We start from the raw sequence: 230,686 nt of genomic DNA, 5'->3' as shown, positions 1-230,686 counted from the left end.
GATCATCGTGCTCGGTGAAGACATCCACCGCCTGAAGGGCGGCACCAACGGAGCCACGAAGGGCCTGTCGACGGCATTTCCCGACCGCACGCTCGGCACCCCGATCAGCGAGAACGCGTTCGCCGGACTCGGGGGCGGCCTCGCGCTCGACGGACGCTACCGCCCCGTCATCGAGTTCATGTACCCCGACTTCATGTGGGTCGCCGCCGACCAGGTGTTCAACCAGATCGGCAAGGCGCGCCACATGTTCGGCGGCGATAACCCCGTGCCCCTCGTTCTGCGCACCAAGGTCGCCATGGGCTCGGGCTACGGCTCGCAGCACCTCATGGACCCGGCCGGCATCTTTGCGACGAGCCCCGGCTGGCGCATCGTCGCCCCGTCGTGCGCCGAAGACTACGTCGGCCTGATGAACGCCGCGCTCGCCCTGCAGGACCCTGTGCTCGTCATCGAACACGTCGACCTGTACGGAGAAAAAGACACCGTCATCGACGGAGACATGGACTACATCATCCCGCCGGGGAAGGCGGCCGTGCGCCGCGAGGGCAGCGAGGTCACCGTCATCAGCTACCTGTCGATGGTGAAGCACAGCCTCGAGGCGATCGAGCAAACCGGTGTCGACGGCGAGTTGATCGATCTGCGCTGGCTTGATCGCGCATCCATCGACTGGGAGACCATCGAGACCAGCGTCAAGAAGACCAACGCGGTGCTCATCGTCGAGCAGGGTGCGGTCGGCACGTCGTACGGCGGCTGGCTCGCCGACGAGATCCAGCGGCGCCTGTTCGACTGGCTCGACCAGCCCGTGCAGCGCGTCACCGGCGCGGAGTCGTCGCCGTCCATCTCGAAGGTGCTCGAGCGGGCCGCCATCGCGCGCACGGAAGAGGTCGTCACCGGCCTCGAGACCGTGCGCCGCCACGCGGGGGGAGCGCGCTGATGTCGACCACCATTCGCATGCCGGAGGTGCTCGCGAACGTCACCGAGGCCGCCGTGCAGAAGTGGCTCGTCGCCCCCGGCGACACCATCGAGGTGGGCCAGCCGTTCGCCGAGATCGAGACCGAGAAGGCCGTCGTCGAGTACACGGCCGAGACAGCGGGCACCGTGCTGGAACTCGTTGTCGCTGAGGGCGACTCGGTCGACGTCGGTGCACCGATCGCGGTCGTCGGCGAGGCGGGCGAAACCCCGACTGTCGAGGAGGCCCCCGCGGCGTCTGCCGCGAGCGCGCCCGCGACCTCGGATGCTCCGAGCGCCCCCGTGGAGGCGCCGAGTGCCCCGGCCCCAGCCTCCAGCGGGGGACGCCAGTTCGTCAGCCCCCTCGTGCGGCGGCTCGCCCGAGAGAAGGGCATCAGCCTCGACGGCGTTCAGGGTTCCGGCCCCGACGGCCGCATCGTGCGTAAAGACCTCGAGGCGCTCATCGCCAGCGGAGGCGGCCAGAGTGCCGTCGCGACGGGTGCGGGCGACGCGCCCCGCGCATCCGCGCCCGCCTCGTCTGCTTCGACCGCGAGTGGCGCGGCCGCCGCGCTGCCCGAGGGCGCCGAGCTGGTTCCGCACAGCCGCATGCGGGCGACGATCGCGCGGCGGCTCACGGAGAGCAAGAACCAGGTGCCGCACTTCTACCTCGAGGCCGAGTGCCGGGTCGACGCGCTGCTCGACCTGCGTAAGCGTCTGAACGAGGGCGCCGCCTCGAAGATCAGCGTCAACGACCTCGTCGTGAAGGCGGTCGCCGGTGCGTTCCTCGACGTTCCCGAGGCGAACCGCACCTGGAGCGACGAGGGAATGGTGCGGCACGCCACGGTCGACGTCGGCATCGCGGTGTCGCTCGATGACGGGCTCGTCGTGCCGGTCGTGCGCGGGGCCGAGGCACTCAGCGTCAGCGCGCTCGGCCGGTCGATCGCCGACCTCGCCACGCGCGCGCGTGGGGGTGGCCTGAAGCCCGACGAGATGCAGGGCGGCAGCTTCTCGGTGTCGAACCTCGGCATGTTCGGCACGCAGTCGTTCAGCGCGATCATCAACCCGCCGCAGGCGGGAATTCTCGCGGTGGGGGCGGCCCGGCAGGCGCCGGTCGTCGTCGACGGTGCGCTCGAGTTGGGCACCGTGATGGCGGTCACCCTGTCGGCCGACCACCGCGCCTGGGATGGGGCGCTCGCCGCACGCTGGCTCGCCGCCTTCGTCGCGCGTATTGAGAACCCGCTGACGATCCTCGCGTAGGAGCGTCACGCCAGATCCGATCGGGGTCCGCCGCTGGGTGGTAGCGGCGGTCCCCGATCGCCTCCGTATGCCGCGGTAGATTCGCACTGACCCGGTGCCGTGTTCGTCGACTCAAAGGTGAGTGGTGACCCATGCAGATTGCCATCCGGCGCGAGCCGATCGAGGGGGAGCGGCGCGTCGCCGCGACCCCCGCGACCGTCGCGACCTACGTGCGGGAGGGGTACCAGGTCGTCGTCGAGCGAGACGCGGGTGCCGCGTCCGGCTACCCCGACCAGGCGTACGCCGCCGCCGGCGCGACCCTCGCTGACGCGGTCGACCTCGGCGCGGCCGACGTGCTCGCCCACGTGCGGCCCCTCGACCCCGCCACCATTGCCGCGCTGACGCCCGGCGCGGTGGCGGTCGGTTTCGCGGCGCCCGCCGGCGAGCTGGAGGCTGTCGCGGCGCTCGCCGACCGCGGCGTGACGGCGTTCGCGCTCGAGCTCGTGCCGCGCATCTCTCGCGCCCAGTCGATGGATGCGCTCACCTCGCAGGCGCTCATCGCCGGCTACCGCTGCGTGCTCGAGGCCGCCACGCGCTTCCCGCGCTTCCTGCCGCTCTACATGACAGCGGCCGGCACGATCCCCCCGGCAAAGGTGCTCGTACTGGGTGCCGGAGTCGCGGGTTTGCAGGCCATCGCGACGGCGAAGCGCCTCGGGGCGAAGGTGTCGGCATACGACGTGCGCAGCGCATCCGCCGATGAGGTGCGCTCGATGGGCGGCACGTTCATCCACCTCGACCTCGACGAGAACGCGGATGCGGCCGGCGGCTATGCGAAGGAACTCGCCGCCGACCGCGCGGCCCGCCAGCGCGAACTGCTGAGCCCGCACGTGCAGGCGGCCGACATCATCATCACGACGGCGGCGACCCCCGGCCGGCCCGCACCGCGCCTCATCACCGCCGACATGCTCACCGGCATGACGCCCGGCAGCGTCATCGTCGACCTCGCCGCCGAGTCGGGCGGCAACGTCGAGGGTTCGATCGCCGGCGTCGACACGGCGATCGCCGTCGACGGCGGCGCGATCACCCTCGTCGGCATGAAGGACGCGGCGTCGACCATGGCGTTCGACGCCTCCCGCCTGCTCGCCCAAAACATCGCCCAGCTGATCGGCCTGATGACGGTCGACGGTGCCCTCACGCCTGACTTCGACGACGAGGTCGTCGCCGGAGCGTGCCTCACCCACGACGGCGTGGTTCGTCACGAGCCGACCGCGCAGGCGGTCGCCGAGCGGAACGGAGCCCGCTGATGGAGGCCATCACCCTGCTCACCTTCTTCGTCCTCGCCGTATTCATCGGCTTCGAGGTCGTGTCGAAGGTGTCGAGCACCCTGCACACGCCGCTGATGTCGGGCGCGAACGCGATCCACGGCATCATCCTCGTCGGCGCGGTCATCGTCGCGGGCGCCGCCGATGACCCGCTCACTCTCGTCATCGCGCTGATCGCCGTGCTCATGGCGACGATCAACCTGGTCGGTGGCTTCGTCGTCACCGACCGGATGCTCGAAATGTTCCGCGGCCCCGGCTCCGCCCCGGCCGCTCGCGAGGGGAGCGACGCCTGATGGCCGTGCTCACCCCCGAATGGACGGCCTTTCTCTACCTGGTCGCCGCGGTCTGCTTCATCCTGGCGCTCAAGGGTCTTGGTAGGCCCCGCACGGCCCGCCGCGGCAACCTCATCGGCGCGCTCGGCGCCGTCATCGCCATGGTCGTCGTGTTTCTCTCGACCGAGCTCGACAACCTCGCGCTGATCCTCGGCGTGATCGCGGTCGGCACGATCATCGCCGTGCCCGCCTCGCGCATGGTCAAGATGACGCAGATGCCGCAGCTCGTCGCCCTGTTCAACGGCGTCGGCGGTGGCGCTGCCGCTCTCGTCGCGCTGCTCGAGCTCGAGCACTCTGTCTCGTTCGGCGCGTACCTCGCCGTCGCCTTCACGGTGCTCGTCGGCTCGATCGCGTTCTCGGGCTCGGTCATCACCTTCCTGAAGCTGCAAGAGCTGATGCCGACCCGCCCGATCGTGTTTGCCGGTCACGCCGCCGTCATCGTCGCGCTCGCGGTCGTCGGCCTCGCCGCTGCGGCGATCATCGTGCTGCCCGAGGCCTGGCTTGCCAGCGTCGGGCTCGGCGGGCTGACGTGGACCGCCGCCGTCGCCGGCCTCGCCGTCGGCTCGGTGCTCGGCATCCTGCTCGTCCTCCCGGTCGGTGGCGCCGACGTGCCGATCGTCATCTCGCTGCTGAACGCCGGCACCGGGCTCGCGGTCGCGGCGTCCGGTCTTGTGCTGAACAACACACTGCTGCTCGTCGCAGGCACCCTGGTCGGTGCCTCCGGGTCGATCCTGACCCGCGAGATGGCGAAGGCGATGGGCAGAAGCGTCACGGGCATCCTGTTCGGGGCGTTCCGCGGCGCCTCCAGCGCCGGGTCGACCGCGACCAGCGACCGGCCGGTGCGTTCTTCCAGCGCCGACGACGTCGCGATCCTGCTCGGCTACGCCAACCGGGTGGTCGTGGTGCCCGGGTACGGGCTCGCGGTCGCGCAGGCTCAGCACACGATGGCCGAACTCGCGTCGACGCTCGAAGCGAAGGGCATCGACGTCGTGTTCGGCATCCACCCCGTCGCCGGCCGCATGCCGGGGCACATGAACGTGCTCTTGGCCGAAGCGAACGTGCCGTACGAGGCGCTCGCCGAGATGGACGAGGTGAACCCGCAGTTCAAGACCGCCGACGTCGCCCTCGTCGTCGGGGCCAACGATGTCGTGAACCCGGCCGCGAAGACGACGCCCGGCTCGCCGATCTACGGCATGCCGATCCTCGACGTGCAGGACGCGCGACAGGTGGTCTTCCTGAAGCGTTCCATGCGTCCGGGGTTCGCCGGCATCGAGAACGACCTGCTGTTCGACCCGAAGACGACGCTGCTGTTCGGCGACGCCAAAGAGTCGCTCACCAAGGTGCTCGGCGCCGTCAAGAACCTGTAACGCGCCGCGGCGGCGGTCGCCCCCAACACGTGCGTTCTCACCCGTGAACGGACGCGGGTGGTCGGTTGTGCTGCGCGACGTAGCCACGCGCGACCGTTCGCTCCGTGTCGTGCACGGGCGCGCCCCGCCCGCGCGCCTCGTCGGATCCCGCCCCGCGCCGCCGAGAGTGTCCGCCAGGTCAGCCGCATCTCCCGGCGCGCCGTGTTCTCGCCCGGCGTTGCGGCGTGTCGACCCTCCGAGCTGACCTCGCGGACACCGCGTGACAGCCGACTTCCCGCAGCCTGGCGCGACGTCGCCACGGGCGACTCGTCACGCACTGTTGCGCACGCGAACCGGTCTCTCGAACGCCGCACACCGCAACGCAGCGCCCGCCACGACACGGGATGCCCGGGGCTGGCTAGACCTTGTCGCGCCAGCTTCCGGGCGCCCCGGCGTCCGCATCCTCGATGACGGGCATCGCGGCCGTGTCGAGCGTGGGCACGCCGATCGACTCGGTGGTCGGCGCGATGACCGTCGCCTCGTCGCGCCGGTGGCGGAGCACGGTGTCGATGTACGAGCTGAGTGCTTCGGCGAGCGAGATGGCGCGCGACTCGTTCTGCGACAGGAACCAGCGGTGCTCGAGCAGCTGGTGGAAGACCTCGGGCTCTTCGAGCTTGCCGCGCAGGTCGCGGGGGATCGCACGGATCACCGGCTCGAAGACGCGGCTCAGCCACTCGTGGGCGACCTGCTCCTCGTCGACATCGGCGCCGGGGTAGGTTGCGGCCGAGTACGAGTCGAGGTCGTTCAACAGGCGACGCGCCTGGTTTTCGCCGGCGTCGATGCCGGTGAGGCGAAGCAGCCGGCGGGAATGGTGGCCCGCATCCACGACCTTGGGCTTGATGCGCACCTGCGTGGAGTCACCCGCCGTCGTGATGGCGAGTTCTTCGATGTCGAAGCCGAGGTCGTTGAGGCGCTCGACGCGCTGGGTAATGCGCCAGCGCTCGGTCTTGTCAAAGGCCTCCCAGCCGGTCAGTTCGCTCCACAGCGAGCGGTAGGCATCGACGATGCCGTTCGACACGTCGATCGCGTCGATGTTCTCGTCGAGGCGGCCGCCTGCCTCCAGGTCGAGCAGCTCGCCCGCGATGTTGACTCGGCCGATCTCAAGGTCGTTCTCGCGCTGCCCGTTCGACAGACCCCCCTCGTAGAGTTGCCCGGTCTCGGCGTCGACGAGGTAGGCGGCGAAAGCTCCGGCGTCACGGCGGAACAGCGTGTTCGACAGCGACACGTCGCCCCAGAAGAAGCCGGCGAGGTGCAGCCGCACGAGCAGAACGGCGAGAGCATCGACGAGGCGGGTCGCGGTGGAGGGGCGCAGTGTCTGCGAGTAGAGCGCGCGGTACGGCAACGAGAAGCGCAGGTGCCTCGTGACGAGCACGGGCATGAGCGGGTCGCCGTCGTCGGACTCGCGGCCGGTGATGACGGCGACCGGTTCGACACAGGGCACGTCGAGACGCTGCAGCGTGCGCAGCATGTCGTACTCGCGCCGTGCCATCTCTTCCGTCGTCTCCTTGATGGCCACGACGTAGCCGCTCAAATGCACGAAACGCACGAGGTGGCGGGAGATGCCCTTCGGCAGGGATGCGATCGCGTCGTCGGGCCACGTGTCAAGCGGCAGGTTCCACGGCAGGTCGAGCAGCGCCGGATCGACGACGGCGGAGGTGATGTTCAACGAAGCGCTCACGGTGTCCATCCTGGTCTAAAGAAAAGCGGGGGCGTCCGTGTCGCACGTGACACGAACGCCCCCGCCGTGGAGCAGTGAGCCGCTAGGCCACGACCGCCGCGTTCAGGCGTTCGCCCGATTCGGCGTTGAACACGTGGATGTGCTTCGGCTCCGGCGTGATGTACACGGTCTCGCCGCTGTGCGGGTGAACGCGTCCGTCGACGCGGGCGACGATGTCGACCCGCTGGCCGACGACGTCGGCGTGGCCGTAGAGGTAGCCGTCAGCGCCGAGCTCTTCGACGATGTCGACCTCGACGGGCAGGCCGTTGCCGCTCGTCGACACGATGAGGTCTTCGGGGCGCACCCCCACGGTCACGACCTTGCCGCCGGCGGCGTCGATGACCGAGCGCTCGACCGGGGTGACGGCGCTTCCGAACTTCACACCGCCGTCGGCGAGCTCGGCCGGGAACAGGTTCATCGCGGGCGAGCCGATGAAGCCGGCGACGAACACGTTGTTGGGCGTCTCGTACAGGTCACGCGGGGTGCCGACCTGCTGCAGGATGCCGTCCTTCAGAACGCAGATACGGTCACCCATGGTGAGGGCCTCGGTCTGGTCGTGCGTGACGTAGACCGTGGTGACGCCGAGGCGACGCTGCAGCGAGGCGATCTGGGTGCGGGTCTGCACGCGCAGCTTCGCGTCGAGGTTCGACAGCGGCTCGTCCATGAGGAAGACCTGGGGCTGACGCACGATCGCGCGGCCCATGGCGACGCGCTGACGCTGACCGCCCGAGAGTGCCTTCGGCTTGCGGTCGAGGTAGGGCTCGAGGTCGAGCAGCTTCGCGGCCTCGAGCACGCGGCTCGCGCGCTCGTCCTTATTGACGCCGGCGATCTTCAGGGCGAAGCCCATGTTCTCGGCGACCGACATGTGCGGGTACAGCGCGTAGTTCTGGAAGACCATCGCGATGTCGCGGTCCTTCGGCGGAACGTCGGTGACGTTGCGGTCACCGATGTAGATGTCGCCGGCGTTGACCTCTTCGAGGCCGGCGAGCATGCGCAGCGACGTCGACTTGCCGCAGCCCGACGGCCCGACGAGGACGAGGAACTCGCCGTCTGCGATGTCGAGGTCGAGGGCGTCAACCGCGGGAACCGTGCTACCGGGGTAGAGGCGGGTGGCCTTGTCGTACTTAACAGTTGCCATGACTGCTTTTCTCCTTCACCGGCAGGTACGTGCCGGACGATCCGTAGTGAATGGATGGGGCCCGCGCGAACGAGCCCACGGGCGCCGTCGCCCGTTCGGGACAGTATGCCACCTCTCGTCAGTTGGCGCGGGCGAGGCCTCCGGTCGTACCATCGGTGGGGCGCTACGGGCGCCGACGACCCGCCGCGGTGCGCCGCGGAATATAAGGAGCACGAGCATCCATGCCGAAGGCTGACGGCGCCGACGAGCGTCAGACCAAGAACGCGCGCCGCGCGGAAGCCCGCGAGAAGGCGCGCCAGCTGCGCGAAGAGCAGCGCAAAAAGGAGAAGCGCAACACGCTGCTGCTGCAGGGCGGTATCGCGCTGGGCGTGATTGCTGTGATCGGTGTCGTGGTTGCGCTCATCCTGAACTCCACGCAACCGGCCGCTGCGGGCCCGCGCAACATGGCGAGTGACGGAATCACGATCGGGGCCGACTACATCGCCGTCAGCACCCCGGGCCTCGAGCCCGAGGAGACCCCCGAACCGCTGCCCGCTAACGAGCCCGGAACCGTGGCCGTCAACATTTGGGTGGACTACCTCTGCCCGGCGTGCGGAGCCTTCGAGCAGGCGAATGCGGAGACGCTGCGCGCGCTCATCGACACCGGCACGGCGACCGTCACGATCCACCCCATCGCGATTCTCAGCAACCAGGGTGCGAGCCAACGCGCCGCGAATGCCGCCGCGTGCGTCGCCGACCGATCCCCGAACAGTTTCTTCGACTACAACGAACTGCTGCTCACGAGTCAGCCGGGCGACGGCACCGGCTGGAGTGACGAGCAGCTCGTCGACTTCGCGGCGAGCGTCGGGGCCGGATCGTCCGCCGTCGCCGAGTGCATCACCTCGGGCGAGTTCTCGTCGTGGGTGACCGCCGCGACCAACCGCGCGCTCGCCGGCCCGCTGCCTCTCGAGGGCACCGATCTGGAATCGGTGCAGGGCACGCCGACCGTGCTCGTGAACGGTGACCAGTACCTGCCGGCGAACATCGGTGATTCGACCGAGTTCCAGCAGTTCGTGCTGCAGGCCGCCGGCGAAGACTTCACCCTCAACCCGACGCCCGCGCCCGCGGAGGGTGCCGACGGCGGCGGGGGTGAAGAGGGCGACGAGTAGTCATCGCCTCATCGCCGCCCCATGGGATGCTCGGGCGGCGGTACCCTGAAAACGGCACCTTCGGGTGCCTGGCCGGCTTGGCGCAATTGGTAGCGCACCCGACTTGTAATCGGGCGGTTGCGGGTTCGAGTCCCGCAGTCGGCTCTCAGCACACCTGCATCTCGCGTGCACCAAACCCCCTGCTGACGCGCGTCGAATAGGCAATACCCCCAAGAGGGGGTGAAGAACTTCGCGACACGCCCCCAATAAAGGGGGGTTCTGTTCGAATTTCGACTACGCGCACTTGGCAGAACCCAGAAGGCTCTCTAGCGTGATGAATGTCCGGTCGGGGGGATCGGACACACACAGGTTCTGGGGGGAGCCTTTTATGTTGCGATCCTTTTTCGCGGGGACGGCGCTTGCGACCGTCATATTGGTAGTGATGCAGTTCGTCGGCGCTCCGCCGAGCGATTCACCGGCACTGGCTGGCGCTTCGGGGGAAGCGCCGGTACCCGTCATCTCGACCGCTACGGTCGATCCCGACGACGTGTCGCGCATGTCAATCAGTGACCTCGCAGAGCGTCGACTCGGAAGCGATGCTGACCGCTCCGACGTCGCCGAGGACGAAGCCGCTGCCGATGTCGACGACACTAAATCGGACGAGTCTGCTGCTGACGGGGCCGAGGCTGAATCGCCCGCCTCCGGCTCGCCCGCGCCGAACGACGCAGGCAGTGCGAACAGCTCCGGCGGCTCCAGCGCCTCCGGTGCCTCGAACGCCGGTTCCGGCGGTGGTGCGGCCGCTCCCGCTCCGGCAGCGCCGGCCCCAGCGCCCGCTCCGCCCGCACCTGCTCCGCCGCCCGCTCCGACCCCGCCGCCGTGCCCCGGCCCGATCGGTGGGTCGACTCCGGGTGCGCCCGGGCGCACGTCCGCGCAGGGCGTGGGTGGCACGACGAGCGCCGACCTGAACGACTTCGCGCAGCGCTTCAACGCGATCCGCGTTGCGAACTGCTTGCCGCCGGTGCCGCCGTCGAACATCCGCTACGACTCCTGCATGGAGGACCGCCTGTTCTGGATGGCCGAAGACCCGAGCCCCGACCCCATGAGCGCGTGGGGGCACAAGGGTCAGGCGACGCGCAGCGACGGCGTGCCCGACACGGGCTGCGACGGCAACCTCGCCGGCGGCTCCGGTGTCACGGGCGCCGCTGCCGCCCAGCGTTGGTGGGATTCGGGCGGTCACCGCGCCTCCCTGTACAAGCCGGGTACGAGCGTGCAGGGGGTGTGCATCCTGTTCGCGATGAGCCACGGTGGTGTGCCGAACGAGCCGTACAGCTTCACGCGCGCCGCCGCCCGCTGGGTGAACTGCTAGTCGACTGACACCGAACGACCCGCGCGCCCTAGGCTGGGCGCGCGGGTCGTTTGTCGTTTGCCCCGCGAAATGGAGGCAGCAATGGCGCACACCCACCTCGGCTGGGGCATTCTCGCGACGGGCGGCATCGCCCACGCGTTCGCATCCGACCTCACCCGCGAGGGTTTCCGCATCGCGGCGGTCGGATCACGGCGAGAGGATGCTGCGCGCGCGTTCGCGACGGAATTCGGCATCCCGAACGCTCACGCCAGCTACGAGGCGCTCGTCGCCGACGACAGCGTCGACGTGGTCTACGTGGCCACCCCGCACCCGATGCACGTCGAAAACGCGCTGCTCGCGATCGACGCCGGCAAGCACGTGCTCATCGAGAAGCCGGTCACGCTGAATGCGCGCGATGCGCAGCGCATCGCGGATCGTGCATCCGAGCGCGGTGTCGTCGTCATGGAGGCGATGTGGACGCGGTTCCTGCCGCACATGGTGCGCGTTCGCGAACTGCTCGCGAGCGGCGTGCTCGGCGAGGTGCGCACGGTCCTCGCCGACCACACCCAGGCGTTGCCGACGAATCCCGAGCATCGACTGCAGAACCCCGACCTCGGGGGTGGCGCGCTGCTCGACCTCGGCATCTACCCCGTCTCGTTTGCCGTCGACGTACTCGGCCTGCCGCAGGGTATTCGCGCACACGCCTCGATGACCGCGACCGGCGTCGACCGCCAGACCGCGATGATCTTCGACTACGCCGACGGTCGCCAGGCGGTGCTGCACACCGCGCTCGACACGGCCGGCCCCAACCGGGCGGCGATCATCGGGACGGAGGGCACAATCGAGATCGACCGCGTGTTCTACACGCCCACGTCTTTCACGCATTACGACCGCTCGTGGTCGGTCGTCGAGCGCTTCGAGCAGCCTGTGGCGACGCGCGGGATGCACTTCCAGGCCGCTGAGTTGGAATCGCGGGTCGCGGGCGCCGCACCGACCGAGCTGCCGTTCGACGAGTCGGTCGCCATCATGGGTCTACTCGACGAGGTGAGATCGCAGATCGGGCTCGTCTACCCGGCCGAGGCCGCGCAGACTGGCTCGGTATCATGACCGGGTGACTGACCGGGAGCAGCCTCGAACGCGACGGGCGGCCCGCCCCGAGCGTGACGGTTTCGCCGTCTGGGTGCGTCGCCACACCGTGGCCGTGACGGCCACCGGGCTGTCGCTCGTCTTCGCGCTGCTCGCGACCGGTGCCATCGTCGTCGGCGTCGCGGTCGGTGAAGAGCGGGCGTCCGCCGCTGTCGCCCTTGAGCAGGAGGTCGAGCCGGAGGCGGAGCCCGAACCCGAGCCGGAGGCCGAACCCGACCCGCGCCCCGTTCCCGACGAACTCGTCCCGCCGAGCCCGCTGCGCACCTGCACGATCGCGAGCCAAGCGGCCGACCCCCGGCTCGGCCAGTTCCAGGCGCACGTCATCGACATCGCCACCGGCGACACGCTGTTCGACCGGAACGGCGACGTGGCGCAGCCCGCGGCAAGCAACATGAAGGTGCTGACCGCGGCCGCCGCGCTCGCGGCGCTCGGGCCCGACTACCGCCTGACGACGCGGGTCGTCGCTGGCGACGAACCAGGAACGGTCGTCCTCATCGGCGGCGGCGACGTCACGCTGAGCGCGCTGCCGCCCGGGGAGGAAAGCTTCTACCCCGGTGCGCCGAAGCTCGCCGACCTCGCCGCGCAGACCGTTGCGGCGTACGCCGCCGCCAACCCCGACGAACCGGCCATCACGCGGGTGCTGCTCGACACGTCGTACTTCCTCGACGAGGACCGCTGGGATTCCAGTTGGAACCGCAGCCTGCAGACCATCGGCTACGCCTCCGAGGTGACGGCCCTTCAGGTCGATGCCGACCGCGCGAACCCGCGCGCGCAAGAGAGCCCGCGTAGCACTGACCCGGTGGGCAGAGCGGGACAGGCGTTCGCGCAGGCGCTCGCTGGGGCCGGCAACCCAGGGGGTGCTCCCGCCTTTGAGCGTGGTGCGGCAGGCGGCGGGGGCCAGCTCGCAGCCGTGCGGTCTCAGCCGATGGCGCAGCTGATGGAGCGGATGGTGCTTGACAGCGACAACTCGCTCGCCGACTCGATCGGCCGGGTCATCTCTCGCCACTACGGGCTCGGCGGCACCGCGGCGAGCCTCACACCGGCATTCGTGCAGGCACTCCGCGTCTACGGCATTCCCACCGACGGTATCGTCGTGCGCGACGCGTCAGGCCTGTCGAACCTGAACCAGATCCCGCCGGTCTACCTCGCGCACCTTTTCACGGTGATCGAGCGAAGCCCCGAGCTCCAGGTCATCACCCGATCGCTGCCGGTCGCCGGGCAGTCGGGCACCCTGCGTACCCGGTTTGGCGGGGCCAATTCTTCTGCCGCCGGCCACGTCACCGCCAAGACGGGTTGGATCGACAACGTCTTCACCCTGTCCGGTCTCATGACCGCGTCTGACGGCTCTCGTATAGCCTTCAGCCTCTACGCCCTCGGCCCTGTGAACTTCAGCGCCCGAGAGGCTCTCGATACCGTCACCACCGCCATCCACGGCTGCGGCGACAACCTCGCCAACATCTGATCCCCACCGTCCCGGAGGCGTCATGTCCCGCGCACTGCTCATCATCGACGTTCAGAACGACTTCACGGAGGGCGGTGCGCTCGGCGTCGACGGCGGTGCCGCCGTTGCCGCCGCGATCACCCGCCACCTGCGATCGCATCCCGACCTGTACGACGTCGTCATCGCATCCCGCGACTGGCATGACGAGGACAACGACAACGGGGGCCACTTCGCGAAGCCGGATGCTGAACCCGATTTCGTCGCCACCTGGCCGCCGCACTGCGTGGCCGGCACCGACGGCGCCGAGTACCACCCGGCCATCGACACGGGCCTCATTGACATTCACGTGCGCAAGGGTCAGGGGGTTCCCGCCTACTCGATCTTCGAGGGGACGACGGATGACGGCAGACCCCTCCCGGCGGCGCTCGATGCCCTCGGCGTGACCGAGGTCGACGTGGTCGGTATCGCGACCGACTACTGCGTTCGGGCCTCAGCGCTCGACGCGCTCGGCTCCGGGCGGGAGGTTCGGGTGCTGCGCGACTTGGTCGCCGGCGTCGCCGCCGAGTCGAGCGAGGCCGCGCTGCACGAGATCGCGCAGGCGGGCGGCCGTGTCGAGGTCGCCGGGCGCTCGTAGCGAGCCCTCAGTCGTCGGTCGCCTCGTCTTTCGGCACGAGCAGCTGATGCTGCGCCAGGTCGCGGTACAACGGCACGTCACGCACGAGTTCGGTGTGGGTTCCGGTGCCGATGACCTGGCCGTGTTCGAGCACGACGATCTGATCGCTGTCGATCACGGTGGACAGCCGGTGGGCGATCACGATGAGGGTTCGGTTGTGCGCGACGGCGTCGATCGCATCGCGCATGAGTTGCTCGTTGACCCCGTCGAGCGATGACGTCGACTCGTCCAGCAGCAGGATCGGGGGAGCCGCCAGAAGCGCCCGGGCGATCGCGAGGCGCTGACGCTCGCCGCCCGACAGCATGACGCCGTCTTCGCCGACCTGCGCATCGAGCCCGGCCTCGGTGCGGTCGAGCACCGCGCTCAAATTGACTCGCCGCAGCACCTCGATGCACTGCTCGTCGCTCGCGCCGGGCGTGCCAAGCAGCAGGTTGTCCCGCAGGGTGCCGGCGAGCACGGGGGCGTCTTGCTCGACGTAGCCGATGCGGCTGCGCAGCTCGGTGCGGTCGAGCGCCCGAATGTCGACGCCGGCCATCCGAATGACACCCTCGGTGGGGTCGTAGAACCGCTCGATGAGCGCCAGCACGGTGGACTTGCCGGCGCCACTCGGGCCGACGAGCGCGGTGCGCGACCCCTGCGGCACCGCGAACGACACCCCACGCAGGACCGTCGTGTCGCGCGTTTCGTGCCCCCCGACCACCTCGGCGATCGCCTTCTCGGCCTCGGTCTTGTGGGCGGCCTCGGGGTAGCGGAAGTGCACGCCCTCGAACGTGATCGCGGCGCGGTCGTCTGACGCTGCGGCGGGCGTGAGCCCCGCATCGGCTTCCTCCTCGCTCGGCAGCGCGATGATCTCCTGAATGCGGCCGAGAGCGCCGAGCGCACTGTTCACACTCGTCACGGCACCGAAGGCCTGGCCGAGCGGCCCGATCATCAGGAACAGGAACAGGATGAACGCGACCAGGTCCGCGATCCCGATCGCCCCCGATGCCACGCGGAATCCGCCCACCCCCAGAACGACGAGGAACGAGATCTGCAGCGCGATGGATGAGATCGGCACGACGAGAGCCGAGATCTTCGCGACGGTGATTCCTTGACGCCAGGCGCCCCGAGCATCCTCGTCGACGGCCGCGATCTCACGGTCGGTCGCGTTGGCAGCGCGAACGGTGCGCACCGATGAGATGGCCCGTTCGACGGCGGCGGTCAGGTCTCCGACCTTCTCTTGCGCCTTGCGGCTCGCCACACGGATGCGCAGGGACAACATGACGACGGTGACCACTGAGATGGTGATGACGAGCAGGGTCAGCCCGAGCAGCAGCGGGTCGATGACGAGCATCGCGATGAGGGCGCCCACGAAGACGAGGCTGCCGCCGATCGCCTCGACAAGACCCTGCGTCAGCACGGCGCGCAACAGGGTCGTGTCGCTGCCGACCCGGCTGACGAGGTCACCCGTGCGGCGCTGATCGAACTCGCTGATGGGCAGGTGCAGCATGCGGCGCACGAGCGCCCTCCGGCTCGACAGCACGACGCCCTCACCCGTGCGTTGCAACAGGTAGTGACCGAAGCCGCTCAGCAGCCCGCTCGCCACGACCAGCGCGACGAGCACAATAACGAGGCTGCCGAGAGGCTCCGCCGCCTCGACTCGGGTGATCACCTGGCTGACGAGCAGCGGCTGCGCGAGCGATGCGGCGGCGCCGAGCACGGAGATGACGATGACCCACGCGAGCACCTTCCGGTGCTCGAGGAGGTAGGGCAGCAGCTGTCGGAAGCTGGCGCGGGGCCCGTCGTCTGCCGGACGGCCGAATCCGCGGCGCGCGCGGGCGGGGGAGGCGGTGCTCATGCCCCCCATCCTGCCCGAGGGCGGCTTGGGGCCGGCCGGAGGTCGTTCACGGCCGAACAGGTCTATGCTCAACTCTCGTGCCAGCGCCCGTCATCACCGCCTCGTCACTCGTCAAGAAGTACGACGACTTCACCGCCGTCGCCGGCATCGACTTCGACGTTGCGCCCGGTGAGTCGTTCGGGCTCCTGGGCCCGAACGGTGCCGGCAAGTCGACGACGATGCGCATGATCGGTGCGGTGTCGACGCGCACCTCCGGTGAGCTGTCGATCCTGGGCCTCGACCCGAACCTCCACGGCCCCGACATCCGATCGCAGCTCGGCGTCGTGCCCCAGCAGGACAACCTTGACCTTGACCTGCGCGTGCGTGACAACCTCCTCGTCTACGGCCGCTACTTCGGCCTGCCCCGCACGCAGATCGCCGAGCGCGCCGACGAGCTGCTCGAGTTCGCACAGCTCTCCGATCGCAAGGCGGCGAAGGTGGACGAGCTGTCCGGCGGTATGAAGCGGCGCCTCACGATCGCCCGTGCCCTCATCAACGACCCGCGCATCCTGCTGCTCGACGAGCCCACGACCGGCCTCGATCCGCAGGCGAGGCACATCCTCTGGGACCGGCTGTTCCGGCTGAAAGAGCGCGGCACGACTCTCGTGCTCACCACCCACTACATGGACGAGGCCGAGCAGCTCTGCGACCGCCTCGTCGTCGTCGACAAGGGTCAGATCATGGCCGAAGGCTCGCCGGCATCGCTGATCCGCGAGTACTCGAGCCGCGAAGTGCTCGAGGTGCGGTTCGGCAGCGACAAGAACTCCGAGGCCGCCGAGCGGGTCGCCGGCATCGGCGAGCGCATCGAGGTGCTGCCCGATCGACTGCTGATCTACAGCGACAACGGCGAGGCCGAGCTCGAGAAGATCACCAAGCTCGGGCTGCACCCCATCACGTCGCTCGTGCGCCGGTCCTCGCTGGAGGATGTCTTCCTGCGCCTCACCGGGCGGAGCCTCATCGAATGACGGCGACCGTTCCCGAATCGGCCCGTGCATCCGGGCCGGACAATGAGGATGCACGGCGCGCGCTCGCCGCGGGCGTTGCGCCCCGAAAATACGGCGCCCTGTACATCGTCGAGCACCGCATCCGGGCGTTGCGCGGGTACGCGAGCTCGGCGATCCTGACGAGCCTCGGCAACCCGATCGTCTACCTGTTCGCGCTCGGGGTGGGGCTCGCGAGCCTGGTGCCGGAGGGCATCGGTGGCGTCAGCTACCTCGAGTTCGTCGCCCCCGCGCTGCTCTGCGCCGCCGCCATGACGGTGGCCGCGAACGAGACGACGTACCCGATCGTCGCCGGCTTCAAGTGGAACCCCATCTTCCACGGGATGAACGCCTCTCCGATTCAGGGAAACCAGATCGTGCAGGGCATCATGCTCTTCATCGCGCTGCGCATGACGTTCGCCGTCGCGGTGTACTACGCGGTCATCCTCGCCTTCGGGGCGGTTCCGAGCGTGTGGGGCATTCTCACCGTCCCCATCGCCGTGCTCACTGGCATGGCGATCGGCCTGCTGATCTCGTCGTACTCGGCGACGCTGAAGGATGAACGCGGACAACTCGCGATGGTCATGCGCTTCGGGTTCACCCCGATGTTCCTCTTCTCTGGCACCTTCTTTCCGCTCGAGCAGCTGCCGATCTACCTGCAGCCGATCGGTTGGGTGTCGCCGCTCTGGCACGGAGTCGAGCTGGGTCGTCTCGCCGCCTACGGCCACGACATCGCGCCGTGGCTGATCGCCGTGCACATCGGCTACCTCGTCTCGATCGTCGTGATCGGGCTCTGGTCGACCAGCCGCACGGTGACGAGGAGGCTCGCCGGATGACCGCACTCGCAGGCCGCACCCGCGGGCTCTACGCGGGCAACACCCGTGCCGTCGTCGCGCGCGGGCTCTTGGCGACCAAGAGCAACAACTGGCTCATCATCGTCTCGGGTTTCTTCGAGCCCGTGTTCTACCTGCTGTCTCTCGGCATCGGCTTCGGAGCGATCGTCGGCACGGTTCAGACCTCGACGGGTGCCGAGGTTCCGTACGCCGCGTTCATCGCGCCGGCCCTGCTGGCCGTCTCGGCCATGAACGGCGCCGTGTACGACTCCACGTGGAACGTCTTCTTCAAGTTGCACTACGCGAAGCTCTACCAGGGCATGCTCACCACGACGCTCGGGCCGCTCGATGTCGCGCTCGGCGAGATCATGCTCGCGCTTCTGCGCGGAGCCCTCTACGCCTCCGGCTTCATGATCATCATGCAGGTGCTCGGGCTGAACCTCTCGTGGACGGCGATCCTCGCCTTGCCCGCCGTGTTGATCATCGCGTTTGGCTTCGCGAGCCTCGGCATGGCGATCACGAGCTACCTGAAGACCTTCCAGCAGATGGACTGGGTCAACTTTGTGATGCTACCGATGTTCCTGTTCTCGGCGACGTTCTACCCGATCAGCGTCTACCCCCAGGCGATCCAGTGGATCATCCAGGCGCTGCCGCTCTGGCACGGCGTTGAGCTGATCCGCGGATTCACCACGGGGTCGCTCGACGCCATGGTGTGGGTGCACCTCGGCTACTTCGGCCTCATGATCGGCATCGGGATCCTCGTGACGACCCGCCGCCTTCGCGCCCTGTTCCTGAAGTAGCCGGGGCGCGCATCCCGCCCGTGGGCGGGTTATGCGCGGATGCCGTGCAGCAGCCGGGCCGTCGCGAGGGCGGCTTCGGCCGCCTCTGCGCCCTTGTCTTCCTTCGAGCCGGGAAGTCCGGCGCGGTCGATGCCCTGCTCTTCGTTGTCGAGGGTCAGCACGCCGAATCCGACCGGCTTGCCGGTGTCGAGCGCGACCCGCGTGAGCCCATCGGTCGCGGCGGCCGACACGTACTCGAAGTGGGGAGTACCACCGCGAACGATCACGCCGAGGGCGACCACAGCATCCGCGCCCGCGTCAAGTGCCGCCTTCGCGGCGACCGGCAGCTCGAACGAGCCGGGAACCCGGTACTCGACAATCGTCGCGCCCGACGCCTCCAGGGCGCGGCGCGCGCCGGCGATCAGACCGTCGCTGATCTCGGTGTGCCAGAGGCCGGCGACGATCGCGACCGTAAGGCCGGTGCCGTCGATGGAGAGGGTAGGGCTTCCGTGGCCGCTCATGCGGTGCGTCCTTCCAGGGTGGTGAAAACGGGGGCGGAGGTGATCGAGTCGGGCAGCTGGTGGCCCATGCGGTCGCGCTTGGCGTTGAGGTAGCCCTCGTTGTCGGTGCCGACGCCGACGACGAGCGGCACAAGGCCGGTGACCTCGATGCCGTACTGGGTGAGCTGGCGCATCTTCTCGGGGTTGTTCGACAGCAGCCGCACCTTCGTCACGCCGAGGTCGCGCAGCATGTCGCTGGCCGCCTGGTAGTCGCGGGCGTCGGCGGGCAGGCCGAGGGCGAGGTTGGCGTCGAGGGTGTCGTAGCCGTCTTCCTGCAGGCGGTACGCCTTCAGCTTGTTGATGAGGCCGATGCCGCGCCCCTCGTGGCCGCGCATGTACAACACGGCGCCGCCTTGGCGGTGGATGACATCCAGCGCGGCGTCGAGCTGGGGGCCGCACTCGCACTTCAGCGAGCCGAAGGCTTCGCCGGTGAGGCACTCCGAGTGCACGCGCACGACCATGTCGTCGCGGGGCATGCCGGAGACGATGGCGACGTGGTCGGCGCCGGTTTTCCGGTCGCGGTAGGCGCGCATCGAGAACGGACCGTGGTTGGTGGGCACGGTCGTCGCGACCTCGAACCGCACGGAGCTGCCCTCGTCGATCGGCGTGACGTCCTCGACGTCGTCGCCGGTGGCGCCCGAATTGAGGTAGTCGATGAGGTCGGCGATGGTGATGACGACGACGCCCTCGGCCCGGCCGAACGCGATCATCTCGGGAAGGCGCATCATGTCGCCGTCGTCGCTGACGAGCTCGCCGATCGCGGCGACCTCGCTGAGGCCGGCCAGGCGCATCAGTTCAACGGCCGCTTCGGTGTGTCCGGGGCGCTGACGAACGCCGCCGTCGACGGCGCGCAGCGGCAGGATGTGCCCGGGGCGAATCACGCTGGCCGGCGTCGCCTCCGCGTTCGCGAGAACGCGCAGCGTGTGGGCGCGGTCGCGCGCGCTAATGCCGGTCGTGATGCCGCTCGCCGCATCCACCGTGACGGTGTACGCGGTGCGCAGCGAGTCTTCGTTGCGCTCGACCATGAGCGGCAGCTCGAGTCGGTCGGCGATCGCGTTGGTCATCGGGGCGCACAGGAAGCCGCTGGTGTTCCGAATCGTCCACGCGATCCACTCGGGCGTCGCGAGCTCGGCCGAGATGATGACGTCGCCCTCGTTTTCGCGACTCTCGTCGTCGGCGACGAGGACGGGGCGCCCCGCGCGCAGCTCGGCAAGGGCCTGGGGGATGCTCGCGATGCTCATGCGCCGCTCCTTCCGTTCACGCTGGCGCGGTCGCCGACGCTCTCGCCTAACCCGAACCGCGCGAGACGCGCGACGTGCCGGGCGAGGATGTCCGTTTCGATGTTCACGAGGTCGCCGACCTGGCGAGCCCCGAGAGTGGTGCGCGTCAGGGTCTCGGGAATCAGCGAGACCTCGAACCAGTCGTCGCCGGCGGCGCTCACGGTGAGCGAGATGCCGTCGATCGCAATCGACCCCTTGTCGACGACGAGGGGGGCGTGGGCGGCGTCAAGGCTGAAGTGCAGCACCCGCCAGCTGCCCTCGTCGCGCACGTCGATGACGCGACTCGTGCCGTCGATGTGACCCTGCACGATGTGTCCGCCGAGGCGGTCGCCGACGGCGGCGGCGCGCTCGAGGTTGACGGTGCGGCCGACGGCCCACTGGTCGGGGTTCGACATCGCGAGCGTCTGGCCCATGACGTCGGCGCTGAAGTGTTCGGGGTCGAGCTCGACGGCGGTGAGGCACACGCCCGACACGCTGATCGAGTCGCCGCTCTTCGCGTCGCTGACGGCCAGCGGGCCGCGCACGGTGATGCGGGCCGAGCCGTCGTCGCCGTGGGTGAGCGCGACGATCTCGCCCAGTTCTTCGATGATTCCCGTGAACATGGGTTACTGCTCCTTCGCGGGGCGGGCCACAACGAGGATGTCGTCGCCCAGGGTCTCGATTCGGTGGATGCTCAGGTGGCGCGCGTCGCGGATCGTCCCGATTCCGAGGTCGCCGATCGCCGTCTTCGGCCCGCCGAGCAGCATCGGTGCGAGGTACACGAGGTACTCGTCGGCGAGCCCTGCCTGGATGAAGGCGCTCGCGAGCGTCGGGCCGCCCTCGACGTACAGGCGGCGGATGCCGCGCGCCTGCAGTTCGTCGAGAGCCCGAGGAAGGTCGCGGTGGCCTAGCTCGATGAGCCCGGCCGGATGCGTCCGCAGGCGTGCGCCTTCGGGTACGGGGCGCTCGCCGAACACAACCGGGATCGGCTGTGCGGGCAGGAGCTCTCCGCCGTCGCCGCGGGCAGTGAGGCTCGGGTCGTCGGCGAGCACCGTGCCGGTGCCGACCGCGATCGCGTCGTGGGCGGCGCGCTGCTCGTGCACGCGCTGGCGGGAGGCGGCGCCGGTGATCCACTGGCTGGTGCCGTCGGCGGCGGCGGCGCGACCGTCGAGGGTCGAGCCCCACTTCACGGTAACGAACGGGCGACCCAGCCGAACGCTCGTGAGCCAGGGGCGCAAGAACTCTTCGGCCTCGTCGGCCAGTACGCCGCCCGTCACGTCGACGCCGGCCGCGCGGAGGCGCTCGGCGCCGCCGCCCGCCACCTCACCGGGGTCGGCGATCGCGTACACGACCCGGGCGACGCCGGCATCGATGAGCGCCTGGGCGCACGGTCCGGTGCGGCCCGTGTGATTGCACGGCTCCAGCGTCACGACGGCGGTGAGGCCCGTCGCGTCGGTGACGCGCGAGAGGGCGTCGACCTCGGCGTGCGGGGTGCCCGCGCCGCGATGCCAACCTTCCGCGACCTGCTCGCCGCGTGCATCCAGCAGAACGCAGCCGACCTGAGGGTTGACGCCGACGGCGGGGCCGTGGGCCGCAATCGCGAGCGCGCGTCGCATTGCCGCCTCGATGGCGGTGTCGCTGGCGCGGTGCGCGGTGTCGGTCATCCCGGGGCCTTCGTGTGTCGGGCGCGTCCGGGGTCGCGAGCGCAGGCAGGCTCGCCTGCTGCACGCGCGCTCCTCCCATCCGGACTGTCACCGTCGGTGCCGGAATTTCACCGGCTCAACCGCCACCTCACGCCCAAATGGATGCGCGGTGCCGGGTCGCGGACTCTCACCGCCGGCTAGGAATTACACCTACCCCGGAGCACGTTCTTACGTATCAGCCTAGTCAACAGCGTTAGCCCTGGGTTATTCCCGGACGGTGGCTGGGAACTCGTCGGGCCTCTCGAGCAGTTCTTTCGCGCTCCCGTCGTCGACAATGAGGTCGGTGATCAGCCCCGCCCGCAGCGCGCCGTGCAGGGCCGGCAGCTTGGAGGCGTCAGCGATCACGCAGATGCGCCGGGGCACGCGTCGCAGAGTGTCGAAGTCGGGCCCGGTCGCACGGCGATTGAGGTCGATGTTGTCCGACGAGCCGTCTGGCCGAAAGAACACCGTCGCGACGTCGCCGATGACACCCTGCTTCTCGAGCAGTCGGTAGTCCGCCTCATCGAGGTATCCGCCGATGTAGACGTGGCTGGGGATGTTGGCGAATGGCGAGCCGATACCGAATAGGGCAATGTCGAGGTGAGACTGCATCTCGAGCACCCGTTTGGTCGAGCGCTCGCGCCACAACGCCTCCCGCGTTGCCGCCGAATCGAAGAAGGCCGGAACGGGAAACTGCTGAAGCCTGGCCGAGTACGCCTCCGAGAATCGACGCAGGATTTCGCTCGCGTAGTCGATGCCCGTCGTGTGCGGATTCCCGGCCCCGTTCAGCTGCACGATGTCGCTGTTGTGGGTCTCTTTCGGCACGATGTGACGGCTGATGGCACCCATCGTGGACCCCCACGCGACCCCCAGGGCCATGTTGGAGTCGAAAACCGTGCTGAGAAAACGTGCAGCGTAGGCGGCAACCGTCTCTTGACGGTCAGCGCCAGTGACACTAGACGGCATCGACACGACGCGTGCAGTGACACCGAACCGTCTACCGAGTTGATCCTCGTCGCGAGCGGTTACTTCGGCGAGCGAGCGGACGCGAATGTCGACGAGTCCCACCTCCCGCGCATACGAAAGTAGGCGGGAAACCGACGATCGTGAGGTGCCCAGATCGATTGCGATGGCATCCATCGTCCAGTCCTGCAGGTAGTACAGGTGAGCGGCCCGCACGGCGGCACGTGCCCGTGCGCTCGGCCCCATGGTGGTGTTCACTCAGTTACCTCTCAGTTGCACGTTTGTGCAGATGGGTTGGTATCGAGTCTGTGCTCTCGTGACGATTGATGCAAGGCGCGTGCCCCACCGCCGCCACAAACGCAGATTCGAGGTCGATCCGCATGCCGACGCCGTCGTCGTCCCCCCGAGCAGCAGTTGCCGCCCTGCGCGAGCAGCCCAGCGCCGATGTCCTCATCATTGGGGGAGGGATCAACGGAATCGCGACCTTCCGCGACCTGGCGTTGCAGGGGATCAATGTGGTGCTCGTCGAGCGGGATGACTACGTATCGGGCGCCTCTGCTGCTTCCTCGCACATGATCCACGGCGGTATCCGCTATCTCGAGAACGGCGAGTTCCGCCTCGTTCAAGAGTCGGTGCATGAGCGCAACGCGCTGTTGCGGCTCGCACCGCACTACGTGCGTCCACTTCCCACGACGATTCCGATCTTCTCGACCTTCTCGGGCGTGCTGTCTGCGCCGTTCCGGTTCCTCGGCTGGAAGGGCGGGGCCAAGAAGGAGCGCGGCGCCGTTCTCATCAAGGCGGGCCTCACGATATACGACACGTTCTCCCGCGACGGCGGGCGCGTGCCGCGCCACCAGTTCCGCGGAGCGAAGGCGTCGAAAGAGTTGCTGCCGAAGTTGCGCGACGACGTCAAGTACACGGCCACCTACTACGACGCGTCCATGCACGACCCCGAGCGGCTCGCCCTCGACGTGCTCAACGACGGCCTCGCAGCAGGCGACAACGCTCGCGCCGCCAACTACGTCGAGGCTGTGGCCATGACGGGCGACGGCGTTCGCCTGCGCGACGTCGCGACCGGCGACGAGTTCGACCTGAAGGCGACCCTCGTCGTCAACGCCTCGGGGCCGTGGACGGACCTCACGAACAAGGCGCTCGGCAACGACAGCGCGTACATGGGCGGAACAAAGGGCTCGCACATCGTGCTCGACCACCCCGAGCTGCTGGAGGCCTGCAACGGCCGCGAGATTTTCTTCGAATTCACCGATGGTCGCATCGTCTTGATCTATCCGCTCAAGGGCCGTGTACTGCTTGGTACCACCGACCTCGCGCACGACATGAATGAGCCGATTCGCTGCACGGAAGAGGAAGTCGACTACTTCTTCGACCTCGTGAACCACGTGTTCCCCACCATCGACGTCGACCGCTCACAGATCGTCTTCCGTTTTTCGGGCGTGCGCCCCCTTCCCCGCCAGGACGCCGACTCGACCGGACAGATCTCGCGCGACTACCGCGTCGAAAAAGGCGAGCTCCACGGAACCCCGGTGCTGAGTCTCGTCGGCGGCAAGTGGACCACGTTCCGCGCGCTCGGCGAGCAGCTCTCGAACCAGGTGCTCGACGTGCTCGGCGTTGACAGGGTCGTGTCGACCGACGGTCGGCTCATCGGGGGTGCCGTCGGCTACCCAACCACCGACGACGAACGTGAGGCGTGGCTTGCCCAGCACGGCGCGGTCATCGGTCGTGAGCGTGCGGCAACGCTGCTCGACCGCTACGGCACGAGCGCCGAGGCGATGATCGCGAGCTTCGCGACCGCCGACGACACCCCGCTCGCCTCGGCCCCCGAGTACACCCGCGCCGAGATCGCCCACCTCGTCGAGACCGAGCAGGTCGTGCGGCTCACCGACATCGTCCTGCGCCGCACGTCGATGGCGTTCGTCGGAGCGGTCACCGGTGAGGTACTCGAAGAGCTCGCCGACATCGCGGGCGAGGTGCTCGGCTGGAGTGCCGACGAGCGGCGCGATCAGATCGCGTCCGCCGCTGACTACCTCGCCGACGTGCACGGAGTGCACACGTCGGTCGAGACGGCGAGCACGACATGAGCGCATTCCGCAACCGGATGCTCGCGAAGCGTCGCGAGCATCCCCCGATCTCCCGAGGCTGCGCCGGCGCAGCAGCGGGGCGGTGCGTCAGGAGGAACTGACACCCGCACCCTCGCCAGACGGACAGGGTCTGGAGAGGTTCACCCCCAACACACGATGAGGACAGGTCAACGTGGACAATCTCTTAACAATTTTCGTGTCAGAGATCATCGGTACGGCAATGCTGCTGCTACTCGGTGGTGGTGTCGTCGCGAACGTCGTACTCGCCAAGAACAAAGGCTTCGGCGGCGGCTTCCTGATGATCAACTTCGGCTGGGGCCTCGCGGTCTTCGCCGGTGTGACAGTCTCACTTGTCTCGGGTGCGCACATCAACCCGGCGGTGACCCTGGGAATCGTGACCAGCGGTGCCACCGAGTTCGCGCTCGGAGTTCCGGTGACGATCGGGTCCGTTCTGCTCTACTGGGCAGGCCAATTGATCGGTGCTTTTGTCGGCGCCGTGCTCGTCTTCCTTGCCTACAAGAAGCACTTCGACGAGGAGCCCGACGCGGGAACCAAGCTCGCCGTGTTCTCGACCGGCCCGGCGATCCGCAGCTACGGCTGGAACACCTTCACCGAGATCGTCGGCACCTTTGTCCTGGTGTTTGTGGTGCTCGGCTTCGGCCGTGCCGGTGACCCGGCAGGCCTCGCCGCGCTCGGCGCCCTACCCGTCGCCCTGCTCGTTGTCGGTATCGGTGCGTCCCTCGGTGGTCCCACGGGATACGCCATCAACCCAGCACGTGACCTCGGCCCCCGCATCGCCCACGCGCTCTTGCCCATCAAGGGCAAGGGGTCGAGCGACTGGAGCTACTCGTGGGTGCCGGTCGTCGGCCCGCTCATCGGTGGCGCCATCGCCGGTGTCGCCGCGACGGCGCTGCTGCCCGTCCTGTAACAGCCAGGGCGCGCATCCGACCGCCAGGGGGATGCGCGCCCGTCCCCCATCGGACCGACGCGTCGTCGGTCACCCGCCATGAAGAACGTCAACAAAGGAGTGAACAGTTATGGCTGAGTACGTACTCGCAATCGACCAGGGAACCACGTCGACTCGCGCCATCATCTTCGACAAGAAGGGCTCGATCGTCTCGGTCGGCCAGATGGAGCACGAGCAGATCTTCCCGAAGGCCGGTTGGGTCGAGCACGACCCGAAAGAAATCTGGAACAACACCCGTGAGGTCATCGGGTCGGCGCTGTCGAAGGCGAACCTGACCCGTCACGAGATCGCCGCGGTCGGCATCACCAACCAGCGCGAGACCGCTGTCGTGTGGGACCGCAACACCGGTGAGCCCGTCTACAACGCGATCGTGTGGCAGGACACCCGCACGCAGCCGATCGTCGACCGCCTGGCAGCCGACGGCGGCGTCGAGCGCTTCAAGAAGTCCGTGGGCCTGCCGCTCGCGACCTACTTCTCGGGTACGAAGATCGTCTGGATCCTCGAGAACGTCGATGGCGCCCGCGCGAAGGCCGACGCCGGCGACCTGATGTTCGGCACGACCGACACCTGGGTGCTCTGGAACCTGACCGGTGGCACCGACGGTGGCGTGCACGCGACGGATGTCACCAACGCGTCGCGCACCATGTTCATGGACCTCGAGACGCTCTCGTGGGACCACTCGATCCTCGAGGCATTCGACGTTCCGGCGTCGATGCTGCCCGAGATCCGGTCCTCGTCCGAGGTGTACGGCCACGTGCACTCGTCGTCGCTCCTGCGCGAGGTTCCCGTCGCGGGCATCCTCGGCGACCAGCAGGCGGCCACCTTCGGTCAGGCGGCGTTCGATCCGGGCGAGTCGAAGAACACCTACGGCACGGGTAACTTCCTGATCTTCAACACGGGCGAGGAGATCGTCCACTCGAAGAACGGGCTGCTCACCACCCTCGGCTACAAGCTCGGCGACGAGAAGCCGCACTACGCGCTGGAAGGAGCCATCGCGGTGACCGGTTCGCTCGTGCAGTGGGTGCGCGACAACCTGGGGATCATCAAGGACGCTCCCGAGATCGAGGAGCTCGCCAAGACGGTCGACGACAACGGCGGCGCGTACTTCGTGCCGGCGTTCTCGGGTCTGTTCGCCCCCTACTGGCGGTCGGATGCGCGCGGTGCCCTCGTCGGCCTCACGCGCTACGTCAACAAGGGTCACATCGCTCGCGCGGTGCTCGAGGCCACGGCCTTCCAAACCCGCGAGGTGCTCGACGCGGTCAACGCCGACTCCGGCGTCGACCTCACCGAGCTGAAGGTCGACGGAGGCATGATCGCGAACAACACGCTCATGCAGTTCCAGGCCGACATCCTCGGCGTTCCCGTCGTGCGTCCCGTCGTCGCCGAGACGACCGCGCTCGGTGCGGCATACGCTGCCGGACTCGCCACCGGCGTCTGGGGTTCGCTCGACGAGCTGCGCCAGAACTGGCAGGAGGACTCGCGCTGGACGCCCAACATGGACGACGCCGAGCGCGACCGCCAGTTGCGCAACTGGAAGAAGGCCGTGACCAAGACCTTCGACTGGGTCGACGACGACGTCAACTAGTCGTCACACGTGACGCTGGCACGTCACATCCCCTCGCAGTGGTGGTAGCTGCGAGGCCCGGCGGGCGGGGTGCTTCGGCACCTCGCCCGCTGCCGTTTCTGCCCGAACTCGTGCGGGTTCTGCGCGAACTCGTGCGGGTTCTCCCTCAACTCGTGCGGTTTCTGTTTGAACTCGTGCGGGTTCGCGCAGTTCGTGCGTGCGCAAACCCGCACGATCTGCGCAACCCGGCTCGACGGGGGTCGCGCCGCGGCCCCCCTTGGTCAGGCGAGCAGGGCGGGTAGCTCGGCGAGCGAAGCGATGCGGGTCACTCCCGCGGGAACGGTGGCGTCATTCGGCACCGCAGTACCTGGCGGCGTCGCGCGCGCAGCGTGCGGGTCGGCCCCGACGCTGAGCGCACCGGCGACGAGGGAGTCAGCGGCGGCCGACGTCAGGTTGCGGTCGGGGCGTGCGAGCCACACCCCGCGCATCCCGGCGTTCTGCGCGCCGATCGCGTCGGTCGCGAGTCGATCGCCGACGTACAGGCAGGATGCTGCGCTCACCCCGAACGCGGCGGCTGCCGCCACAAAGATGGCTGGGTCGGGCTTCGCGACGCCGAGCTCTCCCGAGGTGACGAGGCGCCCCGAGCGTTCGGGCTCATCGATGGAGCCGTCGGCGCGCAGCGGTGTGAGGTCGAGTCGGTCCCACAGGGCGATGCGGTGCAGTTTGCCGGTCTGGATGGTGAGGTCGCCGTTCGTGATGATGCCGAACCGCACGCCGGGAACGGCGCGCTCAATGGCGTCGAGTGCGGGCAACGCGTCGTCGTAGAGGGCCCAGCCGTCCTCGTAGCCGCGCACATACTCGGCAAACCAGCGCAGCGCCGCCTCATCGTCGAGGGTGACGCCGTACGGGCTGAGCAGCTCGCGCGCCCGCCAGATGCGCTGGCCAAGGAAGTCGAGCTCCCCGCTCAGGTACCGCGCGTAGTGGTGATCTTCGAGTTCGCGCCACCGGGCTCGAACGGCGCTCGGGTCGTCGGCCGCGAACGCGACGAAGCCACCGGCGTCGGCGCCCGCCGCACCCGATGCCGCCAGCGCCCCGGCACCGCGCTGTGCCTGATCGATGGCGTGGTCGACTGCCGCGCTGTGCGCCATCAGCGTGTCGTCGAGGTCGAACAGCACGACCGAGATCGGCCTGCCGGCATCACCCCCACTGCCGCCCACGCTTCCGTCCGCGGCAGTAACTGCGTGAGCCGCGCCGACCTCCTCGTCCGCGCTCACGCGCCGCTCAACACGGGCCACGCCTCGCGCGGCTGCACCGTCCGGTAATCTGCCCGCCGCAGCACTGCGTGCCACCCCGTGGGGTCTTCGCCGGGCCGAACGGCCGAGATCGGTGCCACGCCCTCCCACCGAAAACCAGCCCGCTGCGCGACAACAGCCGACCCCACGTTTCCGGCCGACGCCTCCCACCGCAGTTCGTCGACGTCGTGCGTGAATACCCAGTCGACGAGCGCCTGCAGGGCCTCCGTCATGACGCCGCGCCCGCGGTGGGCGGCATCCAGCCAGTAACCGACGAAGCCGGCGGCGCGCTGCCAGCTGACCACGCCGATGAGCGGCGCATCCGCCGTCTCGCGAATGCCGAAGACGTACTCGACGTCGTCGCGCCACCACGCAGGAACCATGCCGAGCACGAAACCTTCGGCGTGCTCGCGCTCATACGGCACGGGTACGGGCACGAAACGCTGCAGCTCGGAGTCGCTGCACGCCGCGAACACAGCATCTACGTCGGATGCTCGCGGTGCCGAGAGCACCAACCGCTCGGTCGTCAGCGTGACCGCTTCCACGATCGCGCCCTTACCCGCGCGGCAGGAAGCCGACCGCGTCGTACACGCGTCGCAGCGTCGCGTCGGCGATCTCTTCCGCCCGGGCGGCGTTAATCGCGAGCAGCCGGTCCAGCTCGGCCGGGTCGTCGAGCAGCTCGAGCGTGCGCTCGCGGATAGGTCGGAACGCCTCGACGACCGCCTCGGCGACGGCGCCCTTGAGCGCGCCGTACTGCAGCCCGTCGAAGTCGCCCTCGACGTCGGCCACGGTGCGACCCGTGACGATCGCGAGGATGGACAGGAGGTTCGACACCCCCGGCTTCGACGCGGCGTCGTAGCGCACGACGCCCTCCGAGTCGGTGACGGCCGACTTGATCTTCTTCGTGAGCGCCTTGTCGTCGTCCATCAGCCACAGGATGCCCGCGGGGCTCTCGCCCGACTTCGACATCTTCGACCCCGGGTTCTGCAGGTCGTAGATCTTCGCCGTCTCTTTCAGGATGCGCACCTCGGGCACGACGAGCGTGTCGCCGAACCGCGTGTTGAACCGCCCCGCGAGGTCGCGCGTCAATTCGATGTGCTGACGCTGGTCTTCGCCGACGGGCACGACCGCGGCGTCGTACAGCAGGATGTCGGCCGCCTGCAGGATCGGGTACGTGAACAGGCCGACCGACGCGGCATCCACGCCACCGCGAGCCGACTTGTCCTTGAACTGCGTCATGCGCGACGCCTCGCCGAAGCCCGTGATGGTGTTCAGCACCCAGGCGAGCTCGGCGTGCGCCCGCACATGCGACTGCACGAAAAGCGTCGAGTGTTCCGGGTCGATGCCCGCGGCGATGTACTGTGCCGCGGTGCGGCGGGTGCGCTCGCGCAGCTCGGCCGGGTCTTGCGGCACCGTGATGGCGTGCAGGTCGACGACGCAGAAGACGGCGTCGTGGGTGGCCTGCATCTCGCGCCACTGCAGCAGCGCCCCGGCGTAGTTGCCCAAGTGCAGGCTGGACGCGGACGGCTGCATGCCGGAAAACAGGCGCGGAAGACTCATGGTCTCGATTCTGTCATTGGGATGCTCGGTGTCGGCCTACGCGCTTACAGCTCGTAGTCGACGACGACGGGAGCGTGGTCGCTCCACCGCGTGTCGTACGAGGGCGCCCGGTCGACGCGGTACGCGCTGACGGTCGCCGCGAGAGCGGGGGTCGCGAGGTGGTAGTCAATGCGCCAGCCGGTGTCGTTGTCGAACGCTTGGCCACGGTTCGACCACCAGGTGTACGGCCCGTCGACCTCGCCGGCCCACTGCCGCCCAACGTCGACCCAGCCGAGGCCGGTGCCGCTGGTGCCGTCGACGCACTCGATCGTTTCGCCCGCGGGTGCCAGGAAGCGGTCGAAGTAGCTGCGCTCGCGCGGCAGGAAGCCCGCTTTCTTGCGGTTGCCCCGCCAGTTCTTGATGTCGAGCTCGCGGTGCCCGACGTTGAGGTCACCGACGACGACGGCGTACTCGGAGTGCGCGGCGAGCTGCGGCAGGCGCTCCTCCATGGCGTCGAGGAAGCGCCACTTCTCTTCCTGCTTGGGGGTGTCGGCTTCGCCCGAGTGCACGTAGCAGCTGACGACCGTCACCGACGTTCCGCCCACTTCGACGTCCGCTTCGAGCCAGCGCCCCGCCGAGTCGAAGTCGGGTGGGCCCAGCTCGATGCGGTGCACGTCGACCGGCTCGCGGGTCGCGATCGCGACGCCCGCGCGCCCCTTGGCGGTGGCCGCGTCGTGCAGCACGTGCCACCCGTCACCGAGCAGCGGTACGAGGTCGGTGGTCTCGGCACGCACCTCCTGCAGGGCGAGCACGTCGACATCGGCTGCCGCAAGCCAGTCGCCCATGCCTTTGCGGTAGGCGGCGCGAACACCGTTGACGTTGACGCTGGCGATGCGAATGCGGGGCATACCCGCCATCCTAGGAGCGACCACTGACAGGGCGCCGCGCGGGGTGAGGCGCAGGCGCGGGGGTCTAGCGGCGCGAGAGGCGGCGCCTTAGTCGCGCGAATATGCCGCCGCGAGCATCCTCGTCTTCGTCGTCTCCCATGCCGTGCTCGCGGACGAGCGCGCGGGCCGCCTCGAGGCGCGCGGCGAACACCGCCTCGTCGAGAATGATGTCGTCGTCCTTGACGCTGGTGGCGATCCACGCTCCTGTGATGAGGATCACCTGACACACGAAGTTGAACCAAATCAGCAGGCCGAGAATCACGGCGAAGGACGCGATCAGCGGGTTCGACGACGCTCCGCCCAGCAATAGTCCACCGGCGATCTTGAGCGCGCCGAGGCCCGCAGCGCCGATGATCACCCCTTGGCGCAGGTGCCGCCACGGGATGCGCACCTCACTCAGGATGCGGAAGAGGGCCGCCAGCGCGACCGCGTCGACAGCGAACATGATGCTCAGGGTCACGATGCGCCCGAGTACACGGGCGAGAGTCGAGTCGTCGATGCCGACGAGGTCGAGGAGAAAATCGGTCGCCTGCGTGCCCACAACACTCAAGACAGCCGAGACGATGATCAACACGCCGAACCCCGCGGCCAGCCCCAGGTCGCGCAGTCGCGCCTTGAGGAAGTTCTCGGGCGCCGGCGGCAGGTCGAACAGCTGGCGAGTGGCCCCGCGCGCAGCATTCAGGAACCCGAGCGCCGTCACCAGCAAACCGATCAAGGCGATCGCCCCGGTCAGCCCGAAGACCTGGGCGTTGAGCAGTACCTCCGGGTCGATCGCTCCGTTGCCGCTGCCGTCATCGATGAGACCCGGCACCGAGTCGGAGATCACCGCGATGACGCTGTTGCGCAGTCCGAAGTTGCGCGAGATGACGGTGCCGAGGATGGCGAATCCGACCCAGAGCCCCGCGAACACGGCGAACAGCGCCTGATACGCGAGCCCTGACGCGAGGACCGGGCCGGAGGTCGACAGGTAGCGCTGAAACGCTCGCAGCGCCCGCGAGCCCTTCACCTTCTCAACGACCGGCATGACCTTTTCCTTGAGGCCACCGGCCGTTTCGGAGTCGGGTTCGCTGTCGTGAGCGGCGTCGTGTCGTTCGTCGCGCATCCCTCGACCCTAACGAGTGACGGGCGGGCCGCGGGCGGGTTCTCAGCGCGAACGCAGAGCGATGCGTGTGGCGAGTTCGCCCGCGAGCCGGTTCGCCGCGCAAACATTGACGTGTCGGTTGTTGCCTCGGCGATTGCGCGAGAGGGTGGATCCGTGTCTGTTTTGCTGCCCAGTCGAAAACGCGAGTCGAACGCGAGGGGGACGGTCATGAGGGCTGAGGCGGTACCGCTCCCGCTGACGATTGATGTCTTGGGAACCCTGCCGCGATGAATGACGCTTCGGTGGAAGCCACATGGCCTGCGGCCCTTAGTGGGCTCGAGTGGTTACGCCTTGGGGACCCCGAAACGGTGTTTCGCGCTGGTGAGGGAGGGCTGCTGATCGAGATTCCGCACACCTGGTGCGCGGAATTCGCGCGCGTGGCCGACCGCTGGGTGTTTCGTGAACAGCGAGAGCGGCATCCAGCAGGGGTGCCCTGGCCTGACACCTTCTCGACGACGGATATCGACGCTCTGTTTCGGTTTGCCGTCTTCCGGCTCAGTTGGACCGTGGGTACGAGCCGCAGTGCGCTATCCCATGCGTCGGTCGGGGAGGCGAGTTCTGGCGGTCGCACGATCGTCACCGAACTCGAATCGACCCCCCTTCCTGAACCGTGGACGTCGCGCGCCGCTGACGGTGTCGGCTATTTGTCGCGTGCGGGTAATGAGGTCGCGACAACGGTGGGCGGAACGGGGGGCGGGTTTTCGTACGTCGCCCACACGGAAGGTGTGCACCCTGACGAACTTCTCGCGTTCGCCCTCTATGGAGGAGAGCGAGTGCCCGCGAATCAGGTCGCGGACGCCGTGAGGGCGTTCACCGAGCGCAATCCGAGCTACGCACCCGGGTGGTGGAGGGCGCTGCTCGGTCCGGCGTAACGACGACGTCTCATTCGTGCCGCTCGAAGTCATCGCGTCGACGCGTGGACAGCGCGCGGCGAAGCCGACGCAACTTCGACACACTAATCTCGTGTTGCTTCATGAGTCGGGACTCGAACTCCATGTGTGGCGGGGTGGCACATCCTCCCGTGTCGATCCCGTGGTCTGGCGCGATGCCGCCCGCCCCGCGGAACCCGGATCGGTTTTGGCGGCGCGCAGTGCTTACGGTGTTGTGCGGGCTGTCCTGGGGCACGGGGCCTGCAGACCGAATTGCGCTGATGCACAACGGCCGAGAAATTGCCGGGTGGGGTGACGTCCCTCTGAGTGGTGGAGTTTCTCAACACCGTGCGGGATCAGCTTTTGGTGATTATGCCGCGTTCAGTTCCGGGATCGCCACCTCCTGTTCTGTTGCGTTGAGGAGTTTCATGGAGTGTTCGCTGAAGTAGCGGCGGTCGGCGCCGTCCCATTCGTCGTGTTGCTCGATCAACACGTGCCCGGCCAGGCGCAGTAGCGCGGCAGGGTTCGGGAAGGTGCCCACGACATCGGTGCGGCGTTTGATCTCTTTGTTGACCCGCTCCAGTGGGTTGGTGGACCAGATCTGTCGCCAGTGCGCGGTCGGGAACCCGGTGAAGGCGAGCAGGTCCTCGCGCGCGGTCTCGAGCATGTCGGCGATCTTGGGGTGGGAGCGGGTGAGCATGCGCGTGACTTCGTCGAACTGGGTGTTCACGTGCTCGGCGTCGGGTTGGGCGAAGATCGTGCGGATAATCGAGGCAACCATGGGGCCTGCAGTCTTGGGCACGTTCGCCAACACGTTGCGCATGAAGTGGACCCGGCATCGCTGCCAGGACGAGCCGTGGAACACGGTCTCGATCGCGGCAATCAAACCCGTGTGGGCGTCGGAGATGACCAGCTTCACCCCGGCAAGCCCACGAGCCTTCAACGAACGCAGGAACGTGGTCCAGAACGGTTGCGATTCGGTGTCTCCCACCTCGAAACCGAGCACTTCCCTGCGCCCGTCGGCGGCGATGCCGACCGCGACGACGACGGCTTGGGAGACCACCCGCCGGCCGACGCGGGCTTTGCAATAGGTCGCGTCGAGAAACACGTATGGGTAGGCCTGGTCGGCCAGTGGCCGGTCTCGGAACGCGGCGACGTCCTCGTCCAGGTTCGAACAGATCCGCGACACCTCGCTCTTGGAGATGCCGGTGTCAGCGCCGAGCGCTTTCACTAGATCGTCGACCTTGCGGGTCGAGACGCCGTGAACGTAGGCCTCCATCACGACCGCGAACAAGGCCTGATCGACTCGGCGGCGCCGCTCCAGCAGCGACGGGAAGAACGACCCCTGCCGCAGCTTCGGAACCCGCAACTCCAACTCGCCCGCAGTGGTCGCAAGGGTGCGCGGGCGGGTGCCGTTGCGTTGCGTGACACGATCCGGAGTGCGTTCGAACGGGGCGGCACCGATGAACGCAGCCGCTTCGGCATCGATCAGCTCCTGATAGAGCGTCTCGGTCGCAACCCGGATTCGGTCGGTGACATCGGTGAGTTTAAGTTCCCCGAGCAACTCGAGGAGGGCAGACTGGTCAAGAGCCATCGTGCGTATGTGTCCTTTCGTGAGATTCCTAGACAGTTCTCCCTGACCATCGCACGATGGCTCACCACGTCAACGACGCGACACTCGAGCCCGAGAATTACACCACCCCAGGGGACGTCACCCCGGGTGGCGTTTGATTACGGACGTCGGTATCGTGCGTTCGCCTCAGCGCCCGCTGCACGTCGAGTTCGTGGACGCGGGCTGGGTGCTCAACTCGGTGGTGTCGTGTGACGAGGGTGACTCCGCGGAACGTGCTGCGTTGGTCGAGAATGCGTGGGCAGTTGTTGATGAGCTGGCCACCGACATCTGGCGAGCAACTCGCGCGGCCATGCGTGTTCGTGATGACAGGTCTCTCACGAACCGGTTGCGGCAACGCCGGCTGGCGGTCTGGCCCTCCCATGGGCAGCGACTCCTGGGCGTCGGAGACATGGAGCTGCAGTGGGATGTAGTCGAGCAGGGCGGACAACTCGCTGTGCGGTTCGTCGAGCGCGGGAGCATCGTTGACGAGCGCACCGTCGAGACCGACCAGGAGGCCGCGCAGACCCTGGTTGCCATGGCGCACCTCGGCGGGCAGGAGTCTCCGTCGTGACCTCAGAGCGACGACGCCCGGCACTTCCCGGATTCGAGCGCATTGGATGGCTCGCGCTCGTGTCGCCCGACATGAACCCCCGCGTGCACGACCAGACCCTGTGCCTGGACGGCTCGTGGACGACGGAGACCTCCGTGCGATTCGAGAGTGATGCGCTCGTCTATCGCTCGGGTGGTGAGCGCCCCGCGCCCGACAAGCCATGGCCTGTCCGTGCGCGGTCGATTGATCATGACGTGGTCGCTCGCGTGCTGGCCTATCAGTTTGTCGGCGACATCCGTCGGGGCCTGCGCACCCTCGACTCGACGGCCGCGAAGGCTATCGCCGAACAGCGAGTCGGCCGGGTCGAGGCCGGGTGGCCGAGTCGGCTTCCGAGAGGCTGGTCGGTCTCCAGCGCGGGAGTGTTGTTGCACGGCGACGAGGCGGTCGCTGACGCCGAGCAGGCTTGCTCTGAGCTTGCCCTAGCGGCCTGGACGTGCGGAATCGAACCCGATGCGCTCCTGGCCTTCCTGCTCACCGGCGACACGACGGTGTCCGCGGAGAAACTCCGCGAATCGGTGGATGCATTCGTGAGGCGAATCCCGGGTTTCGATCGGGCTGGTGGAGAAGGTTTGTGATCGGGTGAGTGACAAGAACACCACCTCCCAGCCCTACACCCCGCCGCCTGCCCGTGTGCCCACCGGCCAGAAGTCATGGGCCCTCGGCTTCATCGCGTGGGCACCCCTGCCGGTTCTCCCGCTCATCGGGGCGGCGATCGTGATGATGGCGGTGCGGCCCTCGGCGGAGCGCAGCGGGCACGCAGTCGCCGCGGAGAACGCGCGTCACGCGGCGAACTGGGCGCTTACGGTGCTCACCGTGCTCGTGGCTCTGGCGCTGTATGTCGCCGTTCTCGCCGTCGCCGGCAACGGGCGCGTGCTGAACCCCCGCATCGCGATCCCGTTCATCCGGTCCCGCTAGCGCCGCCCGACAACGTCGAGGGGCCCCGACGATCGCTCGTCGGGGCCCCTCGCGTGCGCTGATCGGGTGGTGCCGTTACGGCTTGCCCGACAGGATCGCCTGCTTGACCTCGGCGATCGCCTTCGTCACCTCGATGCCGCGGGGGCAGGCCTCCGAGCAGTTGAAGGTTGTGCGGCAGCGCCACACGCCTTCCTTGTCGTTGAGGATGTCGAGACGCACCTGGGCGGCTTCGTCGCGGCTGTCGAAGATGAAGCGGTGCGCGTTCACGATCGCGGCGGGGCCGAAGTACTGCCCGTCGGTCCAGAACACGGGGCACGACGACGTGCACGCGGCGCACAGGATGCACTTGGTCGTGTCATCGAATCGCGCCCGGTCCTCGATCGACTGGATGCGCTCCTTCTCGGGCTTGTCGCTCGCGATGAGGAACGGCTGCACCGCACGATACGACTCGAAGAAGGGCTCCATGTCGACGATGAGGTCCTTCTCGAGCGGCAGACCCTTGATGGCCTCGACGTAGATCGGCTTCGTCACGTCGAGGTCCTTGATGAGGGTCTTGCACGCCAGCCGGTTGCGGCCGTTGATGCGCATCGCATCGGAGCCGCAGATGCCGTGAGCGCACGAGCGGCGGAACGACAGCGTGCCGTCCTGGTCCCACTTGATCTTGTGCAGCGCGTCGAGCACACGGTCGGTCGAGTACATCTCGACGTCGAAGTCTTCCCAGTACGGCTCGGCGTCCTTCTCGGGGTCGAACCGGCGAACGATGAGCGTGACGGTGAAGGCCTGAACGGCGCCGACGTCCTGCGAGGGGGCCTCTGCGGTTGCAGTCGCCATCAGTACTTCCTCTCCATGGGCTGGTAGTGCGTGATCGTGACGGGCTTCCAATCCATGCGGATGTGGTCCTCCGGGTTCGCCGAGTGCAGGTCACCGACGAGGTAGGCCATCGTGTGCTGCATGTAGTCGGCGTCGTTGCGGTCGGGGTAGTCGTCGCGCATGTGGCCGCCACGGCTTTCCTTGCGGTTGCGCGCCGAGAATACGACGACCTCGGCGATGTCCAGCAGGAAGCCCAGCTCGATCGCCTCCAGCAGGTCGGTGTTGAACCGCTTGCCGCGGTCCTGGATGCCGACGTTGAGGTACCGGTCACGCAGCTCCTGAATGGTCTGGGTGACGCTGCCGAGGCTTTCTTCCGTACGGAACACCTGGGCGTTCTTGTCCATCTCCTCCTGCAGCGTCTTGCGCAGCTCGGCGAGACGCTCGGGGCCGTTGGCGACGCGCAGGCGCTCGACCATCTCGCGCACCTCCTTGGCCGGGTCTTCGGGGAGGGGAGCGAACTCGGCCGAGTTGGCGTATTCGACGGCGTACGTGCCGGCACGCTTGCCGAAGACGTTGATGTCGAGCAGCGAGTTGGTGCCGAGGCGGTTCGAGCCGTGCACCGACACGCACGCGCATTCGCCGGCGGCGTAGAGGCCCTTCACGACCGTCTCGTTGTCGCTCAGCACCTCGGCCTTGATGTTGGTCGGAATGCCGCCCATGGCGTAGTGCGCGGTCGGCATGACCGGCACCGGCTCGTGCACCGGGTCGACCCCGAGGTAGGTGCGGGCGAACTCGGTGATATCGGGCAGCTTCGTCTCGAGCACCTCGGCGCCCAGGTGCGTGCAGTCGAGCAGCACGTAGTCCTTGTTCGGGCCAGCGCCGCGACCCTCAGCGACCTCCTGCACCATGCAGCGCGAAATGATGTCGCGCGGCGCCAGGTCTTTGATGGTCGGGGCGTAGCGCTCCATGAAGCGCTCACCGCTGGCGTTGCGCAGGATCGCACCCTCACCGCGCGCACCCTCGGTGAGAAGGATGCCGAGGCCGGCCAGCCCGGTCGGGTGGAACTGGAAGAACTCCATGTCCTCCAGCGGGATGCCCTTGCGCCAGATGATGCCGACGCCGTCACCGGTGAGGGTGTGGGCGTTCGAGGTGGTCTTGTAGATCTTGCCGAAGCCACCGGTGGCGAACACGACGCTCTTTGCGTGGAACACGTGCAGGTCGCCGGTCGCGAGCTCGTAGGCCACGACGCCGGAGGCGACGCGCTCGCCGCCCACCTCGCTCATGACGAGGTCGAGCACGTAGAACTCGTTGTAGAACTCGATACCCAGCTTCACGCAGTTCTGGAAGAGGGTCTGCAGGATCATGTGACCCGTGCGGTCGGCCGCGTAGCAGGCGCGGCGCACGGGCGCCTTGCCGTGGTCGCGGGTGTGACCGCCGAAGCGGCGCTGGTCGATCTTGCCGTCGGGCGTGCGGTTGAACGGCAGGCCCATGTTCTCGAGGTCGATGATCGCGTCGATCGCCTCTTTGGCGAGGATCTCGGCCGCGTCCTGGTCGACGAGGTAGTCGCCGCCCTTGACGGTGTCGAAGGTGTGCCACTCCCAACTGTCTTCCTCGACGTTTGCGAGCGCCGCGGCCATACCGCCCTGCGCCGCGCCCGTGTGGGAACGCGTCGGATACAGCTTCGAGATGACCGCCGTCTTGGCGTTCGGTCCGGCCTCAATGGCCGCGCGCATCCCGGCGCCACCGGCGCCCACGATGACGACATCGAACTGGTGATGGTGCGTGATGACCTCCGGCATCGCCGGAGCCGTGTCAGTGATGCTCATGGTTTACAGGCCCTCACAGAAGGATGCGACCAGCGACGGATCAGCGCCGGCCGGGCAGGGGTCGAAGGTGTAGATGACGAGGGTGCCGAGCACGAGCAGCACAACCGTCGAGGCGGCGAGTGCACCGTGCAGGAGGCGGCGGGTGCCGGGGCGCGACACGTAGTCGTTCACGAGGGTGCGCATGCCGTTGGCACCGTGGATGAGGGCGAGCCACAGCATCAGCGTGTCCCAGATCTGCCAGAACGGGTCGGCGAGCTTTCCGGCGACGAAGCCGAAATCGATCTGGCTGATGCCCGTGCCCGTCATGAGGTTGACGAACAGGTGGCCGAAGACGAGGACGACGAGCATGATGCCCGAGGCCCGCATGTAGATCCAGCCCCACTTCTCCCAGTTGACGCCGCGCTTCGTCTGCGCGTACGGGCTGCGGGGTGCGTCGATGGTTGCAGTCATGGTCAGCCTCCGAACACGTTCATCAGGTGGCGGGGGGTGAAGCCGATCATCAGCACGGCCCACACGCCGAGGACGCCCCAGAACATCGTCCGGTGGTGGCGCGTGCCGACCTTCCAGAAGTCGACCAGGATGATGCGCAGACCGTTCAGGGCGTGGAAGCCGACGGCGCCGACGAGGAACAGCTCGCCGATGCCCATGACGGGGTTCTTGTACGTCTCCATCACCGCGTTGTAGGCCTCGGGGCTGACGCGAATGAGCGCCGTGTCGAGAATGTGCACGAGCAGGAAGAAGTAGATCGCCACACCGGTGATGCGGTGCAGGACCCACGACCACATGCCCTCGCGGCCGCGGTACAGGGTGCCGGTCGATAAGACCGATCGGCGGGGTTCGGGTATGGACGTGGTCGCCGAGGCTTCTGTGCCCTCAGCTCCCGTAACCTTCGCTGGCACGAGAAACCCTCCTCAGGGGCGGAATGGTCGACGCGCGCGGCGTCGGCTCCGGTGATTGCTGTTCTCGACTGGTGGCCGCCGATGTGTCTTCAGTGTAGGCGCACTTTTCTGAGTGCTTTGCCCGGACGCGGTGGGTATTCGCCTGTCACACCCCGGCGAGGGCGAATCGCTCGCCCACGCGGGCGCGCGCGGCGTCGATGACGCGCCCGTCGTGACCGACCAGCTGGTTTCCGAAAGCCTCCCACGTGCGCAATCAGACCGATCGGCCCGCCCGCAAGCGCGGGCGACGGAGGTCGTGACGCCGTCGCCGGTCGTTTAGGACGCTGTCGGTGGACGGTGAGAACCCCCGGTAGACACGGTCGGGCGATAGGGTGACGCGCATGACCGCGCCCGACGAGACGCTGCCGCACTTTCACGCGATCATTCCCGCCGGAGGAGTCGGCTCGAGACTGTGGCCCCTGTCGCGGGCCGAGACGCCGAAGTTCTTGCACGACCTCACCGGCAGCGGTCACACGCTGCTGCGCGACACCTGGAACCGCTTGAAGCCCCTCACCGGCGACGACGCGATCATGGTGGTCACCGGCCGCGCGCACCGGGTCGCCGTCATCGAGCAGTTGCCCGAGCTGGCTGAGGCGAACATCGTGCTCGAGAGCGAGCCGAAGGACTCCTCCGCCGCGATCGGCCTCGCCGCCGCGATCCTGCACGGCCGTGATCCCGAGGTGGTGATCGGGTCGTTCGCCGCCGACCATGTGATCGGGGATGCGCAGCGCTTTCGCGCCGTCGTCTCCGAGGCGGTGGCCGTCGCCCGGGAGGGGTACATCACGACGATCGGCATCGAGCCGACTGAACCGGCGACAGGTTTCGGGTACATCCAGACGGGTGCGGCGCTCGCCGTGGATGGCGCTCCGCACGCCCAGCTCGTCGAACGCTTCGTCGAGAAGCCCGACCTGGCAACGGCCACTGCCTACGTCGAGTCGGGAGACCACTGCTGGAACGCGGGCATGTTCATCGCCCGCGCCGACGTTCTGCTCGCCCAGCTCGCCGAGACGAGGCCGGCGCTGCACCACGGGCTGATGCGCATCGCGGAGGCGTGGGATACCGCGGAACGCGACGACGTCGTCGACGCCACCTGGCCGTTGCTCGAGAAGATCGCGATCGACTATTCCGTTGCGGAGCCCGCTGCCGAGCGGGGGCGTCTCGCCGTCGTGCGGGGGGACTTCCCGTGGGACGACGTCGGCGACTTCTCGTCGCTGGCGAAGCTTCTGTCGGGCGGCCGTGTCGGCGACCTCGCGATTCTGGGCGAGGGTGCGCGCGTGCTGGCCGACTCGGCGAGTGGCGTGGTGGTGTCGCAGTCGCCGCGGCTGATTTCGCTCATCGGGGTGACCGACATCGTCGTCGTCGACACCCCTGACGCGCTCCTCGTCACGACCCGCGAGAACGCGCAACGCGTGAAGGCTGTTGTTGACGCGATCAAACAGGCGGGCCGCAGCGACCTCTTGTAGGGGGTGTGAGCATCCCGCTCTCAGGCGATCTCGACTGAGCAACGCGTGCTCTTTTGAGCAGCCGGATGCACGTGGTTGCGTGAGACGCCTGAATTTCCGCGGGATTCCGCGTGCGTTCCGGATTCGTAACGCTTCGGTCTCCGGGACTAAAGACCGGGTGAACAGGGCCCCATCGGGCGCTAACGTGGAGCCAATTCGCTCACGCGCCCCCGCGTGGGAACCCCTTTTCTGGAGGACACCTTGACGATCACTACCCGCAAGTCCGGCCTCGCCGGTCTCGCCCTGCTCGGCGCGAGCGCGCTCGTGCTCACGGGCTGCGCCGCGGCCCCCGACGACGAGCCCACGACGGCTCCCGGCACCGACGCCCCGACCGAGCCCGCGCTCGACTTCCTGCCCTGCATCGTTTCCGACGCCGGTGGCTGGGACGACCGCTCGTTCAACGAGGCCGCGTACGACGGCATCGAGTCGGCCGCGAACGACCTCGGGGTCGATTTCGTCGCCGTTGAGTCTGCTGACGAGAACGCCTACGCCCCCAACGTGCAGGCGCTCGTCGACCAGGGCTGCGACCTCATCGTCACGGTCGGCTTCCTCCTCAACGAGGCGACCGCGACCGCCTCGGCCGCGAACCCCGACGTGAACTTCGCGATCATCGACGACTTCGTCGAGGCTGACAACGTGAAGCCGATCCTGTTCGACACCGTTCAGGCGGCGTTCCTCGCCGGCTACGCTGCCGCGAGCTACACCGAGTCGGGCGTCGTTGGCACCTTCGGTGGCATCCCGATCCCGCCGGTCACCATCTTCATGGACGGCTTCGTGCAGGGCGTTGACTACTACAACGAGCAGAACGGCACCGACGTCACCACCCTCGGCTGGGACTTCGACGCCCAGGACGGCGCGTTCACCGGTGGCTTCGCCCCCGGCACCGAGGCGCTGACCTCGGCGCAGAACCTGATCGACCAGGGTGCTGACGTGCTCATGCCGGTCGGTGGCCCGATCTACTTCAGCGCCGCTGAAGCGATTCGCGACTCGGGTCAAGACATCGCTCTCATCGGTGTTGACAAGGACATCTTCGTCTCCGACCCCGACCTGGGCGACCTCGTCCTCACCTCGGTGCTGAAGAACATCGGCAACGCCGTGTACGACGTCGTCACCGCTGCGGCCGAGGGCAACTTCGACAACAGCCTCTACATCGGCAGCCTCGAGAACGACGGCGTGGGCCTTGCCCCGTTCCACGACTTCGAGGCATCGGTTGACCCCGAGCTGCAGGCGCAGATCGACGAGCTGATCGCCGCGATCATCTCGGGCGAGCTCGTCGTCGAGTCGCCGGCAACGCCCGGTCAGTAACAACCCGGTAGTACCTCACTGAGGGGGAGGTCGACGAAAGTCGGCCTCCCCCTCAGCCCGTTACGGGGCGACGGATGCGCGGGGCGCGACGGGCGACGAACGCGCGCTGCGAGCATCCCGCCCCTCCTGCTCAGATGAGCGCTCCCGTGCTCAAAATCCGGCCGTGTGCCCCCAGTACAGTGAATCTCGGAAGCAGTGCCGCGACCCCGGCGGCGCAGGAAGGCCCAGATCATGAAGCTCGAGCTTCGTGGCATCACCAAGCGCTTTGGCGCGCTCACGGCGAATGACCACATCGACCTGACCGTCGAACCCGGCGAGATCCACTGTCTCCTCGGTGAGAACGGTGCCGGCAAGTCCACCCTCATGAACGTGCTCTACGGCCTGTACCGGGCTGACGAGGGCGAGATCCTCCTGAACGACGTCGTGCAGAAGTTCGAGGGCCCCGGTGACGCGATGAACGCCGGCATCGGCATGGTGCACCAGCACTTCATGCTCATTCCCGTCTTCACGGTCGCCGAGAATGTGATGCTCGGCAACGAGAGCACGAAGGCAGCTGGCGTGCTCGACCTCGAGACCGCACGGGCCAAGGTGCGCGAGATCAGCGCACGCTTTGGCTTCGACATCGACCCCGACGCGAAGATCGAAGACCTGCCGGTCGGCGTGCAGCAGCGGGTCGAGATCATTAAGGCGCTCTCGCGCGACGCGAAGGTTCTCGTCTTCGACGAGCCGACCGCCGTCTTGACCCCGCAAGAGACCGACGAGCTCATGGACATCATGCGCCAGCTCAAGGCGGAGGGCACCGCGATCGTCTTCATCACGCACAAGCTGCGCGAAGTGCGCGAGGTTGCCGACCGCATCACGGTCATTCGTCTCGGCAAGGTCGTCGGCGAAGCTGAACCGACCGCCTCGAACGCCGAGCTCGCATCGCTCATGGTCGGCCGTGCCGTGTCACTCACCGTCGATAAGGCCGCGGCGACCCCGGGTGACGACGCCCTCGTCGTCGACAGCCTCACGGTCACCGACCCGATCGGTCAGGTGCTCGTCGACAACGTCTCGTTCACGCTGAAGCGCGGCGAGATTCTCTGCGTCGCGGGCGTTCAGGGCAACGGGCAGACCGAACTCACCGAGGCGATCATGGGCCTGCAGCACCGCGTGCTCGGCTCGATCGTGCTCGACGGCACCGAACTCGTCGGCAAAAACCCGCGCGGGGTACTCGACTCGGGGGTCGGGTTCGTTCCCGAAGACCGCAAGGAAGACGGCCTGGTCGGCGAGTTCACCATCGCCGAGAACCTCATGCTCGACCGCTACACGGGCGAGCCCTTCGTCAAGGCCGGCACCCTGCAGCTCGACGCGCTCGCGAAATTCGCCACCGAGAAGGTCGCCGAGTTCGACGTGCGCGCCCAGGGCATCGCGACGAAGGTCGGGCGCCTGTCGGGCGGAAACCAGCAGAAGGTCGTGCTCGCTCGCGAGCTCAGCCGCGAACTGCGACTGTTCATTGCCGCGCAGCCGACGCGCGGCCTCGACGTCGGATCGATCGAGTTCGTGCACAAGCGCATCGTCGAAACCCGCGACTCGGGGGTTCCCGTGATCGTCGTCTCGACCGAGCTCGACGAGGTCGCGGCGCTCGCTGACCGCATCGCGGTCATGTATCGCGGGCGCATCATCGGCATCGTGCCGGGCGACACCCCGCGCGACGTACTCGGACTCATGATGGCTGGAGAGACCCCCGCGGAGGTGGCGGCGTGAGCGACACGAACGACAACAAGGCGACGCCCGACAAGCCCGACCAGCTGTCGGCAGCCGGAACCGGCCCCGAGGCGGCAGCACCCGCGACGGTGACGGACGCCCCGGCGGCCGTTCCCGCGGAGACGCAGGAGGCGCCACGCCAGAACCAGATCGTGAAAGAGATCGTCGGCGGCTCGGCGATGATCTCGCTGCTCGCTGTCGTGCTGGCGTTCGTCTTCGGCGGCATCCTCATCGCGCTGACCGACCCCGTGGTGCAGCAGACGGCGACCTACTTCTTCGCGCGACCCGGCGACATGATCGGCGCCATCGCCGACGCCGTGGGTGGCGCATACGCGGCTCTCTTCCGCGGCTCGGTGTTCAACTACCTGCGCGCCGACGACTTTGCGGCGGCGATCCGCCCGCTCACGGCGACGCTCGCGAACGCGACCCCGCTGATCGCGGCCGGCCTCGGTGTGGCGCTCGCGTTCCGCGTGGGCCTGTTCAACATCGGTGGTCGCGGACAGATCCTCATCGCCGCCGCCGCTGCCGGATACGTGGGAGCCTACGTTCCGCTTCCCCCGGTCATCCACCTGATCGTCGCCCTCGTCGTCGGCCTCATCGGCGGCGCGATCTGGGGCGGCATCGTCGGCCTCCTGAAGGCGCGCACCGGTGCCCACGAGGTCATCGTGACGATCATGCTGAACTACATCGCGTTCTACCTGATCTCGTTCCTGCTGCGCACCCCCGGTGCCCTGCAGGCGCCGGGTCAGTCGAACCCGCGCTCGGCCCCGATGCTCGAGACCGCGCAATTCCCGAAGATCGCGGGCGACGCGTATGACCTGAACCTCGGGTTCATCCTCGTTATCGTCGCGACGATCTACGTCTGGTACCTGCTCAACCGCTCGGCGATGGGCTTCCAGTTCCGGGCCGTCGGTGAGAACCCGCACGCCGCGCGGGTTGCCGGCATCAACGTGAAGGCCACGTACGTCAAGGTGATGGTCATCGCCGGCGCCCTCGTGGGCCTCGCCGGCGTGCAGCAGGCGCTCGGCAACTTCACCGGCGGTATCGCGGCCGGCCTCGACGCCGGAATCGGCTTCGACGCCATCACCGTCGCCCTGCTCGGCCGCTCGAAGCCCGTCGGTGTCTTCTTTGCGGGCATCCTGTTCGGAGCCCTGAAGGCGGGCGCCGTGACGATGCAGGCCGCCGAGGGAATCCCCGTCGACATCGTGCTCGTCGTGCAGTCGTTCATCGTGCTCTTCATCGCGGCACCACCGCTCGTGCGCTCGATCTTCCGACTGCCGACACCCGACCCGAACTTCCACTGGCGAAAGTCGAAGCTCGACCGTAAGGCGGAGGTAGCGAAGTGATCGACGTGGAAACCACCCCCGTCCCCGCCGGCGGCTCCGCGCCCGCGACAATCGCGGTGCGCAGCTGGAAGGCCCCCATCGGATTCTCGGCGTTCGTCGTCATCGCCGCGGTGCTGTTCATCGGCCTCGGTCGTGACGGCGTCACGAATTTCCGCCTCAGCACGAACAGCGACCTCATTCAGCTGCCCGAGATCCCGCTACCGGCGCTCGCGACGGGCATCGTGGCGACCGCTGCCATGGCCACCATCACGGTCTACGCCTTCCTGCGGGCGCGCGAGGCGAAGACGATCCCACTGTGGGTGACCACACTGTTCGCGGTCATCTTCCTCACCGCGTTCCTCACCTGGGCGGCGGCCGGCGCGACGCTGCCGATGATCGGTCTGCTCGCCGGAGCGCTCACCGTGTCGACGCCGCTGATCTTCGGATCGCTCGGCGGCGTCATCAGCGAGCGCGTGGGTGTCGTCAACATCGCGATTGAGGGCCAGCTGCTCTCGGGCGCGTTCGTCGCGGCGCTCGTCGCGAGCATCACCGGCAACCCGTTCGCGGGGCTGGCCGGGGCCATGCTCGCCGGCGCGCTGGTGTCGACGATCCTCGCCTCGTTCTCGATCAAGTACTTCGTCGACCAGATCATCGTCGGTGTCGTCTTGAACGTGCTCGTCATCGGCCTCACGAGCTTCCTGTTCTCGACCCTCATGTCGGGCAACTCGGCGGCCTTCAACGCGCCGGCCCGCTTCGAGCGCATCGCCATCCCGCTGCTCAGCGAGATTCCGATTCTCGGGCCGATCCTGTTCCGCCAGTCGATCATCGTGTACCTCATGTACATCGCGGTCGTCGCCGTGTGGTTCGCGCTGTTCAAGACCCGCTGGGGCCTGCGCCTGCGTGCCGTCGGCGAGCACCCGACGGCGGCCGACACGGTCGGCATCAAGGTGCGCGCGACCCGCTTCTGGAACGTGCTGCTCGCTGGCGCGATCGTCGGCGGCGGAGGCGCCTTCTTCTCGCTGGCCGCCGTCGGCTCCTTCCAGAAGGAAATGACGAACGGTGCCGGCTTCATCGCCCTTGCCGCCGTCATCTTCGGCCGCTGGGACCCGATCCGCGCAACGCTCGCGGCGCTGCTCTTCGGCTTCGCCACGAACCTGCAATCGACCCTGTCGATCGTCGGTTCCCCCGTGCCGAGCGAGTTCATGCTGATGCTGCCCTACATCGTCACGATCTTCGCCGTGGCCGGCCTCGTCGGCTACTCCCGGCCGCCCGCCGCGACCGGCAAACCGTACATAACATCGTGACCGTCACGAGCATCCGGAGCATGCGATGACGAGCACCGACATCGACTGGGATGCCCTGCGTTCCGTCGCCATGGACGCCATGCGCAAGGCGTACGTTCCGTATTCGAAGTTTCCCGTGGGGGTGGCCGCGATCGTCGACGACGGTCGCGTCATCTCGGGCTGCAACGTCGAGAACGCGTCGTACGGCTTGACGCTGTGCGCCGAGTGCACGCTCGTGTCGACGCTGCACATGACCGGTGGCGGCAAGCTGATCGCCTTCACGTGTGTCGATGGCAACGGTGGGGCTCTGATGCCGTGCGGCCGCTGCCGCCAGCTGTTGTACGAACACTCGGCCGAGGGAATGCTGCTCGAGACCGTCAGCGGCATCAAGACCATCGACGAGGTGATTCCCGACGCGTTCGGGCCGCGCACCCTGGAGGAGTACCACTCGTGAGCATCGAACCGTTCGACGTCGTCGACCTGATTCGCACCAAGCGCGACCGCGGCACGCTGTCGACCGAGCAGATCCAGTGGATGGTCGACGCGTACACCCGCGGCTACATCGCCGACGAGCAGATGTCGGCCATGGCAATGGCCATCTTCCTGAACGGCATGGAGCGCGACGAGGTGCGCGACATGACGCTCGCCATGGTTGCCTCCGGCACGCGGCTCGACTTCTCAGGCCTCACGAAGAAGACCACCGACAAGCACTCCACTGGCGGAGTGGGCGACAAGATCACTCTCCCGCTCGCGCCACTCGTCGCCTCGTTCGGCGTCGCGGTGCCGCAGCTGTCGGGCCGCGGGCTCGGACACACGGGCGGAACGCTCGACAAGCTCGAGTCGATCCCCGGCTGGCGGGCGAACGTCTCGGTCGACGACATGATGGCGCAGCTCGAGAGCGCGGGCGCCGTGGTCTGCGCCGCCGGGTCGGGGCTCGCCCCCGCAGACGGAAAGCTGTACGCCCTGCGCGACACCACGGGCACCGTGGAGTGCATCCCGCTGATCGCGTCGTCGATCATGTCGAAGAAGATCGCCGAGGGCACGGCAGCGCTCGTGCTCGACGTGAAGTTCGGCTCGGGCGCGTTCTTGAAAGACATCGAGCAGTCGCGCGAACTCGCGAAGGTCATGGTGCGCCTCGGTGAGGACGCCGGTGTCGCCACCCGCGCGGTGCTCACCAACATGAACGTGCCGCTCGGCCTCGCCATCGGCAACGCCAACGAGGTGCGCGAATCGGTCGAGGTGCTCGCCGGCGGCGGCCCCGCCGACATTGTCGAGCTGACCGTGACGCTCGCGCGCCACATGCTCGAGCTCGCCGGCGTCACCGACGCCGACGTGGAAGGAGCGCTCCACAACGGGCAGGCGATGGACGCCTGGCGCGCCATGATCAGTGCGCAGGGCGGCGACCCGGATGCACCGCTGCCGGTCGCCCGCGAGACCCACGTGGTGACCGCCGACCGTGACGGCGTGCTCGTCGAGCAGCAGGCGCTGCCCTTCGGTATTGCCGCCTGGCGCCTCGGAGCCGGACGCGCCCGCAAGCAGGACCCGGTCGACCACGCCGCGGGCATCGACCTGCACGCGAAGCCGGGCGACACCGTGACGAAGGGGCAGCCCCTGTTTACCATGCACACGAACGAGGCGGCACGCTTCGACCGTGCGCTCGAGGCGCTCGAGGGCGGGTACCGCATCGGGTCGGCGGGTGACGAGGTCGTCACGGGCGGCCCGCTCGTCGCGGGCGTCGTCGAGGCGTAGCCTGCGCCGCCGACCTCAGAAGTCGGTGTGGCCGATGCGCTCGAGCGCGTCGACCACGAGCGCCCAGAAGCGGTCGACGTCGAGATCCATGGCGACGTGGGTCGTGCATCCATTTGGTGCGGGTGCGCGGAGATCAGCCACGGTCATCCCGAGCGTCGACGTTCCCGTGAGCTCGACGGTGAGCGGCGCCGCGATCGTGCGCACGATCGTCGGGTCGATGACCGCGGCGACGGCGACCGGGTCGTGCACGGGCGGGTGGTCGAAGCCCTGCGCGTCTTTGTACGTGTGGCCGAAGAAGTCGAGCAGCTCGCCGACGAAGCGGGCCGCGGGCGTTCCGACGGCGGCGATCGCGGCGGCAACCTCGGGCGTCGCGAGCGCCTGGTGGGTGACGTCGAGGCCGACCATGACGAGCGGCCACGACTCGTTCATGACGATGTGCGCGGCCTCGGGGTCGATGACGATGTTGAATTCGGCGACCGCGTTCCAGTTCCCGACGTGCACGCCGCCGCCCATCAAGACGACCTTCTTCACGCGCTCGACGATGCGCGGCTCGAGCCGGGCCGCGAGCGCAATGTTGGTGAGGGCGCCGGTCGGCACGAGGGTGACCGTGCCCGGCTCTTCGGCCATGACGGTGTCGATGATGAGCTGGGCGGCGCTCCGCTCATCGAGCGCGATGGTGGGCTCCGGCAGCACGGGCCCGTCGAGCCCCGAATCGCCGTGAATGTCGGGCGCGGTCTCGATCGCGCGCACCAGCGGGCGCTCCGCCCCGCGCGCAAACGGGATGCCCGTGATGCCGGCCACGCGCGCCACGGACAGCGCGTTCCTGGTCACCTTCTCGATCGTCTGGTTGCCCATCACCGTGGTGACGGCGAGCAGCTCGATCTCGGGGCTGCCGTGCGCGAGCAGCATCGCGATGGCGTCGTCGTGGCCGGGGTCGCAGTCGAGGATGATCTTCTCGGGCATCCCCTCAGCGTAGGGCTCTGGCGACCACTAGATTTGACGGTATGACGACGGCGACGCCCCACCATCTGCCCGGCACCGACATCGCGCTCGAGCAGCTGCCGAAGGTGTCGTTGCACGACCACCTCGACGGCGGCCTGCGCCCGGCCACGATCGTCGAGCTCGCGGCCGACGCGGGCGTCGAGCTGCCCACGACCGACGCCGACGAGCTGGGCGCCTGGTTCGCCGAGAAGTCGAACTCGGGCTCGCTCGTCGAGTACCTCAAGACGTTCGACATCACGACCGCGGTCATGCAGACCCGTGAGGGGCTCACTCGCGTCGCCCGCGAGTTCGTCGACGACCTCGTGGCCGATGGCGTCATCTGGGGCGAGGTGCGCTGGGCGCCCGAGCAGCACCTGACCCGCGGGCTCAGCCTCGACGAGACGGTCGAGGCCGTGCAAGAAGGGCTGGATCAGGGAGTTGAGGCGGCCCGGGAGGCCGGCCACCGCATCCGTGTCGGTCAGCTCGTGAGCGCCATGCGTCACGCCGACCGCGGCCTCGAGATCGCGCAGCTCGCGCTGCGCCACCGCGACGCGGGCGTCGTCGGCTTCGACATCGCGGGCGCCGAGGCGGGCTTCCCGCCGAGCCGCATGCGCGACGCCTTCGACCTGCTCGCCGCGGAATTCTTCCCCGCGACGATCCACGCGGGCGAAGCCGACGGGCTCGACAGCATCCGCAGCGCGCTGACCGACGGCCACGCTCTGCGCCTCGGCCACGGGGTGCGCCTCGCCGAAGACATCGAAATCGCCCGTGAGGGCGACCAGCAGTACGCGACGCTCGGACGCCTGGCGGAGTGGGTGAAAGACCGCGGCATCGCGCTCGAGACGAGCCCCAGCTCGAACCTCCAGACGGGCGCCATCGCGCAGTGGGGCGACACCCTCGCCGACCACCCGCTCGACCTGCTGTACCAGCTCGGCTTCCGCGTCACGGTGAACACCGACAACCGCCTCATGAGCGGCACGACCCTCAGCCGCGAGCTCGCCCTCGTCGCCGACGAGTTCGCCTACGACCTCGACGACCTGCTCGCCTTCCAACTGAACGCCGCCGAGGCAGCGTTCCTGCCGGTAGAAGACCGCGAGGCGCTCGCCGACGCCATCATCGAAGGGTTCGACAACCTCCGATGACCGACTCCTTCGATCCGGCCGTTGCCGCGCTGCCGCCGCTCGCCGACCGCGCCATCGTGCTGCAGGCGCGCGCCGACGACTGGCGCGACGCCGTGCGGCTCGCCGGCGACGCCCTCGTTGACTGCGGCTGCGCGACGACGGAATACACCGAGGCGATGGTGCGCATGGTCGACGACCACGGCCCGTACATCGTCATCGCGCCGGGCCTCGCGCTCGCGCACGCGCGCCCCGGCCCCGAGGTGCGTCGCGACGGCCTCTCGGTCGTGACGCTTGCCACCCCGGTGAGTTTCGGGCACGCGCACAACGACCCCGTTCGGGTCGTGATCGGCCTCGCCGTTCACGCACCGGATGCTCACCTCACGTCGGTCGCGGCCCTCGCGAACGTCTTCAACGATTCGTCCGCCATCCTGGCGATCGCGGACGCCACGTCGCGCGAGCAGGTGCGCGACATCCTGGATGCTCGGAGGCCCGCCTCGTGAAGATCGTCGCCATCTGTGGGGCGGGCATCGGCTCGTCCGGCATTCTGAAGGTCAACGCCGAGCGGGTGCTGCAGCGCCTCGGCTTGAGCGCCACCGTCGTCGCCGCCGACGTGTCGTCCGTGCAGCGAGTCGCCGCCGACGCGCAGGTGATCCTCACGAGTCAGGAGTTCGTCGAGGCCATCGGCGCGACCCGCGCCGAGACGATCGTCATCGAGAACTACTTCGACACGGACGAGTTGGCGCGCAAAATCGAGGCCGCGATCGGCTGACCGCGTCATGCGCGATCGCGCCGCGTGGTGCGCACGCTGAGGCGCGTGCCGCGCCGAGTGCTCGCGTTACTCCTCGTCGACGGCCGCCGCGGGCTTCCGGAAAGCGTTCATGACGGCGAGCGCGAGCGACACGACGATCAGCACGAGCCCGGTGCCGGTCAGCAGCATGAGCATCACCACGATGCCGATCGTGAGGCCGACGACGGCGATGCGCAGCGGTGTGCGCGATTCGGGCGTGGCGGGCATCCAGCTGATGGCGGCGCACGCGGCCGCGGCTCCGGCGAGCGCGAAGAACACGATCGGGATGGCGGGCACGAGGGCGGCCGGTAGCGCGACGACCGCGCCCTCCACGAAGTAGGGCACCAAGACGATTGCCCGTGCGAGCAGCAACGCGTAGGCGAGAGGCAAGAGCCAGGCGGGAACACCTCGACGCCCGACCGCCGCGTGCACGGCACGCAGGAGGGCGTGGAAGGCGAAGACGCCGAGCAGCCCGGTCAGGTTCGAGATGAGTAGCAGCGTCTCTTGCGAGTCGCCGGGCGTCGAGAACAGGGTGAGCCCAAACGACGCCATGACGAAGCCGACGGCGGCCGCCGATGCCCATGCCACTCCCGACATGCGGGTGGTCGGTGGGGAGGCGAGACGGTCGACGATGCTCATGGCTTCCAGCCTAGGCGGGCTGCGCGGGAGCTGCGCCTTCGGCGGGCGGCAGGTTGCCGTCGGTGGTGCGGCGGCGCAGCGCGAGCAGCGTGGTCAGCACGGCGCCGAACGCCAGCGCGATGCCGCCGGAGGTGACGACGACCACCCACCACGCCGTCGCGGAGGCGACCATGATGGCGGCCGCGCCGAGAGCGGTGCCGGGGACGAGCATCCGGGTGACGGCGGCGACGGCGAACCCGACCGCGACGCTCTGCACCGCCCAGGCGACGAGCGCCACCGACTCGGACGGGGTGATGAGCACGGCGGCGGATGCGGCGACGATGACCGCGCCCGTCGTCGCAATGACGCGCCGGGCGCGAGTGGCGACGCGCAGGAGGAGCGCGAGTTGCGCGAGAAGGGGGATCGCTCCGAGGGTGACGACCGCGAGGCCCTGACCCGCCGAGACGAGGCCGGGCGCGGCGTCGGCGATGAGCACCCCGCCCACCCACGCGCCAACCACGGTGAGCAGGGCGGCGACGCCGAGGGCGAGGCTGAGGCGACGCTCGCGCCTGCTCCACGGCACGCGCGGGCGGGTGCGCTCGACGACGGGGGAGCCGGGAAGCCCGCGCACCGGGATGCCGCGCTCGTCGATCGACGACGACAGGGCGCGGCGGCGCTCCAGGTCGCGGTGGATGCGGCGGCCGCGCACCCGGTCGTACGTCGCGAGGCCGACGGTCGCCGCGACGATGAGGGCCGGGTCGACGCCCGCGACCATGAACGGCACCGCGAGGCCCGAGCCGCCGATGCCGGCCCAGATGTGCGCGGGCATGGCTTCGACGTGCGGGCGGATCAGCACGCTCGTGGCGGCCGCGGCCGACGCGGCCGCGGCCATGACGGCGGCCGCGGCGACCGCGGTGACCGGGCCGATCGGACGGTCGGGGCCGAACACGATCAGGGCGACGATGCCGCCCGTCGCGAGGGCCGAGGCGAGCGCGATCGACGTCGTCGCGACGCGCTGCAGGCGGTCGAGGGCATCGTAGCCCCGGCGGGCGTAGAGCAGGCCCTGCCCCGTGACGCCGAGCAACACGGCGGCGAGCGACAGGATGCTCGTGCCCGTCGTCGCGGCGTCGCCACCGATCACGCCGCCGACGACGAGCCCCGCAGCGAAGAACAGCAGGGCGAGAAACCACACCACCGCGACGGGCCGCGGCAGCAGGGGGTCGGGATGCGCGCCGGAGGCTCGGCCGGCCCGAGGTGCGGGGTCGGCGGGTGCGGCGGTCACCCCATCAGCCTAGGCGGGGTCAGCTCGTGCGGGTTCGCGCACATCGTGCGGCGGTGCGGCGGCACGACCTGCGCGAACCCGCACGAGTTCGGCCCGCGCGGCGCGCTGCGTGCGGCGGCCGGCGGCCGGCGCGTGCTACTCGGCGAGCAGCTCCTGCGCGCCGGCGGTCAGCGCGGCGACTGTCGCCTCGGCGGCGGCGCGGCGCTGCTCGGCCGTACCGTCGTGCGACACCGCGTCGATGTACACCTTCACCTTCGGCTCGGTGCCGCTCGGGCGCACGATGACGCGTGAGCCGCCGTCCATCCAGAACCGCAGGATGTCGCTCGGCCCGAAGTCGCCGAAGCCGTTCGCGAAGTCGTCGGTCTGCGTGACGGGGATTCCGCCGATCGCGGTGGGGCGAGCATCCCGAATGCTGGCCATGATGCGGCCGATCGCGGCCAGCTCGGTGACGCGCACCGAGACCTGGCTGGAGGCGAAGGCGCCGAAGACCTCGTCGGCCTCGCGCAGCCGGTCGGCGACCGTGCGCCCCTCCGCGGCGAGCTCGCCCGCCATCGCGAGGAACTCGGTCGAGGCCGAGATGCCGTCCTTGTCGCGGATCGACTGCGGGTTGACGAGGTAGCCGAGGGCCTCCTCGTAGCCGAAGGCGAGGTTCTCGACGCGGCTCACCCACTTGAATCCGGTGAGGGTGTCGCGGTACGGCAGACCGAAGTGGTCGGCGATCGCCACGAGCGCGGGGCTCGACACGATCGACGCCGCGAGCGTTCCCGTGCCGCCGCGGGCGACCTCGCGCTCGGCGGCGCGCCAGCCGAGCAGCGTGCCCACCTCGTTGCCCGTAAGCCTGCGCCAGCCCGTCGCCGACGTCGCGTCGGGGATCGCCACCGCGAGCCGGTCGGCGTCGGGGTCGTGCGCGATGATCAGCTGCGAGCCGGCGGCGCTGGCGGTCGCCTCGGCGAGGTCCATGGCGCCCGGCTCCTCCGGGTTCGGGAACGCCACCGTCGGGAAAGCCCCGTCGGGGTCGCGCTGTTCGACCACCACGGTGGGCTCGGCGAAGCCGGCACGGTCGAACACGGCGCGGCTCGTCTCGTAACCAACGCCGTGCATCGCCGTGTACGTGAACGGCACCGGGATGCGCGGGGTCGCGCCCGGCGCGGAACTCTCGCCCGCAATCCCCGCCGTCGCGACGACGTACGCCTCGACGATGTCGTCTTCGGCCGTCTCGTAGTGGGTCGAGCGGGGGATCAGATCGACCGTCGTCGAGTTCGCGACCTCGAGGATCGCGGCGTGAATCTCGCCGTCGACCGGCGCGACGATCTGCGACCCCTGGTCGGCCCCGCCGAGGTACACCTTGTAGCCGTTGTCGCGCGGCGGGTTGTGGCTTGCGGTGACCATGACGCCGGCGCTTACCCCGAGGTGGCGAACGGCGAACGCCAGGACCGGGGTCGGCAGGAGCCGCGGCAGGAGGATCGCGCGCACTCCGGCGCCGGCCATGATCTCAGCCGTGTCGCGCGCGAACACGTCGGAGTTCACGCGCCCGTCGTAGCCGATCACCACGCTCGGGTGCGACTCGCGAGCGAGCAGGAACCGTGCGAAGCCGGCGGCGGCCTGCGACACGAGCACGCGGTTCATCCGGTTCGACCCCGCTCCGAGTTCGCCGCGCAGGCCCGCCGTGCCGAAGGCGAGGCGCGTGTCGAAGCGGTCGGCGAGCTCGGCAGTGGCGGCGACGTCACCGTCTTCTGCGGCGGTGATGAGTGCATCCAATTCGGCGCGCGTGACCGGGTCGGGGTCCTGCTCGCGCCAGGCCTTCGCGGAGTCGAGGTGCGTCATCGGGGCGTCTCCTTCGGTGGTTCGGGATGCGCGTCGTTGTCTCGGGATGCGCGTCGCGGGCGGTACTCGCCTAGATCGCGGCGACGATCTTCGCCAGCAGGGCGCTGATCACCGGCTCGGCGGCGCGGCCGGCGTCGATGACCTCCTGGTGGCTGAGCGGCTCGGGGCTGATGCCCGCGGCGAGGTTCGTGATGAGCGAGAGGCCGAGAATTTCCATGCCGGCCTGGCGGGCCGCGATCGCCTCGAGCGCCGTCGACATGCCGACGATGTGGCCGCCGATGGTCTTCGCCATCTGCACCTCAGCGGGCGTCTCGTAGTGCGGGCCGCGGTTCTGCACGTACACGCCGTCGTCGAGCGTCGGGTCGATCGTGCGTGCGATCTCGCGCAGGCGTGCCGAGTACAGGTCGGTGAGGTCGATGAACGTCGCGCCCTCGAGCGGGCTGTCGGCGGTGAGGTTGATGTGGTCGCTGATCAGCACGGGGGTGCCCGGCTGCCACTCGGGCTTGATGCCCCCGGCGCCGTTCGTCAGCACCATCGTCGTCGCGCCCGCGGCGGCCGCCGTGCGCACCGAGTGCACGACCCGGCGCACGCCATGACCCTCGTAGTAGTGGGTGCGGGCGCCGATCACGAGCGCGCGCTTGCCGTTCGGCAGCAGCACGGACCGGAGCGTGCCGACGTGGCCCTCGAGCGCCGGCTTCGAGAACCCCACGATCTCGGGCGCGGGGATCGTGTGCGTCGTCTCACCAATCAGGTCGGCGGCCTTCGCCCACCCCGAGCCGAGCGTCAACGCGATGTCGTGGCGGTCGACGCCGGTGGCCTCGGCCAGCTGGGCCGCCGCCTCGCGCGCGATGGCGAAGGGGTCGGCGGTCGGGTCGTCGAGCGGGTTCTGCGCGTGGGACATGGACACCATCGTAGAGTCGCGCGGATGCGCGGGCTCACGCTCATCTGCGCGCATGCAGCGGCCGTGCGGTCGCGCGCCGCCCGCCGGCCGGGACGGGAGCTCGGGGGCCAGCCCCGGGCATCCCTGCCGGGTGGAAGAATGGGCGGGTGGCGACCCAATTCGAACGCAAACACCAGATCGTGATCCTCGGCGGAGGGCCCGGTGGCTACGAGGCGGCGCTCGCCGGCGCGCAGCTCGGCGCCGAGGTGACCCTCATCGAGCGCAGCGGGGTCGGGGGATCGGCCGTGCTCACCGACGTCGTGCCATCGAAGACCCTCATCGCCACCGCTGAGGCAGCCGAGGCGATCACCGAGGCCGCCGAAGTGGGCGTGCAGTTCTACTCACGCACCGAAGCCGGCCGGGCCGTCAAGCCCGAAATCGCCGTCAACCTCACCGCCATCAACCATCGGCTGCTGCGGCTCGCCGCCCAACAGTCGCAAGACATGCACGAGCAGCTCGAGAAGGCCGGCGTGCGCATCCTGAACGGGGATGCGCGGCTCGATGGCCCGAACCGCGTCGTCGTCTCGACCGGCCACAGCAAGAAGCGTGTCGACTTCGACGAGTGCGAGGCTGACACCATCATCGTCGCCGTCGGCGCCTCGCCGCGCGAACTGCCGAGCGCCCAGCCCGACGGCGAACGCGTGCTGACGTGGAAGCAGCTGTACGGCCTCGACGACGTGCCCGAGCACCTCATCGTCGTCGGCTCAGGAGTCACCGGCGCCGAATTCGCCTCCGCCTACCGCTCGCTCGGGGCGCGCGTCACCCTCGTCTCGTCGCGCGACCAGGTGCTGCCCGGAGAGGACGTCGACGCCGCGTCGCTCATTGAGAAGGTGTTTCGCTCGAACGGGATCGACGTGCTGTCGGCCTCGCGAGCATCCACGGTCGAGAACGTCGGCGACGGAGTACGCGTCACCCTGTCGGATGGGCGGGTCATCATGGGGTCGCACTGCCTCATGGCCGTCGGCGCCGTGCCCAACACGGCCGGCATCGGCCTCGAAGAGGCGGGCGTGCAGCTCACCGAGTCGGGGCACATTCGCGTCAACCGGGTCGCGCGCACCTCCATCCCGTCGATCTACGCGGTCGGCGACTGCAGCGACTACCTGCCGCTCGCCTCCGTCGCGTCGATGCAGGGGCGCACGGCGGTGTTCCACGCCATGGGCGACGCGGTCGACCCGATCGAGAAGCGCAACATCACCTCGAACATCTTCACCCACCCCGAGATCGCGACCGTCGGCTTCTCGCAGCTCGACGTCGAAACCGGGGTCGCGCGCGGCACCGTCTACAAGCTGCCCCTGTCGTCGAACCCGCGCGCCAAAATGCAGGGCATCAAGGAGGGCTTCATCAAGCTCTTCGCCTCCCGCACCTCGGGCACCGTCATCGGCGGAGTCGTCGTCGCGCCCCGAGCATCCGAGCTGATCCTGCCGATCGCGCTCGCCGTCGAGCACCGTCTCACCGTCGACCAGCTCGCCTCGGCGATGAGCGTCTACCCGTCGCTGTCGGGCGGCATCACCGACGCCGCCCGCGCCATGCACGTGCGCCGCGAGTAGGCGGGCGCCTCCGGCCCCTGCCCGCCGGCGCGCCGCCCCGCCCGCCCGCGCCTAGATCGAGCTGGTTCACGCAACTCGCGCAGTCGCAGACCCGCACGAGTTGCGCAGAGTGGCACGGTGACTTCCCGGTCGGACGTCGCCACCTCCTCCCCACGAGGCTCTGCCGAGCGTCGTCCACTCATCGGTCGAGATCACCTACACGCGCGCGCCCATGGGGTGAACCTCGCTGCATGCATGTCGATCTCTCCACTTTCTCTGACCGCGACGGGCTGGTGCGCGTCGGCGCTCTTGACGATCCCGGCTTCCGGCGCAACCTCGACCGTGCCGTTGATCGAGGTGAATACGTTCGGCTGGCCCGCGGTGCCTGCATCAGCGCGGCCGTCTGGTTAGGCCTCGACCGACACGCCAAATATCGGGCGCGCATCCACGCGGCGGCGGTGGGGCGACTCCACCCGCACGATCTTGTCGCCGGACCGAGTGCAGCCGCGCTCTGGCGGCTGCCGTGGCTTGATGCGTGGCCTGAGACTGTTCACCTGCTGCGCACGGACGTCACGGGCGGGCGTCACTCGTCGAGCAAACGACCGGGTGGGCTGGTGCGGCACACCGCCGGGCAACGTGACGACGGTGCTCGTATCGACTGGCTCCCTGTCACGTCGCTCGCCCGCACCGTCGCTGACGCGGCCGCCACCACCTCGATGGCCGCATCCGTCATGGTGGCCGACGCCGCCCTGCGCGGGATCACCACGGGTTTCGTGCGCGCGCCACTCGACCGCGACGCCCTGATCGACTGCTGCGCGGCCCGCCCCGTCAGACGAGGGCGAACTCGTGCGCTACGGGTGGCCCAATTCGCGGATGCTCGCGCCGGCAGCGCGGGCGAGTCACTGGTGAGGGTCACGCTTCATCGACTGGGAGTCCCTCCGCCCGAACTGCAGGTTGAGTTTCGCGGCGATTCGGGAGCTCAGTACTTTGCGGACTTCTACTGGCCCGATCAGGACTTTGTCTTGGAGTTCGACGGGAAGGTCAAGCTGACCGACCCCGGCATGCGGGACGGTCGGTCGGCCGAGGAGGTGCTGTTTGATGAGAAGCTGCGGGAGGACGAGATCCGCGCGCAGGTGAGAGGTTTCGCTCGGGCTGACTGGAGGATCGGTCGTTCGACCACTCGTCTGGCAGAGCGACTGCGGCGGGCCGGCTTCATCTTCCCGCGGGGCTGGAGGGAGCCTTGCTGACGACGGAGCACGCCGAACTCGCGCGGGTTTGCGCAACTCGTGGGCGCCCGAGGCCGCGCGAGTTGCGCAAACGGGCTCGAACTCAGGAGGTTGGGTGTGAGCGGCCGCGCGGGGGGAGAAACGCGGGATGCGCGGGGCCGGGAACGCGGGAACGCGCGGCTACGCGTCGGCGATCGTGAGCAGGACGTGGCCCGCGGCCACGGTCTCGCCGACGGACGCGCCGATGGACGCCACGACGCCGTCCTTGTGGGCGGTCATCGGCTGCTCCATCTTCATGGCTTCGAGCACGACGACGAGGTCACCCGCGACCACCGTGTCACCCTCGGCGACGGCGAGCTTCACGACGGTGGCCTGCATGGGGCTCGACACGCTGTCGCCCGACCCGCCGGCGGCGGCCGCGCCGCCGCCGCGTCGCCGCGGTGCGGGGGCCTGCCCGGCTACGGCGCCGCCAGCGCTCGAGCCTCCGACACCGGAGCCGCCCCCGCCGACGCCGACGAGCGACTCGGGCAGCGACACCTCCATGCGCTTGCCGTTGACTTCGACGACGACGGTCGAGCGCGCTGCGGGCCCGGTGACTTCGGCGCCGGTGAGGGTGCCGCTCCAGGGTTCGAGCTCGCCCGCGAACTCGGTCTCGATCCAGCGGGTGTAGACGCTGAACGGCTCGCCGTTCGACGGCGCGAACGCGGGGTCGTCGACGACGGCGCGGTGGAAGGGCAGGACGGTGGGGAGGCCGGCCACCTCGAATTCGGCGAGGGCGCGGCGCGAGCGCTCGAGAGCATCCTCACGGGTCTTTCCGGTGACGATGAGCTTCGCGAGAAGCGAGTCGAAGGCGCCCGAGATGACGTCGCCCGTGGTGACGCCCGAGTCGACGCGCACGCCGGGGCCGCCGGGGAACCGCAGCGCGTGCACGGGGCCGGGCATCGGCATGAAGCCCAGCCCGGGGTCTTCGCCGTTGATGCGGAACTCGATCGAGTGCCCGTGCGCTTCGGGGTCTCCGTAGCCGATCGCCTCGCCCTCAGCGATGCGAAACTGCTCGCGCACCAGGTCGATGCCGGTGACCTCCTCCGAGACGGGATGCTCGACCTGCAGTCGCGTATTCACCTCGAGGAATGAGACGGTTCCGTCGGCCCCGATGAGGAACTCGCAGGTGCCTGCGCCAACATACTGAGCCTCGCGCAGGATCGCCTTCGACGCGTCGTACAACAACGCGGTCTGTTCAGAAGTCAGGAACGGCGCCGGCGCCTCCTCGACGAGCTTCTGGTGGCGGCGCTGCAGCGAGCAGTCGCGGGTGGAGATGACGACGACAGTGCCGTGTGCGTCGGCGAGGCACTGGGTTTCGACGTGGCGGGGCTTGTCGAGGTACTTCTCGACGAAGCATTCGCCGCGGCCGAAGGCGGCGATCGCCTCGCGGGTTGCCGACTCGAACAGGTCGGGCACTTCCTCGCGGGTGCGTGCGACTTTGAGGCCGCGGCCGCCGCCGCCGTAGGCGGCCTTGATGGCGACGGGCAGGCCGTGCTGGTCGACGAACTCCAAGACCTCGTCAGCCGAGGCGACGGGGTTGAGGGTTCCGAGGGCGAGCGGGGCGCCGACTTTTTCGGCGATGTGCCGGGCGCGCACCTTGTCGCCGAGTGCGTCGATGGCCTCGGGCGAGGGGCCGATCCAGGTGAGGCCGGCGTCGATGACGGCGCGGGCGAAGTCGGCGTTTTCGGCGAGGAAGCCGTAGCCGGGGTGCACGGCGTCGGCGCCCGAGCGGCGGGCGACCGATAGGAGCTTGTCGATGACGAGGTACGTCTCAGCACTGGTGGTGCCGCCGAGCGCGTACGCCTCGTCGGCGAGCACGACGTGGCGGGCGTCGCGGTCCTGGTCGGCGTACACGGCAACAGTGCCGATGCCGGAGTCACGGGCTGCGCGGATGACGCGGACGGCGATCTCACCGCGGTTGGCGATGAGCACCTTCGTAATTCGGGCCATGGTTCTCTACCCTAGGCCCGCCGCCCCACCCGACGGTTGGCGCGCATCCACAAAAGGGGGCGCGGTGCGTTGCGCGAGCCGACAACGCAACCGGGATGCGCGCATCCGGCCCGACATCGCGCTGCGGGATGCCCGCGCGCCGTTCGCAGACCAGGCTGCGGGATGCCCGCTACCGGTTCCAGAGGTCGGTGAACCGCCCGCCGAGCTCGTGCACGAGCACGCGCAGGAGCGGCACGCTGAGCCCGACGACGGTGTGTGGGTCGCCTTCGATGCGGTCGATGAAGGGGGCGCCTTTGGAGTCGATGGTGAAGGCTCCGGCGACTTTCAGCGGTTCGCCGGTGGCGATGTACGCCTCGATTTCGGCGTCTTCGATGTCGGTGGCGAAGTGCACGACGGCGCTGGATGGCCGGCCGACGGCTCCCCGCACCTGGCCGCCGCGGTGGTCGATGACCCAGTGTCCGGAGTGCAGGATTCCGCTGCGCCCGCGCTGCACCTGCCAGCGCTCAAAGGCGACCTCGGGCCGGTGCGGCTTGCCGTAGATGGCGCCGTCGAGTTCGAAGGCGCTGTCGCCGCCGAGGATGAACCCGTCGAGCATCTCGCCTCCGGGTTCGGCGCCGATGATCGCTTCGGCTTTGGCCCGCGCGAGCAGCTGCACCATGTCGGCGGCGGCGAGCGGGTACCCGAGCTCTGCTTCGCGCGCGGCGACGGCCGCTTCCTCGTCGACGCCGGGGGCGATGGCGATGGGTTCGATGCCGACGTTGCGCAGGGTGGCGAGCCGGGCGGGCGAGGTGGAGGCGAGGTAGAGGCGCACGCTCCGATCGTAGGCGCGATGCCCCGCCCGTAGGCTGGCTCGCATGACGTCCCCGGGCACTGAGATCGAGCTGCAGGTTGAGCGCATCGCGCACGGCGGGGTGTCGGTGGCCCGGCACGAGGGCCGCGTCGTGTTCGTCTCGGATGCGATTCCGGGCGAGGTGGTGCGGGCGCGGCTGACCGACACGCGCAAGAAGAGTTTTTGGCGCGCCGACACGGTCGAGGTGCTGCAGCCGAGCGAGCATCGGCGCCCGCACGTGTGGCTGGCGGCGAGCGTTGAGCGCGACCCGGCCGAGCGGGCGGGCGGTGCCGAGTTTGGCCACATCGCGCTCGCGCACCAGCGCGAGCTGAAGCGCCGGGTGCTCGTGGAGGCGTTGGCGCGCATGGCGCACATCGATGTCGAGGCCGGCTCCGAGCATCCCGCCGCCGGCGTCACGGTGCAGTCGCTGCCGGGCGACGATGCCGCGAACGGGCTGGGCTGGCGCACTCGCATTCGGATGCACGTGGCGCCCGACGGCGCGCTCGGCCCGATGGCGGCGCGCTCGCACCGCGTCGTGCCCGTCGACGAGGTTCCGCTCGCCTCGCCGGCGGTGCAGTCCGCGACCCCCTTCGGGGAGACATTTTCGGGTGTCCCGACCGTGGACGTGCTCGCGCCGACGGTGGGCGACCCGCGGCTGATTATCGGCGAGCAGGCGCCGTCACTGATTCGTGAGCGGGTGGGCGAGCGCGAGTTTCGGCTCGACGATTCGGGGTTCTGGCAGGTGCACCGTGAGGCGCCGGCGGCGCTGACGCGGGCAGTGCAGCGGGCAATCGTGCCCGACCTGGTCGACCCGAGGGCTCTGAACCTTGACCTCTACGGAGGGGTGGGGCTGCTCGCCGCCGCGTTCGCCGACGCCGCCGGCCCCGACACGGTGATCACGACCGTCGAGGCCGATGCGCGCGCGACCGACCACGCCGCCGAGAACCTCGCCGAGTGGCTGGGGGCGCAGGCCGAGACGGGGCGCGTCGACCGCTGGCTGCGCTCGCTCGAGCAGAGCGCATCGGCGTCGGACCGCGCCCGGCTGCGCGCCGCGACGGTCGTGCTCGACCCGCCGCGCTCGGGCGCCGGCCGCGATGTCATGGATGCTCTCGGTCGCCTCGCCCCCGCCCAGCTGGTGTACGTCGCGTGCGACCCCGTGGCGCTCGCGCGCGATGTGGCGCTCGCCGCCGGGCACGGCTACGCGCTCGCGCGGCTGGAGGCGTTCGACCTGTTTCCGCACACGCATCACCTGGAGGCGGTCGCCACGCTCGTGCGCGCCTGACGCGGGCACACGCACCTCCCCGCTACCATAGCGGCGTCGGACCCGAACGACCGCGCCGGGTACGCACGACTCCAGACGCGCGGTTCAGGATCTTCGACAGTCAGGTAATTCGCGTGGCCGGTTCGCACGATAGGCAGCATCGAGTCGCGGTCGTTGACGACCACGAATCGGTGCGTCTGGGCTTGCAGGCCGCCTTCACGAACGCCGGCTTCGAGTTCGTGCTCGCCGCCGCGACGGTGGCCGAGTTGCAGGAGGGTCTGGCCGGGCGCGAGGTCGACGTCGTGGTGCTCGACCTGAGCCTCGGCGACGGGTCGAGCGTCACCGAGAACGTCAAAGACGTGCAGACCCTCGGTGCCGCGGTGCTCGTGCACTCGATTGCCGACCGTGTCGCGCTCGTGCGCGAGGCGCTCGCCGCTGGCGCTGCGGGCGTGATCCCGAAGGCGTCGAGTACCCGCACGGTGATTCAGGCGGCCGAGACGGTCGCCCGCGGCGAGGTGCTGAACAACCTCGAGTGGGCGAGCGCCATCGACGCTGACCGCGACTTCGCGAAGGCGCAGCTCGGTCGCCGTGAGCGCGAGATCCTGCACCTGTACGCGAGCGGCCTGCCGCTGAAGCTCGCCGCGCAGCAGCTCGGTATCGGCTACGCGACCGCACGCGAATATCTCGACCGCATCCGTCAGAAGTATGTCGAGGTGGGGCGCCCCGCGCCGACCAAGGTCGACCTGCTGCGTCGCGCGGTCGAAGACGGAATCCTGCCCGGGCTCGACACGGATGACGACGACACCGACTAACCCGGATCGTCCATCCGGGCTCACGAGGGCCATCGTCCAGGCGCCACGGTCCCTGCCCGACATGAAGGCGCCGCTCGCGCCGCTCAGCCGCCGCCGGGTCGACACGATCCTGTCGCGCGCGGTCGCCGGCTTCGGCATCGTGTTCGGCGCTCAGGCGATCCCCGCCGTGCTCGAGCAGTACGCCTACGCCGAGCCGGCGTGGGCGGCGACCGCGATTCCGCTCGTCTACGCCTCGCTCGTCTTCTCACTGCTGTGCGCCATCGCGAAACGGTTCGTGGTCGGCGCGGCGCGCGTCGTCGCGTTCGTCTACATCGCGGCGCTCGTGACCTGGCCGATGTTCGTCGCCGACGTCGAGCAGGTGCAGGCCGGCGACCACTGGCTGTACCAACTCACGACGGTGGCAACAGCGGCCGCCGCGATCGGGTTCCGCACGCGCGCGGCGACGATCTACCTCGTCGTCGTTCCGCTCATGTACGGCGTGATCCGCGCGCTGCCGCAGGGGGGCACCGGCCCGGTCGAGCTGGGGTTCTTCAACGCGGTGTACGCGATCATCTTGGGCGCCGCCGTGCTCGTCATCGTGACGATGTTGCGGGTGGCCGCCTCGAACGTCGACTCCGCCCAGCAGACCGCGCTCAGCCGCTACTCGCGCGCGGTGCGTCAGCACGCGACCGAGGTCGAGCGCGTGCAGGTGGACGCGATCGTGCACGACAGCGTGTTAACGACCCTGTTGACGGCGGCGCGCGCAGCCGAGGGTCGCGAGAAGAAGCTCGCCGGGCAGATGGCGGCCGATGCGATACGCCACCTCGAGGACGCCGCCCTCGTCACTCCCGACGACGGTTCGACCGTGCGCTTCCGCCAGCTAGCCGACCGCATCGGCGAGGCGGCACGCAGCATGCCCGTCACCTTCTCGGTGCGGCTGCGCAGCGTGGATGCTCGGGTTATTCCCGCGGGAACCGCCGAGTCGCTCTATTCCGCCGCTGTGCAGGCCATGGTCAACAGCACCCAGCACGCCGGCGGCCCCGAGGTAAAGCGCTGGCTGCATATCACCGGTGCGCGAGCCGGCCATATCGAGATCGTCGTCGGCGACGCGGGGGCCGGGTTCGACGCGGCCGCCGTGCCGCAGGAGCGACTCGGCGTGCGTCGCTCGATCGTCGAGCGCACCGCGAGCGGGGGCGGCGAGGCCGAGGTGGTGAGCACCCCCGGGCAGGGCACGACGGTCACCCTGCGCTGGCCCGCGGCGACGCGCCCTGTGCCATTCGATCCCGACGCGGGCGACTCCGGCGCGGCGGCCGGCGACGGGGGCGACGCATGAGAATCGGTGTCCCCCGCTCCCTGATCGTCTCGCTTGCGGCGGTGTTCTCGGGCTACCACGTCATCCTCGGCCTGTACACGATCGACGTGCCGTCGAACCCCCTGCCGGTTCTCGCCGCCATGGTGCTTTATGTGGCGGCGACGGCCGTCAGCCTGTCGCCCGGTCAACCGGAGCGCATGCCGACGTGGCTGGCCGCCATCAACGTGCTGGTGTGCGCAGCGCTTCCGTTGCTGATCGCGCCCGTGCTCGATCTTGAACGGCCGGGTGGGCTCGGGTACGCCACCTGGTACGTCGCCGCGGTGGGCACGCTCATGACGATCACCTCGACGCGTCGCCGTCACCTGTTCGCGTGGGCGGGCATCGCCACTCTCGTGATCCACACGATCGTGTGGGGCGGTTTCGGCGCCGTGATCGGCATCGGCGTGATCGGCAGCGTGGTGTGGGTCGCCATCGCGCACATCCTGTCGCGCGCGCTCGCCTCCGCAAGCCGTGATGCCCTGCAATTTGCCGAGGCGGAGCGCGAGGCCACCAACTGGCAGGCGGCTCAAGACGCGCACCTCACGGAGCGGCAGGTGCGCCTCAGCACCACGACGGACCGGGCGCTGCCGATGCTGCGGCTCATTGCCGAGCGCCAGGGCGACCTCACCGACGAGGAGCGTCGCGAATGCCAGTACCTGGAGGCGGGCATCCGTGATGAGATTCGCGGTCGCCGCCTCTTGAACGACAGCGTTCGCCAAGCGGTGCTGGATGCTCGCCGCCGCGGCGCTGTCGTGACGCTCTTCGACGAGGGCGGCCTGGACGACGTCGACGAGGCGAGCATGGATGGCGCTCTTACCGAGTTGGCTGAGGCGATCGCGCAGACGCAGGCGATGCGCATCATCGCCCGTACGGCTCCCGCCGACTCGGCGACGGCCATCACCGTGGTCGGGTTGACCCCCGCGGGGGATGCGAGCGCGAGCGAGTTGGGTAGCGACGACGAAGAGGGTGACGACGACGAGGTCGACCTCTGGATGGAGATTCCGAAGCCGGTGTGAACGCTCCGGCGTTCGGCCGGTGTCACGTCTGCGGACCGCGGGCGCTGGGCCCCGAAAAAGATTGAGGGGCCGGAGTACCCATCTCCGGCCCCTCATAATCGAGTGAGTGACGCAACCCGAATGCGTCGCTTACTCGCCCCCCAATCATCGATCTCATACCCAATGGATCGAGACGGGCGATGTGCGTAATGCACTATCGAGTGCCTCTAGTGTGCCAACCCCGCAACCCTGTGGAAAGTCGGCATTTGGGGGGACATGTGGGGGACATTTTGCGGCCGATTGGGGGACAAGAACCCCCCGTTAGGGGGCATTTCCGGCCCTTCGCCGCGAATTTCGGGGGACAAAGTTCTCCACAGGGGGCGAAAGTGTGCACGCTCCCACGGAACACAACTGATTCCGAAGCAAAAACCTTCGGAATTCGTCGTTTGGGCCCGAAATATCCCGGTCTCGCGGGGATCTCCGGGCGACGGAAACCGTCGTCAGCTGCGCAGGCCGCGAGACTCGCGCCAGCGGCCGGGACCAGCCATGAGCGGCGCGCGCATCGCGCGGGCGCTGCGCTCCCACAGGTTGACGGGCGGCGCCACCCGCTCGGCGCCCCGCGCCGCACGCTCGGCCGCAACCGCGGCGATGACGACCTGCACGGCCGCCACCTCCTCGTCGGTCGGATGGCCCGAGACGAAGCGGAGGGCGGGCGCGACGGCAGCGTCGTCGTCGGACGCGCCCCGAGCATCCCGAGTGGTGTCGCTGGTGTCGGTCACAGCGGAATGTTTCCGTGCTTCTTCGGCGGCAGGCTCGCGCGCTTGCCCTTCAGGGCCCGCAGCGCCTTGATGATCGCCGCGCGGGTGGCCGCCGGCTCGATGATGCCGTCGATCTCGCCGCGCTCGGCCGCGAGGAACGGGCTCGCGACGTTGTAGGTGTACTCGTTCGCCAGCCGCGTGCGCACGGCGGCGACGTCTTCGCCGTTCGCCTCGGCCGCCTTGATCTCGTTGCGGTAGAGGATGTTCACCGCGCCCTGTCCGCCCATGACCGCGATTTCGGCGGTCGGCCAGGCGAGGTTCATGTCGGCGCCGAGCTGCTTCGAGCCCATGACGATGTAGGCGCCGCCGTAGGCCTTGCGCGTGATGACCGTCACCAGCGGAACGGTCGCCTCGGCGTAGGCGTACAGGAGCTTGGCGCCGCGGCGGATGACGCCCGTCCACTCCTGGTCGGTGCCGGGCAGGTAGCCGGGCACGTCGACGAGGGTCACGATCGGGATCGAGAACGCGTCGCAGAAGCGCACGAAGCGGGCCGCCTTCTCGCCGGCGTCGATGTTGAGGGTGCCGGCCATGGCGTTCGGCTGGTTGGCGATCACGCCGACGCTGCGGCCCTCGACGCGGGCGAAGCCGATGACGATGTTGGGCGCGAACAGCGGCTGCACTTCGAGGAAAGAGCCCTCGTCAACGACGTGGTCGATGATGTCGAGCACGTCGTACGGCTGGTTGGGGCTGTCGGGCACCATGGTGTTGAGGCGCCGGTCGGCGTCGGTGATCTCAAGCTCGGCGTGCGACTCGTATTGGGGCAGCTCGGCGAGGTTGTTGTCGGGCAGGTAGCTGAGCAGGGCGCGCGCGTAGTCGAACGCGTCGTGCTCGTCCTGGGCCAGGTAGTGGCTGACGCCCGAGGTGCGGTTGTGGGTGAGCGCGCCGCCGAGCTCCTCCATGCCGACGTCTTCGCCCGTGACGGTCTTGATCACGTCGGGCCCGGTGACGAACATTTGGCTGGTCTTGTCGACCATGATGACGAAGTCGGTGAGGGCGGGCGAGTACACCGCACCACCGGCAGCCGGGCCGCAGATGATCGAGATCTGGGGGATCACGCCGCTGGCAGCCGTGTTGCGCCGGAAGATCTCGCCGTACTTGCCGAGAGCGACGACGCCCTCCTGGATGCGCGCCCCACCCGAGTCGAGGATGCCGATGATCGGCACACCCGTCTTGATGGCGAGCTCCATGACCTTGATGATCTTTTCGCCGGCAACCTCGCCGAGCGAGCCGCCGAAGATCGTGAAGTCTTGGCTGTAGACGGCGACCTGGCGACCGTGAATCGTGCCGGTGCCGGTAACGACCGAGTCCCCGTAAGGGCGCTTGGCGTCCATGCCGAAGGCGTGCGTGCGGTGCCGCACGAACTCGTCGAGCTCGACGAAACTGCCGTGGTCGAGCAGCTGCTCGATGCGCTCGCGGGCGGTCAGCTTGCCCTTGGCGTGCTGCTTCTCGATCGCGGCCTCACCGGCGGCGGTCACGGCCTCGTGGTAACGACGCTTCAGGTCGGCGATCTTGCCGGCCGTGGTCGACAGGTCGGGGGCGGGGGTCTCGTCGGTCACCGTGTCAGCCTATCCACCGGGGTGGGCGGGGTGCCGTTGGTGGTTCCGCACAAAAACGTGCGCCTGCGCTGTGGGGGCCCGTGACGATGATATTCACATCACCGCAGTTGACGATAATATTCACATCACATACTCTGACTACGAAATAATCGTCTGAAGGAGTGTCCATGCCGATCTATCGGGGGCGCGTGCCCGACGCAACGACGCTGGGCGCGATCTTGCAGCAGGCACGGATGGCGCGTGGACTAACGCAGCGTCAGTTCGCGGACGCACTCGGCATCTCACAGCGCTATGTCTGGGAGATCGAGGCGGGCAAGCCGACTCTCTACGCTGAGCGGCTGTTTCGCGCACTGCGAATGCTCGACGTCACCCTGAGCGCCGAGTTCGCTGAACCCGACCCGCCGTTGGCGGGGGCGGCCGACGACGAGACACACGCATGAGACGGCTGGCAGTCGAGTTGTATGGAACCCGTGTCGGCTGGCTCGAGGGCGTGGACCCACGAACAGCAGACTTCCGCGCCGACCCTGGCGCGATCGAGACCTTTGGGCTCGCGAGCACGATGGTCTCTGAGTCGCTTCCCCTGGTTCCACGGCCTCCGGCCCGCCGGGCCGCCCGCAGGGTCAACGTGTTCGTCGAGTTGCTGCCCGAGGGTGACAACCGCGCGGCACTCGCCGCGATGGCTGGGCTTCGCGTGGACGACTCGATCGGCCTGTTGGCGCGGTTCGGTCGCGACGTCGCCGGTGCTCTTCAGCTGTGGGACGTCGACGACCCAACCGAGCCGCGCCACCCGTCGCTCGAGCCGGTCTCTGAGACAGAAATCGCGCGCATCCTCGACGATGTTCGACGGGCACCGCTCGGCAACCTCCGTGATCTCGGCAAAACATCGCTCGCGGGCGTGCAACAGAAAATCGTGCTGGTTCGGCAGGGCGTCCGGTGGTTTCGACCAATCGGCGGGTACGCATCGACGCACATCGTCAAGGTCGCCGCGCCGGCTACACCGACGATGCTCGCCGACGAGTGGCTCGGTCACGAGTTGGCGCGCAGGGTGGGCCTCGCGACGCACAGTGCAGATCTCGTCGACATCGCCGGGGTTCCGGCACTAGTGGTTGAACGATTCGATCGTCACGCGGCCGCGCCGGATGGTCGCCTTCACCAGGAAGACATGAATCAGGCACTCGGCGCCTCAGGGAACGAAAAGTATCAACGATTCGGCGGCATTGTCACTCTCGACCGCATCGACCAGCTGATTCAGCGCCGCTTGGGGCCCGACGCTCGGGTCGCGCTCATTCGCCGAGTTGCACTGACGGTAGCCATGGGTGACCTCGACGCGCACGCGAAGAACATGGGCGTAATGCATTTTCCCGACGGTGGTGCGTCGTTGGCGCCCAGTTACGACACTGTCCCCTTGGCCCACCAGCGCAACGATGGTGAGGTGGCCCTCGCGGTCGCCGGAGAGTATCGACACGCGGCGATCACCCTCGACATGATCGTCGAGCAGTTTGGGGGCACTGACGTGGTGCGCGCTGAGGTCGTTCAGACCGTCGAGCGTGTTCGTGACGCGGTGCGTGTACTTGGTGACGATGACCGGCGTCACCCTGCAGTGGTGCCCGATATCGTGCAGTTCAGCGAGAACTTGCTGGCGGGGCGCCCGGCCGGGCTGTCGGCGGCGCGAGGTCGTTAGGCGGCGGCGCCGGCCGCGATCGCGGCGACCCCGGCGAGCACGAGCACCACACCCGCGGTCTGCACGGCCCGCAGGCGCTCGCCGAGCAGCCGCCAGCTGAGCAGCGCCACGACCGCCGGGTAGAGCGACGCCAGCACGGCGACGACACTGAGGGCGCCGGCTTGCGCGGCGGTTCCGTAGGCGGCGTTGGCGAGGTAGACGAGCGTCCCGATCGAGGCGATCGCGACGGCATCGCGACCCCGGATGCGCGTGGGCACGAGCGCGGGCATGGCCGGTCGGCCGCGGTGCAGGTTGGCGGCGGCGCCCCGCAGCCGCACGTGGATCCACGCGGAGAGCGCGACGATGTAGACGCCGAGCACGACGACCGCGGTCATGATGAGTGTGGTGGTGAGGTCGGCGGCGGCGCCGCGGGCGAGGCCGACCTGCGAGGTTCCGAAGCCTGCCGCGGCGATGAGGGCCAGCACGATGGACTGGATGGCCCGGCGGCTGCGCACCCCCGCGACGTACCCGTAGTCGCCCGAGGCCGGCGGGCGCGGTCGCCCCACTTCGGGTCCGGTGGCGAGCACGCTGCCGACGACCGCGACGGCGAGGCCGGCTCCGAGCAGCGGCCCGATCGTGTCACCCGTGGCGAGCCCAACCGACACGGGCACGAGCACCGACAGCGCTGAAACGGGGGCGACGACGCCCATCGTGCCGATCGCGAGCCCGCGGAACAGCGCGGCCACGCCGACAGCCTGCGCGAGACCCGCGATCGACCCCCACATCACCGCGTCGGCGAGGTCGCCCCGAAACGGGTCGACCAGCAGCCGGGCGGCGATCGCGATCGAGGCGACGACCTGCGACCCGAGCAAGACGATGATGAGCGGCACGCGGCGTGAGAGGGCCCCGCCGAGGTAGTCGCTGATGCCGAGCAGCACGCTCGACACGAGGGCGAGGAAGGCGAGCCCGGGCATGGGTCCAGTCTGCACGGCGGTGCGCCGCCGGTGCGCCGCCGGTGCGCCGCCGGCGGGCGCCACAGCGCGCGTCGCGCACCGCGACGACCAGCGCCGTAGCCTGAACTCATGACCGCGCCGCCCCTCACCCGCTCTCGCGCCCTCGCCCCGCACCTCGAGTGGGTCGACGAGATTCCGAGCACCAACTCGGCCCTCGTGGCGCGTGCGGCGGAACTCCAGGACGGGCATCTGTTGGCAACCGACACCCAGACGGTGGGGCGTGGCCGCCTCGGCCGCAGCTGGTCGACGCGGCCCGGCCAGGCGCTCGCCGTGAGCGTCTTCGTGGCGACGGGCCCCGGGCATCCCCTGCCGTCGGAAACCCACCTCGGCTGGCTGCCGCTCGTGGCGGGCCTCGCGATGACCCGCGCCGCCCGCGCGCTGGGCGTGCCGGGGGCGGGCCTGAAGTGGCCGAACGACGTGCTGGTGGGCGGGCGCAAGCTGAGCGGCATCCTCGCCGAGCTCACCCCGCACGGCGTCGTCGTCGGCAGCGGCCTCAATCTGACGCAGCAGGCCGACGAGCTGCCGGTCGCGACGGCGACGTCGCTGGCGCTCGAGAACGCTCCGGATGCTCGCAGCGCTGACATCGCCGACCGCGCGCTGGCGGCGTGGCTGGCCGAGTGGCTGCCGCTGGTCGCCCGCTGGCGCGAGGCGCGCGACCCGTCGGTGCTGAAGCCCGACATCGAGGACGTGCTGCACACCCGCGGCCGCGCCGTGAGGGTCGACCGTCCGGGCCTCGCGCCGCTGCTCGGCACGGCCGAGGGGCTCGACGACGCGGGCCTGCTGCTCGTGCGTGATCGAGACTCAGTTCTCACGGCGATTGCCGCCGGCGACGTGACCCACCTGCGGTATGAATGACGACATGACGGGGCCGGTGGACGCGACAGGAACGACGCGCGCCCCCGAGCAGGTGATCGTGCGCCTGCGCCCGCACGCGCGCCGCGTTTTCCTGCCGAACCTCCTGCTGCCGATCGTCGTCGGCGCCGCCAGCTGGGCGGCGTTCACGGTCGAGGAGCTCTGGCAGGTGTTCGCCGTGCTCGCCGCGGCGGTCGGTTTCGTGCTGCTGTTCTGGGCGGTGCCCATGGTGCGCTGGCTCAACACCCGGTACACGCTGACCACCCGCCGGCTCATCATCCAGCGCGGACTCCTGGCGCGGCACCGGCACGAGATGCTGCACAGCCGCGGCTACGACGTGGCAGTGCGGCAGGCCGGACTGCAGTTGCTGTTCCGCAGTGGCGACGTGCTCGTCAACACGGGCCTCGACCGCCCCGTCATGCTGCGCGACGTGCCGAGCGCGCGGCTCGTGCAGCAGGCGCTGAGCGACCTGATGGAGACGTCGACGTCGTCGGTCGCGGCGCAACGGCGACGGGATGCGGCAGAACCGCCGACGGGCAGCTTCCGGCGCGACCGCGAGTAGTGGGGCCGCCCCGGGCTCGACCGGGGCGTCGCACCGCGCGGGCACCGACTACGCTCGTTCCGTGCGAATCTCCGTCATTGGCTGCGGCTATCTCGGTGCCGTGCACGCCGCGTGCATGGCCGAACTCGGTCACGACGTCATCGGCGTCGATGTCGACCAGGCAAAGATCGACGCCCTCAGCGAAGGGCGCGCGCCGTTCTTCGAACCCGGCCTGCCGGAACTCTTAAAGACTGAGCACGGCCGCCTGCGCTTCACGACCGACATCTCTGAAGTCAGCCGCGCGCGCGTTCACTTCGTCGCCGTCGGCACCCCGCAGCTCGAGGGCAGCAACGCTGCCGACATGCGATTCGTCGACGCGTCGATCGACGCCCTCCTGCCGCACATTGGCCCCGGCCACCTCGTTGTCGGCAAGTCGACCGTGCCCGTGGGTACCGCGGCGCGCCTCGCCGAAAAGGTGGAGGCTACAGGTGCCGAGCTCGCCTGGAACCCCGAGTTCCTTCGCGAGGGTTTCGCCGTCAGCGACACCCTCACACCCGACCGCCTCGTGTACGGCGTGCGTCGCGGTGATGACCGTGCCTCCGACGTTCTCGATGAGGTTTACCGTCGTCCGCTGTCGACCGGAACGCCGCGCATCGTCACCGACTATGCGACGGCCGAGCTGGTGAAGGTCAGCGCGAACGCCTTTCTTGCGACGAAGATTTCGTTCATCAACGCGATGGCGGAGATCGCGGAGGTCACTGGAGCCGATGTCACCACTTTGGCGGATGCGATCGGTCACGACGTGCGAATCGGCCGCCGGTTCTTGAATGCGGGTGTGGGCTTTGGCGGTGGGTGTCTGCCCAAAGACCTTCGTGCGTTCCAGGCCCGCGCCGAGGAACTCGGCGTCGGTCACGCTCTCGCGTTCCTCGACGATGTCGACCAGGTCAACCTGCGACGCCGCCGACGGGTCGTGGAGCTGGTGGCCGAAGAGCTCAGCAGCGAGCTGAGCGGCGCCGTTGTCGCCGTTCTCGGCTTGGCTTTCAAACCTGATTCCGACGACGTGCGGGACTCACCCGCACTTGATATCGCATCCCAGTTGGCGCTACGAGGCGTCACGGTTCAAGCGACCGATCCCGAAGCGATCCCCACGGCGCAGGCCCGTGTTCCAGCTCTCGACTATCGCGTCAACACTAAGGCGGCGGTCGATGGCGCTGACATCTTGATCCTGCTTACGGAGTGGCGAGAGTTCCGCGAACTTGATCCCGCCGAGGTGGCAACCTGGACCACCGCGCGCACGATCATCGATGGTCGAAACTGCCTCGATGCTTCTGAGTGGCGGGCTCACGGCTGGACCTATCGGGGATTAGGTCGCTAGTGAAGCCGATCATCTATGGGGAAGGAGCACTGCTGTGCCTATCGTCGGAGTGATCGGTGGCGGGCAGCTGGCCCGCATGATGGTGCCGCCCGCCGTGGCGCTCGGCATCGAGATTCGCGTTCTGGCCGAGCAGGAGGCATCGTCGGCTCGACTCGCCGCCACTCAGGTGGGCGACTATCGCGACGTCGACACGGTGCGGGCCTTCGCCGCCGGCTGCGACGTCATCACGTTCGACCACGAGCACGTGCCGCAGGACGTGTTGCGCGCCCTCGTCGCCGACGGTGCGAGCGTGCATCCGGGGCCCGACGCGTTGGCCGCGGCGCAAGACAAGCTGCACATGCGCGAGCGACTCACCGCTCTCGGCGTTCCCGTGCCGTCGTGGGCGCGCATCACCACCCGCGACGAGCTAGCCCAGTTCTTGGCCGACAACGGCGGCCGCGCGGTCGTGAAAACCCCGCGCGGCGGATACGACGGCAAGGGGGTGCGGGTCGTCGACAGCGCCGACGCGGCCGACGACTGGCTCGCCGACGGCGCCGTCCTCGCCGAGCAGCTCGTCGACTTCCGCCGTGAGCTGGCGCAGCTCGTCGCGCGTCGGCCGTCGGGCGACCTGCGGGCGTGGCCCCTCGTCGAGACGGTGCAGAGGGGGGGAGTGTGCGCCGAGGTGCTCGCTCCCGCACCCCGCGCATCCGATGCCGTCGAGCGCAGTGCCGCCGAGATCGCGGCGACCGTCGCCCACGGGCTGGGCGTGACGGGCGTTCTCGCCGTCGAACTGTTCGAGACGATGGACGGCCATGTGCTGGTCAACGAGCTCGCCATGCGCCCGCACAACAGCGGTCACTTCTCGATCGACGCCGCGGTCACCAGTCAGTTCGAGCAGCACCTGCGCGCAGTACTTGACTGGCCGCTGGGCGACACCGAACTCGTCGCCCCGCACGCGGTCATGATCAACGTCTTTGGCGGGCTCACCGACGACCAGATAGCCCAAGCACTCGGGCACCAGCCGTCGGCGAAGGTGCACGCCTACGGCAAGTCACCGCGGCCGGGCCGCAAAGCCGGTCACGTGACGGCGATGGGTGACGACCTCGACGACGCCGCGTACCGCGCGCGCGCCGCAGCCGCCCACTTCGACGCGTGACGGGTAGCCTGGGCGCCGTGGCTGCCCCTCTCGTCTCCGTCGTCATGGGTTCCGACTCCGACTGGTCGGTGATGGGCGACGCCGTTGCGGCCCTCGACGAGTTCGGCATTGCGTGCGAGGTGGAGGTGCTGAGCGCCCACCGCACCCCCGACCGCATGATTGCGTACGGACGCGAGGCTGCCGGTCGCGGCATCCGCGCGATCATCGCCGGCGCCGGAGGCGCGGCGCACCTGCCCGGCATGATCGCCTCGGTCACGACGCTCCCCGTCATCGGCGTGCCGGTGCCGCTGAAGTATCTCGACGGCATGGATTCGCTGCTCAGCATCGTGCAGATGCCCGCGGGCATCCCCGTCGCGACCGTCTCGATCGGCGGCGCACGCAATGCCGGAATCCTCGCCGCTCGCATGGTCGGCGCGACCGATGCCGACATCGCCGCCAAATTGGATGCGTTCGCTCGCTCTCTCGAAGACATGGTCGCCACCAAGAACGCGTCGTTGAAGGCGACGGCCGCGAAGCGCGAGCGGTGAGCCTCACCTCGCCGATTCGGCACCCGGACACGCGGCAGCCGGAGCTGATGGCTCGTCGCGGCTGGTGGCTGGTCGGGCTGAACGTGTTGCTGCCCGGCTCGGCGCAGCTGCTCGCGGGCAATCGCCGGTGGGGGCGCTTCGCGCTCGGCGCGACGCTCGTCCTCTGGGGGTCGATGGCGGCGGCCGCGGCGCTGTACTTCCTCAACCGTGCCGCCGCGCTGACCCTCATCACGAACGTGTGGGTGCTGTGGCTGCTGCAGCTCGCCCTGCTGTTTTTCGCCGGTCTGTGGCTGGTCACGACGCTGAACGCGCTCGTGTTGGTTCGTCTCGTGAAGACCCCGGGGCGCACGCGTGGCGGGCTGCTCGTGTTCACCGCACTCACGCTTGCGGTGAGCGTTGGGGGCACCAGCTACGCCGCCTACCTCACGGGCGTGGGGCGCGACACGCTCGGCTCGGTTTTCGCCGGCGGCGGCTTCGTGGAGCCCATCGACGGCCGCTACACGGTGCTGCTGCTCGGCGGCGACGCCGGACCCGACCGCCTCGGCTTGCGCCCCGACTCGATCACGCTCGCAAGCGTGGATGCCGACACGGGCGAGGTCACGATGATCGGTATTCCGCGCAATCTCTACAACGCGCCCTTCGCCGACGATTCGCCCCTCTGGGCCGACTGGCCGAACGGGTACAACTGCGGCGACGACTGTCTGATCAGCTACCTCTACCCCTACGCGGAGGAGCGCCCCGACCTGTATCCGCAGGCCCGACTGAACGGCTCGACGCCCGGCATCGAGGCGACGCGCGACGCTGTCGAGGGCGTCACGGGTCTCCAGGCGCAGTTCGTCGTGCTGATCGACCTGAACGGCTTCGAGTCGATCATCGACGCGATGGGCGGAGTCGTCGTCGACGCCGAGCCGATGACCCTCGGCATCAACGGTGGCCCGGTCGTCGGCGAGATCGTGGCGGGCGAGCAGCGCATGAACGGCTACACGGCGCTCTGGTACGCCCGCAACCGCTACAACCTCACCGACTTTGACCGCATGGCCCACCAGCGGCAGATTCAGGAGGCGATGCTGCAGCAGTTCGACCCGTTCACGGTGTTCACCCGGTTCGAGGCGATCGCCGACGCCAGCGAGGAGACGGTGATCACCGACATTCCTCGGTCGATGCTGGGCACGCTTGCCGACCTCGCGGCGAAGTCGCGCGAGTTGCCGATCACCGACATCGAGCTGGTGCCCCCCGCCGTTGACAACGTCAACCCGGACTACGCCCAGATTCACTGGATGGTCACGAACGCCATAGCTCCGCCCACAAATCCGGGCGAGTGACACCCTGGGTGCTCGTTGTGGCTCGTCAGCGGAACGCACCCTTTCTTTTCACCGTTGCCTGAATGATTGGGATTGGGAAGTGTGAGGCGCGAAGAGGGTCAAGCCGATCGTCTGTGATGCCTGCGGTGAAAGACTCCATTCCGAAGACCTTGAAGAGTGCCTCGCGACCAAATTTCGAGCTGTCAGCTACGAAAAACGCCTCTTTCGCGATCGATCGCATGAGGCGCTTGAGCTCAATCTCATAGCTACTGGCGTTGTAGAGTCCGTCATCCCACACGGTGTCGGCGCCGAACACAGCGACATCCGCACGCAGGTTCGACAGCTGCTGAACGGAGGTTGGCCCCCACATCGTGTACGAATTGGGTAACAGTTCTCCCCCGATAAACACAAGATGTATCGACTGCTTCCGCGCAATCTCGCCCGCTATTCGGAGATCATTCGTCACAACGGTAAGCGTTTGATGGTCGAGGTTCCGAGCGACCTCGAGATTGGTCGTTCCTCCGTCGAGAAGGACCGTTTGCCCCTCGAGAATCCGCTCAGCCATGGCTCGCCCGATTGCCGTCTTCTCGGCGCGGTGAAGTTCTTCCTTGAACTGATGGGGCGTTTCGGATTGCCTGACCGGAACAGCGCCGCCGTGTGTGCGCTTGATCAGGTCCATTGTCTCGAGCTGCTCTAGGTCGCGCCGAATCGTCGACGCAGTGACATCGAACCGGCTGGCGAGGTCGTGCACGGACTGAAACCCCTTGTCCTGCAGGGTGTCAACGATCTCAGCTTGGCGTGACACTGATGCCCTCCTCGTCGAGTTTCGGTGCTCTGAGCGTAGACCTCATGGTAGGGCAAACACACGTGCAGCGCGCGAAAGTGCGCAATCCCACGCTCTCCCGACCTTGCTGAAGCCACAATATGACCTAGTCAACGCGTGAATCGCGGCTAATCCCGCCGGCGCGCAAGGCGTGAGCGCCCAGATGCGTATTTCTGCGCGCTTGAGGTGTCGTATGCGCGTATGCACGCATTATTCTGCGCGTTATCACTTGACAATGTGCGCATGTGCTCGTAGCGTCCTCAGCTAGCGACACATCCCGACACAGCATCGTCTGAGATTGCCGCGACCACCTGGCGGCGAAGCCAGCCAGTCACCGTTCACAAAGGAGTAAACGTATGGATCGCATTCGTCTCGGCCAGGGCATCGCGCTCGCGGCCGTTTCCGCGCTTCTCGTCACCGGCTGCACTACGGTCGGTGGCGGAGCAGAGCCTACCCCCGGCGGCAATGACGCCAGTGACGCTTACACCATGGTCACTGTCGTCAAGGCCCAGACCATCCCGTGGTTCCAGCGAATGGCGGTGGGCGTCAGGGAGTTCGCAGACGAGACGGGAATCGACGCTCGCCAGGAGGGCGCTGACGATGTCAGCCCTGAGAAGCAGGTTGCCATCATCCAGGACCTCATTGCACAGCAGCCGACCGCCATCACAGTGGTCCCGAACTCGCCCGAGGCACTCGAGTCTGTCCTTGCGCAGGCGCGTGAGCAGGGGATCATTGTGGTGTCGCACGAGGCGACGGGTATCGAAAACGTTGACATCAACATCGAAGCATTCGACAACCTCTCCTACGGCGCGAGCATCATGGACAATCTCGCCGAGTGCATGGGCGGCGAGGGCGAGTACGTCCAGTTCGTGGGCGGTTTCACGGCCAAGACCCACATGGAGTGGGTGGGTGCTGCCTACGACAACCAGGTCGAGAACTTCCCCGGCATGACGCGCGTTGAGGAACCGATCGAGAGCACTGACAACCAAGAGACCGCGTACGAACGCGCCAAGGAAATCCTGGCGAAGTACCCGAACATCAAGGGATTTCAGGGATCCGCTGGGAACGACGTGCCGGGTATCGGGCGCGCTGTCCAGGAGGCCGGTCTCGAGGATCAGGTCTGCGTGATGGGCACCTCGATTCCCTCGGTCGCAAATCAGTATCTTGCTGACGGTTCGATCGACAAGATCTTCTTCTGGGACCCTGCCCTTGCAGGTAAGGCTCAGCTGGAGATCGCACGAATCCTGGCCGATGGCGGCACTATTGAGGACGGCACCGACCTCGGCATTGAGGGCTACACCTCCCTGAAGAAGCTGGAAGGCTACGACAACGTCTTTGTGGGGGCCGCCTCTGTGGCTGCCGACGCAGAGACTGCGGCTCAGTACAACTTCTAAGCTCCTCACCCAGTCGAGCTCCGGGAGCGCGTCCGTTCGCGCGCTCCCGGAGTTCCCCGCCAGGAAGGCCAATGATGGATTCTGTCCCGACGGACTTGACGTCCCCGGTCCTCTCGGTTCGTGACATCACGAAGCGGTACGGGGGTGTTCAGGCACTCGACGGCGTATCGCTCGACCTCCTACCCGGCGAGGTGCATTGTCTGGCCGGCGAGAACGGTTGCGGCAAGTCCACGCTGATCAAGGTGATCTCCGGTGTTGAGCGACCAGACGGTGGCCACGTCATAATCGATGGCGAGAAGCACTCGAGAATGAACGCGACCGACGCCATCACCAGGGGTGTTCAGGTTATCTACCAAGACTTTTCCCTTTTCCCCAACTTGACCGTGGCCGAGAACATTGTCTTGACGGCAGAGGTGGCAAGTAGGCAGAAGCTGTACCGAGCGCGGATGATCCGGCCAAGAGCCCGAGCGATCGTTGACGAACTGCAACTCGATCTCGACCTCGATAGCGAGGTGGGTGAGCTTTCTGTTGCAGACAAGCAGCTCACCGCCATTTGTCGCGCTCTCGTCAATGACGCTCGGGTCATCATCATGGACGAGCCCACGACAGCACTCACCCACACTGAGGTGACTCAACTCTTCGCTTTGGTGGATCGTTTGCGTGCCAAGGCCGTGTCAGTGGTCTTCGTTTCTCACAAACTTGAAGAGGTACTCGCCATCTCGCAGCGCGTCACCATCATGCGATCCGGTCGTGTCGTGACAACGGGTCTCGTCGAGTCCTTCGACCGACGCTCTATCGCAGAGCACATGACCGGGCGAGTGCTCGATGAATCGCGCGATGTGGCAGTCCTCGACGAGAATCTCGCACCCCGTCTCGAAGTCAGCCACCTTGACTTGCCCGGTGCTTTTCACGATGTCAGTTTCGCTGTCCGTCCAGGAGAGATCGTCGGCGTCACGGGGCTTCTGGGCTCGGGACGCACGGAGATTGCGGAGGCTATTTTTGGGGTGCGGCCCGCCGCTTCCGGCACCATTGCGGTCGATGGGAGAGTCTCTTCGATTCGATCCATCGGCGACGCTGTCGCAGCCGGTATCGGCTATGTGCCTGAGGACAGACTGTCTCAGGGGCTGTTTCTCGAGAAACCGATTGCGGACAACATTATCGCGGCCTCTCTCGATCGTCACCGTAATCGGTGGCGTGCTCTCGATCGACGACGGGTGACGGGCACCATCACGCGGCTTTTCTCGTCGCTGAGCATCAAGGCCCCCAACCCGGAGGCGCCCGTGCGATCTTTGTCGGGAGGCAACGCCCAGCGGGTGGTTATCGCGAAGTGGCTGGCAACCGATCCGAAGGTCTTGATTCTCAATGGGCCGACCGTGGGCGTCGATGTGGGTTCCAAGGCGCAGATTCTCGCACTTTTGCGTGCCGCGGCGGAACAAGGAATGGCGATCATCGTAATCTCCGATGACGCCCCCGAACTCGTCGCGTGCTGTCATCGAATTCTGGTCGTCGGCCAGGGCCGCCTTAAGCACGAGTTGTCCGGCGACGAAATAAGTGCTGGGGCTATCCAGGAAAGGATGGCGGCCTGATTATGGACACGCTTCGCCGACTGCGCGGGCCCAATAACGAGGGCATTCTCGCGCTTGTCCTTCTCTCCTTGTTCGTGACGATGTCGACGCTGAGCCCCGCTTTCTTCACAGTGGGGACAGCTTTTTCGATCCTCCGTAGCGCGACTGTTCCACTCATCTTCGCCCTCGCAGTACTTATCGTGATCGTCTCGGGCGGTATCGACGTCTCGTTTGCGGCCGTGGCAATCTTTTCGGCGTATACCGCCGTCTCGTTTGCGATCACCACGGCCCCAGAGCTGCCAGCTCTCGTCATCATCGCTCTCGCGCTGGCCATTGGTGCCGTGTTGGGTCTTATAAACGGCGTAGTCATAGCCCGTTACCGCCTCCCTACCTTAATTGTCACCCTGGGTACGCAGGGTCTCTTCGTCGGTGTCATGTACACCTACATCGGGGCAACCTATTACGCGCAACTTCCCCCATCCCTCGCGGCGCTGTCCTCTCTCTCCGTCCTTGACTTCAGGACAGAGACGGGGCGCGCGTCACTCCATGTGATGGCGGTCGTGGCCATCGGTCTCAGTGTTCTGGTCTGGTGGATGCTCACCAAGACCATGTTTGGACGCTCCCTGTATGCGATCGGCGGCGACGCTGAAGCCGCACGGCGCGCGGGCTTTCGCGTCATGCGGACGCAAATTCTCATGTATGTGCTCGTTGGCGTCCTAGCGGCGATCGCAGGCATCGCTCACATGGTGATGGGGCGCAGCGCCAACCCACAAGATCTCGTCGGAAATGAGCTGGACATCATTGCTGCTGTGGTGCTGGGCGGGGCTTCAATTTTCGGTGGCCGCGGGTCGGTGCTCGGCACGGTGATGGGCGTCCTTCTCATTCAGGTAATCAACAACAGTCTGCTGCTGGCCGGTGTTCCCAGCGCTTGGTTGCGCGCTGCGGTCGGCTTCCTCCTCATCGTCGGCGTCGGTGTTCAAGCGGTCACCGCCAGAAAGAAGGCGCGGCGGGTGCATACGCTCGACGAACCCAAGGCTGAACACGTCGTGAAGGGTGGCGCATCGTGAGTCAACGAACGGCGCCGGAGCGGCCCGCTGAAAGCGCGTCTCATGGGGTAGCTGCTCGATTCAATGAGCAGGCGAGTGCCTTCGCACGGGGCGTCATTGATCGCGCTGGCAACAGGAAGACGGGGCGGATGGTCATCGCCGTGCTCCTCGTCTTCTCGATCTTCGCCACACTGAACCCGCGCGTGTTTCTCAGCCCCATCAATCTGCAGAATATGGGTGTAGCCGCTCCCGAGATCGGCATCCTCGCCATCGCAATGATGCTTGCCATGCTCACCGGCGGTATCGATCTTTCCCTCGTGGCGATCGCAAACTTGTCGGCGATCACAGTGGTCATGCTGTACTCAGCCGTCGCATCGACAGATCAGGCTCTCGCGGAGAGCCTGACCATTCCGATTTTGTTGGCGGGTATCGCCATGGGTGTCGCTTGCGGGGTTCTCAATGGAGTCCTCGTGAGCGGCGTGGGGATTACGCCAATTCTCGCGACGCTGGGCACGATGCAGATTCTCAACGGAATTGCGATCGTCGTGACAGGCGGTTCAACTCTCTATGGCGCTCCGCAGGCCCTGACTGATTTCGGACGGACTGCGATCGGCCCGGTTCCTCTGCTTTTCGTAGTCTTCATAGTCATCGCTGTCGTCGTCGCGCTCTTTATCTCTAAGACTCCTCTGGGGCGCAAGATACAGCTTCAGGGTGCAAACCCTGTGGCCGCTCGCTTCTCGGGCATAAGTGGCCGAACCGTGTTGATGAGCACCTACACAATGGGAGGCACACTTGCGGGCATCGCCGGAGTGCTCTTCCTGACGCGGAACCCCACCGCATCCGCGGACTATGGATCCTCGTACGTGTTGCTCGTCATTGTGATCGCGGTCTTGGGGGGCACGAATCCCAACGGAGGATTCGCCTCGGTCGCGGGCGTAGTTCTGGCAACTATGGCTCTGCAGATTGTCTCCAGCGGCTTCACCGCGATACGCCTGTCGTCGTACGAGTACGCCATCGCCCAGGGCGTCATTCTGATCGGCGTGATGATTCTCGACTATCTCAGCGCTCAACGACGTTTGCGTAAGTCTCGCGGGGCACCACCTCGCGTGCCTACACCACCACCCACGCCACTGGCAGTAACGAAGGATTCGGAGCAATCGTGAAGAAAATCATCAATGACCCGAAAGATTTCGTCGATGAATTCGTCGACGGCATTCTGTTGGCGCATCCTGAATTAGTAAAAGCGCCGACGCCGGATCGTCGCGTATTGGTGCGCGCCGATGCACCGGTCGCCGGCAAAGTCGGAATCGTCACCGGGGGCGGATCGGGTCACTTGCCGCTGTTCAAGGGTTACGTCGGCCGGGGACTATGCGATGGCGTAGCTATCGGGAATGTGTTCTCCTCGCCATCTTCGGCACAAATTCTCGAGGCCACGAAAGCTGTCGACGGCGGCGCGGGGGTGTTGTACCTGTATGGCAACTACGGAGGCGACGTATTCAACTTCGACCTGTCGACTGACATGGCCGAACTAGAGGGAATTCGCACTGTGACCGTGCTCGGGCACGACGATGTCGCCAGCCAACCGAAGGAGCGGGCGGCCGATCGTCGCGGCGTCGCGGGAATCTTCTTTGCCTTCAAGGCCGCTGGTGCGGCTGCTGAGCGTGGCGATTCCCTCGACCAGGTTGCTGCGGTGGCAGAGGACATCATCAATCACACCGCCACGATGGGGGTTGGACTGTCCCCGACGATCCTTCCCACAACAGCGAAGCCTAGTTTCCAGCTCGCCGACGATGAGATGGAAATCGGAATTGGAATTCATGGCGAACCTGGTATTCATCGGGGATCTATGGAGACTGCTGACGAGATCGCTGAACACCTAACCGGGCGCCTCATTGACGACCTGGGCGTGACATCGGGCGATCGCGTTGCGGTTCTAGTGAATGGAATGGGTGCAACTCCGCTGGAGGAGCTGTACCTGCTCTTCCGCAAAACCCACCAGATGTTGAGTTCCCAGGGGATCACCATCGCCAAGAGCTACGTCGGTGAATACGCGACAAGCCTCGAAATGGCAGGTGCTTCTATTTCCATCCTGGCGTTGACCGACGAGCGACTGGCGCTGCTTGAGTCGCCGGCTGAATCCCCCTTCTTCCGAGAGGCATAAGCAACGATGAACGGACACGAACTCAACCTGGCGATCCGGAATTGCCTTGGGGTGTTTCCTGGGTACGCGGATGAATTAGGAGATCTCGACCAGGCGCTGGGGGACGGGGATCTCGGCATCACGGTCTCGTTGGGTGCACAAGCGGCGCTGGAGGCGCTCGAGCAGCTCCCGTCTGATGCGAAGCCGACTGAAGTGGTTCTCGCTTGCGCAAAAGCCTTCGCCAACGCCAATCCCTCCACGATGGCAGCACTAGTGGCGGGCGCTTTGCTGGCAGGGTCTCGAGTCTGGGGCGACGCTGAAAAGGTTGATTCTGAGATGGTCAACGCGTTTGCTCTAGCGGCGGCCGAATCCATCAGTCAGCGGGGCAAGTCTCAAGTCGGCGACAAGACGATTTTGGACGCAATGTTCCCCGCGGCCGAGGCGCTGCGCAACACGGAAGGCGCAGCAAAGCGGATCGACGCTGCTATCGCTGCTGCTGAGCGGGGCGTCATGACGTCGAAGGAACTTCAGTCTCGGCGGGGCCGGGCCTCGTGGCTGCAGGACCGCAGCATCGGCTTGCAGGATCCCGGGGCCACCGCTTACTTGCGTTTTCTGCAGTCATGGAAGCTCGCAAATTCCCCGAGCCACGCGACGGTGAACTGATATGGCGACGGTTGCGATGTTGGGGTTGGGCGTGATGGGTCACGGTATGGCCCACAACCTTTTGAAGGCCGGGCACACGGTGACCGTATGGAATCGCACGGCGGGCCGTGCATCCGATCTGGTTGCCGAGGGGGCTGTGGAGGCTGAGTCGGTTGAACATGCCGTGGCCGAGGTTGACTTCGTGCTCTACTGCCTTGCCGATGATGCCGCCGTTCGAGCCGTCGTTCTTGGCCAGGAGGGTCTCGCCGAGATCGTCTCAGCCAACTCGATCGTGGTGGACCTCTCGACCATCAGTCCGGAGGTGAGCGCGGAGGAACGAGCGTCGTTCGACCAGCGGAATGTTCGTTTCGTCGATGCCCCCGTATTTGGTTCGAAGGGTGAAGCACGCCAGGGCGGTCTCTGGGTCGTGGCCGGCGGCGAGACGGACGTCGTGGAGGCTGCGCGAGGCGTTCTCAATGCCATTAGTAGCTCTGTTCACCACGTGGGTGGGCCCGGTAGCGGGGTTCGCATGAAACTCGTCGGCAATCTCATCGTGGCGTCGCAGCTGCTTGCTCTCGGTGAGGCACTCACGTTCGCGCATAAGGCGGGGCTCGATTTGGGTGCCGTCCTGGAGGTGCTTTCGGTCACCGACTTCCGTTCACCGATCTTTGACGGCGTCGGTCCCGCGGTCCTGGAGGGCGACTACTCGCCCTCCTTCGCGCTCGCGCTGATGCAAAAGGACACACGGCTGATCAAGGCTTTTGCGGCGGAGTGTGAAAGCCCTATAGCCGGGCTCGAGGTTGCCGCTGGTTACGTCGATGAAGCGATAGCAGCCGGATTCGGCGCCGAGAACGCGTCCGCGCTGATCAAAGCCATTGCTGCCCGCGCCGATGTCTCTCTGAGTCGATAGTGGAGGCGGCGTAGTAGGGGTGTTGGCTCCTCCGGGCCGAGGCATCTATAGGTCGGCGTGCAGTTGCCAGGTCTTTTCGGCAGCATCACGCCAGGTGAAGGCCCGGGCACGGTCCTGCCCGGCGAGTCCGAGCACGGTTCGTGCTTCGGTGTCGGAGGCGAGCTCGCTGAGGCGCGCCGCCAGCCCTTCCGCTAGGTCAGCGACGGAGTCCGATTCGACGAGCAGGCCCGCGTCTCCGACGGTTTCTCGCAGCGCCGGCTGATCGGTATGCACGAGGGGCGTGGCGAGCGTCATCGCCTCGAGCGCCGCGATGACGAAGCTGTCGGCGAGCAGGGGCGCGATGGCGAGGAGGGCGCGGTCCAGCACGACAGCGCGCTCGTGGGCCTCTAGTCCGTCGAGCACGAGAAGGCGGTTGCGCCGGGCGGGGGAGTCGGCGATCGCCGCATCCAGGGCGCTCCCCGACCCTGAATCGGTGAAGACGACGAGCGGCAGGTCGGGGGCATCGGGGAGGCTGAGCGCGTCGATGATCGAGCTGAGCCCACTGCGGCGGTCGACGGTTCCGGTCAGCGCGATGAACGTCGACGGCAGGCTGAGGCGGCGCGCGACCGCATCGGCGTCGTCGGGTACCCGGAAGGCGCGACCCACGGCCCCGGGGATGACGCGAATGCGGTCGCCGAAGCTGAGAATGTCGGCGAGTTCGTCGGCGACCGAGTGGCTCGGCACAACCACCGCGTCGGCGTACTTGTGGGCGCGGCGCGCCATGGCGCGGTGCCAGGCGACTCCGCGGCTGGTGAGCACTTCGGGGTGCGACCAGGCAGCCGTGTCGTGAATGGTGACGATGATCTGCTCGTTGGGGTCGTCGACCCGATCATGCCGGTAGAGCGGTGCCAAGAGGCTGGGGGCATGCATCGGCCCCGACCCGGGCAGCCGGCTGAACCCGTGCTGCCACGCGGCGGCCAGCTGACGCCGGTCGAGCGCGCTCTTGTCGAGGGTGCTGAGGCCGGGCAGCCTCTCGGCGATGATGTCGTATTCGCTGTCAGGCAGCGAGGGCGTGAAGCCGCGCACCTCGCACCCGCGCGGCGCGGTTTCGATGAGGCCACGGGTCAGTTCGAGGGCGTGCAGGCCGACCCCGGTTGCCGGTTCGGCGCTGACGCCGTCGAGGACGACGCGCAGCGCGATCATGCGGCAGTACGGATGCTCGGGGTCACCGGTCAAGGATAGCCAGCGCTGAGCGCGCCCACTCTAGGCTTGTGAACATGCAGATTCGCAAGCTCTCGATTGACGGCGCCGTCGAGGTCACCCCGCGCCAGTTTCCTGATGACCGGGGCGTCTTCTGGGAGTGGTACCGGTTCGACGCTCTCGCAGAGGCCGTGGGTCACCCGATCGACCTCAAGCAGGGCAACGGCTCGGTGTCGAAGCGTGGCGTTGTGCGGGGAATCCACTTCGCCGATGTGCCGCCGAGTCAGGCGAAATACGTGCAGGTGCTCTCGGGCGCGATTCTCGACTACGTCATCGACATACGAGTCGGCTCACCAACCTTCGGGCAGTGGGAGGCCGTGCGCCTCGACACCGACAACCGACGCGCGCTCTACATCGCGGAGGGTCTCGGCCACGCCTTCGTCGCGCTCGAGGACAACACGACGGTCACCTACCTCGTGAGCGAAACCTACTCGCCGACCCGCGAACACGGCATCACCCCGGTCGACGAGACGATCGGGCTCGAATTTCCGACCGACATTGGCGAGATCCTCCTGTCGCCGAAAGACACTGACGCCCCGACGCTCGAGCAGGCCGAGCGCGACGGTCTGCTGCCGAGCTACGCGGCGGCGACGGCGTTCACCGCGTCGCTCGACGAGCGGTGGCGCGCCGCGCAATAGCGGAGCGGATGTCGAGGCCGACGCCGAGCATCCCACGAATCGGGGCGAGCATGCGGCCCGGATACTTTTGCGCGAGGAATCGCTTCGCGCTGTCGTGGTGCGCCTGAATCATGCGGGCTGACTCGTCACCCGAGGTGGAGTGGGCGCCGGTGTGGGTGACCACCGCGCCGGGAACGAACCGGTTGACGTAGCCGGCGCGGCCCAGCCGAAAGCCCAGATCGACGTCTTCGAAGTACATGAAGTATCCCTCGTCGAAGCCGCCGACCTCGTCGAACGCGGCGCGGCGCACGAGTACGCACGAGCCTGACAGCCACCCCACGTCAGCCGTTCCGTCGCTCGCGCGCCGCGTGCCGAGGTAGCGCGCCGACCACGGGTTCGACGGCCACACCCGGCCAAAGAGGGCGTGGCCGACACCCGTGCGGATGGACGGCACCGAGCGGGCCGACGGGTATAGCGCTCCGTCACCACCGAGAACCGTGGGCCCCGCACTGCCGACCCGGTCACTCGCCCGTGCGGCGGCGAGCAACTCGTCGATAGCCCCGGCCCCCAGCACGACGTCGGGATTGCTGACGAGAATCCATTCGACGGATGCCGGCAGCGTCTTGACGGCGGCGTTGACCGCACCGCCGTAGCCCGGGTTCGCCGCGAGCGCGAGATACTGGGCGCCACATTCCTCGGCATGAGAACGCGCGTCGCCAGCGGTGGGTGCGTTGTCGACGACGACGACGGTGACCGGCTCGGACGACGCCGGGGGAATCGAGCGCAGGAACGTCGGGAGCACCTCGTCAGAGCGGTACGCGACCGTCACGACGGCGAGCGTCGCCGCGTCACCGTGCTCGTTCTCGGCCGCACCCATCGTGTCGCCATGCTACTCGGCCGGGGCGGGCCGCCTGCCGCGGAGCGAGCTTCTAGGCTGGGCGCATGAGCCGTCCCGCCGACCGACCCACCGTGTCCGTGGCGCTGTGCACGCACAATGGTGAGCGGTTTGTCGGGCAGCAGGTGACGAGCATCCTGAATCAGACTGTGCCGGTCGACGAGATCGTGGTCGGTGACGACGCGTCTCGCGACGGCACCGTTGCCGTCATCGAGGCGGCGGTGGCGGATGCTCGTGGGCGCGGACTCGAGATCGACCTCACGATCGTGCGCCGCGAGGCCCCGCTCGGCGTCGCGAAGAATTTCGAAGATACCGTCGCGCGGACAACCGGCGACCTTGTTGCTCTCAGCGACCAGGACGACGTCTGGCCCGCCGACCGGTTGGCCCGGTTGATTCCGGTGTTCTCCGACCCGGCCGTGATGCTCGTGCACTCGGACGCCCGACTCGTCGACGCCGACGGCGTGCCCACGGGCGGTTTGCTTCTAGACACCCTGGATGCGACGGTCCGAGAGCGCAACGCCCTGACGAGCGGCCACGCGTTTGACGTGCTTCTACGTCGCAACCTCATCACGGGGGCGACCGCGGTGATGCGGGGCCCGTTTGCGCGCGGGGCGCTTCCGATCGGTGAGGGGTGGATTCACGACGAGTGGTTCGCCATGGTTGCGGCGCTCTCGGGTGGCGTGCGACTCGTGCCCGAGCCGCTGCTTGACTACCGGCAGCACGGCGGCAACCAGATCGGGGCGAGCGCCGTCGACTGGGAGCGTCGCAGGCAGAAGCTGACGGAGGCGCGCGATGAGCGAGCGGCACGGTTGATCGCGCGGGCCGCGAGTATCGCGGAGTTTGCTGACGCGCATCCCGAGGTGGCCAACGCGCGCATTCGCGAGACGCTGCACCGTAAGTTGGCGCATGAGCGGTGGCGGGCCTCGCTACCGGTGAGCCGCGTCGCGCGCGTGCCGCGGGTCGCGGCAGCCGCCGTGGGCGGGCGGTACCACCGCTACAACCGCGGCCTCATCGACGTCGCGCGCGACCTCGCGCAGCCGGCGACGACCCGACCGCTCTAGGGCGTCCTAACGGCGCCCGCAGCGAAGGCCGCGTCGAGAGCTGCGCGCCAGTTGCGCGGAGTCGGGAGGCCCTCGGCGGCCCACGCGTCGTGCCCGAGCACCGAGTACGCGGGGCGGGGTGCCGGGCGCACGAAGCTCGACGAGTCTGTCGGCTGCACCCGCTCGGGGTCGAGGCCGGCATTCTCGAACACGGCCCGCGCGAAGCCGAACCACGTCGTCTCGCCCGCGGCTGTGCCGTGAAAGACGCCCGACGTCACGGGGGAGTCGATGAGCGCCACGATCTGCGCTGCGAGGTCGGCCGTCCAGGTGGGCTGCCCGCGCTGGTCATCGACGACGGTGAGGGTTTCGCGCTCCGCCGCGAGCCTCAGCATGGTGGCGGCGAAGTTGGGCCCGTGCTGGCCGTACAGCCACGCCGTGCGCACGATGATTGTGCCCGCGGGGTGGGCGGCGCGTGCGAGGCGCTCACCGTCGGCCTTCGTGCGGCCGTAGGCCGACACCGGCGCGAGCGGCGCATCTTCTGAGTAAGGAGTCGTCGCGTCGCCGGCGAACACGTAGTCGGTCGACAGCTGAATCAGGCGTGCGCCGTGGCGGGCGGATGCGCGGGCCAGATTCTCGGCGCCCGTCGCGTTGATGAGGTGCGCCGCCTGCTCGTCGCTTTCAGCCGCGTCTACCGCCGTGTACGCGGCACAGTTCACGACAACACCGTGCCCGGCGACCGCGTCGGCGGCGGCCTCGACGTCGGTGATGTCGAGGTCCGCGCGGGTCGCGGCGGTGACCGCGCGGCCACCGAGCGCGGTCTGCAGGTCGCGGCCGAGCATCCCGCCGGCGCCGGTAATCAGGATGCGCGTCACTGGCCCTGCGCCGCGTAGCGCGCCTCGGTCGCATCCTTCTGCGGGGCCCACCAGGCCTCGTTGTCGCGGTACCAGTCGATGGTGGCGGCGAGCCCGGCAGTGAAGTCGGTGTAGCGGGGCTGCCAGCCGAGTTCGTCGCGCAGCTTGCTCGAGTCGATCGCGTAGCGCAGGTCGTGCCCGGGGCGGTCGGTGACGTGGTCGTAGGCGTCGGCGGGCTGGCCGAGCTGGGTGAGGATCAGCTCGACGACCTCCTTGTTGTTCTTCTCACCGTCGGCTCCGATGAGGTACGTCTCACCGATCTCGCCCTTCTCGAGGATGGTGAGCACGGCGGAGGAGTGGTCGTCGGCGTGAATCCAGTCGCGCACGTTCAGCCCCGCCCCGTACAGCTTCGGGCGCTCGCCGCGCAGCACATTGGTGATCTGACGCGGGATGAACTTCTCGACGTGCTGGTACGGCCCGTAGTTGTTCGAGCAGTTCGAGATCGTCGCCTGAACGCCGAACGAGCGCACCCAGGCGCGCACCAACAGATCACTGCCCGCCTTCGTCGACGAGTAGGGAGACGACGGGTTGTACGGGGTCGCTTCGGTGAATCGGTTCGGGTCGTCGAGTTCGAGGTCGCCGTAGACCTCGTCGGTCGAGATGTGGTGAAACCTTTTCCCGTGGCGACGGACCGCTTCGAGCAGTGTGTATGTGCCGATGATGTTCGTGTCGAGGAAGGGGCGCGGGTCGGCGAGCGAGTTGTCGTTGTGGCTCTCGGCGGCGTAGTGCACGACTGCGTCGGCGTCAGTCACGAGTTCGTCGACGAGCGCGGTGTCGCCGATGTCGCCTTTGACGAAGGTGTAACGGTCAGCGGGCAGGCCGCCGAGCGAGGCGAGGTTGCCGGCGTAGGTGAGCTTGTCGAGCACCGTCACGTGGTGGTCTGTGTGCTCGATGACGTGGTGCGCGAAGTTCGAGCCGATGAAGCCGGCTCCGCCGGTTACGAGGAGTCTCACGTCCTCGACACTACCGTCCGTTCTCGGTACCTGACGAGGCGCGAGACCTGTGATGCCTGACGGAGCCTGACCCGATTTCCCGGACGGTCCCTATGTTGTTAATCATGCCGATGTTGCGGCGGTGGTGTGAAGGGCTTGGAACTCGGCAGGGCTGAGGTTGCCGAGGCTAGTGTGCCGACGGCGAGGGTTGTAGGACCCCTCGATCCACTCGAACATGGCTGACGCGAGCTGCGTCCTGGAGTCCCACACGGTGCGGTCCAGCATCTCGCGTTGCATCGTTGACCAGAACGACTCGATGAGCGCGTTGTCAACGCTGGACGCGACTCTGCCTATCGAGCCGAGCAGGCCAGCTTGGCGGAGCCGGTGCCCGACGAGCCGGGGCGTTTATTGCGCTCCGCTGTCCGCGTGAACGACCGTCCCGGGTTCAGGTCGGCGCCGCCACCGGGCCATCTCCAGCGCATCGACGACGATCTCCGCGGCGATCTGATCGCTGATCGACCAGCCAACGATCCGGCGTGAGTATGCGTCGATGACGGCGGCGCAGTAAACCCAGCCGTCTCTCGCGCGGTGTTGCGCATTGCAGCAGAACCAGAGCCGGTTCGGCCCATCGGCGCGGAGCTGCCGTTTCACGAGATCCTCGTGTGTGGCCGTGTCCAGCCTCCAGCCTCGCCGCTTGCGAGGATGGGAGACGCTGACCAACCCGTATTGCCGCAGCAGCCTGGCGACGCGTTTGCGGGCGACGCGAATGCCGAGCCCGAGCCGCAACTCGGCCAGCACCCGCGGCGCACCATAGTTTGCTCGAAAGTTAGCGTGGATCCGTCCGATCGTGGTCGTCAGCTCCGCGTCCGCGATCGCGCACGCCGATGGCGGCCAGCTCGCCTAGTCGTAGTAGCCAGACGTTGGGATCTTCAGGAACCGGCAGGCCCCCGCGACGTGGATCCCGTCGCGGCTCAACTCCTGGACCAGCGGGAACCCAACTTTGGGAGCAGGTTCTCCCGCGCAAAATAGGCCGACACGCGCTTGAGGATCTCGTTCTCCATCTCCAGCACCCGCAACCGGCGCCGCAACTCGACCCGCTCCCGATGCACATCGGAGGTCACGCCAGGTTTGCGGTCGAGGTCAACCGCGTCGCGGTGCATCCAGTTGCGAAGACAGGACTCGCTAATCCGGCTCTTCGCCGTTGAGTGTGGGTCATGCGAATAGCCCGCCGCCGATGAGGAGCATCCGGAGGCGGTAGTTGTCTCGGTTGCGGAAGCCGCGGGCGATGCGTCGGTGGAGCTCGATCAGGCCGTTCATCGCTTCGGTGCCCCCGTTGTTCGCGCCGCCGGTGTCGAAGTAGCCGAGAAACTCGTCTCGCCAGGTTCGCAGCGTCCGGCCCAGGCGTGCGACCTCCGGGATCGGGCAGGTGAAGAACGACCTCAACACCTGTTCGGCGATCACGCGACCTTCGCGGTGACCGGCTTGGTGGTAGCAGGATCGCAGTTGTTGCGCGCAGTGCCAGGCGACCTCGACTTCAACATGCTGTTCGTCGGCGGCCCAAGCGCGGGCGAGTCTTGTGCGTTGCCGTTCGGTGAGGTGTTCCTCGCCTGCCCGCAGGAGGTTCCGGATCCCATAGAGCGGGTCACCCTTGCGCCCTCGGTGGCCGTGGAGCTGCTGTTGCACGCGGCGGCGGACATCGTCGACGACCTTGGTTCCGAGCTTGACGACGTGGAATGCGTCGAGCACGGCGCGCGCGTCGTCGAGTTGATCATCGATGGCGTTCTTGTAACCGCGAAACGGATCCAAGGTTGCGATCTTCACCCGGTCACGAAAATCGGGGCCGCGCCCCTGTAGCCATGCCCGGTAAGCCTCACCCGAGCGGCCCGGGACGAGATCCAGCAGCCTGGCGCGGGTGCGGCCCGCCGCATCACGGGTCAGGTCGACCATGCCGGTGAGCTCCTTTGGCCCCCGCCCGCCGACGTTGATCGGCTTGGTCGACACGTGATGCCAGACGTGCTCATCAACACCCAACACGGTCACGCCATCGAAGCGAGCCGGATCCGCCTCGGCGATCTGCAGCAGTGGCTTGATCGTCTCCCAAACTGTTCGCCAGCTGGTGCCCAACTGCCGGCGGATACCGTTCACCGAGGCGTGTTCGCGGCGCATCTGCTCGATCGCCCACCACGCCGCCCGAGTGGTCAGCTTTGCGCGCGGCAACGCGACGGTGTGGTCCTGCTCGAGGAACGTGACGACCTCGCATGCACCTTCCGCGCAGCGCCACCGACGCTTTCGCCAGAGCAGTTGGACCGGACGGCCCATCGCGGGTGCGTCCACCAGAGGCACCGGCGCGCGCCCGTGACCGGTCGCGAGGACACCGCAGCCTGGGCAGCCGGCCGGACCAGGTGGGGACTCGACCGTCACGGTCAGCGATCCCAGGCCGCGGCGCTCAACCGCAATCACCCGCAACCCCTCCAGGCCCAGGAGAAGATCGCAGCGGTTGCAATAGTTGCCGTCGGCTCGGCAGCACGTCGTAGGCTCGGTCATAGTCGGGGTCCTCGCGATCAGAAGAGGTAAGAGTCCTCTGATCCTCGAGGACCTCGACCCATCGCCCCAGCAGCCCCGGCTACCGGCGCGTCACCCGCCACCCACACTCAACGGCGAAGAGCCGCTAATCCCGAGATCGCGGGCGGTCTGCGCGACCGGGTTTCCCTGCGCGACCAAATCCAGGGTTCGACGCCGGAACTCCGGCGGGTGGGCAGCAGGCCTCACGGACTCCTACCGAGACGATTATCGTCTCGACTCAAGTGTCCGGGAAACCGGGTCAGGCTCCATTCAATGCTGGGCGGGACTGGGTTGGCAGCGATCTCAGAGGACGCCAATTACGTGGCACTTGCGCACGAAGAGGGAATTTCCGGGTACTTCGCCCTGCGCCGCGAGCGGGCGCACTAACCTAAGCTCGACCACCGCGAAGACCCCGCGACATCCATCGAAGTGGAGCAGTTACGCGCCAGGACCGACTTGATGTGATTGCGGTGACGATCGCTTCATGCCGGGCGACCACCTGTTGAAGCTCAGCCTCGTGAGCAGCATTTATAGCTTCAATCTCCTCCGCCTTTGCCGCCTCTATATCTGCGGAGCGATGCGCGAGTCCCTCCTGCTGGCGAGTGGCAAAAGCGTCGCCGCTCAACTTGTTCGCACGGTTGCGCTCTCTTTCAATAGCGCCGGCCGTCACCAAACGCGCGCGTTCCTGGCTTAGTGCTGCTGTGGTGAAGAATTGCTGTAGGAATGTTCCCGTCTCTGCAGAAGCAGCTTCTAACAGAAAGCGATTCACGGTTGAGCTGGCGTCGTCGTCAAGACTGAGCACTCCCAGTCCATGCGAATGTCCGAAAGCGAAAGTCCTTGCTGGATATGCCCGGGTTAGCTCCGACCACAGTCGCCATACCCCGAAAGACTCCTGGTGTTCATTGATGTCATGAAACAAGATGACGCCCCGGTCAGACATTTTTGGCAACCAGGTGGCGTAGTCAGTCGTGACCGCATCGTACGTATGAAAGCCGTCGATGTGGAGGAGGTCAACAGAGCCATCTTCGAAGTGAGGAGCTGCGTCTGAGAAGCTCGTGCGGAGAGTCGACGCTAGGTCGGCAAAGTCCTTGCGCAAGACGCGACCCACTGACTCGAAGACTTCGTCACCCATGGAGCCAGCTTGTGAATCGCCCAGCCAATGATCGATGGCAATGCATTGGCCGTCAACGTCGAACTCCTTCATCGCCTCACAGAATGCGAAAAAGCTCGCGCCGCGATGCGTGCCCAGCTCTACGAGGCGTCGCGGTCGGTGCAACGCCACGATCGAGAACGCGAAGGGAAGGTGGCCACTCCACGCTGACTTGACGCGGTACTTGGTCTGGCGCAGCGCGGCGAGCATTGCCAATTGGCTGGGTGACCAGTGGCCCTCTAGCGTTCCCGCCGACGAATCGACGCGGGTGTTCGCCGGTAGGGCCGGGAAGGCATTGGGGACACGGTCGTGCGTCGGCTTGGTCACAGGATCGAGGATAGTGGCACACCTGCCCCGACGTCGGGGCGGACCACACGCTCGCGATGGGCGAAGGTGAATAATGCTGGGCGGCTAGGTAAACGACTGGACAACGGGCCCGACCTCCGTCGAAACGGGAGGGCGCGAGGGAAAGTAGGCTGAACCTCATGACGTCTGAGCGCGAAGAAGTTCCACGGGCGGTTCTCGAGGGCCTGACGCGGGAAGAACTCATCCTGCTCGTCGAAGAGTATCGGGCGGTCGCGCAGGACCGGGCCCGTCGTTTGTCCGCCAGCGTGGTGAATGCAACTGTCGCGACGAGGCCTCCTGGCGAGGCCGAGGCAATCCTCAACCGGCGAGTGGTGAAGTTCGCGCTAGCGGCAGTTCGACCCTTCGAGCCCGCCTACGTCAAGGTAAAACCTCGTCTCGCCAGGTTGCGTGCGCGGCTCAGAGGTTCACAGCGGGGGGCTGAGTAGGTGCTCGGCGAAGTTCGCAAGATCCAGCATCTAGACGCCAATCACGCCCTCGGTCTCCTTGCGTCAGCGCGGGACGTAACGGTCGTCATCCCCGTCTACAACGGCGGCGATGTTGTCAAGCGTTGTTTGGACTCGGTTCTGGCGACGGATTTGCCGCATGGTCTAGAAGTGATCGTCATTGACGACGCTTCTCCTGACGTCCATACCCAGCGAATCCTTAGCTCGTACCAGTCCATACCGCGGCTGCGAGTTCTCAAGAATGAGGAGAATCTGGGCTACACCAAGACCGTCAACCGTGGGCTCGCTGAAGCCGGCGAGACGGACGTCATCTTGCTCAACAGCGACACAGAGGTGGGGCCACTCTGGATTCAGAGATTGAGGTTGGCGGCGTATTCAGGCGCGAAGGTCGCCGCCGTATCTGCGGTTTCGGATAACGCTGGTGCTTTGGCTGTGCCGGTTGCTGGCCAGTACAACGATTGGTCGAGCGAGTACGGCTGGCGCAACACGAGTCGCGCCGTATTACAGCGAACACCGCAGATCACGATCGAAGCTGCCACAATTCACGGTTTCTGCGTCTACCTCAGGCGCGATGCTTTGGGTGATGTGGGCACCTTCGATGAAGACCGATTCCCTCGAGGCTATGGAGAAGAGAACGACTGGTCGATGCGTGCTCGTGAGCGCGGGTGGACCCTAGCAATCGCGCCACAAGTGATGGTGCATCACGAGAAGGGTGCCAGCTTCGGCCCTGAGCGCGAGCAGTTGATGGAACAGGCTGGCAAGACAGTCGACTCTGCGTGGCCGCACTATCGACGTGACGTTCGCGAATGGATGAGTTCACCGGCGATGCGGGAGATGCGTGAGCACTTCGTCGCCATTCAGTCCGCGACTCGAGCCTCGGTCTCGAAGCCGCGACGCGCATATGTGGTGCACATGTCAGGCGGTGGAACGCCCGCCACCAACATCGACTTGATGACCGCTCTCGAGCACGATCAGGAGTCTTTCCTCCTCACCGTGAGCCCATCAAGAGTCGAGTTCTCGACGGTCAACGGTGGCCTACCGAGGGTGGTCGAATCCCTCAACCTCAAGCCCCAACTTCGGATCGCCGACACCTGGAGAACTGATCTCGCCGTCTTTCTTGCGCGAATCTTCGCAATGTACTCGATCGAACTGGTGCACATCAGGCATCTCATCAATCAGCCGCTCGAGACGCTCCCCACGGTGCTCGAGAGATTGGGAATCCCCTTCATCGTCTCGACTCATGACTTCTACTACGTGTGCCCTTCAGTGAATCTCATCGACGGTGAAGGCAAATACTGCGGCGGGGTGTGCACCCCGGGAAACTCGCGCTGTAGCTTGCCATCCACCTTCGTCGCGGACGCCGTTTCCCTCAAGCATGACGGTGTTTACCGTTGGAGGGAACGGGCGCAGAAGGTCTTTGCAGGCGCCCAATCGGTTGTTGCGACAACGGTGTCAGCGCGCGACGTTTACACTCAGCACTTCCCTGAGCTGTCGAGCAAAGTTGTCGTCATCGAGCACGGTCGGGATGACCTATCGCGCGCGGCTTTCCGCGGCGACAAGACGGATCGTCCCGCTGGCCCCCTGCGGATATTTTGCCCTGCAAACTGGGGGCTGCAGAAGGGCGCGGGCCTGGTTGCCGAGCTTATTGAGGCGACGAGCCCGCTCGTAGAGTGGCACCTTGCGGGGAAGATGTCGGCAAAGGTCCACCCACTAGCAGTAGACCACGGACCGTACGCCCGCGATGACTTCGGAGCTTTGGTTGAGTCGATTTCTCCGGACCTCGGGGGCATCTTTTCCATCGCACCAGAGACGTTCTCTCACACTCTGTCTGAGCTGTGGTCCATGGGCCTGACGGTGCTGTCAACTGATCTTGGTGCCGTGGGTGACCGAGTTAGGGAGAAGGGTGGGGGAGTGCTTTTCGATGTCGACAAGCCGGAGGACTTCGTTGACTTTCTTCGTGCATCCGCGCAAACGTTGCTGCGGGGGGAGAGCCTCGAGCTTCCAGCTCCTCCAGTAGTCGTATCGCGGAGCCGGACGACTATGGCCGGCGAGTATTTGGACCTGTATGCGCGTGCGTCGAGGATGGTTCAGCCTCAGACAGTCGGGGTGGCAACGGCGTCCGGACGGGGGGCGCCTTTCGTCCGAATCGAGAGCAAGCTACAGAGGTACTTCGATAGTCCTACCGTGGCGTTTCGAGCGTTCGATCCGATCGACTATGCACTTGGCCTGGATCCGACTCCGTTCGACAGCATGCTGGTCCAAAGGGACGCGCTCAAGGCAGCCAACTCCGAATCCCTCCGAAAGATCGCCGATGCTCGAGGTATCCGAATTACGGCAGATTTTGACGACGACTTGTACTCAGAGGCGGCAACGGAGCGATCGGTTCCAGACACGGTGGCCTCTGCACGGCGGCTCTTGAGTATCTCCGACTCTGTTGTCGTCAGCACGGAAGAGCTCGGGCGAAGCGCTCGGAAGCTTGGCGCTCATCGCGTCATCGTTCACCCGAATCTCGTTGACGAATCGGCCTGGTCGCCTGGCGAACCTTCGCAGAAGAGATCCCCTTGGCGTATCCGCCGTAAGCGACTTGTGCGGTGGGTCTATTGGGGCACGAATACTCATGCGGAGGACCTTGAGCTTCTGAAGCCCGTATTTGAAGCCCTGGGCCAGCACCCTGCGCTAAGGATCGAACTGGACGTAATCGGTGTGACCGAGGCGGACGAGACATGGTTCAACCGAATCCATGTACCCCGTGGCTCCCTCGCTTATCGCGATTTCGCCCATTGGCTGGCACTGACCCGCAACCGACGTCATTGGCACGGAGGCGTAGCTCCCCTTGCAGATGACCCTTTCAATCTTGCGAAGAGCGACCTCAAGGTGCTTGAGTACACCTTCCTTAACCTGGGCTCGATTGCGAGCAACATCGGTCCGTACGCGTTGCTGGCCGATCGCGGGCTCACGGTGTGTGACAACACAGTGGACAGCTGGTCGTCGGCGATCGCAGAGGCCTCTTCGGAGGCGCGGTTCATGCCGTCAGCTGAGCTCGCAAGGTACGCGCGGGAAGAACGCTCGCTGAAGCAGCAGGGTGTCCTTGATTCGTGGCTGGAAGAGATTCTTCCCAGCCGCTGAGGAGGCCAGACGTGGGGCCAGCTAGAGCCGAACGGCGTCGGCGCCCGACGTGACACCGCGCGTGTCGAACAGAACCTTGGCACTGGATGTGATCCGGGCCAGATCGTAACCCCGGTGTGCCTGCAGGAGAATCACCAAGTCGTTGTCCGCGGCGGCGGTCACGGGATCAGCGACCGTCGTGAGCGAGAGTGACTCAGTGGACCACTCGTCTACGTAGGGGTCGTGATACGAGACCACACATCCGCGTGCGGCGAGGCGGTCGGCAATGTCGGTCGCCGGTGATTCCCTTTGATCCGAGATGTTCGCCTTGTAGGTCACCCCGAGAAGTAAGACTCTGCTGCCGTTGAGTGGCAGTTTGTGCTCATTGAGGAGATCTTGCGCACGACTGACGATGTATTGGGGCATCGAGTTGTTGATCTCTTGCGCGAGCTGCACAAATCGGAACGGATGCCCGAGCTTTCGCTGGACCTCGTAGCTCAAGTAGTTGGGATCGATCGGAATGCAGTGGCCCCCCACGCCAGGTCCGGGGTAGAACGCTTGGAAACCGAATGGCTTCGTCGCGGCAGCATTGATAACGTCCCAGATGTCGATGTCGAGCTCTTTGCAGAACTTCGCCATCTCGTTGACCAAGGCGATGTTGATGTGCCGGTAGGTGTTCTCGAGAAGCTTCGCGGTCTCGGCCTCCCGGGAGCCTCGTGTCTGTACTACTCGCTCGACGAAGCGGGAGTAGAACGTGACACTCTTCTCGGTGGACGCAGGAGTGACACCTCCCACAACTTTGGGCGTATTGGTCAGCCCGTACGTCGCGTTACCCGGGTCGATGCGTTCCGGCGAAAACGCGAGGTAGAAGTCCTCGTCGATTCGGTGGCCCTCTGCCTGGAAGATGGGCAGGAGCAGCTCGTCCGTCGTCCCGGGATACGTCGTGGATTCAAGAATGATGAGGCAACCGGGAGACAGGTGCTTCGCCACCGACCGTGCGGCGCCTTCGACAGCCCTCAAGTCCGGTTCTCCGGCTTCCCCGAGAGGAGTCGGCACACAGATCACGACGACGTCCGCCGACGACACCACGGACACGTCGTCACTAGCCTGATAGCCGAGATCGAGCATCTCGCGCACGTCGCTATCGCTGAGGTCGTCGATGTGCGATGAGCCCGCGTTCAGGAGGGAAACCGTGTCTTGATTCAAGTCGAGCCCGGTGACGCTGAGTCCTGCGCGAGCCATGCCCTGCGCGAGCGGGAGCCCGACGTATCCCTGTCCGACGACGACAACCCTGATTTGTGAGTCCACGATGTTTTTCTCCACGAGGTCCGCGCCGACGTGGCGCACTTTTCCAGGCTAGTGCAGGTCCAATTGGCGACCGACCTCCGCGCCGACAGCGCGATAAGGTCTCATGGTGAATGTTGACGCGCTAGCGATTGCAGACTCTTTCCTTATCGAATCACCGATGTTCGAGGACGAGCGCGGCTCCTTCTCAGAAACCTTCCTCACCGACGTCCTCCAAGACAGCGCGGGGCACCGCTTCACCCCGCGTCAAGCGAACACTTCGGTCTCTCACCGCGGCGTACTGAGGGGCGTGCACTTCGCGGACGTCCCCACAGGGCAGGCGAAGTACGTGAGTGTTGCCCGCGGGGCGATCATCGATTTCATTGTCGACATTCGAGTCGGTTCGCCCACCTACGGGCAGTGGGACTCCGTTGTGCTTCAGGCAGACAAGCGGCGCTCCGTGTATCTCGCCGAAGGCCGTGGTCACGCGTTCCTTGAGTTGGAGGACAACTCCACGGTCACGTACTTGGTGTCAGGCGTGTATCGCCCCGCCCACGAACACGGCATTAGCCCTCTGGACGCAGAACTCGCACTGGTGATCCCCGACGCTGTCGGCGCACCTCTCCTTTCTCCGAAAGATGCCGCAGCCCCGACGTTGCGGAAGGCTCAGGAGCAGGGCCTGTTGCCGAGGTGGGACGAATGCGTGGCGTGGTACCGACGGGAAGGTGGCGATCGATGAAGGGCATCATCTTGGCGGGCGGCTCAGGCACGCGCCTGTGGCCGATTACCAAAGGCATCTCCAAGCAGTTGATGCCGATCTACGACAAGCCCATGATCTACTACCCGCTCTCTACGCTCATGATGGCGGACATCCGTAATGTTCTTGTCATCACGACTCCCGAACAGAACGCACAATTCCAGGCGCTGCTCGGCGACGGATCTCAGTTGGGGATGTCGATCACCTACGCTGTGCAGCCCAGCCCCGATGGCCTAGCACAAGCCTTCATCATCGGGGAAGAGTTCATCGGCTCAGACAACGTTGCGCTTGTACTCGGTGACAACATCTTCCATGGTTCGGGGTTGGGATCGTCTCTGAGGTCACTCAACCAGATCGACGGAGGAGTGATATTCGCCTACCAAGTGGCCGACCCAACTGCCTATGGAGTCGTGGAGTTCGACGACTCCATGACCGCAGTATCGATTGAAGAGAAGCCCGCAGAACCGAAGAGCCAATTCGCGGTTCCCGGGCTCTACTTCTATGACAACACCGTCGTTGAAGTTGCCAAGAACATCACACCGAGCGCTCGTGGCGAGCTCGAGATCTCATCCGTAAACGACCACTACCTCCAATTGGGCAAGTTGCAGGTGAGCGTGCTCGACAGGGGGACCGCGTGGCTGGATACCGGAACCGTGGACTCGATGATGGAGGCTGCCGAGTACGTCCGCGTGATCGAGCACAGGCAGGGCCTCAAGATCGGCTGTGTGGAGGAGATTGCGTGGCGCGCTGGATGGATCAGTGACGATCAACTGCGTGAGCTCGCGCGCCCGCTCGTCAAGAGCGGCTACGGCACCTACCTCGAGCGGCTCGTGAACCGCTGAGCTAACGTCAGAAGGAAGGGCGCGCGACGCTCCGCCACCCCGCGTAGTCGTGTACGAAGTCGCACCGCCGGAGCGGGTGGTATTCCCGATTCAGCAAGGAGATGCGTCCCGCGGTCCCACGCCGCGCGAATCGCGGAGTCGTCGATGGCTGACGCGGCCAGGCCGGCGGTCGAAACATCCAGGGAAGAAAGCAGACGGGGCGCTGCTCGGCACGCGCGTCGCGCAGCTTCGCTATCAACCTCTGCGTCGACCACCGCCGCGTCCCAAACGCGACCCTCTTCTTCACCGAAGATAAGCGACTCAGGAGCGCCGAACTTCTGGGCAGAGGACAGCGTTCGCGCAACAACGGTGAGCTGTAGGTCACGGGCCTCCTTGACGGCCTTCTTCAGCTGAGGGCTAGGTCCAAAGGCCTCGGTAAACAGCGCGACTCGTGGCGGCAAGCTGTGTTGTGTGAGCACATCCGCCCAAACGTCTACAGGGTCCACGCCTGTCCACAGGTGCTCACGCACGAGTTGGACATAGTTCGGGTAGCGCTGGTTCAGGATCTTTTCATGGGCCGCCCGAAGTCGGGCACGTCGAGTGGAGCGAAAGCTCCTCGCCCCCTCATGCTCGACGAGAACCCGATTCGCCATGACAGAGCGCCATCCGGCACGCCCGATGCGCAGGCAGAAATCATTCTCCTCTCCGTAACCGGGCGAAAACGCTGGATCAAAGAGGCCATGGGCGTCCACTACATCTCGCCTTACAGCGAGACAAAAGCCCATCGCGACAGGTGCATACGTGAAGCGTGGAAGCCTCGTCTTGAGCAGAAGGTGCACCCACTCCGAGTGCGCGAAGCTTCGCGATGGGCGGGCCCGAGCAGTGCGGAACGGGAAACTCGCGATGGTGGCGTTATTGCTACGAGCGCACACCGCGCCATGGTTACTTCGGGCGTGCAGGACCTCGCCTAACTCGTCGAGACCTCCCTGAGGGAGAATTGCGTCACTATTGAGAATTAGGACATCGTTGCCACTCGAATCAAGTTCGAAGACCGCGCGATTGCAGGTATGCACGAAGCCCAAGTTGCGGATGTTCCGCTCGTATCGAAAGGCCGGGTTCACGTCGCACGTTGCCTTCAGCAGGCTCTCGAGCTGATCGAAGTCCGGACCGCGATCGTTGACGAACAGAACGGCGTCTTTGGACTGATCAATAGAGTCAACGAGCGACTCCACACAGCGTAAGAGACTCGGCGCATCACCGTACACAGGCACGACCACGGTGATGGGGCGTCGACTAGCCACCGGGGTGCTCCGCCCGACGTAGCTTTCGCCTTACCGACCCCACGGGATCAGTCAGGAAGTTTCGCGTGCGAGTGACCAGGCGACGATAGCGATACCGAACGATGACGCCCAGTCTCGAGCGGCCGGGTCGATAACCGACTTTTGCGAACCACTCGTCGGCAACGTCACCTGACGAGCGTGGGACTGCGGAAGCGACCGCTGAGAGTCGTTCAATCGCGGCTAAGTTGCTCCACTCTGGAGAGGCGAGCGACTCGGCGTGCTGCCGAGCAGCCAGCGCATGAAGCCTCAGAAGGTCCGGAGCTTCGATGTAGCGCTGTAGGCGGTCGGCGAGCTGGCCGGGCGCATCTGCATCGAAGAGGAAGCCGTTGTGGGTGTCCTTAACCAGTTCGGCACTTCCCCCGCTGTTCGTTGCGATCACGGGCTTCCCGAGCCAAAGGTATTCCAAGGTTGTCCTACCGAACGCTTCTTGGGTTGACGGAGTGACGCACACGTCCGCGGCCGCGCAGAAAGGCCAAGGGTTGGACTGTTCGCCGACGATCGAGAGATAGTCGGCGACACCCAGTTGGTGGGAGCGGGAGCGCAGTTTGCGGGGATGGTCTGGTTCCATGGAGGCCCCGACCAGGCACACGCTCGCGGCGAAACCACGACGGTGGAGCTCGCCGAGAGCTTCAACCACGCGCCATTGCCCCTTCGACGGAGCAAGCCGACCGACCACCGTGATCTTGAGGCCGGCATCACGCTCGGGGAAGGCCCGCGCGGCCAAGGGCTCTGCGGCTTGAACCTGCACCTGAGCGCTATCGACCGTGGGGTACACGACGACGAGCTTTTTCGCGTCGACGAAAGGCTGGAGGTGCTTCTTCACCGCATGTGAGTTCACCACGACAAGTTCCGACAACCGGCCGATGTCAGTCAGCGTCTGTTCGCGACCCGACACGAAACGCAGCCCATGATCAAGGTCGCCAAACTCTCGCACGATCCACGCGTGTGGGATGCCCAGCGATTGCGCAACGAACGCCCCCCAGGGTGCGACAAGCGTGTTTGTCACGACGAGATCTGGGCGTCGGGACTCCATAAGTCGGCGGATAGTCTTGACTGCCAGGTAGTCCTTCGAGGCGCGGTAGGCGACGGACTCGCAATCGGCTTCATGTGGCGGTACCGCCCACCCCGAGTAGGGAACTAGCGAATACGCCCAGGAGCGGGCGCGCAGTTCTTCGACGAGCAACCCCGCTGGTGCTCGCGTAATGAAATACGGCTCAAGGGTTGGCTCTGCTGCGATCCAGTCATCGATCAATTTCAGAAGGGACCGCTCGGAGCCGCCGAGGTGGTCTATCGCCGAACTGTGGTTGACGAAGTAGACCAGCACGGTGAGCACTCTACCGGCGGAGGGTCAGGCCATGCGTATTCACCGCGGCCCGACGGGGAGGGCCCCTAGAATGGGGCTCTTCGCGATCGAGGGTGTAGTCGGGTGAGCGCGTCGGTGGCCGGGTAGGGGTCGAGGTCTCCCGGAGGATGGAAGTTCTTCACGCTCGCCATCCCGAAAGACCTCGACGTGCTCAACCCTACGTTCGCGACCCCTGACGTGACCACGTTCTGCCGTCTCGACGAGCTCGGGCTCGTCGCTGTCGGTCAGTTGATCGAGCGGGACCGGGCGACGATCGAGTGCCGGCCGGTGGAGACAGACCCGTGGTGTCGGAAGTGCGGCGCGGAAGGCGTCGCCCGTGACAGCGTCACGCGTCGGCTGGCGCATGAGCCGTTCGGGCACCGGCCGACGACGCTGCTGGTGCGGGTGCGGCGGTATCGGGGCGGTCACTGCCGCCGGACGTGGCGGCAGGACATGACACGGGCGGCGGCGCCGCGGGTGAAGATCTCCCGGGGCGGTCTGGAATGGGCGCTGCGGGGCATCGTCGTCGACCACCTCACGGTGACCCGCGTCGCGGCAGGTCTCGGCGTGTCCTGGAGCGCTGCGAACGACGCTGTCCTCGCCGAAGGCAAGCGGCGGCTGATCGACGACCCGGGCCGGTTCGAAGGGGTGACCACGATCGGTGTCGACGAGCACGTCTGGCGTCACACGAGGTTCGGGGACAAGTACGTCACCGTGATCATCGACCTCACCCCGGCCCGCAACAAGACGGGCCCCGCGCGGCTGCTGGACATGGTCGAGGGCCGCTCGAAGGCCGTGTTCAAGCAGTGGCTCGCCGAGCGCCCCGCGGAGTGGTCGAAACGGATCGAGGTGGTCGCGATGGACGGCTTCTCCGGGTTCAAGACCGCCGCCGCCGAGGAACTGCCCGACGCTGTTCCCGTCATGGATCCGTTCCACGTGGTCCGCCTCGCCGGTGACGCGTTGGATGTCTGCCGGCGTCGCGTCCAGCAGGACCTATTCGGTCGTCGCGGAATGAAAGGCGACCCGCTCTACCAGGCGCGCCGCACCCTGCACACCGGAGCGAGCCTGCTCACCGATAAGCAGCGCGACCGGCTCGACGCACTGTTCGCTGCCGAGGAGCGCGTCGAGGTGGAAGCGACCTGGGGCATCTACCAGCGCATGATCGCCGCGTACCGGGAACCCGACAAGAAGAAGGGCAAGCAGACCATGCAGTCGGTGATCGACGCGGTCAGCACGGGCGTCCCGGCCGCGCTCGTCGAAGTGCGCAAGCTCGGCCGCACCCTCAAGCAACGCGCCACGGACATCCTCGCGTTCTTCGACCGGCCCGGAACGTCCAACGGCCCGACCGAGGCGATCAACGGGCGGCTCGAAAACCTCCGCGGATCTGCGCTCGGCTTCCGGAACCTCACGAACTATGTCGCGCGCAGCCTGCTCGAAGCCGGAGGCTTCAGACCCCACCTACACCCTCGATCGTGAAGAGCCTAGAATGGGCATGCCTCACTCACGCTCGAAAGATCTGGATGTCAAACTTTAGAGAGTTGGTCGCGTCTCGCGAACTGCTCGCGAATCTCACGATGCGTGAGGTCAGCGGCAAGTATCGACGGACCGTCCTGGGCCAGTTGTGGTCCCTCATAAACCCCATTGTGCTGATGCTCGTTTACACGGTGGTGTTCAGCTTCATCTTCCGGGCTCGGCCATCAGAAGGCGATCCCAGCGGCCTGAACATCTACCCTCTCTGGTTGATGTGCGGGCTCCTTCCTTGGCTCTACTTCACGCGAGTGGTCAACGGTGGACTGACCTCGATCGTGTCGAATGCGAACTTGATCAAGAAGGTGTACTTCCCGCGGATGCACCTTCCGCTGTCGGTCGCACTGTCGACCGGGGTGACCTGGGCGATGGAGCTCGGTGTTCTGGCGTTGGCCCTCCTGATTTTTGGGGGAATGCCTTTGCCATTCCTGCCTGTCGTCGTGATCTGGATGGTCCTTCTGGCGTTGTTTGCGGTGGGGCTGGCGATGATGCTCGCGATCCTGAATGTGCATTTCCGCGATACCCAGCACTTCGTCGCCCTGTTGCTGCAAATGTGGATGTACCTTACGCCCATCATTTACCCGATCAGTCTCGTGCGTGAGGGCGCAGAGCAGTACGGGTCGTGGATCATCGAGGTTTATCGCTTGAACCCGATGGAGCGATTCGTCGAGGTCTTCCGCAATCTTCTGTACGACAACCGCCTCCCGTTGTGGGACGACGCTTTGTGGTGCGTAGGTTGGGCCGGGGTTGTTTTCGCATTGGGGTACCTGGTCTTCCAGAAAAACGAAAAGCGATTGGCGGAGCTATTGTGAGTGAGGCCGCCGTCGTCGTCGATCACGTGTCGAAGAAGTTCCGGATGTACAAGGAGCGGAATCAATCGCTCAAGGCCGCGGTCATGCGGGGCAAGAAGGCTGTCGCCGAGGATTTTTGGGCAGTGCGGGACGTGAGTTTCGACGTCCCCAAGGGTGCGACGTTCGGCTTGATCGGTCGCAACGGTTCAGGAAAGTCCACGTTGCTGAAGTGCCTCGCGAGAATCCTCCACCCCGACGAAGGCTCGATTACGATGAAGGGTAAGGCGGCCTCGCTCCTGGAGGTGGGTTCGGGATTCCACCCCGAGCTCTCGGGTCGAGAAAACGTCTTCCTCAATGGGTCGATCTTGGGCCTGTCCAAGAAGGAAATTACGGCTCGATTCGATGAGATCGTGGAGTTTTCCGGCGTGGAGAAATTCATTGATCAGCCCGTGAAGAACTACTCGTCAGGCATGTACGTGCGGCTCGGATTTTCCGTGGCAATTCATGTCCAGCCCGACATCTTGGTCGTCGACGAGGTGCTAGCGGTCGGCGATGGCGCGTTTAAGAAGAAATCGCAAGACAAGTTCATCGAGTTCACCAAGTCTGGCCGCACCGTCATCCTCGTGACGCACTCACTCGCTCAGGTACGCGATATGTGCGATCAAGTTGCCTGGCTTGACCAGGGCAAACTAGCGGCCGTGGGCGACGCGGTGGAGGTCACCAAGCAGTATCAAGCGCACCTGGATGCAGCCGGAGCCTAATCTGCCTTATGAGCCGCGGCGCGCGCCTTTCTCGACGGCGCGCACCTGTACCCGCGACCGCACACTCAGCCCGATGTTCAGTACAGTGCGCACCGGCCACCACTGCCCGCCGGTGTACTTGCGGTTGACAAACTGGCGTGCGCTGTCGTGGTGGGCGCGCACCATGCGGGCCGAGCTACCGGCCGTCGAGTGACCTCCGATGTGGGTGGCTCGTGCCGAAGGCTCGAAGACGTTGCGCCAGCCCGCCTTGCCGAAGCGGTAGCCGAGGTCAACATCCTCAAAGTACATGAAATAGCCCTCGTCAAAGCCCCCGGTGTCGGTGAACGCCGCGCGGCGCACCAGAAGACACGCACCAGAAAGCCACCCGGCGTCGCGACGCGTCAGCGCGTCCGTCGAGTCTTGCTTGTAGGCCTTCGTCCACGGGTTCGATTGCCAGATGTTCGCGAACAGCGCGTGGCCGACACCTGTCCTCAACGAGGGCACACGGCGAGCTGAGGGGTAGACGCTGCCATCGATGTTGAGGATCGCCGGGCCGACTGAGGCGATGCGTGCGTCCGTTTCGGCGGTCGCGAGCAGGGCGTCGATGCTGCCGGGCGCGAGCTCAAGGTCGGGGTTGCAAATGAGCACCCACTCGACGCTCTGGGGCAAAAACGGCTGCCCGGCGTTGATTGCGGCGCCGTAGCCGGGATTCTCGGGCCGGGCGACGTAGGTGGCGCCGAACCGGTGAGCGATGGGAGACGCCGACTCATCGTCGCCGGGAAAGTTGTCGACCACGACAACCGACAGGGGCTCTGTCGACGCGTCCGCGAGTGACGCAAGTAGTTTCTCGAGCACGGCGTTTGATCGATAGGCGACCGTCACCACCCCGACTCGGGGTGCCGGGCGAGCGCCCGACTCGTCGCTCGATTCAGCCATGGTGCTCCCGATCCTAGCCCGGGCCCTCACCTAGGCTGGCGGGGTGACCGCAGCCCCCACCGCACCGCTGACCGTGTCGGTCGTCATGTGCACGCACAACGGGGCCGGCTTCGTGGCGGAACAGGTGACGAGCATCCTCGCCCAGCGCCCAGCGCCCATCGAGATCGTGCTCGGCGACGACGACTCGCGTGACGGCACCGTCGAGATCGTCGAACGGCTGGTCGGGGAGGTGCGCGCCGCCGACCCCGCAGTCACGACCGAGCTGAGCGTGCGCCGCCACACACCCCCGCTCGGAGTCACCGCCAACTTCGCCGACGCCCTCGCGCACGCGCGCGGCGACCTGATCGCGCTCAGCGACCAAGACGACAGCTGGATGCCCGACAAACTGGCCGTCGTCGTCGACCGATTCGCACACGACCCGCAGCTGCAGCTCGTGCACACGGACGCGCGCCTCATCGACGGAGACGGCAACCCACTCGGCGGCACGCTGCTGAGTGCACTCGAGATCACGACGCAGGAGAAGGTCGACCTCGTCGCTGGCGATGCTCAGGCTGCGCTCTTGCGGCGCAATCTCGTGACGGGCGCGACCGTCGTCCTGCGACGCGAACTGCTCGAGCACGCGCTGCCGATTCCGGGGGAGTGGGTGCACGACGAGTGGCTCGCCGCCGTTGCCGCGGGCATGAGCGAGCAGGCGGGCGCCGTACGGCTGATTCCCCGACCGCTCATCGACTACCGGCAGCACGACGCCAACCAGATCGGCGCCCGGCGCCCGACAATGAGCTATCGGTGGGCGAAGCTCACCGAACCCCGCGATGGCCGTCAGCCTCGGCTCGCACAGCGCACCCAACAGCTGGCCGATCGCCTGCGCGAGAAAGGCGCCCCCACCGCGCGGCTCGCACGAGCGGAGGCGAAGCACGCCCATGAAGCCGCGCGCGCCCACTACCCGGCAGCCCGGCTGCTGCGCGTTCCCGCCATCATCGGCGCGGCGGTGCGTGGCCGCTACGGCCGCTACAGTCGCGGCGGAATCGACATCGTGCGCGACCTTTTGCAACCGGCGACGGAAAGGCAGAAGCGGTGACGCGCATCCTGATCGTGACGGGCGACCCCGTCGGCGACCGCATGGCGGGGCCCGCGATTCGGGCGTGGAACATCGCGCTCGAACTGCAACGACACGGGCACGAGGTGCGCCTCGTCAGCACCACCCGTGCCGACCGCGCCGACACCGGCGTACCCCTCAGCCACGTCGCTCCCGGCGATGAGGCCGGTATTCGGGTGCACGAGCGCTGGGCCGACGTCGTGTTCTTCCAGGGGCACGCGCTCGGGCAGTTCCGCACACTGGCGAGCACCGACCGGTACCTCGTGGCAGACGTCTACGACCCGATGCACCTCGAGATGCTCGAGCAGGGCCGCGAGCTACCTGCAGCCACCTGGAACCTTCGGGTCGCCGGCGCCCGCGACGCCCTCAACGATCAGCTGCGACGCGCCGACTACCTCCTATGCGCGAGCGAACGGCAACGCCTGTTCTACCTCGGCCACCTCGCCTCGCTTGGCCGCATCAGCCCCGCCACGTATGACGGCGACGGCGACCTGCGTCGGCTCATCGACCTCGCGCCGTTCGGACTGTCGACGACGCCGCCCGCTCAGGGAGACGGACTGCGCGGCCGCATCGCCGGCATCGACGGTGACGACCGCGTACTCATCTGGGGCGGCGGCGTCTACAGCTGGTTCGACCCGCTGACATTGATTCGCGCCGTCGCTGCCGTGCGCGAGCGCGTGCCGGGCGTGCGCCTCGTCTTCCTCGGCACGAAGCATCCGGGGGTCGACGAGATGGGCATCGTGCGCGAGGCCTACGACCTCGCCGTCGAACTCGGCGTCGACGGCCGCGAGGTCGTCTTCAACGACACCTGGGTGCCCTACGACGAGCGCGGCGCATACCTGCTCGACGCCGACGCGGGGGTCAGCACCCATCACCGCCACGTTGAGACGACCTTCGCCTTCCGCACGCGCATCCTCGACTACCTGTGGGCGGGGCTGCCGATGGTCGTCACCGACGGCGACGGATTCGCTGACCTCGTGCGCGACGAATCTCTGGGCGTCGTCGTGCCTCCGAACGACGAGGTGGCGCTCGCCGACGCGATCGCACGCGTGCTCGCCGTCGATTCCGACGAGGTGGCCGTGTGGCGCGAGAACGTCGCCCGCGTGCGTGAGCAGTTCACGTGGCCGGAGGTGCTCGCACCGCTCGTCGCGTACTGCGCCGAGCCGTGGCACGCTGCCGACTACGCGCCGGGGCGATCCGGCATGGGGGCGGGGGCGAGTCGTGCGCGGCGTTCCGCCGGGCTCGGGCACGACCTGCGCATGGCGGCCCACCACCTGAGGCATTCCGGCGTGCGCGACGTAACCGCGCGCATCCGTCGCCGTCTGCGGAGATCGTCGTGAACCGCCTGCGCGAGCGCCTTCGGGCCGCGTGGCGGCGTCCGGGCGTTCCCGGCGGGGTGCTCGCCCTCCTCGCTGCTCTCACGCTCGGATCGTGGGCCCTCGCCTCGCCGATCGGCGCCGGGCCCGACGACGACTTTCACCTCGTCAGCACCTGGTGCGCGGGGCCCGCCGTCGACGAGGCGTGCGCCGACGGATCGACCCCTCAGACACGCGAGGTGCCGCGGCCCCTGCTCGAGGCGCCCTGCTTCGCCTACGACCCGGAGGAAAGCGCGGCATGCCAGCTCGGCACCCTCGACTGGTCGGGTGACGGGCCGGGTGTGGCCGTCGAGATCATCGAGACAACCCGCGGCAACTTCGGTGGGGAGTATCCGCCGCTGTACTACGCGGTGAACGGGCTCCTCACGGGGGCGAACGCGGAAGCGGCCGCGCTCGCGATGCGGGCGCTGACGATCGCGCTGTTCTTGGGCGTCGCGACCGCCCTGCACCTGCTCCTGCCCGCCCGCTTGGTGCCGGCGCTGCACGGGGGTTTGCTCGTGACGATGGTTCCGCTCGGGGTGTTCCTGCTCGGCACCAACAACCCCAGCGCCTGGGCCGTGATTGGCGTCGCGCCGAGTGCCATCGCCCTACTCGGATACTTCGAGACGTCGGGAAGGCAGAAACTCGGCCTCGCGGCCGTCTTCGTCGTCGGCGTGCTCATGGCGGCGGGCTCGCGCGCCGACGCCGCCGTCTTCGCCGGGCTCGGCATCGCCGTCATCGGGATGCTCGCCGCGGCTCCCACCAAACGTTTCGTCCTCGACGCGATCCTCCCCGCCGTCATGGGCCTCGTAGCGCTCGCGTTCTTCCTTGCTGCGGGTCAGGCGTCCAGCGGCACGGGAGGATTCGGAGGACCGATTCGCGACGCAACCGGCACCGTCGGTGGTGCCGTCTCCGTGGCCATTCACGAGGCCGCCGAGCCGACGCTCGGCGGTGCCGGGCTGCTGTTCTACAACGTGCTCAACGTGCCCTTCATCTGGTCGGGCGCGTGGGGGCAGTGGGGTCTCGGCTGGCTCGACACATCGATGCCCGCGGTCGTGCCGCTCGCCGGCATGGCCGCATTCGTTGCCCTCGGCTTCGTCGCGCTGCGGGGCGCCGGGGCCCGGGTGATCGGCGCGGTCGCCGTCGTCGTCGCCGCGGTGTGGGCGGTTCCCGTCTACGTGTTGCAGGCGGGCGGCACCATGGTGCCCGACCAGGTGCAGCCGCGCTACCTCTTGCCGCTGATCGTGCTGCTGGGTGTGCTGCTGCTCGTGCGACGGGCGGATAGGCCACTTGTACTGTCTCGCGCCCAGCGTTGGGTGCTCGTCGCGGCGGTCGCAGGCGCCCACTTCGTCGCCCTCCACATGAATCTGCGCCGCTACGTCACCGGAACCGACGAACCCGGCCCCAACCTCGATGCAGGCCTCGAATGGTGGTGGACATGGATGCCCGTGGGGCCCTCCGTTGTCTGGCTGGTGGGGTCGCTCGCCTTCGCAGGTGTCGCTGTGGTGACAACCCGGACATTCACGCCAGCTCAGCCAGCGACCGTTCGGTAGTGCTCGAGTAACTCGGCCGTGCTCGACGCGAGGCTGCGCTTGCCGACGACCCACGCACGGGCACGCTCACGCCACTTCCGTCGTTCGGCTGGCGACAGGGCAAGCACGGTTCCGATCGCCTCGCCAAGCCGGGTGGCGTCGCGTTCCGGCACCACGAACCCGGTGGATGTGTCGCGCACCATCTCGGGGGCGCCGCCGCTCGCATAGGTGACCGTGGGCGTACCGCAGGCTTGCGCCTCAAGCAGTACCAGGCCGGCCGCTTCGCGCCACGAGCCGTCGCGCTGCGTCGGCAGCACAAAAACCTCGGCCGAGCGCATCAGGTCGCGCACGCCGTGGCGGTCAAGGGGGCCCGTGAGCACGATGTGGTCGTGCTCGGTTGCGGCCGCATCGACCAGCGTGCGCTGCGACCCATCGCCCACGATCGCGAGGCGATGGGTCACCCCCCGCGCGCGCAGGCCGATCGAGGCAGCCACCAGGTCGAGAACACCCTTGCGGGGTTCAAGCGCCCCGACGAACAACACGATCGGTTCGTCGGAGCGGTCGGTCTCGACACCCGGTGTGAAGAAGTCGGTGTCGACACCCTGATAGTGCCGAACGAGACGCGACGGGTCGAAGCCCGCGCGCTCGGCGCGGTCGCGAAGAAAGTCGCTCACCGCAAGCACGCGGGTCGCCTCGCGCTTCACTCGGTCAACGCTCGAGCGGTGAAAAAGTCCGACCGGCGCCGCTGACGGTGCGCCGGCCGTGAGGACGTCATAACCGTGCACCGTTGTGACGAACGGCGCGTCGAGGCGCCGCGCCGCGTCGAGCGCGCCATGCGCCCACGTGGCGAAGTGCTGGTGCACCAGGTCGGGCTGGTACGACTCGATGGCTCGGCGCTGGGGGCGCGCGGCGGCAACCGCGCGCAGGGCGCGGGTGCGCCATGAGCCGGCCGTCTCGGCAACGGCGGTGACGACGTCGATGCCGAGGCGAGCATCCTGAACGTCGCTGGCGCGGGCGAAGGCGCGCGCCTCATGGTCGCCCGACACGATCAGACGTTCGGCGTGCTGCGTGACGAAGTACGTCGGGGGAATGCGCAGCAGCCCCGTCGTCACTGCGATGCGCATACGTCTGTCGCCTACGCGATTCCGATGACGCGGTAGGTGGCGCCCGGCCACGCATCGGCACTCGAGATGCGGCGCCCGTCGACGACGGTGCGCACGCCGGGGATGTCCGATGCGCCCACCGTGCGGTACTCGGCGTGGTCGGCCTGGATGACGACGGCGTCGACCGCGTCGCCCAGCGCGTACGGGGTGAAGCCGAGGCGGGTGAGCTCATCGTCGGTGTAGAGCGGGTCGTGCACCCGCACGTCGGCTCCGCGGCGCGTGAGCGACTCGACCGTGCCGAACACACCTGAGAACGCCGTCTCTTTGACGCCGCCGCGATACGCGGCGCCGAGCACGACAACGCGCTCGCCGGCGAGCTCGCCGTGCACGCCCTCGAGCAGGCCGACCGTGTAGTCGGGCATGCCCGCATTCGCTTCGCGGGCTGCGCGCACGATCGTCGCGGCCGGGTCGTTCCAGAGATAGAGCCTCGGGTACACGGGGATGCAGTGGCCCCCGACGGCGATGCCGGGGCGGTGGATATGGCTGTAGGGCTGCGAGTTCGACGCCTCGATCACCTGATAGATGTCGATGCCCGCGGTCGCCGCGTACTGAGCGAACTGATTCGCGAGCCCGATGTTGACATCGCGATAGGTCGTCTCGGCGAGTTTCGCCATCTCGGCCGCCTCGGCACTGCCGAGATCCCACACGCCGTTGCCGCGGGCCAGGTCGGGGCGATCGTCAAAGTCGAGCACCTGCTCATAGAACCGCACCGCTGTCTCGGCGCCCTGGGCCGAGAGACCGCCGACGAGTTTCGGATACTTGCGCAGGTCGGCGAAGACGCGGCCTGTCAGTACGCGTTCGGGCGAGAAAACGAGGTGAAAGTCGCGCCCCTCGGTGAGGCGCGAGACTTCCTCCAGCATGGGCTTCCAGCGTCCGCGGGTCGTGCCGACCGGCAGGGTCGTCTCGTAACTGACGAGCGTGCCCGGCGTGAGGTGTTCGGCGAGCGAGCGGGTGGCGGAATCCATCCATCCGAAATCGGGGCGCGCATCCTGATCGACGAAAAGCGGTACGACGAGTACGACGGCGTCGGCGCCGGGAATCGCCTCCGCGTAGTCTGTTGTCGCCCGCAAGCGTCCGGCACCGACCGTCAGCTCGAGGCCCTGTTGCAGGCCTGCCTCGCCGGGGAACGGCTCGCGTGCCGCGTTCACGGCGGCGACCGTGTCGGCGTTGACGTCGACGCCGGTCACCTCGTGCCCCTTCGATGCGAACTGCACGGCGAGCGGCAGACCAATCTTGCCGAGGGCGATGACAGCGATCTTCACGAAAGTCCTTTGCGAGTGGGGTTGGCGAGTACCGAGTCTAGGGAGCGCGCTCGTCGAGCCTCGCCTCGAGCGCGCTGATGCGATCCGTGAGCCGCGCCTCGGTGAGCACGAGCTCACGCGCGAGATGCGTGTTCGCACGCGCGAGCATGACCGAGCGCTTGTACTCGTTGACGACGTACAGCAGACCGGCCACGAGAGCGAGATAGAAAAGAAGGTCGACGCCGCGACCGACCCCCACCAGGCCAGCGAGCTGGGTGAGGAGGCCCGGCCAGATAATGACCGTCACGCCGGCGAGAAGCACGAGGAGCATGATTACCCGCCGGACCGCAAGGTGACGCGGCCCCGGCTTCGACAGCAGCAGGTACGCGCCGATCAGAACCAGCGCGACAACGAGAATGAGTTGAAACCACACGGCGGGCCTCCTCGGCTAGCGGATCACCAGATCGACGACGATGTTGATCGAGTTGAGCATCGACTGCCCCTTGGCCTTCGAATAGTCGGTGTACCGAATGTGCACGGGGAACTCGGCCCACGGAAGCCCACTGCGGCCGAGCTGGGCCACGATTTCACTCGCGTGCGCCATGCGATCCTGCTGCAGGTTGACGACCTGCGCGGCGTCGATGCGCAGAGCCCGCAAGCCGTTGTGGGCGTCGGTGAGGGTCATACCTGTTGCGGCATTCGTCACCGTAGCGGCGAGCTTGAGGACGAACCGCTTCAGAAACCCCGGGTCAGTGCGGTCGTCGAGAAATCGTGAACCGAGCACGATCGCATACCCATCTCGCTCGCTGAGCCCGACCATCGCGAGCGCATCCTCCACGCGATGCTGACCATCGGCGTCGAACGTCACAACGTACTGACAGCCGGGCTGCGCGCGAGCGTAGGCGATGCCCGTCTGCAACGCCGCCCCCTGCCCCATATTGTGCGGGTGGCGCAGCACCCGGGCGCCCGCCTCTTCGGCGATCACGGCCGAGCGGTCACGCGACCCGTCGTCGACGCAGATCACATTCGGGATGCTCGCGCGCAATTCCCGAATCACGTCACCGACGACCGCTGCCTCGTTGAAGAGCGGAATCACCGCCCAGGTCGCCGCGAGGGCCTCCGCGGAGGCAGGCGTCGACGACTGTTCGGGCATACCGGTTATTCTGTCAGAGCGCGTTACTCTGGCGAGGCGCTGATCGCGCTGACCCCGACCCCTTCGACCACCGGAGCGCCGCCCCGTGAGCACACCCGCCGCTGTGCGCATCGTCGACACCGCCGACGTCGCCGACTCGGCCACGATCGGCGCCGGATCGTCGGTGTGGCACCTCGCCCAGGTGCGTGACAATGCGGTGCTCGGCCAGAACTGTGTCATCGGTCGCGGCGCCTACATCGGCACAGGTGTGAGACTCGGCGACAACTGCAAGGTGCAGAACTACGCGCTCGTCTACGAGCCGGCCGAACTCGGAGACGGTGTGTTCATCGGCCCGGCCGTCGTGCTGACGAACGACACCTACCCGCGTGCAGTGAATCCTGACGGAAGTCTCAAGAGCGCAAGCGATTGGGAGCCGGTCGGAGTGAGCATCCGAGAGGGCGCCTCGATCGGCGCGCGCGCCGTATGCGTCGCGCCGGTCACGATCGGACGGTGGGCGACGGTCGCCGCCGGCAGCGTCGTCACCCGCGACGTGCCCGACTTCGCACTCGTCGCCGGAGTTCCTGCCAAGCGACTCGGCTGGGTGGGGCGCTCCGGCGTACGCCTCGTCGAGGAAAGCGGCGCATGGGTATGCCCGCGGACGGGCGACCGCTACATCGAGCGCGATGGCGCTCTCATCGAGGAGGAGCCAGCGTGACCGCACCCCTGATACCCGCGGCGAAGCCCCAGGTGGGCTGGCGCGAGCGCCGGGCCGTCGACCGTGTCTTGCGTTCGGGCATGATCGCGCAGGGTCCCGAGGTCGCCGCGTTCGAGAGAGAGTTCGGTCAGCAGCTCGCCGGAGGCCGTGAGTGTGTCGCCGTGAACAGCGGCACCGCTGGGCAACACGTCGGCCAGCTCGCCGCCGGCGTCGGCCCCGGTGACGAGGTCATCGTGCCCTCGTTCACCTTCGCCGCGACGGGCAACTCGGTGGCGCTGACGGGCGCAACGCCGGTCTTCGTCGACATCGAGCCGGAGACCTTCGGCCTCGACCCGGCCGCCGTCGAGGCGGCGATCACCCCCCGTACGAAGGCGATCATGCCCGTGCACCTGTACGGTCATCCCGCCCGCATGCGCGAGCTGTCGGCGATCGCCGAGAAGCATGGCCTCGACATCTACGAGGATGCGGCCCAGGCCCACGGCGCATCCCTCGACGGCCGGCTTGTCGGCACCTGGGGCCGGTTCGCCATGTTCAGCCTGTACCCGACGAAGAACATGACCTCCGGCGAGGGCGGCATGATCGCCTGCGACACGCCGGAGCTCGTGCGCGCGGCGAAGCTCCTGCGCAACCAGGGCATGGAGAAGCAATACGAGAACGAGGTCGTCGGCTTCAACGCCCGCATGACCGACATTCACGCCGCCATCGGTCGCGTGCAGCTCACGCGCCTCACGGGGTGGACGGCGAAGCGGCAGCAGAACGCTGCGCTCTTCGACCGTGAGCTGCGCGGCGTCGTCACGCCCCCGGTCGCGCAGGGCGCCGTGCACGTCTACCACCAATACACGATTCGGGTGACGGATGATCGTGACGGCTTCGCGACAGCGCTGAGGGACGAGCACGGCGTCGGAAGCGGCATCTACTACCCGATTCCGAACCACCGCCTGCCGTCGCTCGCGCCGTACGCGCCAGGGCTCGACCTGCCCGAGACCGAGCGGGCCGCAGCCGAAGTCGTGTCGTTGCCCGTGCATCCGGCGCTGACGAAAAGGCAGCTCGAGCGCATCGTGACCGCGGTGAACACCGTGGCGAAGGCAGGGGCCTGATGGCGGACATGTTGCGGGCGGGTCTGCTCGGGGTGGGCATGATGGGCCGTCACCACGCGCGGGTGCTGCGCGAACTCGACGGTGTCGACCTCGTCGCGATCGCCGACCCCGGGGGAGACCCGCACGGGGTCGCGGGCGAGCTGCCGATCCTGCCCGACATCGACGCGCTGATCGCCGCGGACATCGACATCGCCGTGGTCGCCGTACCGACGGCGTTTCATGAGGCGGCGGCGCTGCGTCTCGCTGACGCGGGCGTGCACACGCTCGTCGAGAAGCCCATCGCCGACACCGTCGAGGCGGGGCAGCGCATGGTCGACGCCTTCGAGGCGGCGGGGCTCGTCGGCGCAGTCGGGCACATCGAGCGTTTCAACCCCGCTCTGCAGGAACTGCGTCGACGCCTGGCGGCCGGCGAACTCGGCGAGGTGTTCCAGGTCGCGACGAGGCGGCAAGGCCCCTTCCCGTCGCGCATCGCCGATGTCGGGGTCGCGAAAGACCTTGCCTCGCACGATGTCGACCTGACCGCGTGGGTCGTGCAGAGCGGCTACGAAACGGTGTTCGCGCAGACCGCCCACAAGAGCGGGCGCGAGCACGAAGACATGATCGCCGTCACAGGGCGCCTCGATAACGGCGTCGTCGTCAACCACCTCGTCAACTGGCTCAGCCCCATGAAGGAGCGCGTGACGACGGTGACCGGAGAGCTGGGCGCGCTCGTCGCCGACACATCCACCGGTGACCTCACCTTCTACGCCAACGGGACGATCCCGCTCGAGTGGGAATCGGTGACGGTGTTTCGCGGAGTGAGCGAAGGCGACATGATTCGCTACGCCTTCCCCAAGCGTGAACCCTTGCGGGTCGAGCTCGAGAACTTCCGCGACGCCGTGCTCGGTCACGAGACCGACGTCGTCACCATGCGTCAGGGGCTGCGCACCCTCGCCGTCGTCGAAAGCATGCTCGACTCGGCACGACGCGGCGAGGTCGTGACCCTTTAGCGTCATGCGGGTACTCATCGCCTCGCGCATCTACGCGCCCGAGCCGGGCGCCGCCCCCCAGCGGCTCGCCGCCGTCGCAGCGCACCTCGCCGATCACGGGCACGAGGTTGAGGTGGTGACCGCCCGCGTTCCGCGCGCGCTGCGCGGTACGGAACGCGAGTATCCCGGAGTGCGCGTACGCCGAGCGCCGGTGCTGCGCGACCGCGACGGTTTCGTGCGGGGGTACCTTCCGTACCTGAGCTTCGACATACCGCTCGTGTGGCGCCTGTTGACCGCGCGCCGCGCCGACGTCATCGTCGTCGAACCGCCTCCCACCACCGGTGCGGCGGTGCGCACCGTCGCGCGGTTGCGGCGCATCCCCGCCGTGTACTACGCGGCCGACATCCTCGCCGACGCCGCCGCCAGCGCGGGAATCTCAGACATCGTCGTGCGTGCCGTTCGCCGCCTCGAACGCTATGTCTGGAACGGATGCGCGGCGCTACTGGCCGTATCCGAACCGGTAGCGGCGCGAGTGCGCGCGCTCGGGGTTCCGGCCGATCGAGTGCGGCTCGTCGGCAACGGCATCGATTTGGGTGCCTACGGGGTCGTCGGTCCGGCTGTGCAGCGCGAAGAGCCGTACGCGTTGTACGCAGGCACCGCGTCGGAGGTTCACGGTGCGGCCATATTCGTCGAGGCGATGGCCGCGGTCGATACAGGTCACCTGGTCTTCCTCGGTTCGGGAACCGACCGCGCCGCGATGCGTCGCCTGGCCGATCAGATCGCGCCGGGTCGCGTGCACTTTCTCGACTCGGTGTCACCGGCCGAGGCCGCAGCCTGGTTTCGCGGTGCCGCAGTCGCCGTGGCGAGTGTGAAGCCCACCGGCGGCTACGAGTTCGCCTTCCCGACAAAGCTGTACGCGGCGGTCGCCTGCGGCACGCCCGTCCTGTTCACGGGCAGCGGCCCGGGCTCAGACTTCGCGGAGGCCAGCCCCTTCGGGGCGAGCGTTTCCTACGACATCGAATCGGTGGCCGCGCACCTTCGCGCGCACTTCGCGGAGCCCGCCACGCCGGACGAGCGTGCGCAGCTCGCCGCGTGGGCGGCCGGCACCGTATCGATGACCGCCATCGCCGAGCGCATCACCGATGTGCTTGCGGACGTCGTGCGCCCTGGTGCGCGCGGCGCTGTGGGACGATGAGACACCGCGCCGACGACGAGAAAGCTGCCCTGCCGTGAAGCTGATGTACACGACGCTGCGGCGCATCATGCCGCTCCTGCCCGACCGGGCGCGTGCGTTCCTCATCACCTACACGGTCATCACCTCCGGACTCGCCGTCCTCGATATCGGTGCACTCGCACTGCTCGCACTGTCGCTCACCTCGATGGTCGCCGGCGAGCCGGTGACCCTCCCGCTCGTCGGCGAGGTGCCGCCGAGCGGGTATGTGTGGATCCTGCTCGTCGTGTCGGGGCTCATCATTCTGAAGTCGTTCCTGTCGATCGTGCTGCAGTGGCGAGCCACGCGGCGGTTCGCCGCCTTCGAGCTCGAGATCGGCGACCGCCTCTTCGACGCGTACATTCGAGCCCCGTGGACGGAACGGCTGAAGCGCAACACCGCTCAGCTCGTACGGCTCGCCGACGTCGGCATCGCCAACGTCACCGCGGGGTTTCTCATCCCGATCTCGACGCTGCCGAGTCTCATCACCACCTTCGTCGCCGTGCTGATCGTGCTCGTCATCGCCCAGCCCGTCACCGCGGCGATCACGATCGGCTATCTCGGCCTCATCGCCGCGCTGCTCTACTACGTCGTGTCACGTCGTGCCGTGCAGGCTGGCCGGGTCAACCGCGACTACTCGTTCAAGGTCGCAACCCTGATGACCGACATGGTTTCGGCGTTGAAGGAGATCACCCTCGCCGGCAAGGCTCCCGAGGTCGCGAGGGTCGTCCATGACAACCGCATTCACACCACCCGCGCCCGGGCCAATATCAGCTTCCTGGGCATGGTGCCCCGCTTCGTGCTCGATGCCGCACTCGTCGGCGGTTTTCTGCTCGTGGGGGGTGTGGCCTACGCCACCGGCGGCGCGGCGGATGCCTTTGCGGCGGTCGCGCTGTTCGGCGTCGCCGGCTTCCGCATGATCCCCTCGCTGACGGGGTTCCAGTCGATCGTCTCCACAACGCACGCCAATGTGCCCCAGGTCGACGCCGTCGTGCGTGACATCACGGAGGCCCGTGACTACGTCGCGAACGCTGAGACGATCGGCCGCGAGCCTCTCGTCGCCGAGCCCTCCGAATTGCGTCTCACCGACGTCATCTTCACCTACCCCGGGTCTGACGCACCGGCTCTGCGCGACGTCAGCCTCAGCATCCCGATGGGGTCAACGGTGGGAATCGTGGGGGCGTCGGGCGCGGGCAAGTCGACCCTCGTCGACCTGATCCTCGGCCTGCTCGTGCCGTCCAGCGGTGAGGCGCGTGTGGGCGAGCAGAATCTGCGAGACGTCATGGCCGCCTGGCGGTCACGCGTCGGCTATGTGCCGCAGGACGTGGCCCTGTTCGACGGCACCATCGCGCAGAACGTCGCGCTCACCTGGTCGGGCGAGCTCGACGAAGCGCGCATCGAGACTGCGCTACGACGCGCGCAGCTGTGGAGCACCGTTGAGGCCCGGCCGGGCGGCATGCACGCTCGCGTCGGAGACCGCGGAATGGCTCTCTCGGGTGGGCAACGACAGCGGCTCGGTATCGCCCGTGCTCTCTACGACGACCCGCTCGTTCTCGTCATGGACGAGGCCACCAGCGCGCTCGACACGAAGACCGAGTCTGATGTCGCGCAGGCCATTCGTGCGCTTCGTGGTGACGTCACCGTCGTCGCCGTCGCCCACCGACTCAGCACCATTCGAGACAGCGATCAGGTCGTGTTCATGGCGGACGGCCGCGTTGAGGCCCGCGGCACCTTCGCCGAGTTGATCGCCGCCGTTCCCGACTTCGCTGTGCAGGCCCAGCTCGCCGGCTTCGCCACCGAATGACCGACGAACCGCTTCTCGACATCGTCGTTGCCGTGCACACCGCCCAGCGACCCGTGGAGCGGGCGGTAGGTTCAGCGCTCGCCGACACCGGGCTCCCCGTGCGGGTGACCGTGGTCACCCACGGCATCGCGGCGGAATCACTGAGGCCACGTCTCGCCGGCATCTCCGACGAGCGACTGCGAGTCATCGAACACCACGACGGCATCGCGAGCCCCGCGGGCCCCATGAATGCCGGGATGCTCGCCGCAACTGCGCGCTACGTGACCGTCATCGGCTCCGACGACTACTACGAAGCGGGCGCCCTCCAGGCCGCCCTGTCGCGGACGACGGAGGGTGCCGAGATCGTGATCCTGCCCATCCGGCGGGACAGTGGTGCGCGCGTGTCGACCCCGCTGCCGCGGTGGCGACGCACCCGCCGATTGCACCCGGCGCGTGATCGCCTCTTCACGCGCACGGCCCCACTCGCCGTCGTCCGTCGCGAACTCATGCTCGCCGACGGCGCGCCATTCACCGAAGGGTTGTCCAGCGGCGAAGACCTCGCGATCAGCACGCGCCTCTGGGCCGGCGGCGCGCGAATCGACTACGACGGTGCCGCGCCGGCCTACGTGATCGGTGCCGACGCGCCCGACCGAGTGACCGCCGCATTGCGGTCGCTCGGCGACGAGTTGCGGGCAGTGGAACTCGTTCTCACCGATCCCGAGGTGCGTGCCTACCCGCGAGCGGTGCGCCGGTCGCTCGCCGCGAAGGTCGCCCGCGTGCACGTCATCGGGGCGGTCGCCCGACGGCGCGGGGCCGAGCCGACGGTGGGGGAGCGAACCGTTCTCGCTCAACTCGCTCGCGAGCTGTCGCGCTTCGCGCCGGGGTATGCGGCGGCACTGTCGCGGGCGGAGAGCGGCGTGATCGAGGCGCTCGCCCACGACCTTCCGTGGATCGACGTGGTCGACCGCGACCGTGAGCGCGACGAGGGGTCGTGGCGCACCCGCGTGCTGCCGACCCGCCTCATCGACAGCCTGCGCACCGACACGGTGCTGCGCCGTTTCGTGCGCTACCGCCTCGAGCCGGGAGGCGGTCGATGACGCTGGTGGGGCGTGCGAGTGCGATCATCCCCGACACAGTGCTGGCAGCACTCCTGCCAGAGGGGCGTCGATTCGACCCCGGGGCCCTGCCTCCACGGCTCGAATTCGACTCGACGGCGGTCACCCGCGTCGCCATCGGCGCCGAGAACGCCGCGGGGCAGGGCGCCGCGTGGGCTGAGAGCCTGCGTCGCCACGCGCCCGGGGTCAGCGCGCGGTCTTTCGCGGTCGACCGGGGAGCTGCTTTCGGACACGAGGTCGATCTCGCGATCCCCGCTCCGGTCTTTGCGTGGTCCGCTCGGTGGCAGAAACGTCACCGCCGACAGGTGCTCGAAGAGGCTACTCACGTCCTGATCGAGGGTGCGCGACCGATTTTCGCCGGCGGGATACGCGGAGACGTTGTCGACGACGCCCGGCGCGTCCGCCGCGCCGGCCGCGAATTGGCGTTCGTGTGGCACGGCAGCGATATTCGCGACCCCGACGCGCACGCCGCCCGGCACGCCGACTCACCCTTCGCGACAGGGGCCATCACCGCGGACCTGTACCGCGACCTGCGCAGGCGCGTCGCCACCTCGCAGCGCCTCAGGCAGAGTGATCCCGCTCCGTCCTTCGTCTCCACCCCGGATCTGCTGAACGATGTGCCGGAGGCCCACTGGTTGCCCCTCGTCGTTGACGCACAGGCGTGGAGCACGGCTGGCGCCCCGTTCTCGCACGACGGGCGTCCCGTCGTCCTGCACGCGCCCAGCCGTGCGGCGCTCAAAGGGTCGGCGGTGATCGATCGTGTGCTTCGGAACCTCTCAGACGAGGGCCTCGTCGAATACCGACGCGTCTCAGGCGTGAGCCACGCCGAACTGCGCACGATGGTCACCGACTCAGATATCGTCGTCGACCAGCTGGGCCTCGGCTCGTACGGGGTGCTCGCGTGCGAGGCGATGGCGGCCGGCCGAGTGGTTGTCGGCGACCCGAGCGAACACGTCCGCGACATCGTGCGTCAGGAAACGGGGCTCGAACTGCCCATGCTGGTCACGAACGCCGCTCGCCTGGAGGCCAGCATGCGCGAACTGTGCGCGCATCCCGACGAAGCTCGCGCTCGCGCTGCCGCCGGCCCCGCGTTCGTCGCCGACGTGCACGACGGCCGGCGATCCTCAGCCACCATCATGAGCGTCTGCGGCGAAGGGCCGTCATCGACCAGGATGGACGCGTGAGTCGCCCGCAGATCGTCATCATCGCGTTCTCGCCGATCGCGACCGATGCTCGTGTGCTCAAGCAGGTGCGACTCGCGGCGGCACTGGGAGACGTGGTGACCTGCGGATACGGGCCGAAGCCGGCGGGCGTGGCCGCACACCATCGGATTCCGGACGACGCCGCCGTCTATCCGCTGAATGCCCGCCTGCTGGTGCTGGCCCAGCGCCGGCGCGCGCTGCGCAATGCGCCCGCGATGCGCTGGGTTCGCGCCGCCCTCGTCGGCCAGCGCGCCGACGCTGTCATCGTCAACGATCTCGATGCAGTGCCGCTCGCGCTCGACCTGTTCCCTGCAGAGAGGGTGCACGCCGACCTGCATGAATACACGCCTGGCCTGCTCTCGCACGACGCCGGCTGGCGGCGCCATCTGGCGCCGCTGTACCGCAGCATCGCGCGCCGGGAACTCGCCCGCACGGGATCCGTCTCCACAGTGGCCCCGATCATCCGCGACGCCTACGCCCAGTTGAGTCGTCGCAACGACATCGAGGTGGTGGTCAACGCGGCGCCCTACGCCGAGCGCACGCCCACGCCGGTCGCCTCGCCGATTCGCCTCGTGCACAGCGGGGTCGCCCAGCGAGGTCGCCACCTGGAACTCATGATCGACGCCGCTGCCCGCACGACGACCGCCGTAACGCTCGACCTGTACCTCATGCCCAACGACCCTGCCTACCTCGACGAGCTGCGCGACCGGGCGAAGAACGTGCCGGGCGTCACCGTGCACCCGGCGGTTCCCTATGAGCAACTCGGCGACACCCTTGCCGCGGGTGACGTCGGGGTATTCGTCCTGCCACCGACGACGCGAAACTTTGAGTGGGCACTGCCCAATAAGCTGTTCGACTTCGTGCAGGCACGACTGGGGGTGATCATCGGGCCGTCCAGTCAGATGGCGCACTACGTCGAGCGCTACTCGCTCGGCGTCGTCACCGCGGCGCCGACGGTCGACGCACTCGCCGACGCCCTCGACGCGCTCACGCCCGAGACGGTCACGCACTGGAAGGCCGCCGCTGATCGCGCCGCCCACGACCTCTCCGCCGAGGCAGCAGAGGGCCCATGGAGGCGCGCGCTCGTGAATCGCATCGGGGTCGCGGCATGAGCCGACCGCGTCTGCTCATCGCCAGTTTCTCGCCGCTCGCCGGCGACGCCCGCGTGCTCAAACAGATCGAGCGTTTTCGAGACGAGTATGACCTCGTCACCCTCGGGTACGGCGAGGCCCCGCTCGGTGTCGTCGAGCACTTGAGGGTCCCCGACGACGCCCCCGCCTGGCGGTGGCCGCGCGCCGCGCTGATCCTGCGGCAGTACCGCCGCGCGTACTGGGGCAACCCCGCCGTCGCGGCGGCGAGATCCCTGCTGGCCGAGCCCCGCGCATCCATCGATCTGGCCCTCGCGAACGACGTCGACACGGTGCCACTGGTCATGCGTTCCGTCGACCCGAGGCGAGTACACGTCGACCTGCATGAGTACGCGCCTCGGCAGCGCGAAGAGCTCCTCCGCTGGCGATTGTTCGTCGCGCCGTTCCTCCGCTGGATCCTCCGCACCTTCGTCACGAACGCCGCCTCGACCAGTACGGTCTCGGCGGGACTCGCACGCGCCTATCGCTCGGAGTTCGGGGTGTCGCCCACCGTGGTGACGAACGCGACGCCCTACCGGGAGGCCGAGCCCACGCCCGTCGGCGACCCCATTCGGCTTGTGCACAGCGGCGCGGCGCTGCCCAACCGCGCTCTCGAGCTCATGATCGACGCGGTCGAGGCCAGCACGACCAGCGTCACGCTCGACCTCTACCTCACCCCCAACGACCCGACCTATCTCGAGGCCCTGCGACAGCGATGTGCGCGCTCCACACGCTCTCGCCTCCACGATCCGGTGCCGTATGCCGACCTCGTCGACACCCTCGCGCACCATGACGTCGGGGTCTTCGTGCTCCCCCCGACGTCCTTCAATCACCGCTGGGCGCTCCCGAACAAACTCTTCGACTACGTCCAGGCGCGCCTTGGCATCATCGTCGGCCCCTCTCCCGAAATGTCGTCGATCGTCGACGAGCGAGGGCTGGGCGTTGTGTGCGGCGATTTCACCGCGGAGTCGCTGCGGCGAGCGCTCGAGGGGCTCACCCCCGTGCGGGTCGTCGAGATGAAGGCCGCCGCCCACCGTGCGGCAGCACCCCTCTCGGCGGCGCTCGAGGTCGAGAAGTGGGCCGCGGCGCTTGACGTCATTCGAGCGAGGGGTGCGCAGTGACCGGCGAAGACGGGGTTCTTGTCGATGTGATCATCGCCGTGCACAATGCCCGCCGCCCGGTGGGGAGAGCGGTTCGCTCGGCCTTGGTCGCGTCCGCACGAGCGCGGGTGACCGTGGTCTGCCACAACGTGGAATCCGCATCCATTGCCGCGGCAATCGGCGATGTCGCGCACGACCCCCGCGTCAGACTCATCGAACTCCACGATGGCATCGCGAGCCCCTCGGGACCTTTCAACGCAGGACTCGATGCGTCATCAGCTCAGTGGCTGGCGATCATGGGCAGTGACGACGAACTCGAGCGCGGGTCGGTCGACGCGTGGCTTGAGCGCGCTCACGAGACGGGGGCAGACGTCGTCTTGCCCACGATCGTGCGGCGCAGCCGTGTCGACCAGGTGGTTGCCACGCCGCCGGCGCGGCGAGGGCGCGACGACCGACTCGACGGAATCGCCGACCGCCTCGCGTACCGGAGCGCTCCACTCGGACTCATGAGGCGGAACGCCATCGACGGCATCCGATTGGCGCCAGGACAGTCGCCCGGAGGCGATGTCATCTTCACCTCGCGGCTGTATTTCTCCGACCGCGTGATCACCCGTCACCGCGGGCTCGGATACATCGTTCACGACGATGCCGACGATCGCGTGACTCTCGCGCCGCGAGGGGTCGCCCACGCGCTGCGGTTCGTGGATGACCTGCTCAGCGATCGCTGGTTTCGTGCCCAGCCGGAGAGCGTCCGGCGTGCCATCGTCGTCAAGACGCTTCGGGTGAACGTGCTCGGTCAATTCGTGAACCGTCCGATGCCGGAGCACTGGAACGATGACGAACGAGAAGAGCTGACCGGGATCGTTTCGCAGCTCGACATCGCGGGGCCCGGTGCACTCGCGCGTCTCTCGCGGGCCGACCGTCGACTACTCGACTCGCTGCACCCCGGCAGCGGTGTCGGCGCGGACGCCCTCGTCTCCCTGGCGAAAACACGGCGTCGATACGGGCTGCCCAGCACCCTGCTTCCGCGGCAGCTGCGCTACACCTTCGACCCGGAGGCGCCGATGCCGATGATGGTCGCGTCGTGGCACACAACCCGGCGTGACCAACGGGCTCGTCGTCGCCTCGGACGGGGGTGACCGTGGTGGGACGCTTTCGCGAACGTCTTCGAGCCGCGGTCGACCGCCTCCCGGAACCCGTCGCCGTGCGCCTGCGGCCTCGTCGCTATCGGTATGACCTGAGCGAGGTGCCACCCCCGCCGCCGCGTCTCGACGCGCCGACGCGCGTCACGATCGGCGCGACCAACTACGCCGCACAGGGGTACCTGCTCGCACGGGCCCTCGACCGGCTCGACCGGGTCGCCGCCATCAACGTGCACCAGCGGCCCGCAGGCGACACCTTCGGGTTCCCCGCCGACATCTCGGTCAGCGGCGACATCGTGCGCCTGTCGAGCCACTGGCGCCGTCGACAGTTCGCCGCGATCGCGGAACACTACAGCCACGTCATCGTCGAATCGGGCAGACCGATCTTCGGCACGCTGTTCGATCTCGACCCGGCTCGCGAGATTCACGCCCTCCGGCAGCGCGGAGTCGCCGTGGCGCACCTTGCGCACGGCAGTGATCTTCGGAGTCCGCGCATCCATCGCGAATTCAGTCGCCACTCTCCGTTTCACGACGACGATTGGGAGACGCGGGATGCGCTGCAGCAGGGCGCCGATCGCTACGCTCGCCTCCTCGCCGAGACCGGCGGCCCTGTGTTCGTGACCACACCCGACCTCCTCCGCGATCACCCTGACGCGCGCTGGCTGCCCGTCATGGTCGAGCCGGAACGGTGGGTGGCGTCCGAGCCACCACTTGCCCGACGGCGCCCGGTGGTGCTGCACGCGCCCACGAACCCCCGCATCAAGGGCACCGCCCTCATCGAGCCCGTCCTTCACCGGATGCACGCGGACGGCCTCATCGACTATCGTCCCGTTTCCGGTGTGCCTGCCGCCCAGATGCCGGACCTGGTTCGGTCGGCCGACATCGTGATCGATCAGGTGCGACTCGGCATTTACTCCGTTGCGGCGGTTGAGGCGATGGCCGCCGGACGAGTCGTCATCGCTCATCTGCACGACGACGTCGTTGCCCACGTCGAGGGTGTGACGGGAGAGCGTCCGCCGATCGTGTCGTGCTCCCCCGAGCAGCTCGGCAATCGCCTCGACAGCCTGATCTCCGACCGCGACGCGGCTCGAGAGCGCGCGTCCGCTGGTCCTGCTTTCGTGCGGCACGTTCACGACGGCACTCTCTCGGCGGGCGTCATCCACGGCGATTTTCTCGCGAGCGCGCCGTAGGGGCCGTTCGAACAACGAACGCCACACCGCCCACTTGCGCCCCACGCCGTTCACTTTCGGGTTACCCTGACAACGTCGCGCGCCGGGGGGCGCGACGATCTGGGGGGAACCATCATGAAGTCGCTGCGTCGCATCGTGGCCGTCGTCGCCAGCGCACTTCTGGTCGGCGCACTGATCGTCGCTACCGATGCGCCCGAGCCCGCGCAGGCGGTGAACGCGGCCGATTTCGATCCGGGCTACATCATTGCGGACCACCTGTTCTACGACGGCGCCGCGATGAGCGAGAGCGAGATTCAGCAGTTCCTGAATCGCCAGATCGGAACCTGCAACAACGCGAACTGCCTGAACATCTATCGCCAGTCCACCGGAGACCGTCCCGTGACGCCGCGGTGCAACGGCTACGCCGGTGCGAGCAATGAAACCGCGGCACGGATCATCTTCAAAGTTCAGCAGTCGTGCAACATCAGTGCGAAGGTCATCCTCGTCACCCTGCAGAAAGAGCAGAGCCTCGTCACGAGTCGGTCCCCTTCCAACTCGACACTCGAACGGGCAATGGGCTACTACTGCCCCGATGACCCCAGCCGTCCAGGATGGTGTCACCCCGATTTCGCGGGATTCTTCAACCAGGTCTACAACGCGGCGGCGCAATTCCAGCGCTATCGCCTCGAGCCACACAACTTCAGTCACCGTGTTCGCACGCAAGCCGTGCGATATCACCCCAACACGGCGTGCGGAAGCGTCACCGTGACCATCCGCAATGCCGCCACAGCGGGGCTGTACAACTACACCCCGTACACGCCGAACGCGGCAGCGATGAACAACCTCTTCGGGCTCGGTGATTCCTGTTCCGCGTACGGCAACCGCAACTTCTGGCGCATCTATTCGCAGTGGTTCGGCAGCCCGACCGGCTTCAACCCCACCAACGTCGGCGCCTCTCGTCTCGCCGGTGATGACCGCTACTCCACGAGCGTCGAGATTTCCAAAGCGACGTATCCCGACGGCGCCGCCGTCGTCTACGTTGCCGTCGGGTCCTCGTTCCCCGACGGGCTCGCCGCCGCCCCAGCCGCCGCCAACGCCGGCGCGCCTCTGCTTCTCACCCCGTCGACGGGCCTGCCCCCTGTGGTGCGCGCTGAGATTCAACGACTCGCACCCAGTCGCATCGTCGTCGTGGGCGGCACGGGAGTCATCCCGGGCGCGGTGGTCGACCAACTCCGTCCCCTCGCGCCCAGCATCCGTCGCGATTCGGGCGCAGACCGCTATACGACCGCGAACGAGGTCGCGCGCGCAGGTTTCCCCAGCGGCGCCTCCATTGCGTTTGTCGCCAGCGGTGCGAACTTCCCCGATGCGCTCGCCGCGAGCGCTGCGGCCGGAGCGCTCGGAGGGCCGGTCGTTCTCGTCCCCCCTGGGTCGACATCGATGCCGCAAGAGACGCGGCAGCTTCTGGGGTCGCTCGGTGTGCGCACCGTCGTACTCGCTGGGGGCACGGGAGTTCTGCCCGGCGGGTCATTCGTTGACTCCATACGGTCGATCTCCAGCGTGAACTCGGTGGTTCGTCAGGGCGGGCTGGACCGATACGCCACGGCGGCGGCCATCAACACCTACGCCTTCCCCGCAGCGGAGCGCGCATACCTTGCGAGCGGGACCAACTTCCCCGACGCTCTCAGTGCCGCTGCCGCCGCGGGAGCGACGCAGTCCCCGCTGCACCTCACCCCGGGCACCTGTATGCCCGCGGCGTCGGGAACGCACCTGGGCAACGCCGGCGTTCGCCACATCACGCTGGTTGGCGGTACGGCGATCGTCGCCGGCACGTCGCGCTCGTTCCAACCCTGTCTGTAGGGTGACGCCATGACGACGGGCGGTGTCCGCTGGGCTACACGGCACGGTCGTCTGGCGGTTGCCGCAGCATCGGTTGGGGCGCTCATTCTCGTCGAGGCGGTTGTGGCGGCGTCGCCGGCGCAGGCGACCGCCACCACACCGTGGGAGACGGTGGATGCCGTCACTGTCAGCGGCGAGGCCGAGGATGTGCCGGCCGAACTGGAGGCCGCTCTCGAACGGGACCTCGGAATGTCCGCCCGCGAGTACGTCGAACAATCGGAACGGGCCCGCGAGGCCGTCGACCGGATCGACTCCCTCCCTGCCGGCATCGACGTCCTCGGGGCTGAGCTGACGACCAAGGCTGTTGTCGTCTACCTCTCCGACCCGAATCAGGTTCCGATCGTGGAAGCCGAGGGGCTCGTTGCCGAAGTCGGCGAACCGCCGTCGCCGGACTACTCCGACGAACTGTTTCTGCCCGCCAACGACCTCCGCGGAGGATTGCCGTACTTCTTTCCGGGCGACGGGGGAGAGGGCTTTCGCTGCTCAGTCGGCTTCCCCGGCGTTGCAACCGCAACGGGGGCACCGCAGTTTCTGACCGCCGGCCACTGCGACGGTGACCTCTCGGGCACCCGCTCGATCATGACCGCGGTCTCGCCCGGCAACTTCCGCACGCCATTCGTGAACATCGGCGAGCCGATTCCCGACTCGCACGTGACGGGCGGAAACGGTACGTCTGGAGGGTGGGATCACGGTCTCGTCGGGGTCACGCGCTCCGGCTGGACCTCACGACCCGAGGTCGTCACCTGGGGTGGAGGTCAGGGTGGACCGCTGTCGTCGGCCCCGGTCATCGTGCGCGACGCGACCCGTGCCGTCGTCGGTGCTCCGATCTGTAAGTCGGGCGGGACGACGGGCTGGACCTGCGGCACGATCACCGCCGTCAACCAGAACCTGCGGGTCGGCGGGGCTGACGATCCCACCGCGTATCAGGTGAACGGCATCGTCGCGTCCATCTGCGTGCTCGGCGGAGACAGCGGAGGCGCCGCGCTCACCGGCACGACGGCGATCGGTGTGACGTCGGCCAGTAACTCGTCGGGGGGCTGCACGGCAGGAAGCCTCGGCGTGTTCGCTCCGCTGTACGCCTCCAGCGGCGCTAGCGCCGAGACCCTGTACCAGGGAGCATGGGAACCATCGATCGGTATATCGACGCCCCTCGTGACCACTCCGTCGACGACCGGAAGCTTCACCGGATCGACCATGCGAGGAACGCTGCAGCACGGTGGTCCGAGGCACCGCATCGAAGTCACGTTCAACGGCTCGGTCACGCGTACGGCAGCGGTAGCGTCGAATGGGTCATGGCAGGTCTCCGTACCGAACCTCCCCAACGGTGTGACCGCATACAGTGTTCGGGCGCGCTGGGGCGAACGCTCACTGTCGGCGGCACGCACGGGCAGCTGGTGGAACGTCAGTACCGCTCGGCTCGCCGGGCCCGATCGCTTCGCGACGGCCGTCGAAATCTCGCGCGCGGCCTTCCCCTCCGGCGCCCCCGTTGTGGTGATCGCGAATGGGCTCAGCTTTCCTGACGCACTGAGCGCGGGGCCCGCCGCCGTGCAATTGGGCGGACCGGTCCTGCTCGTCGGGCCCACGAGCATCCCGTCGGTCGTTCGAACCGAGCTCAATCGCCTGCGTCCTCAGCGCATTGTCGTCGTCGGCGGTACGGGGGTCGTGTCTGGTGCGGTTGCCACCGAGTTGCGCTCGTTCGCGTCGTCCCGCTCGGTGACCCGGCTCGGCGGCGCCGACCGCTACGCCACGTCGCGGGCGATCGCCGAATTCGCGTTCCCGCGCGCGTCGGAGGTCTACATCGCCACCGGCGCCGGATTCGCTGACGCGCTCTCTGCCGGTGCTGCGGGCGCGAACCGAGCGGCACCCGTCGTGCTGGTACCGGGAACGGCATCGACCGTCGACTCAGCGACGCGCAGCTTGCTCACCCGCATGCGCATTTCCCAGATCTACGTGGCAGGCGGAACGGGAGTGGTTTCCGGCGGCGTGGTGACGTCGTTGCGAACGGTCGCCCCGGTGACGCGCCTGGCCGGTGCCGACCGCTTCGCGACATCACTGGCCATCAACAAGCAGGCGGTTCGCGGCAGCGCGAGCGACGCGCTGGTGACGTACGGGCTGAACTTCCCCGACGCTCTCGCCGGCAGTGTGCTGGCCGGCGTGCGCGGCGCGCCCATGTACATCGCGCCCACCACCTGCGTTCCTCGAGACATGATCGCCCACATGCGCTCGCTCAGTGTGGGCCGCGTCACCCTGCTGGGAGGCTCTGGCGTGCTCTCCAGCGATGTGGGGCGTCTGCGCCCCTGCCCCTAGGCTTCTCGGGTGAGCGTTCTTGTCACGGGAGGGTCCGGGTACATCGGCGCGCACATCGTGCGCCAACTTCGCGATCGTGGGGACACGCCCGTCGTCGTCGACGACTTCGTCACCGGTCGACGGGAGCGCATCAGCGGCATACCGAGCGTCTCGCTCGATCTGGCTGGCCCGGATGCGCGTCGCGTACTGCGCGACGTCATCACCGAGCACGGTGTGACGGCCATCGTCCATCTCGCGGCCAGGAAGCAAGCGGGCGAGTCGGTGCAGCATCCGCTGGAGTACTACCGCGACAACACGCGAGCTCTGGCAGCGGTGCTGGCGGCCGCGCGCGACACCGCCGTGCGCGACGTCGTGTTCTCGTCGTCCGCCGCCGTGTACGGGGATGCGACGGCTGACGTCGATGAAGATGCCCCCGTGGCGCCCGCGAACCCGTATGGGCGCACGAAGCTGCTCGGGGAGTGGCTGGTGGCGGCCGCGGCACGCGCTCACGGGCTACGGGCCGTGAGTCTTCGCTATTTCAACGTTGCGGGGGCCCAGTGGCCCGACCTGGTTGACACGGCGGGCCTGAACCTGATTCCGATGGTGCTGGGGCGGCTGCGCGACGGACAGTCGCCTCGCATCTTCGGCGACGACTACGACACGCCAGACGGCACCTGCATCCGCGATTTCGTCCACGTGGCAGACGTGGCAGACGCACACCTCGCGGTGCTGGATGCGCTTCCCCGGCAACGCGAGCCGCATCGCGTTTTCAACGTCGGCACCGGGGTGGGAACAAGCGTCCGTGAGATCGTTGACGGATTGCGCGCGCGGCTTCCCGGAAGTCCGCCTGCGATCGTTCTTCCACGCAGAGAGGGTGACCCGCCGCGGGTCGTCGGAAACACGGCAGCGATCAGGCGTGCCCTGGATTGGCGCGCCCGACACTCGATCAACGATGTCCTCGACTCAGCCGTCGCGCGGGGCGAGTAACTGTCGCCAGGACCTGTTACGAGAGGCGGCCATAACGCTCAACACGAGCAACATTAGACCCAGCTCGAAGAGAAGATAGCTCTCGGTGATGCTCGTCGTGATGAGAAGCACCAGCACGAGAGCCGGCCACACGTACACGGTGCTCTTGCGCTGCGACGCGACGAGCCAGGCGCGCACGACGGCGAGCGCAAGCACCCCGCCGAGCACGACAGCGCCGATGACGCCCAGCTGCAACACGGTGTCGACGTAGGCGTTGAGCGCCGATGGCGGGCGCTCACCGAACGCGTCACGCACCGCGGCGAATGGAAATAGTTCGGGACGCCATGGACCTACCCAGCCAAAGCCTTCGAGCACGCGAGGCTCGACGAGGTCTTGAATCTGTGCCCACACACTGGTGCGCGACTGTACGTCGATGGCGGCGTCGGCGATTCCCACGAGTCGACCGCGGAAGGCCCACCCGAACGCGATGCCTACCACCGCGGTGATGAGCAGAGCTGCCTGGGTGCGTCTGCGGGCGCGGGCCGGCTGGCGGCGTACCACTACGAGGATGAGGCCGGCGGTCAACACAGCCGCGAGCACGAACCAGCTCACGGGAGAACGAGCGAACAGCAGACTGAGGCAGGCAAGTGCGAGCCCATACGTCGCAACACCGCTCGACACCGAACGAGTGCGGTATTCGATCCAGAACGTGATGATGGCCAGCGCCGCCACGAAGGCGAGCGAGTTCCGCGTTCCCGCGATGCCTTGTATCGGGCCACCGACGGCGAGGTTGCCCGCGATTCCAAGGAAGCTGATCGGAGCATCCAATAGAATCCCGGAGAGGATCTCGAGTGCGATGCCCACGGTCAGCACGCCCCGCAGAACGTTTCCGACGCTGCGGACCAATTGAATCCCATCGCGAACGAGGGCGATGTACACCCCCATGACGCCGAAACACAGTGCGTAAGCGACGCCCTGCACGGTGGCACCCGGATACGCGCTCCACAGCGTGCTGACCGCCATCACGCTGAACAGCCCAATGAGAGAAATCGGCAAGGTGCCGCGCCACTCGATACGTTCCGGCTGGGCGGTCAGAGAGGCGAGCCCGAGCGCCACCAGGCCCACCACGATGGCCAGGTACCCCGACCAGCCCAGCAGCGCTCGCAATACCGCTGCTGTCACCGCCGTGATCAGCATCGCCTCGGTCAGCGCCTGGCTGAATCGTGGCGAGCCCAGCACGCCTCGAATTACGGATGCGCGTGGAACAGCCATCACGAGGCCCGGTTGGGCGCGCGCACCGGAAGGGGAATCGACGGAGAAATCGGGGGAAGGCCCGCCCGCATCGACGCAACGGCGAAGAACGTGAAGAGCACGAGCCCCGCCTCGACGAGCAACCGCGACTCGGCGAAACTTTGCACGACGAGCAGCGTCATCACGAGCGCCGGGAGCAGACGGAGGGTCGGGGTGTGGGCCTGCTCGCCTTCCGCGGCGTCGATGGACCAGGAGGCGCATCGCAGCACCGCCGTCACGACTGCCACGGTGAACAGGGCGAGCCCGATCACGCCGAGCTGCACGGCAACGTCGAGCCAGGCGCTGTGTGCCTGGAGATACGTGACACCGTTGATGATGACCAGGTCATCGAAGGGCTCGACCCACGGTGCCCAGTAGCTCATCCAGCCCCACCCGAGTATCGGCCTCTCGGCCCAGAGCCCGATGACCTGCTCCCAGATGCCCAGCCGGTTGGTCAAGTCTCCGCTGCGACCGAGTAGATCGAGCAGTTGCTCGCGCAGCGCGATGGCGATGACGGTGCCGAGTACGCCGATTCCGACGGTCGCGACGTAGACCGTCTTCCGTCGGTGAGGGTAGCGCCGAGCGAGCACCACGACGCCGAGCGTGAAGGCGCACCCCGCCAGCACGACGGTAATGGTCGCTGATTCGGTGAAGAGAATCGTGACCACCGACGCGCCGAGCCAAAACCACCCGGTGACGATCGGTACCCGTCGGTCGACCAGTTGAATGGCGAAGACGATGAGCGCGAGTGCGGCGACGGTGCCCAGCAGGTTTGCGTTGCCTACGATGCCCTGAATGCGACCGCCGGCGAACACGTCGAAGAGGTCGCCGCGCGACCAGTAGAACGGCCCGGGAATCGGCGGTTCATACTCGACCCATAGCGGCAACACGGGGCGGCGGATGATGGTAGCCACGACGAACTCGAACACGAGCGAGAGCCCGATGATCCAGCGGGCCGCGACCCCGAGGGCTCGCAACAGTTGGTCGAGAGAGACGGTGGCGGCCATGATGACGCCGACGAACACCGTGGCGACGGTTGTCGACACGGCGAGCAGGGTCGTGAGCGGGTACGCCGACCAGATCGTCGACAGTGCGGCAATAAGGATGAACGCGGCGAGCGCGATCGGAATCCGTCGCGGATCAACGCGCGTCTTCACGGCAAGCGCAATCCACCCGATGAGCAGGACCCCGACGACGATGCCCCACCCCCACCAGCTGAGCAGGTACCGCCAGAAGTCGCCGGCAAGCAAGGTGAAGAGAGTCAGGGCGGTGAGCGCGACACGGCGTTCTCGCACCCATTTCATGGGCTCAAGCCTATCGGCGGGGTGAGGCGTGCCCGTCAGACGAAGGCGCTCACCCCCGTGATGGCGCGGCCCACGATGAGGCTGTTCATTTCGCGGGTGCCCTCGTAGCTGTAGAGAGCTTCGGCGTCGGCGAAGAAGCGAGCAACGTCGTAGTCGAGCACGATGCCGTTGCCACCGAGCACCTCGCGGCACAGCGCGACAACCTCGCGCATTGACGTCGTTGCGAACGCCTTCGCCATCGACGCGTGCTCGTCGCGCTGCTCGCCCGCATCGAGCATCTGCGAGACGCGCACACACAGGGCGATCGATGCCGTGATCTTGCCGAGGCAGCGGGCGAGCAGGTCTTGTACCAGCTGGTGGTGCGCGATCGGCTTACCGAACTGGTGGCGCTCCTTCGTGTACGCGACGGCGGCCTCGTAGGCGCCGATCGCGGTGCCGACGGCGGCCCACGCAACCTCGGCGCGCGTGAGGCGCAAGACGCTGGCCGTGTTCTTGAACGACTCGGCTTTCTCGAGCTTCAGGCTGTTCGGCACTCGCACGTCGGTGAGGGTGATGTCGGCGTTCTGCACGATGCGCAGTGCCTGCTTACGCTCGATCTTCGTTGCGACATAGCCGGGGGTGTCGGTCGGCACGATGAAGCCCTTGACCTGACCGTCTTCGGTGCTCTTTGCCCAGACGATCGTGATGTCGCTGAAGGTAGCGTTGCCGATCCAGCGCTTCTGGCCGTTCAACACCCAGCCGTCGCCGTCGGGGGTCGCCGTCGTGCGCAGACCCTGCGCGCTGTCGCTGCCCGACAGGGGCTCGGTCAGGCCGAACGCCCCGATGACCTCGCCGCTGCGCAGCTTCGGAAGCCACTCTGCGCGCTGCTCGTCTGAGCCGCACACACCGATCGACCCCATTGCGAGTCCGTTCTGCACGCCGACATACGTGGCAACGCTGGCGTCGACACGGGCCAGTTCAAGGGCCGTCCAGCCACCGTAGAGTGCCGAGTAGTCGCCGGTGCGGGTCTCGTCCCACAGTTCACCGAACGTCGGGTGCTTGTGCAGCACGTCGATGATCTCGCGGGGAAATTCCGCCTTCTCCCATGCGTCGTTGACGAGCGGCTTGAGGTGGTGCTCGATGTCCGCACGCAGGGCGGCCAAGGCGTCTTTCTCGTGATCGCGCAATTGCGCCTCGAAGCCGTAGAAGTCACTGATGAGGGGCTCGAAAGTCATGGTTCCACTATGGCGGGCAGCGCCTCCGGCGAGGCCGTTTTGTGACGAGAGCGCACCTCGATCGCGGGTACGAACATCCGTCGTTGTCGGCTGTCCACGATGGTTAGGCTCGGGCGTGTGATCCTTCGCATCGCCAACACCCCGCGTGACTACGCTTGGGGGTCGACGACCGCTATCGCCGAGTTGCTCGGGCGCGAGCCGTCGGGCGGGCCGGAGGCCGAGTACTGGCTCGGCGATCACCCGGCGTGCCCAGCCCTGGTTGTCGACCGCCCCGCTGTCGGGCGAACGCTCGTCGACGTCACGGCGTCTCTGCCTGAGGGCCGCCTGCCCTTCCTCATGAAGGTGCTCGCGGCGGCGGAGCCCCTGAGTTTGCAGGTGCATCCCACGCTCGCGCAGGCCGTCGAGGGCTTCGCGCGCGAGAACGCCGCGGGCATCGCCCTCGATGACACGCGACGGTCTTACAAAGATGACCTGCACAAGCCCGAGCTGATCTATGCACTGAGTGACCCGTTTATCGCCCTCAGCGGATTTCGGCCCGTCGCCGAGGCACGGCGCGAACTCGCAACGGTCGACGAGCCGTGTCTCAACGATTTCCTCACCCGCCTAAGCGGCGACGACGTGCTCGCCGATACCGTCGCCTGGCTTCTCAGCGGCGACCCCGACGTGGCTCACCTCTCGTGGGTTCTGGCCGAGGCCGCCGGCGACGACAGTGACCCGCACCCGGACGACCCGAACGGCACCTGGGCGACGGTGCGGCGCCTGGCCGCCCGCTACCCGGGTGACCCCGGCGTTGCGATCTCGACCCTCATGCACACGGTCGTCCTCCGGCCCGGTGAGTCGCTCTACCTCCCGGCCGGCAACCTGCACTCGTACCAAGAGGGCCTCGGTATCGAGGTGATGGCGGCGAGCGACAACGTGATCCGCGGAGGGTTGACCCCGAAGCACATCGACGTCGACGAACTGTTGGCCGTCCTCGACGCGCGTCCGCTACCCGCCCCGCGGCTCGAGCCGCAGGTCACCCAGCCCGGCCTCAGCGTCTTCCGGCCCGACGTGCCCGACTTCGCCCTCACCGTCGTCGAGGGGGAGGCGCTCGCCGACGGAGCGTTGATCGGTTCAGAGGGTCCGAGCATCCTGCTCTGCCTCGACGGTCAGGTGAGCGTCGACGGTCAGCAGACGGTCACCCGCGGGGACGCCCTCTACCTCTCGGCGGGGCCGTACGAGGTGAGCGGCACGGGTCGAGTCGTGATCGCGAGCGCGAACGACTGATCCTGCCCGGCGTCGCCGCGCGCACCGGTAGCGTTGACCCCATGACCTGGCTCGTCACCGGAGGCGCCGGCTACATCGGCGCCCACGTCGTCCGCGCGCTCCTCGACGACGGGCTCGGCGCCGTCGTCCTCGACGACCTGTCGAGCGGGCACGCCGCCTTTGTGCCGCAGGGCGTCCCGTTTATCGAGGCGAGCATCCTCGACCGCGCCGCCGTCGATCGCGCGATCAGCGAGAACGGGGTGACCGGGGTCATCCACGTCGCCGGGTTCAAGTACGCCGGCGTGAGCGTCGAGCGGCCTCTGCACACGTACGAGCAGAACGTGACCGGCATGGTCACGCTGCTCGAGTCGATGCACGCTCACGGCGTCGACGCGTGCGTCTTCTCGTCGTCGGCGGCCGTCTACGGCGACGTCGACGTCGACCTGGTCGTCGAAGAGACCCCGAAGGCGCCCGCGTCGCCGTACGGCGAGTCGAAGCTCATTGGCGAGTGGCTACTCGCCGACCAGGGCGTGGCGGCGGGCCTGCGGCACACGAGCCTGCGGTACTTCAACGTGGTCGGCTCGGGCGATCAGAGCCTGCGGGACACGAGCCCGCACAACCTTTTTCCGCTCGTCTTCGACGCCCTCGTCGAGGGTCGCGCCCCGCGCATCAACGGCGACGACTACCCGACGCCCGACGGCACGTGCGTGCGCGACTACATCCACGTCTCCGACCTCGCGCTCGCCCACGTTGCCGCGGCCCGCAGGCTCGAGCGCGGCGAGAGCGTCGAGCCGGCGTACAACCTCGGCTCGGGCGACGGGGTCTCGGTGCGCCAGATCATGGATGCGATGGCGCGCGTCACCGGCATCGCCTTCGACCCCGAGATCGCCCCGCGCCGCCCCGGCGATCCGGCGCGCATCGTCGCGAGCGGTGAGCGCGCCGCGCGCGACCTCGACTGGCGGATGCGCCACACGCTGGACGAGATGGTCGCCTCCGCGTGGGCGGCCCGTCGGGCCGCGCAATAGCCCGCGGCACCCTCGCGTCGCCGCACATCGACGTAGGCACACATTCCGGCGCGTCGCAACCCTCGATAACGGGTTCACCCTTTTACGATTCGCGACTTGACGCGAGAGAACTACACGAGTGTAATTAGGGGCATCCCGCCGCACCGGGGGTCGTGACGGGGGAGGGGAGCACCACTAATGAGCGAATACCGCAACACCGTACCGGCCGATTGGTACGTAGATCCGGTTCGACTGGGAGTGCCCGGCGTTCGCCGCACGAGTGACATCGACGATGATGCCGAACTCGCGTGGCAGACCGACGCGCTGTGCGCCCAGACCGACCCCGAAGCGTTCTTCCCCGAGAAGGGCGGTTCGACGCGGGACGCCAAGAAGATCTGCACCTCGTGCGAGGTGCGTACCGAGTGCCTCGAGTACGCGCTGAAGAACGACGAGCGGTTCGGCATCTGGGGCGGCCTGAGCGAGCGCGAGCGTCGCAAGCTGCGTCGCCGCGCCTGACAAAGGCTGCCGCCCCGCGTGTGGCGACCGATGACGGTCGCCGCCGCGCTTAGGCTCCTTCTGTGCAGCCCCGCGTAACAGCAGTGCTCGTCGTCCGCCGCGGCGGCGACGCACTCGACCACACGCTCACGGCGCTCACCCACCAGACCCGCCGGGCCGACCAGCTCGTCATCGTGGACGCCGCCGATGACGCGGCCGTCACCGCCCAGCTCGCCGACGCCGCCCCCACCCACTACGTGACCGCCCCGAACGCCTCGGCCGGCTTCGGGCAGCTGGTCATGGCGGGAACAGACCAGGTTTCGCTCGCCGAGCAGACGACGTCGCCGTACGGCGGCGTCGACGAGTGGTTCTGGATGCTGCGCCACGACACCGCGCCCGACCTGCGGGCGCTCGAGAGGCTGCTGGGCGCCGTCGAGGTGGCCCCGTCGGTGGCGGTCGCCGGTCCCAAGGTGATGGACGGCGAGCATCCGACCACCATCCGCGAGTTCGGTGAGACGCTGACGCGAACCGGTTCGTCCGTGGCGCTCGCCGAGCGTGAGCTCGACCAGGCGCAGCACGACCGCACGAGCGACGTGCTGGCGGTCGGCGAGGCCGGCATTCTCGTGCGCCGCACGGTCTGGCGCGACGTCGGCGGCTTCGACCCCGCGCTCGCCCACGTCGACACGGCGCTCGACCTGTGCGTGCGCATCCGCCTCGCGGGGCACCGCGTCGTCGGGGTGCCGCTGGCGCGCGTCTTCGCCCACGAGTCGAGCGCGGAGTTCAGCAAGCCCGGCCGTGCTCCGCGCGTCAGCGCCCGCACCGCCGCCCGCTGGCGCCGCACCGCCCAGCTGCACCGCCGGCTCGTCTACGCCCCGCTCGCCGCCGTGCCGCTGCACTGGCTGAGCCTGGTGCCACTCGCGCTCGCCCGCTCGATCGGGCACCTGCTCGCGAAGCGCCCGACGCTCGTGCTGGGCGAGATTCTGGCCGCGCTCACCGTCGCGTTCTCGGGCCCGGCCGTCCCTCGCGCTCGCCGCCGCCTTGCGCGGGCCCGCCAAGTCGGGTGGGCGGCCATCGAACCGTTGCGCCTCGATCCGCGTGAGGTGCGTCGGCGACGGGCGATCGCTCGGGATGCTCGCCTCGGCCAGGCAGAGATGTCGCGCATCGATCGCCCCGATTTCGCCCCCGCCGGCGTCGCGGCCGTTGCCGGCGCCGCGATCGTCGGGCTGATGGCGACGGCGCCGCTGCTCGGGGCGGCCGCCCTCGGCGGCGGAACGCTCGCGCCGCTCGCCGCCGACCTCGGCGCCCTCGCGGACGGCGTTCGGGTGACGACGGAGGGCGCGGCCGACCCCTTCGCGTTCGTCCTGGCGGCGCTCGCCGCGCTCACGGCGTGGCAACCGTCTCTCGCGCTGGTGGTGCTGTGGGCGGTCGCTCTGCCGCTCGCGGCACTGGGCGCATGGTGGGCTGCCGCACCGCTCGTGAGGCGGCCCGGCCCCGCCGCCGCGGTGGCTGTCCTGTGGGCCGCTGCTCCCGCGCTGGCCGTGGCGCTCACCGAGGCCCGGTTGACGGTGCTCATCGTGCATCTCGCCCTGCCGTGGCTGGTCGCCGCGGCCGTGCGCCTCCCCTCCTCGTGGAGCGCGACCGCCGTCACCGGGCTGCTCACCGCCGTGCTGGTCGCCGCGGCGCCGAGCGTCGCCCCGGCCCTCGCGCTCGTGTGGGTGGCCGCCATGGTGGTGCGCCCGCGAACGATCGGTCGCCTGCTCACGCTCGCCGTGCCCGTCGGCGTTCTCGCCGCGCCGCTGATCGCCGATCGCATGCTGCGGGGCGAGGTGCTCGCGCTACTCACCGACCCGGGGCTCGCCGCCGCCCCCGGCCCGGCGTCGCCGACCGGCATCCTGCTGGGGTGGCCCGACCTCGCGCCCGTGCTCGGCCCACTCGCGACCCTCCTGCCCGCCGAGCCGTCCCCGCTGCTCGTCGCCCTCGTCGTGGGCATCCCGGTCGTGGCGATCCCGGTGCTCGGCCTGCTCGCCCCGGCGCTTCCCAACGGGATGCGCGCCCTCGCGCCCCTCGGCCTCGCTGCGCTCGGCCTCGTCACCGCGATCGTCGCGTCGGGCATCGCCCTCACCACCGCCGACGGCCGGGCCGTGGGCCTCGACGTGGGGCCAGCAGTCAGCCTGTATTGGTTCGGGCTGGTGCTCGCCGCCGGCATCGGCCTCGACCGCCTGGGTCGCGCTGGCGCGATTCCCGGGATCGTCGCCGTGACCGGTGCGACGGCGATCGCGGTTCCCGCATTTGCCGCGATCCTGCTCGGAACGGCGACCGTCGTGCCCCTCGCCGAGCCGCGCACGCTGCCCGCCCTCGTCGCCGCCGACGCCAGCGACGACCCCCGCCTCGGCACCCTCGTGTTGACCCCCCGCGACGAGGGGCTCGCCGCCCGCATCGACCGCGGTGCGGGGCCGACCCTGATCGAACAGCGCACCGTGCGTCGCGCCGACGACACCGAGCTGCGCGATCTCGCCACCCTCGCCGGCAACCTGGCCGCCCCGAGCGGACGGGCGCTCGAGCGAGACCTCGACGACCGCGACGTGCGCTACGTGCTGCTGCGAGCATCCAGCGCGGTGATCGACGGCGACGACGGAGCCGACGAGCGCCCCTACCGCATCGCTGACGTGGCGGCAGCGCTCGACGCGACGCCGGTGCTCGTACCCGTCGGCGACACCGACGCGGGGCGGCTCTGGCGGGTCGCGGCAGACGACGACGACCGCGCGGCAGGGCCTGAGCCACACCCGCTCGCCGGAACCGTCCTCGCCGTGCAGCTCGGAGTGCTGGCGTTGACGTTCCTGCTGGCCGTGCCCACGAGCATCCGTCCGCGCCGCGAGCGCAGTGCCGACGGCACGATCGACGACCCGGCCGCCACCTTCGACGAGGACACCGATGACTGACGCGCGCCGCATCGCACTCGCCTCGGGGCGGGCCGGGCTCAGCCTGCTCGCCGCCGGGGCCGCCGTCGCGCTCGGGGCGGCGGCGCTGCTCGTGCCCGGCCCGACCGTCACGCCCGACGTGACCGCCATCACCGTGACGCCCGACCGCTCCGACCAGACGCTCGCCTGCCCGGGCGGCGTGTTCGGGCTCACGCCGGGCGACAATCCCCAGCTCACCGTGGCCGCCATGCCGCGCCTCGTGACCGCCGGAACCGGCGCGACCGTCGCCGCGCTCGACGGCAGCGACGCGCTGCCCAGCGAGCTGCCCGCCGAGACGCCGCTGGTCGCGGCCGACCCGCCCGCCGTCGTCACCCTGCCGGTGTCCGCCCCGGACGAACTCGTCGCCGCGATCGACAGTGTGAGTGTGCGCACCCCCGACATCTTCGGCTTCGCGGCGGCCGAGTGTGCGCCGGCGAGCCGCACCGGGTGGCTCGTGGGCGGTGACACCACCGTCGGGCGCACAAGCTGGGTCGCCGTGGCGAACCCCGGGCCCGTCGACGCCACGATCGACCTGGCGCTGTACGGCGCGAGCGGTGTGATTACCGCCCCCGGCACCACGGGAATCATCGTGCCGAGCGGATTTCAACGCGTGGTCGCGTTCGACGGACTCGCCGTCGACCAAACGTCGCCGATCGTCAGCGTCACGGCCCGCGCCGGCTCGGTCACGGCAACGCTGCAAACAACGACCGTGCGCGGGCTCGAGCCCGGCGGGCTGTCGGTCGTCACCGCCGCCGAGACCGCCGCCACGCGGCTCGTCATCCCCGGGGTGCCGATCATCGACCCCGACAGCGTGCAGGAGCGCGCGACGGCCGTCGGGCCCGACCTCCTGCCAACCCTGCGGCTGCTTGCCCCGGGCGAGGAGGGGGCCGACGTGACGGTGCGCCTCGTTCGCGCGGGCGCCGTCGATGCCGAGCCCGAGGCATCCGTCATTCCGCCGATTCTCGCGGCACTCGAGGGCGGAACGGTGCTCGACCTGCCGCTGCCCGAACTGCCCGCCGGCGACTGGGCGTTCCTCGTCGACGCCAGCGCGCCCGTCGTCGCGGGAGTGCGGGTGAGCGTCGTCGACGCCGACCCCGACGTGCTACCCGGGCCGGTCGGGGGCGTTACGCCGTCGATCGATCAGCACTGGATCTCCGCCTCCCCGCTTCTCCCCGACGGCATCACCGCGCTCGGCACGGTCGGCGACCTCGCCGGCACGACAGCGCGGCTGCACCTCGCCGCGCCCGCCGACGGCGCCACCGTCGACCTCGACGGGCGCCTCATCGAGGTGCCCGCCGGCGGGGCCGTGAGCCTGCCCGTCGCGGGCAGTACGCCGCTGCGCATCACGATCGCCGGCGGCGACGTGAGCGCATCCGTCAGCTATCGGGGGGATGCGGCGATCGCGACCACGCGCATCCTCGCCCCGCGGGCGGCCACGCCGCCGCTCGTCATCCTGCCGCAGTAGCGCGTCTGTCCGCGCCGCCGGCCCGTGGCGTTTACCAGTGGCGGAAGCGGTCGGGGGCGAGATCCCACGGGTCCTTGCCGATCAGTTCGCCGACCGCGCGGAACACGCAGTTCTCGATCATCATGCGGCGGTGCCAGTCGTCGTCACGGTGCAGGCGGCTCATGCGCTCGATCGGGATGCGGAAGAGAATCACCCGCTGCTGCGCGGGGATCGAGCGCCACCGCGCCACGCCGTTCACCCCCGGCGGCTGCTCGGGCATCGGCATGACGTCGATGCGCAGGCCCGACAGCTCGGTCGGCCACTCGTCGACCAGATACTCGGCCGTCGCCCGCACCGTCTGCTCGAACAGGTCGCGGCGGGTGTGCACGGGCCGCAGCTGGGCGCCCGGCAGCTGCGAGCGACCCGCCTTGCCGTGGCGTGCGCGGCGTCGCCCCTGCGCGGCGCGGCCGGCAGGAGCGCCGCCGTTGGGAGTTCCGCCCGTGGCGGATGGACCCGACAGCGGGTCGCCGGCGCGCGAGGAGGGCATGCCGCCAGCGTACCCGCGCATGTCCGAGCCCCGCCGTATGCTGAACCCGATGACCTCCCGGCAGTGCAGCAAAGTGGCGTGCAACAACGCCGCCATCTCGACGCTGACGTACGACTACGCCGACTCGATGGCCGTGCTCGGGCCGCTCGCGCAGCGCCGCGAACCGCACACCTATGACCTGTGCGAGAAGCACTCGCAGCGGTTGTCGGCACCGCAGGGCTGGCACATCGTGCGGTACTCGGCGCTCGGCGAGGTCGGCTGACTCGCTACCGTAGAGGCGTGCAGACCACCCCTGACCTTTCGGCATTCATCAAGGCCTACGACGTGCGCGGTCTCGTCGGCTCGCAACTCACCGACGAGGTCGTCGAGGCGCTCGGCGCCGCCTTCGTCGACGAGCTGAGCGCCGCCGGGCAGCGCATCGCCGTCGGCCACGACATGCGTGACTCGTCGCCCGGCTTCACGGAGGCGTTCGCGCGCGGCGCCGTCGCCCGAGGAGCCCACGTCGAGAACCTCGGGCTGTGCTCGACCGACGAGACCTACTTCGTCTCGGGCCGCGACGGCATCGCCGCCGCCATGTTCACCGCCAGCCACAACCCCGCCACGTACAACGGCATCAAGTTCTGCCGCGCCGGCGCGCAGGGTGTGAGCCTCGACACGGGGCTTGCGGGCATTCGCGACCGGGCCCAGGCGTACCTCGACGCCGGAGGGGTCGAGGCGTTGCCCGCCGACCGCCTCGGATCGCTCACGACGCGGGACGTGCTGACCGACTACGCGGCGTACCTGCGCGAGCTCGTCGATCTGTCCACCGTACGACCGCTGACGATCGTCGTCGATGCCGGAAACGGCATGGGTGGGATGACCGTGCCCGCGGTGCTCGGCACGGGAGCGGGACTTCCTGCGTTGCCGCTCACGATCATCCCGCTGTATTTCGAGCTCGACGGAACCTTCCCCAACCACGAGGCGAACCCGCTCGTGCCGGCGAACCTCGTCGACCTGCAAAAGGCTGTCGTCAAACACGGCGCCCACCTCGGGCTCGCCTTCGACGGCGATGCCGACCGCTGCTTCGTCGTCGACGAGCTCGGGCAGCCGGTGACGCCGAGCGCGGTCGCCGCCATCGTCGCGCGCCGCGAGGTCGAGCGGGTGCGCGCCGCCGGCGAGACGGGCGACATCGCGGTCGTGCACAACCTCATCACGTCGCGCATCGTGCCCGAGACGATCGAGGCGGTCGGTGCCGAGCCGGTGCGCACCCGCGTCGGGCACTCGCTCATCAAAGACGTCATGCACGCCACCGGGGCAATCTTCGGCGGCGAGCACTCGGCGCACTACTACTTCCGCGACTTCTGGGGTGCCGACAACGGCATGCTCGCCGCGATGCACCTCATCGCCCAGTTCGGAGTCTACGACGGGCCGCTGTCGCGCCTCGCCGCCGAGTACACGCCGTACGCGGCGAGCGGCGAAATCAACTCGGTCGTCGACGACGTGCCCGCGGCATACACCCGCATCGTCGACGCGTTCACCGGACGGGCCGAGATCGACGAGCTCGACGGGCTGACGTTCACCGGCGTTCTCGACGGGGCGGCGGGCGGTTTCGGTGGGCCTGGTGGGCGTGGGTGGTACTGGTTCAACGTACGCCCGTCGAATACTGAACCGCTCCTGCGCCTGAACGCCGAAGGGTCGACCCCGCCTGTCATGGAGGCAATCCGCGACGAGGTGCTCGCGCTGATTCGCGCGTAGGGGCCGGGGACCGGGCCGGGTCGGGCACGCGGCGCGGGCGCGCCTGCCGCGTGCAGTCACGCGACGGGCGCGCTGTCGCCGATCGCTCTAGTCGCGCACGCCGAGCGCATTTGCGCAACTCGAGCAGGTGTGCGCGTGCACGAGTTGCGCGAACCCGCACGACCTCGCGTTCCGCCCGCCGCGCGGCCGCCTGTCCGCCTGGCCCCGCGCGTCCCCACCCGCTGCCGTCGCCGAGACGAGGGTTTGCGTCGAGACAAGGGTTCGCGCGGCCTCGTCTCGGCGCAAACCCTTGTTTCGGGGCAGTCCCGTCCCTGCGACCGGGTCGCTTGCTGTCAGGATGGGCGCTCACGGCGCGCACGTGTGCGCAACTCGAGCCGCTGTGCGCGTGCACGAGTTGCGCGAACCCGCGCGACCTCGCGTTCCGCCCGCCGCGCGGCCGCCGCTCCGTCCGGTCCCGCGGTCCGCTCACACCGCACACGCCGCCCGCACACGCCGCCGGCACACGCCGCCGGCACACGCCGCCCGCACACGCCGCCCGCACACGCCGCCCGCGGGCGTCCGTCACGCGCCATCACTCCGGATGCACGCCCAGCGCATCCGCGGAAATCTCCTGCGAGAATGTGGGCATGGCTTCCGACACCGCCGCGCCCGCGCGCCCCGCCGACCTCGGCCCGCTCGCCACCATCACCACCCGCAACGGCCTCGACTTCGCCGTGCGCGACCTTGCCCTCGCCGAGGCGGGGCGCCACCAGATCCGCCTCGCCGAGCACGAGATGCCCGGACTCATGGCCCTGCGCGACGAGTTCGGCCCCACCCAGCCACTGGCCGGTGCCCGCATCGCCGGCAGCCTGCACATGACCGTGCAGACCGCCGTGCTGATCGAAACCCTCGTCGCCCTCGGCGCCGACGTGCGGTGGGCGAGCTGCAACATCTTCTCGACGCAGGACGAGGCGGCCGCCGCCGTCGTGGTCGGCCCGCACGGCACCGTCGACGCCCCCGAGGGCACGCCCGTCTTCGCCTGGAAGGGCGAGACGCTCACCGAGTACTGGTGGGCGACCCAGCAGATCTTCGACTTCGGTGTCGACGCCGACGGCAACCCCGTCGGGCCGACCCTCATCCTTGACGACGGCGGCGACGCGACCCTGCTCGTGCACAAGGGCCGCGAGTTCGAGCTCGCGGGCGCCGTTCCCGCCGACCAGCCGGGCGACAGCGCCGAGTGGCGCGTGATTCTGGAAGCGCTTCGCGCATCCCTCGCCGTTGACCCCACCCGCTGGACCCGCACGGCCGAATCCATCATCGGCGTCACCGAAGAGACCACCACCGGCGTGCACCGCCTGTACGAGCTGCACCGCGACGGGCAGCTGCTCTTCCCCGCGATCAACGTCAACGACTCGGTCACGAAGTCGAAGTTCGACAACAAGTACGGCATCCGCCACTCGCTGCCCGACGGCCTCAACCGCGCCACCGACGTGCTCATCGGCGGCAAAACCGTCTTCGTCTGCGGCTACGGCGACGTCGGAAAGGGCAGCGCGGATGCTCTCCGCGGCCAGGGCGCGCGCGTCATCGTCTCCGAGATCGACCCGATCACGGCCCTCCAGGCCGCGATGGACGGCTACCAGGTGGCGAGGCTCGACGACGTGATCGGCGAGATCGACATCCTCGTCACCGCGACCGGCAACGAGGGCGTCGTGACGGTCGAGCACCTGCAGAGCCTCAAGCACCTCGCGATCGTCGCCAACGTCGGCCACTTCGACAACGAGATCGACATGGCGGGGCTCGAGTCGCTTCCCGGCGCCGAGCGGGTCGAGATCAAGCCGCAGGTGCACGAGTGGCGGCTGCCGAACGGGCGCTCGATCCTCGTCTTGAGCGAGGGGCGCCTCATGAACCTCGGAAACGCCACCGGGCATCCGTCGTTCGTGATGAGCGCGTCGTTCACGAACCAGGTGCTCGCACAGCTCGAGCTGCACACCAAGATCGCCGAGTACCCGGTGGGCGTGTACGTGCTGCCGAAGCTGCTCGACGAGAAGGTGGCGCGCCTGCACCTCGACGCGCTGGGCGTGAAGCTGACGCGCCTGAGCGACCGCCAGGCGCAGTACATCGGCGTGGACCCTGATGGTCCCTACAAGGTCGACCACTACCGCTACTAGTCAGCCCGTCCTGCGGCGCGATCGCTGATTCGCGCCCGCGCCGCGCTACCCGCGGTCGGGAAACCCGTGCGGCAGCGCGCGGAGCGTCGGGGCGAGGTCATCGAGGCGGGCGCGCTCCAGTTCGAGCGCCCGGGCCTCCCGCTCGCGGCGCAGCACCGCGACTCCTGCCAGCAGTAGCTCGGGCTCGACGCTGGGCAGGGGCGAGACGAACGGCGCCACCTCGGTCGCGAGCGCTGCGGCGAGCCGCTGCCGGGTGGCGGGCGTGTGCCCGTCGGCCTGGCGCAGGAACTGGGCGATGCGGCGTGAGAGCGAGTCGGGGATGCGCGCCACGTCGGCCGTGACCGCCCACTCGCTGAGCTCGACGGGCACGCCGAACTCCACGGGCTCGTGCTTCGGCACCCGCTCGTACTGGCTGTAGGTGCCGGCGACCAGGTCGCCGAGCCGCTTAGCGCGCGCGTTCACCAGCCCCACGACGACCGCGAGCCCGCCGCCGGTGAACACGATCTCGAACAACCCCACGAACGACCGGATGAACGCGTGCCGGAATCCGATCGCCCCACCGTCATCGCGCACGATGCGCGAGCCGAGCGCCCAGCGCCCGAGCGACTTGCCCTGCGTCGCGCTTTCGACGACGGCGGGCACGAGCACGAGGCCGACGAACGCGCAGGCGATTCCGAGCGCGGGGTACAGGGCATCGGGCAGACCGCTCCCTGCGGCCAAAACCAGGGCGGCCCAGACGAGCCCGACGGTGGCGAGCACGTACACGAGGTAGTCGATGATCGCGCCGGCGGCCCGCAGGATCACGTTCGTCGCCCGCAGCTCGAGCGCCACGGCCTCGCCGGTGAGCAGCTCGCGCTCGTCGTCGTGTCGGCTGAGGCTCTGGGTTCCCGCCGCGGTCGACATGCCATCATCTAAACAGATGGATCTCGACGCCTACTCACACGCCCACGACGCCGAATGGCGCCGGCTCGACGAGCTGTCGCGCCAGCGCCGCTTCGACGGGCGCGACGCCGACGAGTTGATCGACGGTTACCAGGCGGGCGCGACCCAACTGTCGCAGATCACGACGGCTGCCGGTCAGGCCCCGCAGGCCGCACGCCTGAGCGTCCTGCTGTCGCGCGCGCGGCTGCGCTTCACGGGCGCCGCGGCCGACCCGGTTACCCAGCTGTCGCACTACGCGACGCGAGCGGTGCCGGCGGCGCTGTACGGCATCCGATACCTGAGCCTCGCCGTCATGGCGATCTTCATCGCCATCGCTGCCGCCTATGCGGTCTGGGTCGCGACGAACCCCGACGTTGTCGCGGCGATCGGCGACTACGAGCAGCTGCGGGTGTACGCCGAGCAAGAGTTCGTCGAGTACTACCGCGAGTCGAGCGAGGGCGTCTTCGCCACCCAGGTCTTCACGAACAACGCGTGGATCGCCGCGCAGTGCGTGGCGTTCGGCATCACGGGACTGTGGCCCGCGTTCGTGCTGTTCCAGAATGCACAGGGCGTCGGCATCTCGGCCGGCATCATGGCCGAGTTCGACCGCCTCGACGTGTTCTTCCTCTCGATCCTGCCGCACGGCCAGCTCGAGCTGTACGCCGTGTTCGTCGCGTGCGCCGCGGGGCTGCGCATCTTCTGGGCGTGGGTGGCGCCGGGGGCCCGCACGCGCATCCAGGCGCTCGCCGAGGACGGCCGCGCGCTGTTCGCGACGGTCGGCGGTCTCGTTGTCGCGCTGCTCGTGAGCGGCGTCATCGAGGGCGTCGTCACACGGCAGGAGTGGCCCGACGTGATCCGCATCGGCATTGGCACGGTGGCGCTCGTGTGGTTCCTGTGGGTGCAGTGGGGCCTCGGCCGCCGCGCCGCGCTCGCGGGCGAGACGGGCGACCTCGACCCGATCAGCAGGGGAGCGCGGGTGGTCGTCGCCGACTGATCGTCCATCGCGACGGGATGCGCGCATCCCCTCACGCGAACCGCTCACTTTTTTGAGTTAATCAAATAAAGAGGGTAGGGTGATCAGCATGACCTCGACCGCCGAAGGCCGCCTCCGCGCGGCCGGACTGCGCGTCACCGCCGGGCGCATTCACGTGCTCGACCGGCTCGCCGAGGCGCCCCACTCCGATGCCGACACCGTGCACCGCCTGGTGACGGCCGCGGGCGGGCACCTCACGTTGCAGGCCGTGCACAACGTGCTGACCGACCTCACCGAGGCGGGGCTCGTTCGGCGCATCGAGCCGGCCCGCAGCCCCGCGCGCTACGAGACGCGCATCGGTGACAACCACCACCACGCCGTGTGCACGCGGTGCGGGGCAGTCACCGACATCGACTGCGTTGTGGGGCATGCGCCGTGCCTGACGCCGTCCGAGACGGGTGGCTACGCGATCCAGACGGCCGAGGTCACGTTCTGGGGCCTGTGCCCCGAATGCCGAACGTCACCGATCACCTGAAGGAGAGCATCCGCATGACCGCGAATCACACGACCACCACGAGTGGCGCTCCGGCCCCGAGCGACCAGCAGTCGCGCAGCGCCGGTCGCGACGGAGCCATCGCCCTGACCGACCACTACCTGGTCGAGAAGCTCGCCCAGTTCAACCGCGAGCGGGTGCCCGAGCGCGTCGTGCACGCGAAGGGCGGAGGCGCGTTCGGCGTCTTCGAGACCACGCACGACGTCTCGCAGTACACGAAGGCGGCGCTGTTCCAGCCCGGCGTGACCACCGAGACGCTCGTGCGCTTCAGCTCGGTCGCCGGCGAGCAGGGCAGCCCTGACACGTGGCGCGACCCCCGCGGGTTCGCGATCAAGTTCTACACCTCGCAAGGAAACTACGACCTCGTCGGCAACAACACCCCCGTCTTCTTCATTCGCGACGGCATCTCGTTCCCCGACTTCATCCGCTCGCAGAAGCGCCTGCCCGGCTCGGGGCTGCGCGACCACAACATGCAGTGGGACTTCTGGACCCTCAAGCCCGAGAGTGCCCACCAGGTGACGTGGCTCATGGGCGACCGGGGCGTTCCGAGTTCGTGGCGCCACATGGACGGCTTCGGCTCGCACACCTTCCAGTGGATCAACGCGGCAGGAGAGCGCTTCTGGGTGAAGTACCACTTCCGCACCGCGCAGGGCCACGAGACGCTCACGCAGGCGCAGGCCGACCAGATCGCCGGCGAGGACGCCGACTTCCACCGCCGCGACCTGTTCGACGCGATCGAGCGCGGTGACCACCCCAGCTGGGATCTCTCGGTGCAGGTGATGCCCTACGACGACGCGAAGAGCTACCGCTTCAACCCGTTCGACCTCACGAAGGTGTGGCCGAAGGGCGACTACCCGCTGATCCCGGTCGGGCGCTTGACCCTCACCCGCAACCCCGAGAACTTCTTCGCCGAGATCGAGCAGGCCGCCTTCGCTCCGTCGAACTTCGTGCCGGGCATCGCGGCGAGCCCCGACAAGATGCTGCAGGCCCGCATCTTCAGCTACGCCGACGCGCACCGCTACCGCGTGGGCACTAACCACAACCAGCTGCCGGTGAACGCGCCGAAGAGCCCGGTGGGCCACTACTCGAAGGAGGGCGCGATGGCCTACTCCTTCCCGCCCGCCTCGCAGCCGGTGTACGCGCCGAACTCGTTCGGCGGCCCGCACGCCGACGTCGAGCGGTACGGCGACGAGGGTGGCTGGGAGAACGACACGGAGCTCGTGCGCGCGTCGGCGACGCTGCACCCGGAGGACGACGACTTCGGTCAGGCCCGCACCCTCGTGAACCAGGTGATGGATGACGCCCAGCGCGAGCGCCTCGTGGCGAACATCGCGGGCCACGTCTCGAAGGTGACGATCCCCGAACTGCGCGAGCGGGTCATCCAGTACTGGACGAACGTCGACGCCTGGCTCGGCGAGGCGGTCGCGGCGAAGCTCGACCCGATCCTCGAGGCGCAGGACACCCTGGTGCCCGAGCCGACCGCGGCGAAGTAACGCGCACGACGACCACGAGGGGGGGCTGAGCCGCAGGGCTTGGCCCCCCTTCGGCGTTACAGGCGGCCGGCGGCCTTGTAGGCGAGGTAGCGGTCGGCGACGGCGGGCGGCAGCTCGAGCGGTGGGGCCGAGACGACATCACCGCCGAGGCGCTTCACGGCGGCGGCGACCCGTTCGGCGTCGAGCAGCGCCCGCTCGGCGGCGGCTGCCCGGTAGACGGCCGGCCGGTCTCCGCGCGAGGCCGCGGCCGCCACGAGCTCGGGGTCGGTGACGGCGGCGACGAGCACGAGGTGGGTGCGGGTCAGCTGGGGCAGCATCGTGAGTAGCGATCGGGTCGCCCCGGGCGATTCGAGTGGGGTCGCCAGCACGACGAGCGAACGCTGCGCCGTCATCGAGCGTACGAGCGCCGGCACGCTGCTCCAGTCGGTCTCGAGCAGTTCGGGGTCGATGGGCGCCATCGTCTCGGTGAGTTTCGACAGCAGGTCGGCGCCGCGCGCCCCCTGCACGCGCCCGCGCACGCGTCGGTCGTACACGGCCACGTCGACGCGATCGCCGGCGCGGTCGGCGAGGGCGGCGAGTAGCAGGGTCGACTCGAAGGCGGTGTCGAGGCGCGTCTCGTTGGCGATGCGGGCCGCGGCGGTGCGCCCCGAGTCGACGACCATGATGACGCGGCGGTCGCGCTCGGGTCGCCAGGTGCGCACCATGAGCGTCTGCGCGGGGCCCATCGCGCCCGCGCCGCCGGGGTCGCCGCCGCGTCGGGCGGTGGCTCGCCAGTCGATCGAGCGCACGTCGTCGCCGCGCACGTACTCGCGCAGGCTGTCGAATTCGGTGCCCTGGCCGCGCACCATGACGCTCGTGCGACCGTCGAGCTCGCGCAGGCGTGCGAGGCGCGAGGGCAGGTGTTTGCGCGAGGCGAATTCGGGCAGCACGGTGATCGCCCCCGGCAGCTGGATGCTCGCCTGCCGCCCCGCCAGCCGCATCGGCCCGATCGCGCGGATCGTCACCATCGCCGCTCGCCGTTCCCCGCGGCGCCAGGGCGTGAGGGTCGTGCGGATCGCCCGCCGCTCCCCGGCGGGCACGTCGAGGCGCTGCCGGGGCGGGCGGGCGCCCGCGGACGGTTCCCAGGCGTCGCGAACGATGCCGCGCATCCGTTTCGTGGTGGGGTTCGTGACGTACAGCACGGCGTCGGCGCTTTCGGTGAGCCGCACGCGTTCGGCGGTCGAGCGCTCAAGCCGAGCCGCGCGCGGCGAGGCGGCGAGCACCAGGTCGACGAGGGCGAGCAGCAGGCACAGCGCGAGCCAGCCGAGCAGCGCCCAGCCGGCTCCGATGCTCTCGTCAAGCAGCACGACGGGCACGACGCCTGCGGCGACGAGCAGCACGAACCAGCCGGTGACAGCCATGCCTAGACCCAGGTTTCCACTAGAGCGGAACCTGCACCTGCTGCACGATCGAACGCAGGATCGTGTCGGCGGTGACGCCCTCGAGTTCGGCCTCCGGGCGCAGGGCCAGCCGGTGCCGCCAGACGGGCAAGAGCATGGCTTGCACGTGGTCGGGGGTGACGCCGTCGGCGCCCGAGAGCCAGGCCCAGGCCTTCGCGGCGGCGAGCAGTGCGGTGGTGCCGCGGGGGCTGACGCCGAGCTTGACCGACGGGCTCTTACGGGTGGCGCGGGCGAGGTCGACGATGTAGGCGACGAGGTCGCTGGAGGTGTCGACCGTGCCGACGGCCGCGCGCGCGGCGGCGATGTCGTCGCCCCCGACGACGGCCGTGACTCCGGCGGCGGCGAGGTCGCGCGGGTCGAAGCCGGCCGCGTGCCGGTTCAGCACCTCGATCTCGCTGTCGCGGGGCGGTAGGTCGAGCACGAGCTTCAGCAGGAATCGGTCGAGCTGCGCCTCGGGCAGGGTGTACGTGCCCTCGTACTCGACGGGGTTCTGGGTTGCAGCGACGAGGAACGGCTTCGGCAACAGGTGCGTCTCGCCGTCGACGGTGACCTGGCGCTCCTCCATGGCCTCGAGCAGCGACGACTGCGTCTTCGGCGGCGTGCGGTTGATCTCGTCGGCGAGCATGATGTTCGTGAACACGGGTCCCGGCCGGAACTCGAAGTCGCCGTTTTTCGCGTCGTAGACGACCGAGCCGGTCACGTCGCCCGGCATGAGGTCGGGGGTGAACTGCACGCGCGCGGTCTTCAGGTCGAGCGCGGCAGACAGGGTGCGCACGAGCAGCGTCTTCGCGACACCCGGCACGCCCTCCAGCAGCACGTGCCCACCCGAGAGTAGGGCGACGATGAGTCCGCTGACGGCCCCGTCCTGGCCGACGACGGCCTTGCCGACCTCGCCCCGGACGGCGAGGAACTTTTCTCGGAGCGCGGTGTCGGTCATGCGTTCATCCTTTCGGTGCTGGCTGTGTCGTCGCCCTGCGCCACGCGGCGCGCGACGGCCCGTTCGAGTTCGGTGAGTCGGTCGCTGAGGCGCACGAGCTCGGCGTCGGTGGAGGGCTCGGTGTCGACGAGCAGGGCTCGCACGGCGCGTTCGTCGGCGCCGATCGTGGCCGCCGCCGAGGTGATGACGTCGTCGACTCCCGCGCCCGCGCCGAGCGCGAGGGTGCGGGCGATGCGGCGCAGGGTTCCGACGCGCAGCGCGTCGAGGGCGCGCAGTCGGGCGCCGCCGCGGGCGTAGAGCCGTGCCCGGCCCTCCATGGTTTCGGTGGTCTTCACGACGACGGGCAGGTTCTCGATGACGACGGGGCCGAGCCGCCGGCCGCGCCAGAAGGCGGCGACCAGCAGCGTGATGGCCGCCAGCCACGCGAGCGGATTCACCCAGCCGGGCGTCAACTCGGCCAGGCTCGCCGCGTCGGAATCGGCGGGCCCCGGCGAGTACCAGACGAGTCGGGGATGCTCGCCCGCGAGCCCCAGCGCCAGCGCCGCGTTTCCGCCGCGTTCGATCGCCCCGTTCTCGAGCGCCTCGCCGGCGCCGAGAACGGTGACGGGCGCGCCGTCGACGGTGGTCGTCAGAACAGCCGCGCCCCCCTCCGTGCGGAAGCAGGCGTCGTCGACGTCGGTGTCGTAGACGACGATCGCGTCGCCGTCAACGGAACCGGCCCGGGTGGCCGCCGCGAGCGCGCATCCATCGCTGTCGATCGGCCCGGAGACGGTACGGGAGGTCGCGAAGGGAAAATCGAGCGCGTCGAGCGTGTCGACGCCGGGCTCGACGAGCACGAGACGGTCGGCGAGGCCGGTCAGGCCCGCGATCCTGTCGCCGTCGAGAATGCCGCGCCCGTCGGCGACGAGCAGCGTGACCTGCTCGCCGGCGTCTCGCGCGTCAGACAGGGCGGAGTCGACCGCGGCGCGTGTGGTGGCCACGGTCACGTCGATGCCCTGCTCGCCGAGCACGGTGACGAGGGCGCGGCTGCCCGTCGGGGCGGCGGCCGAGGTGTCCCAGCGCTCGCTGCCCGTCACTGTGCCGTTCAGCGCCGTCATCAGCACGGCGACCGTGAGGGCGACGCCGACGACCCCGACCCAGAACAGGCTGCGCTTGATGGCGCGGCCGGCGGTCGGCGTGACGATCGTCGCGGTCATCGCGCGCGACCCACGGGGGAGGGTGCGGCGGCGAGGGTTTCGTCGAGCCGCGTGACCGCACGGTACTGCGGTTCGTCGCCGCCGCGACCGAGGTAGCGCACCCCGTCGAAGGCGTCGGCCGCGTCCTCGAGCGCCGCCGCCTGATCGGGGAAGGCGCGCCCCGTCATCGCCGCAAAGCCGTGGGCCGTCGTTCCGGGATGCACGCTCACGATCGTGCGCTCGTCCAGCGATCGCGCGATCCCCCGGAAACGGTCGGCGATCGCGGCGGCCCAGTCGCCGCGCGAGGCCGCGGATTCGGCATCCTTGCGCAGTTCGCGAGCGCTTCGCCGGTCGCTCGCGCCGAACAACTCATCCGAAAGCTGGCTGCGGCGCCGTCGGGCGGGCAGACCGTACACGGCGATCGCGATGGCGATCAGGCCGGCGATGATCAGCAGCACGATGACGAAGCCGAGCCCCGGAGGGCCGGCGACGCCCTGGTCGAACAGCGAGAGAAACCACTCGAGCACCCGCTGCGACAGCAGGTCGAACCAGTTCGGAAGCGCCTCGGCGTACCGCGGGTCAGCGAGCTCGTCGCTCAGCAGCTCGCGGCCCCCGGGCGCGTCCGGTTCCAGCGGCGCGCGCGCGACGACGGCACCCAGCGGCATCGACGTCGGCGGGGCAATCACGCGGCTGAGGCGGGGCGGGTCTCGCCGCCGAGGCCGCGAATGTAGGGGTCGTCGACGGTCCGGCCGGCTGCCGACTGCTCGACCGCCTGCTGCAGGTCGATGTCGAGGCCTTCCGAGCGCATCCGAATATCGGTGTAGATGAGCGCGACCGCCGAGGTCGTCAGGACGGCACCAATCGCGCCCACGATGACGGCGACGGCGATGCTCAACAGGTTCGCGCCGATCAGCACGACGATCGCCGAGAGTTCGTCGCCCGCCGGGTTGAACAGCGCACCGCCGAAGGTCGCGGCGATGCTGAAGGGCGCCGATACGACACTCGCCGCGACCTGCACGATGACGGTGAACAGCAGCAGGATGCCGAGGGTGCGCCAGAAAGATCCGCGAATAAGGCGCCATGCTCGGCCGATCGCCGCCCCCAGCGTGAGGCGCTCGATCATGATCGCGGCGGGCACGAGGGCGAGCTTGATCCACAGCCACACGCCGAGGACGGCGAGGCCGAGCCCGCCGAGCACGCCGATCGTCACGCCGACGGCGATGCCTGCGGGGCCGCCGACGACGATCATCAGGGTCACGAGGCCGACGAGGATGACGATGGCGACCGTGAGAGCCATGGAGAGCAGGACGGTCCACCCGATCAGAGCGCCCCAGCGGCCCTTGCCGCGGGCGAACAGTTGCTTCAACGTGTTCTTCTCGCCGAGGATCTGGCGTGACACCTCGATGGTGATGAGCCCCTGCAAGAGGGCCTGCGCGACGAGCGCGACGGCGGTGGCGACGACGCCGGCCAGCACGATCAGCCCGAAGGTGCCGGCGACGATGGCATCCGCCTCGCTGTCGCTCGCGCGCTCGAGGCGGTCGAGGCTCACGATGGACAAGCCGAAGACGAGCCCGAACGCCAGAATCGTCACGAGCGCGTTCAGCAGCAGCGCCGCGCCGAACGTGGGCCGCGGGTTGCGCTTCAACACCTGGAAGGTCGCACCGAACAGCGTGCCGAAGTCGATCGGCCGAAGCGGAATCAACCCCGGTTTCGGCGGAGGGGCCCACCCCCCGGTTGCTGCGGGCCCGTACGCGGGCGCCGCACTCGGTGAGGCCGGCGCCTCCGGGCCGCTCGGGGCACCTGCGCCGGGGGGCGCGGGAGGAGGCGTCGTCGAGGGGTCACCGCTGGAGCCGCCACCGGGCGGTGTCCAGCCGGGCGAGGTCCAAGAGGAGTCGTTGCTCACAGGCCGTATGGTTTCACACTCGTCTAGGCTGGAGCGAACAATGATCGCATCCTCGGGCGATGGCGCCCGGGTCAGTGAGCGGAGGCTGGCAATGACTGCGCGCATCCTCGTCGTCGACGACGACACGGCGCTCGCCGAGATGATCAGCATCGTGCTCACCGGCGAGGGCTACGAACCGCACCTCGTGCACGACGGCGCCGACGCGGTGAACGCCTTCACGCAGGTCTCGCCCGACCTCGTTCTGCTCGACGTCATGCTGCCCGGCATGGACGGCATCGAGGTGTGCCGGCGCCTGCGCGAGATCACCGGCACGCCCATCATCATGCTGACCGCGAAGGGCGACACCAACGACGTCGTCGAGGGTCTCGAGTCGGGGGCCGACGACTACATCGTGAAGCCGTTCAACCCGGAGGAACTCGTTGCCCGCATCAGGACGCGCCTGCGGCCGACGCCCGACTCGTCGGTCGAGCGGCTGCAGATCGGCGACGTCACGATCGATGTGACCGGCCACGAGGTCCGCCGGGGCGACCAGGCGATCAACCTCACGCCGCTCGAGTTCGACCTGCTGCTGGCGCTCGCCATGAAGCCGAACCAGGTGTTCACGCGCGAGATGCTACTCGAGCAGGTGTGGGGCTACCAATACAAGGCCGACACGCGCCTCGTCAACGTGCACGTGCAGCGTCTGCGGGCCAAGGTCGAGACCGACCCCGACAACCCCAGCATCGTCATGACTGTGCGGGGCGTCGGCTACCGCGCGGGCGCACCGCGTTGAGACGATGACCCCGTTCAGCCTTCGCCGGCTGTTCGTGCGGCTGGTGAGGCTCTGGCGCAGCTCGCTACAACTGCGCACCGTCGCCATCACCGTGCTGGCAACCCTGTTCGCCGTCACGGTCATCAGCGGCTACATGGCCGTCACGATCGCCACGAACCTGTACGAGTCGCGCAAAGACCAGGTGCTCGCCGAGGCGCGGCAGGCGACGGCGAGCGCGCAGCTGCTGTTCGACTCGTCGGTCACGCAGACCGGCGCGATCGACGTGGAGACCGCCGCAGAGGCGGCGAGCCGCACGATCGGACTGTCGACGAGTTCACCCACCCAGTTCGCGCTATTGCGCACGCCCGGCCAGTCGACGCCGCAGATCATGCAGCAGCGGCAGAGCCCCGGCTTCGACCTCGACGTGATCACCGCCGACCTGCAGGCGGCGGTCGGCGAGGGGGGCGACTCGGTCTATTCGCAGCCGATCGGCATCAACGGCGGAACGACGATCGAGCCGGGCATCATCGTCGGCTCGACCATCGAGGTGCCGACCGCTGGCCAGTACGAGCTGTACCTCGTGTTCGGCGTGAGTGACGTGCAGCGCACCCTCGACTTCGTGCAGCAGACGCTGCTCATCGGCTCGTTGCTTCTCGTCCTCACGATCGGGCTCGTCACCTTCGTGGTCGTGCGCTTCGCAATCCGCCCGGTGCGGCTTGCGGCGCAGACGGCCGAGAAGCTCGCCGACGGCCAGCTGGAGGAGCGCATTCCGGAGCGCGGCCAAGACGTGGTCGCCGCCCTCGCCCGCTCGTTTAATCGCATGGCCGACAGCCTGCAGCGTCAGATCACGCAGCTGGCCGACCTGTCGCGTGTGCAGCAGCGCTTCGTGAGCGACGTCAGTCACGAGCTGCGCACTCCGCTCACGACGATCCGCCTCGCGGGCGACGTGATCTACGACCGGCGTGAAACGTTCGATCCGACGACGGCCCGCACGGCGGAACTGCTGCACACGCAGGTGCAGCGCTTCGAGACGATGCTCGCCGACCTGCTTGAGATGAGCCGTTTCGACGCGGGCGCCGTCGACCTCGAGACGGAACCCACGAACCTCGTGCGCCTCGTCGAAGAGTCGATCGACAGCATCCGCCCCCTCGCCGAGCAAAAGGGCACCGAATTGCGTCTCGTAGCCCCCGGCGGCTACTTCGAGGCCGACGTCGATGCGCGCCGCATCCGCCGCATCCTGCAGAACCTGCTCGGCAACGCTGTCGATCACGGGGAGGGCCGCCCGGTCGTCACCTACGTCGACTCCGACGCGCGGGCGGTCGCGATCGCTGTGCGCGACTACGGCATCGGCATGGACGCGGCCCAGCTCGAGCGCGTCTTCGACCGGTTCTGGCGCGCCGATCCCTCTCGCCAGCGCACGACGGGCGGTACCGGCCTCGGCCTCGCGATCGCGACGGAAGACGCGCACCTGCACGGCGGCGTCCTCGACGTGTGGAGCGAACCCATGGAGGGCAGCTGCTTCCGCCTCACGCTGCCGCGGCGCCCCGGCGGCATCGTTCGGCACTCGCCGTTGGACCTCCCGCCCAGCGACCCGGTGGATGCTGTACTCACGGAGGGGGGACACGATGCGTAACCGACGGCGCGGCCTGATCGCGCTGCTGCTCGCCCCCGTGCTCATCGTCGCGGGCTGCGTCAGCGTGCCCATGGCGGGACCGGTCGAGCAGGGCGACGCCGTGACAGACCCGGTCGACACCGACTTCGAGTTCCTGCCAGCGGGGCCGACGCCGGGCGCGACGCAGGAGGAGATCCTGCAGGGCTTCCTCGCCGCGACGACCGCGTCGCAGGAGAACTACCGCATCGCCAGGTCGTACCTGAGCGACGCGATCTCGTCGGCGTGGAATCCGTACCAGTCGACGCTCGTGCGGGCGCAGGAGGGTTTCGTCGAGCGTCTCGACGACACGACGCTCGAGTACTCCGTTCAGGTGATCGCGGAGGTCGACGCGGTCGGCCGCTACCGCATCGCGCCCGAGGCGACCGAGCAGACCCTGCCCGAGTTCCGCTTTACGCGGGAGGGCGGCGAGTGGCGCATCGCTGAGTTGGGTGACGGCATCCTGATTTCGCAGCAGGCGTTCCAGAGCGCGTTCAGCCAGCACGTCCTGTACTTCTACGACCCGACGTTCACGAATCTCGTGCCCGACCTTCGCTGGTTCCCGACCCGGTCCGGCGTGCCGACGCGCATCGTTCGTGCGCTGCTCGACGGTCCGTCCTCCTGGCTCGACCAGGGGGCGACCGTGTCGGCCATTCCGGAGGGGGTGGCGTTGATCGCCGCGCCGGTGGAAATCGTCGACGGCCAGGCGGTCGTCGACCTGAGCTCCGAGATTCTCGAGCTGGGCGACGTCGAACGCCAGCGCCTTCTGGCGCAGTTCCGCGCGAGCTTCGGCTCACTCGGCAACGTCGCCGGCGTGCAGCTCACGGTCGACCAGACGCCCGTCACGATCGCGGCGACGACCGAGGTTCCCGAGGTGAATACTCAGGTCGACGGGCGCCTGTTGCTGATGGGCCCCGATGGCGACCGTTTCGGTTTCTCGAGCGGCGGAGCCACGGTCGAGCCGGTCGGTCGACTCAGCGAGCGCGCCATCGAATTGGGCGCCGTATCCCTCGCCCTCGGACCGACCCGCACGGTTGGCGCCATGCTCACCGAGCAGGGCGCGTGGATCGTGCGCAGCAACGATCTGGAACCGTTGCTGCTCGATAGCCGCGCCGACCTCGTGTCGCCGAGCTTCGACGGGTTCCAGCTCATGTGGACGGCCACGAGCGACGCGAGTGAGGGGCTGAGCGCCATCACCACCGGAGGCGAGGTGATCCCCGTCGACGTCGTGCTGCCGGAGGGCACGCGTCTCGTGTCGATCGATGTCTCGCGTGACGATGCGCGCATCCTCATGCTGCTGCAGGGCGAGAGCGGCCCGCGCCTCGTCGTCGGCGCGATCGCCCGCGACGAGGCGAGCGGGCGCCCGCTGCGCATCGGCGACTTGCTCGACATCCCGATCGAGGGAGCCGCGGGTGCGATGGCCGTCGACGCGGCCTGGGTCGACGAGGTGCGCGTGGCGTCGGTGATCGAGACCTCGCAGGGCACCGCCGTCGACCTGCACGAACTCGGTGGACGCTCCCGCTCGCTCGGCCGACCGCCCGGCGCCGTGCAGATCGTCGGCGGCAACGGCGGCGTCACGGGCCTCAGGGTTCTCACCGACACGGGAGTCGTCGTCGAGCCGCGCGGTAACGGCTGGCAGTCGACGGGCGTCCGCGCCTCCTTCCTCGGCGTGCAGCAGTAGCGACTGTCCACGGATGCGCGTGCGGGCACTCCGCGCAGCTCACCTCTCGGGCACCCTCCCGGGCATGGCCGACGCGCTTACGCCCCTGTCTTCGTCCCGTTCGCACTCGTCTCCGCTGCGGCCGCCGCGGCCCGTCATCGCCGCTGCGTTGCGCTCGGCCTGGGCGCTGGTCGCTCCGGTCGAGTGTGTGGGCTGCGACGAGCCCGACGTGGTGGTGTGCGAGGCGTGCGCGGCCGAGCTCGAACCCCGCGTGCGCACGGCACCGCTCACGGTGGGCCGTGACGACGTTCCCCTCGTCGCGGCGCTCGACTACGAGGGGGTGCCGAGGCGGGCTCTTCTCGCGCTGAAGGAAGAGGGGCGCACCGAGCTCGCGGGCCCGCTCGCCGCCGCGGTCGACGCGGCCGTGGTCGAGGCCTACCGACAGGCGGCCCGCTACACCGTGAACCGGCGAGAGTCGCCCCTGCTCGTGGCGGTGCCGGGCAGTCGCGCGGGGCTCGCGCGGCGCGGCTTCCACCCCACCGATGCGCTCCTGCGCCGGGCAGGGTTTCACGCCACCCGGGCGCTCGTCCCCGCCCGCGCGAACGCTCCCGCACAGAAGTCGCGGCGCCTCGATGAGCGCCTCGCCCGCGACGGCGCCGTCGCCGTGCGGGCAGGCGAGCGCCTGCTCGGCCGTCGGGTCGTGCTGATCGACGATGTCGTGACGTCGGGCGCGACGCTGCGTTCGGCGGCCGCCGTGGTGCGCGCGGCCGGGGCCGAGGTCGTGGCGTGCGCGGCCGTCATGGCGACGCCGCGTCGAGACGGCGAGTCGAGCATCCCCTGGGCATCTCATTAGACCTCTCCTCGCGTGTCCACAATCGGGGCGAAAGTCCTCTTGCGCATCCGGTGCCACGGACTAGCGTTAGGTCATGGACGGCGCGACACTCGCCTGACCCTCAGGCGACGCGCCGACGGTCAAGGAGGTCGACGTGGACATCACAATCACCGGACGCAACATTGGCATCACCGACCGGTTCCGCGACTACGCCACCGAGAAGGGCGAGAAGGTCGAGCACCTCGCGGACCGCCCCCAGGTTCTCGAAATCAAGGTGTCGCGGCACCACGAGAAGAACGGCAAGCCGGGCGACGACCGTGTGGAGATGACCCTGATTGGACCGGGACCTGTGGTGCGCGCCGAATCGGCGGCGAGCGACAAGTACGCGGCCTTCGACCTCGCGATCGACAAACTCATGGAGCGATTGCGTCGCGCCAAAGACAAGAAGAAGGTGCACCGCGGCAAGCATCGGCCCGTCTCCCTGCGCGAGGCCGCGGCCGACGGGTTCAGCGTCGTCGACATCACGCCCGCGCGCCCCGAGGTGATCGAGAGCGTGTCGACCGGGTCGATTCCCGTGCAGCAGGCCGACGAGTCCGACGAGCCCGCCTACACGCCCGTCGTCGTACGGCAGAAGGTTTTCCCGGCGTCGCTCATGACGGTCGACGAGGCCGTCGACCAGCTCGAGCTGGTCGGGCACGACTTCTTCCTGTTCATCGACGCCACAACCGACCGGGCGAGCGTTGTGTACCGCCGCACTGGCTGGAACTACGGCGTTATCAGCCTCGAACACGAGGCCGATGAGGCGCCCGCCAAGCGGGGGCGTGGATGATCGTGGTACGGATGCGTTCGGCTCGCGTCTGACCGCGCTTGCTAGCATGGGGCCCGCCGCACCGCGCGGCGGGCCTCGATGTGTCCCCGCTAAACCGCGCAGTGGTCTTGCGGCCCCAATGACTGGAGTAAATCGACGTGGCGAATGTTCTCGAACGAGTCTTGCGTGTCGGCGAAGGGCGAACCCTCAAGCGCCTGAAGGCCTACGCAGAGGCGATCAATCGGCTCGAAGAAGACTTCAGCGACCTCACGGACGACGAACTGAAGAACGAGACCGCCGAGCTGCGCGAGCGGTACGGCAACGGCGAGTCGCTCGACGACCTGCTGCCCGAAGCGTTCGCCGCGGTTCGTGAGGCGGCGAAGCGCACCCTCGGCATGCGCCACTTCGACGTGCAGCTGATGGGTGGGGCTGCGCTGCACCTCGGCAACATCGCCGAGATGAAGACGGGCGAGGGCAAGACCCTCGTCGCCACCCTGCCCGCGTACCTCAACGCGATCGCCTCGCGTGGCGTGCACATCATCACCGTCAACGACTACCTCGCGAGCTACCAGAGCGAGCTAATGGGCCGCATCTTCCGCGCCCTCGGAATGACGACCGGGTGCATCCTCTCGGGGCAGACGCCCGACGTGCGCCGCGAGCAGTACGCCGCCGACATCACGTACGGCACCAACAACGAGTTCGGCTTCGACTACCTGCGCGACAACATGGCGTGGCAGTCGAGCGACATGGTGCAGCGCGGCCACTTCTTCGCGATCGTCGACGAGGTCGACTCGATCCTCATCGACGAGGCTCGCACGCCGCTCATCATCTCTGGCCCGTCGTCGGGCGAGGCAAACCGCTGGTTCGCAGAGTTCGCCCGCATGGCGACGAAGCTGAAGGCCGGGATCGACTTCGAGGTCGACGAGAAGAAGCGCACGGTGGGTGTGCTCGAGCCCGGCATCGAAAAGGTCGAAGACTACCTCGGCATCGACAACCTCTACGAGTCGGCGAACACTCCGCTGATCTCCTTCCTCAACAACGCCATCAAGGCGCAGGCCCTGTTCAAGCGCGATAAGGACTACGTCGTCATGAACGGCGAGGTGCTCATTGTCGACGAGCACACCGGCCGGATCCTGGTCGGCCGCCGCTACAACGAGGGCATCCACCAGGCCATCGAGGCCAAAGAGGGCGTCCAGGTCAAGGCCGAAAACCAGACGCTCGCGACCGTGACCCTGCAGAACTACTTCCGTCTCTACTCGAAGCTGTCGGGCATGACCGGTACAGCCGAGACCGAGGCCGCTGAGTTCATGAGCACCTACAAGCTGGGTGTTGTTCCGATTCCGACGAACAAGCCCATGCAGCGCATCGATCAGCCCGACCTGGTCTATAAGAACGAGCAGGGCAAGTTCGAGCAGGTCGTCGACGACATCGTGCAGCGTCACGCGACCGGTCAGCCGGTGCTCGTCGGCACGACCAGTGTCGAGAAGAGCGAGACGATCAGCCGGATGCTCGCGAAGAAGGGCGTCAAGCACGAGGTTCTCAACGCGAAGAACCACGCTCGCGAGGCGTCGATCATCGCCCAGGCCGGACGGCTGGGCGCCGTCACCGTGGCCACCAACATGGCCGGCCGCGGAACCGACATCATGCTGGGCGGCAACGCCGAGTTTCTCGCCGTCACCGAGATGAACAACCGCGGACTCTCACCCGTCGACACGCCCGACGAGTACGAGGCCGAGTGGGATGCCGTGTTCGAGCGCGTTCAGGCGGAGGTCAGGCAGGAAGCCGAGAAGGTGATCGCTGCCGGTGGTTTGTACGTGCTCGGCACCGAGCGGCACGAGTCCCGCCGCATCGACAACCAGCTGCGCGGTCGCTCCGGCCGTCAGGGTGACCCGGGTGAGAGCCGCTTCTACCTTTCGCTGCAGGACGACCTGATGCGCCTGTTCAACGCCGGCGCCGCTGAGTCGCTCATGACCCGCACGAATGTGCCCGACGACATGGCGATCGAGTCGAAGGTCGTGAGTCGCGCCATCCGCTCGGCCCAGTCGCAGGTCGAGAGCCGCAACGCCGAGATTCGCAAGAACGTGCTCAAGTACGACGACGTCCTGAACCGTCAGCGCGAGGCGATCTACACCGACCGTCGGCACATCCTCGAGGGCGATGACCTCCAGGACCGCGTGCAGACGTTCATCGAGCAGGCCATCACCGACGTGGTCGATGAGGCGACGGCCATCGGGCACTCCGACGATTGGGATCTCGACCAGCTCTGGACCGAGCTGAAGACGTTGTACCCGATCTCGCTGACGATCGACGAAGTGCTGAGTGAGGCCGGAGCGAAGCTGACCCCGGAGTTCCTGAAGCGCGAGCTCATCTCCGATGCGAAGTTGGCGTACCAGCGTCGCGAAGAAAGCCTCGGCCGAACCGCCACCCGCGAGCTCGAGCGCCGCGTGGTCTTGAGCGTCATCGACCGCCGCTGGCGCGACCACCTCTACGAGATGGACTATCTGAAGGACGGCATCGGCCTGCGCGCCATGGCCCAGCGCGATCCGCTGATCGAGTACCAGCGCGAAGGCTTCGCCCTCTTCCAGACGATGATGGGGCAGATTCGCGAGGACGCCGTCGGCTTCCTGTTCAACCTCGAGGTCGAGGTCACCGGCTCGAAGGGAAGCGCGCAGGTCACCGCGAAGGGTCTCAACGCCCCGCAGACGCCGCAAAACCTGAGCTACACGGCGCCGAGCGCCGACGGCGACGTCGAGGTGCGCAATCAGCGCGGCCAGTTGCAGCAGTCGGCCACCGACCGCGCACGGGAGGCGGCTCCGGCCGTCAGCCCCGCGTTCGGGCGTCCGGCGGCGGCGCAGGGCGCTCGTCCCGCGGCGCGCACCGGCGCGGCGGGCGGCGGCCAACAGGGCGGACAGACGGGCGCCTTCGGTCAGCGCTCCGGAGGGGGCGGCGCCGCTGCTCCCGCGGCGAACCGCGCCCAGCGTCGCGCCCAGGGCAAGAAGAAGAAGTAGTCCGCGCGTCGAGCGCGTGAGCGAACGCCCCCGGGGGAGAGGCCATCCCGGGGGCGTTCGCATTCCCACGGTGCGATGCAGCGCATCCACGGGTTGCGGCGCTCGGCGCACCCCAGCGCCGGTGCCGCTCCGCCCGCATCCGGCGGGGACCGGGTCAGCGGGGGCGGGTGTGTTGAGTTACAGAACGTGGATGGCGCTCGCTCGCCAGCGCCGGTCGAGGCCCTCGAGGCGAATCGCCACGGCGCGCGAGCGGGCACGCGAGTTCACGACGACGACGGCCTCGATGACGCCGTCGCGTGGCTCGCAGAGACGAACGCCGCCGAGCACGAATGCGGGGCGGATGGCAGGGGTGCCACGGGCTGCCCGGGCACGCGCGCTGATCGTCTGACGCTTGAGGAGCGTTCGGTAGACGTCGTCGGTGACCCAGCGGGCGATCTGCTCGAGTTCCCGAGCCCCGGCAAGCACCTCGATCACGCACCGCGTGAGGTTCTCGACCAGGGGCTGCGGGTCGGGGAGGTCGACAGTCGAGGTCGGCTGGTAGTCGAAGAACTCTTCCTGCGCGATGCGAGCGCTGAGCGAACGCCCGCGCGGCATGGGCTGACGACCCTCGTCTTGGTCGAGCAAGGCGTGTGCGGATGCAGTGCTCACTCGTGTCTCCTCTCCCTAGAGGGGTGGCATGGCCGTCGTGCGGCACCCGCCGTGATCCCCACTGACCACAGACCCTAATGTTTACCCCCTTACGGGGGTAGAACACACCTAAGCAGATGCATTCCTCATCTGTCCATTCCGACGCGGTTCTGTGGAAAACCATGTCGCCGCTGTCGGTGGCCGTCACTACGGTGCCCGCATGCGTTGGGACCACCTCTTCGATGACCTTGCCGGCCAGCTCGAGCACGAGCTGACGGCGGAAGAGGCTGACCTGCAGAAGGAGGAAGAACGCCTCCGCCTCGGCCGTCTCGGCGTGCGCGAGCGCATCGTGGCGCTCAAGCGCACCCGAGATCACGCGCTCATGGAGGTCGCCGTCACCTTGCGTACCGGAGCGCGCATCCGCCTCGAGCCGATGACGGTCGGGCGCGACTGGATGGCGGGCGATATCGATGGACGTGACGACGCTCAGGCCGTCGTGCCGTTCGACGCGATCGAGTCGATCACCCTGCGCGACGAACAGATCACTCCATCGCTGACGCCGGAGGAGCCGAAGCCTGACCTGTCGAGCAGACTCGGGTTGCCGTTTCTGCTGCGTGACCTCTGCCGTCGTCGGGTCGCTGTGCGGATCGACACCGTGAGCTCATCGCTGACCGGCACGATCGACCGCGTCGGTCGCGATCACCTCGACCTTGCCGAACATGATCTCGACACGCCGCGTCGGCGCGAAGTCGTGCGGGGAGTGCGCCTCGTGCGACTCGATCAGGTGGTGGTGCTGCGCTTGTGACCGCGGGTATCACCGAAGAGTTCGGCGACGTCGGCGTACTCCGCCTCGTTCCAGAGCGCGATGCGCCGCGTCTCCTCGTACTTGTCGGCGATGAACGACTCGAGGACGGAGTGCTCGACGCGCCACTGTCCGATCGCGCCCAGACGAATCGCCGGCAGCTCGCCGGAACGCACGAGTGCCATCACCTCGGCGGCCGTGAGGCTGAGCACTTCGGCAACGTCGGTGAGGCTCAAGAAGCGCCCCACTGCGCCGGGCGGGTGATCGGACATGCCCCGATTATGGCGGGGCGGGCTGAGGGCGCGCCGGATTGTGGATAACTCTGATCCAGAATCCAAGCATCCGCCCACTATCGACGCGGCACCCCGCCCCCGTCGAATAGGAGCCCGCATGCCCCTCCGCGCCGCCGACCGACCCCGCCGCGTTACCGATCCGCGCCTCATCATCGGCCTCGCTCTGGTCGCCGCGTCCGTCGCCGCGGTGGTCGGCATCGTTGCGGTCAACGACGACGGGGTCGAGGTGTACGCGGCGCCGCGCGCGCTGGTCGCCGGCGAGTTGGTGACCGCCGCCGACCTCGAACTGCGCACCCTCGGCCTCGGCGCCGACGCGCGTCACTACCTCGACCCGGCCACCCTCGACGAGGGCGGCGTCATCGTGGCGCGCACGGTCGGCGCGGGGGAACTCGTGCCCCTCGGCGCCGTCGGGGATGCTCGCGGCGCGCAGTCGACGACGGTGGTCGTCGCGCTCGCCACGCCTCTCGGTGCCACGGTGCGCGCCGGCGACACGCTCGACCTGTGGTCGGCACCGGCGATCGAGGGCGGACGTTTCGGCGCCCCGTCGGTGATCGCGTCGTCCGCGCAACTGGTGCGCACGATCGCGGCCGAGGGCGTTGTCGCGACGGGGGAGGCGGGGCGTGTGGAACTGCTCGTTCCGCGCCGAGATGTCGCGCGCATCCTTCATGCGCAAGCGAACCGTGACGCGCTTTCGGCCGTTCCCGCCTCGCTCGCGGTGGCGCCGTGAGCCTGAGCGTCGGTCTTGCCATCGGGGCTCGCCCGCTCGAACCCCTGGAGCTGGCTCTGCTGCGGGCCGGTCACCGGATCGAGTGGCGGGCACACAGCGCCGATGAGGCGATCAGTCTGCTCGCGGAACGGGCGCCCGATGCGGTGCTCATTCTCGACGACCCCGCCTTCACCCGGGCCGACATCGTCGGAACCGCTGACCTTTTGCGCGTGCGCAGCGTGCTCGTGCACCGCGGCGCGGTGAGCGCGCAGGGTGCGCGGCTCGACGTAGCCGACCGTATTGCGCTCGAGAACGATGCGCCGCCCGACGTGTCGCTACTCGATGCGGCGCCCGCCCCCGCCCTGTCGCCCGAGGCCGTCGCCTTCGGCACCCCTGCCGTGGCCGAGCCGGCGTCGCCGCCCACGCCGGCACCAGGGCCCGAGCCCACGCTCGCGCCAGCGCCCGAGCCTGATCCGGCTGCGCGGCCTGAACCGCGATCGCAGCCGGATCCCGGGCCGGTGGCGCCCACGCGCATTCCGTACCATCCGGTCGAGACGGAAGGCGAGCATCCCGAGCCGATTCCGTCGCGGGTGATCACCGTGTGGGGGCCGACGGGCGCGCCCGGGCGCACGGTGACCGCGACGGCGCTCGCGGCCGAACTGGCACTGCGGGGACGGCGGGTCGCGCTGGTCGACGCCGACACCTACGGGGGCACGATCGCTCCGGCGCTCGGGCTGCTCGACGAGTCGCCCGGGTTCGCCGCGGCCTGTCGCCTCGCCGGGTCGCGAGCCCTGAGCGCCGACGAGCTCACCCGCGTGTCACAGCCGCTCAGCGCCGAGTCGGGGGTTCCCGCCGACCGCTTACGCGTGTTGACCGGCATCGGACGGCCCTCGCGCTGGCCCGAACTGTCAAGTGATCGCGTGACCGCGACCCTGGAAGCGTGTCGCGAGTGGTGCGACGTCGTGGTCGTCGACGCGGGCTTCAACCTGGAGTCCGACGAGGAGCTGTCGAGCGACATCTTCGCCCCGCGCCGCAACGCCGCGACGATCGCCGCGCTCCGTGCCGCCGATCGCGTCGTCGCAGTCGGAGCGGCCGACCCGCTCGGGCTCGCGCGATTCCTGCGCACGTACCCCGACCTCGTCGAGGCGGTCGATGACATCCCCGTGCAGGTCGTCATCACGCGGGTGCGCTCGAGCATTCTCGGGCTCGACCCGGCAGGCCAGGTGCGCCACACGCTCGATCGCTTCGCGGGGATCCGCGACGCCGTGCTCGTGGACGACGACCCGGTCGCGGCGGATGCCGCGCTTCTGCGGGCACTGCCCGTTCCCCTCGCCGCGCCGAAGTCGGCCTTGCGCACGGGGGTCGCCCGCCTGGCGGACGCACTTGGTTACGCCGTTCCCCGGTCGACCGGCCGCCGCTCGCCGTTTGCGTGGCGGCGCACCGGGTAGCCTTGCCGCGTGTCGACGCTTTCCGATCTGGTCCATGAGCACAGTGCGCTGACAGACGGCGACATCGACTGGCTGCACCTCGTCACCGCGGAGGGCCAGCTGATCGCCGACCTCGCCTTCGCCGACATCGTGCTGTGGGTTCCCGACCGGGCCGGCAGCTACGTCGCCGTCGCGCACTCGCGGCCGTCCAGTTCGGCAACGCTGTTCTACCGCGACTTCGTTGGCCAGGCGGTGCGGCCGGAGTGGGCCGACCTCGTGAGCGAGGCGTTCGAGACGGGGTCGATCGTCGACTCGACGGCGCCCGACTGGTATGAGGAGACCCCGACGCGGGTGCTCGCGGTGCCCGTGCAGCGTCGCTCCGGACCGGGAGAGCCGACCGCGCCGGCGCGACCGATCGCGGTGATCACCCGACACACCAACCTGTCGGAGGCACGCATGCCCTCTCGGCAGGAGGTCACCTTCAACGAGTGCGCCGCTGACATCTTCCACATGGTGGCCACGGGAGATTTTCCTGACCCGAGCGCGCCGAGCGGTCCGCGTCGGGGCGCGCCCCGAGCATCCGACGGTCTGATACGGCTTGATGTCGACGGGGTCGTCACCTTCGCGAGCCCCAACGGGCTCTCGGCCTTCAACCGCATGGGCTTCCAGGGCGAGTTGGAGGGCGAGTCGCTCGCCGCCGTCACCACGCGGCTTCTGGCCGGCAAGCTGCAGGTCGACGAGTCGCTGCCGCTCGTGGTCACCGGGCGTGCTCCCTGGCGCACCGACATCGACGCCCGCGGCGTCACCGTGAGCCTGCGGGCGATCCCGCTGCGGCAGGCAGGGCAGCGCATTGGCGCGATCGTCCTGTGCCGCGATGTCACCGAGGTTCGCCTGCAAGAGCGCGAGCTCATCACGAAGGACGCGACGATCCGCGAGATTCACCACCGGGTGAAGAACAACCTGCAGACGGTGGCCTCGCTGTTGCGCATTCAGGCGCGTCGCGCGCACTCCGAGACCACGCGGGAGGCGCTCACGCAGGCGATGCGGCGCGTCTCGGCGATCGCCGTCGTGCACGACACCCTCTCGGAGGGGCTCACCCAGAACGTCGACTTCGACGACGTCTTCGCCCGCGTGCTGAAGCTCATCGCCGAGGTCGCGTCGAGCCACAACACCGTCGTGCGGCCGCGCTCGGTCGGCAGCTTCGGAGTGCTGCCGAGCGCCTACGCCACGCCGCTCGCTCTCGCGTTGACCGAGCTGGTCACGAACGCCGTCGAGCACGGGCTTGCCGGCCGCACCGACGGCGAGGTGGCGATCGAGGCGACGCGGACGGAGGAGTCGCTGAGCGTCAAGGTGCGCGACAACGGCGGCGGCCTCGCCGAAGGGAAGGTCGGCTCGGGGCTCGGAACGCAGATCGTCCGCACCCTCATCCAGGGTGAGCTCGGCGGCACGATCGACTGGCACACCCTCGCGGGTGAAGGCACCGAGGTGACGATCCAGGTGCCGCTGCTCTACCTGCGCCCGCGTGGCGACTAGCGGCTTACCCGCAGCATGCGAAACGGCCCGTGCCGAAACACGGGCCGACGACCTGCGCGGATGCGCGGTGCGAGTCGCTTAGGGCGCGCGGCGGGCGCGCGCGGCGCGGCGCTTCAGGGCGCGGCGCTCGTCTTCGCTGAGGCCACCCCAGACGCCCGAGTCTTGGTTCGTCTCGAGGGCGTACTGCAGGCAGATCTCGGTCACGGGGCAACGACCGCAGACGGCTTTGGCCTTCTCGATCTGGTCGACCGCGGGGCCGGTGTTACCGACGGGAAAAAACAGTTCGGGGTCAGCGGTCAAGCACGCGGCCTTGTCACGCCAGTCCATGGCACAGCTCCTTAGCATTGGGCGGTAGCGCGCCACAAGGGTTGGGGGACGCGCTACACCCCGAAACGAATCGGGGGTAGGTCAGAAAACGAACAGAGTGTTCGTCGCCCACGGCGCTGTAGGCGTCACAACAACGGCCTATAGAGTCTCATGTCGAGAACGTCAAATCAATACTTTTGGAGCAATTTCTTACCGTGTCAGACACCCGCCGTACACCTCTGGTAATCGTACTGATCGCCTTGGTGGTGCTCGAGACGGTGTTCATCGTCGGCTTCACGACGTTTCTCGCCCTGCAGTTCGCCGCCGAATCAGCGGACTTTCCCGCAACCGCTGTGGCGTTTCTGATCTGTGCAGCACTCGTCGGTCTGTGGCTCGTGCTGACCGTGATCGGCCTTCTCCGCGCCCGCGCATGGACCCGCGGGAGCGTCTTGACCTACCACTTCTTGCAGCTGGCGATCGGAGTGGGAAGCGTTCAAGGCTTCGTGCCGCGACCCGACATCGCGTCCTGGATCATCATCCCGTCGGTGCTTGGCATCGTCCTCATCCTGACACCGACGCTGACCGAGTACCTCTCGGAGCGCGACTAGTACCGCAGCGGGGCCTACGCGTCGATGCCGAGCTTCTTGCGCAGGCTCGCGACGTGGCCGGTCGCCTTCACGTTGTAGAGCGCGTGGGTGAGCACGCCCTCCTCGTCGACGACGAAGGTCGAGCGCAGTACGCCGGTGACCGTCTTGCCGTACATCGACTTCTCGCCGTACGCGCCGTACGCGTTGTGCACGGAGAGGTCGGGGTCGCTGAGCAGGGGGAACGTCAAGCCTTCGTCGTCGGCGAACTTCTGCAGCTTGTCGGCCGAGTCCTTCGACACGCCGAGCACGCGGTAGCCGGCGGCCTCGAGCGAGTTCAGGCTGTCGCGGAAGTCGCAGGCCTGCGTCGTGCATCCCGGGGTCGAGGCAGCCGGGTAGAAGTAGATGACGACCTTCTGGCCGGCGTAGTCCGACAGCGACACCTCGGCGCCGTCCTTGTCGGTGAGGGTGAAGGCGGGGGCGGGGTTTCCGGCTTCCAGACGGTCGGCCATGGCGGGCTCCTCGAGTGTCGGGGCGTGCGATGTGGTGGTCGGTGCGGACGCCGTCGTCCGCGCATCCGCTCGACAGTGTATGGATGCTCGCCCACCGGCGGCTGGGTGCCCGCCGAGTGGCCGAGCGGGTCGCGCAGGTGCTATCGTTTCCTCTCGGCCCTCACGCTGGGCTGCGCACCTCTAGCTCAATTGGCAGAGCAGCTGACTCTTAATCAGCGGGTTCCGGGTTCGAGTCCCGGGGGGTGTACGAACGGCCCCGTCACTCTCGCCAGTGCGGGGCCTTTCGCATTGTCGGCACGGGGCCGTCGGCCCCATACTGACGCTGTGGCGATCGAGACCTGGTGGCTGTACCTCGCGGCGTGCGCCGGGCTGTCGCTGACGCCCGGGCCGAACGGGCTGCTCGCGCTCACCCACGGCGCGCTTCACGGCGTGCGGCGCACGGCCTTCACCATCCTTGGTGGCGCCCTGGGATTCACCGCCGTGATCGCGCTGTCACTGTTCGGCATCGGAGCCCTGCTCGCCGCGAGCACTGACCTGCTGTTCTGGCTCAAGCTCGCCGGCGGCGCGTACCTCGTCTACCTCGGCATCGTGGTTTGGCGATCGCCGCCGATTCAGGTGAACCAGCCGTCGGGGGCGCGCCCCGCGCATCCTTTCGGCCTGTTCGCCCAGGGTTTGCTCGCGGCGACGACCAACCCGAAGGGCATCCTGTTCTTCGTCGCGTTCCTGCCCCAGTTTCTCGACCCGACCGCCAGCCTGCTCACCCAGTTCGTCGCCATGGCGGCCACGTTCGTGATCGTCGAGATCGTCTTCGAGTTCGTCGTGGCCCGCGTATCGCAGTCGGTGCAACCCTGGCTCGCGCGCGTCGGGCGCACCTTCAACCGGGTGACAGGCGGTCTGTTTGTCGGCATCGGGGTGCTGCTGCCCCTGCAGAGGTAACCACACCCCTTCCGCGAGCCGTAGCATCAGCGAGTGATCGACCCCGCGTCCGCGCTCGCGTTTCTCGCCCTCTCGCTCGTCATCATCGTCGTGCCAGGACCCGGCGTGCTGTTCGTCGTCGGACGCGCGCTCGTGCTGGGTACGCGGGGCGCGCTCATCAGCGTTCTGGGTAACGCTGCGGGCGTCGCCGTGCAAATCGTGGTCGTCGCGGCCGGCCTCGGCGTGGTCATCGCCCGCTCCGAGGTGCTGTTCACGGCCATGAAGATCGGCGGGGCGCTCGTGCTCGTGTGGCTCGGCATCCAGTCGATCCGGCACCGCAACGCGATCAGCGCCGACGAGGCGTCGGCCGTGTCGGGACGCACGCGCACCCTCGTGCGCGACAGCGTCATCGTGGGGCTCACGAACGCGAAGACCATCGTGTTCTTCGTCGCCGCCCTGCCCCAGGCGGCCAACCCGTCGATCGGTTCGCCCACCGTGCAGATGCTCATGTTGGGTGCTGCGTTCTTGGTGATCGGCATCGCGTGCGACTCGCTGTGGGCGATCGCGGCCGGCTCGGCGCGCGACTGGTTCGCCACGAACGCGGCGCGCATCGCGGTAGTCCGCGCCGGGGGAGGCGCGGCCCTCGTCGCACTCGGCCTCGGGATGGGCCTCTCAGCAGGCCTTTGAGCCTCGAGACCTAGCGCTCGATCGCGTCCTGCTCTTTGTTGTCTTCGATCACGGTGCCGACGGCGATCGCGACGCTGATGCCCCAGCTGACCCACATCAGGGCGAGCCGCCAGTCGCGGGGCCCCTGCTTCGTGGCCTTCAGTACGCCGACGGCGCCGAACACCGAACTCAGCACGGCCCCGTTGGTCAGGTACTTGCGCATCGGATCCCCTTCGCGTGATCGGAGCCTTCACGCTATCGCGACGCTCCGACGGGATGCACGTTCCGCTCAGCGCGCGCCCAGATTCGCGGGCGTGGCTGGGAATCGGCCCCGGGCATCCCCGGATTTTGACCGATCGGTCAGAACCTGACCAATCGGTCACATACGCTGGTGGCTCGTGAGCCTCCACGACCAGTTGCGCGAGATCGCGCTGACCGAATTCGCGTCCGCCGGTTACGCGGCGACGAGCCTGCAGCGCATCGCCGACCTCGCTGGCACCTCGAAGGCGAGCGTGCTCTACCACTACGCCTCCAAAGAGCAACTGCTCGCCGACGCGATGGCCCCCGCCCTTGACGAGCTGACCGCCATCGTGAGCGGCATCGGCGACGTCGCCGCCGACCGCGCGCAGCGCATCGCCTTCCTCGAGCGCTTCGTCGACGCCCTGCTCGCGCACCGCGAAGTCGTGCACCTCATCGTCAACCAGTCGGCAACCCAGCAGGACGTGCCGGCCTTCGCGCGAGCCCAGGCGCTGATGCGCGAGCTCTCCGAGGCGTTCGAGCTGGCCGCCGGCAGCACCCTCGAGAAGCTGCGGTACGGCATTGCGCTCGCCGGCGCCGCCTACACGCTCGCTGCCAGCGACCTGCTCGGGCTCGACAGCCCTCCCGTCGACGAGATTCGCCCCGCCCTCAATACCGTCCTGCGCGAACTGCTCGCCCCCGAATCCGAGGACTAAGCCGTGTCGACCCTGCTCTACCGTCTTGCCCGCGCCGCGTACCGGCGCGCCCGCACTGTCCTCGCCATCTGGCTGCTCGCCGCCATCGGCCTGCTCGGCCTCGGTTTCGGGCTCGGGGGCTCGACCGATGACACCTTCACCATCCCCGGCACCGAGTCGCAGGACGCCCTCGACGAGCTCGGCGAACTCTTCCCGCAGGTGTCGGGCGCCACGATCCAGGCGGTGGTCGTCGCGCCCGAGGGTCAGCGCGTCGACGAAGCGAGTGTGCGGGCCGAGATCGCCGACATCGCCGCCGACCTCGCCGCCATCGACGGCGTCGATCAGGTGCTCGGCCCGTTCGACGAGTTCGCCGACAACCAGGTGAGCGACGACGGCTCGGTCGCGATCATCCAGACCACCCTGGTCGGCCAGCAGGCCGAAATCACCGATGAGACGCTGGAGGCGGTCGTCGCGACGGGCGACGGGCGGGATGCCCGGGTCGAGTTCGCGGGGCAGATCTTCGCCGACCAGGTGCCCGGCATCTCGATCATCGAGGCGATCGGCGTCGGCATCGCCGGCATCGTCCTGCTCGTCACCTTCGGCTCGCTGCGCGCCGCCAGCATGCCCATCGTGAGCGCTCTGCTCGGGGTCGGCGTCTCGATGGGCGGCATCTTCTTCATCGCCTCACTCGTGCCCGTGTCGAGCGCGGCCCCTCTGCTGGCTCTCATGATCGGGCTGGCAGTCGGCATCGACTACGCCCTGTTCATCCTGTCGCGGCACCGAACGCAGCTGGCGACGGGCATGTCGCCGTACGAGTCGGCCGGCGTTGCGGCGGGCACCGCGGGCAGCGCCGTCGTCTTCGCCGGCGGCACGGTCATCATCGCCCTCACGGGGCTGCTCGTCGTCGGTGTCCCGTTCCTCTCGATCATGGGCATCGGCGGCGCCGCTGCCGTGGCCGTGGCGGTCGTCGCCGCGCTGACCCTGCTCCCCGCCCTCATGGGGCTTGCGGGCGACCGCCTGATCCCGCGCGAGGGGTCGCGGGCGTGGCGCCGCGCGCATCCCGTTGCGGGGGGAAAGCCGACCATGGGTCGCCGCTGGGTGCGCGGGGTTATGCGCCGGCCGCTGCTGACGACCTTCGGCGTCGTCGCCGTGTTGGGCGCCGTGTCGCTGCCGGCGTTCAGCCTCGACCTCAACCTGCCCGATGGCGGCAAGGAGCCGACGGGCACGACCCAGCGCGAGGCGTACGACATCATCGCGGACGCGTTCGGCCCGGGCACCGCGGGGCCGCTGCTCGTCACCGTCGACATCACCCAGACCACTGAGATTCTCGACGACCTCGACGCGATCCGTTCCGAATTGGCAGGAGTGCCGGGCGTCGCGAACGTCAGCCAGGGCATCCCGTCGCCGGGAACCGAGCGCGCCATCTTCCGGGTCGCGCCCGAGACCGCGCCCGATGCGGCCGAGACGAAGCAGGTCGTCGCCGACATTCGCGCCCTCGGCGTCGAACTGGATGCTCGCTACGGCACCCCGATCGCCGTCACCGGCGTCACCGCGATCGGTATCGACATCTCCGACCGGCTCACCAACGCGCTCGTGCCATTCGCCCTTATCGTGGTCGGGCTGTCGATCGTGCTGCTGATGGCCGTGTTCCGCTCGGTGCTCGTGCCCGTCAAGGCGGCGCTCGGCTTCCTGCTGTCGGTCGGCACGGCGCTCGGCGTCACGGTCGTCGTCTTCCAGTGGGGATACGGAGCCGAGCTGCTGCACGTCGAGCCCGGCCCGATTCTGAGCTTCATGCCGATCATCCTCATGGCCGTCTTGTTCGGCCTCGCGATGGACTACGAAGTGTTCCTCGTCTCGGGTATGCGCGAGCAGCACGTGCACGGCGCGGGTCCCCGCGAGGCCATCGAGGAGGGCTTCACGAACGGCGCCCGCGTCGTGACGGCCGCCGCCCTCATCATGTTCCTCGTCTTCGCGGCCTTCGTGCCCGAGGGGCTCAACCTCATCAAGCCCGTCGCGCTCGGCCTTGCCGTCGGTATCGCCGTCGACGCCTTCGTCGTGCGCATGACGCTCGGGCCCGCCCTCATGACGCTGTTCGGAAAGGCTGGCTGGTGGTTCCCGCGGCCGCTCGATCGCGCCCTGCCGAACCTCGACATCGAGGGGGAGGCGCTCGGAGCGCACCGCGAAGCCGAAGTTTGGGCGGCCGAACACGCATCGTCGATTCTCGTCGTCGACGGGCTCGCGGCCGAGGGCGTCGATGGTGTACTCGATGCCGACGTGCCCGCCGGGGCGCGCCTGGCGCTCACGATGGACGCGGCATCCCGGCGCCCGCTGCTTGCCGCGCTCGCCGGCTACGTGCCCGTCGCCGGTGGCCGTGCGCGCGTCGCCGACGGGCTCCTGCCGTCACAGCCCTCCCGCGTCGCGCGTCGCGTGACCCTCGTTGACCTCGACCCCGTGCGGCTGCCCGCCGGAGTCACGCTGGCGACCCTCGCCGGCGAGCGACTGGCGGCAGCCCGCTCGCGGCGCACCGTCGACAGCTGGCTGTCGTCGCTCGGGTCTCGACTGCGTGCGGCCGACGAGCCCGAGCTTGCGCGCGTCATCCAGCGCGTCGACCCCGGTGCTCCACTCGCCGCGCTCGACCCCCACACGCGCGCGCTCGTCGCAGCCGCCCTCGGCGCCATCGACGAGGCGCCGATCGTGCTCGTCGATGCCGGTCACCTGCCGCCCTCGACCGTCACGGCCGCCGACCTGCTGCTGGGGGTCGCGGCGCCGACAGCGGCGCGCATCCTCGTCGGCGACCACATCGCTGCGCTTCCCGCGGACGGCCGCGCGGCCGGCCGCCTGCGCCCCACACCGACCACTCGCATTCTCGACTCGGAGGCGACCTCCTCATGACCCGCCGACCCTCCCGCGTCGTCGCGGCCCTCACCGCCGCGGCCCTCGTTCCCGCCGCGATCGTCGGGGTGGCGCTCGCCGCTCTCGGAAGCGGCAGCGACGACCCGCTCGCGCGCATCCCCGCCGCCGTGGTGAACGACGACGAGTTCGTCACAACGGTCGGGCCCGACGGCGAGGAGCAACTGATTCTCGCCGGGCGCCTGCTCGTCACCGAGCTCACGGGCCCCGACGCACCGGGCTTCGACTGGCAACCCACGAGCGCCGAGGAAGCCGAACGTGCGCTCGCCGCCGGCGACGTGTACGCGGTGGTCACGATTCCGTCTGACTTCTCGGCCTCAATCGCGACGCTCGGTGAACCGGATGCCCGCATTGCCACCATTCGCATCCAGACCGATGACGCCCACAGTTACCTCGCCGGCAGTGTCACGCAGGCGCTCGGCGAGGGGCTCGTCGCGCAGTTCGGTGCGGAGATCACCGAGCAGGTGCTCGCTGGGGTCGTCGGCGGGCTTGGCGATCTCGGAACGGCCCTCGCCGAGGCGGGAGACGGTGCGAGTCAGCTCGCCGACGGAACGCGCGAGCTGGCTGACGGCGTCGCGGCGCTGGGGGAGGGTGCGGCCGGAATCGGCTCCGGTGCTCGAGAACTCGGTGTCGGGTTGGGCGCTCTCGCCGACGGCACGCGCGAGGCGGCGGGCGGTGCCGCGCAATCGAGCGACGGCGCTCGTCAGCTGGCCGACGGTCTCGCGAACTACGTCGGCGGCGTCGAAGGAGTCTCCGACGGCGTGACGGCCTATGTCGGCGGGGTTGACCAGCTTGCCGCGGGTCTTGAGACCTTCGCTGCCGAGGTGGAGCCACTGCCCACGCTCGGCGCCGCCGTCGTCGGAATCGACGAGCAGTGGGGCCTGCTGGCCGACAACCTGAGCGTGATCGCGAGCGCGCTGGCGACCCCCGGGCTTCCGGAGGAGCAGCAGCAGGGTCTGATCCTCGCCCTCGGGGAACTCGCCGCCGGAGCTACTCAGCTGTCCACGGCGTCCGGTCAGGTCGCGTCGCAGGCCGAGTCCGCACTCGTCGCCCTGCCGGGCGGGGTTGCCGAGTCGGCCGCTGGTGCGCGAGTGCTCGCCGATAACGGGGCGCCGCTCGCCGACGGCGCATCCCAGCTTGCCGCAGGCGGCGCCCCGCTTGTCGGGGGCTTGGACGGGCTCACCGACGGTCTGGGCGAGCTGGCCGGCGGCCTCGACCAGCTGGCAGGCGGTGTCGGCCAGACCGCGTCGGGCGCCACGGCGCTCGCCGACGGCGCGACGCTCATCGCCGACGGTGCCGCGGAGGCGGCCGACGGGGCGAGCCAGCTCGCCGACGGTGCCGACGAACTAGGGTCGGGGCTCACGGAGGGTGCCGCGGAGGTTCCGAGCGCCGACGACCTTGACCCGGCAGTGCTTCTCAGCCCGGTGGCGCTAGAGAACCAGCGGGTAAACGCGGTCGACGGGATCGGGGGCGTCATCGTCGCGGTGCTCGCTCCGATCGCCCTTTGGCTCGGCGCGCTCGCCGCCGCCGTCGCGGCGCCGCGGGGCGGCGCTGCGCTCGTCGGCTCGGCCCTCGGTGCTCGTGCCCAGCTACGACGACGGGTCACCGCCATGGCCGGGGTCGCGGTGGCGCAGGGGATGCTCGTCGCGCTTCTCGCTCCGCTGCTCGCCGGAGCAGCATGGTCGACGCTGCCCGCGCTGCTCGGCCTCGCGCTCGTCGCGTCGCTTGCCTTCGCCGCCCTGCACCTAGCCGCGTCCCTCGCGCTCGGCAGGACGGCGACCGTGATCGGCTCGCTCGTGCTGCTCGGCGTACAGGCGGTGGTCGTGGGAGTCGTCATTCCCGTCGATGCCCTCGTCGCGCCGTTCCCCGCGCTCGCTGCGGTGCTGCCAATCCCGATCGTCGCCGATGGGATGCTCGCGGCACTCGCCGGGGGAGACGCCGGCCGTGTGATCGCCGCCCTCGTCGTGAGCGTGCTGCTCACCGTCGCAGCGATGCTGTTGAGCATGCTCGCAGCGCGGCGTCGGCGCTCGCAGGCCGTGCGCACCGCCTACGCGGCCGGGTGAGCCGACGCCGTCAGGAGGCGTCCACGCGCAGATGAGTGCGAGCGAACTGCAGGGTCTCCGCGAGCACCGTCGCGCGCATCTGCTCATCGCGGCCGCAGTGCCGCGTGGTGATCTCGGCGACGACGAGGCCGTCGAAATGGTGATCGGCCAGCGCCCGCAGGACGTCGTCGACGGGTTGCACTCCGTGGCCCGGGGGCAGGTGCTCGTCCACCAGCGGACCTTTCGGACTATCCCTGCTCGAGTCGCACAGGTGCACGTGCCGAAGCCGATCGCCCCAGGCCGCGGCGAGCTCGCTCGCGGGCCTGCCGCTCATACCTGCGTGGGAGAAGTCGAGCGTCAGTGCGTCGATATCGAGCTCACCGGGATTCCAACTCGGAGCGAAGACATCGCGCGCTGAACCAGTGCGCACGTGGGTGAGGCTTCGAGCCGATTGCGTCGCCCGGTCACTGGTGACTATGACCTCGACGCCGTCGTAGCCACACTCGGCGGCGAGTTAAAACGCGGGGTTGTACGGCGGGCAACACTGCGCCCCGCACCTGGTCTCTGAGAGAACTCTGAATCTCGGCTGATACGGTCACGTCGGATTCACGAGCAGCCCCCGAACACCGCCACCGATGCGGCAGGAACGAGCCAGCGCATGACCGATCGCCACCATTACGACTTCGTCGTCGTATCGAACCGACTCCCCGTCGACCGGGTCGTCGACCCGGACGGCACGGAGCGCTGGCAGCGGTCTCCCGGTGGCCTCGTGACGGCCCTCGAGCCGGTGATGCGTGCATCCGATGGCGCGTGGGTCGGCTGGGCGGGCAAGCCCGACCTGGAACTCGAGCCGTTCAGCGCCGATGGCACGTATCTCGTACCCGTCGCGCTCAGTGCCGATGAGGTGGCCGACTACTACGAGGGTTTCAGCAACGACACCCTGTGGCCGCTGTACCACGACGTGATCGCGCCCCCGAGTTTCCACCGTGAGTGGTGGGATGCGTACGTGCGCGTCAATCGACGCTTCGCCGAGGCGAGTGCGGCGATCGCCGCCGAGGGCGCGACCGTCTGGGTGCAGGACTACCAATTGCAGCTCGTGCCGAAGATGCTGCGAGCGCTGCGCCCCGACCTGATCATCGGGTTCTTCAACCACATCCCATTCCCGCCCTACGGCATCTACGCGCAGCTGCCCTGGCGCAAGCAGATCGTCGAGGGGTTGCTCGGCGCCGACGTGATCGGCTTTCAGCGCGTCGCCGACGCCGGCAACTTCACGCGTGCCGTTCGCCGACTGTTCGGCGCGACCAGCACGAAGGGCAACGAGGTGCGCGTGCCCGTCGCCGAGGGCGCCGCGCCCCGCACGGCGATCGCGAAGGCCTTCCCCATCTCCATCGACGCGGCCATGTTCGAGGAGATGGCGCGGCGCCCCGACATCCAGGCGCGTGCGGCCGAGATTCGCGACGAACTGGGAAACCCCGACACCATCTACCTCGGCGTCGACCGGCTCGACTACACGAAGGGCATCCGCCACCGCCTGAAGGCGTTCGGCGAGCTCCTGCGCGACGGACGCACCCGCGCCGGAGAGAGCGTGCTCGTGCAGGTCGCGAGCCCCAGCCGCGAGCGCGTCGAGGCGTACATGCAGCTGCGGGATGAGATCGAGCTGACCGTCGGCCGCATCAACGGCGACTACGCGACGATCAGCAACTCGGTGATCGCCTACCTGCACCACGGCTATCCGCGCGAGGAGATGGTCGCGCTGTACCTCGCCGCCGACGTCATGCTCGTGACCGCGTTGCGCGATGGCATGAACCTGGTTGCGAAAGAGTACGTCGCCTGTCGCCACGATAACGATGGGGTGCTGATCCTGAGCGAGTTCGCCGGAGCGGCCGACGAGCTGAAGAACGCGCTCCTCGTCAACCCGCACGACATCGATGGTCTGAAGGAGACGATGCTCGTCGCCGCCTCCATGCCGCAGAAGGAACGCGCGAGCCGCATGCGGGCTTTGCGCAAGCGTGTTCGCGAGAACGATGTGGCTCGCTGGTCGGCGTCGTTCCTCACCGAACTCGACGCCATTCGGGATGCGCGATGAGCGTCGCCCTTGACCCCGCCCTGATTGAGGCGGTCACCCGATTCGCGGCCCTCCCGCGCGTGCTCGTCGCCCTCGACTTTGACGGCACCCTGGCGCCGGAAGTCGACGTGCCCGATGAGGCGCGTGCTCTGCCGGAAGCCCACGAGGCGATCCGCGACCTCGCTGCGGCACCGAACACCGTGGTCGCCCTGGTTTCCGGGCGGTCGCTCGACAGCCTGGCGCGGGCGGGGCGGGTGCCGAGTAGTGTTCCGCTCGTCGGTTCGCACGGGTTGGAGGTGCGACTTGCCGTTGACGATGTGCGGCCAGCGGCGACCCCCGCGGATCGCGCTCGCGTCGACGCGCTTCGGGCGGTGATCGCGCCACTCGTCGAGATGGTAGACGGTGCGTGGATCGAGCGAAAGCCTGCGGGGTTCGCCGTGCATACCCGAACAGTCGATCCTCCGTCTGCTCGGGCGCTCACGGAAACCGTCCGCGAGGCGGCGCGACGAGCCGACCCCGACCTGACGGTGCGCGATGGGAAGAACCTTATCGAGTTCGCGGTGCGCGACGCGACCAAAGGCGACGGGCTCGCCGTGCTCCGTGAAGAATTTCGACCGGACGCGGTTCTGTTCGCCGGCGATGATGTCACCGACGAAGACGCTCTGGCCATGCTGACGCACGATGATCTCGGCATCAAGGTTGGTGCTGCCCCGACGGTTGCGTCACACCGCGTGTCGGATCCGCAGGGAATGTCTGACGTCTTGCGCCTGTTGGCGTCTCTCAGGGCCGAGCCCGCGCAAGGGGGGTCGGCGCACCCGTAGACTGCTGTCTCGAGGTCGGCACCCTCCGCGCTTCTCGGCCACAACCCCCACAACTCGCGAGGAGGACGAATGATCGTCGTGCTCGCGGTGCTCGCGCTGGCGTCTGTTCTCGTTCCATTCCTCGCCCGGTATATGGGTGGCAGGGTGTTCTTCGTCGCCTCCGCTGTCGCCCTAGGTGGATTCATTCACACGCTGGCTCTCAGCCCCGCCGTGCTGACATCGGTCGCCGACGCGCCCGTTGAGCGGCTCTCGTGGATTCCGCAGTTGCAGCTCACCCTCGATCTGCGCATGGACGCGCTGTCGTGGCTGTTGACCCTCATCGTGACGGGCATTGGAGCCCTCGTCCTGCTCTACTGCGGCACGTACTTCCGACCCACCGACCCCACTGTCGGGCGCTTCGCCGCCGTCCTCCTTGCCTTTGTGGGCGCGATGTACGGGCTCGTCGTCGCCGACGATGTGTATCTGCTGTTCGTCATGTGGGAGGCGACGAGCGTGTTCTCGTACCTCCTCATCGGGCACTACACCAACCGTCGAGCGAGTCGAGGGGCAGCGCTGGAGGCCCTCATCACGACGACGGTCGGTGGCCTCGTCATGCTGGTGGGTCTCGTGATTCTCGCCGTTCAGGCGGGCTCATCGAGCATCCCGGTGATTCTCACCGAGACACCATCGGGTGCGCTGACGACCACGGCGATTTTCCTGGTCCTCGTCGGCGCGCTCTCGAAATCCGCAATCGTTCCTCTTCACTTCTGGCTTCCCGGGGCGATGGCGGCGCCGACCCCGGTGAGTGCCTACCTGCACGCGGCGGCCATGGTGAAGGCCGGCGTCTTCCTTGTACTTCGCCTTGCACCGGCATTCGCCGATGTGCCGGGTTGGCGGCTCGCGCTCGTCGCGCTCGGAGTTGCGACGATGGTGCTCGGAGGTTGGGCAGCCCTGCGGCAAACCGACCTCAAGCTGTTGCTCGCCTACGGCACGGTGAGCCAACTCGGGTTCCTCGTCGTGATCAGTGGTTACGGCACGCGAGACACGGCGCTCGCCGCTGCGGCGCTGCTGCTCGCGCACGCCCTGTTCAAGTCGGGCCTCTTCCTCATTGTCGGAATCATTGACGTGGAGGCGGGAACGCGCGACCTGCGAGCCCTCACCGGGCTGGGCAGACGAATGCCCGTCGTCGCGGGCATCGCCGCCCTGCTACTCGCGTCGATGGCCGGCGTGCCGCCCCTGTTCGGCTTCGTCGCCAAGGAAGCCGTGCTGCACGGGCTGCTCGTCGCTGCTGCGCCCGCCGACGGGGCGGGTGACCCCGTCGCCTTGGCCGCGCTGATCGGCGTGGTGCTGGGATCAACCCTGACGGTCGCGTACGCCCTGCGCTTCTTCTGGGGTGCGTTCCGTACCAAACCCGGGGTCATGGCCCTCGCCGATGATGTGCGCGCGCGACCGTCGATGACGGTCGCATCGGCGGTGCTCGCGACAGCTTCACTTGCTCTCGGGCCCCTCGCAGCTCTCGCTCATCGTGGCCTGCGAGAGGTCGCTGCACTTGCGCCCGCTCGACCGCGTGCGTACGAATACGAACTCGCACTCTGGCACGGCGTCGGACTCGAGCTCGGACTGTCGATTCTGACGATTGCCGGCGGTATCGGCATGTTCCTAGCCCGAACGCGCGTCGAGCGCCTTCAGGCGCGCCTCGCAACGGGGGTTGATGCCTCCGACGCCTACTGGCGCACCATGAGTGGGGTTGACCGAATCGCCAACCGCGTCACCACCCTGACCCAGCGCGGTTCGCTGCCTTTCTACCTCGCGGTGATTCTCAGCGTCTTTGTGCTCGGCACGGGCGCCGCGCTTGTGTTCACCGACACCTGGCCGACCGACGTGCGCCTCTGGGATACCCCTGCGCAAGTCGCGGTCGGAGCCGTCATGATCGGTGCGGCGATCGCTGCCACTCGCGCAGAGAAGCGCTTTGCCGCCCTCATCGTCGTCGGTGTCACGGGCTTTGGCATGACGGCGATCTTCGCGATGGGCGGAGCGCCTGACCTGGCCATCACCCAAGCACTCGTCGAGATCGTCACGCTGATCGCGTTCGTTCTGGTGCTGCGCCGACTGCCGGCACGCCTGGGCGACCGCCACGGCAGTACCCACAAACTGCTGCGCGCCATCATCGGCATCTCGGTCGGTGTGGTCATGGCGCTCGTTGCACTGGTCGCGTCGGCGAGCCGCACGGCCGAACCGATCTCGGCGGCGTGGCCAGCGCTGAGCCGCGTGATCGGCCACGGTGCCAACGTCGTGAATGTCGCTCTAGTGGATCTGCGCGCGTGGGACACCATGGGTGAACTGGCCGTCGTGATCGCTGCGGCGACCGGTGTGGCGAGTCTGCTGTTCTTGCGCGGTCGCACTGACTCGCTCCCGCGCGTGCCGCGTGCCGAGCTCGAAAGAACCGTGCGAGACCGACTCGCGCGCGACGCTCGCGGCTCGCAGCGTAGCGCCTGGATTCTTGCCGGGCCGACGCTCGACCCGCGTAACCGATCGATCCTGCTGGAAGTGGTCGTCAGGCTGACGTTCCACGCCGTCATCGTTCTGTCTCTCTACCTCTTGTTCGCGGGGCACAATCTGCCGGGCGGCGGCTTCGCGGGCGGCCTAGTCGCGGGTCTCGCGCTCGTTGCACGGTATCTGGCGGGTGGCCGCTACGAACTCGGAGCCGCTGCCCCCTTCAGCGCCGGAGCGTTGCTCGGATCGGGCATCCTGATCGCCACCGGCTACGCGCTTGCCCCACTCTTCGTCGGTGCGGAGGTGATGACAAGCACGTATTTCGAGGGTCATCTGTGGCTGCTCGGCGACGTCGAGTTCGTGACCTCGACGATTTTCGATATTGGCGTCTATCTCGTCGTGGTTGGTCTCGTGCTCGACGTGTTGCGCAGTCTCGGGGCAGAGGTCGACAGGCAGGGCCGAGGTGGCCAGGCGCTCACTGTAGGCGGAGACGCGTCGGCGCCTTTGGGCGCATCGGAGGGCGCACGATGACCCTTTCGCTCACCCTCGTCATTGTCATGGCTGTGCTGTTTGCCTGCGGTATCTACCTGATGCTCGAGCGCAGCCTCACCCGTGTCGTACTGGGCTTCCTGCTCGTGGGTAACGCCGCGAACCTGTTGATCATCCTTATGGCAGGGGCACAGGGAATCGCGCCGATCATCGAGGATCCCGCAGCCGACGCGGATCAATACACCGATCCGCTGCCACAAGCACTGCTGTTGACCGCCATCGTGATCACCTTCGCCGTCTCGGCATTCATGCTCGCTCTCATCTACCGTAGCTGGCGCCTCGCCAACGCCGACGACCTCGACGACGACGCCGACGACCTCGCCCTGCGCACCGGAGCGCAGGTTGTGCCCGTTGAGGAGACGGCTCCGGACGAGGCCACCACCGAGTTTCTTCCCGACCCGCTCGACCCGACCGAGGCTGTGCCGGGCACCGAGGTCGCTGAGCGCACCGTACGGGGCGAGACGCGATGACGGCCGGGTTGGGTGTTCTCGTTCCCCTCGTCGTCTTGATTCCGCTTGTCGCGGCGGGTGTGACGCTGGTTGTGGGCCGGCGCGCGCGCGCGCAGCGAATCGTTGCGCTGATCGCGCTCGTGGCTGTCGTTCTCGTTGGTGCGACCCTCCTCATGGGGGTCGATGCTGGCGGATCGGTTGTCGTCGAGGTTGGGAGTTGGCAGGCCCCGTTCGGGATCGTGCTTGTGGTCGACCGTCTGAGCGCACTCATGGTGCTCATTTCGGCGATCGTGTTGCTTGCCGTGCTGGTTTTCTCGATCGGACAGGGTCTCGCCGACGGCGACGACGAGACTCCGGTGTCGATCTACTACCCGACCTATCTAATTTTGACGACGGGCGTCATGATCGCCTTCGTCGCGGGTGACTTGTTCAACCTGTATGTCGGGTTCGAGGTGCTGCTCGTGTCGAGCTATGTGCTCATCACCCTGGGCGGCACCGAGTCTCGTATTCGCGCCGGTGTGACCTACGTGGTTGTGAGCCTTGTGTCATCCGTGTTGTTCCTCACCGCGATCGCGATGGTCTATGGCGCCCTCGGAACGGTGAACCTGGCCCAGATCGCCATCCGCATCGCTGACATTCCGATCGACACACAAATCGTTCTTCACGTCATGTTGCTCGTGGCCTTCGGTATCAAGGCGGCCGTGTTCCCCCTATCGTTCTGGCTGCCCGACAGCTACCCCAGTGCGCCAGCACCCGTGACGGCCGCGTTTGCGGGCCTGCTTACCAAGATTGGCGTATACGCGATCATCCGCGTAGAAACGGTGATCTTCCCCGGGGAAGAGCTCAACCCGGCGCTCATGGTCCTCGCGTTGCTGACCATGGTCGTCGGGGCCTTGGGTGCGGTCGCCCAAGCCGACATCAAGCGGATTCTGTCATTCACCCTCGTCAGCCACATCGGCTACATGATTCTCGGGGTGGCGCTGGGAACCGCCGAAGGCACGGCCGCGGCCGTGTACTACATCGCCCACCACATCGTCGTGCAGACCACCCTCTTCCTCGCGGCGGGGCTCATAGAACGCGAGGCCGGGTCCACCTCGATCAGCCGCATCGGGGGTCTGCTCGCGAGCGCCCCGCTCGTTGCGCTGCTCTTCTTTATTCCGGCGCTCAACCTCGGCGGCATCCCCCCGTTCTCAGGGTTCATCGGCAAGCTCGCCCTGTTTCAAGCGACGGCGGCTCAGGGCGACGCGCTTGCGTACATCCTGCTCGGCGGAGGTGCGCTCGTCTCGTTGCTTACCCTATACGCGCTTGTTCGCGTCTGGAACCTCGCCTTCTGGCGCGGTGCTGACGAGGTCGAGCGTGGGTCGTCGCGCCTGCTCAAGCACGTGAACGAGGCGCCGCTCGACACCTCCACCATCAGCGGGGCCCGCACGACGCCCTTCCTGATGACTGCTTCGACGGCGGGGATGGTCATCGTGTCAGTGGCGCTCACCGTTTTTGCGGGCCCACTGTACGGCGTCGCTGAGCGGGCGGGCGAGAACCTCGATGGGCCAGGGCGCTACGTTCTCAGCGTCTTCCCGAGCGGCACCGAGCCGAACTCCACCGACGTAATCGAGGAGGTGCTTGACCGATGAGCGATCACGGCCGCGTTCCGAGCCCGGCCTCCGCGCCCGAACCGCCCGCTGAGCCCAAGCGCCCCATCACTTTCCTGCAGCTTTCGCCGCTACTCGTGGCTCTCATTGCTTTTTGGATGCTCTTGTGGGGATCGATCACGCCACTCACCATCCTCACGGGCGTGGTCATTGCCGTCCTCGTCACGCGCACTCTGTATCTTCCCCGCGTCATTCTGGCGCCCCGGTTCAATCCCGTCTGGTTCGTCGTGTTCTTGGCGGTGTTCTTCGGTCAGTTGGTCACGGCGTCCTTCCAGGTCGCGTTCCTAGCCGTTTTCAGCCGGCGCATTCAACGCAGCGCGATCGTGAAGGTGCACCTGCGCACGCGATCTGATTTCATCCTGACTGGCACATCCATCGCTATTTCGCTGGTGCCCGGTTCCGTCATCCTCGAGGTTGATCGAGAACATGCCATTTTGTATGTTCACGTCCTCGGCGCCGACTCCCACGAAGACGTCGCACTGGCCAAGGCGAACATCCTCGCCACCGAGCGTCGTTTGGTGCGGGCCCTCGGCGCGCGAGACGAGTGGGAGGCGGTGCGGTGATGGGGCTTGCGACGGCGATCCTCCTGTGGGTCTCTGGTGCCATGCTGGCGGCGACCGCCGTGCTGTGCCTCTGGCGCGTGATCACGGGCCCGAGCATCCTCGACCGCATGATCGCGTCCGACGTGATCTTGACCACGCTGATGCTCGTGATCGGCGCCGAAATGGCGATCAACAGCCACACCCGTACCGTTCCGCTCATGGTCATCCTCGCCGCCACAGCGATCTTTGGAACGGTCGCGGTGAGTCGATTCGTCACGAGGCCCGCCGAGCCATCGGAAGCACCCGGCGTCACCGGTGCGGAAGGAGCATGATGATCGAGGTGCTCACCCAGGGGGTCATCGGCACGGCCGATACCGAACCGTTCGACGACCTGCTCGATCTTGTCGCCGCCGTCTTGCTGGGCCTCGGCGCCTTCCTGTCGCTTGCGGCGGCGATCGGCTTGCTGCGGTTCCCCGACGCTCTCGCACGCCTGCACGCTGCGACAAAGCCGCAGATTCTCGGGTTGATCGCGATCGTGCTCGCCATCGCCGTCAGCGCGCGCAGTTGGCAAGTCTTGCTGCTGCTGATTCCGGTCGTAGTCTTGCAGATGCTGACAGCGCCCATTGTCGCCCACATGGTGGGTCGTGCCGGCTATCGAACCGGCACGTTCGACCCGGGCACCCTTGTTGACGACGAGCTATCTGCTGACCTTGAACGCGCACAGCGCGCCTTCCCGGAGCCTGCCCCCGAACTCGGAGGCCGACGCCTGCCGTCCCGAGACGATCAGGTCAGTTCTCGGCGCGACGACGAGGGTCGTGGCTCACTCTAGAATCGGACTATGACCGAAGTCGATCGCAAGCCCCGTTCCCGCGTCGTTACCGATGGAATCGAGGCCATGACGGCGCGCGGCATGCTCCGCGCCGTGGGTATGGGTGACGACGACTGGGACAAGCCTCAGGTCGGTATCGCCAGTTCATGGAATGAGATCACGCCCTGCAATCTCTCGCTTGGGCGCCTCGCGCAGGCCGCCAAAGAGGGTGTGCATGCGGGAGGTGGGTATCCGCTGCAGTTCGGGACAGTCAGTGTCTCCGATGGCATCTCGATGGGGCACGAGGGTATGCACTTCTCGCTCGTGAGTCGCGAGGTCATCGCCGATAGCGTCGAGACGGTCATGCAGGCCGAAAGGCTTGACGGTTCAGTTCTTCTTGCGGGGTGTGACAAGTCGATCCCGGGAATGCTGATGGCCGCCGCTCGGCTCGACCTCGCAAGCGTTTTTCTGTACGCCGGTTCCATCGCCCCTGGCTGGGTGAAGCTGAGTGACGGTACAGAAAAGGAAATCACCATCATTGACAGCTTCGAGGCGGTTGGCGCCGTCCAGGCGGGCACCATGTCGCTGGAAGATGCTCATCGAATCGAGTGCTCGTTCGCGCCCGGCGAAGGAACCTGCGGCGGCATGTATACCGCGAACACGATGGCGAGCGTTGCGGAAGCGCTGGGCATGAGTTTGCCGGGCTCGGCGAGCCCCGCGTCAGCTGATCGTCGGCGGGATGTCTTCGCTCATCGATCGGGAGAAGCGGTCGTCGGAATGCTTGAGCGGGGTCACACAGCCCGCGACATTCTCACGATGGAAGCGTTCGAGAACGCGATTGCTGTGGGTATGGCGCTCGGCGGCTCGACCAACATCGTCCTGCACCTTCTGGCCATCGCGAATGAGGCGGAAGTTCCTCTGACGCTCGCTGACTTCAACCGAATCGGCGACAAGGTCCCCCACATTGCCGACGTGAAGCCGTTCGGAAACTACTTGATGAACGATGTCGATCGACAGGGTGGTCTTCCCGTTCTCATGAAGGCGCTCCTCGATGAGGGTTTGCTTCACGGGGACGCGTTGACGGTGACGGGCAAGACCATGCGCGAGAACCTTGAAGCGCTCAATCCCGCGCCCCTTGACGGCAAGGTGCTGCGTTCGCTTGACAATCCCTTCCACCAGACAGGCGGCATCACAATCCTGCACGGATCGTTGGCGCCGGAGGGGGCGGTTGTCAAGACCGCTGGGTTTGATTCGGTGGTCTTTGAGGGGCCAGCTCGCGTGTTCGAGCGTGAGCGTGCCGCGATGGATGCTCTCGCTGCCGGCCAGATCAACAAGGGCGACATCATCGTCATTCGCTACGAAGGGCCGAAGGGCGGTCCCGGTATGCGCGAGATGCTGGCGATCACGGCTCGCATCAAGGGCGCGGGGCTCGGAAAAGATGTACTACTCTTGACCGACGGTCGATTCTCAGGCGGCACAACCGGACTGTGCATCGGCCACGTAGCTCCCGAAGCAGTAGACGCTGGTCCTATTGCTTTCGTGCGCGATGGTGATCTCATCCGGGTCGATATCGCTGCTCGCTCCCTCGACCTACTGGTCGACGAAGCCGAGCTGGAGGCGCGCCGCACCGACTGGGCGCCCCTGCCACCGCGTTATACCCGTGGGGTCCTTGCCAAGTACTCCAAACTGGTGCGCTCCGCCTCTCAGGGCGCCGTGACGGGATAACTGCGGGCCGTACATCGCCCGATCGCCAACCTGTCAGGGAAGCTGATATCCATGCCAACGGAATCGACCCCCGTGCCGACTCCTGCACCTCCCGCGCGCCCGGCATCCACCGAGCCCCCGCTGCTGACCGGATCGGGTGCGATCCTTGCCAGCCTCGAGAAGCTCGGTGTGACCGACGTGTTCGGCCTGCCCGGCGGCGCCATCATGCCGTTCTATGACGAGCTGATGGCATCAACCTCGATTCGTCACATCCTCGTGCGCCACGAGCAGGGCGCCGGCCACGCGGCCGAGGGCTACGCCGCCGCGAGCGGCAAGCTCGGCGTCTGCATCGCCACCTCGGGCCCCGGCGCGACAAACCTCGTGACCGCGATCGCGGATGCCCACATGGACTCGGTGCCGCTGCTCGCGATCACCGGCCAGGTCTTCTCGACCTCGATGGGAACGGACGCGTTCCAGGAGGTCGACATCACCGGCATCACGATGCCGATCACGAAGCACTCGTTCCTCGTCACCGACCCGGCCGACGTGCCCGGCGTGCTCGCCGCCGCGGTGCACATCGCGACGACCGGCCGGCCCGGCCCCGTGCTCGTCGACATCACGAAGGACGCCCAGCAGAAGACGGCACCGTTCCTCTGGCCGCCAAAGATCGACCTGCCCGGTTACCGCCCGGTGACGAAGGCGCACGGAAAGCAGATCCAGGCCGCCGCCCAGCTGATGGTCGAAAGCCGCAAGCCGGTGCTGTACGTCGGCGGCGGCGTCATCCGCGCCGGAGCCCACGCCGAACTGCTGGCCTTCGCGGAGGCCACCGGTGCCCCCGTCGTCACGACGCTGATGGCGCGCGGGGCATTCCCCGACTCGCACCCGCACCACCTCGGCATGCCGGGCATGCACGGCACGGTGCCCGCGGTGCTCGGCCTGCAGGAGGCCGACCTGCTCGTCGCCATCGGCGCTCGTTTCGACGACCGGGTGACCGGCAAAGTCAGCGAGTTCGCCCCGCACGCGAAGATCGTCCACATCGACATCGACCCGGCCGAGATCGGCAAGATCCGCGCCGCCGATGTGCCCATCGTGGGCGACGCGCGTGAGGTCTTGGCCGACCTCCTCTCCGCCTTCCAGAAGGCTGCGGTCGACACCACACCCGACTACGCCGACTGGTGGAAGCGCCTCTCGACGCTCAAGCAGCAGTACCCCCTCGGCTACACCGAGCCGGACGACGGTCTGCTGTCGCCGCAGTGGATCATCGAGAAGATCGGCGAAATGTCGGGCCCCGAGGCGATCTACGCCGCGGGCGTCGGCCAGCACCAGATGTGGGCCGCCCAGTTCATCAAGTACGAGCGACCCGGCTCGTGGCTGAACTCGGGCGGTGCCGGCACGATGGGCTACGCCGTTCCCGCCGCCATGGGGGCGAAGGTCGCCGAGCCCGAGCGCCTCGTCTGGGCGATCGATGGCGATGGCTGCTTCCAGATGACCAACCAAGAGCTCGCCACCTGCACGATCAACAACATCCCGATCAAGGTGGCCGTCATCAACAACTCGTCGCTCGGCATGGTGCGCCAGTGGCAGACCCTGTTCTACGACGGCCGCCACTCGTTCACCGACCTCAATACGGGCCACGACACCGTCATGGTTCCCGACTTCGTGAAGATGGCCGACGCCTATGGCGCGCTCGGCATTCGCGTCACGACGAAGGAGGAGGTCGAGCCCGCCATCACGCTCGCCATGGAGACGAACGACCGCCCCGTCGTCATCGACTTCGTGGTCAGCCGCGACGCGATGGTGTGGCCGATGGTGCCGCAGGGCGTCGGCAACTCGTCGGTGCAGTACGCCCGCGATCACGCCCCCGAGTGGGACAGGGAGTAACCAAGATGACCTATCACGTGCTCTCCCTGCTCGTCGAGGACAAGCCCGGCCTGCTCACCCGCGTCGCGGGCCTGTTCGCGCGCCGCGGCTTCAACATTCGCTCGCTCGCGGTCGGCACGACCGAGATCGAGGGACTCTCGCGCATCACCGTCGTGGTGGAGGTCGAGGGCCTGCCGCTCGAGCAGATCACGAAGCAGCTGAACAAGCTCATCAACGTTCTGAAGATCGTCGAGCTCGACCCCAGCCAGTCGGTGCAGCGCGAGCACATGCTCATCAAGGTGCGCGTCGACAACTCCACGCGCTCGCAGATTCTCGAGGCCGCGAACCTGTTCCGGGCCCGCGTCGTCGACGTCGCCACCGACGCCCTCGTCATCGAGGTCACCGGCGACACCCAGAAGGTCGAGGCGCTCTTGCGCGTGCTCGAGCCGTACGGCATCAAGGAGATCGCCCAGTCGGGCCTCCTCGCGATCGGCCGCGGCGGCAAGAGCATCAGCGAGCGCGTTCTCAAGAACTGAACCGGATGCGCGGGGCCAGCCCCGAACATCCGCCCGATTCCGCACAGAAGATCCCAAAGGAGAAGATCCCCGCATGACTTCCGTCATCACCGACAAGGACGCCGACCTGTCGATCATCCAGAGCAAGAAGGTCGCGATCGTCGGCTACGGCTCGCAGGGCCACGCCCACGCGCAGAATCTGCGCGACTCGGGCGTCGAGGTCGTCATCGCGCTGAAGGAGGGCTCGAAGTCGCAGCCGAAGGCCGAGAACGACGGCTTCCGCGTGCTGAGCGTCGCCGACGCGGCCGCGTGGGCCGACCTCATCATGATCCTCGCGCCCGACCAGCACCAGCGCGCGATCTTCGCCGAGTCGATCAAGGACAACCTGACGGAGGGGAAGACCCTCGCCTTCGCGCACGGCTTCAACATTCGCTTCGGCTACATCGAGGCGCCAGGCGGCGTCGACGTGATCCTCGTTGCCCCGAAGGCTCCCGGCCACACCGTGCGCCGCGAGTTCGTCGCCGGCCGCGGTATCCCCGACATCGTAGCCGTCGAGCGCGACGCCTCGGGCACCGCGTGGGACACCGCGCTGTCGTACGCGAAGGCGATCGGTGGCACCCGCGCCGGCGTCATCAAGACGACCTTCACGGAAGAGACCGAGACCGACCTGTTCGGCGAGCAGGCCGTGCTCTGCGGCGGAACCTCGCAGCTCGTTCAGTACGGCTTCGAGGTGCTCACCGAGGCCGGCTACCAGCCCGAGATCGCCTACTTCGAGGTGCTGCACGAGCTGAAGCTCATCGTCGACCTCATGTGGGAGGGCGGCATCGCCAAGCAGCGCTGGAGCGTGTCGGACACCGCCGAGTACGGCGACTACGTGTCGGGCCCGCGCGTCATCGACCCGAGCGTGAAGGAGAACATGAAGGCCGTTCTCGCCGACATCCAGTCGGGCGCGTTCGCGAAGCGCTTCATCGACGACCAGGATGCCGGGGCCGTCGAGTTCCAGCAGCTGCGCGAGAAGGCCGCCCAGCACCCGATCGAGGAGACCGGCCGCGGCCTGCGCGCCCTCTTCGCGTGGAAGCAGCAGGACGCCGACTACACAGAGGGTTCGGCCGCGCGCTAGACAATCGCGTTCACCCCACAGACGGCCCGTCTCGCGCTCAGCGCGGGGCGGGCCGTTCGCGTCGGTACTCGTCGCGCCACGCCGGGTTCGGCTCGGCCGACGGTCGGGGGCCTCGCCGGCCGGTGACGAGCCAGACCACCATGGCGATCGCATTTTCGACGTGCGCGGCGGCGTAGGCGCCGAGCGCGAGCGGCAGATAGAGCGCACCGAGGTAGCTGGCCGCGATGACGAGCGCGACGTCGCGGCGCCACAGCGGCGCAAGCGCTGCGGGGGCGACGGCCACGAGCATCCACCAGGGGGACAGCAGGACGGCGAGGGGAACCATCGCGGTGAGCGCGAGCGTGCCGAGTGCGACCTGCGCAATGAGCACGCGCCCGGCCAGCCCTCCGTGCCGCCACCAACTTTCGAGACCGACCGCCGCCCACATCGTGCGGGCACGCAGCAGGTGCACGCCCTCGTCGATCAGTGCGAGGCGGAAGCGCTCATCGGCCGCGCGGCGCAGCGCCAGTCGCTCGGGCGCGGGCGCGGCCACGGCGGCCGCCACCTCGGCGTCGTGCATGACGGCGGGCAGCGTCTGCGGCCCGTAATTCGCGATCAGGCCCCACAGGAACGGGGGGACGGACGCGAAGTCGGTGCTGTTGCCGGGGCCGGGCGGCAGGGTCAGATCGTGAGCGGGGATGCGCGTGACCGCTCCCGACGCCCGCTCGCGGTACTGAAACGGCTCGACCACCTGGAAGTCGCGGCCGCGCCGATACACCAGAGCGAGGCGGTCGAGCGGCCGGCCGTCGAGCGTCTCGAATGGCATACGCGACTCCTTCGGTGGGGGCACGTCGACCCTAGGCGGTCGCGCGGACACGGCGGCTAGGGTTATCCCATGGCGCGCCCCGACGACCCGGATGATGATGCCGCCCTCCGCTGGGACGACGTTGACGATGCGAGCTACGATTTCGGGCCGGCTCCCGGCGATGAGCCGGAGACCGCCGCGGCGAATGCGGCTGCCGAGACGGGTGATGCGGGTCGAGCCGCGGGGGAGCGGGGCCGCAGCGCACTGCTCGTGGCCACGAGCGTCTTCGGCGGCGTCTACCTGATGTACACGGTTGGCTGGATCATCGGCGTCGCGCAGCTGCCCCTGTCGGGAACCGACCTGCTGCAAGAGATCACGTACCAGTTCGCCGAGTTCCTGGCGATCATCGCGGCACCCATGTGGTTTGTGGCCACGATGGTGGTGTCGCGCGGGCGCGGCGCCGTGCACCGCCTCGGCTGGCTGGCTGTCGGCACCCTCGTGCTCGCGCCGTGGCCCTTCCTGTTGGGGGTGATCCGATGAACGACGAGGCGACGGCCGGCGAGACGATGCAGACGGAGCCCGTGCGGTTCGGTGCCGCGCGCATCCTGGTTGTCGTCGTTTTCGGGGTGATCGCGGCCTGGTTCCTCTACGACGGCATTGGCAGCCTCGTGAACCTGCCGCAGTTGTTCGACCAGCTCGGCCTCGCCGACGAGACGCCGTGGGCGGCCCTGTGGCTGGGCGCGGTGCAGGCTCCCGTGCTCTTCGCGGCGGCAGCGATCGTCGCGGCCCGGCAGCCCGTCGGCCGGTACGCGCTCGTGTTGATCGCCACGCTCGGGGTCATCGCCGCCGTGCGGCTCAGCCTCATCGCCGTGGCCACCGGCGTCATCACGTTCTTCCCGGCCGGCTGAGCCAGTCCTCGACCGCGGGCGGTCGGAGCCTAGGGCGCCAGCCCCACCCACAGCACGAGCGCGATCAGCGCGAGCTGCATCGCGAGCCGCGGCCAGAACGGCACGGCAAACACGCCAAATTTCTCCCGCTTGCCCGCCGCGTAGGCGTTCGCCGGGAACACGCACACGAGGAACACCGCCAGCGCGATGCCGGCCGCGGCCCGCGTCGGCTCCCACAGCAGCCCCAGCCCGCCGGCGATCTCGGCGACCCCCGTCACCCACACCCAGCCCACGGCCGAGAACGGACGGCCGTGGAAGACCGCGGGCACCATCGCGGCCATGCCGCGCACGACCGGCCGGATGAAGTGGGTCACGCCAATCGCGATGAACACGATCGCCGTGATCCAGCGGGCAAGGTCGACGGGCGTCATGCGGGCCATTCTGCCTGCGATAGCCTGGGAGCACCGGTCGCCCCCCGATGGTGTGCGGCGACGACGTCACCCCTGTCGCGCCTCGCCCGCGTCGCCCCGCGTCATAAGGATCCTCTGTGCCCAAGCCGGTCGTGCTCATCGCCGAAACGCTGTCCCCCGCCACTGTCGACGCCCTCGGCCCCGACTTCGAGATTCGCCACGTCGACGGCACCGACCGTCCGGCTCTGCTCGAGGCGCTCGCCGAGGCCCACGCGGTGCTGATCCGCTCGGCCACCCAGATGGATTCCGAGGCGATCGCCGCCGGCCGCCGCCTCAAGGTCATCGCCCGCGCGGGCGTCGGCCTCGACAACGTCGACGTGAAGGCCGCGACGACCGCCGGCGTCATGGTCGTCAACGCCCCCACCTCGAACGTGATCTCGGCCGCTGAGCTCGCCATCACCCACCTGTTGTCGCTCGCCCGTCACCTGCCGGCCGCCGACGCCTCCATGAAGGAGGGCGCCTGGAAGCGCAGCGCCTTCACCGGCGTCGAGCTGTACGAGAAGACGATCGGCATCGTGGGTCTCGGCCGCATCGGCACCCTCGTCGCCGAGCGCCTCGCCGGCTTCGGGGTCGAGCTGATCGGCTACGACCCGTTCGTGCCGCCGGCGCGCGCGCAGCAGCTCGGCGTGCAGCTCGTCACCCTCGACGAACTCATGCAGCGCAGCGACTTCATCACCATCCACATTCCGAAGACGCCCGAAACGACGAACCTCATCGGCGCCGAGCAGTTCGCCCTCGCGAAGCCGACCCTGCGCATCGTGAACGCGAGCCGCGGCGGCATCATCGACGAGGATGCTCTGGTCACCGCCCTCACGGAGGGTCAGATCGCGGGCGCCGGCCTTGACGTCTTCGTCAACGAGCCTCCGACGGGGTCTCCGCTGCTCGACGCCCCGCGCATCCAGCTCACGCCGCACCTCGGCGCCTCAACGGACGAGGCCCAAGAGAAGGCGGGTGTCTCGGTCGCGAAGTCGGTGCGCCTCGCCCTCGACGGCGAGCTCGTGCCCGACGCGGTCAACGTTGCCGGCGGTGTCATCGATCCGAGCGTTCGCCCGGGCATCCCGCTCATGGAGAAGCTGGGCCAGGTCTTCGCGACCCTCGCCGACCACTCGTTCGCCGCGATCGACGTCGAGGTGCGCGGCGAAATCGTCGCCTACGACGTCGGCGTGCTGAAGCTCGCCGCGCTGAAGGGCGTCTTCAGCCGCATCTCGAGCGAGCAGGTCAGCTACGTCAATGCGCCGCTGTTCGCCGAGCAGCGCGGCGTGACGGTGCGGCTCGTGAGCGACGCGAAGAGCGACGAATACCGCAACCTGCTCACCATTCGCGGCACCCTTGCCGACGGCACGCAGTTGTCGGTCTCGGGAACGCTCGTGGGCGCGAAGCAGGTGCAGAAGATCGTCGAGATCAACGGCTACGACGTCGAGGTGCCCATGGCGGAGAACCTCATCGTCATGCTCTACACCGACCGGCCCGGCATCGTCGCGGTCTACGGCAAGGAGTTCGGCGAGGCCGAGATCAACATCGCGGGCATGCAGATCGCGCGGCACACCGCAGGTGGCCCCGCGCTCAGTGTGTTGACCGTCGACTCGCGGGTGCCCGACGATCTGCTCGACCGAGTGCGCGAGGCGATCGACGCCGACCTCGTGCGAGCCATCACCATCATCGAGCAGTAGCGGCGCGCGCGGAGCGTTACTGGGAGCCGCTCCACGGGGCGGGTACGAGCATCCACAACGCGACCGTCTCGCTCGCGGACTCGTTACGCCACGTGTGCGGCTCGCGCCCGGGGAACGTCATCGTGTCGCCCGCGGCTAGCTCGTGCCACTCGTTGCCGAGGCGCAGGCGCAGTTCACCCGACACGATGTGCAGCACTTCGACGTCGCAGTTGACGGTGTAGGGATCGTCGCCGCCCGTCGCTCCCGGCTGCATCACCGAGCGGAGAATCTGCACCCGGCCCTGCCCGCGCGGGGTCAGCATGCGCTCGACGACGTCGCTGCCGCCCATGTTGATGAGCGGGGCGTCGTCGAGGCGAATCAGGTCGCTCTCGACCGTCTCGAACAGGTCGCCGACGGGGAGGGAGAGCACCTGGCAGATCGTGATGAGCGTGGAGACGCTGGGGGAGGTCTCGTCGCGTTCGACGCGGCTGAGAAACCCGCGGGTGAGGCCCGATGCTTCGGCAACCTGCGCGACGGTGAGGCCTTGAGCAAGGCGCGATGCCCGCAGTTTCACGCCAATACGCACGGGTTCACGGCTGGCGCGGGGATGCACGGGCTTCATCTGCGACCTCCTCACCTTTACTGTAGTGGCGACAGCAGACTTCCTGGTCTGTGTGTTTACCCACAGACACCAACTGATTACTCTTGTGACATGAGCCCCGACCCGATCGGACCCGTCGACGCGAGCACCCGCCCGCGGTTCGCCGACATTGCGACTTTCGCCCGGCTGCCGCGCCTCGACCAGGTTGAGCGCGCCGACATCGCCGTCGTGGGCGTGCCGTTCGACTCAGGAGTGAGCTATCGGCCCGGGGCGCGCTTCGGCCCGGCGCACGTGCGCGAGGCGAGCCGGTTGCTGCGACCGTACAACCCTGCACAGGACGTACACCCGTTCGCCGTGCAGCAGGTCGTCGACGCCGGAGACATCGCCGCGAACCCCTTCGACATCACCGAAGCTGTTGCCGCCATCGAGGCCGCCGCGCGCGATCTGACCGAGGGGGGCACCCGCCTCGTCACGATCGGTGGCGACCACACGATCGCCCTGCCGCTTCTTCGCGTCGCCGCCGAGCGCGAGGGTGGCCCCGTCGCCGTCGTGCACTTCGACGCACACCTCGACACCTGGGACACCTACTTCGGGGCACCCGTCACGCACGGCACACCCTTCCGTCGCGCGAGCGAGGAGGGGCTCATCGATCAGGAGGCGAGCCTGCACGTCGGCATTCGCGGGCCGCTGTACGGCAAGGAGAACCTGCGCGACGACGAACGCCTCGGCTTCGCGATCATCAGCTCCGTCGAGCTAGAGACGGAAGGCCTCGCGCGAGCTATCGAGCGCATGCATGCTCGCCTCGGCGACCGCCCCGTCTACGTCTCGATTGACATCGACGTTCTTGACCCCGCGCACGCGCCCGGCACCGGCACGCCGGAGGCGGGAGGCCTGACGAGCCGAGAGTTGCTGGCCATGGTGCGCGCGCTCGGCGAGCACCGCATTGTGGGCGCCGACGTCGTCGAGGTTGCCCCGGCATACGACCACGCCCAGCTCACGGCCGTCGCCGCCTCACACGTCGCCTACGAACTCATCAGCGCGATGGCGCGCTGACGCGACGTCGCGCACACGACAAATGGCGCCGGCCCCAGAGGGCCAGCGCCATTCGCCTGATCGGGATGCTCGGATCGCGGGATCGGGTCCGCGACCGGAGGTCTGTGGCTACGCGACGGGCGGGTCGTCGACCGACGCCTCGCGGCGCGTCACGCGCTCACCGCTCGCCGGGTCGACACCCGTGCGCTCGGTGGTTACCGCCGAACGGCGGCGCATCATCAGCGCGATGCCGATGATGACGGTCACAATGCCGGCGCCCATCAGGATGTAGCCGATCGTGACGAGCTCAATGCCCTCGACGGCGACGTTCACAGCGAACGCAAGAATCGCGCCGACGGCGAACAGGAAGATGCCGAAACCAATGCTCATGACACTGTTTCCTTTCTCGGTTGACCCGTGATCGGGCCTGACCCGGATGTGGGCCGGGAAAAAAATTAGCGCTGCCTGGACGTTTCGCGAAAGCCCCCGCGGGCATCCGGCCGCTTCCAGGCGGTAGCCTGAAACGCAATCTGGCCCGGTTTTCCGGGGAAGTAGCGCCATGCTGGGAATCGCCTGACATGTCCCCCGTTCGGGGGCAGGAAGCGCGTTCCGAACACTCAAGGAGGACCCGTGACCCGCACACTCGACCTGGCCGTGATCCCCGGAGACGGCATCGGACCGGAGGTCATCGCCGAGGCGCTCACCGTCCTGCGGGCCGCCGTCGGTGACAGCGTGGAGGTGCACGAGACGCGGTACCCGCTCGGAGCGGGGCATTACCTGGCCACCGGCGAGATCCTCGATGACGCAACGCTTGATGCGCTGCGGCAGCACGACGCGATCCTGCTCGGAGCGGTGGGCGGCGACCCACGCGACCCGAAGCTCGCTGGCGGCATCATCGAGCGCGGCCTGCTGCTCAAGCTCCGGTTCGCCTTCGACCACCACGTCAACCTCCGCCCGACCCGCCTGTACCCGGGCGTGACGTCGCCACTCTCATCGCCCGGAGACATCGACTTCGTGGTCGTGCGCGAGGGCACGGAAGGGCCCTACGTCGGCAACGGCGGGGCGATACGGGTGGGCACGCCGCACGAAGTCGCGAACGAAACGAGCGTCAACACCGCCTACGGTGTCGAGCGGGTCGTGCGCTTCGCCTTCGCCGAGGCCGAGAAGCGCCGCCGTCGCGTGACGCTCGTGCACAAGACGAACGTTCTCGTTCACGCCGGGTCGCTCTGGCAGCGCACCGTCGACCGGGTCGCGGCCGAGCACCCCGACGTCACGGTCGACTACCTGCACGTGGATGCGACCATGATCTTCCTCGTCACCGATCCGGCGCGCTTCGACGTCATCGTCACGGACAACCTGTTCGGCGACATCGTGACCGACCTCGCCGGCGCCGTCGGCGGCGGCATCGGCATCGCCGCCTCGGGCAACCTCGACCCGTCGGGCGCTCACCCCTCCATGTTCGAGCCCGTGCACGGTTCTGCGCCCGACATCGCCGGGCAGCAGAAAGCCGACCCAACGGCGGCGATCCTCTCGGCCGCTCTCTTGCTGCGGCAGTCGGGGCTCGACGAGGCCGCGGCCCGCATCGAGCGCGCCGTCGAGCACGATCTCGCGGGGCGCGGAGACGCGACGCGCACGACCGGCGAGATCGGAGCATCCATCGCCGCCTTTGTCGCGTCGTCGACCTGATCGGCCGCACCCGCGACGACAGCAGCGGCAGTACTCTTGAGCAACACCGCTCGATCGACGAGGACCGCCATGACGAACCTTCTGCCCCTGGCTCCGAAGAACCTGGAGTTCGCTGTCACGCGTAACGACAACGCGGCGAGCGACGAGAAGCGCGCGGAAGTACTCGCGAACCCCGGCTTCGGGCAGAACTTCACCGACCACATGGTCGACATCTGCTGGAGCGAGTGGGGTGGCTGGCACCGCCCGCGCGTGCAGCCATACGGCCCGATCTCGCTCGACCCGTCGGCCGCCGTACTGCACTACGGGCAGGAAATCTTCGAGGGGCTGAAGGCCTACCGCCACGCCGACGGGTCGATCTGGTCGTTCCGCCCCGACGCGAACGCCTGGCGCCTGCAGCGATCGGCGAAGCGACTGGCGCTTCCGGAGCTACCCGTCGACTATTTCATCGAGTCGCTCAAGCAGCTCATCGCCGTCGACGGCGACTGGGTGCCGAGCGCTCCCGAGACGAGCCTCTACCTGCGTCCGTTCATGTTCGCCAAGGAGGCCTTCCTCGGCGTGCGTCCGGCAAAGAAGGTCAACTACTACGTCATCGCGTCGCCCGCGGGCGCCTACTTCACCTCGGGCCCTGCCCCCGTGTCGATCTGGCTGTCGACGCAGTACTCGCGCGCCGGACGCGGCGGCACCGGGGCTGCGAAAACCGGCGGCAACTACGCGGCCTCGCTCGTCGCGCAGGCGGAGGCCGCCGACCACGGCTGCCAGCAGGTGCTGTTCCTCGACTCGGTCGAGCAGAAGTACCTCGAAGAGCTCGGCGGCATGAACATCGTGCTCGTCTACAAGGACCGCACGCTCGTGACACCGCACAGTGACTCGATCCTCGAGGGCATCACGCGCGACTCGATCCTGCAGCTCGCCGAAGACCGCGGCCACCGCGTCGAGCGACGCGCCGTTGAGCTGGACGAGTGGAAGACCGGCTACGAGTCGGGCGACATCGTCGAGGCATTCGCCTGCGGCACCGCCGCGGTCGTGACGCCGATCGGCCAGCTGAAGGGCGAGGGCTTCACGATCGGCAGCCCCGACGCGGCCCCCGGAACCCTCACGATGGAGCTGCGCCAGGCCCTCACTGACATCCAGTACGGCCGGGCGGACGACCCCCACGGGTGGATGCTCCGCCTGGACTCCTAATGGCCTCTCACCCCGGCGCCGGTGCGCGCTGGCTGCTGCGGGGCGGCCTGGTCGTCGCCGGTGCGGTACTCGGCGCGCTGGTCGGGCTCGTTGCCACCTTCGCCCACCAGTCCATGCCGCCGCTCGGGATCAGCCTCGCGCTGGTGACCTCGACCGTGTTCCTGGTAGGCGCCCGCCTCGCCGCGCCCAGTCGGGCGGGCGTCATCGGCGCCGCGGCGGGCCTACTCGGAGTCACCACCCTCCTCGCCGCGCCCGCGGCCGCCGGGGGCAGCCTGGTCGTGCCGGGAAACACCGTCGGCTACGCCTGGCTCATCGGTGTGATGGCGGTGAGCGCCGTCGTCGTGTCGTGGCCGCGCATACAGCGTGCTCCCCGGCGGGGGACGGATAGCATAAACGAGTCCCTCAACGAGAAGGAAACCGTCGCACCGTGACCTACGTGATCGCCCTGCCCTGCGTCGATGTGAAAGACCGTGCCTGCATCGACGAGTGCCCCGTCGACTGCATCTACGAGGGCGACCGCATGCTCTACATCCACCCCGACGAGTGCGTCGACTGCGGTGCGTGCGAGCCGGTGTGCCCCGTCGAGGCCATCTACTACGAAGACGACGTGCCCGAGCAATGGGCCGAGTACTACACCGCGAACGTCGAGTTCTTCACCGAGATCGGCTCGCCCGGCGGTGCGGCAAAGGTCGGCGTGATCCACTCGGATCACCCGATCGTCGCAGCCCTTCCGCCCCAGAACTAGGCGACGCCGCCGTGCCGGCGCTACCCGACTTCCCCTGGGACTCGCTCGCCCCCTTCGCGACACGGGCCCGCGAACACGCCGACGGCATCGTCGACCTCTCGGTCGGTTCTCCCGTCGACCCCACCCCCGACGTCGTGCGAGACGCCCTCATCGCCGCGACGGACGCGCACGCCTACCCCCAAACCATGGGCACGCCGGCGCTCCGCGAGGCGATCGTGCGCTGGTACGCGCGCCGTCGCGGCGTCACCCTGCCGAGCGTCGACGCCGTGCTGCCGACCATTGGCTCGAAAGAGCTCGTCGGCCTGCTGCCGCTCCTGCTCGACGTGGGCGCGGGCGACACCGTGGTGCACCCCGAGACCGCGTATCCGACATATGCCGTCGGTGCGGCGATCGCGGGCGCACGGGCGGTGGCGGCCGACGACCCCGACGCCTGGCCAGACAACACCACGCTCGTCTGGCTGAACTCGCCCGGAAACCCGACCGGGTCGGTCCTCGACGCCGGCGCCCTGCGCGCTCGGGTCGATGCCGCCCGTGCGCTCGGGGCCGTCATCGTGAACGACGAGTGCTATGCCGAGCTCGGCTGGGAGGCGCCGTTCGCCGACCGGCCGGTGACGAGCATCCTCGATCACGACGTCATCGGCGAGGCGAGCGCGGGCGGCGCGCTCGACGGCGTGCTCAGCGTGTACTCGCTGTCGAAGCAGTCGAACCTCGCCGGCTATCGGGCGGCGTTCGTCGCGGGCGACCCGGCGCTTGTCGGGCGCATTCTCGCGGTCCGCAAGCACGCCGGGTTGATTCCGCCGGCTCCCGTGCAGGCCGCCATGGTGGCGGCGCTCGACGACGACGCACACGTCGCAGGGCAAAAAGCGCGCTACGCGCACCGGCGGGGGATGCTCGTTGCCGCCATCACGCAGGCCGGCTTCCGAATCGATCACTCCGAGGCCGGGCTCTACCTGTGGGCGACGCGCGGGGAGCCCGCCCTCGAGACGATCGCATGGCTCGCGGAGCGGGGCATTCTCGCGGCGCCGGGGACCTTCTACGAAGGGGATGCTTCGACGCATGTCCGCATCGCCCTGACGGCCACCGACGAGCGGGTGGCGGCGGCCGTTGCACGCCTGCGTTAGGCGCACATCCACAACGGATCCGCCCGGTCATTGGTCGATGCGCTACTGGTCAGGGTTTGCGCCTAGGCTGTACCGCGGGTCACCCGCGCCGCCACCACCCTTTGGCGCGAGCCGGGATCCCGCCCCCCACCGAGTCCAACCAACGCGAGGAGGCGATGTGAGCGACGCCGAGAAGAAGGCCACGCTGCACTATCCCGGCGGAACCGCAGAGTTCCCGATTCTTGACAGCGTCGACGGTGCATCCAGCATCGACCTGTCGACGCTCACGAAGCAGACCGCGTACACCGGTCTCGACTACGGTTTCGTCAACACCGCCTCGACGAAGAGCGCGATCACCTATATCGACGGCGCGAACGGCGTGTTGCGCTACCGCGGCTACGCGATCGAAGACGTCGCGGCGAACGCCACCTTTCTCGAGGTGGCGTGGCTGCTCATCTACGGCGAGTTGCCGAACGCCGACGAGCTGGCCGCCTTCGACGAAAAGGTGCGCCGCCACACGCTGCTGCACGAAGACCTGAAGCGCTTCTTCGACGCCCTGCCGCACCAGGCGCACCCCATGTCGGTGCTCTCGAGCGCCGTGTCGGCGCTGTCGACGTACTACGGCGACTCGCTCAACCCACACGACCCGCAGCAGGTCGAGATTTCGACGATTCGCCTGCTCGCGAAGCTGCCCGTCATCGCGGCGTACGCACACAAGAAGTCGGTCGGCCAGGCGTTCCTATACCCCGACAACTCGCTGAGCTTCGTCGACAACTTCCTGCGCCTGAACTTCGGCACCATGGCCGAGCCGTACGAGGTCAACCCGGTGCTGTCGAAGGCGCTCGAGCGCCTGCTGATCCTGCACGAAGACCACGAGCAGAACGCGTCAACCTCGACCGTGCGTCTCGTCGGTTCGACCGAGGCCAACATGTTTGCCTCCATCTCGGCTGGCATCAACGCACTGTCTGGCCCGCTGCACGGTGGAGCCAACGAGTCGGTGCTCGAGATGCTCGCGCGCATTCGCGACTCGGGTGAGAGCGTCGAGCGCTTCGTGGAGCGGGTGAAGAACAAGGAAGACGGCATCAAGCTCATGGGCTTCGGCCACCGGGTCTACAAGTCGTACGACCCGCGCGCGAAGCTCGTGAAGGAGAGCGCGGATGCGGTACTCGCCGACCTCGGCATCAGCGACCCGCTGCTCGACATCGCGCGCGAGCTCGAGCAGATCGCGCTCGACGACGACTACTTCAAGGAGCGCAAGCTCTACCCGAACGTCGACTTCTACACGGGCGTCATCTACAAGGCGATGGGCTTCCCGACCCGCATGTTCACGGTGCTGTTCGCGATCGGCCGACTGCCCGGCTGGATCGCCCACTGGCGCGAGATGAACGCCGACCCGCAGACGAAGATCGGCCGCCCGCAGCAGCTGTACATCGGCTCGGGCGCGCGCGACTGGCCGCAGGGTCGGTAGGGCTGCTTCTTCCGCTGGCGTGAGTGGTGCCCGGTGTGCGTCGCTTCCAGCGTGCGTGTCCGCGGGATCAGCTGTGCCGCAGCACACGCGGCGCGTTGTGCGGCTGGGTCGGCGTGTCGGCCCCGTCAGCTGACCTCGCGGACTCCTCGCGTCCTGCCCGCGAGATGGCGCCGCCGCGAATACGCAATTCGTGCTGGCCGCCTGCGTTCCGACCGCCTGCGTTCCCACTGCCACCGGTCCGACCGCCTGCGTCCCCAGCACCTTCCACAACAGCGGGACGCCGAACGGCGGTCGCCTTTCCGCTGTTGTGGAAGTCGGGTAGGTGGTCATGAGTGTTGGCGGGGCAGTGCAGGCGGACGCACCGTCGCTTCCCCCAGCGCGGCGTCGCCCGCCCTACGCGTGCAGGGCCGTGTTGAGCTGCACGCCCGCGCCGGTGCGCGGCAGCACCTCGACTCCACCGGTGACAGAGTTGCGGCGGAACAACAGCCCGGCCACACCGCTCAGTTCAGCAGCCTTCACCGTGCGCGGTTGTCCGTACGAGTCGACGCTTCCGTCGATGACCGCGACCTTCGTGCCCGCCGTGACATACAGCCCCGCCTCAACCACCGAGTCGTCGCCGATCGAGATGCCGATACCCGAGTTCGCGCCGAGCAGCGCGCGCTCGCCGATCGAGACGCGGTGCGTGCCTCCCCCGGACAGCGTTCCCATGATGGACGCTCCACCGCCTATGTCGCTGCCGTCGCCGACGACGACGCCCTGGCTGATGCGCCCCTCGACCATCGAGGCGCCGAGCGTCCCCGCATTGAAGTTCACGAATCCCTCGTGCATGACGGTCGTGCCGGGCGACAGGTAGGCGCCGAGGCGCACGCGCGACGCGTCCGCGATGCGCACCCGCGGCGGGGTGACGTAGTCAAGCATCCGCGGGAACTTGTCGACCCCGAGCGCCGAGATGCCGGCTCGCTGCAAGGCGGGCCTCCGCGCGTCGAAATCGTCGGGATGCACGGGGCCCGCCGTCGTCCACGTCACGATCGGCAGGTGCCCGAAAATACCGTCCAGGTTCAGCCCGTTCGGCTGCACGAGGCGGTGCGAGAGCAGGTGCAGGCGGAGGTAGGCGTCCTCGGTCGAGGCGGGGGCAGCATCCAATTCGATGGCGACGGTGCGCGCCTGAAGGCGCACGCCGCGCCGCTCGTCCTCAGCCTCGAGGTGCTCGATCTCGGCCGACACGATGTGCGGGTCGCGGCCCTCGGGCAGCGTGCCGAGCGCGGGGTGCGGGAACCAGGTGTCGAGTACCTCCCCGGACGCCGCGCGGACGGTGGCGAGGCCGTAGCCCCAGGCGTGGGTGGCGGAATCGTCGTGCGTTCGTGTGCCGCTGTCGCTCATGCCTTCCAGGCTAGTGGCGCGCACCCCGGAACTAGGCTGGGGCGGTGACCCTGACGCGCCCCTTCGCCCCCGAGTTGCTTGCCGACGTCGTCGCCCTGACCGCTGCAATGTGCGACATCGAGAGCGTCTCCGGCAACGAGACGCAGCTCGCCGACACGATTGAGGCGACGCTCGCCGCCCACGCCCCGCACCTGGAGGTGACGCGCGACGGCGACGCCATCGTTGCCCGCACGCAGCTCGGCCGCGAGCAACGCGTCATCATCGCGGGGCACATCGACACCGTGCCGGTGAACGGCAACCTGCCGACGACCGGCGTCACCGACCCGGAGGACGGCGACATTCTCGTCGGCCGCGGCACCGTCGACATGAAGGGCGGATGCGCCGTCGCCCTCGCTCTCGCCTGTCGCCTCCCCGAACCCGCCGTCGACGTGACCTTCGTCTGGTATGACCACGAGGAGGTCGAGGCGAGCCTGAACGGCCTCGGACGCCTCGCGCGCACCCGCCCCGAGCTGCTCGCCGCCGACTTCGCCGTCCTCGGCGAGCCGTCGAACGGCGCAGTGGAGGGCGGCTGCAACGGCACTCTGCGCGCCGACATCACGACCCGCGGCCGCCGCGCCCACTCGGCCCGCGCCTGGATGGGCATCAACGCGATTCACGACGCCGCACCGATCCTCGAGCGACTTGCCAGCTACGAGCCGCAGACGGTGACGGTCGATGGCCTCGACTACCGCGAAGGGTTGAACGCGGTCGGCATCACCGGGGGGGTGGCGGGCAACGTCATACCCGACGAGTGCACTGTCACCGTCAACTACCGCTTCGCCCCCTCCCGCACGGTCGCCGACGCCGAAGCGCACGTGCGGGCGCTCGTCGACGGACTCGACGTCGAGGTCACGGTGACAGACTCCGCCTCCGGCGCTCGCCCCGGTCTGGATGCCCCGCTCGCCGAGCGCTTCATGGCGGCGGTCGGCGGCGCCCCCGCTCCGAAATACGGCTGGACCGATGTCGCGCGCTTTAGTGAGTTGGGAATTCCGGCCGTGAATTACGGCCCCGGCAATCCATCGCTCGCCCACGCCGACGACGAGCGGGTGCCGATCGCGCAGATCCGCGACGTGGAGCGCGGATTGACGGCATGGCTCTCAGCGTCGATTTAGCGACGGAGCGATAACCGGGGATAATGGGAAGTGGAATTTTCGTCTCGAAAGGGGAACCACACTATGGCAGCCATGAAGCCCAGGACCGGCGACGGACCCATGGAGGCTGTCAAGGAGGGTCGCCTCATCATCGTTCGAGTGCCGCTCGAGGGCGGCGGTCGACTGGTCGTCTCCGTCAACGACGCGGAGGCCACCGAACTGCGTGACGCGCTGAGCGCGGCGATCTCCTAGACCGAGTGCACCCCCGGCCGACTGGCCGGGGGTTTTCTCGTCTTGGGGGTGTGCCGCTGTGCGGCCTACGCCGAGCGCTTGACGAGCTGCAGCAGGCCGTCGCCCACGGGCGAGAGCGCCACGTGCACGGCGGGCGACTGCGACAGTTCGGCGATGATGCCGCGGCGGTCGGTGGTGACCTGCTCGCGCTTCGCCGGGTCGGCGACCGTGTCGCGCCAGAGAGCGTGCGGCACCAACACGATGCCTCCAACCCGCACGAGACGCAGAGCGTGCTCGAGCAGGTCGAGCAAGCCTTTCGGGTCGGCGTCGACGAGCACCACGTCGTAGCTCGACTCGTTCATGCGCGGCAGTACCTCGGTCGCGGCGCCCGTGATGAGGCGCACGCGCGAGGCGGGATGCCCGGCGTCGCTGAAGAAGCGGCGCGCGGCCTGCTGGTGGTCGGCTTCGATGTCGATCGAGGTGAGGTGCGCGTCGGGCGCGCCCCGAAGCATCCAGAGTCCACTGACGCCGACGCCGGTGCCGATCTCGATGATGGTCTTCGCGCCCACGGCGGCGGTCGTGAAGGCGAGGTGCGCACCCGTCGCGGGGCTCACCGGATCGGTGCCCAGCTCGTCGGCGGTGACGCGCGCAGCGGCGATCACGTCGGGTTCGACGACGGAACCCTCGACGTACTTCCAGGACAGATCTTTGCTCGGCACCTCGGGCCTCCTCGTCGGCCCAGCCTAGGGGGAACCCCTCGGTTTCCCTGGCTATTCTGGGGACGTGTCCTTCGGCCTGACGTTCGAGAAGCTTCTGCTCATCGGGCTCATCGCCGTGCTCATCATCGGCCCCGACCGTTTGCCCGCGCTTGCCGCGCAGTTCGCCCGGCTCATTCGCAGCCTCCGCGATATGGCGAACGGTGCGAAAGAGCGCATGCGCGAGGAGATGGGGCCCGACTACGACGACGTCGACTGGAAGAAGCTCGATCCGCGGCAGTACGACCCTCGTCGCATCATCCGCGAAGCGCTGCTCGAAGACGACGCTGAGCCCGTGCGGCCGGGTGCCGCGGCCGGGGCGGCAACCGTCACCGCGCCGAAGCGCGAGTCGGCGTACGCCCAGCGTCAGCGGTTGCAGAGGGAGGGCCGGCCCGCGCCCTTCGACTCCGAGGCGACCTAGCAGCCTGGCACCGTGGTGCCCGGGCGCTGCCGGGGCGGTTAGCGCCGGTGCGCGGGGTGCGCGTACCGGGCGGAGACGCGTCGCCCCTCAAGCTCGAGCAGCTCGATGACGCGCCGCACACTCGGCCGCTCTGCACGGTCAGCGCGCAACAGGGCCGTGATCTGTCGTTCGGCGGGGATGCCCGTGATGGGCCGGGTCACGATGCCGCTGTCGTGGATGCGCGTCGTGTACCGCGGCAGGATCGCCAAGCCGATTCCGGCGGCGACGAGGCGTTCGACGAGCAGGTTGTCCATGATGCGTTGCACGACCCGCGGTGCGCGGCCCGTCGCCGCGGCCAGCCCGTCGAGCACTTTGTCGTAGGGGTAGCCGACGGGCGCCCCGATCCATTGCTCGCTGACGAGGTCGGTGGGTTTCAGCACGGCGCGCTCGGCCAGCGGGTGGTCGAGTGGCATCGCGATGTCGAACGGTTCGGTCATGAGGGTGACGGCGCGCAGCCCGTCGCGGGTCCAGTGCTCGGGAATCCCTTGCGAATCCGCCAGCACGATGTCGTAGTCGGGGGTGAGGCTTGCGAAGTCGGGCCGGTCGAGGTCGTGGTCGGTCACGACGACCTCGAGGCCGGGCTCGTCGTCGAGCATCGTGAGCAGGCCGGGCAGCAACATTTGGCCGGCCGTGGGGAAGGTGCTGAGGCTCACGGTGCCCTGCGGTAGCTTCGTGAACTCGCTCCACAGCGCCTCCGCGGCTTCGATGGCGGTGGCGATCTGCCGGGCGGTCGCGGCGAGTGCCTCGCCCGCTCCGGTGAGCTGGATGCCGCGGCCCACGCGCTCGGTCAGCGGCACGCCGGCCTCGCGTTCCAGCACCTTGAGCTGCTGCGACACGGCGGACGGCGTGCGGTGCGTGGCGGCGGCGACGGCCGCGACAGACCCACGGTCGGCGAGTTCCCGAAGCAGTTCGAGCCGGCGCACATCCATGTAGTAACGCTACATGATGAGTTCAGAAACAATAGCTTGTTCTTCAGCATTGATCGCGCTTCACTAGAGGTGTTCAGGACGCAGTACCCACCTCGAAGGAGCAGAACGTTATGACCGCCGGAATCATCGTCATCGCAGCGCTGGGCGCGTGGGCCGTCGTCGCGAGCGTGGTCGTCGCTGTGCGCGATGGCTACCGCCGCGTTCCGACGCTCGCTGCCTAAGGGCATCCCGTATCGCGCCCTCGCGGGCGTGATCACCGCGAGAGCCGTCTGTGCTCGAGCTCACCATTCCAGGGGTGGGGTCGGGCCCAGGCGGCTTTCGTCGTTGTCGGGCGTCGCTGGCGACCGCGGGGTCAGCGCAGCGTGACGCCGAGGGGCCGCCCGGCGAGCCCTCGCCCGCGCCGCGCCACGGCGGCCGCCAGCTCGCGAATCGCGGCCCCGGCCGCGTCGCTTTCGTTGGTCACGATCGGGATGCCCTGATCGCCTCCCTCACGCAAGCCCACCGACAGGGGCACGCGCGCGAGCAGCGGCACGTCGAGGCGGGCTGCTGTGTCGTCGCCGCCTCCCGAGCCGAACAGCTCGAGCACCGAGCCGTCGGGCTGGGGGAGTCCCGCCATGTTCTCGACGACCCCGATGACGGTCTGCCCCGTCTGCCGGGCGACGATCGCCGAGCGCTCGGCCACATCGGCCGCGGCTTTCTGCGGCGTGGTGACGACGATGACCTCGGCGTGCGGCAACAGCTGCCCCACCGAGATGGCGACGTCACCCGTGCCGGGCGGCATGTCGATGACGAGCACGTCGAGGTCGCCGAAGTACACGTCGGTGAGGAACTGCTCGACCGTGCGGTGCAGCATCGGCCCGCGCCACGACACGGCGGCACCGGGGTCGACGAACATGCCGATCGAGATGACCGCAACGTCGTGGGCGCGCGGCGGCATGATCGCCTCGCCGACGCGGGTGGGCTTCGCGCCCTCGATGCCGAGCAGCCCAGGAATCGAGAAGCCGAACACGTCGGCGTCGATCAGGCCGACCCGCAGACCCTGCGCCGCGAGGGCCACGGCGAGGTTCGCCGTGATGGTCGACTTGCCGACACCGCCCTTGCCGCTCGTCACCGCGATCACGCGCGTGGTCGATTCGGGGGTGAAGGGCATGCGGGCCTTGCCACCGCGCAGTCGGGCGATGAGAGCATCCCGGGTCTGCCGGTCCATGACGCCGACGTCGACGGCGACCTCGTCGATGCCGGAGACAGCGGCGGCCGCCTCGCGCACATCGCGTTCGATGCGGTCGGCGGCGGGGCAGCCGACGATGGTGAGCTGCAGGTCGATCTCGGCGCGCGTTGTGCCGGCATCGCCCTCGACGACCCGCACCGCCGGAATCATGTCGAGCTCGGTGACGGGGCGCCGCAATTCGGGGTCGATCACCCGCGACAGGGATGCGCGCACAGCGTCCTCGAGAGAAACATTCACCGAACGGTCACTCGAGTCAGAGGTGTCGGATGCGGCGGGCACACCCACAGGCTAGCGACGTCTGACAGAATGGGAGCCATGAGCAACGCGCCCGGACTCTTTCGTCGCGCCGGCGCGGCCACCCAGCGGGTGCCGCGCGGCGACGTGCTGGGCACGTACGACACGTACGCCGACGCTATGCAGGTCGTCGACCGGCTCTCGAAGGCCGATTTCGACGTGAAGCGCCTCGCGATCGTCGGCCACGACCTCACCCTCGTCGAGAACGTCACGGGCAAGCTCAGCTACGGCCGCGTTGCCTTCGGCGGGGCGGCGACGGGTGCCTGGTTCGGCCTGTTCGTCGGGCTGTTGCTCGTGTTGTTCTCGCCCGAGCCCCAGTTTGAGTTTCTGGCCGCGGCCGCCCTCATCGGCGCGGGCTTCGGTCTCGTGCTGTCGGTCGTGCAGTACGCGCTGCAGCGCCGCCGACGCGACTTCACCTCGACGAGCCGCGTGCTCGCCTCGCGCTACGACATCATCGTCGAGCCGGGCTTCATCACGCGTGCGCAGCAATTGCTCGGCGGCGAAAGCGCCCGCACGGGCAGCGACGCCTCGCCGGCCGCCGACGAGGCTCCCCCTAAACGCTGACCCGCCCCCACCCCCGCCTGCGCCGTCACACGAGGCCGCGTGGGCGTCAACCCTTGTGCGCACGAGCTGCGCTGCCCCGGGAGGTGTGCCATGACCGAAGACCTGCAGGACGCGATCGAAGAACGCGACATCCGTGCCGCCGCACAGTGGCTCGCCGACCACGCTCCGCACGAGATCGCCGACGAGTTGACGCGCCTGCGCGCGGTCGACTCCGCGCTCGCCTGGCGGCTTTTGCCGAAGGGCCGCGCGCTTGAGGTCTTCGAAGAGCTCGACTCGACCCAGCAGCAAGAACTGCTCGGCGGGATGCGCGACCACCAATTCGCGGAGTTGGTCGAAAACATGGACCCGGACGACCGCGCCCGCCTTCTCGGCGAGGCGCCCGCCGGCTTCGTGCAGAAGGTGCTCGCCGGGCTGAGCCCGCGCGAGCGGCGCATGACCGCCGAGCTGCTCGGATACCCGGCCGGGTCGATCGGGCGAGCCATGAGCCCCGAGATCATCTCGGTCTACGACACCACGACCGTGGGCCAGGCGCTGGCCCGGCTGCGCGCGCGCGCCGAGCACGCCGAGACGATCGACCTCGTCGCGATCGTCGACTCGTCGCGGGCCTACCGGGGCACGGTGTCACTCAAGCAGCTCGTGCTCGCCGACCCCGAGCAGTCGGTGATGGACATCGCCGACGATGACCACCCGACGGCCCACGTCGACGACGAGGCGGAAGCCTCGGCGCGCCTGCTGCAGGAGTACAACCTCACCGGCCTCGTCATTCTCGACCTCGAAGACCGCGTGGTCGGAATCCTCACCGTCGACGACGCTCTCGAGATCATTGAGGAGGCCGACTCGGAAGACATTGCGCGCCAGGCCGGTGCGCTGCCGAGCGCGGGCCACTATTTCTCGTCGAGCGTCTGGCGGCTCGCAGGCCTGCGCGTCGTGTGGCTGTTCATCCTCATCGTTGCGGCCGCGCTCACCGTGTCGGTGCTGCAGATCTTCGAGGATTCGCTCGAAGAGGTCACGGCCCTCGCGCTGTTCATCCCGATGCTCGTCGGAACGGGCGGAAATGTCGGTGCCCAGGCGGCGACCGCGGCCGTGCGCGCCCTTGCGCTGGGCGAGGTGCGCCCGAGCGACGTGTTGCGCGTCGCCTGGCGCGAGTGCCGCGTGGGGCTCTTGCTCGGCGTCAGCCTCGGCATCGTCGCGCTGGCTATCGGCTCGATCGTCGTCGACTTCCCCGTCGCGACCGTTGTCGGCATCTCGGTCGTGCTGATCTGCGCGTGGGCGGCGACCGTCGGCGCATCCATGCCGCTGCTCGCCCGCGCCGTACGGATCGACCCGGCCGTCATTTCCGCCCCCATGGTCACGACCCTCGTCGACGCGACGGGCCTCATCATCTACTTCCTCGTCGCGGCGGCCGTGCTCGGGCTGTAGAGCGCGCTACTCCTCCTCGTCGCCCCACTCGGGCGCGCGGCCGGCGATCCACTCTTCGACCTCGTCGGCGGTGCGGGGGATGAACGCGGATAGGTTCTCGGCGCCGTCCTCCGTGACGAGGATGTCGTCTTCGATGCGCACGCCGATGCCGCGGAACTCCTCCGGCACGGTGAGGTCGTCGGGCTGGAAGTACAGTCCCGGCTCGATCGTGAACACCATGCCAGCCTGCAGTTCGCCATCGAGGTAGAGGTCGCGGCGGGCCTGCGCGCAGTCGTGCACGTCGATCCCCAGGTGGTGCGAGGTGCCGTGCACCATGTAGCGGCGGTGGTAGCCAGCGTCGGGCTTCAGCGACTCCTCCGCGCTGACCGGCAGGAAGCCCCACTCGGCGGTCTTCGCGGCGATGACGCCCATCGCGGCGGCGTGCACCTCGCGGAACCGGATGCCGGGCTTCACGATCGCGAACGCCGCGTCGGCGGCCTCGCGCACCGCCTCGTAGACCATGCGCTGCACGGGGCTGAAGGTACCCGCGACGGGCAGCGTGCGCGTGATGTCGGCCGTGTAGTAGCTGTCGAGCTCGACGCCGGCGTCGATGAGGATCAGGTCGCCGGGCAGCACGGGCCCGTCGTTGCGGGTCCAGTGCAGGATGCACGCATGCGGGCCGGAGGCGGCGATCGTGTCGTAGCCGACCGTGTTGCCCTCGGCGCGGGCGCGCCGGTTGAACGTGCCCTCGACGAGGCGCTCGCCGCGGGGGTGCTCGATGATCTGCGGAAGGTCGCGCACGACGTCGTTAAAGCCCTGCGCGGTCGCGGCGACGGCGCGGCGCATCTCGTCGACCTCGTACTCGTCTTTCACGAGCCGCAGTTCGCTCACGTCGCGGGCGAGCTCGTCGTCGCCCGCCGTGTCGACCCCGGCGCCCGCGGCCGCGGTGCGGAAGCCGCCGACCAGTCGCGCCGAATCGACGCGGTCGGTGAGGCGAGCATCCGCCTCGCGTACCACGAGCGTTTCCTCGTCGACGGCGTCGAGCACGGCGTCGAGCTCGCCGAGACCGCGGGCCTCGAGCGCGAGGTCGACGGCGACGTCGTCGCGGCTCGGCCGCGGGCCCGTCCAGAACTCGCCGATCTCGGGATTCGCGTAGAACTCGTCGGAGTCGCGCCCCGCCGCCTCGCGGAAGAACAGCACCGCCTCGTGGCCGTCGGCCGTCGGCTCGAGCACGAGCACGCTTCCCGGCACCGTGTCACTGCCCCAGCCGGTGAGGTGCGCGAAGGCCGAGTGAGCGCGGTACGGGTAGTCGGTGTCGTTCGAGCGCTGCTTCGCCGGGCCCGCCGGAATGATCAGCCGCTGGCCGGGAAACAGCGACGAGATGCGCGCGCGCCGCGCCGCCGCATACACAGCCTGCTCGCGGGCCTCGCCCACGCCTGCCGGGCGCTCGGCCCAGCCGCTTGAAATGAAGTCGCGAAACTTCTCCGACCCGGGGGTGGTGGATCGGTTCTCGGTCGCGCGAGGAGCCTCAGTGGTTGCCTTGTCGGTCTCAGCCATGCCGACCATTGTTCCACCGCGCGCCCCGACGAGCGCCGACCGCTCCGGATGCGCGGGGCTCAGTTCAGAATGACGCGCGCGACGATCGGGCGGTGATCGCTGCCGGTGCCGTCCTCGGTGGTGATGACGCGGAATCCCGTCACGGCGACGTCGTCGGTTGTCATGATGTGGTCGATGGGCGCGCCGAGGAGTGGCGGCAGCCTGGTCGGCCAGGTGCCGACGGCGCCGTTGCCGGTGACGATGTTCGCCGAGTCACAGGTGCCGAGGCCGTCGGGGTCGCCGAGGGCCGTGAAGTGGTCGGGCGTGGCGTTCAAGTCGCCGGCGAGAATCACGCGGTCACCGCGGCAGACGGAATCGACCCAGGCGAGGTCGGCCCGCCAGTTGTCGAGCTGCTGCGGGATCGGCGCGACGGGGTGCACGCCGATGATGGTCGGCCCATCGTGATCGAGCGGGCGCAGCACGATGCTCGGCAGCACGCGCGTGTTTCCGACGGTGTCGTCGATGCGGTACTGCCCGATCGAGGCTGACACGAGCACGCTCGTCGAGCGAGCCGCGGCGATCTGGTCGAACGCGACCGTGTAGACCCACATGGGGCTGCCCGCTTCGCGCATCAGCACGGCGGTCTGTTCGGCGACCTCGGCCGTGGTCTCGGGCAGGACGACGATGTCGGCCTGCTCGTCGAGCGCGAGCGCCGCGATGCGCTCGGCGCCGGGTGCATTGCCGAGGGTGTTCCAGGCGAGCACACTCAGCTCGGCGGGGGCGCGCAGCGGGAAGGTCTCGTTGCCGAAGCCCCGCACTGACTGCACGGCGACGTTGAGCCCGGCGAACACCATGAGCATGAGCGCGATCGCGGCGAAGAAGCGTCGGGCTGGCGCGACGATGAGCGCCAGAATCACGACCACGAGGGCGGCGATGAGGGCTGCTGCCGCCGCCGCCGATCGCAGGGCGACCATCTGGGCGATGTACGGCGAGAGCGTGAGCCCGAAGAGGCTAGGCCAGGCGACGACGAGAAGAACGATCCCGATGATCACGAGCGTCGCCGCTGAGATCACCTTCACAACCATGATGGGTCGAGCCTAACGCGGGCACCTTGCCAGCCCGTGCGTCCTACGATGGCGATATGGCGCATCCGCTGATCGATCTGCACGCGCACTCGAGCGTCAGCGACGGCACCGAGACGCCGACCCAGCTGATTCGCGCCGCGCTCGAGGCGGGGCTCGACACGATCGCGATCACCGACCACGACTCGACCGCCGGGTGGGACGAGGCGGTGACAGCCGCGGCGGGCACAGGCCTGCAGGTGATTCGCGGCATGGAGCTGTCGACCCGCGACGAGTGGCGCAGCGTCCACGTGCTCGGCTACCTGTTCAACCCGAACGACGGCGATCTCGTGCCCGAGACGGCGCGCATCCGCGACGACCGGTTGACCCGCGCCGAGCGCATGGTGGGCCGTTTGAGTGAAGACTTCGACGTCACCTGGCAGGACGTGCTCGCCCAGTCGGGCGGCGTCTCGATCGGACGGCCGCACATCGCCGATGCGCTCGTCGCCCGCGGCATCGTGCGCACCCGCAGCGAAGCGTTCGCGTCGATCCTGCACTTTCGCGGCGGCTACTACCTGCCGCACGCCGCCCCCACCGTGCTCGACGGCGTGCGGCTCATCGCGAACGCCGGCGGAGCCCCCGTGATCGCGCACCCCGCCACCCGCGGCGCTGATGCCGTCATCGACGAACGGATGCTCGTGACGCTCATCGACGCCGGCCTCGTCGGTCTCGAAATCGGCCACCGTGAGAACACCGACGCCGGGCGGGCGACGCTTGAGCGGTGGGCGGAGAAATACGACCTCGTCGTGACCGGGTCGAGCGACTACCACGGCGAGGGTAAGCCGAACCGGCTCGCGGAGTACACGACGAGCCCCGACGCGCTCGAGCGCATCATCGCCGCCGCCCGCGGCGTGAAGCCGGTGCGGGGTTAAGCCGCCGCGACGCGACCTGGAGCTTTACGCCGACTCGACGACGCGGGTCGACCCAGTCTCGGTCGTCACCTCGGGGCCTCCGGTGCCGCGCTGCCAGCGCACGAGCAGCACCAGGGGGATCACCGCGGTGGCGAGAGCCGCAGCCACCGTGAAGGCGGCCCGAACGCCGTCGGCCGAGATCGACGCCTCGCCCGTCGCCGGGGCGACGAACGCCGCGACCGACAGGAACAGTGCGATACCCGCGGCCCCGGCGACCTGCTGCACGGTGCCGACGATTGCCGACCCGTAGGGGTTCAACTGCGGTCGAAGAGCCGCGAGTCCGTTCGTCAGCAGCGGGGTGAACAGCAGGGCAAGCCCCAGCCCGATGCCGATGTTCGCGACGGCGACAAGCCAGATGGGGGTGGCCGAGGTGAACATCGACATGCCCCAGAGCGTGCTCGCCATCAACACGATGCCGGGAATCACGAGCGAGCGCGGCCCGACCTTGTCGTAGCGGCGGCCGATGAGCGGGGCCATGAGCCCCTGCAGCAGCGCACCCGGCAGAATCACCAGACCCGAGACGAGTGGCGAGGCTCCCAGGACCTCTTGGACGTAGAGCGGAATGATGATGATCGCGCCGAACAGTGACATCGAGCCCACCGTGATGATGCCGATCGAGAGCGCGAACTGACGCTCGGCGAACGTGCGCATGTCGAGCAGCGCGTCGTCGGTGCGCTGCAGGCGCAGCTGACGCAGCACGAACAGCGCGAGCGCGACGACGCCCACGACGAGCGAGATCGTGCCCGTCACGACCGAGTCGGAGCCGGACCCGCCGTCGGCGTGGCCGCCCTCGCCCAGTTGGGCGAGCCCGAACACGAGTCCACCGAATCCCGGAACCGACAGCATGATGCTGACGAGGTCGAGGCGGGAGCCGCGGCGCTGGCTGACGTCGACCATGCGCAGAGCGCCGACCACGAGGGCCGTCGTCGTCAGCGGCAGCATCGTGATGAACAGCCAGTGCCAGTCGGCGATGCTCAGAATGAAGCCCGACAGGCTTGGTCCGACCGCCGGGGCGACCGCGATCACGGTCGACACGGTTCCGATGACCTGCCCGCGGCGTCCCGGGGCGACCAGCGCGAACACGGTTGTGAACAGCATGGGCATCACGATCGCCGTGCCGCTCGCCTGAATGACGCGCGCGACGATCAGCAGCTCGAAGAACGGGGCCACGGCCCCGAGCAGGGTGCCCGACGTGAACAGCGACATCGCCGTCACGAACAGCGCGCGCGTGCTGAAGCGCTGCAACAGCCAGCCGGTGATCGGAATGACGACCGCGAGGGTCAGCATGAACGCGGTGGTCAGCCACTGCGCCGTTGTCGCCGTGATACCGAACACCTGGATGAACCTCGGAATCGCGACGCCCATCAGTGTCTCGTTCAGGATGACGACGAAGGCTGAGCCGATGAGGACGCCCAGCACGATGCGACGCTGAGCGGCGGTCACCGGCGCTGACGCGGGCGGGGCAGGACTGTTCGTGGTGGTCACCAGGACGGAAACCTAGGCGCCCGCCGCGGCATTCCCCGCCGCGCCGCTCGCACCCTGGCCACCGGTTCCGCCGCCTCCGCCACGACGGCGGCGACGACGCTTCCGCGGCGCACCGCCCTCGGAGCGTGCGTTCTCGACGCGGTCGCCGCCGCGAGCATCCTGCGTGCTGGACGAGCCGGAGCCGCCGCCCGAGCCGCCGCTGCGGCGGCGGGTGCGCTCACGCGGCGGGCGCGACGCCTCTTTTTCGACCTTCGGAATCGGGGTCGCCTTCAGGCGGCCCTTCGAGCCCTCGGGGATGTTGAGGTCGGCGTACAGGTGCGGCGACGACGAGTACGTCTCGACCGGCTCGGGCTGACCCATGTCGAGCGCCCGGTTGATGAGCGCCCACTTGTGCATGTCTGCCCAGTCGACAAACGTCACGGCGATGCCCGTCTTGCCCGCGCGACCCGTGCGGCCGACGCGGTGCAGGTAGGCGTCGTGGTCGTCGGGAACCGTGTGGTTGATCACGTGCGTTACGTCGTTCACGTCGATGCCGCGCGCGGCCACGTCGGTCGCGATCAGGATGTCTTTCTTGCCGGCCTTGAAGGCGGCCATCGAGCGCTCGCGGGCCTCCTGCGTCATGTCGCCGTGCACGGCGCCGGCGCTGTAGCCGCGGTCGTTCAGCTCTTCGACGAGCTTCGCGGCGGCGCGCTTCGTGCGCGTGAACACGACCGTCTTGCCGCGGCCCTCGGCCTGCAGAATGCGGCCGATGACCTCGTCTTTGTCGAGCGCGTGCGCCCGGTAGACGATGTGCTTGATGTTCGCCTGCGTCAGCCCCTCGTCGGGGTCGGTCGCGCGAATGTGAATCGGCCGGTTCATGAATCGACGGGCGAGCGCGACGATCGGGCCCGGCATGGTCGCCGAGAAGAGCATCGTGTGCCGGGTCGGCTTCGTCTGGGCGAACAGCTTCTCGATGTCGGAGAGGAACCCGAGGTCGAGCATCTTGTCGGCCTCGTCGAGCACCATGACCTCGACATCGGCGAGGTTCAGCAAGCGCTGACCGGCGAGGTCGAGGAGGCGCCCGGGGGTGCCCACGACAATCTGCGCGCCGGCCTTCAGCTGGTCGATCTGACCCTCGTAGGCCTTTCCGCCGTAGATCGACACGACCGTGGTCGGGCGGTTCGACGCGGCGAGCTCAATGTCTTCGGTCACCTGCACGCACAGCTCGCGCGTGGGCACGACGATGAGGGCCTTCACGCCCGGGCCGGGGGTGGCGCCGAGCTTCTGGATGAGCGGCAGGCCGAAGCCGAAGGTCTTGCCGGTTCCGGTTTTTGCCTGGCCAATGATGTCTTGACCCGTGAGGGCGAGGGGGATGGTCTGCTGCTGGATGGGGAAGGGCTCGGTGATGCCCTTCGCTGCGAGGGCGTCGGCGATATCGGCTTCGACGCCCAGGTCGGTGAAAGTCACGTGTTTGTGTACCTTGTCTTGTCTTCGGAAGTTCTCAGTTTAGCCGCCGGGGTCGGGCCGCCCCCGCCGATCGCCTACTCTGGTGCCGTGGCTTCGTGGTTCAAACGTCCTGGTACGCGCGCCACACCCGCGCCCACGGTGCGTTCGCGCGACACCGCGGTCGCCGCGCTGAAGATCGATCTGCACGAGCTCACGCCGCCCGCCGATCACTTCTTCGGCCAGTGCGCGGCCCTGCACCTGACGTTCTTCGAGCAGCTCAGCCACGCGGCCTCGAACGCTCCCCAGGTCGCCGATAAAGACGCACTCGCGCGCGTGTCGGGCGTCATGCTCGAGCGCTACGAGGCGCTCGTCGCCCGCATCGACCACCACAAACTCGACCGCACGGCGACGATCCAGCCGCACCTTGCCGGCGCCGCCGAGTTCGAGCGTCGCACGATGGGGGCCGACTGGCACGAGCAAGTCGCCGCCGCCCACGTCACGATCGGCTTCCTCACCGACTTCTGGGTGAACCTCGCCGCGGGGCTCGACCGCGACGACCGAGCCGCCGTCGAGCAGGCGTTGCGGGCCGAGAACATCGAGCCGACCCTGCACGCGATCGTCGAGCGCGTGATCGCCGCGAACCCGCGGCTGTCATCGCGTCTCGCAGTCTGGTGCCGTCGACTCGTGGGCGACACGCTGCTGCAGGCACGAAGCGCCCTCGTCATGCACGACGATCATGCTCGCGACCAGGCGCAGATTGACCCGGTTATGACCGAGCTGATCGGCGAGCACACGCGCCGCATGGACCGCCTGGGTCTGACGGCCTAACGGCCTGACTGTCTCGCGCTAACGAGCGGTGGTCGCCGTCGCGACCGGAGCGCCGGGCCGCATGAGCTCGGCGAGCAGTTCTGCGTCGGCCTGCTCACGTTTCGGCGGCAGGATGCGCGCAATCGCGATCGACACGATGGTCGCGATGCTGAACGCGATCAGCCAGATCCAGACGGCCTCGTGGGTGAGGCCAGCCCAGGCGCCGATCGCCCAGGTGACGCAGACCGCGGCACCGCCCGCGGCGGGCAGCACGAGCAAGCCGTACTGCGAGCGCCCGGGCAGCAGGTAGCGCAGGCCGAGGCCGATCAGCGCGCCGATCACGGCCGCGGGAATGAGCGCGAGGCCCATCGTTAGCCCACGAAGCCGACGCGACGCGTCTGGTCCGAGCCGATCTCGACGTAGCCGATGGCCGCGGTCGGCACGATGTAGCGCTTGCCCTTGTCGTCGGTGAAGGTGACGAGCGGCGCGCCCTTCTCGATGGCGGCGCTGACGAGCGTTTCGACCTCGTCGGCGCTCTGCGTCGACTCGAAGGCGACCTCACGCGGGCTGTTCAGAATTCCGATGCGAATGTCCACGATTCGAAGCGTAGTCGGCCCGGATGCGCGCCGCCTCGCTGTTCACCGTGAGCGGAGCATCCATCTCGCCGACGGCGCGTCAGCGCGCGTCGGTGGTCGCCGTTAGCGTGATCGGTATGCCCCGCCTCATCGCCCGCGATCCGGATGCGCGACTCGCGCCGGTCGCGCTCGATGGCTCCCAGCGAGCCCCCGTCGCCGCGCTGTTCGACGGGGCGGGCGCCGGGGCCGCCGTGCTGGGCGCGCCGGGCACCGGCAAGACGACGCTCATCGTCGAGGCGGTGGTCGAGGCGGTGCAGGCGCGCGGGGTGGGTGTCGAGCGGGTGATGGTGCTGACGCCGTCGCGACGCTCGGCGACGGCGCTGCGCGATCAGCTCGCCGAACGACTGGCCTCGGCGGTGCCGGGCATTGCCCTGCCAGGCCCCCTCGCGCGCAGTGTGGCGGCGTTCGCGCACGCCTTGCTCTCTGCTGCGGCGCGCGCCGCGGGTGACGACGAGCCGCGGCTCATCAGCGGCTCCGACCAAGACTCCGACATCGCCGAACTGCTGGCGGGGCACGAGGCCGACGGCACGGGGCCGGCGTGGCCCGCCCACCTCGGCCCCGACGTTCGGCGCCTCGAGGCGTTTCGCACCGAGCTGCGCGACGCGATTGCCCGGTTGTCAGAACACGACTGGACACCCGAGCGCCTGCGTCGCGAGGGTGATGCTCATCAGCGTCCCGAATGGCACGCGGTCGCCGACTTCGTCGACGAGTACCGCGTCGTGCTCGGGGGCTCTCGTGCCGGCCAGCTTGACCCCGCCGAACTCGTGCGGGCGGCGGCTGCGCTGGTCGCCTCGGCGCCACCCGCGACCCTGCCCGCCGTCGTGCTCGTCGACGACGCCCACGACCTCACCCCGTCGGGCATCGCCCTCGTCACCGCGCTCGCGGCGGCGGGCACGCGCGTGCTCGTCGTCGGCGACCCCGACGTTGCCACCACGGGCTTCCGGGGCGCCGAGCCCGAGGCCCTCTCGCGCCTCGCCCGCGAGCTGGGCGGGCAGGGCGCTATGCCGTTTGTGCTCGAGACCGCGTATCGGCAGTCGGCTCCGCTGCGGGAGGCTACGGCGCTGTTCGCGCAGCGCATCGGTGCGGCGGGCGCGGGTCGACAGCGGCGAGCGGTGGCGGGGCGCGACGATGACGCGGGCGCGCTGGGCGGCGCGCTCATGGCGCTCACGGCATCCAGCGCGTCGCGGGAACGGGCGCTCGTCGCCGACGTACTGCGCGAACGCCACCTGATCGATGGCGTGCCGTGGTCGCAGATGGCCGTGCTCGTGCGTAGCGGGGCGCTCGTGCCGCCGATCGTGCGCGCACTCGCGGCCGCCGAGATTCCGGTGCGGGCGACGACCGCGGGGCGGCCGCTGCGCGAGCATCCGGCCGCGCGCGCCCTCGTGCGCATGGTTGATGTGGGTGTGGGGCGCTCGCCGCTCGACGCGGCGGCGGCCACCGAACTCTTGCTCGGCCCGCTCGGCGGGCTCGACCGGGTCACGCTGCGGCGCCTGCGGCGCGCCCTGCGCGCCGAAGAGGTGGCGGGTGACGGCACTCGCACCGCCGACGAGCTGCTCGTCGAAGCGCTTGCCGCCCCCGACCGGCTCGTCACGATCGACCACCGCACCGCCCGCCGAGCAGCCCGCGTGGCGCGCACCCTCGCCACCATTCACGAGCGGGCCGAGTCAGGTGCCACGGTCGACGAGCTGCTGTGGGTCGCCTGGAGCGATGCCCGGGTCGCTGACGAGTGGGCGGCCGAGGCGCGGGGCTCGGGCACCACGGCGGCAGAAGCCGACCGCGCGCTTGACGCCATCACGGCCGTCTTCGCGACCGCCGCAACGATCGTCGACACGGTGCCCGACGCCACCGTCGACGCGTTCCTGACCCGCATGCTCGACAGCGACGTCGCCGACGACCTGCTCGCCCCGACCCGCGAGACCGAGGCGGTGCTCGTCGCGAGCCCCGCGGCAGCCGCGGGTGTCGAGGTTGAGGTGGCCATCATCGCGGGCCTCACCGACGGTCTCTGGCCCAACCAGCGACTGCGCGGCTCGCTGCTGCACGCGCCGCACATCAGCCGCGTCGACCGGGGCATTGGTTCCGAAACGCTCGACGAGCGCCGGTTGGTGCTCGACGACGAACTGCGGCTCGCGACCCTGGCCGTGTCGCGCGCGCGGCGCCAGGTGATCGCCACCTCCGTCGCCGGCGACGACGACCGGCCCAGCGCCCTCTGGGATGCGCTCGCCGACCTCGCGAGCGCGGCCCCCGACGCTGCCGCGCCGTCGCGCCGCCCGCACGCCCGATCGCTGCGTCGGCTCGTCGGCGAACTGCGGCGCCGCCTGACCGACCCCGCCAGCGGCGAGACGATGCGCCGCGAGGCTGCAGCGGCCCTGCGTCGACTCGCCGACGAGGGCGTGCCCGGCGCCGCCCCCGACACGTGGTGGGGGCTCGGCGCCCCGAGCACGCTGGCGCCCCTCTTCGCCGAGCAGACTGTTCGCCTCTCGCCCTCGAAGATCGAAGCGATCGAAGCGTCGCCGCTCGACTGGTTCCTCGACCGCGTCGCGCCCGAAGAGGGCAACTCGGCGATGGGCATCGGCACGATCGTGCACGCCGCCGTCGAGACGCTCACCGACCCGACCGTCGACGATGTCTGGGCCGTGATTGAGGCGCGCTGGAAGGAGCTCGTGTTCGAGTCGCCCTGGCTCGACGTGCAGCAGAAGCGGCTGGCTCACCGCTACGCCGAAGGCGTTGCCGACTACCTGCGCGACGCCGCCCGCGACGGGCGCATTGTTGCCGCCGCCGAGCACGAATTCACCGTCGAACTTGACGTCGCCGTGCCGCACGTTGCCGGCGCTGTTGTTGCCGGCACCGTCGACCGCATCGAACGTGACACCGAGGGGCGCGTGCGCATCATCGACGTCAAGACCGGACGGCCGGTGACCGACGCGGCCGCCCGCGACAACGCTCAGCTCGGCGCCTACCAACTGGCCTACGCCGACGGCGCATTCGCCTCCGTGCTTGATGCACTCGGGGCACACACCGCCGACGGTGCCCGCCTGCTCTTCGTCCGGGAGGGCACGGGCGGCGAGCGCTACCGCGAGGCGAGCCAGCCGGTGCTCGATGCCGAGGGGCTCGCAGCGTTCCGCGAGCGGCTTGCGCAGGCCGTCTCGGCCATCGCCGTCGCTCGCCTCACCGGCGCGCGCGTGATCGACCCGTACGGGCCGCCCGGGCAGCGGCGGCACAGCCTGCACCGCGTCCCTCCCGTCACCGGAGACCGCTGATGACGACCGCCCCCGCCGCCGTGAGTGCGAACCAGATCGCCGACGCCCTCGGCCTGCACCGACCGACCGACGAGCAGCGCGCCGTCATCGAGGCGCCCCTCGGGCCCGCCCTCGTCGTCGCCGGCGCCGGCTCGGGCAAGACCGAGACCATGTCGGCCCGCGTGCTGTGGCTCGTCGCCAATGGCCACGTTGCGCCCGACGAGGTGCTCGGCCTGACCTTCACCCGCAAGGCGGCGTCAGAACTCGCCCACCGCATCCGCGAACGCCTGGGCGCGCTCGGCCGGTCGTCGCTCGCGAGCGACGCCGCGCATCCCCTACCCGCCGTCGATGCGTTCACGCAGCCGACGGTGGCGACCTACAACGCCTTCGCCTCGAGCCTGTACCGCGACAACGCGGTGCTCATCGGGCGCGACCCCGACGGTACGGTGCTCGGCGCTGCGGCGGCGTGGCAGCTGGCGCGCGGCATCGTCGCTCGCGCCACCGACGAGCGGCTCGCCGACCACGACCTCAGCGTTGACCGGGTGACGACGGCCGTTCTCGACCTGGCGCACTCCCTCACCGAACACCTCGCTGACCCGGCAGATGTGCGGGCGCTCCTCGACGAGTTCGCGGGCGTCGTCGAGCTGCCCGCGGGCGGCCGCGGCACGTACCCCGACGTCGACAAGCTTGCCGAGGCGCTCGCACCGACAACGCCGCTGCTCGACCTCGCGGCCGAGTTCGCCGCCCGCAAACACCGCGATGGGCTCATCGAGTTCTCTGACCAGGTCGCGCTCGCGCTGGATCTCGTCGAACGGCACCCCGAGGTCGGTGAGGCCCTGCGGTCGCGCTACCGCGTCGTGTTACTCGACGAATACCAAGACACGAACGTCGCCCAGACGCGGCTGCTTGCCGCGCTCTTCGCGGGCACCCCGGTCATGGCGGTCGGCGACCCGCACCAGTCGATCTACGGCTGGCGCGGGGCGAGCGCGACCAACCTTGACGACTTCGCCACGCGCTTCACCGTCGACGGGCGCTCGAGCGTCGACCGCTACGCCCTCAGCACCTCGTGGCGCAACGGCACGGCGATCCTCGACGTGGCGAACGCGCTAGTCGAGCCGCTGACGGCACGCGGCGGCGTCGCCGTCGGTCGGCTTGCTCCCTCGCCCAGCGCGAGCGAGCATCCGGTCGAATCGCGCCAGTGCGAGACGGTCGACGAGGAGGCCGAGCTCGTTGCCGAATGGTTCGCCTCCCAGCTCGGAATCGACGCGCGTGGCGCGCGCCGCATCGACGGCGACGACGCGGGCCCGGGGGCGTCAGCGCCATCGACGGCGGCGCTATTGATGCGCAGCCGCGCGACGCAGCCGATCTTCCTCGACGCTCTTCGTCGTCGAGGCGTGCCGTTTCACGTGCTGGGCATCGGCGGGCTGCTCAGTCAGCCCGAGATCGCCGACCTCGTGTCGGCCCTGCACGTCATTGACGACCCGTCGGCCGGCACCGAACTGGTGCGGCTGCTCGCCGGCCCCCGCTGGTCGATCGGTCTCGCCGACCTGGATGCGCTCCGCCGCGTCGCACACTGGTTACGTGAGCGCGATCTCGCCCACCAGCGCTTCAGCGAGGAGGTGCGCGAGCGGCTGCGCGCATCCGTTGTGGGCGGTGACAGCGCCTCGCTCGTCGACGCGCTCGACTTCGTCGCGCACGCTACCCCCGGCCACGGTCAGCTCGCCGAATTTAGCGATGCGGGGCTCGAGCGACTGCGTGAGGCGGGCGCGCTTTTTGCCAGCCTGCGGCGGCGCACCTCGCTCGACCTGGCTGACCTGGTCGCCGTGGTCGAACACGAGCTGCTGCTCGACATCGAGGTCGCAGCGAACCCTTACCGGGTGCTCGGTGAGGCTCCGCGCGACGCCTTCCTCGACGCCCTCGACGACTACCTCGGGCTCGCCGACGAGGTGAGCCTCGGCGGGTTCCTGCGATGGCTGCGCGAGGCCGAGTGGCGCGACAACCTCTCGCCCCGCACCGAAGACGCCGAACCCGGCACCGTGCAGGTGCTCACGATTCACGGCTCGAAAGGTCTCGAGTGGGACGCGGTCGCCGTGCCGCGCTTCGTCGACGATGAGCTGCCGTCGAAGCCGCGCTCGACCCGTGGCTGGCTGAGTCTCGGCGTGCTGCCGTACGAGCTCCGCGGAGACTCTGCCGAGCTGCCGGTCTTCGCCTGGCGCGGAGCAGAGAGTCGCAAAGAGCTGCTCGACCGGCAGAAGCAGTTCCAGGCTGACGTCGCCGAGCACCTCGAACGCGAAGAGCGCCGCCTCGCCTACGTCGCCGTGACGCGTGCCCGCCACCGGCTGCTCGTGACCGGCTCCTTCTGGGCCTCGGCCACGAAGCCCCGAGCCTTCAGCCGGTTCTTGGCCCCGCTCATCGAGCGCGGCCTGATCCCGCCCGTCGCCGACACCTCCCGCCACGAACACAACCCCCGCGCGAGCGACGATGACGACGCGCCCTGGTGGCCCGCCGACCCGCTCGGCACCCGGCGCGAGGCGCTGGAGGCGGCCGCGGCGCGCATCCATGCAGCGGCCTCGGGTGGCCAGGGTGGCGACGACGACGTGTCGGCCGATTCCGCGAGCGACGCCCTCGGCTGGCAACGCGACATCGACCTGCTGCTCGCCGAGCGCGCCGATCGTGAGCGCCGCGGGCACGAGATCGCCGTGCCGTACCGCGTGCCAGCCTCGGCGTTCCGGCAGTACGTCACCGAGCCCGAGGCGGTCGCCGAGCGCCTGCGCCGCCCGGTGCCGCAGCGCCCCTACCGGCAGACCCGCCTTGGCACGGTGTTCCATCGCTGGGTCGAGCAGCGTTACGGCCTCACGGCGGTGCCCGACCGCATCGACGATGCACTCAACGGTGCGCTCGACGCCGCCTTCACCCACGACGACGGGGGAGAGGGCGTCGACCCCGCCGCCCTCGATGCGTTGCGGCAACGCTTCGCGGCCTCGGAGTGGGGCGACCGCGAACCGCGTGAGGTCGAGTGCGAGATTCACCTGCCGTTCGCCGGGCACCTCATCATCTGCAAGCTCGACGCCGTGTATCCGGCGCGGCTACGCGGTGACGATGGCCGCTTCATCGACGGCGTCGAGGTCGTCGACTGGAAGACCGGGAAGGCGCCGAGCACCGACGAGGAGCGCGCCGAAAAGCTGCTGCAGCTCGCGCTCTACCGTCTGGCGTACGCGCGCCGCACCGGCCGGCCGCTCGACGAGATCAGCGTCGCCCTCTACTTCGTCGCCGACGACCTCGTGTTGCGGCCCGAGCAGCTGCCGGGCGAGGCCGAGCTCGTCGAGCTCTGGCGCACCGCGGTCACGACTCGGGGGTGAGGCTCCACTCGCGGATGAACTCTTCGAGCGTCAGGCGACCGAGGTCATTCTGCACCTTCTTCAGCATCACGTCGGCCTCTTCGCGCTGGCCGGCGGTCGTGCGGTGGATAGTGGCCCCGGTGTCTCGTCGGGTGATGACCAGGTCGTGTGTTGACCCGACCGTTTCGAGCGAACCGGCGAGGGCGTAGGCAATCGA

Annotated in this window: 211 protein-coding genes, 2 tRNA genes and 1 riboswitch (2 of these 214 only partly in view); of the genes, 137 read left to right on the top strand and 76 right to left on the bottom strand. The window is 68.5% G+C overall.

All coding sequences use genetic code 11. The annotated features are described in order from the left end of the window. The 5 genes from CPY97_RS11655 to CPY97_RS11635 form a co-directional block, all read left to right on the top strand. On the top strand, positions 1-931 hold the final stretch of the coding sequence (locus tag CPY97_RS11655; RefSeq protein WP_096422924.1) for an alpha-ketoacid dehydrogenase subunit alpha/beta. The gene continues 1,259 nt to the left of window position 1, outside the view; only the last 931 of its 2,190 coding nucleotides appear in the window; the start codon falls outside the window, past its left edge; it ends in the stop codon at positions 929-931. Continuing rightward, complete coding sequence (locus tag CPY97_RS11650) at positions 931-2,202, top strand: dihydrolipoamide acetyltransferase family protein (RefSeq protein WP_096422922.1); 1,272 nt, start codon at positions 931-933, stop codon at positions 2,200-2,202. The genes CPY97_RS11655 and CPY97_RS11650 overlap by 1 nt, the downstream gene beginning before the upstream one ends. Positions 2,203-2,333: 131 nt before the next feature. Further along, positions 2,334-3,485, top strand: coding sequence for a Re/Si-specific NAD(P)(+) transhydrogenase subunit alpha (locus tag CPY97_RS11645; RefSeq protein WP_096422920.1), 1,152 nt, complete (start codon positions 2,334-2,336; stop codon positions 3,483-3,485). Continuing rightward, positions 3,485-3,796, top strand: coding sequence for an NAD(P) transhydrogenase subunit alpha (locus tag CPY97_RS11640; protein ID WP_096422918.1), 312 nt, complete (start codon positions 3,485-3,487; stop codon positions 3,794-3,796). Before CPY97_RS11645 ends, CPY97_RS11640 begins: the two co-directional genes overlap by 1 nt. Continuing rightward, positions 3,796-5,202: an NAD(P)(+) transhydrogenase (Re/Si-specific) subunit beta gene (locus tag CPY97_RS11635; protein ID WP_096422916.1), complete on the top strand. Its 1,407-nt coding sequence runs from the start codon at positions 3,796-3,798 to the stop codon at positions 5,200-5,202. The genes CPY97_RS11640 and CPY97_RS11635 overlap by 1 nt, the downstream gene beginning before the upstream one ends. Before the next feature lie 397 nt (positions 5,203-5,599). Here the strand turns inward: CPY97_RS11635 and CPY97_RS11630 are convergent, their stop codons facing one another. Both CPY97_RS11630 and CPY97_RS11625 read right to left on the bottom strand, forming a co-directional pair. Continuing rightward, positions 5,600-6,919: a DUF4032 domain-containing protein gene (locus tag CPY97_RS11630; protein WP_096423659.1), complete on the bottom strand. Its 1,320-nt coding sequence runs from the start codon at positions 6,917-6,919 to the stop codon at positions 5,600-5,602. Positions 6,920-7,001: 82 nt separating this feature from the next. Further along, positions 7,002-8,096 (bottom strand): ABC transporter ATP-binding protein, encoded by a 1,095-nt coding sequence (locus tag CPY97_RS11625; RefSeq protein WP_096422914.1) that lies wholly within the window; start codon positions 8,094-8,096, stop codon positions 7,002-7,004. A 221-nt stretch (positions 8,097-8,317) separates the two neighbouring features. Between CPY97_RS11625 and CPY97_RS11620 the strand changes: the two genes are divergently transcribed. From CPY97_RS11620 to CPY97_RS11595, 6 genes are all read left to right on the top strand, one after another. Continuing rightward, positions 8,318-9,244 (top strand): DsbA family protein, encoded by a 927-nt coding sequence (locus CPY97_RS11620; RefSeq protein ID WP_096422912.1) that lies wholly within the window; start codon positions 8,318-8,320, stop codon positions 9,242-9,244. A 71-nt stretch (positions 9,245-9,315) separates the two neighbouring features. Beyond that, positions 9,316-9,388 (top strand) — tRNA-Thr (locus tag CPY97_RS11615). 277 nt (positions 9,389-9,665) lie between these two features. Further along, the gene (locus CPY97_RS11610) at positions 9,666-10,589 is read left to right on the top strand and encodes a hypothetical protein (RefSeq protein ID WP_096422910.1); all 924 of its coding nucleotides are present in this window, start codon (positions 9,666-9,668) and stop codon (positions 10,587-10,589) included. An 81-nt stretch (positions 10,590-10,670) separates the two neighbouring features. Next, the gene (locus CPY97_RS11605) at positions 10,671-11,675 is read left to right on the top strand and encodes a Gfo/Idh/MocA family protein (RefSeq protein WP_231923942.1); all 1,005 of its coding nucleotides are present in this window, start codon (positions 10,671-10,673) and stop codon (positions 11,673-11,675) included. A gap of 4 nt (positions 11,676-11,679) precedes the next feature. Next, positions 11,680-13,176: a D-alanyl-D-alanine carboxypeptidase/D-alanyl-D-alanine-endopeptidase gene (gene dacB, locus CPY97_RS11600; protein ID WP_096422907.1), complete on the top strand. Its 1,497-nt coding sequence runs from the start codon at positions 11,680-11,682 to the stop codon at positions 13,174-13,176. A gap of 22 nt (positions 13,177-13,198) precedes the next feature. Beyond that, the gene (locus tag CPY97_RS11595; RefSeq protein WP_096422905.1) at positions 13,199-13,789 is read left to right on the top strand and encodes an isochorismatase family protein; all 591 of its coding nucleotides are present in this window, start codon (positions 13,199-13,201) and stop codon (positions 13,787-13,789) included. Positions 13,790-13,796: 7 nt separating this feature from the next. Here CPY97_RS11595 and CPY97_RS11590 read toward each other — a convergent pair whose 3' ends face one another. Further along, positions 13,797-15,665, bottom strand: coding sequence for an ABC transporter ATP-binding protein (locus CPY97_RS11590; RefSeq protein ID WP_096422903.1), 1,869 nt, complete (start codon positions 15,663-15,665; stop codon positions 13,797-13,799). Positions 15,666-15,742: 77 nt separating this feature from the next. Here CPY97_RS11590 and CPY97_RS11585 point away from each other — a divergent pair, with 77 nt between their 5' ends. Genes CPY97_RS11585 through CPY97_RS11575 form a run of 3 tightly spaced genes read left to right on the top strand, consistent with a single transcriptional unit; the run spans position 15,743 to position 18,317 of the window. Beyond that, positions 15,743-16,669: an ABC transporter ATP-binding protein gene (locus CPY97_RS11585; RefSeq protein WP_096422901.1), complete on the top strand. Its 927-nt coding sequence runs from the start codon at positions 15,743-15,745 to the stop codon at positions 16,667-16,669. After that, a complete protein-coding gene (locus tag CPY97_RS11580; RefSeq protein ID WP_096422899.1) occupies positions 16,666-17,520 on the top strand; it encodes an ABC transporter permease in 855 nt (284 codons plus the stop codon). The genes CPY97_RS11585 and CPY97_RS11580 overlap by 4 nt, the downstream gene beginning before the upstream one ends. Continuing rightward, the gene (locus CPY97_RS11575) at positions 17,517-18,317 is read left to right on the top strand and encodes an ABC transporter permease (RefSeq protein ID WP_096422897.1); all 801 of its coding nucleotides are present in this window, start codon (positions 17,517-17,519) and stop codon (positions 18,315-18,317) included. Before CPY97_RS11580 ends, CPY97_RS11575 begins: the two co-directional genes overlap by 4 nt. Positions 18,318-18,346: 29 nt before the next feature. Here the strand turns inward: CPY97_RS11575 and ribH are convergent, their stop codons facing one another. The 5 genes from ribH to CPY97_RS11550 all read right to left on the bottom strand — a co-directional run bounded on the left by ribH (position 18,347) and on the right by CPY97_RS11550 (position 23,006). Beyond that, positions 18,347-18,817 (bottom strand): 6,7-dimethyl-8-ribityllumazine synthase, encoded by a 471-nt coding sequence (gene ribH, locus CPY97_RS11570; RefSeq protein ID WP_096422895.1) that lies wholly within the window; start codon positions 18,815-18,817, stop codon positions 18,347-18,349. Next, entirely contained in the window at positions 18,814-20,097 is a 1,284-nt protein-coding gene (gene ribA / locus CPY97_RS11565) for a GTP cyclohydrolase II (protein WP_096422893.1), read from the bottom strand. Before ribA ends, ribH begins: the two co-directional genes overlap by 4 nt. Continuing rightward, positions 20,094-20,738, bottom strand: a complete 645-nt coding sequence (locus CPY97_RS11560; RefSeq protein WP_096422891.1) for a riboflavin synthase — start codon at positions 20,736-20,738, stop codon at positions 20,094-20,096. The genes ribA and CPY97_RS11560 overlap by 4 nt, the downstream gene beginning before the upstream one ends. Positions 20,739-20,741: 3 nt before the next feature. After that, positions 20,742-21,779: a bifunctional diaminohydroxyphosphoribosylaminopyrimidine deaminase/5-amino-6-(5-phosphoribosylamino)uracil reductase RibD gene (ribD, locus tag CPY97_RS11555; RefSeq protein ID WP_096422889.1), complete on the bottom strand. Its 1,038-nt coding sequence runs from the start codon at positions 21,777-21,779 to the stop codon at positions 20,742-20,744. Positions 21,780-21,842: 63 nt separating this feature from the next. Then, positions 21,843-21,985: riboswitch (FMN riboswitch) on the bottom strand. 37 nt (positions 21,986-22,022) lie between these two features. After that, positions 22,023-23,006, bottom strand: coding sequence for a sugar-binding transcriptional regulator (locus tag CPY97_RS11550; RefSeq protein ID WP_096422887.1), 984 nt, complete (start codon positions 23,004-23,006; stop codon positions 22,023-22,025). A gap of 134 nt (positions 23,007-23,140) precedes the next feature. Here CPY97_RS11550 and CPY97_RS11545 point away from each other — a divergent pair, with 134 nt between their 5' ends. From CPY97_RS11545 to glpK, 3 genes are all read left to right on the top strand, one after another. After that, entirely contained in the window at positions 23,141-24,856 is a 1,716-nt protein-coding gene (locus tag CPY97_RS11545) for a glycerol-3-phosphate dehydrogenase/oxidase (RefSeq protein WP_096422885.1), read from the top strand. Between the two features lie 220 nt (positions 24,857-25,076). Then, positions 25,077-25,784 (top strand): MIP/aquaporin family protein, encoded by a 708-nt coding sequence (locus tag CPY97_RS11540; protein ID WP_231924097.1) that lies wholly within the window; start codon positions 25,077-25,079, stop codon positions 25,782-25,784. Between the two features lie 109 nt (positions 25,785-25,893). Further along, the gene (gene glpK, locus CPY97_RS11535) at positions 25,894-27,408 is read left to right on the top strand and encodes a glycerol kinase GlpK (protein WP_096422881.1); all 1,515 of its coding nucleotides are present in this window, start codon (positions 25,894-25,896) and stop codon (positions 27,406-27,408) included. 260 nt (positions 27,409-27,668) lie between these two features. On the opposite strand, the gene CPY97_RS11530 is transcribed toward glpK, so the two are convergent. The 5 genes from CPY97_RS11530 to CPY97_RS11510 all read right to left on the bottom strand — a co-directional run bounded on the left by CPY97_RS11530 (position 27,669) and on the right by CPY97_RS11510 (position 32,267). Continuing rightward, on the bottom strand, positions 27,669-28,661 hold the full coding sequence (locus CPY97_RS11530) for an HAD family hydrolase (RefSeq protein ID WP_231923941.1): 993 nt from the start codon (positions 28,659-28,661) through the stop codon (positions 27,669-27,671). Continuing rightward, a complete protein-coding gene (locus CPY97_RS11525) occupies positions 28,658-29,224 on the bottom strand; it encodes a GNAT family N-acetyltransferase (protein ID WP_161494126.1) in 567 nt (188 codons plus the stop codon). Before CPY97_RS11525 ends, CPY97_RS11530 begins: the two co-directional genes overlap by 4 nt. A 10-nt stretch (positions 29,225-29,234) precedes the next feature. Then, a complete protein-coding gene (gene trpS, locus CPY97_RS11520) occupies positions 29,235-30,239 on the bottom strand; it encodes a tryptophan--tRNA ligase (protein ID WP_231923940.1) in 1,005 nt (334 codons plus the stop codon). Positions 30,240-30,283: 44 nt separating this feature from the next. After that, positions 30,284-31,126, bottom strand: a complete 843-nt coding sequence (locus CPY97_RS11515) for an exodeoxyribonuclease III (RefSeq protein WP_173826887.1) — start codon at positions 31,124-31,126, stop codon at positions 30,284-30,286. A gap of 64 nt (positions 31,127-31,190) precedes the next feature. Beyond that, positions 31,191-32,267 carry a YihY/virulence factor BrkB family protein gene (locus tag CPY97_RS11510; RefSeq protein WP_096422874.1) on the bottom strand — a complete coding sequence of 359 codons (1,077 nt, stop codon included), beginning with the start codon at positions 32,265-32,267 and terminating at the stop codon, positions 31,191-31,193. Positions 32,268-32,734: 467 nt separating this feature from the next. Between CPY97_RS11510 and CPY97_RS11505 the strand changes: the two genes are divergently transcribed. Beyond that, positions 32,735-33,178: a hypothetical protein gene (locus CPY97_RS11505; protein WP_150129270.1), complete on the top strand. Its 444-nt coding sequence runs from the start codon at positions 32,735-32,737 to the stop codon at positions 33,176-33,178. Positions 33,179-33,545: 367 nt separating this feature from the next. On the opposite strand, the gene CPY97_RS11500 is transcribed toward CPY97_RS11505, so the two are convergent. Continuing rightward, positions 33,546-34,769 (bottom strand): IS256 family transposase, encoded by a 1,224-nt coding sequence (locus CPY97_RS11500; protein WP_096420758.1) that lies wholly within the window; start codon positions 34,767-34,769, stop codon positions 33,546-33,548. 154 nt (positions 34,770-34,923) lie between these two features. Here CPY97_RS11500 and CPY97_RS11495 point away from each other — a divergent pair, with 154 nt between their 5' ends. Genes CPY97_RS11495 through CPY97_RS11485 form a run of 3 tightly spaced genes read left to right on the top strand, consistent with a single transcriptional unit; the run spans position 34,924 to position 36,312 of the window. Further along, positions 34,924-35,358, top strand: coding sequence for a hypothetical protein (locus tag CPY97_RS11495; RefSeq protein WP_150129269.1), 435 nt, complete (start codon positions 34,924-34,926; stop codon positions 35,356-35,358). After that, the gene (locus tag CPY97_RS11490) at positions 35,355-35,972 is read left to right on the top strand and encodes a hypothetical protein (protein WP_096422868.1); all 618 of its coding nucleotides are present in this window, start codon (positions 35,355-35,357) and stop codon (positions 35,970-35,972) included. The genes CPY97_RS11495 and CPY97_RS11490 overlap by 4 nt, the downstream gene beginning before the upstream one ends. Positions 35,973-35,976: 4 nt before the next feature. Continuing rightward, positions 35,977-36,312: a hypothetical protein gene (locus tag CPY97_RS11485; protein ID WP_096422866.1), complete on the top strand. Its 336-nt coding sequence runs from the start codon at positions 35,977-35,979 to the stop codon at positions 36,310-36,312. Between the two features lie 75 nt (positions 36,313-36,387). Here the strand turns inward: CPY97_RS11485 and CPY97_RS11480 are convergent, their stop codons facing one another. Genes CPY97_RS11480 through sdhC form a run of 4 tightly spaced genes read right to left on the bottom strand, consistent with a single transcriptional unit; the run spans position 36,388 to position 39,793 of the window. Continuing rightward, positions 36,388-37,143 carry a succinate dehydrogenase iron-sulfur subunit gene (locus CPY97_RS11480; RefSeq protein ID WP_096422864.1) on the bottom strand — a complete coding sequence of 252 codons (756 nt, stop codon included), beginning with the start codon at positions 37,141-37,143 and terminating at the stop codon, positions 36,388-36,390. Continuing rightward, positions 37,143-38,948 carry a succinate dehydrogenase flavoprotein subunit gene (sdhA, locus tag CPY97_RS11475; protein ID WP_173826886.1) on the bottom strand — a complete coding sequence of 602 codons (1,806 nt, stop codon included), beginning with the start codon at positions 38,946-38,948 and terminating at the stop codon, positions 37,143-37,145. Before sdhA ends, CPY97_RS11480 begins: the two co-directional genes overlap by 1 nt. A gap of 3 nt (positions 38,949-38,951) precedes the next feature. Beyond that, a complete protein-coding gene (locus CPY97_RS11470) occupies positions 38,952-39,398 on the bottom strand; it encodes a succinate dehydrogenase hydrophobic membrane anchor subunit (RefSeq protein ID WP_096422862.1) in 447 nt (148 codons plus the stop codon). 2 nt (positions 39,399-39,400) lie between these two features. Next, positions 39,401-39,793: a succinate dehydrogenase, cytochrome b556 subunit gene (gene sdhC, locus CPY97_RS11465; RefSeq protein WP_269457854.1), complete on the bottom strand. Its 393-nt coding sequence runs from the start codon at positions 39,791-39,793 to the stop codon at positions 39,401-39,403. A 434-nt stretch (positions 39,794-40,227) separates the two neighbouring features. Here sdhC and CPY97_RS11460 point away from each other — a divergent pair, with 434 nt between their 5' ends. The 7 genes from CPY97_RS11460 to CPY97_RS11430 all read left to right on the top strand — a co-directional run bounded on the left by CPY97_RS11460 (position 40,228) and on the right by CPY97_RS11430 (position 48,796). Next, positions 40,228-41,349, top strand: coding sequence for a mannose-1-phosphate guanylyltransferase (locus CPY97_RS11460; protein ID WP_096422858.1), 1,122 nt, complete (start codon positions 40,228-40,230; stop codon positions 41,347-41,349). Positions 41,350-41,589: 240 nt separating this feature from the next. Next, positions 41,590-42,693 carry a BMP family lipoprotein gene (locus tag CPY97_RS11455; RefSeq protein WP_096422856.1) on the top strand — a complete coding sequence of 368 codons (1,104 nt, stop codon included), beginning with the start codon at positions 41,590-41,592 and terminating at the stop codon, positions 42,691-42,693. Between the two features lie 231 nt (positions 42,694-42,924). Then, complete coding sequence (locus CPY97_RS11450; RefSeq protein WP_096422854.1) at positions 42,925-44,439, top strand: ABC transporter ATP-binding protein; 1,515 nt, start codon at positions 42,925-42,927, stop codon at positions 44,437-44,439. Next, positions 44,436-45,785 (top strand): ABC transporter permease, encoded by a 1,350-nt coding sequence (locus CPY97_RS11445; RefSeq protein WP_419866107.1) that lies wholly within the window; start codon positions 44,436-44,438, stop codon positions 45,783-45,785. The genes CPY97_RS11450 and CPY97_RS11445 overlap by 4 nt, the downstream gene beginning before the upstream one ends. Before the next feature lie 5 nt (positions 45,786-45,790). Continuing rightward, complete coding sequence (locus CPY97_RS11440; protein WP_096423653.1) at positions 45,791-47,068, top strand: ABC transporter permease; 1,278 nt, start codon at positions 45,791-45,793, stop codon at positions 47,066-47,068. Positions 47,069-47,093: 25 nt separating this feature from the next. Then, positions 47,094-47,501 (top strand): cytidine deaminase, encoded by a 408-nt coding sequence (locus CPY97_RS11435; protein WP_096422852.1) that lies wholly within the window; start codon positions 47,094-47,096, stop codon positions 47,499-47,501. Beyond that, a complete protein-coding gene (locus CPY97_RS11430) occupies positions 47,498-48,796 on the top strand; it encodes a thymidine phosphorylase (protein ID WP_096422850.1) in 1,299 nt (432 codons plus the stop codon). Before CPY97_RS11435 ends, CPY97_RS11430 begins: the two co-directional genes overlap by 4 nt. Positions 48,797-48,811: 15 nt before the next feature. On the opposite strand, the gene CPY97_RS11425 is transcribed toward CPY97_RS11430, so the two are convergent. Further along, complete coding sequence (locus CPY97_RS11425; protein WP_096422848.1) at positions 48,812-49,759, bottom strand: nucleoside hydrolase; 948 nt, start codon at positions 49,757-49,759, stop codon at positions 48,812-48,814. Positions 49,760-49,800: 41 nt separating this feature from the next. On the opposite strand from CPY97_RS11425, the gene CPY97_RS11420 reads away from it, so the two are divergent. From CPY97_RS11420 to CPY97_RS11410, 3 genes are read left to right on the top strand one after another with little or no spacing between them, the layout of a single operon-like run. Continuing rightward, positions 49,801-50,919 carry an adenosine deaminase gene (locus tag CPY97_RS11420; protein WP_096422846.1) on the top strand — a complete coding sequence of 373 codons (1,119 nt, stop codon included), beginning with the start codon at positions 49,801-49,803 and terminating at the stop codon, positions 50,917-50,919. Further along, positions 50,916-51,398: a PTS sugar transporter subunit IIA gene (locus CPY97_RS11415; RefSeq protein WP_096422843.1), complete on the top strand. Its 483-nt coding sequence runs from the start codon at positions 50,916-50,918 to the stop codon at positions 51,396-51,398. The genes CPY97_RS11420 and CPY97_RS11415 overlap by 4 nt, the downstream gene beginning before the upstream one ends. Next, positions 51,395-51,667: a PTS sugar transporter subunit IIB gene (locus CPY97_RS11410; RefSeq protein WP_096422841.1), complete on the top strand. Its 273-nt coding sequence runs from the start codon at positions 51,395-51,397 to the stop codon at positions 51,665-51,667. The genes CPY97_RS11415 and CPY97_RS11410 overlap by 4 nt, the downstream gene beginning before the upstream one ends. Positions 51,668-51,733: 66 nt before the next feature. Here the strand turns inward: CPY97_RS11410 and CPY97_RS11405 are convergent, their stop codons facing one another. The 4 genes from CPY97_RS11405 to CPY97_RS11390 all read right to left on the bottom strand — a co-directional run bounded on the left by CPY97_RS11405 (position 51,734) and on the right by CPY97_RS11390 (position 56,310). Further along, complete coding sequence (locus tag CPY97_RS11405; RefSeq protein ID WP_096422839.1) at positions 51,734-52,324, bottom strand: hypothetical protein; 591 nt, start codon at positions 52,322-52,324, stop codon at positions 51,734-51,736. A 10-nt stretch (positions 52,325-52,334) separates the two neighbouring features. Beyond that, a complete protein-coding gene (locus CPY97_RS11400; RefSeq protein ID WP_096422837.1) occupies positions 52,335-53,585 on the bottom strand; it encodes a hypothetical protein in 1,251 nt (416 codons plus the stop codon). Between the two features lie 135 nt (positions 53,586-53,720). Then, positions 53,721-55,409 (bottom strand): phospho-sugar mutase, encoded by a 1,689-nt coding sequence (locus CPY97_RS11395; RefSeq protein WP_096422835.1) that lies wholly within the window; start codon positions 55,407-55,409, stop codon positions 53,721-53,723. A gap of 70 nt (positions 55,410-55,479) precedes the next feature. Then, on the bottom strand, positions 55,480-56,310 hold the full coding sequence (locus CPY97_RS11390) for a purine-nucleoside phosphorylase (protein WP_096423651.1): 831 nt from the start codon (positions 56,308-56,310) through the stop codon (positions 55,480-55,482). 146 nt (positions 56,311-56,456) lie between these two features. Between CPY97_RS11390 and CPY97_RS11385 the strand changes: the two genes are divergently transcribed. Together CPY97_RS11385 and CPY97_RS11380 are read left to right on the top strand one after the other, a co-directional pair. Next, positions 56,457-57,896, top strand: coding sequence for an NAD(P)H-quinone dehydrogenase (locus CPY97_RS11385; protein ID WP_096422834.1), 1,440 nt, complete (start codon positions 56,457-56,459; stop codon positions 57,894-57,896). Positions 57,897-58,126: 230 nt separating this feature from the next. After that, positions 58,127-59,122 carry a hypothetical protein gene (locus CPY97_RS11380; RefSeq protein WP_096422832.1) on the top strand — a complete coding sequence of 332 codons (996 nt, stop codon included), beginning with the start codon at positions 58,127-58,129 and terminating at the stop codon, positions 59,120-59,122. A 159-nt stretch (positions 59,123-59,281) separates the two neighbouring features. Here CPY97_RS11380 and CPY97_RS11375 read toward each other — a convergent pair whose 3' ends face one another. Further along, positions 59,282-61,093, bottom strand: coding sequence for an acetyl/propionyl/methylcrotonyl-CoA carboxylase subunit alpha (locus CPY97_RS11375; protein WP_096422830.1), 1,812 nt, complete (start codon positions 61,091-61,093; stop codon positions 59,282-59,284). A gap of 169 nt (positions 61,094-61,262) precedes the next feature. Then, complete coding sequence (locus CPY97_RS11370) at positions 61,263-61,904, bottom strand: Maf family protein (protein WP_173826885.1); 642 nt, start codon at positions 61,902-61,904, stop codon at positions 61,263-61,265. Between the two features lie 43 nt (positions 61,905-61,947). Between CPY97_RS11370 and CPY97_RS11365 the strand changes: the two genes are divergently transcribed. The 4 genes from CPY97_RS11365 (at position 61,948) to CPY97_RS11350 (ending at position 66,341) form a co-directional block, all read left to right on the top strand. After that, positions 61,948-63,204 carry a class I SAM-dependent RNA methyltransferase gene (locus tag CPY97_RS11365; protein ID WP_096422826.1) on the top strand — a complete coding sequence of 419 codons (1,257 nt, stop codon included), beginning with the start codon at positions 61,948-61,950 and terminating at the stop codon, positions 63,202-63,204. 113 nt (positions 63,205-63,317) lie between these two features. Then, a complete protein-coding gene (locus CPY97_RS11360) occupies positions 63,318-63,995 on the top strand; it encodes a response regulator transcription factor (protein WP_231923939.1) in 678 nt (225 codons plus the stop codon). A 61-nt stretch (positions 63,996-64,056) separates the two neighbouring features. After that, positions 64,057-65,307 (top strand): sensor histidine kinase, encoded by a 1,251-nt coding sequence (locus CPY97_RS11355; RefSeq protein ID WP_197702227.1) that lies wholly within the window; start codon positions 64,057-64,059, stop codon positions 65,305-65,307. Continuing rightward, positions 65,304-66,341 (top strand): hypothetical protein, encoded by a 1,038-nt coding sequence (locus CPY97_RS11350; RefSeq protein WP_096422824.1) that lies wholly within the window; start codon positions 65,304-65,306, stop codon positions 66,339-66,341. Before CPY97_RS11355 ends, CPY97_RS11350 begins: the two co-directional genes overlap by 4 nt. 479 nt (positions 66,342-66,820) lie before the next feature. Here the strand turns inward: CPY97_RS11350 and CPY97_RS11345 are convergent, their stop codons facing one another. After that, positions 66,821-67,099: an acyl-CoA carboxylase epsilon subunit gene (locus CPY97_RS11345; protein WP_096422822.1), complete on the bottom strand. Its 279-nt coding sequence runs from the start codon at positions 67,097-67,099 to the stop codon at positions 66,821-66,823. Then, positions 67,096-68,694 (bottom strand): acyl-CoA carboxylase subunit beta, encoded by a 1,599-nt coding sequence (locus tag CPY97_RS11340; protein WP_096422821.1) that lies wholly within the window; start codon positions 68,692-68,694, stop codon positions 67,096-67,098. Before CPY97_RS11340 ends, CPY97_RS11345 begins: the two co-directional genes overlap by 4 nt. 167 nt (positions 68,695-68,861) lie before the next feature. Between CPY97_RS11340 and CPY97_RS11335 the strand changes: the two genes are divergently transcribed. Together CPY97_RS11335 and CPY97_RS11330 are read left to right on the top strand one after the other, a co-directional pair. Continuing rightward, entirely contained in the window at positions 68,862-69,134 is a 273-nt protein-coding gene (locus tag CPY97_RS11335) for a helix-turn-helix domain-containing protein (protein WP_096422819.1), read from the top strand. Next, positions 69,131-70,375, top strand: coding sequence for a type II toxin-antitoxin system HipA family toxin (locus CPY97_RS11330; RefSeq protein ID WP_096422817.1), 1,245 nt, complete (start codon positions 69,131-69,133; stop codon positions 70,373-70,375). The genes CPY97_RS11335 and CPY97_RS11330 overlap by 4 nt, the downstream gene beginning before the upstream one ends. Here CPY97_RS11330 and CPY97_RS11325 read toward each other — a convergent pair. Next, on the bottom strand, positions 70,372-71,328 hold the full coding sequence (locus CPY97_RS11325; RefSeq protein ID WP_150129268.1) for a hypothetical protein: 957 nt from the start codon (positions 71,326-71,328) through the stop codon (positions 70,372-70,374). The genes CPY97_RS11330 and CPY97_RS11325 overlap by 4 nt on opposite strands. Before the next feature lie 108 nt (positions 71,329-71,436). On the opposite strand from CPY97_RS11325, the gene CPY97_RS11320 reads away from it, so the two are divergent. The 6 genes from CPY97_RS11320 (at position 71,437) to CPY97_RS11295 (ending at position 77,119) form a co-directional block, all read left to right on the top strand. After that, a complete protein-coding gene (locus tag CPY97_RS11320; RefSeq protein WP_096422813.1) occupies positions 71,437-72,222 on the top strand; it encodes a biotin--[acetyl-CoA-carboxylase] ligase in 786 nt (261 codons plus the stop codon). 4 nt (positions 72,223-72,226) lie between these two features. Further along, positions 72,227-72,781: a PH domain-containing protein gene (locus CPY97_RS11315; RefSeq protein ID WP_231923938.1), complete on the top strand. Its 555-nt coding sequence runs from the start codon at positions 72,227-72,229 to the stop codon at positions 72,779-72,781. 61 nt (positions 72,782-72,842) lie between these two features. Beyond that, the gene (locus CPY97_RS11310; RefSeq protein ID WP_096423645.1) at positions 72,843-74,135 is read left to right on the top strand and encodes a UDP-glucose dehydrogenase family protein; all 1,293 of its coding nucleotides are present in this window, start codon (positions 72,843-72,845) and stop codon (positions 74,133-74,135) included. A gap of 34 nt (positions 74,136-74,169) precedes the next feature. Next, on the top strand, positions 74,170-75,270 hold the full coding sequence (locus CPY97_RS11305) for a 5-(carboxyamino)imidazole ribonucleotide synthase (protein ID WP_096422811.1): 1,101 nt from the start codon (positions 74,170-74,172) through the stop codon (positions 75,268-75,270). A gap of 8 nt (positions 75,271-75,278) precedes the next feature. After that, the gene (gene purE, locus CPY97_RS11300) at positions 75,279-75,797 is read left to right on the top strand and encodes a 5-(carboxyamino)imidazole ribonucleotide mutase (RefSeq protein WP_096423643.1); all 519 of its coding nucleotides are present in this window, start codon (positions 75,279-75,281) and stop codon (positions 75,795-75,797) included. Beyond that, positions 75,794-77,119, top strand: a complete 1,326-nt coding sequence (locus CPY97_RS11295) for an LCP family protein (protein ID WP_096422809.1) — start codon at positions 75,794-75,796, stop codon at positions 77,117-77,119. The genes purE and CPY97_RS11295 overlap by 4 nt, the downstream gene beginning before the upstream one ends. Positions 77,120-77,144: 25 nt before the next feature. On the opposite strand, the gene CPY97_RS11290 is transcribed toward CPY97_RS11295, so the two are convergent. After that, positions 77,145-77,903 (bottom strand): DeoR/GlpR family DNA-binding transcription regulator, encoded by a 759-nt coding sequence (locus CPY97_RS11290; RefSeq protein WP_096422807.1) that lies wholly within the window; start codon positions 77,901-77,903, stop codon positions 77,145-77,147. A gap of 374 nt (positions 77,904-78,277) precedes the next feature. Here CPY97_RS11290 and CPY97_RS11285 point away from each other — a divergent pair, with 374 nt between their 5' ends. From CPY97_RS11285 to CPY97_RS11255, 7 genes are all read left to right on the top strand, one after another. Next, entirely contained in the window at positions 78,278-79,315 is a 1,038-nt protein-coding gene (locus tag CPY97_RS11285) for an autoinducer 2 ABC transporter substrate-binding protein (RefSeq protein ID WP_096422805.1), read from the top strand. A 71-nt stretch (positions 79,316-79,386) separates the two neighbouring features. After that, a complete protein-coding gene (locus CPY97_RS11280) occupies positions 79,387-80,901 on the top strand; it encodes a sugar ABC transporter ATP-binding protein (RefSeq protein WP_231923937.1) in 1,515 nt (504 codons plus the stop codon). A gap of 2 nt (positions 80,902-80,903) precedes the next feature. Further along, positions 80,904-81,947 (top strand): ABC transporter permease, encoded by a 1,044-nt coding sequence (locus CPY97_RS11275; protein WP_096422803.1) that lies wholly within the window; start codon positions 80,904-80,906, stop codon positions 81,945-81,947. A 128-nt stretch (positions 81,948-82,075) separates the two neighbouring features. After that, positions 82,076-83,089, top strand: a complete 1,014-nt coding sequence (locus CPY97_RS11270; RefSeq protein WP_096422801.1) for an ABC transporter permease — start codon at positions 82,076-82,078, stop codon at positions 83,087-83,089. After that, complete coding sequence (locus CPY97_RS11265; protein ID WP_096422799.1) at positions 83,086-84,087, top strand: dihydroxyacetone kinase subunit DhaK; 1,002 nt, start codon at positions 83,086-83,088, stop codon at positions 84,085-84,087. Before CPY97_RS11270 ends, CPY97_RS11265 begins: the two co-directional genes overlap by 4 nt. A 6-nt stretch (positions 84,088-84,093) precedes the next feature. Beyond that, positions 84,094-84,729, top strand: a complete 636-nt coding sequence (locus CPY97_RS11260; RefSeq protein WP_096422798.1) for a DAK2 domain-containing protein — start codon at positions 84,094-84,096, stop codon at positions 84,727-84,729. Between the two features lies 1 nt (position 84,730). Further along, positions 84,731-85,618, top strand: a complete 888-nt coding sequence (locus tag CPY97_RS11255) for an NAD(P)-dependent oxidoreductase (RefSeq protein ID WP_096422797.1) — start codon at positions 84,731-84,733, stop codon at positions 85,616-85,618. Positions 85,619-85,663: 45 nt separating this feature from the next. Here the strand turns inward: CPY97_RS11255 and CPY97_RS11250 are convergent, their stop codons facing one another. After that, complete coding sequence (locus CPY97_RS11250; RefSeq protein ID WP_150129267.1) at positions 85,664-86,833, bottom strand: glycosyltransferase; 1,170 nt, start codon at positions 86,831-86,833, stop codon at positions 85,664-85,666. Between the two features lie 41 nt (positions 86,834-86,874). Here CPY97_RS11250 and rfbC point away from each other — a divergent pair, with 41 nt between their 5' ends. Then, positions 86,875-87,495 carry a dTDP-4-dehydrorhamnose 3,5-epimerase gene (gene rfbC / locus CPY97_RS11245; protein WP_096423639.1) on the top strand — a complete coding sequence of 207 codons (621 nt, stop codon included), beginning with the start codon at positions 86,875-86,877 and terminating at the stop codon, positions 87,493-87,495. On the opposite strand, the gene CPY97_RS11240 is transcribed toward rfbC, so the two are convergent. Then, entirely contained in the window at positions 87,455-88,351 is an 897-nt protein-coding gene (locus CPY97_RS11240) for a glycosyltransferase family 2 protein (protein WP_096422793.1), read from the bottom strand. The two genes, rfbC and CPY97_RS11240, sit on opposite strands and share 41 nt — an antisense overlap. Before the next feature lie 65 nt (positions 88,352-88,416). Here CPY97_RS11240 and CPY97_RS11235 point away from each other — a divergent pair, with 65 nt between their 5' ends. Further along, on the top strand, positions 88,417-89,430 hold the full coding sequence (locus CPY97_RS11235) for a glycosyltransferase family 2 protein (RefSeq protein WP_096422791.1): 1,014 nt from the start codon (positions 88,417-88,419) through the stop codon (positions 89,428-89,430). Here the strand turns inward: CPY97_RS11235 and rfbD are convergent. From rfbD to CPY97_RS11200, 6 genes are all read right to left on the bottom strand, one after another. Continuing rightward, positions 89,427-90,281, bottom strand: a complete 855-nt coding sequence (gene rfbD / locus CPY97_RS11230; protein ID WP_096422789.1) for a dTDP-4-dehydrorhamnose reductase — start codon at positions 90,279-90,281, stop codon at positions 89,427-89,429. The genes CPY97_RS11235 and rfbD overlap by 4 nt on opposite strands. Then, entirely contained in the window at positions 90,278-91,273 is a 996-nt protein-coding gene (rfbB, locus tag CPY97_RS11225) for a dTDP-glucose 4,6-dehydratase (protein ID WP_096422787.1), read from the bottom strand. Before rfbB ends, rfbD begins: the two co-directional genes overlap by 4 nt. A 102-nt stretch (positions 91,274-91,375) precedes the next feature. Beyond that, positions 91,376-91,606, bottom strand: coding sequence for an integrase core domain-containing protein (locus tag CPY97_RS13900; RefSeq protein ID WP_419866125.1), 231 nt, complete (start codon positions 91,604-91,606; stop codon positions 91,376-91,378). Positions 91,607-91,657: 51 nt separating this feature from the next. Next, complete coding sequence (locus CPY97_RS11215) at positions 91,658-92,110, bottom strand: DDE-type integrase/transposase/recombinase (protein ID WP_269457853.1); 453 nt, start codon at positions 92,108-92,110, stop codon at positions 91,658-91,660. A gap of 354 nt (positions 92,111-92,464) precedes the next feature. Further along, complete coding sequence (locus CPY97_RS11205; protein ID WP_231923925.1) at positions 92,465-93,796, bottom strand: ISL3 family transposase; 1,332 nt, start codon at positions 93,794-93,796, stop codon at positions 92,465-92,467. A gap of 406 nt (positions 93,797-94,202) precedes the next feature. Beyond that, on the bottom strand, positions 94,203-95,291 hold the full coding sequence (locus CPY97_RS11200) for a class I SAM-dependent methyltransferase (protein ID WP_150129266.1): 1,089 nt from the start codon (positions 95,289-95,291) through the stop codon (positions 94,203-94,205). Between the two features lie 158 nt (positions 95,292-95,449). Between CPY97_RS11200 and CPY97_RS11195 the strand changes: the two genes are divergently transcribed. Further along, on the top strand, positions 95,450-95,755 hold the full coding sequence (locus CPY97_RS11195; RefSeq protein ID WP_096422779.1) for a hypothetical protein: 306 nt from the start codon (positions 95,450-95,452) through the stop codon (positions 95,753-95,755). Beyond that, entirely contained in the window at positions 95,756-98,899 is a 3,144-nt protein-coding gene (locus CPY97_RS11190) for a glycosyltransferase (protein ID WP_096422777.1), read from the top strand. A gap of 21 nt (positions 98,900-98,920) precedes the next feature. Here the strand turns inward: CPY97_RS11190 and CPY97_RS11185 are convergent, their stop codons facing one another. After that, positions 98,921-100,225 (bottom strand): nucleotide sugar dehydrogenase, encoded by a 1,305-nt coding sequence (locus CPY97_RS11185; protein ID WP_269457824.1) that lies wholly within the window; start codon positions 100,223-100,225, stop codon positions 98,921-98,923. A 64-nt stretch (positions 100,226-100,289) separates the two neighbouring features. Here CPY97_RS11185 and CPY97_RS11180 point away from each other — a divergent pair, with 64 nt between their 5' ends. After that, the gene (locus tag CPY97_RS11180; RefSeq protein ID WP_096422775.1) at positions 100,290-100,901 is read left to right on the top strand and encodes a dTDP-4-dehydrorhamnose 3,5-epimerase family protein; all 612 of its coding nucleotides are present in this window, start codon (positions 100,290-100,292) and stop codon (positions 100,899-100,901) included. Then, positions 100,898-101,761 (top strand): glucose-1-phosphate thymidylyltransferase RfbA, encoded by an 864-nt coding sequence (gene rfbA, locus CPY97_RS11175; RefSeq protein ID WP_096422773.1) that lies wholly within the window; start codon positions 100,898-100,900, stop codon positions 101,759-101,761. Before CPY97_RS11180 ends, rfbA begins: the two co-directional genes overlap by 4 nt. On the opposite strand, the gene CPY97_RS11170 is transcribed toward rfbA, so the two are convergent. Beyond that, the gene (locus CPY97_RS11170; protein WP_419866124.1) at positions 101,734-103,017 is read right to left on the bottom strand and encodes a glycosyltransferase family 2 protein; all 1,284 of its coding nucleotides are present in this window, start codon (positions 103,015-103,017) and stop codon (positions 101,734-101,736) included. The two genes, rfbA and CPY97_RS11170, sit on opposite strands and share 28 nt — an antisense overlap. A gap of 16 nt (positions 103,018-103,033) precedes the next feature. Beyond that, entirely contained in the window at positions 103,034-104,404 is a 1,371-nt protein-coding gene (locus CPY97_RS11165; protein ID WP_161494125.1) for a glycosyltransferase family 4 protein, read from the bottom strand. 186 nt (positions 104,405-104,590) lie between these two features. Here CPY97_RS11165 and CPY97_RS11160 point away from each other — a divergent pair, with 186 nt between their 5' ends. From CPY97_RS11160 to CPY97_RS11150, 3 genes are all read left to right on the top strand, one after another. Then, positions 104,591-105,898: an ISL3 family transposase gene (locus CPY97_RS11160; protein ID WP_096422767.1), complete on the top strand. Its 1,308-nt coding sequence runs from the start codon at positions 104,591-104,593 to the stop codon at positions 105,896-105,898. Between the two features lie 98 nt (positions 105,899-105,996). Then, positions 105,997-106,761 (top strand): ABC transporter permease, encoded by a 765-nt coding sequence (locus CPY97_RS11155; protein ID WP_231923934.1) that lies wholly within the window; start codon positions 105,997-105,999, stop codon positions 106,759-106,761. Beyond that, positions 106,758-107,501, top strand: coding sequence for an ABC transporter ATP-binding protein (locus CPY97_RS11150; RefSeq protein ID WP_231923933.1), 744 nt, complete (start codon positions 106,758-106,760; stop codon positions 107,499-107,501). The genes CPY97_RS11155 and CPY97_RS11150 overlap by 4 nt, the downstream gene beginning before the upstream one ends. A 6-nt stretch (positions 107,502-107,507) precedes the next feature. On the opposite strand, the gene CPY97_RS11145 is transcribed toward CPY97_RS11150, so the two are convergent. Next, the gene (locus CPY97_RS11145; RefSeq protein WP_096422763.1) at positions 107,508-108,416 is read right to left on the bottom strand and encodes a glycosyltransferase family 2 protein; all 909 of its coding nucleotides are present in this window, start codon (positions 108,414-108,416) and stop codon (positions 107,508-107,510) included. 43 nt (positions 108,417-108,459) lie between these two features. Here CPY97_RS11145 and CPY97_RS11140 point away from each other — a divergent pair, with 43 nt between their 5' ends. The 3 genes from CPY97_RS11140 to CPY97_RS11130 are packed head-to-tail and all read left to right on the top strand — an operon-like array spanning position 108,460 to position 112,420. Continuing rightward, positions 108,460-109,494 carry a glycosyltransferase family 2 protein gene (locus CPY97_RS11140; RefSeq protein WP_231923932.1) on the top strand — a complete coding sequence of 345 codons (1,035 nt, stop codon included), beginning with the start codon at positions 108,460-108,462 and terminating at the stop codon, positions 109,492-109,494. Further along, positions 109,491-110,852, top strand: coding sequence for a glycosyltransferase family 4 protein (locus CPY97_RS11135; protein WP_096422761.1), 1,362 nt, complete (start codon positions 109,491-109,493; stop codon positions 110,850-110,852). The genes CPY97_RS11140 and CPY97_RS11135 overlap by 4 nt, the downstream gene beginning before the upstream one ends. After that, positions 110,849-112,420, top strand: a complete 1,572-nt coding sequence (locus CPY97_RS11130; RefSeq protein ID WP_161494124.1) for a DUF2142 domain-containing protein — start codon at positions 110,849-110,851, stop codon at positions 112,418-112,420. Before CPY97_RS11135 ends, CPY97_RS11130 begins: the two co-directional genes overlap by 4 nt. Here the strand turns inward: CPY97_RS11130 and CPY97_RS11125 are convergent. The 4 genes from CPY97_RS11125 to CPY97_RS11110 are packed head-to-tail and all read right to left on the bottom strand — an operon-like array spanning position 112,399 to position 115,956. Continuing rightward, positions 112,399-113,523: a glycosyltransferase gene (locus CPY97_RS11125; RefSeq protein WP_096422757.1), complete on the bottom strand. Its 1,125-nt coding sequence runs from the start codon at positions 113,521-113,523 to the stop codon at positions 112,399-112,401. The genes CPY97_RS11130 and CPY97_RS11125 overlap by 22 nt on opposite strands. 11 nt (positions 113,524-113,534) lie before the next feature. After that, positions 113,535-114,824, bottom strand: coding sequence for a nucleotide sugar dehydrogenase (locus CPY97_RS11120; RefSeq protein ID WP_096422754.1), 1,290 nt, complete (start codon positions 114,822-114,824; stop codon positions 113,535-113,537). Between the two features lie 37 nt (positions 114,825-114,861). Then, positions 114,862-115,236: a DUF2304 domain-containing protein gene (locus CPY97_RS11115; protein WP_096422752.1), complete on the bottom strand. Its 375-nt coding sequence runs from the start codon at positions 115,234-115,236 to the stop codon at positions 114,862-114,864. A 15-nt stretch (positions 115,237-115,251) separates the two neighbouring features. Continuing rightward, a complete protein-coding gene (locus tag CPY97_RS11110) occupies positions 115,252-115,956 on the bottom strand; it encodes a glycosyltransferase family 2 protein (protein WP_096422750.1) in 705 nt (234 codons plus the stop codon). 85 nt (positions 115,957-116,041) lie between these two features. Between CPY97_RS11110 and CPY97_RS11105 the strand changes: the two genes are divergently transcribed. From CPY97_RS11105 to galE (CPY97_RS11040), 14 genes are all read left to right on the top strand, one after another. Continuing rightward, positions 116,042-116,650, top strand: coding sequence for an acyltransferase (locus CPY97_RS11105; protein WP_096422748.1), 609 nt, complete (start codon positions 116,042-116,044; stop codon positions 116,648-116,650). Further along, positions 116,647-117,747, top strand: a complete 1,101-nt coding sequence (locus tag CPY97_RS11100; RefSeq protein ID WP_096422746.1) for a DegT/DnrJ/EryC1/StrS family aminotransferase — start codon at positions 116,647-116,649, stop codon at positions 117,745-117,747. Before CPY97_RS11105 ends, CPY97_RS11100 begins: the two co-directional genes overlap by 4 nt. Beyond that, positions 117,747-118,736 (top strand): Gfo/Idh/MocA family protein, encoded by a 990-nt coding sequence (locus tag CPY97_RS11095; RefSeq protein ID WP_096422744.1) that lies wholly within the window; start codon positions 117,747-117,749, stop codon positions 118,734-118,736. The genes CPY97_RS11100 and CPY97_RS11095 overlap by 1 nt, the downstream gene beginning before the upstream one ends. Before the next feature lie 4 nt (positions 118,737-118,740). Beyond that, positions 118,741-119,910: a glycosyltransferase family 4 protein gene (locus CPY97_RS11090; RefSeq protein ID WP_096422742.1), complete on the top strand. Its 1,170-nt coding sequence runs from the start codon at positions 118,741-118,743 to the stop codon at positions 119,908-119,910. Positions 119,911-119,953: 43 nt separating this feature from the next. Then, positions 119,954-121,729, top strand: a complete 1,776-nt coding sequence (locus tag CPY97_RS11085; protein ID WP_231924092.1) for an ABC transporter ATP-binding protein — start codon at positions 119,954-119,956, stop codon at positions 121,727-121,729. After that, complete coding sequence (locus CPY97_RS11080) at positions 121,726-122,805, top strand: glycosyltransferase (protein ID WP_096422738.1); 1,080 nt, start codon at positions 121,726-121,728, stop codon at positions 122,803-122,805. Before CPY97_RS11085 ends, CPY97_RS11080 begins: the two co-directional genes overlap by 4 nt. Then, positions 122,802-124,007, top strand: coding sequence for a glycosyltransferase (locus CPY97_RS11075; RefSeq protein WP_096422736.1), 1,206 nt, complete (start codon positions 122,802-122,804; stop codon positions 124,005-124,007). The genes CPY97_RS11080 and CPY97_RS11075 overlap by 4 nt, the downstream gene beginning before the upstream one ends. Beyond that, the gene (locus CPY97_RS11070; protein ID WP_096422734.1) at positions 124,004-125,137 is read left to right on the top strand and encodes a glycosyltransferase; all 1,134 of its coding nucleotides are present in this window, start codon (positions 124,004-124,006) and stop codon (positions 125,135-125,137) included. Before CPY97_RS11075 ends, CPY97_RS11070 begins: the two co-directional genes overlap by 4 nt. Then, on the top strand, positions 125,134-126,273 hold the full coding sequence (locus CPY97_RS11065; protein ID WP_096422732.1) for a glycosyltransferase: 1,140 nt from the start codon (positions 125,134-125,136) through the stop codon (positions 126,271-126,273). Before CPY97_RS11070 ends, CPY97_RS11065 begins: the two co-directional genes overlap by 4 nt. After that, entirely contained in the window at positions 126,270-127,391 is a 1,122-nt protein-coding gene (locus CPY97_RS11060) for a glycosyltransferase (RefSeq protein WP_096422730.1), read from the top strand. Before CPY97_RS11065 ends, CPY97_RS11060 begins: the two co-directional genes overlap by 4 nt. 2 nt (positions 127,392-127,393) lie before the next feature. Continuing rightward, positions 127,394-128,584 carry a hypothetical protein gene (locus tag CPY97_RS11055; protein ID WP_150129265.1) on the top strand — a complete coding sequence of 397 codons (1,191 nt, stop codon included), beginning with the start codon at positions 127,394-127,396 and terminating at the stop codon, positions 128,582-128,584. A gap of 114 nt (positions 128,585-128,698) precedes the next feature. Further along, on the top strand, positions 128,699-130,420 hold the full coding sequence (locus CPY97_RS11050) for a cell wall-binding repeat-containing protein (RefSeq protein ID WP_096422726.1): 1,722 nt from the start codon (positions 128,699-128,701) through the stop codon (positions 130,418-130,420). 9 nt (positions 130,421-130,429) lie between these two features. Next, positions 130,430-132,766, top strand: coding sequence for a cell wall-binding repeat-containing protein (locus CPY97_RS11045; protein WP_096422724.1), 2,337 nt, complete (start codon positions 130,430-130,432; stop codon positions 132,764-132,766). Positions 132,767-132,775: 9 nt separating this feature from the next. Further along, entirely contained in the window at positions 132,776-133,732 is a 957-nt protein-coding gene (galE, locus tag CPY97_RS11040; RefSeq protein WP_096422722.1) for a UDP-glucose 4-epimerase GalE, read from the top strand. Here galE (CPY97_RS11040) and CPY97_RS11035 read toward each other — a convergent pair. Genes CPY97_RS11035 through CPY97_RS11025 form a run of 3 tightly spaced genes read right to left on the bottom strand, consistent with a single transcriptional unit; the run spans position 133,709 to position 137,519 of the window. Further along, entirely contained in the window at positions 133,709-134,983 is a 1,275-nt protein-coding gene (locus CPY97_RS11035; protein WP_150129264.1) for an exopolysaccharide production protein, read from the bottom strand. The two genes, galE (CPY97_RS11040) and CPY97_RS11035, sit on opposite strands and share 24 nt — an antisense overlap. Then, entirely contained in the window at positions 134,983-136,305 is a 1,323-nt protein-coding gene (locus CPY97_RS11030; RefSeq protein WP_096422718.1) for an O-antigen ligase family protein, read from the bottom strand. The genes CPY97_RS11035 and CPY97_RS11030 overlap by 1 nt, the downstream gene beginning before the upstream one ends. A gap of 35 nt (positions 136,306-136,340) precedes the next feature. After that, positions 136,341-137,519, bottom strand: a complete 1,179-nt coding sequence (locus CPY97_RS11025) for an acyl-CoA dehydrogenase family protein (protein ID WP_096422716.1) — start codon at positions 137,517-137,519, stop codon at positions 136,341-136,343. A 117-nt stretch (positions 137,520-137,636) separates the two neighbouring features. Here CPY97_RS11025 and manA point away from each other — a divergent pair, with 117 nt between their 5' ends. From manA to CPY97_RS11000, 5 genes are all read left to right on the top strand, one after another. Then, on the top strand, positions 137,637-138,785 hold the full coding sequence (gene manA, locus CPY97_RS11020) for a mannose-6-phosphate isomerase, class I (protein ID WP_096422714.1): 1,149 nt from the start codon (positions 137,637-137,639) through the stop codon (positions 138,783-138,785). Positions 138,786-138,826: 41 nt separating this feature from the next. Then, positions 138,827-139,789: a UDP-glucose 4-epimerase GalE gene (galE, locus tag CPY97_RS11015; protein WP_096422712.1), complete on the top strand. Its 963-nt coding sequence runs from the start codon at positions 138,827-138,829 to the stop codon at positions 139,787-139,789. A gap of 177 nt (positions 139,790-139,966) precedes the next feature. Beyond that, complete coding sequence (locus CPY97_RS11010) at positions 139,967-140,284, top strand: WhiB family transcriptional regulator (RefSeq protein ID WP_096422710.1); 318 nt, start codon at positions 139,967-139,969, stop codon at positions 140,282-140,284. Positions 140,285-140,346: 62 nt separating this feature from the next. Then, a complete protein-coding gene (locus tag CPY97_RS11005) occupies positions 140,347-143,202 on the top strand; it encodes a glycosyltransferase (RefSeq protein WP_096422708.1) in 2,856 nt (951 codons plus the stop codon). Further along, a complete protein-coding gene (locus CPY97_RS11000; RefSeq protein WP_096422706.1) occupies positions 143,195-144,685 on the top strand; it encodes a DUF5719 family protein in 1,491 nt (496 codons plus the stop codon). Before CPY97_RS11005 ends, CPY97_RS11000 begins: the two co-directional genes overlap by 8 nt. Before the next feature lie 31 nt (positions 144,686-144,716). Here the strand turns inward: CPY97_RS11000 and CPY97_RS10995 are convergent, their stop codons facing one another. Next, positions 144,717-145,211 (bottom strand): metallopeptidase family protein, encoded by a 495-nt coding sequence (locus tag CPY97_RS10995; protein WP_231923931.1) that lies wholly within the window; start codon positions 145,209-145,211, stop codon positions 144,717-144,719. A 49-nt stretch (positions 145,212-145,260) separates the two neighbouring features. On the opposite strand from CPY97_RS10995, the gene CPY97_RS10990 reads away from it, so the two are divergent. The 3 genes from CPY97_RS10990 (at position 145,261) to ahcY (ending at position 149,092) form a co-directional block, all read left to right on the top strand. Beyond that, complete coding sequence (locus CPY97_RS10990; RefSeq protein ID WP_096423627.1) at positions 145,261-145,473, top strand: DUF3499 family protein; 213 nt, start codon at positions 145,261-145,263, stop codon at positions 145,471-145,473. 17 nt (positions 145,474-145,490) lie between these two features. Continuing rightward, positions 145,491-146,945, top strand: a complete 1,455-nt coding sequence (locus CPY97_RS10985; protein WP_096422704.1) for a phosphomannomutase/phosphoglucomutase — start codon at positions 145,491-145,493, stop codon at positions 146,943-146,945. A 626-nt stretch (positions 146,946-147,571) separates the two neighbouring features. Beyond that, the gene (ahcY, locus tag CPY97_RS10980; protein ID WP_096422702.1) at positions 147,572-149,092 is read left to right on the top strand and encodes an adenosylhomocysteinase; all 1,521 of its coding nucleotides are present in this window, start codon (positions 147,572-147,574) and stop codon (positions 149,090-149,092) included. Positions 149,093-149,137: 45 nt separating this feature from the next. Here ahcY and CPY97_RS10975 read toward each other — a convergent pair whose 3' ends face one another. Further along, on the bottom strand, positions 149,138-149,995 hold the full coding sequence (locus CPY97_RS10975) for an RDD family protein (protein ID WP_096422700.1): 858 nt from the start codon (positions 149,993-149,995) through the stop codon (positions 149,138-149,140). Between the two features lie 16 nt (positions 149,996-150,011). Between CPY97_RS10975 and CPY97_RS10970 the strand changes: the two genes are divergently transcribed. From CPY97_RS10970 to CPY97_RS10960, 3 genes are all read left to right on the top strand, one after another. Further along, on the top strand, positions 150,012-151,007 hold the full coding sequence (locus CPY97_RS10970; RefSeq protein WP_096422699.1) for a stage II sporulation protein M: 996 nt from the start codon (positions 150,012-150,014) through the stop codon (positions 151,005-151,007). Between the two features lie 88 nt (positions 151,008-151,095). Next, positions 151,096-151,521: a Fur family transcriptional regulator gene (locus CPY97_RS10965; RefSeq protein WP_096423625.1), complete on the top strand. Its 426-nt coding sequence runs from the start codon at positions 151,096-151,098 to the stop codon at positions 151,519-151,521. Positions 151,522-151,535: 14 nt separating this feature from the next. After that, on the top strand, positions 151,536-153,032 hold the full coding sequence (locus tag CPY97_RS10960) for a catalase (RefSeq protein ID WP_096423623.1): 1,497 nt from the start codon (positions 151,536-151,538) through the stop codon (positions 153,030-153,032). Between the two features lie 56 nt (positions 153,033-153,088). Here CPY97_RS10960 and CPY97_RS10955 read toward each other — a convergent pair whose 3' ends face one another. The 5 genes from CPY97_RS10955 to CPY97_RS10935 are packed head-to-tail and all read right to left on the bottom strand — an operon-like array spanning position 153,089 to position 158,285. Beyond that, positions 153,089-154,432 (bottom strand): DUF58 domain-containing protein, encoded by a 1,344-nt coding sequence (locus CPY97_RS10955; RefSeq protein WP_096422698.1) that lies wholly within the window; start codon positions 154,430-154,432, stop codon positions 153,089-153,091. A 19-nt stretch (positions 154,433-154,451) separates the two neighbouring features. After that, positions 154,452-155,408: an AAA family ATPase gene (locus CPY97_RS10950; protein WP_096422696.1), complete on the bottom strand. Its 957-nt coding sequence runs from the start codon at positions 155,406-155,408 to the stop codon at positions 154,452-154,454. Continuing rightward, entirely contained in the window at positions 155,405-156,604 is a 1,200-nt protein-coding gene (locus CPY97_RS10945; protein ID WP_096422694.1) for a DUF4350 domain-containing protein, read from the bottom strand. The genes CPY97_RS10950 and CPY97_RS10945 overlap by 4 nt, the downstream gene beginning before the upstream one ends. After that, a complete protein-coding gene (locus CPY97_RS10940; protein WP_096422692.1) occupies positions 156,601-157,269 on the bottom strand; it encodes a DUF4129 domain-containing protein in 669 nt (222 codons plus the stop codon). The genes CPY97_RS10945 and CPY97_RS10940 overlap by 4 nt, the downstream gene beginning before the upstream one ends. Further along, on the bottom strand, positions 157,266-158,285 hold the full coding sequence (locus CPY97_RS10935; RefSeq protein ID WP_096422690.1) for a hypothetical protein: 1,020 nt from the start codon (positions 158,283-158,285) through the stop codon (positions 157,266-157,268). Before CPY97_RS10935 ends, CPY97_RS10940 begins: the two co-directional genes overlap by 4 nt. Before the next feature lie 292 nt (positions 158,286-158,577). Between CPY97_RS10935 and mtrA the strand changes: the two genes are divergently transcribed. The 6 genes from mtrA to secA all read left to right on the top strand — a co-directional run bounded on the left by mtrA (position 158,578) and on the right by secA (position 167,193). Then, positions 158,578-159,258: an MtrAB system response regulator MtrA gene (gene mtrA / locus CPY97_RS10930; protein ID WP_096422688.1), complete on the top strand. Its 681-nt coding sequence runs from the start codon at positions 158,578-158,580 to the stop codon at positions 159,256-159,258. A gap of 4 nt (positions 159,259-159,262) precedes the next feature. After that, positions 159,263-160,870, top strand: coding sequence for an MtrAB system histidine kinase MtrB (gene mtrB / locus CPY97_RS10925; RefSeq protein ID WP_096422686.1), 1,608 nt, complete (start codon positions 159,263-159,265; stop codon positions 160,868-160,870). After that, the gene (locus CPY97_RS10920; RefSeq protein WP_150129263.1) at positions 160,863-162,566 is read left to right on the top strand and encodes an LpqB family beta-propeller domain-containing protein; all 1,704 of its coding nucleotides are present in this window, start codon (positions 160,863-160,865) and stop codon (positions 162,564-162,566) included. The genes mtrB and CPY97_RS10920 overlap by 8 nt, the downstream gene beginning before the upstream one ends. 64 nt (positions 162,567-162,630) lie before the next feature. Continuing rightward, positions 162,631-163,398 carry a ComF family protein gene (locus tag CPY97_RS10915; RefSeq protein WP_161494123.1) on the top strand — a complete coding sequence of 256 codons (768 nt, stop codon included), beginning with the start codon at positions 162,631-162,633 and terminating at the stop codon, positions 163,396-163,398. A 133-nt stretch (positions 163,399-163,531) separates the two neighbouring features. Beyond that, positions 163,532-164,206, top strand: coding sequence for a ribosome hibernation-promoting factor, HPF/YfiA family (gene hpf / locus CPY97_RS10910; protein WP_096422680.1), 675 nt, complete (start codon positions 163,532-163,534; stop codon positions 164,204-164,206). A gap of 137 nt (positions 164,207-164,343) precedes the next feature. Then, on the top strand, positions 164,344-167,193 hold the full coding sequence (gene secA, locus CPY97_RS10905) for a preprotein translocase subunit SecA (protein ID WP_096422678.1): 2,850 nt from the start codon (positions 164,344-164,346) through the stop codon (positions 167,191-167,193). Positions 167,194-167,370: 177 nt separating this feature from the next. Here the strand turns inward: secA and CPY97_RS10900 are convergent, their stop codons facing one another. Next, positions 167,371-167,841, bottom strand: a complete 471-nt coding sequence (locus CPY97_RS10900; protein ID WP_231923930.1) for an Rv3235 family protein — start codon at positions 167,839-167,841, stop codon at positions 167,371-167,373. Between the two features lie 199 nt (positions 167,842-168,040). On the opposite strand from CPY97_RS10900, the gene CPY97_RS10895 reads away from it, so the two are divergent. After that, positions 168,041-168,625 (top strand): hypothetical protein, encoded by a 585-nt coding sequence (locus CPY97_RS10895; RefSeq protein ID WP_150129262.1) that lies wholly within the window; start codon positions 168,041-168,043, stop codon positions 168,623-168,625. Here CPY97_RS10895 and CPY97_RS10890 read toward each other — a convergent pair. After that, the gene (locus CPY97_RS10890) at positions 168,601-168,894 is read right to left on the bottom strand and encodes a helix-turn-helix domain-containing protein (protein ID WP_096422674.1); all 294 of its coding nucleotides are present in this window, start codon (positions 168,892-168,894) and stop codon (positions 168,601-168,603) included. The genes CPY97_RS10895 and CPY97_RS10890 overlap by 25 nt on opposite strands. A gap of 118 nt (positions 168,895-169,012) precedes the next feature. Between CPY97_RS10890 and CPY97_RS10885 the strand changes: the two genes are divergently transcribed. Genes CPY97_RS10885 through CPY97_RS10875 form a run of 3 tightly spaced genes read left to right on the top strand, consistent with a single transcriptional unit; the run spans position 169,013 to position 172,581 of the window. Continuing rightward, positions 169,013-169,642 (top strand): hypothetical protein, encoded by a 630-nt coding sequence (locus CPY97_RS10885; protein WP_096422672.1) that lies wholly within the window; start codon positions 169,013-169,015, stop codon positions 169,640-169,642. Beyond that, complete coding sequence (locus tag CPY97_RS10880) at positions 169,639-171,069, top strand: hypothetical protein (protein ID WP_096422670.1); 1,431 nt, start codon at positions 169,639-169,641, stop codon at positions 171,067-171,069. Before CPY97_RS10885 ends, CPY97_RS10880 begins: the two co-directional genes overlap by 4 nt. A 9-nt stretch (positions 171,070-171,078) precedes the next feature. Then, complete coding sequence (locus CPY97_RS10875) at positions 171,079-172,581, top strand: sensor histidine kinase (protein WP_096422668.1); 1,503 nt, start codon at positions 171,079-171,081, stop codon at positions 172,579-172,581. A gap of 78 nt (positions 172,582-172,659) precedes the next feature. Here the strand turns inward: CPY97_RS10875 and CPY97_RS10870 are convergent, their stop codons facing one another. Further along, positions 172,660-172,908, bottom strand: a complete 249-nt coding sequence (locus tag CPY97_RS10870; protein WP_096422666.1) for a WhiB family transcriptional regulator — start codon at positions 172,906-172,908, stop codon at positions 172,660-172,662. A gap of 194 nt (positions 172,909-173,102) precedes the next feature. On the opposite strand from CPY97_RS10870, the gene CPY97_RS10865 reads away from it, so the two are divergent. Continuing rightward, a complete protein-coding gene (locus CPY97_RS10865; RefSeq protein ID WP_150129261.1) occupies positions 173,103-173,495 on the top strand; it encodes a hypothetical protein in 393 nt (130 codons plus the stop codon). 14 nt (positions 173,496-173,509) lie between these two features. On the opposite strand, the gene bcp is transcribed toward CPY97_RS10865, so the two are convergent. Next, on the bottom strand, positions 173,510-173,983 hold the full coding sequence (bcp, locus tag CPY97_RS10860) for a thioredoxin-dependent thiol peroxidase (protein ID WP_096422662.1): 474 nt from the start codon (positions 173,981-173,983) through the stop codon (positions 173,510-173,512). Positions 173,984-174,157: 174 nt separating this feature from the next. Between bcp and CPY97_RS10855 the strand changes: the two genes are divergently transcribed. From CPY97_RS10855 to CPY97_RS10845, 3 genes are all read left to right on the top strand, one after another. After that, a tRNA-Lys gene (locus tag CPY97_RS10855) sits at positions 174,158-174,230 on the top strand. Between the two features lie 77 nt (positions 174,231-174,307). Continuing rightward, positions 174,308-174,919, top strand: coding sequence for a LysE family translocator (locus CPY97_RS10850; RefSeq protein ID WP_161494122.1), 612 nt, complete (start codon positions 174,308-174,310; stop codon positions 174,917-174,919). Positions 174,920-174,952: 33 nt separating this feature from the next. Further along, positions 174,953-175,585 carry a LysE family translocator gene (locus tag CPY97_RS10845; RefSeq protein WP_096422658.1) on the top strand — a complete coding sequence of 211 codons (633 nt, stop codon included), beginning with the start codon at positions 174,953-174,955 and terminating at the stop codon, positions 175,583-175,585. A 10-nt stretch (positions 175,586-175,595) separates the two neighbouring features. Here CPY97_RS10845 and CPY97_RS10840 read toward each other — a convergent pair whose 3' ends face one another. After that, positions 175,596-175,787: a hypothetical protein gene (locus CPY97_RS10840; protein WP_096422656.1), complete on the bottom strand. Its 192-nt coding sequence runs from the start codon at positions 175,785-175,787 to the stop codon at positions 175,596-175,598. Positions 175,788-175,962: 175 nt separating this feature from the next. Here CPY97_RS10840 and CPY97_RS10835 point away from each other — a divergent pair, with 175 nt between their 5' ends. Genes CPY97_RS10835 through CPY97_RS10825 form a run of 3 tightly spaced genes read left to right on the top strand, consistent with a single transcriptional unit; the run spans position 175,963 to position 181,469 of the window. Then, on the top strand, positions 175,963-176,517 hold the full coding sequence (locus tag CPY97_RS10835; protein WP_197702226.1) for a TetR/AcrR family transcriptional regulator: 555 nt from the start codon (positions 175,963-175,965) through the stop codon (positions 176,515-176,517). A 3-nt stretch (positions 176,518-176,520) separates the two neighbouring features. Further along, complete coding sequence (locus tag CPY97_RS10830) at positions 176,521-179,388, top strand: MMPL family transporter (protein ID WP_096422652.1); 2,868 nt, start codon at positions 176,521-176,523, stop codon at positions 179,386-179,388. Beyond that, positions 179,385-181,469 carry a hypothetical protein gene (locus CPY97_RS10825; protein ID WP_096422650.1) on the top strand — a complete coding sequence of 695 codons (2,085 nt, stop codon included), beginning with the start codon at positions 179,385-179,387 and terminating at the stop codon, positions 181,467-181,469. The genes CPY97_RS10830 and CPY97_RS10825 overlap by 4 nt, the downstream gene beginning before the upstream one ends. 10 nt (positions 181,470-181,479) lie before the next feature. On the opposite strand, the gene CPY97_RS10820 is transcribed toward CPY97_RS10825, so the two are convergent. Beyond that, positions 181,480-181,878: a sugar phosphate isomerase/epimerase family protein gene (locus tag CPY97_RS10820; RefSeq protein WP_096422648.1), complete on the bottom strand. Its 399-nt coding sequence runs from the start codon at positions 181,876-181,878 to the stop codon at positions 181,480-181,482. Between the two features lie 228 nt (positions 181,879-182,106). On the opposite strand from CPY97_RS10820, the gene CPY97_RS10815 reads away from it, so the two are divergent. The 12 genes from CPY97_RS10815 to ilvC all read left to right on the top strand — a co-directional run bounded on the left by CPY97_RS10815 (position 182,107) and on the right by ilvC (position 196,002). After that, a complete protein-coding gene (locus CPY97_RS10815; RefSeq protein ID WP_096422646.1) occupies positions 182,107-183,534 on the top strand; it encodes an alpha,alpha-trehalose-phosphate synthase (UDP-forming) in 1,428 nt (475 codons plus the stop codon). Further along, positions 183,531-184,334 (top strand): trehalose-phosphatase, encoded by an 804-nt coding sequence (gene otsB / locus CPY97_RS10810; protein WP_096422644.1) that lies wholly within the window; start codon positions 183,531-183,533, stop codon positions 184,332-184,334. Before CPY97_RS10815 ends, otsB begins: the two co-directional genes overlap by 4 nt. A 69-nt stretch (positions 184,335-184,403) precedes the next feature. Next, on the top strand, positions 184,404-187,337 hold the full coding sequence (locus CPY97_RS10805; RefSeq protein WP_096422642.1) for a Na+/H+ antiporter subunit A: 2,934 nt from the start codon (positions 184,404-184,406) through the stop codon (positions 187,335-187,337). Then, entirely contained in the window at positions 187,334-187,825 is a 492-nt protein-coding gene (locus CPY97_RS10800) for a Na(+)/H(+) antiporter subunit C (RefSeq protein WP_096422640.1), read from the top strand. Before CPY97_RS10805 ends, CPY97_RS10800 begins: the two co-directional genes overlap by 4 nt. Continuing rightward, positions 187,822-189,435, top strand: a complete 1,614-nt coding sequence (locus tag CPY97_RS10795) for a Na+/H+ antiporter subunit D (RefSeq protein WP_096422639.1) — start codon at positions 187,822-187,824, stop codon at positions 189,433-189,435. The genes CPY97_RS10800 and CPY97_RS10795 overlap by 4 nt, the downstream gene beginning before the upstream one ends. After that, positions 189,432-190,016, top strand: coding sequence for a Na+/H+ antiporter subunit E (locus CPY97_RS10790; protein ID WP_096422637.1), 585 nt, complete (start codon positions 189,432-189,434; stop codon positions 190,014-190,016). Before CPY97_RS10795 ends, CPY97_RS10790 begins: the two co-directional genes overlap by 4 nt. Next, positions 190,016-190,327 (top strand): monovalent cation/H+ antiporter complex subunit F, encoded by a 312-nt coding sequence (locus CPY97_RS10785; protein WP_096422635.1) that lies wholly within the window; start codon positions 190,016-190,018, stop codon positions 190,325-190,327. The genes CPY97_RS10790 and CPY97_RS10785 overlap by 1 nt, the downstream gene beginning before the upstream one ends. Further along, on the top strand, positions 190,324-190,824 hold the full coding sequence (gene mnhG / locus CPY97_RS10780; protein WP_231923929.1) for a monovalent cation/H(+) antiporter subunit G: 501 nt from the start codon (positions 190,324-190,326) through the stop codon (positions 190,822-190,824). Before CPY97_RS10785 ends, mnhG begins: the two co-directional genes overlap by 4 nt. Positions 190,825-190,833: 9 nt before the next feature. After that, entirely contained in the window at positions 190,834-192,528 is a 1,695-nt protein-coding gene (gene ilvD, locus CPY97_RS10775; RefSeq protein WP_096422631.1) for a dihydroxy-acid dehydratase, read from the top strand. Positions 192,529-192,579: 51 nt separating this feature from the next. After that, on the top strand, positions 192,580-194,388 hold the full coding sequence (locus tag CPY97_RS10770) for an acetolactate synthase large subunit (RefSeq protein ID WP_096422629.1): 1,809 nt from the start codon (positions 192,580-192,582) through the stop codon (positions 194,386-194,388). 5 nt (positions 194,389-194,393) lie between these two features. After that, entirely contained in the window at positions 194,394-194,903 is a 510-nt protein-coding gene (gene ilvN, locus CPY97_RS10765) for an acetolactate synthase small subunit (RefSeq protein WP_096422627.1), read from the top strand. Positions 194,904-194,976: 73 nt separating this feature from the next. Further along, on the top strand, positions 194,977-196,002 hold the full coding sequence (gene ilvC / locus CPY97_RS10760; protein WP_096422625.1) for a ketol-acid reductoisomerase: 1,026 nt from the start codon (positions 194,977-194,979) through the stop codon (positions 196,000-196,002). Positions 196,003-196,039: 37 nt separating this feature from the next. Here ilvC and CPY97_RS10755 read toward each other — a convergent pair whose 3' ends face one another. Continuing rightward, on the bottom strand, positions 196,040-196,807 hold the full coding sequence (locus tag CPY97_RS10755) for a DUF1353 domain-containing protein (RefSeq protein WP_096422623.1): 768 nt from the start codon (positions 196,805-196,807) through the stop codon (positions 196,040-196,042). Between the two features lie 69 nt (positions 196,808-196,876). Here CPY97_RS10755 and CPY97_RS10750 point away from each other — a divergent pair, with 69 nt between their 5' ends. Together CPY97_RS10750 and CPY97_RS10745 are read left to right on the top strand one after the other, a co-directional pair. After that, the gene (locus CPY97_RS10750) at positions 196,877-197,326 is read left to right on the top strand and encodes a hypothetical protein (RefSeq protein WP_096422621.1); all 450 of its coding nucleotides are present in this window, start codon (positions 196,877-196,879) and stop codon (positions 197,324-197,326) included. After that, positions 197,323-197,694 carry a hypothetical protein gene (locus CPY97_RS10745; RefSeq protein ID WP_096422619.1) on the top strand — a complete coding sequence of 124 codons (372 nt, stop codon included), beginning with the start codon at positions 197,323-197,325 and terminating at the stop codon, positions 197,692-197,694. Before CPY97_RS10750 ends, CPY97_RS10745 begins: the two co-directional genes overlap by 4 nt. Before the next feature lie 29 nt (positions 197,695-197,723). On the opposite strand, the gene CPY97_RS10740 is transcribed toward CPY97_RS10745, so the two are convergent. Then, a complete protein-coding gene (locus CPY97_RS10740) occupies positions 197,724-198,104 on the bottom strand; it encodes a hypothetical protein (RefSeq protein WP_231923928.1) in 381 nt (126 codons plus the stop codon). Between the two features lie 116 nt (positions 198,105-198,220). On the opposite strand from CPY97_RS10740, the gene serA reads away from it, so the two are divergent. Then, entirely contained in the window at positions 198,221-199,813 is a 1,593-nt protein-coding gene (serA, locus tag CPY97_RS10735; protein WP_096422615.1) for a phosphoglycerate dehydrogenase, read from the top strand. 16 nt (positions 199,814-199,829) lie between these two features. On the opposite strand, the gene CPY97_RS10730 is transcribed toward serA, so the two are convergent. Beyond that, a complete protein-coding gene (locus CPY97_RS10730; protein ID WP_096422613.1) occupies positions 199,830-200,414 on the bottom strand; it encodes a helix-turn-helix domain-containing protein in 585 nt (194 codons plus the stop codon). A gap of 90 nt (positions 200,415-200,504) precedes the next feature. On the opposite strand from CPY97_RS10730, the gene speB reads away from it, so the two are divergent. Next, positions 200,505-201,446 carry an agmatinase gene (speB, locus tag CPY97_RS10725; protein ID WP_096422611.1) on the top strand — a complete coding sequence of 314 codons (942 nt, stop codon included), beginning with the start codon at positions 200,505-200,507 and terminating at the stop codon, positions 201,444-201,446. A gap of 108 nt (positions 201,447-201,554) precedes the next feature. Here speB and CPY97_RS10720 read toward each other — a convergent pair whose 3' ends face one another. Further along, positions 201,555-201,815, bottom strand: coding sequence for a DUF6458 family protein (locus CPY97_RS10720; protein ID WP_096422609.1), 261 nt, complete (start codon positions 201,813-201,815; stop codon positions 201,555-201,557). 240 nt (positions 201,816-202,055) lie between these two features. Between CPY97_RS10720 and CPY97_RS10715 the strand changes: the two genes are divergently transcribed. From CPY97_RS10715 to CPY97_RS10690, 6 genes are all read left to right on the top strand, one after another. Beyond that, positions 202,056-203,111 (top strand): 3-isopropylmalate dehydrogenase, encoded by a 1,056-nt coding sequence (locus tag CPY97_RS10715; protein WP_096422607.1) that lies wholly within the window; start codon positions 202,056-202,058, stop codon positions 203,109-203,111. 69 nt (positions 203,112-203,180) lie between these two features. Next, positions 203,181-204,293: a branched-chain amino acid aminotransferase gene (locus tag CPY97_RS10710; protein ID WP_096422605.1), complete on the top strand. Its 1,113-nt coding sequence runs from the start codon at positions 203,181-203,183 to the stop codon at positions 204,291-204,293. Beyond that, complete coding sequence (locus tag CPY97_RS10705; RefSeq protein WP_096422603.1) at positions 204,293-204,724, top strand: DUF6113 family protein; 432 nt, start codon at positions 204,293-204,295, stop codon at positions 204,722-204,724. The genes CPY97_RS10710 and CPY97_RS10705 overlap by 1 nt, the downstream gene beginning before the upstream one ends. After that, a complete protein-coding gene (gene fdxA / locus CPY97_RS10700) occupies positions 204,721-205,038 on the top strand; it encodes a ferredoxin (RefSeq protein WP_096422601.1) in 318 nt (105 codons plus the stop codon). The genes CPY97_RS10705 and fdxA overlap by 4 nt, the downstream gene beginning before the upstream one ends. 11 nt (positions 205,039-205,049) lie before the next feature. After that, the gene (dapC, locus tag CPY97_RS10695) at positions 205,050-206,159 is read left to right on the top strand and encodes a succinyldiaminopimelate transaminase (protein WP_096422599.1); all 1,110 of its coding nucleotides are present in this window, start codon (positions 205,050-205,052) and stop codon (positions 206,157-206,159) included. A gap of 157 nt (positions 206,160-206,316) precedes the next feature. After that, the gene (locus tag CPY97_RS10690; RefSeq protein WP_231923927.1) at positions 206,317-207,606 is read left to right on the top strand and encodes a citrate synthase; all 1,290 of its coding nucleotides are present in this window, start codon (positions 206,317-206,319) and stop codon (positions 207,604-207,606) included. A 393-nt stretch (positions 207,607-207,999) separates the two neighbouring features. Here the strand turns inward: CPY97_RS10690 and dapD are convergent, their stop codons facing one another. Next, on the bottom strand, positions 208,000-208,986 hold the full coding sequence (dapD, locus tag CPY97_RS10685; protein ID WP_096422596.1) for a 2,3,4,5-tetrahydropyridine-2,6-dicarboxylate N-succinyltransferase: 987 nt from the start codon (positions 208,984-208,986) through the stop codon (positions 208,000-208,002). 50 nt (positions 208,987-209,036) lie between these two features. On the opposite strand from dapD, the gene dapE reads away from it, so the two are divergent. Then, on the top strand, positions 209,037-210,137 hold the full coding sequence (gene dapE, locus CPY97_RS10680; RefSeq protein ID WP_419866123.1) for a succinyl-diaminopimelate desuccinylase: 1,101 nt from the start codon (positions 209,037-209,039) through the stop codon (positions 210,135-210,137). 63 nt (positions 210,138-210,200) lie between these two features. Continuing rightward, positions 210,201-210,368, top strand: a complete 168-nt coding sequence (locus CPY97_RS10675) for a DUF3117 domain-containing protein (protein ID WP_096422594.1) — start codon at positions 210,201-210,203, stop codon at positions 210,366-210,368. Between the two features lie 65 nt (positions 210,369-210,433). On the opposite strand, the gene CPY97_RS10670 is transcribed toward CPY97_RS10675, so the two are convergent. Beyond that, entirely contained in the window at positions 210,434-211,066 is a 633-nt protein-coding gene (locus CPY97_RS10670) for an O-methyltransferase (protein WP_096422592.1), read from the bottom strand. 64 nt (positions 211,067-211,130) lie between these two features. On the opposite strand from CPY97_RS10670, the gene CPY97_RS10665 reads away from it, so the two are divergent. After that, positions 211,131-211,523, top strand: coding sequence for a sec-independent translocase (locus CPY97_RS10665; RefSeq protein WP_096422590.1), 393 nt, complete (start codon positions 211,131-211,133; stop codon positions 211,521-211,523). Positions 211,524-211,561: 38 nt separating this feature from the next. On the opposite strand, the gene CPY97_RS10660 is transcribed toward CPY97_RS10665, so the two are convergent. Continuing rightward, positions 211,562-212,491, bottom strand: a complete 930-nt coding sequence (locus CPY97_RS10660) for a LysR family transcriptional regulator (protein ID WP_096422588.1) — start codon at positions 212,489-212,491, stop codon at positions 211,562-211,564. Positions 212,492-212,843: 352 nt separating this feature from the next. Beyond that, positions 212,844-213,998, bottom strand: a complete 1,155-nt coding sequence (locus CPY97_RS10655; protein WP_419866106.1) for an Mrp/NBP35 family ATP-binding protein — start codon at positions 213,996-213,998, stop codon at positions 212,844-212,846. Between the two features lie 36 nt (positions 213,999-214,034). On the opposite strand from CPY97_RS10655, the gene CPY97_RS10650 reads away from it, so the two are divergent. Together CPY97_RS10650 and mgtE are read left to right on the top strand one after the other, a co-directional pair. Next, on the top strand, positions 214,035-214,577 hold the full coding sequence (locus CPY97_RS10650; RefSeq protein WP_096422586.1) for a general stress protein: 543 nt from the start codon (positions 214,035-214,037) through the stop codon (positions 214,575-214,577). Positions 214,578-214,667: 90 nt separating this feature from the next. Continuing rightward, a complete protein-coding gene (gene mgtE / locus CPY97_RS10645; protein WP_096422584.1) occupies positions 214,668-215,996 on the top strand; it encodes a magnesium transporter in 1,329 nt (442 codons plus the stop codon). A gap of 6 nt (positions 215,997-216,002) precedes the next feature. Here the strand turns inward: mgtE and CPY97_RS10640 are convergent, their stop codons facing one another. Together CPY97_RS10640 and CPY97_RS10635 are read right to left on the bottom strand one after the other, a co-directional pair. After that, on the bottom strand, positions 216,003-217,532 hold the full coding sequence (locus CPY97_RS10640) for an aminopeptidase P family protein (RefSeq protein ID WP_096423615.1): 1,530 nt from the start codon (positions 217,530-217,532) through the stop codon (positions 216,003-216,005). 59 nt (positions 217,533-217,591) lie between these two features. Beyond that, positions 217,592-218,596, bottom strand: coding sequence for an endonuclease/exonuclease/phosphatase family protein (locus CPY97_RS10635; protein ID WP_096422582.1), 1,005 nt, complete (start codon positions 218,594-218,596; stop codon positions 217,592-217,594). A gap of 56 nt (positions 218,597-218,652) precedes the next feature. On the opposite strand from CPY97_RS10635, the gene CPY97_RS10630 reads away from it, so the two are divergent. Next, positions 218,653-219,504, top strand: a complete 852-nt coding sequence (locus CPY97_RS10630; protein ID WP_096422580.1) for a PHP domain-containing protein — start codon at positions 218,653-218,655, stop codon at positions 219,502-219,504. 24 nt (positions 219,505-219,528) lie between these two features. Here CPY97_RS10630 and CPY97_RS10625 read toward each other — a convergent pair whose 3' ends face one another. Then, a complete protein-coding gene (locus CPY97_RS10625) occupies positions 219,529-221,028 on the bottom strand; it encodes a DHA2 family efflux MFS transporter permease subunit (RefSeq protein WP_161494120.1) in 1,500 nt (499 codons plus the stop codon). 12 nt (positions 221,029-221,040) lie between these two features. After that, entirely contained in the window at positions 221,041-222,474 is a 1,434-nt protein-coding gene (locus CPY97_RS10620; protein WP_096422576.1) for a DEAD/DEAH box helicase, read from the bottom strand. Positions 222,475-222,561: 87 nt separating this feature from the next. On the opposite strand from CPY97_RS10620, the gene CPY97_RS10615 reads away from it, so the two are divergent. After that, complete coding sequence (locus tag CPY97_RS10615) at positions 222,562-223,281, top strand: ferritin-like fold-containing protein (RefSeq protein WP_161494119.1); 720 nt, start codon at positions 222,562-222,564, stop codon at positions 223,279-223,281. An 18-nt stretch (positions 223,282-223,299) separates the two neighbouring features. Here the strand turns inward: CPY97_RS10615 and CPY97_RS10610 are convergent, their stop codons facing one another. Both CPY97_RS10610 and CPY97_RS10605 read right to left on the bottom strand, forming a co-directional pair. Beyond that, positions 223,300-223,629 (bottom strand): hypothetical protein, encoded by a 330-nt coding sequence (locus CPY97_RS10610; protein WP_096422574.1) that lies wholly within the window; start codon positions 223,627-223,629, stop codon positions 223,300-223,302. 2 nt (positions 223,630-223,631) lie between these two features. Further along, positions 223,632-223,856 carry a DUF3107 domain-containing protein gene (locus CPY97_RS10605; protein WP_096422572.1) on the bottom strand — a complete coding sequence of 75 codons (225 nt, stop codon included), beginning with the start codon at positions 223,854-223,856 and terminating at the stop codon, positions 223,632-223,634. A gap of 23 nt (positions 223,857-223,879) precedes the next feature. Between CPY97_RS10605 and CPY97_RS10600 the strand changes: the two genes are divergently transcribed. Together CPY97_RS10600 and CPY97_RS10595 are read left to right on the top strand one after the other, a co-directional pair. Continuing rightward, entirely contained in the window at positions 223,880-227,152 is a 3,273-nt protein-coding gene (locus CPY97_RS10600; RefSeq protein ID WP_096422570.1) for a UrvD/REP family ATP-dependent DNA helicase, read from the top strand. Further along, positions 227,152-230,490, top strand: a complete 3,339-nt coding sequence (locus tag CPY97_RS10595; RefSeq protein ID WP_096422568.1) for an ATP-dependent DNA helicase — start codon at positions 227,152-227,154, stop codon at positions 230,488-230,490. The genes CPY97_RS10600 and CPY97_RS10595 overlap by 1 nt, the downstream gene beginning before the upstream one ends. On the opposite strand, the gene CPY97_RS10590 is transcribed toward CPY97_RS10595, so the two are convergent. Further along, on the bottom strand, positions 230,474-230,686 hold the 3' portion of the coding sequence (locus CPY97_RS10590; RefSeq protein ID WP_096422566.1) for a hypothetical protein. It continues 117 nt past the right edge of the window; 213 of the gene's 330 nt are visible here — the last part of the coding sequence; the start codon falls outside the window, past its right edge; the stop codon is at positions 230,474-230,476. The two genes, CPY97_RS10595 and CPY97_RS10590, sit on opposite strands and share 17 nt — an antisense overlap.

The sequence above is a fragment of the Microcella alkaliphila genome, from assembly GCF_002355395.1.
In the GTDB taxonomy this organism is placed as follows: domain Bacteria; phylum Actinomycetota; class Actinomycetes; order Actinomycetales; family Microbacteriaceae; genus Microcella; species Microcella alkaliphila_A.
This window is presented reverse-complemented; position numbering and strand designations above follow the sequence as displayed.

What these genes read in the sequence shown, in the direction of transcription:
- CPY97_RS11080 (WP_096422738.1), top strand. Translation starts at nt 121,726, where the DNA reads ATGACCGACGAACCGCTTCTCGACATCGTCGTTGCCGTGCACACCGCC.
- CPY97_RS11270 (WP_096422801.1), top strand. Translation starts at nt 82,076, where the DNA reads ATGGTCATCGCCGTGCTCCTCGTCTTCTCGATCTTCGCCACACTGAAC.
- CPY97_RS11050 (WP_096422726.1), top strand. Translation starts at nt 128,699, where the DNA reads ATGAAGTCGCTGCGTCGCATCGTGGCCGTCGTCGCCAGCGCACTTCTG.
- CPY97_RS10800 (WP_096422640.1), top strand. Translation starts at nt 187,334, where the DNA reads ATGACCCTTTCGCTCACCCTCGTCATTGTCATGGCTGTGCTGTTTGCC.
- CPY97_RS10785 (WP_096422635.1), top strand. Translation starts at nt 190,016, where the DNA reads ATGGGGCTTGCGACGGCGATCCTCCTGTGGGTCTCTGGTGCCATGCTG.
- CPY97_RS10970 (WP_096422699.1), top strand. Translation starts at nt 150,012, where the DNA reads ATGGATCTCGACGCCTACTCACACGCCCACGACGCCGAATGGCGCCGG.
- mnhG (WP_231923929.1), top strand. Translation starts at nt 190,324, where the DNA reads ATGATGATCGAGGTGCTCACCCAGGGGGTCATCGGCACGGCCGATACC.
- CPY97_RS10635 (WP_096422582.1), bottom strand. Translation starts at nt 218,596, where the DNA reads ATGGTTGTGAAGGTGATCTCAGCGGCGACGCTCGTGATCATCGGGATC.
- otsB (WP_096422644.1), top strand. Translation starts at nt 183,531, where the DNA reads ATGAGCGTCGCCCTTGACCCCGCCCTGATTGAGGCGGTCACCCGATTC.
- CPY97_RS10955 (WP_096422698.1), bottom strand. Translation starts at nt 154,432, where the DNA reads ATGGCTGTCACCGGCTGGTTCGTGCTGCTCGTCGCCGCAGGCGTCGTG.
- CPY97_RS10795 (WP_096422639.1), top strand. Translation starts at nt 187,822, where the DNA reads ATGACGGCCGGGTTGGGTGTTCTCGTTCCCCTCGTCGTCTTGATTCCG.
- CPY97_RS11065 (WP_096422732.1), top strand. Translation starts at nt 125,134, where the DNA reads ATGAGCCGACCGCGTCTGCTCATCGCCAGTTTCTCGCCGCTCGCCGGC.
- CPY97_RS10950 (WP_096422696.1), bottom strand. Translation starts at nt 155,408, where the DNA reads ATGACCGACACCGCGCTCCGAGAAAAGTTCCTCGCCGTCCGGGGCGAG.
- glpK (WP_096422881.1), top strand. Translation starts at nt 25,894, where the DNA reads ATGGCTGAGTACGTACTCGCAATCGACCAGGGAACCACGTCGACTCGC.
- CPY97_RS11405 (WP_096422839.1), bottom strand. Translation starts at nt 52,324, where the DNA reads ATGAGCATCGTCGACCGTCTCGCCTCCCCACCGACCACCCGCATGTCG.
- CPY97_RS11480 (WP_096422864.1), bottom strand. Translation starts at nt 37,143, where the DNA reads ATGGCGACTGCAACCGCAGAGGCCCCCTCGCAGGACGTCGGCGCCGTT.
- CPY97_RS10750 (WP_096422621.1), top strand. Translation starts at nt 196,877, where the DNA reads ATGGCGCGCCCCGACGACCCGGATGATGATGCCGCCCTCCGCTGGGAC.
- ribA (WP_096422893.1), bottom strand. Translation starts at nt 20,097, where the DNA reads ATGAGCATCGCGAGCATCCCCCAGGCCCTTGCCGAGCTGCGCGCGGGG.
- CPY97_RS11470 (WP_096422862.1), bottom strand. Translation starts at nt 39,398, where the DNA reads ATGACTGCAACCATCGACGCACCCCGCAGCCCGTACGCGCAGACGAAG.
- CPY97_RS11355 (WP_197702227.1), top strand. Translation starts at nt 64,057, where the DNA reads ATGAAGGCGCCGCTCGCGCCGCTCAGCCGCCGCCGGGTCGACACGATC.
- CPY97_RS11540 (WP_231924097.1), top strand. Translation starts at nt 25,077, where the DNA reads ATGCTGCTGCTACTCGGTGGTGGTGTCGTCGCGAACGTCGTACTCGCC.
- CPY97_RS11620 (WP_096422912.1), top strand. Translation starts at nt 8,318, where the DNA reads ATGCCGAAGGCTGACGGCGCCGACGAGCGTCAGACCAAGAACGCGCGC.
- CPY97_RS11025 (WP_096422716.1), bottom strand. Translation starts at nt 137,519, where the DNA reads ATGACTTTCGAGCCCCTCATCAGTGACTTCTACGGCTTCGAGGCGCAA.
- CPY97_RS11090 (WP_096422742.1), top strand. Translation starts at nt 118,741, where the DNA reads ATGCGGGTACTCATCGCCTCGCGCATCTACGCGCCCGAGCCGGGCGCC.
- CPY97_RS11110 (WP_096422750.1), bottom strand. Translation starts at nt 115,956, where the DNA reads ATGCCCGAACAGTCGTCGACGCCTGCCTCCGCGGAGGCCCTCGCGGCG.
- CPY97_RS10975 (WP_096422700.1), bottom strand. Translation starts at nt 149,995, where the DNA reads ATGTCGACCGCGGCGGGAACCCAGAGCCTCAGCCGACACGACGACGAG.
- CPY97_RS10600 (WP_096422570.1), top strand. Translation starts at nt 223,880, where the DNA reads ATGCGCGCCGCCTCGCTGTTCACCGTGAGCGGAGCATCCATCTCGCCG.
- CPY97_RS11000 (WP_096422706.1), top strand. Translation starts at nt 143,195, where the DNA reads ATGACTGACGCGCGCCGCATCGCACTCGCCTCGGGGCGGGCCGGGCTC.
- CPY97_RS11390 (WP_096423651.1), bottom strand. Translation starts at nt 56,310, where the DNA reads ATGTCCCACGCGCAGAACCCGCTCGACGACCCGACCGCCGACCCCTTC.
- CPY97_RS11125 (WP_096422757.1), bottom strand. Translation starts at nt 113,523, where the DNA reads ATGCGCATCGCAGTGACGACGGGGCTGCTGCGCATTCCCCCGACGTAC.
- CPY97_RS11435 (WP_096422852.1), top strand. Translation starts at nt 47,094, where the DNA reads ATGACGAGCACCGACATCGACTGGGATGCCCTGCGTTCCGTCGCCATG.
- CPY97_RS10885 (WP_096422672.1), top strand. Translation starts at nt 169,013, where the DNA reads ATGCCCCTCCGCGCCGCCGACCGACCCCGCCGCGTTACCGATCCGCGC.
- CPY97_RS10790 (WP_096422637.1), top strand. Translation starts at nt 189,432, where the DNA reads ATGAGCGATCACGGCCGCGTTCCGAGCCCGGCCTCCGCGCCCGAACCG.
- CPY97_RS11380 (WP_096422832.1), top strand. Translation starts at nt 58,127, where the DNA reads ATGCATGTCGATCTCTCCACTTTCTCTGACCGCGACGGGCTGGTGCGC.
- CPY97_RS11085 (WP_231924092.1), top strand. Translation starts at nt 119,954, where the DNA reads ATGTACACGACGCTGCGGCGCATCATGCCGCTCCTGCCCGACCGGGCG.
- CPY97_RS10990 (WP_096423627.1), top strand. Translation starts at nt 145,261, where the DNA reads ATGACCTCCCGGCAGTGCAGCAAAGTGGCGTGCAACAACGCCGCCATC.
- dapD (WP_096422596.1), bottom strand. Translation starts at nt 208,986, where the DNA reads ATGAGCGACAGCGGCACACGAACGCACGACGATTCCGCCACCCACGCC.
- CPY97_RS11550 (WP_096422887.1), bottom strand. Translation starts at nt 23,006, where the DNA reads ATGGGGCCGAGCGCACGGGCACGTGCCGCCGTGCGGGCCGCTCACCTG.
- CPY97_RS11625 (WP_096422914.1), bottom strand. Translation starts at nt 8,096, where the DNA reads ATGGCAACTGTTAAGTACGACAAGGCCACCCGCCTCTACCCCGGTAGC.
- CPY97_RS11450 (WP_096422854.1), top strand. Translation starts at nt 42,925, where the DNA reads ATGAAGCTCGAGCTTCGTGGCATCACCAAGCGCTTTGGCGCGCTCACG.
- CPY97_RS10630 (WP_096422580.1), top strand. Translation starts at nt 218,653, where the DNA reads ATGGCGCATCCGCTGATCGATCTGCACGCGCACTCGAGCGTCAGCGAC.
- CPY97_RS10610 (WP_096422574.1), bottom strand. Translation starts at nt 223,629, where the DNA reads ATGGGCCTCGCGCTCATTCCCGCGGCCGTGATCGGCGCGCTGATCGGC.
- CPY97_RS10870 (WP_096422666.1), bottom strand. Translation starts at nt 172,908, where the DNA reads ATGGACTGGCGTGACAAGGCCGCGTGCTTGACCGCTGACCCCGAACTG.
- CPY97_RS10965 (WP_096423625.1), top strand. Translation starts at nt 151,096, where the DNA reads ATGACCTCGACCGCCGAAGGCCGCCTCCGCGCGGCCGGACTGCGCGTC.
- CPY97_RS10895 (WP_150129262.1), top strand. Translation starts at nt 168,041, where the DNA reads ATGCGTTGGGACCACCTCTTCGATGACCTTGCCGGCCAGCTCGAGCAC.
- CPY97_RS10945 (WP_096422694.1), bottom strand. Translation starts at nt 156,604, where the DNA reads ATGACCGCGACGATCGTCACGCCGACCGCCGGCCGCGCCATCAAGCGC.
- mtrA (WP_096422688.1), top strand. Translation starts at nt 158,578, where the DNA reads ATGACTGCGCGCATCCTCGTCGTCGACGACGACACGGCGCTCGCCGAG.
- CPY97_RS10840 (WP_096422656.1), bottom strand. Translation starts at nt 175,787, where the DNA reads ATGCGCAAGTACCTGACCAACGGGGCCGTGCTGAGTTCGGTGTTCGGC.
- CPY97_RS11515 (WP_173826887.1), bottom strand. Translation starts at nt 31,126, where the DNA reads ATGCCCCGCATTCGCATCGCCAGCGTCAACGTCAACGGTGTTCGCGCC.
- CPY97_RS10920 (WP_150129263.1), top strand. Translation starts at nt 160,863, where the DNA reads ATGCGTAACCGACGGCGCGGCCTGATCGCGCTGCTGCTCGCCCCCGTG.
- CPY97_RS10915 (WP_161494123.1), top strand. Translation starts at nt 162,631, where the DNA reads ATGGCCGACGCGCTTACGCCCCTGTCTTCGTCCCGTTCGCACTCGTCT.
- CPY97_RS10815 (WP_096422646.1), top strand. Translation starts at nt 182,107, where the DNA reads ATGACCGATCGCCACCATTACGACTTCGTCGTCGTATCGAACCGACTC.
- CPY97_RS11325 (WP_150129268.1), bottom strand. Translation starts at nt 71,328, where the DNA reads ATGCCCGGGCTCGCCTTCCTCGCCCTCGTGTCGAGCGTGCTGCTCGGC.
- CPY97_RS11510 (WP_096422874.1), bottom strand. Translation starts at nt 32,267, where the DNA reads ATGCGCGACGAACGACACGACGCCGCTCACGACAGCGAACCCGACTCC.
- CPY97_RS11275 (WP_096422803.1), top strand. Translation starts at nt 80,904, where the DNA reads ATGGACACGCTTCGCCGACTGCGCGGGCCCAATAACGAGGGCATTCTC.
- CPY97_RS10595 (WP_096422568.1), top strand. Translation starts at nt 227,152, where the DNA reads ATGACGACCGCCCCCGCCGCCGTGAGTGCGAACCAGATCGCCGACGCC.
- CPY97_RS11590 (WP_096422903.1), bottom strand. Translation starts at nt 15,665, where the DNA reads ATGAGCACCGCCTCCCCCGCCCGCGCGCGCCGCGGATTCGGCCGTCCG.
- CPY97_RS11045 (WP_096422724.1), top strand. Translation starts at nt 130,430, where the DNA reads ATGACGACGGGCGGTGTCCGCTGGGCTACACGGCACGGTCGTCTGGCG.
- CPY97_RS11580 (WP_096422899.1), top strand. Translation starts at nt 16,666, where the DNA reads ATGACGGCGACCGTTCCCGAATCGGCCCGTGCATCCGGGCCGGACAAT.
- CPY97_RS11195 (WP_096422779.1), top strand. Translation starts at nt 95,450, where the DNA reads ATGACGTCTGAGCGCGAAGAAGTTCCACGGGCGGTTCTCGAGGGCCTG.
- CPY97_RS11030 (WP_096422718.1), bottom strand. Translation starts at nt 136,305, where the DNA reads ATGAAATGGGTGCGAGAACGCCGTGTCGCGCTCACCGCCCTGACTCTC.
- CPY97_RS11320 (WP_096422813.1), top strand. Translation starts at nt 71,437, where the DNA reads ATGACCGCGCCGCCCCTCACCCGCTCTCGCGCCCTCGCCCCGCACCTC.
- CPY97_RS11260 (WP_096422798.1), top strand. Translation starts at nt 84,094, where the DNA reads ATGAACGGACACGAACTCAACCTGGCGATCCGGAATTGCCTTGGGGTG.
- CPY97_RS11560 (WP_096422891.1), bottom strand. Translation starts at nt 20,738, where the DNA reads ATGTTCACGGGAATCATCGAAGAACTGGGCGAGATCGTCGCGCTCACC.
- CPY97_RS10650 (WP_096422586.1), top strand. Translation starts at nt 214,035, where the DNA reads ATGAGCAACGCGCCCGGACTCTTTCGTCGCGCCGGCGCGGCCACCCAG.
- CPY97_RS11420 (WP_096422846.1), top strand. Translation starts at nt 49,801, where the DNA reads ATGACGACGGCGACGCCCCACCATCTGCCCGGCACCGACATCGCGCTC.
- CPY97_RS11610 (WP_096422910.1), top strand. Translation starts at nt 9,666, where the DNA reads ATGCAGTTCGTCGGCGCTCCGCCGAGCGATTCACCGGCACTGGCTGGC.
- CPY97_RS11240 (WP_096422793.1), bottom strand. Translation starts at nt 88,351, where the DNA reads ATGGGTGCGGCCGAGAACGAGCACGGTGACGCGGCGACGCTCGCCGTC.
- CPY97_RS10960 (WP_096423623.1), top strand. Translation starts at nt 151,536, where the DNA reads ATGACCGCGAATCACACGACCACCACGAGTGGCGCTCCGGCCCCGAGC.
- CPY97_RS10730 (WP_096422613.1), bottom strand. Translation starts at nt 200,414, where the DNA reads ATGAAGCCCGTGCATCCCCGCGCCAGCCGTGAACCCGTGCGTATTGGC.
- rfbA (WP_096422773.1), top strand. Translation starts at nt 100,898, where the DNA reads ATGAAGGGCATCATCTTGGCGGGCGGCTCAGGCACGCGCCTGTGGCCG.
- CPY97_RS10710 (WP_096422605.1), top strand. Translation starts at nt 203,181, where the DNA reads ATGACGAACCTTCTGCCCCTGGCTCCGAAGAACCTGGAGTTCGCTGTC.
- CPY97_RS11575 (WP_096422897.1), top strand. Translation starts at nt 17,517, where the DNA reads ATGACCGCACTCGCAGGCCGCACCCGCGGGCTCTACGCGGGCAACACC.
- CPY97_RS11155 (WP_231923934.1), top strand. Translation starts at nt 105,997, where the DNA reads ATGCGTGAGGTCAGCGGCAAGTATCGACGGACCGTCCTGGGCCAGTTG.
- bcp (WP_096422662.1), bottom strand. Translation starts at nt 173,983, where the DNA reads ATGGCCGACCGTCTGGAAGCCGGAAACCCCGCCCCCGCCTTCACCCTC.
- CPY97_RS11280 (WP_231923937.1), top strand. Translation starts at nt 79,387, where the DNA reads ATGATGGATTCTGTCCCGACGGACTTGACGTCCCCGGTCCTCTCGGTT.
- CPY97_RS11640 (WP_096422918.1), top strand. Translation starts at nt 3,485, where the DNA reads ATGGAGGCCATCACCCTGCTCACCTTCTTCGTCCTCGCCGTATTCATC.
- CPY97_RS11645 (WP_096422920.1), top strand. Translation starts at nt 2,334, where the DNA reads ATGCAGATTGCCATCCGGCGCGAGCCGATCGAGGGGGAGCGGCGCGTC.
- CPY97_RS11350 (WP_096422824.1), top strand. Translation starts at nt 65,304, where the DNA reads ATGAGAATCGGTGTCCCCCGCTCCCTGATCGTCTCGCTTGCGGCGGTG.
- galE (WP_096422712.1), top strand. Translation starts at nt 138,827, where the DNA reads ATGACCTGGCTCGTCACCGGAGGCGCCGGCTACATCGGCGCCCACGTC.
- CPY97_RS11335 (WP_096422819.1), top strand. Translation starts at nt 68,862, where the DNA reads ATGCCGATCTATCGGGGGCGCGTGCCCGACGCAACGACGCTGGGCGCG.
- CPY97_RS11415 (WP_096422843.1), top strand. Translation starts at nt 50,916, where the DNA reads ATGACCGACTCCTTCGATCCGGCCGTTGCCGCGCTGCCGCCGCTCGCC.
- CPY97_RS11095 (WP_096422744.1), top strand. Translation starts at nt 117,747, where the DNA reads ATGGCGGACATGTTGCGGGCGGGTCTGCTCGGGGTGGGCATGATGGGC.
- CPY97_RS11375 (WP_096422830.1), bottom strand. Translation starts at nt 61,093, where the DNA reads ATGGCCCGAATTACGAAGGTGCTCATCGCCAACCGCGGTGAGATCGCC.
- CPY97_RS11395 (WP_096422835.1), bottom strand. Translation starts at nt 55,409, where the DNA reads ATGACGCACCTCGACTCCGCGAAGGCCTGGCGCGAGCAGGACCCCGAC.
- CPY97_RS10720 (WP_096422609.1), bottom strand. Translation starts at nt 201,815, where the DNA reads ATGAGCATTGGTTTCGGCATCTTCCTGTTCGCCGTCGGCGCGATTCTT.
- CPY97_RS10825 (WP_096422650.1), top strand. Translation starts at nt 179,385, where the DNA reads ATGACCCGCCGACCCTCCCGCGTCGTCGCGGCCCTCACCGCCGCGGCC.
- CPY97_RS11460 (WP_096422858.1), top strand. Translation starts at nt 40,228, where the DNA reads ATGACCGCGCCCGACGAGACGCTGCCGCACTTTCACGCGATCATTCCC.
- ilvN (WP_096422627.1), top strand. Translation starts at nt 194,394, where the DNA reads ATGACCTATCACGTGCTCTCCCTGCTCGTCGAGGACAAGCCCGGCCTG.
- CPY97_RS10755 (WP_096422623.1), bottom strand. Translation starts at nt 196,807, where the DNA reads ATGCCATTCGAGACGCTCGACGGCCGGCCGCTCGACCGCCTCGCTCTG.
- ahcY (WP_096422702.1), top strand. Translation starts at nt 147,572, where the DNA reads ATGGCTTCCGACACCGCCGCGCCCGCGCGCCCCGCCGACCTCGGCCCG.
- CPY97_RS11235 (WP_096422791.1), top strand. Translation starts at nt 88,417, where the DNA reads ATGAGCCGTCCCGCCGACCGACCCACCGTGTCCGTGGCGCTGTGCACG.
- CPY97_RS11205 (WP_231923925.1), bottom strand. Translation starts at nt 93,796, where the DNA reads ATGACCGAGCCTACGACGTGCTGCCGAGCCGACGGCAACTATTGCAAC.
- CPY97_RS11595 (WP_096422905.1), top strand. Translation starts at nt 13,199, where the DNA reads ATGTCCCGCGCACTGCTCATCATCGACGTTCAGAACGACTTCACGGAG.
- trpS (WP_231923940.1), bottom strand. Translation starts at nt 30,239, where the DNA reads ATGAGTCTTCCGCGCCTGTTTTCCGGCATGCAGCCGTCCGCGTCCAGC.
- CPY97_RS10675 (WP_096422594.1), top strand. Translation starts at nt 210,201, where the DNA reads ATGGCAGCCATGAAGCCCAGGACCGGCGACGGACCCATGGAGGCTGTC.
- CPY97_RS10640 (WP_096423615.1), bottom strand. Translation starts at nt 217,532, where the DNA reads ATGGCTGAGACCGACAAGGCAACCACTGAGGCTCCTCGCGCGACCGAG.
- sdhA (WP_173826886.1), bottom strand. Translation starts at nt 38,948, where the DNA reads ATGAGCATCACTGACACGGCTCCGGCGATGCCGGAGGTCATCACGCAC.
- CPY97_RS11330 (WP_096422817.1), top strand. Translation starts at nt 69,131, where the DNA reads ATGAGACGGCTGGCAGTCGAGTTGTATGGAACCCGTGTCGGCTGGCTC.
- CPY97_RS11500 (WP_096420758.1), bottom strand. Translation starts at nt 34,769, where the DNA reads ATGGCTCTTGACCAGTCTGCCCTCCTCGAGTTGCTCGGGGAACTTAAA.
- CPY97_RS11255 (WP_096422797.1), top strand. Translation starts at nt 84,731, where the DNA reads ATGGCGACGGTTGCGATGTTGGGGTTGGGCGTGATGGGTCACGGTATG.
- CPY97_RS11010 (WP_096422710.1), top strand. Translation starts at nt 139,967, where the DNA reads ATGAGCGAATACCGCAACACCGTACCGGCCGATTGGTACGTAGATCCG.
- speB (WP_096422611.1), top strand. Translation starts at nt 200,505, where the DNA reads ATGAGCCCCGACCCGATCGGACCCGTCGACGCGAGCACCCGCCCGCGG.
- ilvD (WP_096422631.1), top strand. Translation starts at nt 190,834, where the DNA reads ATGACCGAAGTCGATCGCAAGCCCCGTTCCCGCGTCGTTACCGATGGA.
- CPY97_RS11285 (WP_096422805.1), top strand. Translation starts at nt 78,278, where the DNA reads ATGGATCGCATTCGTCTCGGCCAGGGCATCGCGCTCGCGGCCGTTTCC.
- CPY97_RS11145 (WP_096422763.1), bottom strand. Translation starts at nt 108,416, where the DNA reads ATGGCTGAATCGAGCGACGAGTCGGGCGCTCGCCCGGCACCCCGAGTC.
- CPY97_RS10740 (WP_231923928.1), bottom strand. Translation starts at nt 198,104, where the DNA reads ATGACGCCCGTCGACCTTGCCCGCTGGATCACGGCGATCGTGTTCATC.
- CPY97_RS11180 (WP_096422775.1), top strand. Translation starts at nt 100,290, where the DNA reads ATGGTGAATGTTGACGCGCTAGCGATTGCAGACTCTTTCCTTATCGAA.
- CPY97_RS11035 (WP_150129264.1), bottom strand. Translation starts at nt 134,983, where the DNA reads ATGGCTGTTCCACGCGCATCCGTAATTCGAGGCGTGCTGGGCTCGCCA.
- mgtE (WP_096422584.1), top strand. Translation starts at nt 214,668, where the DNA reads ATGACCGAAGACCTGCAGGACGCGATCGAAGAACGCGACATCCGTGCC.
- CPY97_RS11545 (WP_096422885.1), top strand. Translation starts at nt 23,141, where the DNA reads ATGCCGACGCCGTCGTCGTCCCCCCGAGCAGCAGTTGCCGCCCTGCGC.
- ribD (WP_096422889.1), bottom strand. Translation starts at nt 21,779, where the DNA reads ATGACCGACACCGCGCACCGCGCCAGCGACACCGCCATCGAGGCGGCA.
- mtrB (WP_096422686.1), top strand. Translation starts at nt 159,263, where the DNA reads ATGACCCCGTTCAGCCTTCGCCGGCTGTTCGTGCGGCTGGTGAGGCTC.
- CPY97_RS11635 (WP_096422916.1), top strand. Translation starts at nt 3,796, where the DNA reads ATGGCCGTGCTCACCCCCGAATGGACGGCCTTTCTCTACCTGGTCGCC.
- CPY97_RS10660 (WP_096422588.1), bottom strand. Translation starts at nt 212,491, where the DNA reads ATGGATGTGCGCCGGCTCGAACTGCTTCGGGAACTCGCCGACCGTGGG.
- CPY97_RS11365 (WP_096422826.1), top strand. Translation starts at nt 61,948, where the DNA reads ATGACGTCCCCGGGCACTGAGATCGAGCTGCAGGTTGAGCGCATCGCG.
- CPY97_RS11425 (WP_096422848.1), bottom strand. Translation starts at nt 49,759, where the DNA reads ATGCCCGAGAAGATCATCCTCGACTGCGACCCCGGCCACGACGACGCC.
- CPY97_RS10890 (WP_096422674.1), bottom strand. Translation starts at nt 168,894, where the DNA reads ATGTCCGATCACCCGCCCGGCGCAGTGGGGCGCTTCTTGAGCCTCACC.
- CPY97_RS11075 (WP_096422736.1), top strand. Translation starts at nt 122,802, where the DNA reads ATGACGCTGGTGGGGCGTGCGAGTGCGATCATCCCCGACACAGTGCTG.
- CPY97_RS10805 (WP_096422642.1), top strand. Translation starts at nt 184,404, where the DNA reads ATGATCGTCGTGCTCGCGGTGCTCGCGCTGGCGTCTGTTCTCGTTCCA.
- ribH (WP_096422895.1), bottom strand. Translation starts at nt 18,817, where the DNA reads ATGAGCGGCCACGGAAGCCCTACCCTCTCCATCGACGGCACCGGCCTT.
- CPY97_RS11605 (WP_231923942.1), top strand. Translation starts at nt 10,671, where the DNA reads ATGGCGCACACCCACCTCGGCTGGGGCATTCTCGCGACGGGCGGCATC.
- CPY97_RS10745 (WP_096422619.1), top strand. Translation starts at nt 197,323, where the DNA reads ATGAACGACGAGGCGACGGCCGGCGAGACGATGCAGACGGAGCCCGTG.
- CPY97_RS10705 (WP_096422603.1), top strand. Translation starts at nt 204,293, where the DNA reads ATGGCCTCTCACCCCGGCGCCGGTGCGCGCTGGCTGCTGCGGGGCGGC.
- CPY97_RS10995 (WP_231923931.1), bottom strand. Translation starts at nt 145,211, where the DNA reads ATGCCCTCCTCGCGCGCCGGCGACCCGCTGTCGGGTCCATCCGCCACG.
- CPY97_RS11315 (WP_231923938.1), top strand. Translation starts at nt 72,227, where the DNA reads ATGACGGGGCCGGTGGACGCGACAGGAACGACGCGCGCCCCCGAGCAG.
- ilvC (WP_096422625.1), top strand. Translation starts at nt 194,977, where the DNA reads ATGACTTCCGTCATCACCGACAAGGACGCCGACCTGTCGATCATCCAG.
- rfbC (WP_096423639.1), top strand. Translation starts at nt 86,875, where the DNA reads ATGCAGATTCGCAAGCTCTCGATTGACGGCGCCGTCGAGGTCACCCCG.
- CPY97_RS11650 (WP_096422922.1), top strand. Translation starts at nt 931, where the DNA reads ATGTCGACCACCATTCGCATGCCGGAGGTGCTCGCGAACGTCACCGAG.
- CPY97_RS10770 (WP_096422629.1), top strand. Translation starts at nt 192,580, where the DNA reads ATGCCAACGGAATCGACCCCCGTGCCGACTCCTGCACCTCCCGCGCGC.